General features: G+C 62.0%; 239 protein-coding genes, 1 tRNA gene and 1 riboswitch (1 of these 241 running past the window's edge). Of the genes, 97 read left to right on the forward strand and 143 right to left on the reverse strand.

Annotated features, from left to right (window positions below):
* The 5 genes from ACR0MM_RS15000 to ACR0MM_RS15020 all read right to left on the reverse strand — a co-directional run.
* On the reverse strand, positions 1-874 hold the 5' portion of the coding sequence (locus ACR0MM_RS15000) for an ATP-dependent DNA helicase (protein ID WP_480697087.1). The gene continues 659 nt to the left of window position 1, outside the view; the window shows 874 of its 1533 coding nt (coding positions 1-874); it begins with the start codon at positions 872-874; its stop codon lies beyond the left edge, outside the window.
* Between the two features lie 51 nt (positions 875-925).
* A complete protein-coding gene (locus ACR0MM_RS15005) occupies positions 926-1564 on the reverse strand; it encodes an acyl-homoserine-lactone synthase (protein ID WP_480697089.1) in 639 nt (212 codons plus the stop codon).
* A gap of 82 nt (positions 1565-1646) precedes the next feature.
* A complete protein-coding gene (locus ACR0MM_RS15010) occupies positions 1647-2366 on the reverse strand; it encodes a helix-turn-helix transcriptional regulator (protein ID WP_170448467.1) in 720 nt (239 codons plus the stop codon).
* Between the two features lie 362 nt (positions 2367-2728).
* The gene (gene ccrA, locus ACR0MM_RS15015) at positions 2729-4015 is read right to left on the reverse strand and encodes a crotonyl-CoA carboxylase/reductase (protein WP_093963466.1); all 1287 of its coding nucleotides are present in this window, start codon (positions 4013-4015) and stop codon (positions 2729-2731) included.
* A gap of 112 nt (positions 4016-4127) precedes the next feature.
* A complete protein-coding gene (locus ACR0MM_RS15020) occupies positions 4128-5513 on the reverse strand; it encodes a 1-acyl-sn-glycerol-3-phosphate acyltransferase (protein WP_480697091.1) in 1386 nt (461 codons plus the stop codon).
* A gap of 146 nt (positions 5514-5659) precedes the next feature.
* Between ACR0MM_RS15020 and ACR0MM_RS15025 the strand changes: the two genes are divergently transcribed.
* The 3 genes from ACR0MM_RS15025 (at position 5660) to deoD (ending at position 8787) form a co-directional block, all read left to right on the forward strand.
* Positions 5660-7627, forward strand: a complete 1968-nt coding sequence (locus ACR0MM_RS15025) for a protein meaA (protein WP_170372227.1) — start codon at positions 5660-5662, stop codon at positions 7625-7627.
* Positions 7628-7741: 114 nt separating this feature from the next.
* A complete protein-coding gene (locus tag ACR0MM_RS15030) occupies positions 7742-8059 on the forward strand; it encodes an H-NS histone family protein (protein ID WP_170372229.1) in 318 nt (105 codons plus the stop codon).
* A gap of 17 nt (positions 8060-8076) precedes the next feature.
* Complete coding sequence (gene deoD / locus ACR0MM_RS15035) at positions 8077-8787, forward strand: purine-nucleoside phosphorylase (protein ID WP_480697093.1); 711 nt, start codon at positions 8077-8079, stop codon at positions 8785-8787.
* A gap of 32 nt (positions 8788-8819) precedes the next feature.
* On the opposite strand, the gene ACR0MM_RS15040 is transcribed toward deoD, so the two are convergent.
* From ACR0MM_RS15040 to ACR0MM_RS15090, 11 genes are all read right to left on the reverse strand, one after another.
* Positions 8820-9665: an urea carboxylase-associated family protein gene (locus ACR0MM_RS15040; protein WP_480697095.1), complete on the reverse strand. Its 846-nt coding sequence runs from the start codon at positions 9663-9665 to the stop codon at positions 8820-8822.
* Positions 9666-9981: 316 nt separating this feature from the next.
* A complete protein-coding gene (locus ACR0MM_RS15045) occupies positions 9982-10122 on the reverse strand; it encodes a hypothetical protein (RefSeq protein ID WP_170601283.1) in 141 nt (46 codons plus the stop codon).
* 136 nt (positions 10123-10258) lie between these two features.
* On the reverse strand, positions 10259-11038 hold the full coding sequence (locus tag ACR0MM_RS15050; protein WP_170343321.1) for a succinate dehydrogenase iron-sulfur subunit: 780 nt from the start codon (positions 11036-11038) through the stop codon (positions 10259-10261).
* A gap of 12 nt (positions 11039-11050) precedes the next feature.
* Complete coding sequence (gene sdhA / locus ACR0MM_RS15055; protein WP_093963474.1) at positions 11051-12856, reverse strand: succinate dehydrogenase flavoprotein subunit; 1806 nt, start codon at positions 12854-12856, stop codon at positions 11051-11053.
* 19 nt (positions 12857-12875) lie between these two features.
* Positions 12876-13247 carry a succinate dehydrogenase, hydrophobic membrane anchor protein gene (gene sdhD / locus ACR0MM_RS15060; protein ID WP_093963475.1) on the reverse strand — a complete coding sequence of 124 codons (372 nt, stop codon included), beginning with the start codon at positions 13245-13247 and terminating at the stop codon, positions 12876-12878.
* Between the two features lie 11 nt (positions 13248-13258).
* The gene (gene sdhC / locus ACR0MM_RS15065) at positions 13259-13645 is read right to left on the reverse strand and encodes a succinate dehydrogenase, cytochrome b556 subunit (RefSeq protein WP_170343324.1); all 387 of its coding nucleotides are present in this window, start codon (positions 13643-13645) and stop codon (positions 13259-13261) included.
* A gap of 215 nt (positions 13646-13860) precedes the next feature.
* Positions 13861-14523: a DUF1194 domain-containing protein gene (locus ACR0MM_RS15070; RefSeq protein WP_480697097.1), complete on the reverse strand. Its 663-nt coding sequence runs from the start codon at positions 14521-14523 to the stop codon at positions 13861-13863.
* Between the two features lie 60 nt (positions 14524-14583).
* Positions 14584-15612, reverse strand: a complete 1029-nt coding sequence (locus ACR0MM_RS15075) for a MaoC family dehydratase (protein ID WP_480697099.1) — start codon at positions 15610-15612, stop codon at positions 14584-14586.
* Entirely contained in the window at positions 15612-15818 is a 207-nt protein-coding gene (locus ACR0MM_RS15080) for a DUF1737 domain-containing protein (protein WP_170343327.1), read from the reverse strand. The genes ACR0MM_RS15075 and ACR0MM_RS15080 overlap by 1 nt, the downstream gene beginning before the upstream one ends.
* 12 nt (positions 15819-15830) lie before the next feature.
* Positions 15831-16385 carry an NnrU family protein gene (locus ACR0MM_RS15085; protein WP_170343328.1) on the reverse strand — a complete coding sequence of 185 codons (555 nt, stop codon included), beginning with the start codon at positions 16383-16385 and terminating at the stop codon, positions 15831-15833.
* Between the two features lie 6 nt (positions 16386-16391).
* Entirely contained in the window at positions 16392-17249 is an 858-nt protein-coding gene (locus tag ACR0MM_RS15090) for an HpcH/HpaI aldolase/citrate lyase family protein (protein ID WP_480697101.1), read from the reverse strand.
* Between the two features lie 168 nt (positions 17250-17417).
* Here ACR0MM_RS15090 and ACR0MM_RS15095 point away from each other — a divergent pair, with 168 nt between their 5' ends.
* Entirely contained in the window at positions 17418-17723 is a 306-nt protein-coding gene (locus ACR0MM_RS15095; RefSeq protein WP_480697103.1) for a hypothetical protein, read from the forward strand.
* Positions 17724-17726: 3 nt separating this feature from the next.
* Here the strand turns inward: ACR0MM_RS15095 and ACR0MM_RS15100 are convergent, their stop codons facing one another.
* Positions 17727-18482, reverse strand: coding sequence for a sulfite exporter TauE/SafE family protein (locus tag ACR0MM_RS15100; protein WP_480697105.1), 756 nt, complete (start codon positions 18480-18482; stop codon positions 17727-17729).
* Between the two features lie 160 nt (positions 18483-18642).
* Here ACR0MM_RS15100 and mdh point away from each other — a divergent pair, with 160 nt between their 5' ends.
* Complete coding sequence (gene mdh / locus ACR0MM_RS15105; protein ID WP_480697107.1) at positions 18643-19605, forward strand: malate dehydrogenase; 963 nt, start codon at positions 18643-18645, stop codon at positions 19603-19605.
* 104 nt (positions 19606-19709) lie between these two features.
* Here mdh and ACR0MM_RS15110 read toward each other — a convergent pair whose 3' ends face one another.
* Positions 19710-20702, reverse strand: a complete 993-nt coding sequence (locus tag ACR0MM_RS15110; protein WP_480697109.1) for a zinc transporter ZntB — start codon at positions 20700-20702, stop codon at positions 19710-19712.
* A gap of 372 nt (positions 20703-21074) precedes the next feature.
* On the opposite strand from ACR0MM_RS15110, the gene sucC reads away from it, so the two are divergent.
* From sucC to lpdA, 7 genes are all read left to right on the forward strand, one after another.
* Complete coding sequence (sucC, locus tag ACR0MM_RS15115) at positions 21075-22268, forward strand: ADP-forming succinate--CoA ligase subunit beta (protein ID WP_093963486.1); 1194 nt, start codon at positions 21075-21077, stop codon at positions 22266-22268.
* An 84-nt stretch (positions 22269-22352) separates the two neighbouring features.
* Positions 22353-23237, forward strand: coding sequence for a succinate--CoA ligase subunit alpha (sucD, locus tag ACR0MM_RS15120; protein ID WP_480697111.1), 885 nt, complete (start codon positions 22353-22355; stop codon positions 23235-23237).
* 44 nt (positions 23238-23281) lie between these two features.
* The gene (locus tag ACR0MM_RS15125; protein ID WP_170360119.1) at positions 23282-23824 is read left to right on the forward strand and encodes a DUF805 domain-containing protein; all 543 of its coding nucleotides are present in this window, start codon (positions 23282-23284) and stop codon (positions 23822-23824) included.
* Positions 23821-26775, forward strand: a complete 2955-nt coding sequence (locus ACR0MM_RS15130) for a 2-oxoglutarate dehydrogenase E1 component (RefSeq protein ID WP_093963489.1) — start codon at positions 23821-23823, stop codon at positions 26773-26775. The genes ACR0MM_RS15125 and ACR0MM_RS15130 overlap by 4 nt, the downstream gene beginning before the upstream one ends.
* 6 nt (positions 26776-26781) lie before the next feature.
* Entirely contained in the window at positions 26782-28284 is a 1503-nt protein-coding gene (gene odhB / locus ACR0MM_RS15135; protein ID WP_170373081.1) for a 2-oxoglutarate dehydrogenase complex dihydrolipoyllysine-residue succinyltransferase, read from the forward strand.
* A 2-nt stretch (positions 28285-28286) separates the two neighbouring features.
* Complete coding sequence (locus ACR0MM_RS15140; protein ID WP_170342212.1) at positions 28287-28556, forward strand: hypothetical protein; 270 nt, start codon at positions 28287-28289, stop codon at positions 28554-28556.
* Between the two features lie 73 nt (positions 28557-28629).
* The gene (lpdA, locus tag ACR0MM_RS15145) at positions 28630-30018 is read left to right on the forward strand and encodes a dihydrolipoyl dehydrogenase (RefSeq protein WP_170372253.1); all 1389 of its coding nucleotides are present in this window, start codon (positions 28630-28632) and stop codon (positions 30016-30018) included.
* Positions 30019-30036: 18 nt separating this feature from the next.
* Here the strand turns inward: lpdA and ACR0MM_RS15150 are convergent, their stop codons facing one another.
* Positions 30037-30615: a TetR/AcrR family transcriptional regulator gene (locus tag ACR0MM_RS15150; RefSeq protein WP_170360115.1), complete on the reverse strand. Its 579-nt coding sequence runs from the start codon at positions 30613-30615 to the stop codon at positions 30037-30039.
* A 102-nt stretch (positions 30616-30717) separates the two neighbouring features.
* On the opposite strand from ACR0MM_RS15150, the gene ACR0MM_RS15155 reads away from it, so the two are divergent.
* A complete protein-coding gene (locus tag ACR0MM_RS15155; protein ID WP_480697114.1) occupies positions 30718-31311 on the forward strand; it encodes an NAD(P)H-dependent oxidoreductase in 594 nt (197 codons plus the stop codon).
* On the opposite strand, the gene ACR0MM_RS15160 is transcribed toward ACR0MM_RS15155, so the two are convergent.
* The 4 genes from ACR0MM_RS15160 to ACR0MM_RS15175 are packed head-to-tail and all read right to left on the reverse strand — an operon-like array spanning position 31312 to position 34217.
* Positions 31312-31917, reverse strand: coding sequence for a pyridoxamine 5'-phosphate oxidase family protein (locus ACR0MM_RS15160; protein WP_480697116.1), 606 nt, complete (start codon positions 31915-31917; stop codon positions 31312-31314).
* Positions 31901-32644 (reverse strand): lysophospholipid acyltransferase family protein, encoded by a 744-nt coding sequence (locus tag ACR0MM_RS15165; protein WP_480697118.1) that lies wholly within the window; start codon positions 32642-32644, stop codon positions 31901-31903. Before ACR0MM_RS15165 ends, ACR0MM_RS15160 begins: the two co-directional genes overlap by 17 nt.
* Positions 32644-33543, reverse strand: a complete 900-nt coding sequence (locus ACR0MM_RS15170; protein WP_480697120.1) for a cell division protein FtsX — start codon at positions 33541-33543, stop codon at positions 32644-32646. Before ACR0MM_RS15170 ends, ACR0MM_RS15165 begins: the two co-directional genes overlap by 1 nt.
* Positions 33540-34217 (reverse strand): cell division ATP-binding protein FtsE, encoded by a 678-nt coding sequence (locus ACR0MM_RS15175; protein ID WP_170342228.1) that lies wholly within the window; start codon positions 34215-34217, stop codon positions 33540-33542. Before ACR0MM_RS15175 ends, ACR0MM_RS15170 begins: the two co-directional genes overlap by 4 nt.
* Positions 34218-34398: 181 nt before the next feature.
* Here ACR0MM_RS15175 and ACR0MM_RS15180 point away from each other — a divergent pair, with 181 nt between their 5' ends.
* A complete protein-coding gene (locus ACR0MM_RS15180; protein WP_480697122.1) occupies positions 34399-35172 on the forward strand; it encodes a zinc-ribbon domain-containing protein in 774 nt (257 codons plus the stop codon).
* A gap of 9 nt (positions 35173-35181) precedes the next feature.
* On the opposite strand, the gene ACR0MM_RS15185 is transcribed toward ACR0MM_RS15180, so the two are convergent.
* The 3 genes from ACR0MM_RS15185 to ACR0MM_RS15195 all read right to left on the reverse strand — a co-directional run bounded on the left by ACR0MM_RS15185 (position 35182) and on the right by ACR0MM_RS15195 (position 39437).
* A complete protein-coding gene (locus ACR0MM_RS15185; protein WP_480697124.1) occupies positions 35182-37725 on the reverse strand; it encodes a TIGR02302 family protein in 2544 nt (847 codons plus the stop codon).
* A gap of 36 nt (positions 37726-37761) precedes the next feature.
* Positions 37762-39027: a diaminopimelate decarboxylase gene (lysA, locus tag ACR0MM_RS15190; protein ID WP_170360104.1), complete on the reverse strand. Its 1266-nt coding sequence runs from the start codon at positions 39025-39027 to the stop codon at positions 37762-37764.
* Positions 39028-39125: 98 nt separating this feature from the next.
* Positions 39126-39437 (reverse strand): TetR family transcriptional regulator C-terminal domain-containing protein, encoded by a 312-nt coding sequence (locus ACR0MM_RS15195; RefSeq protein WP_480697126.1) that lies wholly within the window; start codon positions 39435-39437, stop codon positions 39126-39128.
* Positions 39438-39452: 15 nt separating this feature from the next.
* On the opposite strand from ACR0MM_RS15195, the gene ACR0MM_RS15200 reads away from it, so the two are divergent.
* Both ACR0MM_RS15200 and ACR0MM_RS15205 read left to right on the forward strand, forming a co-directional pair.
* Positions 39453-39884, forward strand: coding sequence for a DUF8051 family protein (locus ACR0MM_RS15200; RefSeq protein ID WP_480697128.1), 432 nt, complete (start codon positions 39453-39455; stop codon positions 39882-39884).
* Positions 39885-39977: 93 nt separating this feature from the next.
* The gene (locus ACR0MM_RS15205; RefSeq protein ID WP_170583244.1) at positions 39978-40364 is read left to right on the forward strand and encodes a glycine zipper family protein; all 387 of its coding nucleotides are present in this window, start codon (positions 39978-39980) and stop codon (positions 40362-40364) included.
* A gap of 242 nt (positions 40365-40606) precedes the next feature.
* On the opposite strand, the gene ACR0MM_RS15210 is transcribed toward ACR0MM_RS15205, so the two are convergent.
* Positions 40607-40789: a hypothetical protein gene (locus ACR0MM_RS15210; protein ID WP_480697130.1), complete on the reverse strand. Its 183-nt coding sequence runs from the start codon at positions 40787-40789 to the stop codon at positions 40607-40609.
* On the reverse strand, positions 40786-42177 hold the full coding sequence (argH, locus tag ACR0MM_RS15215; protein ID WP_480697132.1) for an argininosuccinate lyase: 1392 nt from the start codon (positions 42175-42177) through the stop codon (positions 40786-40788). Before argH ends, ACR0MM_RS15210 begins: the two co-directional genes overlap by 4 nt.
* Before the next feature lie 21 nt (positions 42178-42198).
* Between argH and ACR0MM_RS15220 the strand changes: the two genes are divergently transcribed.
* The 10 genes from ACR0MM_RS15220 to yddG all read left to right on the forward strand — a co-directional run bounded on the left by ACR0MM_RS15220 (position 42199) and on the right by yddG (position 50199).
* Entirely contained in the window at positions 42199-42765 is a 567-nt protein-coding gene (locus ACR0MM_RS15220) for a TlpA disulfide reductase family protein (protein WP_480697134.1), read from the forward strand.
* Between the two features lie 81 nt (positions 42766-42846).
* Complete coding sequence (locus ACR0MM_RS15225) at positions 42847-43176, forward strand: hypothetical protein (protein ID WP_170360091.1); 330 nt, start codon at positions 42847-42849, stop codon at positions 43174-43176.
* A 59-nt stretch (positions 43177-43235) separates the two neighbouring features.
* The gene (locus ACR0MM_RS15230; RefSeq protein WP_170367612.1) at positions 43236-43622 is read left to right on the forward strand and encodes a hypothetical protein; all 387 of its coding nucleotides are present in this window, start codon (positions 43236-43238) and stop codon (positions 43620-43622) included.
* A complete protein-coding gene (locus ACR0MM_RS15235; RefSeq protein ID WP_170367611.1) occupies positions 43619-44590 on the forward strand; it encodes a sterol desaturase family protein in 972 nt (323 codons plus the stop codon). The genes ACR0MM_RS15230 and ACR0MM_RS15235 overlap by 4 nt, the downstream gene beginning before the upstream one ends.
* 92 nt (positions 44591-44682) lie before the next feature.
* Positions 44683-44874: a hypothetical protein gene (locus ACR0MM_RS15240; RefSeq protein WP_093963509.1), complete on the forward strand. Its 192-nt coding sequence runs from the start codon at positions 44683-44685 to the stop codon at positions 44872-44874.
* Between the two features lie 101 nt (positions 44875-44975).
* Positions 44976-45809: an EAL domain-containing protein gene (locus ACR0MM_RS15245; protein ID WP_170360083.1), complete on the forward strand. Its 834-nt coding sequence runs from the start codon at positions 44976-44978 to the stop codon at positions 45807-45809.
* A gap of 196 nt (positions 45810-46005) precedes the next feature.
* The gene (locus ACR0MM_RS15250) at positions 46006-47181 is read left to right on the forward strand and encodes an acetyl-CoA C-acetyltransferase (RefSeq protein ID WP_093963511.1); all 1176 of its coding nucleotides are present in this window, start codon (positions 46006-46008) and stop codon (positions 47179-47181) included.
* A 186-nt stretch (positions 47182-47367) separates the two neighbouring features.
* The gene (phbB, locus tag ACR0MM_RS15255; protein ID WP_480697137.1) at positions 47368-48090 is read left to right on the forward strand and encodes an acetoacetyl-CoA reductase; all 723 of its coding nucleotides are present in this window, start codon (positions 47368-47370) and stop codon (positions 48088-48090) included.
* A gap of 298 nt (positions 48091-48388) precedes the next feature.
* Positions 48389-49336 carry a transcriptional regulator GcvA gene (locus ACR0MM_RS15260; protein WP_170526093.1) on the forward strand — a complete coding sequence of 316 codons (948 nt, stop codon included), beginning with the start codon at positions 48389-48391 and terminating at the stop codon, positions 49334-49336.
* On the forward strand, positions 49333-50199 hold the full coding sequence (yddG, locus tag ACR0MM_RS15265) for an aromatic amino acid exporter YddG (RefSeq protein WP_170367609.1): 867 nt from the start codon (positions 49333-49335) through the stop codon (positions 50197-50199). The genes ACR0MM_RS15260 and yddG overlap by 4 nt, the downstream gene beginning before the upstream one ends.
* Here yddG and ACR0MM_RS15270 read toward each other — a convergent pair.
* The 3 genes from ACR0MM_RS15270 to ACR0MM_RS15280 all read right to left on the reverse strand — a co-directional run bounded on the left by ACR0MM_RS15270 (position 50196) and on the right by ACR0MM_RS15280 (position 51466).
* A complete protein-coding gene (locus ACR0MM_RS15270) occupies positions 50196-50360 on the reverse strand; it encodes a YdcH family protein (RefSeq protein ID WP_093963770.1) in 165 nt (54 codons plus the stop codon). The genes yddG and ACR0MM_RS15270 overlap by 4 nt on opposite strands.
* Before the next feature lie 120 nt (positions 50361-50480).
* A complete protein-coding gene (locus tag ACR0MM_RS15275; protein ID WP_170448524.1) occupies positions 50481-51254 on the reverse strand; it encodes a tRNA1(Val) (adenine(37)-N6)-methyltransferase in 774 nt (257 codons plus the stop codon).
* Positions 51251-51466 carry a putative signal transducing protein gene (locus tag ACR0MM_RS15280; RefSeq protein ID WP_093963516.1) on the reverse strand — a complete coding sequence of 72 codons (216 nt, stop codon included), beginning with the start codon at positions 51464-51466 and terminating at the stop codon, positions 51251-51253. The genes ACR0MM_RS15275 and ACR0MM_RS15280 overlap by 4 nt, the downstream gene beginning before the upstream one ends.
* A gap of 56 nt (positions 51467-51522) precedes the next feature.
* Between ACR0MM_RS15280 and ACR0MM_RS15285 the strand changes: the two genes are divergently transcribed.
* A complete protein-coding gene (locus tag ACR0MM_RS15285; protein ID WP_170342960.1) occupies positions 51523-52521 on the forward strand; it encodes a polyprenyl synthetase family protein in 999 nt (332 codons plus the stop codon).
* On the opposite strand, the gene ACR0MM_RS15290 is transcribed toward ACR0MM_RS15285, so the two are convergent.
* From ACR0MM_RS15290 to soxR, 4 genes are all read right to left on the reverse strand, one after another.
* Positions 52514-53335, reverse strand: a complete 822-nt coding sequence (locus ACR0MM_RS15290) for a 4-(cytidine 5'-diphospho)-2-C-methyl-D-erythritol kinase (protein WP_480697140.1) — start codon at positions 53333-53335, stop codon at positions 52514-52516. The genes ACR0MM_RS15285 and ACR0MM_RS15290 overlap by 8 nt on opposite strands.
* The gene (locus tag ACR0MM_RS15295; protein ID WP_480697142.1) at positions 53325-55037 is read right to left on the reverse strand and encodes a tetratricopeptide repeat protein; all 1713 of its coding nucleotides are present in this window, start codon (positions 55035-55037) and stop codon (positions 53325-53327) included. Before ACR0MM_RS15295 ends, ACR0MM_RS15290 begins: the two co-directional genes overlap by 11 nt.
* A 105-nt stretch (positions 55038-55142) precedes the next feature.
* A complete protein-coding gene (locus ACR0MM_RS15300; RefSeq protein WP_480697144.1) occupies positions 55143-56789 on the reverse strand; it encodes an electron transfer flavoprotein-ubiquinone oxidoreductase in 1647 nt (548 codons plus the stop codon).
* A 136-nt stretch (positions 56790-56925) separates the two neighbouring features.
* The gene (soxR, locus tag ACR0MM_RS15305) at positions 56926-57381 is read right to left on the reverse strand and encodes a redox-sensitive transcriptional activator SoxR (RefSeq protein WP_170342262.1); all 456 of its coding nucleotides are present in this window, start codon (positions 57379-57381) and stop codon (positions 56926-56928) included.
* Between the two features lie 89 nt (positions 57382-57470).
* On the opposite strand from soxR, the gene ACR0MM_RS15310 reads away from it, so the two are divergent.
* The 3 genes from ACR0MM_RS15310 to ACR0MM_RS15320 all read left to right on the forward strand — a co-directional run bounded on the left by ACR0MM_RS15310 (position 57471) and on the right by ACR0MM_RS15320 (position 59565).
* Complete coding sequence (locus ACR0MM_RS15310; RefSeq protein WP_170406821.1) at positions 57471-57851, forward strand: VOC family protein; 381 nt, start codon at positions 57471-57473, stop codon at positions 57849-57851.
* A gap of 238 nt (positions 57852-58089) precedes the next feature.
* On the forward strand, positions 58090-58560 hold the full coding sequence (gene greA, locus ACR0MM_RS15315) for a transcription elongation factor GreA (protein ID WP_005978981.1): 471 nt from the start codon (positions 58090-58092) through the stop codon (positions 58558-58560).
* Positions 58561-58572: 12 nt separating this feature from the next.
* Positions 58573-59565 carry a hypothetical protein gene (locus tag ACR0MM_RS15320; RefSeq protein WP_480697146.1) on the forward strand — a complete coding sequence of 331 codons (993 nt, stop codon included), beginning with the start codon at positions 58573-58575 and terminating at the stop codon, positions 59563-59565.
* Here ACR0MM_RS15320 and ACR0MM_RS15325 read toward each other — a convergent pair.
* The 5 genes from ACR0MM_RS15325 to ACR0MM_RS15345 are packed head-to-tail and all read right to left on the reverse strand — an operon-like array spanning position 59562 to position 63525.
* Positions 59562-60158 carry a GNAT family N-acetyltransferase gene (locus ACR0MM_RS15325; RefSeq protein WP_480697148.1) on the reverse strand — a complete coding sequence of 199 codons (597 nt, stop codon included), beginning with the start codon at positions 60156-60158 and terminating at the stop codon, positions 59562-59564. The genes ACR0MM_RS15320 and ACR0MM_RS15325 overlap by 4 nt on opposite strands.
* Positions 60155-61414, reverse strand: coding sequence for a molybdopterin-binding protein (locus tag ACR0MM_RS15330; RefSeq protein WP_480697150.1), 1260 nt, complete (start codon positions 61412-61414; stop codon positions 60155-60157). The genes ACR0MM_RS15325 and ACR0MM_RS15330 overlap by 4 nt, the downstream gene beginning before the upstream one ends.
* Positions 61415-61434: 20 nt before the next feature.
* Positions 61435-61944, reverse strand: a complete 510-nt coding sequence (gene mobB / locus ACR0MM_RS15335) for a molybdopterin-guanine dinucleotide biosynthesis protein B (RefSeq protein WP_480697152.1) — start codon at positions 61942-61944, stop codon at positions 61435-61437.
* Entirely contained in the window at positions 61941-62591 is a 651-nt protein-coding gene (gene mobA, locus ACR0MM_RS15340) for a molybdenum cofactor guanylyltransferase MobA (protein WP_480697154.1), read from the reverse strand. Before mobA ends, mobB begins: the two co-directional genes overlap by 4 nt.
* Complete coding sequence (locus tag ACR0MM_RS15345; protein ID WP_480697156.1) at positions 62581-63525, reverse strand: formate dehydrogenase accessory sulfurtransferase FdhD; 945 nt, start codon at positions 63523-63525, stop codon at positions 62581-62583. The genes mobA and ACR0MM_RS15345 overlap by 11 nt, the downstream gene beginning before the upstream one ends.
* On the opposite strand from ACR0MM_RS15345, the gene ACR0MM_RS15350 reads away from it, so the two are divergent.
* Both ACR0MM_RS15350 and ACR0MM_RS15355 read left to right on the forward strand, forming a co-directional pair.
* Complete coding sequence (locus tag ACR0MM_RS15350) at positions 63524-64240, forward strand: AzlC family ABC transporter permease (protein WP_170342980.1); 717 nt, start codon at positions 63524-63526, stop codon at positions 64238-64240. The genes ACR0MM_RS15345 and ACR0MM_RS15350 overlap by 2 nt on opposite strands.
* Positions 64237-64569: an AzlD domain-containing protein gene (locus ACR0MM_RS15355; RefSeq protein WP_170360054.1), complete on the forward strand. Its 333-nt coding sequence runs from the start codon at positions 64237-64239 to the stop codon at positions 64567-64569. Before ACR0MM_RS15350 ends, ACR0MM_RS15355 begins: the two co-directional genes overlap by 4 nt.
* Here the strand turns inward: ACR0MM_RS15355 and ACR0MM_RS15360 are convergent.
* The 7 genes from ACR0MM_RS15360 to ACR0MM_RS15390 form a co-directional block, all read right to left on the reverse strand.
* Entirely contained in the window at positions 64558-65190 is a 633-nt protein-coding gene (locus ACR0MM_RS15360) for a hypothetical protein (RefSeq protein ID WP_480697158.1), read from the reverse strand. The genes ACR0MM_RS15355 and ACR0MM_RS15360 overlap by 12 nt on opposite strands.
* Before the next feature lie 16 nt (positions 65191-65206).
* Positions 65207-65341 carry an aa3-type cytochrome c oxidase subunit IV gene (locus tag ACR0MM_RS15365; protein ID WP_093963530.1) on the reverse strand — a complete coding sequence of 45 codons (135 nt, stop codon included), beginning with the start codon at positions 65339-65341 and terminating at the stop codon, positions 65207-65209.
* A gap of 91 nt (positions 65342-65432) precedes the next feature.
* A complete protein-coding gene (locus ACR0MM_RS15370) occupies positions 65433-65993 on the reverse strand; it encodes a hypothetical protein (RefSeq protein ID WP_170372307.1) in 561 nt (186 codons plus the stop codon).
* Positions 65980-67818 carry a glycerophosphodiester phosphodiesterase family protein gene (locus tag ACR0MM_RS15375; RefSeq protein WP_480697160.1) on the reverse strand — a complete coding sequence of 613 codons (1839 nt, stop codon included), beginning with the start codon at positions 67816-67818 and terminating at the stop codon, positions 65980-65982. The genes ACR0MM_RS15370 and ACR0MM_RS15375 overlap by 14 nt, the downstream gene beginning before the upstream one ends.
* Before the next feature lie 64 nt (positions 67819-67882).
* Positions 67883-68335, reverse strand: a complete 453-nt coding sequence (locus ACR0MM_RS15380) for a DUF6173 family protein (RefSeq protein ID WP_480697162.1) — start codon at positions 68333-68335, stop codon at positions 67883-67885.
* Positions 68336-68339: 4 nt separating this feature from the next.
* Positions 68340-69386, reverse strand: coding sequence for an MBL fold metallo-hydrolase (locus ACR0MM_RS15385; RefSeq protein ID WP_480697164.1), 1047 nt, complete (start codon positions 69384-69386; stop codon positions 68340-68342).
* Positions 69386-71089: an acyl-CoA dehydrogenase gene (locus ACR0MM_RS15390; RefSeq protein WP_480697166.1), complete on the reverse strand. Its 1704-nt coding sequence runs from the start codon at positions 71087-71089 to the stop codon at positions 69386-69388. Before ACR0MM_RS15390 ends, ACR0MM_RS15385 begins: the two co-directional genes overlap by 1 nt.
* A gap of 136 nt (positions 71090-71225) precedes the next feature.
* Here ACR0MM_RS15390 and ACR0MM_RS15395 point away from each other — a divergent pair, with 136 nt between their 5' ends.
* Positions 71226-72176, forward strand: coding sequence for an L-threonylcarbamoyladenylate synthase (locus tag ACR0MM_RS15395; protein ID WP_480697168.1), 951 nt, complete (start codon positions 71226-71228; stop codon positions 72174-72176).
* On the opposite strand, the gene ACR0MM_RS15400 is transcribed toward ACR0MM_RS15395, so the two are convergent.
* Positions 72177-72731, reverse strand: a complete 555-nt coding sequence (locus ACR0MM_RS15400; protein ID WP_170367594.1) for a YqgE/AlgH family protein — start codon at positions 72729-72731, stop codon at positions 72177-72179.
* A 142-nt stretch (positions 72732-72873) separates the two neighbouring features.
* On the opposite strand from ACR0MM_RS15400, the gene ACR0MM_RS15405 reads away from it, so the two are divergent.
* Both ACR0MM_RS15405 and ACR0MM_RS15410 read left to right on the forward strand, forming a co-directional pair.
* Positions 72874-73686 carry a protein-disulfide reductase DsbD domain-containing protein gene (locus ACR0MM_RS15405; protein ID WP_170529969.1) on the forward strand — a complete coding sequence of 271 codons (813 nt, stop codon included), beginning with the start codon at positions 72874-72876 and terminating at the stop codon, positions 73684-73686.
* Between the two features lie 4 nt (positions 73687-73690).
* Positions 73691-74122, forward strand: a complete 432-nt coding sequence (locus tag ACR0MM_RS15410; RefSeq protein WP_170445485.1) for an NUDIX hydrolase — start codon at positions 73691-73693, stop codon at positions 74120-74122.
* Here ACR0MM_RS15410 and ACR0MM_RS15415 read toward each other — a convergent pair.
* The 6 genes from ACR0MM_RS15415 to ACR0MM_RS15440 form a co-directional block, all read right to left on the reverse strand.
* Entirely contained in the window at positions 74089-77490 is a 3402-nt protein-coding gene (locus ACR0MM_RS15415; RefSeq protein WP_480697170.1) for an efflux RND transporter permease subunit, read from the reverse strand. The genes ACR0MM_RS15410 and ACR0MM_RS15415 overlap by 34 nt on opposite strands.
* Before the next feature lie 5 nt (positions 77491-77495).
* Positions 77496-78950, reverse strand: coding sequence for an efflux RND transporter periplasmic adaptor subunit (locus ACR0MM_RS15420; protein ID WP_480697172.1), 1455 nt, complete (start codon positions 78948-78950; stop codon positions 77496-77498).
* Positions 78951-79057: 107 nt separating this feature from the next.
* Positions 79058-79600: a molybdenum cofactor biosynthesis protein B gene (gene moaB / locus ACR0MM_RS15425; protein ID WP_480697174.1), complete on the reverse strand. Its 543-nt coding sequence runs from the start codon at positions 79598-79600 to the stop codon at positions 79058-79060.
* 6 nt (positions 79601-79606) lie between these two features.
* Complete coding sequence (locus tag ACR0MM_RS15430) at positions 79607-80227, reverse strand: LysE family translocator (RefSeq protein ID WP_480697176.1); 621 nt, start codon at positions 80225-80227, stop codon at positions 79607-79609.
* A complete protein-coding gene (locus ACR0MM_RS15435) occupies positions 80224-80823 on the reverse strand; it encodes a metallophosphoesterase family protein (RefSeq protein WP_170391788.1) in 600 nt (199 codons plus the stop codon). Before ACR0MM_RS15435 ends, ACR0MM_RS15430 begins: the two co-directional genes overlap by 4 nt.
* Positions 80820-81587 (reverse strand): uracil-DNA glycosylase, encoded by a 768-nt coding sequence (locus ACR0MM_RS15440; protein ID WP_480697178.1) that lies wholly within the window; start codon positions 81585-81587, stop codon positions 80820-80822. The genes ACR0MM_RS15435 and ACR0MM_RS15440 overlap by 4 nt, the downstream gene beginning before the upstream one ends.
* Here ACR0MM_RS15440 and ACR0MM_RS15445 point away from each other — a divergent pair.
* The 9 genes from ACR0MM_RS15445 to ACR0MM_RS15485 all read left to right on the forward strand — a co-directional run bounded on the left by ACR0MM_RS15445 (position 81586) and on the right by ACR0MM_RS15485 (position 87783).
* Positions 81586-82287: a scavenger receptor class F, member 2 gene (locus tag ACR0MM_RS15445; protein WP_480697180.1), complete on the forward strand. Its 702-nt coding sequence runs from the start codon at positions 81586-81588 to the stop codon at positions 82285-82287. The two genes, ACR0MM_RS15440 and ACR0MM_RS15445, sit on opposite strands and share 2 nt — an antisense overlap.
* Positions 82288-82352: 65 nt before the next feature.
* A complete protein-coding gene (locus ACR0MM_RS15450; RefSeq protein WP_005979082.1) occupies positions 82353-83288 on the forward strand; it encodes an aspartate carbamoyltransferase catalytic subunit in 936 nt (311 codons plus the stop codon).
* The gene (locus tag ACR0MM_RS15455; RefSeq protein WP_480697182.1) at positions 83285-83803 is read left to right on the forward strand and encodes a hypothetical protein; all 519 of its coding nucleotides are present in this window, start codon (positions 83285-83287) and stop codon (positions 83801-83803) included. Before ACR0MM_RS15450 ends, ACR0MM_RS15455 begins: the two co-directional genes overlap by 4 nt.
* Positions 83788-84174, forward strand: coding sequence for a hypothetical protein (locus ACR0MM_RS15460; RefSeq protein WP_367646421.1), 387 nt, complete (start codon positions 83788-83790; stop codon positions 84172-84174). The genes ACR0MM_RS15455 and ACR0MM_RS15460 overlap by 16 nt, the downstream gene beginning before the upstream one ends.
* The gene (gene pyrC / locus ACR0MM_RS15465) at positions 84171-85451 is read left to right on the forward strand and encodes a dihydroorotase (protein ID WP_480697184.1); all 1281 of its coding nucleotides are present in this window, start codon (positions 84171-84173) and stop codon (positions 85449-85451) included. Before ACR0MM_RS15460 ends, pyrC begins: the two co-directional genes overlap by 4 nt.
* On the forward strand, positions 85451-86056 hold the full coding sequence (plsY, locus tag ACR0MM_RS15470) for a glycerol-3-phosphate 1-O-acyltransferase PlsY (RefSeq protein ID WP_170360019.1): 606 nt from the start codon (positions 85451-85453) through the stop codon (positions 86054-86056). Before pyrC ends, plsY begins: the two co-directional genes overlap by 1 nt.
* Positions 86053-86322, forward strand: a complete 270-nt coding sequence (locus ACR0MM_RS15475; RefSeq protein ID WP_170360017.1) for a hypothetical protein — start codon at positions 86053-86055, stop codon at positions 86320-86322. Before plsY ends, ACR0MM_RS15475 begins: the two co-directional genes overlap by 4 nt.
* 197 nt (positions 86323-86519) lie before the next feature.
* A complete protein-coding gene (locus ACR0MM_RS15480; RefSeq protein WP_093963550.1) occupies positions 86520-86993 on the forward strand; it encodes a YHS domain-containing (seleno)protein in 474 nt (157 codons plus the stop codon).
* A gap of 256 nt (positions 86994-87249) precedes the next feature.
* Positions 87250-87783, forward strand: coding sequence for an outer membrane protein (locus tag ACR0MM_RS15485; protein WP_093963551.1), 534 nt, complete (start codon positions 87250-87252; stop codon positions 87781-87783).
* Between the two features lie 48 nt (positions 87784-87831).
* Here the strand turns inward: ACR0MM_RS15485 and ACR0MM_RS15490 are convergent, their stop codons facing one another.
* Entirely contained in the window at positions 87832-88815 is a 984-nt protein-coding gene (locus ACR0MM_RS15490; RefSeq protein WP_480697186.1) for a quinone oxidoreductase family protein, read from the reverse strand.
* Positions 88816-89007: 192 nt separating this feature from the next.
* Here ACR0MM_RS15490 and ACR0MM_RS15495 point away from each other — a divergent pair, with 192 nt between their 5' ends.
* The gene (locus tag ACR0MM_RS15495) at positions 89008-89865 is read left to right on the forward strand and encodes a DUF2189 domain-containing protein (RefSeq protein ID WP_480697188.1); all 858 of its coding nucleotides are present in this window, start codon (positions 89008-89010) and stop codon (positions 89863-89865) included.
* Positions 89866-89899: 34 nt separating this feature from the next.
* Here the strand turns inward: ACR0MM_RS15495 and ACR0MM_RS15500 are convergent, their stop codons facing one another.
* Both ACR0MM_RS15500 and ACR0MM_RS15505 read right to left on the reverse strand, forming a co-directional pair.
* Positions 89900-90886, reverse strand: a complete 987-nt coding sequence (locus ACR0MM_RS15500; protein ID WP_480697190.1) for an NAD(P)H-quinone oxidoreductase — start codon at positions 90884-90886, stop codon at positions 89900-89902.
* Positions 90887-90950: 64 nt separating this feature from the next.
* On the reverse strand, positions 90951-91643 hold the full coding sequence (locus ACR0MM_RS15505) for a COQ9 family protein (RefSeq protein ID WP_480697192.1): 693 nt from the start codon (positions 91641-91643) through the stop codon (positions 90951-90953).
* Positions 91644-91754: 111 nt separating this feature from the next.
* On the opposite strand from ACR0MM_RS15505, the gene rpsU reads away from it, so the two are divergent.
* A complete protein-coding gene (gene rpsU, locus ACR0MM_RS15510; protein WP_005614280.1) occupies positions 91755-91961 on the forward strand; it encodes a 30S ribosomal protein S21 in 207 nt (68 codons plus the stop codon).
* Between the two features lie 70 nt (positions 91962-92031).
* Here rpsU and ppk2 read toward each other — a convergent pair whose 3' ends face one another.
* Both ppk2 and ACR0MM_RS15520 read right to left on the reverse strand, forming a co-directional pair.
* The gene (gene ppk2, locus ACR0MM_RS15515; protein ID WP_170360005.1) at positions 92032-92949 is read right to left on the reverse strand and encodes a polyphosphate kinase 2; all 918 of its coding nucleotides are present in this window, start codon (positions 92947-92949) and stop codon (positions 92032-92034) included.
* Between the two features lie 150 nt (positions 92950-93099).
* On the reverse strand, positions 93100-93558 hold the full coding sequence (locus ACR0MM_RS15520; RefSeq protein ID WP_093963556.1) for an Lrp/AsnC family transcriptional regulator: 459 nt from the start codon (positions 93556-93558) through the stop codon (positions 93100-93102).
* 135 nt (positions 93559-93693) lie between these two features.
* On the opposite strand from ACR0MM_RS15520, the gene ald reads away from it, so the two are divergent.
* Positions 93694-94812: an alanine dehydrogenase gene (gene ald, locus ACR0MM_RS15525; protein ID WP_480697194.1), complete on the forward strand. Its 1119-nt coding sequence runs from the start codon at positions 93694-93696 to the stop codon at positions 94810-94812.
* Between the two features lie 88 nt (positions 94813-94900).
* Here the strand turns inward: ald and ACR0MM_RS15530 are convergent, their stop codons facing one another.
* Positions 94901-95707: a mechanosensitive ion channel family protein gene (locus ACR0MM_RS15530; RefSeq protein ID WP_170440245.1), complete on the reverse strand. Its 807-nt coding sequence runs from the start codon at positions 95705-95707 to the stop codon at positions 94901-94903.
* 214 nt (positions 95708-95921) lie between these two features.
* On the opposite strand from ACR0MM_RS15530, the gene ACR0MM_RS15535 reads away from it, so the two are divergent.
* The gene (locus tag ACR0MM_RS15535) at positions 95922-96620 is read left to right on the forward strand and encodes a glutathione S-transferase family protein (RefSeq protein WP_170360001.1); all 699 of its coding nucleotides are present in this window, start codon (positions 95922-95924) and stop codon (positions 96618-96620) included.
* A gap of 48 nt (positions 96621-96668) precedes the next feature.
* On the opposite strand, the gene ACR0MM_RS15540 is transcribed toward ACR0MM_RS15535, so the two are convergent.
* Both ACR0MM_RS15540 and ACR0MM_RS15545 read right to left on the reverse strand, forming a co-directional pair.
* A complete protein-coding gene (locus ACR0MM_RS15540; RefSeq protein WP_480697196.1) occupies positions 96669-97118 on the reverse strand; it encodes a YtoQ family protein in 450 nt (149 codons plus the stop codon).
* An 89-nt stretch (positions 97119-97207) separates the two neighbouring features.
* Positions 97208-97840 (reverse strand): class I SAM-dependent methyltransferase, encoded by a 633-nt coding sequence (locus ACR0MM_RS15545; RefSeq protein WP_170343038.1) that lies wholly within the window; start codon positions 97838-97840, stop codon positions 97208-97210.
* 84 nt (positions 97841-97924) lie between these two features.
* Between ACR0MM_RS15545 and ACR0MM_RS15550 the strand changes: the two genes are divergently transcribed.
* Positions 97925-98809, forward strand: coding sequence for a LysR family transcriptional regulator (locus ACR0MM_RS15550; protein WP_480697198.1), 885 nt, complete (start codon positions 97925-97927; stop codon positions 98807-98809).
* Positions 98810-98855: 46 nt separating this feature from the next.
* On the opposite strand, the gene pheT is transcribed toward ACR0MM_RS15550, so the two are convergent.
* The 7 genes from pheT to ACR0MM_RS15585 all read right to left on the reverse strand — a co-directional run bounded on the left by pheT (position 98856) and on the right by ACR0MM_RS15585 (position 107199).
* The gene (pheT, locus tag ACR0MM_RS15555; RefSeq protein ID WP_480697200.1) at positions 98856-101252 is read right to left on the reverse strand and encodes a phenylalanine--tRNA ligase subunit beta; all 2397 of its coding nucleotides are present in this window, start codon (positions 101250-101252) and stop codon (positions 98856-98858) included.
* Between the two features lie 74 nt (positions 101253-101326).
* Positions 101327-102400 (reverse strand): phenylalanine--tRNA ligase subunit alpha, encoded by a 1074-nt coding sequence (gene pheS / locus ACR0MM_RS15560; protein ID WP_093963563.1) that lies wholly within the window; start codon positions 102398-102400, stop codon positions 101327-101329.
* Between the two features lie 73 nt (positions 102401-102473).
* Positions 102474-103541: a Hint domain-containing protein gene (locus tag ACR0MM_RS15565; RefSeq protein WP_480697202.1), complete on the reverse strand. Its 1068-nt coding sequence runs from the start codon at positions 103539-103541 to the stop codon at positions 102474-102476.
* A gap of 112 nt (positions 103542-103653) precedes the next feature.
* Complete coding sequence (locus ACR0MM_RS15570) at positions 103654-105024, reverse strand: glutamate--cysteine ligase (RefSeq protein WP_170342329.1); 1371 nt, start codon at positions 105022-105024, stop codon at positions 103654-103656.
* A gap of 77 nt (positions 105025-105101) precedes the next feature.
* A complete protein-coding gene (locus ACR0MM_RS15575) occupies positions 105102-105629 on the reverse strand; it encodes a hypothetical protein (protein WP_480697204.1) in 528 nt (175 codons plus the stop codon).
* Positions 105626-106504, reverse strand: coding sequence for a GNAT family N-acetyltransferase (locus ACR0MM_RS15580; RefSeq protein WP_480697206.1), 879 nt, complete (start codon positions 106502-106504; stop codon positions 105626-105628). The genes ACR0MM_RS15575 and ACR0MM_RS15580 overlap by 4 nt, the downstream gene beginning before the upstream one ends.
* Positions 106474-107199: a 16S rRNA (uracil(1498)-N(3))-methyltransferase gene (locus tag ACR0MM_RS15585; protein ID WP_480697208.1), complete on the reverse strand. Its 726-nt coding sequence runs from the start codon at positions 107197-107199 to the stop codon at positions 106474-106476. Before ACR0MM_RS15585 ends, ACR0MM_RS15580 begins: the two co-directional genes overlap by 31 nt.
* Before the next feature lie 12 nt (positions 107200-107211).
* Here ACR0MM_RS15585 and ubiA point away from each other — a divergent pair, with 12 nt between their 5' ends.
* The 3 genes from ubiA to ACR0MM_RS15600 all read left to right on the forward strand — a co-directional run bounded on the left by ubiA (position 107212) and on the right by ACR0MM_RS15600 (position 110481).
* Positions 107212-108174, forward strand: a complete 963-nt coding sequence (gene ubiA, locus ACR0MM_RS15590) for a 4-hydroxybenzoate octaprenyltransferase (protein ID WP_480697210.1) — start codon at positions 107212-107214, stop codon at positions 108172-108174.
* Between the two features lie 65 nt (positions 108175-108239).
* A complete protein-coding gene (locus tag ACR0MM_RS15595; RefSeq protein WP_480697212.1) occupies positions 108240-110159 on the forward strand; it encodes an OmpA family protein in 1920 nt (639 codons plus the stop codon).
* A gap of 1 nt (position 110160) precedes the next feature.
* Positions 110161-110481 carry a hypothetical protein gene (locus tag ACR0MM_RS15600; RefSeq protein ID WP_093963571.1) on the forward strand — a complete coding sequence of 107 codons (321 nt, stop codon included), beginning with the start codon at positions 110161-110163 and terminating at the stop codon, positions 110479-110481.
* A gap of 4 nt (positions 110482-110485) precedes the next feature.
* On the opposite strand, the gene ACR0MM_RS15605 is transcribed toward ACR0MM_RS15600, so the two are convergent.
* Genes ACR0MM_RS15605 through pgsA form a run of 3 tightly spaced genes read right to left on the reverse strand, consistent with a single transcriptional unit; the run spans position 110486 to position 111851 of the window.
* Positions 110486-110929, reverse strand: coding sequence for a molybdenum cofactor biosynthesis protein MoaE (locus ACR0MM_RS15605; protein ID WP_480697214.1), 444 nt, complete (start codon positions 110927-110929; stop codon positions 110486-110488).
* A 4-nt stretch (positions 110930-110933) separates the two neighbouring features.
* Positions 110934-111179: a molybdopterin converting factor subunit 1 gene (gene moaD, locus ACR0MM_RS15610; protein ID WP_170359984.1), complete on the reverse strand. Its 246-nt coding sequence runs from the start codon at positions 111177-111179 to the stop codon at positions 110934-110936.
* Positions 111180-111182: 3 nt separating this feature from the next.
* Positions 111183-111851: a CDP-diacylglycerol--glycerol-3-phosphate 3-phosphatidyltransferase gene (gene pgsA / locus ACR0MM_RS15615; RefSeq protein ID WP_170342342.1), complete on the reverse strand. Its 669-nt coding sequence runs from the start codon at positions 111849-111851 to the stop codon at positions 111183-111185.
* A 191-nt stretch (positions 111852-112042) separates the two neighbouring features.
* On the opposite strand from pgsA, the gene ACR0MM_RS15620 reads away from it, so the two are divergent.
* A complete protein-coding gene (locus tag ACR0MM_RS15620; protein ID WP_480697216.1) occupies positions 112043-112942 on the forward strand; it encodes a DMT family transporter in 900 nt (299 codons plus the stop codon).
* Here the strand turns inward: ACR0MM_RS15620 and uvrC are convergent.
* The 8 genes from uvrC to ACR0MM_RS15660 all read right to left on the reverse strand — a co-directional run bounded on the left by uvrC (position 112927) and on the right by ACR0MM_RS15660 (position 121577).
* Positions 112927-114801, reverse strand: a complete 1875-nt coding sequence (uvrC, locus tag ACR0MM_RS15625) for an excinuclease ABC subunit UvrC (RefSeq protein ID WP_480697218.1) — start codon at positions 114799-114801, stop codon at positions 112927-112929. The two genes, ACR0MM_RS15620 and uvrC, sit on opposite strands and share 16 nt — an antisense overlap.
* Before the next feature lie 290 nt (positions 114802-115091).
* On the reverse strand, positions 115092-115871 hold the full coding sequence (locus ACR0MM_RS15630) for an SDR family oxidoreductase (RefSeq protein ID WP_480697220.1): 780 nt from the start codon (positions 115869-115871) through the stop codon (positions 115092-115094).
* A gap of 22 nt (positions 115872-115893) precedes the next feature.
* Positions 115894-116844 carry a calcium/sodium antiporter gene (locus ACR0MM_RS15635; protein WP_170342350.1) on the reverse strand — a complete coding sequence of 317 codons (951 nt, stop codon included), beginning with the start codon at positions 116842-116844 and terminating at the stop codon, positions 115894-115896.
* A 168-nt stretch (positions 116845-117012) separates the two neighbouring features.
* Entirely contained in the window at positions 117013-117810 is a 798-nt protein-coding gene (locus tag ACR0MM_RS15640; protein ID WP_170365516.1) for a S49 family peptidase, read from the reverse strand.
* Between the two features lie 104 nt (positions 117811-117914).
* Complete coding sequence (locus tag ACR0MM_RS15645; RefSeq protein WP_093963579.1) at positions 117915-118676, reverse strand: ABC transporter permease; 762 nt, start codon at positions 118674-118676, stop codon at positions 117915-117917.
* Entirely contained in the window at positions 118673-119602 is a 930-nt protein-coding gene (locus ACR0MM_RS15650; RefSeq protein ID WP_170343068.1) for an ABC transporter ATP-binding protein, read from the reverse strand. Before ACR0MM_RS15650 ends, ACR0MM_RS15645 begins: the two co-directional genes overlap by 4 nt.
* A 91-nt stretch (positions 119603-119693) precedes the next feature.
* Positions 119694-120218, reverse strand: coding sequence for an SRPBCC family protein (locus tag ACR0MM_RS15655; protein WP_480697222.1), 525 nt, complete (start codon positions 120216-120218; stop codon positions 119694-119696).
* A gap of 84 nt (positions 120219-120302) precedes the next feature.
* Positions 120303-121577: a TAXI family TRAP transporter solute-binding subunit gene (locus tag ACR0MM_RS15660; protein WP_480697224.1), complete on the reverse strand. Its 1275-nt coding sequence runs from the start codon at positions 121575-121577 to the stop codon at positions 120303-120305.
* 185 nt (positions 121578-121762) lie between these two features.
* Here ACR0MM_RS15660 and ACR0MM_RS15665 point away from each other — a divergent pair, with 185 nt between their 5' ends.
* Entirely contained in the window at positions 121763-122857 is a 1095-nt protein-coding gene (locus tag ACR0MM_RS15665; protein ID WP_480697379.1) for a CaiB/BaiF CoA transferase family protein, read from the forward strand.
* A gap of 54 nt (positions 122858-122911) precedes the next feature.
* On the opposite strand, the gene hemE is transcribed toward ACR0MM_RS15665, so the two are convergent.
* Positions 122912-123946 carry a uroporphyrinogen decarboxylase gene (gene hemE, locus ACR0MM_RS15670; RefSeq protein ID WP_480697226.1) on the reverse strand — a complete coding sequence of 345 codons (1035 nt, stop codon included), beginning with the start codon at positions 123944-123946 and terminating at the stop codon, positions 122912-122914.
* Between the two features lie 106 nt (positions 123947-124052).
* Here hemE and hemC point away from each other — a divergent pair, with 106 nt between their 5' ends.
* Positions 124053-125015 (forward strand): hydroxymethylbilane synthase, encoded by a 963-nt coding sequence (hemC, locus tag ACR0MM_RS15675; protein ID WP_480697228.1) that lies wholly within the window; start codon positions 124053-124055, stop codon positions 125013-125015.
* A gap of 232 nt (positions 125016-125247) precedes the next feature.
* Here the strand turns inward: hemC and ACR0MM_RS15680 are convergent, their stop codons facing one another.
* Both ACR0MM_RS15680 and ACR0MM_RS15685 read right to left on the reverse strand, forming a co-directional pair.
* On the reverse strand, positions 125248-127482 hold the full coding sequence (locus ACR0MM_RS15680) for a CHASE2 domain-containing protein (RefSeq protein ID WP_480697230.1): 2235 nt from the start codon (positions 127480-127482) through the stop codon (positions 125248-125250).
* 38 nt (positions 127483-127520) lie between these two features.
* On the reverse strand, positions 127521-128306 hold the full coding sequence (locus ACR0MM_RS15685; protein WP_480697232.1) for a FecR family protein: 786 nt from the start codon (positions 128304-128306) through the stop codon (positions 127521-127523).
* A 707-nt stretch (positions 128307-129013) separates the two neighbouring features.
* Between ACR0MM_RS15685 and ACR0MM_RS15690 the strand changes: the two genes are divergently transcribed.
* Positions 129014-129103, forward strand: a tRNA-Ser gene (locus ACR0MM_RS15690).
* A gap of 131 nt (positions 129104-129234) precedes the next feature.
* Here ACR0MM_RS15690 and ACR0MM_RS15695 read toward each other — a convergent pair.
* The 4 genes from ACR0MM_RS15695 to ACR0MM_RS15710 are packed head-to-tail and all read right to left on the reverse strand — an operon-like array spanning position 129235 to position 132415.
* Positions 129235-130263, reverse strand: a complete 1029-nt coding sequence (locus tag ACR0MM_RS15695; RefSeq protein WP_480697234.1) for a FecCD family ABC transporter permease — start codon at positions 130261-130263, stop codon at positions 129235-129237.
* The gene (locus ACR0MM_RS15700) at positions 130264-131217 is read right to left on the reverse strand and encodes an ABC transporter substrate-binding protein (protein WP_480697236.1); all 954 of its coding nucleotides are present in this window, start codon (positions 131215-131217) and stop codon (positions 130264-130266) included.
* Positions 131214-132020, reverse strand: a complete 807-nt coding sequence (locus ACR0MM_RS15705; protein ID WP_480697238.1) for an ABC transporter ATP-binding protein — start codon at positions 132018-132020, stop codon at positions 131214-131216. The genes ACR0MM_RS15700 and ACR0MM_RS15705 overlap by 4 nt, the downstream gene beginning before the upstream one ends.
* Entirely contained in the window at positions 132017-132415 is a 399-nt protein-coding gene (locus ACR0MM_RS15710; RefSeq protein WP_170448608.1) for a DUF1636 family protein, read from the reverse strand. Before ACR0MM_RS15710 ends, ACR0MM_RS15705 begins: the two co-directional genes overlap by 4 nt.
* Positions 132416-132518: 103 nt before the next feature.
* Positions 132519-132726, reverse strand: a riboswitch (cobalamin riboswitch).
* Between the two features lie 645 nt (positions 132727-133371).
* Between ACR0MM_RS15710 and ACR0MM_RS15715 the strand changes: the two genes are divergently transcribed.
* The 8 genes from ACR0MM_RS15715 to ACR0MM_RS15750 all read left to right on the forward strand — a co-directional run bounded on the left by ACR0MM_RS15715 (position 133372) and on the right by ACR0MM_RS15750 (position 138722).
* Entirely contained in the window at positions 133372-133671 is a 300-nt protein-coding gene (locus tag ACR0MM_RS15715; protein ID WP_170343100.1) for a hypothetical protein, read from the forward strand.
* A gap of 243 nt (positions 133672-133914) precedes the next feature.
* On the forward strand, positions 133915-134334 hold the full coding sequence (locus ACR0MM_RS15720) for a hypothetical protein (RefSeq protein ID WP_480697240.1): 420 nt from the start codon (positions 133915-133917) through the stop codon (positions 134332-134334).
* 55 nt (positions 134335-134389) lie between these two features.
* Positions 134390-135004 (forward strand): hypothetical protein, encoded by a 615-nt coding sequence (locus ACR0MM_RS15725; RefSeq protein ID WP_480697242.1) that lies wholly within the window; start codon positions 134390-134392, stop codon positions 135002-135004.
* A 49-nt stretch (positions 135005-135053) separates the two neighbouring features.
* Positions 135054-135359: a hypothetical protein gene (locus ACR0MM_RS15730; protein ID WP_093963599.1), complete on the forward strand. Its 306-nt coding sequence runs from the start codon at positions 135054-135056 to the stop codon at positions 135357-135359.
* A gap of 42 nt (positions 135360-135401) precedes the next feature.
* On the forward strand, positions 135402-135575 hold the full coding sequence (locus ACR0MM_RS15735; RefSeq protein WP_170359951.1) for a hypothetical protein: 174 nt from the start codon (positions 135402-135404) through the stop codon (positions 135573-135575).
* Positions 135576-135693: 118 nt separating this feature from the next.
* Positions 135694-136338, forward strand: coding sequence for a hypothetical protein (locus ACR0MM_RS15740; RefSeq protein WP_480697244.1), 645 nt, complete (start codon positions 135694-135696; stop codon positions 136336-136338).
* 19 nt (positions 136339-136357) lie between these two features.
* Complete coding sequence (locus ACR0MM_RS15745) at positions 136358-137791, forward strand: hypothetical protein (protein ID WP_480697246.1); 1434 nt, start codon at positions 136358-136360, stop codon at positions 137789-137791.
* Entirely contained in the window at positions 137781-138722 is a 942-nt protein-coding gene (locus tag ACR0MM_RS15750) for a metallophosphoesterase family protein (protein WP_480697248.1), read from the forward strand. The genes ACR0MM_RS15745 and ACR0MM_RS15750 overlap by 11 nt, the downstream gene beginning before the upstream one ends.
* On the opposite strand, the gene ACR0MM_RS15755 is transcribed toward ACR0MM_RS15750, so the two are convergent.
* Positions 138723-139445, reverse strand: coding sequence for a DUF4956 domain-containing protein (locus ACR0MM_RS15755; protein WP_480697250.1), 723 nt, complete (start codon positions 139443-139445; stop codon positions 138723-138725).
* A 208-nt stretch (positions 139446-139653) separates the two neighbouring features.
* On the opposite strand from ACR0MM_RS15755, the gene ACR0MM_RS15760 reads away from it, so the two are divergent.
* A complete protein-coding gene (locus tag ACR0MM_RS15760) occupies positions 139654-140568 on the forward strand; it encodes an SdiA-regulated domain-containing protein (RefSeq protein ID WP_480697252.1) in 915 nt (304 codons plus the stop codon).
* Positions 140569-140744: 176 nt separating this feature from the next.
* Here the strand turns inward: ACR0MM_RS15760 and gyrB are convergent, their stop codons facing one another.
* Positions 140745-143162: a DNA topoisomerase (ATP-hydrolyzing) subunit B gene (gene gyrB / locus ACR0MM_RS15765; RefSeq protein WP_170342384.1), complete on the reverse strand. Its 2418-nt coding sequence runs from the start codon at positions 143160-143162 to the stop codon at positions 140745-140747.
* A gap of 125 nt (positions 143163-143287) precedes the next feature.
* Positions 143288-143860, reverse strand: coding sequence for a TetR/AcrR family transcriptional regulator (locus ACR0MM_RS15770; RefSeq protein WP_170452142.1), 573 nt, complete (start codon positions 143858-143860; stop codon positions 143288-143290).
* A gap of 97 nt (positions 143861-143957) precedes the next feature.
* Between ACR0MM_RS15770 and ACR0MM_RS15775 the strand changes: the two genes are divergently transcribed.
* Positions 143958-144524 carry a carboxymuconolactone decarboxylase family protein gene (locus ACR0MM_RS15775; RefSeq protein ID WP_260063948.1) on the forward strand — a complete coding sequence of 189 codons (567 nt, stop codon included), beginning with the start codon at positions 143958-143960 and terminating at the stop codon, positions 144522-144524.
* 5 nt (positions 144525-144529) lie between these two features.
* Here ACR0MM_RS15775 and recF read toward each other — a convergent pair whose 3' ends face one another.
* From recF to mutM, 7 genes are all read right to left on the reverse strand, one after another.
* The gene (recF, locus tag ACR0MM_RS15780; RefSeq protein WP_170367548.1) at positions 144530-145630 is read right to left on the reverse strand and encodes a DNA replication/repair protein RecF; all 1101 of its coding nucleotides are present in this window, start codon (positions 145628-145630) and stop codon (positions 144530-144532) included.
* A 59-nt stretch (positions 145631-145689) separates the two neighbouring features.
* The gene (gene dnaN, locus ACR0MM_RS15785) at positions 145690-146811 is read right to left on the reverse strand and encodes a DNA polymerase III subunit beta (RefSeq protein WP_170342392.1); all 1122 of its coding nucleotides are present in this window, start codon (positions 146809-146811) and stop codon (positions 145690-145692) included.
* A 221-nt stretch (positions 146812-147032) separates the two neighbouring features.
* Positions 147033-148424 (reverse strand): chromosomal replication initiator protein DnaA, encoded by a 1392-nt coding sequence (dnaA, locus tag ACR0MM_RS15790; RefSeq protein ID WP_170342394.1) that lies wholly within the window; start codon positions 148422-148424, stop codon positions 147033-147035.
* 76 nt (positions 148425-148500) lie between these two features.
* Positions 148501-148728, reverse strand: a complete 228-nt coding sequence (locus ACR0MM_RS15795) for a hypothetical protein (protein ID WP_480697255.1) — start codon at positions 148726-148728, stop codon at positions 148501-148503.
* Between the two features lie 238 nt (positions 148729-148966).
* A complete protein-coding gene (rpsT, locus tag ACR0MM_RS15800; RefSeq protein ID WP_093963612.1) occupies positions 148967-149230 on the reverse strand; it encodes a 30S ribosomal protein S20 in 264 nt (87 codons plus the stop codon).
* Positions 149231-149460: 230 nt separating this feature from the next.
* Entirely contained in the window at positions 149461-150237 is a 777-nt protein-coding gene (locus tag ACR0MM_RS15805) for an enoyl-CoA hydratase (RefSeq protein ID WP_073279647.1), read from the reverse strand.
* Positions 150238-150303: 66 nt separating this feature from the next.
* Complete coding sequence (gene mutM, locus ACR0MM_RS15810; RefSeq protein ID WP_480697257.1) at positions 150304-151155, reverse strand: bifunctional DNA-formamidopyrimidine glycosylase/DNA-(apurinic or apyrimidinic site) lyase; 852 nt, start codon at positions 151153-151155, stop codon at positions 150304-150306.
* A gap of 86 nt (positions 151156-151241) precedes the next feature.
* On the opposite strand from mutM, the gene ubiE reads away from it, so the two are divergent.
* Both ubiE and ubiB read left to right on the forward strand, forming a co-directional pair.
* The gene (ubiE, locus tag ACR0MM_RS15815; RefSeq protein WP_170343119.1) at positions 151242-151994 is read left to right on the forward strand and encodes a bifunctional demethylmenaquinone methyltransferase/2-methoxy-6-polyprenyl-1,4-benzoquinol methylase UbiE; all 753 of its coding nucleotides are present in this window, start codon (positions 151242-151244) and stop codon (positions 151992-151994) included.
* Positions 151995-151997: 3 nt separating this feature from the next.
* Positions 151998-153527, forward strand: coding sequence for a 2-polyprenylphenol 6-hydroxylase (ubiB, locus tag ACR0MM_RS15820; protein WP_480697260.1), 1530 nt, complete (start codon positions 151998-152000; stop codon positions 153525-153527).
* A 94-nt stretch (positions 153528-153621) separates the two neighbouring features.
* Here the strand turns inward: ubiB and ACR0MM_RS15825 are convergent, their stop codons facing one another.
* The gene (locus ACR0MM_RS15825; protein ID WP_480697262.1) at positions 153622-154797 is read right to left on the reverse strand and encodes an acetyl-CoA C-acyltransferase family protein; all 1176 of its coding nucleotides are present in this window, start codon (positions 154795-154797) and stop codon (positions 153622-153624) included.
* A 117-nt stretch (positions 154798-154914) separates the two neighbouring features.
* On the opposite strand from ACR0MM_RS15825, the gene ACR0MM_RS15830 reads away from it, so the two are divergent.
* The 5 genes from ACR0MM_RS15830 to ACR0MM_RS15850 all read left to right on the forward strand — a co-directional run bounded on the left by ACR0MM_RS15830 (position 154915) and on the right by ACR0MM_RS15850 (position 159609).
* Positions 154915-155481 (forward strand): helix-turn-helix domain-containing protein, encoded by a 567-nt coding sequence (locus ACR0MM_RS15830; protein WP_149776002.1) that lies wholly within the window; start codon positions 154915-154917, stop codon positions 155479-155481.
* 117 nt (positions 155482-155598) lie between these two features.
* Positions 155599-156783, forward strand: a complete 1185-nt coding sequence (locus ACR0MM_RS15835; RefSeq protein WP_480697263.1) for a glycine C-acetyltransferase — start codon at positions 155599-155601, stop codon at positions 156781-156783.
* A gap of 14 nt (positions 156784-156797) precedes the next feature.
* On the forward strand, positions 156798-157826 hold the full coding sequence (gene tdh, locus ACR0MM_RS15840; protein WP_480697381.1) for an L-threonine 3-dehydrogenase: 1029 nt from the start codon (positions 156798-156800) through the stop codon (positions 157824-157826).
* 64 nt (positions 157827-157890) lie between these two features.
* Entirely contained in the window at positions 157891-158778 is an 888-nt protein-coding gene (locus ACR0MM_RS15845) for a tryptophan 2,3-dioxygenase (RefSeq protein ID WP_480697265.1), read from the forward strand.
* 3 nt (positions 158779-158781) lie between these two features.
* The gene (locus tag ACR0MM_RS15850) at positions 158782-159609 is read left to right on the forward strand and encodes an alpha/beta hydrolase (RefSeq protein ID WP_480697267.1); all 828 of its coding nucleotides are present in this window, start codon (positions 158782-158784) and stop codon (positions 159607-159609) included.
* Positions 159610-159660: 51 nt separating this feature from the next.
* Here the strand turns inward: ACR0MM_RS15850 and infB are convergent, their stop codons facing one another.
* The 6 genes from infB to pip form a co-directional block, all read right to left on the reverse strand.
* Complete coding sequence (gene infB, locus ACR0MM_RS15855; RefSeq protein ID WP_480697269.1) at positions 159661-162144, reverse strand: translation initiation factor IF-2; 2484 nt, start codon at positions 162142-162144, stop codon at positions 159661-159663.
* Positions 162145-162152: 8 nt separating this feature from the next.
* Positions 162153-162776, reverse strand: coding sequence for an RNA-binding protein (locus tag ACR0MM_RS15860; RefSeq protein WP_170343128.1), 624 nt, complete (start codon positions 162774-162776; stop codon positions 162153-162155).
* Between the two features lie 22 nt (positions 162777-162798).
* On the reverse strand, positions 162799-164418 hold the full coding sequence (gene nusA / locus ACR0MM_RS15865) for a transcription termination factor NusA (RefSeq protein WP_093963624.1): 1620 nt from the start codon (positions 164416-164418) through the stop codon (positions 162799-162801).
* The gene (gene rimP, locus ACR0MM_RS15870; protein ID WP_170342422.1) at positions 164418-165008 is read right to left on the reverse strand and encodes a ribosome maturation factor RimP; all 591 of its coding nucleotides are present in this window, start codon (positions 165006-165008) and stop codon (positions 164418-164420) included. Before rimP ends, nusA begins: the two co-directional genes overlap by 1 nt.
* Before the next feature lie 182 nt (positions 165009-165190).
* Positions 165191-166012 (reverse strand): ABC transporter substrate-binding protein, encoded by an 822-nt coding sequence (locus ACR0MM_RS15875; RefSeq protein WP_480697271.1) that lies wholly within the window; start codon positions 166010-166012, stop codon positions 165191-165193.
* Positions 166009-166986: a prolyl aminopeptidase gene (pip, locus tag ACR0MM_RS15880; RefSeq protein ID WP_170369911.1), complete on the reverse strand. Its 978-nt coding sequence runs from the start codon at positions 166984-166986 to the stop codon at positions 166009-166011. Before pip ends, ACR0MM_RS15875 begins: the two co-directional genes overlap by 4 nt.
* A gap of 48 nt (positions 166987-167034) precedes the next feature.
* Here pip and ubiG point away from each other — a divergent pair, with 48 nt between their 5' ends.
* Positions 167035-167781 (forward strand): bifunctional 2-polyprenyl-6-hydroxyphenol methylase/3-demethylubiquinol 3-O-methyltransferase UbiG, encoded by a 747-nt coding sequence (ubiG, locus tag ACR0MM_RS15885; protein ID WP_480697273.1) that lies wholly within the window; start codon positions 167035-167037, stop codon positions 167779-167781.
* 3 nt (positions 167782-167784) lie between these two features.
* Here the strand turns inward: ubiG and ACR0MM_RS15890 are convergent, their stop codons facing one another.
* Genes ACR0MM_RS15890 through ACR0MM_RS15905 form a run of 4 tightly spaced genes read right to left on the reverse strand, consistent with a single transcriptional unit; the run spans position 167785 to position 170129 of the window.
* Positions 167785-168225: a MarR family winged helix-turn-helix transcriptional regulator gene (locus tag ACR0MM_RS15890; RefSeq protein WP_170343133.1), complete on the reverse strand. Its 441-nt coding sequence runs from the start codon at positions 168223-168225 to the stop codon at positions 167785-167787.
* A gap of 14 nt (positions 168226-168239) precedes the next feature.
* Entirely contained in the window at positions 168240-169070 is an 831-nt protein-coding gene (locus ACR0MM_RS15895) for a carbon-nitrogen hydrolase family protein (protein WP_480697275.1), read from the reverse strand.
* Positions 169070-169327 carry a glutaredoxin 3 gene (gene grxC, locus ACR0MM_RS15900; protein ID WP_170342430.1) on the reverse strand — a complete coding sequence of 86 codons (258 nt, stop codon included), beginning with the start codon at positions 169325-169327 and terminating at the stop codon, positions 169070-169072. Before grxC ends, ACR0MM_RS15895 begins: the two co-directional genes overlap by 1 nt.
* Before the next feature lie 37 nt (positions 169328-169364).
* On the reverse strand, positions 169365-170129 hold the full coding sequence (locus ACR0MM_RS15905) for a double zinc ribbon domain-containing protein (protein WP_480697277.1): 765 nt from the start codon (positions 170127-170129) through the stop codon (positions 169365-169367).
* Between ACR0MM_RS15905 and ACR0MM_RS15910 the strand changes: the two genes are divergently transcribed.
* Complete coding sequence (locus ACR0MM_RS15910; RefSeq protein ID WP_480697279.1) at positions 170110-170940, forward strand: methyltransferase domain-containing protein; 831 nt, start codon at positions 170110-170112, stop codon at positions 170938-170940. The two genes, ACR0MM_RS15905 and ACR0MM_RS15910, sit on opposite strands and share 20 nt — an antisense overlap.
* Positions 170941-170995: 55 nt before the next feature.
* Positions 170996-172045 carry a ferrochelatase gene (gene hemH / locus ACR0MM_RS15915; RefSeq protein ID WP_170445287.1) on the forward strand — a complete coding sequence of 350 codons (1050 nt, stop codon included), beginning with the start codon at positions 170996-170998 and terminating at the stop codon, positions 172043-172045.
* Between the two features lie 74 nt (positions 172046-172119).
* Here hemH and ACR0MM_RS15920 read toward each other — a convergent pair whose 3' ends face one another.
* Both ACR0MM_RS15920 and ACR0MM_RS15925 read right to left on the reverse strand, forming a co-directional pair.
* Positions 172120-172302: a hypothetical protein gene (locus ACR0MM_RS15920; protein WP_005979327.1), complete on the reverse strand. Its 183-nt coding sequence runs from the start codon at positions 172300-172302 to the stop codon at positions 172120-172122.
* Between the two features lie 138 nt (positions 172303-172440).
* Positions 172441-173040 (reverse strand): L,D-transpeptidase, encoded by a 600-nt coding sequence (locus tag ACR0MM_RS15925; RefSeq protein WP_170365582.1) that lies wholly within the window; start codon positions 173038-173040, stop codon positions 172441-172443.
* A gap of 169 nt (positions 173041-173209) precedes the next feature.
* Between ACR0MM_RS15925 and dalA the strand changes: the two genes are divergently transcribed.
* Positions 173210-173728, forward strand: a complete 519-nt coding sequence (dalA, locus tag ACR0MM_RS15930) for a divisome-associated lipoprotein DalA (RefSeq protein WP_093963636.1) — start codon at positions 173210-173212, stop codon at positions 173726-173728.
* Between the two features lie 60 nt (positions 173729-173788).
* On the opposite strand, the gene ptsN is transcribed toward dalA, so the two are convergent.
* From ptsN to ACR0MM_RS15965, 7 genes are all read right to left on the reverse strand, one after another.
* Positions 173789-174253 (reverse strand): PTS IIA-like nitrogen regulatory protein PtsN, encoded by a 465-nt coding sequence (ptsN, locus tag ACR0MM_RS15935; protein WP_093963782.1) that lies wholly within the window; start codon positions 174251-174253, stop codon positions 173789-173791.
* Between the two features lie 56 nt (positions 174254-174309).
* Positions 174310-174873 (reverse strand): ribosome hibernation-promoting factor, HPF/YfiA family, encoded by a 564-nt coding sequence (gene hpf / locus ACR0MM_RS15940; RefSeq protein WP_170342438.1) that lies wholly within the window; start codon positions 174871-174873, stop codon positions 174310-174312.
* Positions 174874-175125: 252 nt separating this feature from the next.
* A complete protein-coding gene (lptB, locus tag ACR0MM_RS15945) occupies positions 175126-175884 on the reverse strand; it encodes an LPS export ABC transporter ATP-binding protein (protein ID WP_093963638.1) in 759 nt (252 codons plus the stop codon).
* Positions 175884-176375: an LptA/OstA family protein gene (locus tag ACR0MM_RS15950; protein ID WP_170343140.1), complete on the reverse strand. Its 492-nt coding sequence runs from the start codon at positions 176373-176375 to the stop codon at positions 175884-175886. The genes lptB and ACR0MM_RS15950 overlap by 1 nt, the downstream gene beginning before the upstream one ends.
* 3 nt (positions 176376-176378) lie before the next feature.
* Positions 176379-176978, reverse strand: a complete 600-nt coding sequence (gene lptC / locus ACR0MM_RS15955; protein WP_170359908.1) for an LPS export ABC transporter periplasmic protein LptC — start codon at positions 176976-176978, stop codon at positions 176379-176381.
* A gap of 12 nt (positions 176979-176990) precedes the next feature.
* Positions 176991-177959: a KpsF/GutQ family sugar-phosphate isomerase gene (locus tag ACR0MM_RS15960; protein WP_480697281.1), complete on the reverse strand. Its 969-nt coding sequence runs from the start codon at positions 177957-177959 to the stop codon at positions 176991-176993.
* Entirely contained in the window at positions 177956-178570 is a 615-nt protein-coding gene (locus ACR0MM_RS15965; RefSeq protein WP_170343143.1) for a ribonuclease D, read from the reverse strand. Before ACR0MM_RS15965 ends, ACR0MM_RS15960 begins: the two co-directional genes overlap by 4 nt.
* A gap of 132 nt (positions 178571-178702) precedes the next feature.
* Between ACR0MM_RS15965 and ACR0MM_RS15970 the strand changes: the two genes are divergently transcribed.
* From ACR0MM_RS15970 to ACR0MM_RS16005, 8 genes are all read left to right on the forward strand, one after another.
* The gene (locus ACR0MM_RS15970) at positions 178703-178957 is read left to right on the forward strand and encodes a metal-sensing transcriptional repressor (protein WP_170343144.1); all 255 of its coding nucleotides are present in this window, start codon (positions 178703-178705) and stop codon (positions 178955-178957) included.
* On the forward strand, positions 178957-180276 hold the full coding sequence (locus ACR0MM_RS15975; RefSeq protein ID WP_480697283.1) for an MFS transporter: 1320 nt from the start codon (positions 178957-178959) through the stop codon (positions 180274-180276). The genes ACR0MM_RS15970 and ACR0MM_RS15975 overlap by 1 nt, the downstream gene beginning before the upstream one ends.
* Positions 180277-180332: 56 nt before the next feature.
* On the forward strand, positions 180333-180761 hold the full coding sequence (locus ACR0MM_RS15980) for an Lrp/AsnC family transcriptional regulator (protein WP_093963783.1): 429 nt from the start codon (positions 180333-180335) through the stop codon (positions 180759-180761).
* 72 nt (positions 180762-180833) lie between these two features.
* A complete protein-coding gene (locus tag ACR0MM_RS15985; RefSeq protein ID WP_480697285.1) occupies positions 180834-181538 on the forward strand; it encodes a transglycosylase SLT domain-containing protein in 705 nt (234 codons plus the stop codon).
* A 63-nt stretch (positions 181539-181601) separates the two neighbouring features.
* Positions 181602-183629 (forward strand): flagellar biosynthesis protein FlhA, encoded by a 2028-nt coding sequence (gene flhA / locus ACR0MM_RS15990; RefSeq protein WP_480697383.1) that lies wholly within the window; start codon positions 181602-181604, stop codon positions 183627-183629.
* Positions 183626-184399: a flagellar biosynthetic protein FliR gene (locus ACR0MM_RS15995; protein ID WP_480697287.1), complete on the forward strand. Its 774-nt coding sequence runs from the start codon at positions 183626-183628 to the stop codon at positions 184397-184399. The genes flhA and ACR0MM_RS15995 overlap by 4 nt, the downstream gene beginning before the upstream one ends.
* On the forward strand, positions 184396-185484 hold the full coding sequence (flhB, locus tag ACR0MM_RS16000; RefSeq protein WP_480697289.1) for a flagellar type III secretion system protein FlhB: 1089 nt from the start codon (positions 184396-184398) through the stop codon (positions 185482-185484). Before ACR0MM_RS15995 ends, flhB begins: the two co-directional genes overlap by 4 nt.
* On the forward strand, positions 185481-185867 hold the full coding sequence (locus ACR0MM_RS16005) for a hypothetical protein (RefSeq protein ID WP_480697291.1): 387 nt from the start codon (positions 185481-185483) through the stop codon (positions 185865-185867). The genes flhB and ACR0MM_RS16005 overlap by 4 nt, the downstream gene beginning before the upstream one ends.
* A 29-nt stretch (positions 185868-185896) precedes the next feature.
* Here ACR0MM_RS16005 and ACR0MM_RS16010 read toward each other — a convergent pair whose 3' ends face one another.
* From ACR0MM_RS16010 to ACR0MM_RS16050, 9 genes are read right to left on the reverse strand one after another with little or no spacing between them, the layout of a single operon-like run.
* Complete coding sequence (locus ACR0MM_RS16010) at positions 185897-186412, reverse strand: flagellar basal body-associated FliL family protein (RefSeq protein WP_480697293.1); 516 nt, start codon at positions 186410-186412, stop codon at positions 185897-185899.
* 9 nt (positions 186413-186421) lie between these two features.
* Entirely contained in the window at positions 186422-187150 is a 729-nt protein-coding gene (gene flgH, locus ACR0MM_RS16015) for a flagellar basal body L-ring protein FlgH (protein ID WP_170372463.1), read from the reverse strand.
* Positions 187151-187152: 2 nt separating this feature from the next.
* Entirely contained in the window at positions 187153-187569 is a 417-nt protein-coding gene (flgA, locus tag ACR0MM_RS16020; RefSeq protein WP_480697295.1) for a flagellar basal body P-ring formation chaperone FlgA, read from the reverse strand.
* Positions 187569-188354, reverse strand: coding sequence for a flagellar basal-body rod protein FlgG (gene flgG / locus ACR0MM_RS16025; protein WP_170343153.1), 786 nt, complete (start codon positions 188352-188354; stop codon positions 187569-187571). Before flgG ends, flgA begins: the two co-directional genes overlap by 1 nt.
* Before the next feature lie 24 nt (positions 188355-188378).
* Positions 188379-189089, reverse strand: coding sequence for a flagellar hook-basal body complex protein (locus ACR0MM_RS16030; protein ID WP_170372469.1), 711 nt, complete (start codon positions 189087-189089; stop codon positions 188379-188381).
* Positions 189089-189361, reverse strand: a complete 273-nt coding sequence (locus ACR0MM_RS16035) for a flagellar biosynthetic protein FliQ (RefSeq protein ID WP_170365606.1) — start codon at positions 189359-189361, stop codon at positions 189089-189091. The genes ACR0MM_RS16030 and ACR0MM_RS16035 overlap by 1 nt, the downstream gene beginning before the upstream one ends.
* Positions 189362-189364: 3 nt before the next feature.
* Positions 189365-189655, reverse strand: a complete 291-nt coding sequence (gene fliE / locus ACR0MM_RS16040; protein WP_480697297.1) for a flagellar hook-basal body complex protein FliE — start codon at positions 189653-189655, stop codon at positions 189365-189367.
* A gap of 12 nt (positions 189656-189667) precedes the next feature.
* Positions 189668-190054 carry a flagellar basal body rod protein FlgC gene (gene flgC / locus ACR0MM_RS16045; protein ID WP_170526217.1) on the reverse strand — a complete coding sequence of 129 codons (387 nt, stop codon included), beginning with the start codon at positions 190052-190054 and terminating at the stop codon, positions 189668-189670.
* Positions 190055-190064: 10 nt separating this feature from the next.
* The gene (locus ACR0MM_RS16050; protein WP_170365611.1) at positions 190065-190454 is read right to left on the reverse strand and encodes a FlgB family protein; all 390 of its coding nucleotides are present in this window, start codon (positions 190452-190454) and stop codon (positions 190065-190067) included.
* 87 nt (positions 190455-190541) lie between these two features.
* On the opposite strand from ACR0MM_RS16050, the gene ACR0MM_RS16055 reads away from it, so the two are divergent.
* From ACR0MM_RS16055 to ACR0MM_RS16080, 6 genes are all read left to right on the forward strand, one after another.
* On the forward strand, positions 190542-191879 hold the full coding sequence (locus tag ACR0MM_RS16055; RefSeq protein ID WP_480697299.1) for a FliI/YscN family ATPase: 1338 nt from the start codon (positions 190542-190544) through the stop codon (positions 191877-191879).
* A 93-nt stretch (positions 191880-191972) separates the two neighbouring features.
* Positions 191973-192812, forward strand: a complete 840-nt coding sequence (locus tag ACR0MM_RS16060; RefSeq protein WP_480697301.1) for a flagellar motor protein MotB — start codon at positions 191973-191975, stop codon at positions 192810-192812.
* Positions 192813-192909: 97 nt separating this feature from the next.
* On the forward strand, positions 192910-194205 hold the full coding sequence (locus ACR0MM_RS16065) for a flagellar hook protein FlgE (RefSeq protein ID WP_170343156.1): 1296 nt from the start codon (positions 192910-192912) through the stop codon (positions 194203-194205).
* 38 nt (positions 194206-194243) lie between these two features.
* Entirely contained in the window at positions 194244-195683 is a 1440-nt protein-coding gene (flgK, locus tag ACR0MM_RS16070) for a flagellar hook-associated protein FlgK (protein WP_480697385.1), read from the forward strand.
* 2 nt (positions 195684-195685) lie between these two features.
* Positions 195686-196693 (forward strand): flagellin, encoded by a 1008-nt coding sequence (locus ACR0MM_RS16075; protein ID WP_480697303.1) that lies wholly within the window; start codon positions 195686-195688, stop codon positions 196691-196693.
* Positions 196690-197784: a flagellar basal body P-ring protein FlgI gene (locus ACR0MM_RS16080; RefSeq protein WP_480697305.1), complete on the forward strand. Its 1095-nt coding sequence runs from the start codon at positions 196690-196692 to the stop codon at positions 197782-197784. Before ACR0MM_RS16075 ends, ACR0MM_RS16080 begins: the two co-directional genes overlap by 4 nt.
* A gap of 50 nt (positions 197785-197834) precedes the next feature.
* Here ACR0MM_RS16080 and ACR0MM_RS16085 read toward each other — a convergent pair whose 3' ends face one another.
* The 7 genes from ACR0MM_RS16085 to ACR0MM_RS16115 form a co-directional block, all read right to left on the reverse strand.
* Entirely contained in the window at positions 197835-198479 is a 645-nt protein-coding gene (locus tag ACR0MM_RS16085) for a DUF1523 family protein (RefSeq protein WP_093963661.1), read from the reverse strand.
* Positions 198480-198489: 10 nt separating this feature from the next.
* On the reverse strand, positions 198490-198756 hold the full coding sequence (locus tag ACR0MM_RS16090; RefSeq protein ID WP_093963662.1) for a hypothetical protein: 267 nt from the start codon (positions 198754-198756) through the stop codon (positions 198490-198492).
* A gap of 1 nt (position 198757) precedes the next feature.
* Positions 198758-200095: a DUF6638 family protein gene (locus ACR0MM_RS16095; RefSeq protein WP_480697307.1), complete on the reverse strand. Its 1338-nt coding sequence runs from the start codon at positions 200093-200095 to the stop codon at positions 198758-198760.
* Positions 200092-201039 carry a hypothetical protein gene (locus tag ACR0MM_RS16100; protein WP_480697309.1) on the reverse strand — a complete coding sequence of 316 codons (948 nt, stop codon included), beginning with the start codon at positions 201037-201039 and terminating at the stop codon, positions 200092-200094. The genes ACR0MM_RS16095 and ACR0MM_RS16100 overlap by 4 nt, the downstream gene beginning before the upstream one ends.
* Positions 201036-202967 carry an AAA family ATPase gene (locus ACR0MM_RS16105; protein WP_480697311.1) on the reverse strand — a complete coding sequence of 644 codons (1932 nt, stop codon included), beginning with the start codon at positions 202965-202967 and terminating at the stop codon, positions 201036-201038. Before ACR0MM_RS16105 ends, ACR0MM_RS16100 begins: the two co-directional genes overlap by 4 nt.
* Positions 202968-202988: 21 nt before the next feature.
* On the reverse strand, positions 202989-204107 hold the full coding sequence (locus ACR0MM_RS16110; protein WP_480697313.1) for a hypothetical protein: 1119 nt from the start codon (positions 204105-204107) through the stop codon (positions 202989-202991).
* Between the two features lie 251 nt (positions 204108-204358).
* The gene (locus ACR0MM_RS16115) at positions 204359-205438 is read right to left on the reverse strand and encodes a hypothetical protein (protein ID WP_480697315.1); all 1080 of its coding nucleotides are present in this window, start codon (positions 205436-205438) and stop codon (positions 204359-204361) included.
* A gap of 289 nt (positions 205439-205727) precedes the next feature.
* Between ACR0MM_RS16115 and ACR0MM_RS16120 the strand changes: the two genes are divergently transcribed.
* Positions 205728-207203, forward strand: coding sequence for an NAD-dependent succinate-semialdehyde dehydrogenase (locus ACR0MM_RS16120; RefSeq protein WP_170342490.1), 1476 nt, complete (start codon positions 205728-205730; stop codon positions 207201-207203).
* 142 nt (positions 207204-207345) lie between these two features.
* Here the strand turns inward: ACR0MM_RS16120 and ACR0MM_RS16125 are convergent, their stop codons facing one another.
* The 6 genes from ACR0MM_RS16125 to ACR0MM_RS16150 all read right to left on the reverse strand — a co-directional run bounded on the left by ACR0MM_RS16125 (position 207346) and on the right by ACR0MM_RS16150 (position 213565).
* Positions 207346-207813, reverse strand: a complete 468-nt coding sequence (locus ACR0MM_RS16125) for an Hsp20 family protein (protein ID WP_170342492.1) — start codon at positions 207811-207813, stop codon at positions 207346-207348.
* Positions 207814-207937: 124 nt separating this feature from the next.
* Complete coding sequence (locus tag ACR0MM_RS16130; protein ID WP_170359854.1) at positions 207938-208756, reverse strand: trypsin-like serine peptidase; 819 nt, start codon at positions 208754-208756, stop codon at positions 207938-207940.
* The gene (locus ACR0MM_RS16135; RefSeq protein ID WP_260063911.1) at positions 208753-209544 is read right to left on the reverse strand and encodes a trypsin-like serine peptidase; all 792 of its coding nucleotides are present in this window, start codon (positions 209542-209544) and stop codon (positions 208753-208755) included. The genes ACR0MM_RS16130 and ACR0MM_RS16135 overlap by 4 nt, the downstream gene beginning before the upstream one ends.
* 119 nt (positions 209545-209663) lie before the next feature.
* A complete protein-coding gene (gene glcF / locus ACR0MM_RS16140; protein WP_480697317.1) occupies positions 209664-210986 on the reverse strand; it encodes a glycolate oxidase subunit GlcF in 1323 nt (440 codons plus the stop codon).
* Between the two features lie 4 nt (positions 210987-210990).
* Positions 210991-212091: an FAD-binding protein gene (locus tag ACR0MM_RS16145; protein WP_480697319.1), complete on the reverse strand. Its 1101-nt coding sequence runs from the start codon at positions 212089-212091 to the stop codon at positions 210991-210993.
* 25 nt (positions 212092-212116) lie between these two features.
* Positions 212117-213565, reverse strand: a complete 1449-nt coding sequence (locus ACR0MM_RS16150; protein WP_480697321.1) for an FAD-linked oxidase C-terminal domain-containing protein — start codon at positions 213563-213565, stop codon at positions 212117-212119.
* 81 nt (positions 213566-213646) lie between these two features.
* On the opposite strand from ACR0MM_RS16150, the gene ACR0MM_RS16155 reads away from it, so the two are divergent.
* Together ACR0MM_RS16155 and ACR0MM_RS16160 are read left to right on the forward strand one after the other, a co-directional pair.
* Complete coding sequence (locus ACR0MM_RS16155) at positions 213647-214357, forward strand: DUF599 domain-containing protein (RefSeq protein WP_480697323.1); 711 nt, start codon at positions 213647-213649, stop codon at positions 214355-214357.
* A 35-nt stretch (positions 214358-214392) separates the two neighbouring features.
* Positions 214393-214740, forward strand: coding sequence for a hypothetical protein (locus tag ACR0MM_RS16160; RefSeq protein WP_480697325.1), 348 nt, complete (start codon positions 214393-214395; stop codon positions 214738-214740).
* Between the two features lie 3 nt (positions 214741-214743).
* On the opposite strand, the gene ACR0MM_RS16165 is transcribed toward ACR0MM_RS16160, so the two are convergent.
* The 4 genes from ACR0MM_RS16165 to ACR0MM_RS16180 all read right to left on the reverse strand — a co-directional run bounded on the left by ACR0MM_RS16165 (position 214744) and on the right by ACR0MM_RS16180 (position 217635).
* Positions 214744-215229: a flavodoxin family protein gene (locus tag ACR0MM_RS16165; protein ID WP_480697327.1), complete on the reverse strand. Its 486-nt coding sequence runs from the start codon at positions 215227-215229 to the stop codon at positions 214744-214746.
* A 5-nt stretch (positions 215230-215234) separates the two neighbouring features.
* Entirely contained in the window at positions 215235-215705 is a 471-nt protein-coding gene (gene rlmH / locus ACR0MM_RS16170) for a 23S rRNA (pseudouridine(1915)-N(3))-methyltransferase RlmH (protein ID WP_170343173.1), read from the reverse strand.
* A gap of 44 nt (positions 215706-215749) precedes the next feature.
* Positions 215750-216109: a ribosome silencing factor gene (gene rsfS / locus ACR0MM_RS16175; protein ID WP_093963679.1), complete on the reverse strand. Its 360-nt coding sequence runs from the start codon at positions 216107-216109 to the stop codon at positions 215750-215752.
* A 164-nt stretch (positions 216110-216273) separates the two neighbouring features.
* Positions 216274-217635, reverse strand: a complete 1362-nt coding sequence (locus ACR0MM_RS16180; RefSeq protein ID WP_170343174.1) for a mechanosensitive ion channel family protein — start codon at positions 217633-217635, stop codon at positions 216274-216276.
* Positions 217636-217901: 266 nt separating this feature from the next.
* Here ACR0MM_RS16180 and leuC point away from each other — a divergent pair, with 266 nt between their 5' ends.
* The 3 genes from leuC to leuD are packed head-to-tail and all read left to right on the forward strand — an operon-like array spanning position 217902 to position 220547.
* A complete protein-coding gene (leuC, locus tag ACR0MM_RS16185; protein ID WP_170365645.1) occupies positions 217902-219305 on the forward strand; it encodes a 3-isopropylmalate dehydratase large subunit in 1404 nt (467 codons plus the stop codon).
* Between the two features lie 38 nt (positions 219306-219343).
* The gene (locus tag ACR0MM_RS16190) at positions 219344-219898 is read left to right on the forward strand and encodes an HdeD family acid-resistance protein (protein WP_170343176.1); all 555 of its coding nucleotides are present in this window, start codon (positions 219344-219346) and stop codon (positions 219896-219898) included.
* A 43-nt stretch (positions 219899-219941) separates the two neighbouring features.
* The gene (leuD, locus tag ACR0MM_RS16195; protein WP_170461225.1) at positions 219942-220547 is read left to right on the forward strand and encodes a 3-isopropylmalate dehydratase small subunit; all 606 of its coding nucleotides are present in this window, start codon (positions 219942-219944) and stop codon (positions 220545-220547) included.
* Positions 220548-220712: the final 165 nt, after the last annotated feature.

Below are 220712 nucleotides of genomic sequence, written 5' to 3' on the forward strand. Positions count from 1 at the left end.
CCCAGACCACACGGTCATCCGTGCGGGCGGTCTGCTCGACAAGACGTTCAAAATCCTCGAACCCCATGGCAGGATCGGCCAGCGCATGGGCCAGGTCCAGAATGGGGTTGTCGGCCTCTTGCCGGTGCACCCGGTGCAGGATCAGCTTGCGCGGTTCGGGCAAAGCATCGAACACCATCGACCCGGACTGATTCACCGGTGCCAACTGTGCCGGATCGCCGAACAGCAACAAGGTAGGAAAAATTTCTTTGAGATCCTCGAACTGGCGGTCGTCCAGCATCGAGGCTTCATCGACGAACCCGATATCCAGCGGCTCGTCGCGACGTTTCCATCCGGTTATGAAATCCGACCCGCGCAGGCCGGCGGCGGCCAGGGCACCCGGGATGGACTTGTTGTTGGCATAGAACGCGGCCGCGCGGTCCAACGCCTCGTCGGTCAGGCCTTCGATCTCGGGGCGGTCGTCATTGCCCGCCAGCCACTCGGCGATCCGTTCGTATTCCGGATCATAGACCGGCGTGTACAGAATGCGGTGAATGGTGGTGGCCGGAACACCGCGCAACCGCAACACGCTGGCGGCCTTGTTGGTCGGGGCCAGAATGGCAAGGCTGCGCTTGTCCTTCGATTTGCGGCTTTCATAGTCGCCCGAGACGATCTGAACTCCGGTCTCGGCCAGCGCCTTGTAGAGTTCGGCCAACAGCAGGGTCTTGCCCGACCCGGCCTTGCCGATCACCGCCATCACGCCCGATTCGCCCTGGCTGGGCAGCTTGAGCAGCGCATCGTCTTCCAGGTCGACGCCTGCGGTTTTCAGCATCTGGGCAATGCTGTCGAACGCGGCGGCCTGATCTTCGGAAAAAGTAACCTTGGGCAGAGACATGGCGCGACCCTACAGGGCCGCGCCAACCTGCGCCAGATGCGGAATTCAACGTCAGGCAGACAGTGCGAACCGATGCCGCGCGGCGGACCCAAACGCCGTCTTGAACCACAATCGCGACAGCTCGCGCGGGATGCCCGCCCGCTCGGCCACGCGGTTGCAATCGTCAGCGGAATAGGGCCAAAGACCGACCGAGATCTGGTCACGGCCCGCCCCCTCCGAGCCCAAGACCACCGGCGAGGAACCGATCAGCCGATAGATACGGATCATCCTTGCATCAAAGACCCCGGCGATGTGGGTCAGACCGAAGCCTTCCATGATCTCCCCCCCGCTCAGCATGATTGCCCCGGCCGTGTATGGATGAGCGGTGCGGGACAGGCAGAACCGCGTCACTTCCCAGATCAGCGGGCTGCGGATTGGGCTGCCGCCGGTCAGATGCCCGAACACCTCATTTACCATGACAGGGCCAGTCGTGGGCAATACCCGCAGCGAGCCGCCGTGACTGCCGTCCGGCTCTTCCCAGATGACATACAGAGGGTTCAGATCATCATACTGATCCCGTTCCTCTCCTTTGGAATTGACATGAACATCCCATCCCAGGCGGGTTTTGAATTGATCGGCGCGGTCGCGAAACATCCCCTCGGCCAATTTTGGAAATTTATGAAGCTCGTCAGCGTAAACATAACGCAGCATGACTTTTCCCCTTGTCGTCCAGTGCTGGAACGAAGGGGGTACAAAGTCGTGGTTAATTTACCGTGTGGCCCTCGTGCGGGTCTTAAACCACTATTAATCCTCTGCTGAGGGCAGTGGCGATGGCATGGGTTGTATTCAGAGCACCCAGCTTGGACCGGGCGCTTTCGATATAGACACGCAATGTGTGCTCGGAAATAGACAGGGAGTGCGCGACCTGCGCCCGGCTGTAGCCCAAGGCCAGAAGCGTCATCGCGTCGATCTCGCGCGGAGAGAGGCCGCGCGCGGATTCAGGTCTGCGGTCCTGCTCGAAATCCAAAGCTTTGCGGTTGAAGTAGTGGGCGAGCAGTATCAACTCGCGGCTGTAGGTCACGATGAAGGCTTCCCAAGCCTCGTCGCTGCAACTGTGATTGACCGTAAAAAGCGCGAACTGGCCATTTGGTCCACGAATTGGGATCGAATAGCCCTGATTGCCGACACCATGATCCAAAGCATCTTGCAGAAAGGCTTTGGCGACCTTGCCGGACCAGTTCAGAGATTTCCAGTTGACCGGATGAAACCGCTGGAAGCAGCCCAGGATTACGGGATCTATTCGGTGATAGTTGCGTTCACGGTATCGGTCGGCCCAGGCATCGGGATAGGTGGTGTAGCCATATTGATCGCCAGCGCCATCGACCCAGTGATAGACGATGTGATCGACCTTCAGTTTGTCCCTGATGCGGACAGCAACCGCACCCAGCTCGTCAAGCGTGCTGGTGTTTTCCAAATCCTCCAGGACTTGGCTCAAATCGAACTGTGTTCCCATTCGACGGCGCTTTTGCCTCATCGTTCAGGGACGCAATTTCGGCCGCTGCGATCAGCCTAGTGTCGTCAAGCTGCTCGGCCAGCGCGGTCAACCCATTCGCAACGGCGAAGGCGTTGAGGTCCGACAATACGTCCAGTATCCACTCATTTCGCGCCATCATGGTCTCTCCGAAACAGTTAACGAAGGGTTAACACAACCATAACATGTACGCTGTTTTCTTGCCTATTCACTGCTTTCTACTCCCCAAAAACAGCGGGTCCCGAATTTGCATGGCATTGAAAAACAATATCCCATCTTCTAAACGCAAAACGCCCGCGAACCGTCCAAACGATTCGCGGGCGCTTGCTTTCAAAGCGCGGTGATCAACCGCGGGCGTCCAGAACCTCTTCCAAGGTCCGCATGCCCGTACGCGGGGCCTGAACCAAGACAGACATGTTGCCCGGCTTGTGCTCGTTCCGCATCATTTTCATGTGCGCCTCGGGCAGTTCTTTCCAAGTGAACACTTCGGACATGCAGGGATCGAGACGCCGCTCCAGCATCAGCCGGTTTGCAGCAGACGCCTGCTTGAGGTGCGCGAAATGCGAACCCTGCAGACGCTTCTGGTGCATCCACATGTACCGAACGTCAAAGGTCAGGTTGTAGCCGGTGGTCCCGGCGCAGATCACGACCATGCCGCCTTTTTTGACGACAAAGGTCGAGACCGGGAAGGTACTTTCGCCGGGGTGTTCGAACACCATGTCGACATTGACGCCCTTGCCGGTGATGTCCCAGATCGCCTTGCCGAATTTGCGGGCTTCCTTGAACCACTCGGCATATTCGGGTGTGTTGACCGTGGGCAACTGGCCCCAGCAGTTGAAGTCTTTGCGGTTGATGACGCCCTTTGCGCCCAGCCCCATGACGAAGTCACGCTTGCTTTCGTCCGAGATCACGCCGATCGCATTGGCGCCCGCCGTGTTGATCAGCTGGATCGCGTAAGAGCCCAGACCACCCGACGCGCCCCAGACCAGAACGTTCTGGCCCGGCTTCAGATCATGCGGCTCGTGCCCGAACAGCATCCGATAGGCGGTGGCCAGCGTCAGCGTGTAGCAGGCGCTTTCTTCCCAGGTCAGGTGCTTGGGGCGCGGCATCAGCTGTTGTGCCTGCACATTGGTGAATTGCGCAAATGACCCATCGGGCGTTTCATAGCCCCAGATCCGTTGGCTGGGCGAATACATCGGGTCACCGCCGTTGCACTCTTCATCGTCGCCGTCGTCCTGGTTGCAATGGATCACGACCTCGTCGCCGACCTTCCAGCGTTTCACCTTGTCGCCCACCGCCCAGACGATGCCAGACGCATCCGAGCCCGCGATGTGATACGGGGCCTGGTGACCATCGAAGGGGCTGATCGGCTTGCCGAGCGAGGCCCAGACACCGTTGTAGTTGACGCCCGCCGCCATCACCAGAACCAGAACTTCGTGGCTGTCCAGCTTGGGAACATCGACCACTTCCAACTGCATCGCAGTGTCGGGCTCGCCGTGGCGCTCTTTGCGGATGGCCCATGCATACATCTGTTTTGGCACATATCCCATCGGAGGGATTTCACCCATCTCATAGAGGTCTTTTTCCGGTGCCTCGTAGGACGCGATGCCGCCGTCGGTGTCCAAAGCCATTGTGGCCTCCTCTGTCAAACATGTTCGCCGCGACGCAGAATCGCGTGCTTCATAGGCTGGAATATTGGCCAATGAGTAATTTTGCAACCCATTTTGGATCATTATTGAAATTTTATGACCCAGCGGCTGCAGAAATTTCTTTTGCAGCCGCAGAACCATCCGGGTCTTCGCTGATGGGCGCTGAGGCCGCATAATACTGCATCAGATCCAGCCGCTCGACCGATGGCGACAGCATACCGTTGTTTCTGCTCAGTATTCGCCGTTCGACCAGTTGTTCGATCGCTGGTGGGATGGCTTTAAGGTCTTCGTCCGTGGCGCCCTCCCGCCGCATCAGCTCGGCGATCCGTGACTGAACGTCAGATTCGGAGATGGTGCCGTTTTCGCGAACGAGCCAGCACGCGGCAGGCGCGGGGACCAAAGGAATCGCCTGGCCAATCCGGCGCATCAGCTCTCGAGCCAGGTCCGTCATCAGGTCCGGGCCGGCTTGTTCGCGGAACTCCTGCAGCGAAATGGGCAGGCCGTATCGAACCGAGGCAAGACCGAACCGTTTGTAACGCCCGATGATACGGCGCCATATCTGTTTCAGGCTCCACCTCGTAATCACGCCGATCCGCGCGCGGAACCGCCGTTCGCTGCCCAACGCGGCGGCGGTCAGAATCGTATCCTCCAGCACCCGGTCATAGTTCAGCGCAACCGGCACGAACACGACGTCGCGACCATCGGTACTGGTGCCGTCGATGATGTATTTCAGCAGTCCCAGTTTGGGTCGTCCCAAAGACCCGGTGAGGCTCAGACCGCCCTCGGGGAACATCGCCTGCGTCACACCAGCATTGGTGGCCAGGCGCACATAGCTGGCCAGAACCTGCCGGTAGAGCTCGCTGCCGGACTTGCGCCGGATGAAATAGGCCCCCATCGCGCGGATCAACCGGCTGAGCGGCCAGACCCGTGCCCACTCGCCCACCGCATAGGACAGCGCCGACTGTTGCGCGGCCAAATAGGTCACCAGAACATAATCCATGTTGCTCCGGTGATTCATCACAAAGACCACGGTTGCTTTGGGATCGATCTCCTTCAATGCGGCCTCGTCCTCGTGGCTGAGGCGGACATTGTAGAACGCGTTGCTCAACCATCGAGCCAACCGAATGGCAAAGCTGAAATACATGAAGGCCGAAAACGACGGGACGATTTCCCGGGCGTAGCGCCGGGCCTGCTCGAACGCGACCGCTTCGGGGATTCCATGTTCTTCGGCGTGGTGCTGAACAGCCTGACCAACCTGCGGGTCATAGATCAGGCGTTGGATCATGTCATGACGCTCGGCCAGTTTGAACGGCTGGATCGGCCGTTGCAGGCGCTGGTTCAACCGTTCAACAGCCCGTTCAAGCCGACGGCGAAAGAACCAGCGCACCGACGGGAACAGGAAATGCGAGGCAAAAGTGACCGCGGCAAACACCACGATCAGAACAAACAGCCAAATCGGTAACTCAACGGTCTGCGTCATGCCGGCACAGTGCCATCAAACCGCCGCGGTCACAATCGGCAGCACGCCTGACATGCCGCAACGCAGCGAATTGACATGTGCTGAAAATTGCGCTTTAGAACCCATGAGAGAAATATTGTTACCCATCGACGCATGAGGCTCTGACCATGACGCAGACGCAGAAAGACCGCCCCTGGCTCATCCGAACCTATGCCGGTCATTCCACGGCCAAGGCCTCGAACGCGCTGTACCGGTCAAATCTGGCCAAAGGGCAGACAGGCCTGTCGGTGGCCTTCGATCTGCCGACGCAGACCGGATACGATAGTGATCACACCCTGGCCCGGGGCGAGGTCGGCAAAGTCGGAGTTCCGGTCTGCCACCTCGGCGACATGCGGGTGCTGTTCGACCAGATCCCGCTGGAGCAGATGAACACCTCGATGACGATCAACGCCACAGCCCCCTGGCTGCTGGCGCTGTATATCGCGGTGGCCGAGGAACAAGGCGCCGATGTGTCCAAGCTGCAGGGCACGGTGCAGAATGACCTGATCAAGGAATACCTGAGCCGTGGAACCTATGTCTGCCCGCCCAAGCCCTCGCTCAAGATGATCGCGGACGTGGCCGAGTATTGTTATTCGAACGTGCCGAAATGGAACCCGATGAACGTGTGTTCCTACCACCTGCAAGAGGCCGGCGCGACGCCCGAGCAGGAGCTCGCCTATGCGCTGGCCACCGCCATCGCGGTTTTGGACGAGCTGCGCCCCCGCGTTCCGGCCGAGGATTTTCCGGCGCTGTGCGGCCGCATCTCGTTCTTCGTGAATGCGGGCATCCGGTTTGTCACCGAAATGTGCAAAATGCGGGCTTTCGTCGATCTTTGGGATGAAATCCTGCAACAGCGCTATGGCGTGGAAAACCCCAAGTTCCGCCGATTCCGCTATGGCGTTCAGGTCAACTCGCTGGGCCTGACCGAGCAGCAACCCGAAAACAACGTCTATCGCATCTTGATCGAGATGCTGGCCGTGACCCTGTCGAAAAAGGCACGCGCCCGGGCGGTGCAGCTGCCCGCCTGGAACGAGGCGCTGGGCCTGCCGCGCCCCTGGGACCAGCAATGGTCGATGCGGATGCAGCAGATCCTGGCCTATGAGACAGACCTGCTGGAATATGACGACTTGTTCGACGGCAACCCGGTGGTCGATGCCAAAGTCGAGGAACTGAAGCAGGGCGCCCGGGCCGAGCTGGCCAATCTGGAGTCGATGGGCGGTGCGGTTGCGGCGATCGACTACATGAAATCGCGGCTGGTGGATTCCAACGCCGAGCGGCTCAACCGGATCGAGCGCAATGAGACCATCGTCGTCGGCGTGAACCGCTGGACCGAGGGTGAACCCTCGCCGCTGCAGACCGAGGATGGCGGGATCATGGTCGTCGATCCGGCGGTCGAACAGGAACAGATCGATCGCCTGAACGACTGGCGTGCCGCCCGCGATGACGCCGCCGTGATCGCGGCGCTGGCCGATCTGCGCGCCGCCGCGCAATCGGGTGCCAACATCATGGAGCCCTCGATCGCCGCGGCCAAGGCCGGTGTCACCACCGGCGAATGGGCAGAAGAGATGCGCCGCGTCTTTGGCACCTATCGCGGCCCGACGGGCGTTTCGGGCTCGGTCTCGAACAAAACCGAAGGCTTGGACGACCTGCGCGCGGCCGTGGATGCAGTCAGCGACCGCCTGGGGCGTCGTCTGAAGTTCCTGGTCGGCAAGCCGGGGCTGGACGGCCATTCCAACGGCGCCGAGCAGATCGCTTTTCGCGCCCGCGATTGCGGCATGGACATCACATATGACGGCATACGGCTGACCCCCGAGGAAATCGTGGCTTCGGCCATCGAGCAGCAAGCCCATGTGATCGGCCTGTCGATCCTATCCGGCAGCCATCTGCCGCTGGTTCAGGAAGTGATGACACGCCTGCGAGAAGCGGGTCTGGATGATATTCCGGTTGTCGTCGGAGGCATCATCCCGGACGAAGACGCGGATCGTCTCAGATCAATGGGTGTTGCCAAGGTCTATACGCCCAAGAATTTCGAGCTGAATGCCATAATGGGGGATATCGTTTTGCTGGCCGATCCAAAAACGCTGGCCGCGGAATAATCGCCCAAAATTAATTCCATTGCCCATTTCGTTTAAAGAATGGCCATTGATTGGGATTCTCCGTAACGTTGCCTGATGAGTAAAAAATGAATCAGGTGGGTACGGAGAACGACAATGGGCATAAATCTGGAAAAGCTGTCGCGTAAGGAATTGCTTGAATTGCGCGATCAGGTCGACAAGGCGCTGGAAAACGCTGAGGCCAGAGAGCGTCAGGAAGCATTGGTGGCCGCTGAAAAAGCAGCTGCCGCTTACGGGTTTTCCTTGTCCGACCTGGCGTCTCAGCCCACGCGGTCCGGCAAGGGATCGAAAGCCAAAGCGAAATATCGCAATCCGGCCGATCCGGCGCAAACCTGGACGGGGCGTGGGCGAAAACCGAAATGGGTCCACGAAGCGCTGAAAGCCGGGGCAGATATTTCCGATCTGGAAATCTGAACGGGAAAAGTATCAAAATGACAATTCACATTGGCGCCGAAAAAGGCGAAATCGCCGAGACCGTGCTTTTGCCGGGTGATCCGTATCGTGCGAAATGGGCCGCCGAAACTTTTCTGAGCAATGTGCGGCAAATCAACGATGTCCGCGGGATGCTGGGTTTCACCGGCGAATGGAAAGGAAACCCGGTCACCATTCAGGGCAGCGGAATGGGAATGCCGTCGCTGTCCATTTACGTAAATGAACTGATCCGGGACTACGGTGCAAAAACCCTGATCCGCATCGGGTCTTGCGGCGGCATGCAGGAAAACGTGAAGGTCCGGGATGTTATCCTGGCCATGACGTCAACGACGCTCAGCACTCCGTCCCGGGGCATCATGAAAGAGCTCAACTTTGCGCCTTGTGCAGATTGGGACCTGCTGCAGGCCGCCGCCAAGGCAGCCGAGGCCAAGGGCACGGCAACCCATATCGGCGGCATCTACTCGTCTGACGTTTTCTATGACGAACGCCCCGACCTGAACGAACAGATGGTGCGTCACGGAATCCTGGGTGTCGAAATGGAGGCAGCCGAGCTCTATATCCTTGCCGCGCGGCACAAATGCCGGGCCTTGGCGGTTCTGACCGTGTCCGATCACCTTCTGACCGGCGAGGCTCTGCCCTCGTCCGAGCGCCAGAGCAGCTTTGGTGACATGGTGGAAATTGCGCTGCAGGCCGCCTTCCCGAACGCCTGACACAAACCGGCCCGGGTCACCACCCCCGGGCCTCAGCGCCCATGCGTACGGTCATAGCCATTGGGCGCTGGACTTTGCCATCCGCTCAGCGTGCGTTCGGCAGGTTCGAAAACCTCGACCAACAGCGGGTGACAGGCGGCGGTATCCGACGAGTGCTCGGACGAGCAATCCCCACCCGGACAGGCGCTGAGGTCACCCAGAAGGTCGATTTCCGCGAAGAACTCCAAGTAGTCACCCGGTCGAACCGGTGAAGCCTTCATGAAATACTGCCCCGTATCGCGGGTAAAGCCGGTGCACATGAATACGTTCAACACGTCGTGAACCAAACGCTCGGCTACCGGTATTTCCAGACCAGTATGGTCAGCCAGCGCCCGGGTCAGGTTGGAGTGGCAGCAATGATGGTACTGAGTTCCCGACAGCAGGTTTCCAGTATAGGGATCGCAACGCGTTCCGATCACGTCATGCACCGACCCGCCGTATTGATCGATTCCGTACCAGTCCAAGGTGTCCGCAACAATCGTGGCCAGCGGGCGCAGAAAGGGAAAGCTGGACCATAGCCGCTCGCCGGTCGTGACATGGGTGCCATGCAATGCACGCGTCTTGCCCGAATAGAAACGTTCGTTCAGGTCATGCAGGTTCCACAGGTTCAGGTCGCCGACCTGCGGGCCTTCGACCGAGGTGATCCGAAAGAAGTGTCCGGCCGGCACCTCAAAGCAACGGGCATCACGTGGCGGCACCAGAACTTCGGCTGTCTTTCGCGCGCTCTTTCGGGCGTCCAGCAGCAGGTCAAGGTCAACGCTGGGCAGGGTGTCATTTGGGTAGCAAATGACCGGAACGATCCCGCGGCGGGCGGCGGCATCCGAAGGAGGATTTGGCATTCTGCATCTTTCCGCTGTTTTGCGCAGATTGACCCAGAATGACCTTTGGGAAAACCCCGTTTCCCTCAGGTAAAAAGGCTTATTTCCGTTCGCATCGCGTGGGCTGCGTCTCGGAGACGGAAACCGCCCCGCAATACGCACAACTCCACGTGCCGGCTTGCCTGTGCTGCCGCCACCGGCAGTCCCGGGTCAAAGAAGACGTGCGTGAACGCCAGACGAAATAGGCGAACACGCCGGCGCCGAGCAGAAGCAGAAGAACAGGCATTCCCCTGCTTCGCGCAATATGCGCCGGGACTCAAGACTTGGCTTGGAAAACTCAGGCCGCGTTGGCGTATTCAAACAGCTCCGGCTCTGCATCTTTTGCAGGCTTGACCCGCTCAGGCTCATAATAGGCCCAGGCTTGCTCAAGATATTCCAAGGCTTTGGCTGCGTCTGTTTTTTTGGATTCGTTCTTCATCGGAGTGATCCTGTTTCCAATCCGTCACTCCTCCCCGATACCGAACATAGTCTTGGCCGGGGCGGCCCACATCCAATGATTTCGCATGTGGGCCATGCACTTGCCGCAACGCGGCAAGCACGTTGGTCGTCATCGGTCAAACTGCGCGTTCGACCATCATCTTCTTGATCTCGGCAATCGCCTTGGCCGGGTTCAGACCCTTGGGACAGGTCTTTGCGCAGTTCATGATCGTATGGCACCGATACAGCTTGAACGGATCCTCAAGCTGATCCAGACGCTCGCCCGTGGCCTCGTCGCGGCTGTCGATGATCCAGCGATAGGCGTGCAGCAGCGCGGCGGGGCCAAGGTACCGGTCGCCATTCCACCAATAGCTGGGGCACGAGGTCGAGCAGCTGGCGCACATGACGCATTCGTAAAGACCATCCAGTTTTTTTCGGTCTTCGATCGACTGCTTCCATTCTTTTGCAGGGCGGTTGGTCTTGGTCTCCAGCCACGGCATGATCGAAGCGTGCTGCGCATAGAAATGTGTCAGATCCGGGATCAGGTCCTTGACCACCGGCATGTGCGGCAGCGGGTAGATCTTCACGTCGCCCTTGATCTCGTCCATGCCGTAGATACAGGCCAACGTGTTGATCCCGTCGATGTTCATCGCGCAGGAACCGCAGATCCCCTCGCGGCACGACCGGCGGAAGGTCAGGGTCGGGTCGACCTTGTTCTTGATGTAGATCAGCGCATCCAGAACCATCGGCCCGCAATCGTCCATGTCGACGAAATAGGTGTCGACCCGAGGGTTTTGCCCGTCATCCGGATTCCAGCGGTAGATCTGGAACTTACGCACGTTGCTCGCGCCTTCCGGCTTCGGCCAGGTCTTGCCCGTCGTAATCCGGGAATTCGTAGGGAGGGTCAGTTGGACCATGTGTTCCTCTCCTCAGAATGTCCGCGCCTTGGGCGCGATCTTTTCAAGGCTGATACCGCCTTCAGCCTCGGTGCTCAGCGGATCGACGATGACCGGGCGATAGCTGAGTTCGACCTTGTTCCCGTCAACCCGGGACACGGTGTGAACACGCCAGTTTTCGTCATCGCGCTCGGTGAAGTCTTCATGTGCATGAGCGCCGCGGGATTCCTTCCGCGCTTCGGCGCCGACGATTGTGGCAAGCGCGTTGGGCATCAGGTTGGTCAGTTCCAGCGTCTCCATCAAGTCGCTGTTCCAGATCAGGCTGCGATCCGTGACCTTGATGTCCTCCATCTTGGCAGCGATTGCAGTCATCTTCTCGACCCCTTCGGCCAGGGTCTTGGCTGTCCGGAACACCGCAGCATCCGCCTGCATGGTTTTCTGCATCTCAAGCCGCAGATCGGCCGTCGGGATTGCGCCGCTGGCATTGCGCACCGCATCGAACCGATCAAACGCCTTGTCGACCGAGGCCTGGTTCAGGACCGGGTTGGGCGTTTCGGGGTCGACGACCTTGCCGGCCCGGATCGCCGCCGCACGGCCAAAGACCACGAGGTCGATCAATGAGTTCGACCCCAACCGGTTCGCTCCGTGAACCGACGCGCAACCGGCTTCGCCGACGGCCATCAGGCCGGGCACGACGGCGTTCGGATCGTCGGCGGTCGGGTTCAACACCTCGCCCCAATAGTTGGTCGGAATACCGCCCATGTTGTAGTGCACGGTCGGAAGAACCGGGATCGGTTCCTTGGTGACATCCACGCCGGCGAAGATCTTTGCGCTTTCCGAGATGCCCGGCAAACGCTCGTGCAGGGCTTCGGCCGGAAGATGGCTCAGGTTCAGGTGAATATGGTCGCCTTCGGGACCGACGCCGCGCCCTTCGCGGATTTCCATGGTCATCGAACGCGAGACATAGTCGCGCGGTGCGAGGTCCTTGTATTGGGGCGCGTAGCGCTCCATGAACCGTTCACCTTCCGAGTTGGTCAGATATCCGCCTTCGCCGCGGGCGCCTTCGGTGATCAGGCAGCCCGAGCCGTAGATGCCGGTCGGGTGAAACTGCACGAACTCCATGTCCTGCAAGGCCAGGCCGGCACGGGCCACCATGCCGCCGCCGTCGCCGGTGCAGGTGTGGGCCGAGGTCGCGCTGAAATAGGCGCGGCCGTAACCGCCCGTGGCCAGAACCACCATCTTGGCGTTGAAGACATGCATGGTGCCGTCGTCCAGCTTCCAGCAGACAACGCCTTGGCACTGGCCGTCTTCGGACATGATCAGGTCAATGGCGAAATATTCGATGTAGAATTCCGCATTGTTCTTCAGTGACTGCCCGTACAACGTGTGCAGGATCGCGTGACCGGTCCGGTCGGCAGCGGCACAGGTACGCTGAACTGCGGGGCCCTCACCGAATTCGGTCGTGTGGCCACCAAAGGGGCGCTGGTAGATCTTGCCTTCTTCGGTGCGCGAGAACGGCACACCGTAATGCTCCAACTCATAGACGGCCTTGGGTGCTTCGCGCGCCAGGTATTCCATCGCGTCGGTGTCGCCCAGCCAGTCCGAGCCCTTTACGGTGTCATACATGTGCCACTGCCAATGGTCGGGGCCCATGTTCGACAGCGACGCCGCAATGCCACCCTGCGCCGCAACAGTGTGCGAGCGGGTCGGAAAAACCTTGGTTACGCAAGCGGTGCGCAGACCTTGTTCGGCCATGCCCAGCGTGGCACGCAGACCGGCCCCACCGGCGCCGACCACGACCACGTCATATTCGTGCGTTTCGTATTCGTAAGCAGCCATTTCATTCAGCTCCGGGGTGTTAGAGGGCAATGCGGGCGACGGCGAAGATACCTGCGGCCGCGGCGCCATATGACAGACACTTCACGAGAATGATCAGAACCTTTTCCATTGTGCCGTGCACATAGTCCTCGATCATCACCTGGGCACCATCAGCGAAATGCTTGAACCCGACGGCCAGCGTCAGGGCCGCCACGATCGCCGGGAATGGTCGCGAGTAGTAGTCCAGCACCACGTCAAAGGGCTGTCCCAGCGTGGGGCCGAATGTGAAGACAAAAAGCGGGACAAGGATCAGCAGCGCAACCGAGCTGACCTTCATCGCCCAAAAATGTTCGGTGCCCGACTTGGCCGATCCCAGGCCTACGGCGCGTTTGCGGTCGGTAAGATAACGCATGTCAGCCTCCCTCAGGCAACGATCAACAGTGTCAGGAAAGTCAGCACGAACGAGCCGATCACAACCGCCCAGCCCAGCTTGTAGGCTGTCGGGATATCCAGTCCGATCGCGTTGTCCCAGATCAGGTGCCGGATGCCGGCAAGCGTGTGGTACCAAAGACCCCAAAGCGACAGTGCCATGACCAAGTCCCCGAGGAGCGACGTGATCACACCATTGGCGCGATCAAAGGCTTCGGGCGACGTGGCTGCGGCCAGGAACCACCAGACGATCAACAGCGCGGCCACCAACATGGCGTTGCCGGTGATCCGGGTCAGGATGGAAGTGACAGAGGTCAACTGCGGACGATAGATCGACAGATGCGGCGATAGCGGGCGGTTCCCCCGATTGACATCGGCCATGGCGGCTCCTTTTGAGGTTGGCTACCGAAGTTTTTACTCCATTTTGCGACCCTGTCACGCGCTGCGCGTGCAAAAAAGATCAAATCACCCGCAATTCGGCCGATAATTCGGAAACGTGATCACACAAAATATTCTCGTGATCACAAAATGCATTCCAACCCTCCAATGTTAGCGTTTTCAAGGGTCAAGCAATGTGATCACGAATCTTTCTGCGCTCAGCGCAGATCGGCAGTCTGCCGCGTGACTTCACGCAGAAGTTTTTTCCGGATCCGTTCGGGATAGTCCTTGAAACCGGCAGCCGATACGACGAAGGCCCCTTCGCCGACTATGACGTTTTCAAAGAAATAGGCCGTCAGGTCTGGTTCGCTCTCCTCGATCGCAATTGCGTTCACCGTAATCCCCTGACGGCGCAAAAGGTCCCGGATCTCGGTGGGTTCGACCCCTTCGTTCGAGACGCCGTCCCCCGAGATGTCAATCAGGTGACGCTTGCATTCGGGCACCTCGAGAAAGCTGTTCACGGTCATTTCCAGCGCCTCACCGATCGCGGTCGAAAAGTTCCGCCAGACACGCGGATCGGCAGACACTTTTGCGGCAAACGCATCCAGTGCGTCGAACCCGTCAATTTTGGTCCAGGGGATGGTGATCCGCTGCCGCGAGGTCCCGGTCCATTGCACCAGCATCAACCGGGCTTGGCCGCGCACCAGCGCCTCGGACACGACCGGATCGCGCAGTCCGGCCGCCAGGCCATCCATCTGGATGCGGTATTCCGAACTGTCGACCGAGCCGGACACATCCACGGCCAGCGCCAGCGCCAGATCGCAGGCCAGCGTCGGGCGGGCAAAGCAAAGTGCAGCAGCAAGGATACGCAGAAAAGACATGAGCCGAACCTAGCACGGTTCGGCCCGGTCGGAATCACAAGACTGTGGGGGTCAGCCGGCTCAGGTCGGCATCAGCGCCCAATAGTCCAGATCCAGCAGGACGTCGGGGCTGTATTTTCCATCCGGGCCGCGCAGCGCAAAGGGCTCGCCGCCCTTGGTCGCCACCAGTCGCAACCGGATCGCACCCACGCCGGGCACGCCGGTTTCGGCCTTGTCCAGCACTTCGGACCACGCCTTGATGGTGTCGCCCGCGAAACAAGGGTTGGCATGGGCCCCGCCGTTCAAACCGACGATCATCTGCGCATTGGCCAGCCCGTTGAACGACAGCGCGCGCGCCATCGAGATCACATGGCCGCCATAGATCAGCCGCCCATCGGGGCGGAAGGTCAGGTCAAAATGCACTTTGGCGGTGTTCTGCCACAGGCGGGTGGCCAGCATGTGTTCGGCCTCTTCCACGGTCACGCCGTCGACATGGTCGATGGTTTCGCCGATCTGGTAGTCTCCCCAGCGGTGCGGTTCACCGGCCAGAGCAAAGTCGTATTTGCTGAAATCCAGCCCGCCCGGCACCACGAGGTCGCCGGGTTCCAGCGCTTTTTTCAGGTCCGGCAGCACGGTTTCGGGCGCCGGCACATCAAGGTTCGATTTCCGCACCATCACCCAGCGCACGTATTCGATGACCACCTCGTCGCGCTGGTTCAGCCCGCGCGTGCGCACCCAGACCACCCCGGTCTTGCCGTTCGAATTCTGCTTGAGGCCGATGACCTCGGATTCCGACCGCAAGGTGTCACCGGGATAGACCGGCTGCAGCCAGCGACCCTCGGCATAGCCCAGATTGGCGACCGCGTTCAGCGAGATGTCCGGCACCGTCTTGCCGAACACCACATGGAACGCCGCCAGATCGTCGATCGGGCTTTGCGGCAGGCCGCAGCTCCGGGCGAACTCGTCCGAGGAATAGAGCGCGTGGCGCGCGGGATAGAGCGCATGATAGAGCGCGCGCTCGCCCACCGTCACGGTGCGCGGCACCGCGTGGTGCAGCACCTGCCCGATGGAGTAATCCTCGAAAAAGCGGCCCGAATTGGTCTTTGCCATTATTGCTGTCCCAGTTTCATGTCGGGGGAATAGTCGGCCGCGACCTCCTTGGTCACAGCCTGCGCACAGCGCATCTTGCTGGTGGACGGGTCGAACGCATAAGCCGGAGAGCCGTGCAGCTCCCACCCTTTGGCCAGCGCCTCGGACACCTTATGGCAGAAGTCCGAGGTATCCTCTTCAGTCAGCAGTCGATAAAGTTTTGCCATCACATCACCTGCCTAGCCCGGGAACGGAGACGGGCCGACCAGCCCATGAATGTAGCCGATGATGCCCAGCAGCACGATCGAGGCCACGAAGAACATCGCGTCCTTGCCCAGCGTTCCGGGCTCGCCCGGGGTCCAGTCGGGCTCGGACTTGTTGATGACGATCACTTCGACCACGGCCCAAGCCAACAGGCCGCCGAACAGGATGATCGACGCCAGATCACCATTGACCAGCAGATGCGCAAAGGCCCAGAGCTTGAACCCGCCCAGCATCGGGTGACGCACCTTGTTCAGCAGTCGGCCCTTGGTTCCGGCAGGGCTCATCATCCAGATGGCGATCAGCACCAGCAGGTTGTTGATGTGAATCATGAAGCTGGGCGGTGCCCAGACATGGATGAAATCGGTCATGCGATAGCCGAAGATCATCAGCAGGATCGACACGACCAGCGCGCCCGCGACGGCGCCCTTTCCGGCATCGCCCATGGCCGCGCGGCGCGCGGGCATCAGGCGTTTGAACAGATGCGCGGCCCACCAAAGCGCCACACCGAGAATGAGAAGAACGAAGCCCATGCTGGCTTACCCCGCTTGCAAAGCTGATATCGCCTCTGCTTTTGCCAGAATTTCGCGGGCAGTTACAACGTGCAGGTTTTCCACGATCTTGCCATCGACCACGGCAACGCCTTGCCCCTTGGCCTCGACCTCTTCGAAAGCGGCGATCTGTCGGCGGGCCAGGTCGATCTCGGCCTCTGAGGGAGCGAAGGCGGTGTTGGCGGTCTCGACCTGCGCGGGGTGGATCAGGGTCTTGCCGTCAAAGCCCATGTCGCGGCCCTGCGCACATTCGACAGCCAGACCTTCGGTATCCTTGAAGGCGTTGTAGACGCCATCGACGATCACCAGCCCCTCGGCCTTGGCGGCCAGCAGGCACAGGCCAAGCGAGGTCATCAGCGGCAGGCGGTCAGGGCGGAAGCGGGTCTGCAATTCTTTCGCCAGATCATTGGTGCCCAAGACAAAACCCGCCATCAGCGGATGCGCCGCGATCTCGGCCGCGTTCAGCATCCCGCGCGGGGTTTCCATCATCGCCCAGATCGGCAGGTCGCCGGTGATCGCGGCCAGCGCATCCACGTCGGCGGCCGAGTTGACCTTGGGCAGCAGCACCACGTCGGCATCCATCTCGCGTACGGCCTCGGCATCGGCACGGCCCCAGTCGGTGTCCAGACCGTTGATTCGAACGATCTGGACGCGTGGGCCGTATCCGCCCGTCGCCAGCGCGGCCTTGAGCGTTTCGCGTGCGTTCTCTTTTTCATCGGCGGCAACCGCGTCCTCCAGATCGAAAATGATGGCATCGACCGGCAGCGTGCACGCCTTGTCGAGCGCCCGTTCCTTGGAGCCGGGAATGTAAAGAACGGATCGGTAGGGGCGCTGGCGGGGGTCCATGGGAACCTCTCGTTGAAATAAAGTTGCGCAGAATGGGGCATTTTTTACCGGAAACTTCAAGGCCAAAATCGCCGCATTGCAGCATGTGACGCAACGCGCGGTGGTTTTACAGCAATTGCAGAGGGTTCCGGCAGCCTTGGTCCGGACAATAGGCAAAGGGGGCCGGAGATGAACCAGCGGTTGTTTCAGATGACGATGGGGCTGGGTATCATGGTGCTGGCGGCACAGCAGGTACAGGCGCAGACGCCGAACTGTGCGCCCCGGCCGGACGTGCTGCAGCGGTTGGCCGAGACCTATGGCGAGACCCGGCGCGGCATCGGCATGGCGCAACAGGGGGCGGTGATGGAGGTCTTTGCCTCGGACGAAACCGGCACCTGGACGATCACCGTGACCCTGCCCAACGGGCTGACCTGTCTGGTGGCCGCGGGCGAAGGCTATGAGACGCTGGCCGAAGCTCTGCCGCCGAACACCTGAGGATCAGGTCAGCGCGTCCCAGATCAGCTTTGACCCGGTCAGGGTCAGCAGCACATAGGCAATGCCGAAAAAAAGCCGCTCGGACATCATCCAGTGGGCGCGAACGCCCAGCCAGGCGCCGAGGATGGCGAAGGGGGTCAGCAGCAGGTCGACCCAGGCGGTCTGCAGGGTGAACATGCCCAGATAGGCGTAGGGGACGAACTTGGCGATGTTTATAACCCAGAAGACCAGCACGGTGGTGGCCTGGAACTCGGTCTTCGTCAGGCGTTGCGACAGCAGGTAGACGGCGGCGGGCGGGCCGCCGGCGTGGCTGACGAAGCTGGTGAACCCGGCGACCAGCCCCGCGAACAGCCCGGCCGGGAGCGGCAGGCGGTTGGCGAAACCGCGCACCCAACCGCGGGATTGCGCCACATGCCAGACCACGAAGCCCACCGAGATTCCGCCGATCAGCAGGCGCAGTAGGTCTTCGTCGGTCGCCCGGTACAGTAGCGCGCCCAGCGCCACGCCCGGCACCGCCCCCAGCATCAGCAGACGCGCGTCGGGCCAGCTCCAGCGTTTCCAGTAGGGGCGCAGGGTGGCCAGGTCGATCACCATCAGGATCGGCAACATCAGCGCTAGCGCCTGCCCCGGATCAAGGATCAACGCCAGAATCGACGACGACGCAAAAGCCACGCCCGAGCCGAAGCCGCCCTTGGAAATGCCCGCAAAGATCACGGCCGGGATCGCCACGACAAAAAACATCAGGTTCAATTCAACCATGCGGCGGCCCCGAAACGGCTTGTCCTGCGGGTGGTTTAGCGCAACCGGCGGGGGGCAGGCAAACGGTATGCGGTCGCATGCCGCGCCGCAGAACCCTTGCGCAACGGCGTTTTAGCGACTAGCAAAACCGCGATTTCAAAACCGACCGGAGACAATCCAAATGGCCAGACCCAAGATCGCGCTGATCGGCGCAGGTCAGATCGGGGGCACGCTTGCCCACCTCGCAGCAATGAAGGAACTGGGGGATGTCGTTCTGTTCGACATCGCCGAGGGCATCCCGGAAGGCAAGGCGCTGGACATCGCCGAATCCGGCCCGTCCGAGGGCTTTGACGCCAAGCTGAAGGGCACCCAATCCTACGAGGACATCGCCGGTGCCGATGTCTGCATCGTGACCGCCGGCGTGCCGCGCAAGCCGGGCATGAGCCGCGATGACCTGCTGGGCATCAACCTGAAGGTCATGAAGTCGGTCGGTGAGGGCATCGCCGCCAATGCACCCGACGCCTTCGTCATCTGCATCACCAACCCGCTGGACGCGATGGTCTGGGCGCTGCGCGAATTCTCGGGCCTGCCCCACAACAAGGTCTGCGGCATGGCCGGCGTGCTGGACTCGGCCCGTTTCCGCCACTTCCTGGCCGAAGAGTTCGACGTATCGATGAAAGACGTCACCGCCTTTGTTCTGGGCGGCCATGGCGACACGATGGTACCGTCGGTTCGTTATTCGACCGTTGCGGGCATCCCGCTGCCCGATCTGGTCAAGATGGGCTGGACCACGCAGGAGAAGCTGGACGCCATCGTACAGCGCACCCGTGACGGCGGCGCCGAGATCGTCGGCCTGCTGAAGACCGGATCGGCCTACTACGCGCCTGCAACCTCGGCGATCGAGATGGCCGAAGCCTATCTGAAAGACCAGAAGCGCGTTCTGCCCTGCGCCGCCTATTGCGATGGCGAGTTGGGCGTGAAGGGCATGTATGTGGGCGTCCCGACCGTGATCGGCGCCGGCGGCATCGAAAAGGTCGTCAACATCCAGCTCAATGACGAAGAGCAGGCCGGTTTCGACAACTCGGTCAACGCCGTAAAAGGTCTGATCGAGGCCTGCAAGGGCATCGACAGCTCATTGGCCTGATACATTGATCGGATCTTTGGACCCCACCAAATATCCGGCCAAACGCATGACACCCTGCCCCGCTGGTTCCAACCGGTGGGGCATTTCTTTTTTGCCCTCGAGTTCTATCGGAACATCCCAAGCCACCTGGCTACTCCCAGAAGCATCCCGCCAAGTGCGACCAGCAAGGCGCAAACGACCCAGAACGCATGCGGACTTTCGGCGCCGGGAATGCCGCCGACATTGATCCCCAGAACACCCGCCACTAGCCCCAACGGCAGAAAGACAGCGCTGACCACTGACAGCACGAGCATACGGTTGTTCATACGTTCGGCCCGTTCATCCATCAGCTGATCGTGTATGATCTGAACCCGTTCCCGCACGGCCGCCAAATCCTCGCCGATCCGGTAGATGCGCTCCGAGGCTTCGCGCAACCGCGACCGGTCGTGAGCCTGCAGCCACGGCACGTCTTCGATCTCGAGCGTCGTCAGCGCGTCGCGCTGAGGGACCAGATACCGGCGCAGCACGATGGAGGACCTGCGGATCGCCGCCAGCTCGGCCCGGGAAATCTCGGCATTCGCCTCGAGAAGCGCCTCCTCGAGGTCATCCACACGTTCGTTCAGATCAGTGATCGAAGGTTCGGCCCTATCTGCCAGCCGCAAGGCCAAGCGCGCGACGAAGTCACCCGGCGACTTCGGTGCCTGCCCGCGGTCGATGGCCGCCAGCATGTCCGCAACCGCATCCAAGGGGCGGCGCCAGACACCGATGATCTTGTTCTCCGTCAACCACAGCCTGACCGAGATCATGTCCTCGGGCGGTTGCCCTTCTTGCAGGTTCACTCCGCGCAGGTTCAGGATTACGCCATCGCCATGGACGGTACAGCGGGGCCGGGTCTCGTCCGCCGTCAGAGCGTCGATCACGAACTCATCAAGCCCGCCGGCGCGTAGAAGCGGAGCCGTGCCTGGCGCTTCCAGCCTCAGGTGTTGCCAAGCGAACTGCCCCTCCGATCCAGCCGGTATCCAGCTGGCAAATTCATCGGCGTCCAGTGATACGGCTTTGCCGGATCCGTCGAAGATCCAGGTCATGACATCGGGGAAATCTGGGTTCGGCACTGTCATCTGCTCGGAGCTTGTTCATGTTTGACCTGCCCGACCCAACCGGACCCGCACAGGCCCGGTCAGACTAGCCAGCCTGCGAGAATGCGCCAAGCCCCGAAGGCCTGGCAGGTCCGGTCCCGCCGCTTCGAACGCGACCGGAAATGTTGGCGCAAACGGGGTGCGAACACGGTCTTCGAATATGTTTTCAAAGCCTATTCTGACTCGCTCGAATCATTTTTTGGCACCGGTTTGTTTGTGATCACACCCCGAAAATGTGTGATCACAAATGCTGAAAATCTTCGGCAAATAGCGCGATCGCAGCAGAAAACCCTTTAATTTTTGCCGCTAGACACCCCTATAACGATCTAATCGCAGTCAGACGGGACAGTTTCGATGAACATTCACGAATATCAGGCCAAGGCTCTTCTTCGCAGCTATGGCGCTCCGGTCTCCGACGGACGTGCAGTTCTGCGCGCCGAGGAAGCCAAAACAGCCGCCGGTGAACTGGACGGCCCCCTTTGGGTGGTCAAGGCACAGATCCACGCGGGCGGCCGCGGCAAAGGTCACTTCAAAGAAGCCGATGCCGGTGAAAAAGGCGGTGTCCGTCTGACCAAATCGGTGGAAGAAGCCGCCGAAGAAGCCAAGAAGATGCTGGGCCGCACGCTGGTCACCCACCAGACCGGCCCCGTAGGCAAGCAGGTCAACCGCGTGTACATCGAGGCCGGTTCGGGCATCGAGCGCGAGCTGTACCTGGCCCTGCTGGTGGACCGCCAGACCAGCCGCATCTCGTTCGTGTGCTCGACCGAAGGCGGCATGGACATCGAAGAAGTAGCCGCAGCGACACCCGAGAAAATCCTGTCCTTCTCGGTTGACCCGGCCACTGGGTACCAGCCGTATCACGGCCGCCGCATCGCGTTCTCGCTGGGTCTGGAAGGGGCGCAGGTCAAGCAATGCGTGCGCCTGATGGGCATCCTCTACAAAGCCTTCGTCGAGAAGGACATGGAGATGCTGGAGATCAACCCGCTGATCGTGGCCGAAGGCGGCGACCTCAAGGTGCTGGACGCCAAGCTGAGCTTTGACGGCAACGCGGTCTACCGCCACCCCGACATCGCCGAACTGCGCGACACCACTGAGGAAGACCCCAAGGAGCTGGAAGCCAGCAAATACGACCTGAACTACATCGCGCTGGACGGCGAGATCGGCTGCATGGTCAACGGCGCGGGTCTGGCGATGGCGACGATGGACATCATCAAGCTGTACGGTGCCGAGCCTGCCAACTTCCTCGACGTCGGCGGCGGCGCCACCAAAGAGAAAGTGACCGAGGCGTTCAAGATCATCACCAGCGACCCGAATGTCAAAGGCATCCTGGTCAACATATTCGGCGGCATCATGCGCTGTGACGTCATCGCCGAGGGCGTAGTCGCCGCAGTGAAAGAGGTTGGCCTGCAGGTTCCGCTGGTCGTGCGTCTGGAAGGCACGAATGTCGAGAAAGGCAAAGAGATCATCAACACCTCTGGCCTGGACGTGATCGCGGCGGACAACCTGAAAGACGGTGCCGAGAAGATCGTGAAGGCAGTCAAAGGCTGAACCCGATAAATCAGGGCGGGTCGCGGCCCGCCATTCCGATGAATGCTGGCGGGTCAGATCCCGCCGAAAACAGGAGAACGCCAAATGGCAGTCCTCATCGACGAAAATACCAAAGTGATCTGTCAGGGCTTTACCGGCTCGCAGGGCACATTCCACTCTGAACAGGCCATCGCCTATGGCACCAAGATGGTCGGCGGTGTGACCCCGGGCAAAGGCGGGATGACCCATCTCGACCTGCCCGTGTTCAACTCGGTCCACGAAGCCAAGCACGTGACCGAAGCCAACGCCACCGTGATCTATGTGCCGCCTCCGTTTGCCGCGGATTCGATCCTCGAAGCCATCGACGCCGAGATGGAAGTGATCGTCTGCATCACCGAAGGCATCCCGGTTCTGGACATGATGAAGGTGAAGCGCGCGCTGGAAGGCAGCAAATCGCGCCTGATCGGCCCGAACTGTCCCGGCGTCATCACGCCCGACGCCTGCAAAATCGGCATCATGCCCGGCCACATCCACAAGCGCGGCTCGGTCGGCGTCGTGTCGCGTTCCGGCACCCTGACCTATGAGGCGGTCAAGCAGACCACCGATGTGGGTCTGGGCCAGTCCACCTGCGTGGGCATAGGCGGCGACCCGATCAAAGGCACCGAGCATATCGACGTGCTGGAATGGTTCCTGGCCGATGACGAGACCGAGTCGATCATCATGATCGGCGAGATCGGCGGCTCGGCCGAGGAAGAAGCCGCGCAGTTCCTGGCGGATGAGGCCAAGAGGGGCCGCAAGAAGCCCGTTGCCGGTTTCATCGCCGGCCGCACGGCGCCTCCGGGCCGCCGCATGGGCCACGCGGGCGCGATTGTTGCCGGCGGCAAAGGAGGTGCCGAGGACAAGATCGAAGCCATGCGCAGCGCCGGCATCGTCGTGGCCGAAAGCCCGGCGCAGCTGGGTGAGGCTGTGCTGGAAGCAATCGGCAAGTAAACCGCCGGCCCCTTGCGTGGGCTGGCCTCAGCGGAGCGAAACACATGACCTTCAACGAAGCCGTCAAAACGTGTTTCTCCAAATACTTCACATTCTCGGGGCGGGCCTCTCGCCCCGAGTATTGGTATTTTTTTCTGTTCATTCTGGTCTGGAGCGCAATCGCCACGGTGATCGACTGGCATTTCTTCGGGCAGGTCACGACCGTGCAATCCGAAGGCTCGGTCGAGGTGACCGCAACATCCAGCCAGCCGGTGCAGAGCATCGTGTCACTGATCGTGTTCTTTCCGCATCTGGCCGTGGCGTGGCGGCGCATGCATGACACCGGGCGCAACGGTCTCTACGCGCTGCTGCCGATCCTTTTGATCCTTGGGGCTTTTGCCGTTCTGGTCTTCGGCATCGGCCTCGCCTCAAGCTTCCAGCATGGCGGAAGCCTCGACATCCTGTTCACGCGCGCCACGCTGCTGATCGTCATTCCGACACTGCTTGTTCTTCTGGTGTCGCCCCTCCTGGTTCTGTGGTGGCTGTCCCGCCCCAGCCAGCCAGGCACCAACAAATACGGTCCCAACCCATATGAGGTAACCCAATGACCGAACACTCGCCCAATTCTGCCTTCCATGCCTCGAGCTTCATGCAGGGGCACAATGCCGAGTACCTGGAGCAGCTATACGCCCAGTACACCAAGGACCCCGGCGCAATCGATGCGGCCTGGGCCGAGTTTTTCCGGCAGATGGGAGACGCGGCACCGGACGTCCAGAAAGAGGCCGAAGGGCCTTCGTGGGCGCGCACCGACTGGCCACCGATGCCGAATGATGACCTGACCGGCGCCCTGACCGGCGAGTGGATCGAGGTCGACGCCAAGGCAGCGGGCAACAAGATCAAGGAAAAGGCTGCCAAGGCAGGGGTTGATGTCAGCGACGAACAGATCAAGCGCGCCGTGCTGGATTCGATCCGCGCGCTGATGCTGATCCGGGCCTATCGGATCCGGGGTCACCTGGCCGCTGATCTGGACCCGCTGGGCATGCGCGCCGCGACCAACCATCCCGAGTTGGACCCCAAGACCTATGGCTTTACCGATGCCGACATGGACCGGCCGATCTTTATCGACAACGTGCTGGGTCTGCAGATGGCCAGCATGCGCCAGATCGTCGAGATCGTGAAGCGCACCTATTGCGGCACTTTCGCGCTGCAGTACATGCACATCTCGAACCCCGAGGAGGCCGCCTGGCTGAAAGAGCGGATCGAAGGTTATGGCAAGGAAATCTCGTTTACGCGGGAAGGCCGTAAAGCGATCCTGAACAAGATGGTCGAGGCCGAGGGCTTTGAGAAGTTCCTGCATGTGAAATACATGGGCACCAAGCGGTTCGGTCTGGACGGGGGCGAGGCGCTGATCCCGGCGATGGAACAGATCATCAAGCGTGGCGGCGCCCTGGGCCTGAGCGATATCGTGATCGGCATGCCGCACCGCGGACGTCTGAACATCCTGGCCAACGTGATGGGCAAACCCTACCGCGCCATCTTCAACGAGTTCCAGGGCGGCAGCTTCAAGCCCGAGGATGTGGATGGGTCGGGCGACGTGAAATATCACCTCGGTGCGTCCAGCGACCGTGAGTTCGACGGCAATACCGTGCACCTGTCGCTGACGGCGAACCCGTCCCACCTCGAAGCCGTGAACCCGGTTGTTCTTGGCAAGGTCCGGGCCAAGCAGGACCAGCTTGGCGACACCGATCGCAGCAAGGTCATGGGCATTCTTCTCCACGGCGACGCGGCCTTTGCCGGCCAGGGTGTCGTGGCCGAAGGCTTTGGCCTGTCCGGTCTGCGCGGTCACAAGACCGGCGGCACCATGCATATCGTCGTGAACAATCAGATCGGCTTTACGACTGCGCCGCATTTCTCGCGGTCGAGCCCCTACCCGACCGATATCGCGCTGATGGTCGAGGCGCCGATCTTCCACGTGAACGGCGACGACCCCGAGGCGGTGGTGCACGCGGCCAAGGTCGCGACCGAGTTCCGCCAGAAGTTCCACAAGGACGTGGTCATCGACATCTTCTGCTACCGCCGGTTCGGTCACAACGAGGGCGATGAGCCCATGTTCACCAACCCGATCATGTACAAGAAGATCAAGACCCACAAAACCACGCTGTCGCTGTACACCGAGCGGCTGGTCAAGGACGGTCTGATCCCTGAGGGCGAGATCGAGGACATGAAGGCCGCCTTCCAGGCGCATCTGAACGACGAGTTCGAGGCCGGCAAGGATTACAAACCCAACAAGGCCGACTGGCTGGATGGCCGGTGGTCGCATCTGGACAAGAACAAGGAAGAATATGTCCGCGGCGACACCGCAATCACGCCGGACACGCTGGCCGAGGTCGGCAAGGCGCTGGTGACGGTGCCCGAAGGATTTGCCCTGCACAAGACGGTGGGTCGCCTTCTTGAACACAAGAAGCAGATGTTCGAAACCGGTCAGGGCTTTGACTGGGCCACCGGCGAGGCGCTGGCCTTCGGGTCGCTGCTGACCGAGGGCTATCCGGTACGCCTGTCGGGGCAGGACGCCACCCGCGGCACATTCAGCCAACGCCATTCGGGCTTCATCAACCAGGAGACCGAGGAGCGCTACTATCCCCTGAACCACATCCGCGCCGGACAGTCGCAGTACGAAGTGATCGACTCGATGCTGTCGGAATACGCGGTGCTGGGCTTCGAATACGGCTATTCGCTGGCCGAGCCCAACGCACTGGTACTGTGGGAGGCCCAGTTCGGCGATTTCGCCAACGGCGCGCAGATCATGTTCGACCAGTTCATCAGCTCGGGCGAAAGCAAATGGTTGCGCATGTCCGGTCTGGTCTGCCTGCTGCCGCACGGGTTCGAGGGGCAAGGCCCCGAGCACTCGTCGGCGCGACTGGAGCGGTTCCTGCAGATGTGCGGCCAGGACAACTGGATCGTCGCCAACTGCACCACGCCTGCGAACTATTTCCACATCCTGCGCCGTCAGCTGCACCGCACTTTCCGCAAGCCGCTGATCCTGATGACGCCCAAATCATTGCTGCGCCACAAGCTGGCGATCAGCAATGCCGAGGACTTCACCACCGGGTCCAGCTTCCACCGGGTGCTGTGGGACGACGCGCAAAAAGGCAACTCGGACACCCAGCTGGTGCCCGACGACAAGATCAAGCGCGTGGTGATGTGTTCGGGCAAGGTCTACTACGACCTGCTTGAAGAACGCGATGCGCGCGGGATCGACGACGTCTATCTGCTGCGGATCGAGCAATACTATCCGTTCCCGGCCCATTCGCTGATCAACGAGCTTGAGCGGTTCAAACAGGCCGAGATGGTCTGGTGCCAGGAAGAGCCCAAGAACCAGGGTGCCTGGGGATTCATTGAACCCAATATCGAATGGGTCCTGTCCCGCATCGGCGCCAAGCATACCCGGCCGATCTATGCCGGCCGCGCCACATCGGCCTCGCCCGCAACGGGTCTGGCCAGCCAACACAAAGCCCAACAAGAAGCGCTGGTGAACGAAGCGCTGACCATTGAAGGATAATTTACGATGACGATTGAAGTTCGTGTTCCCACGCTGGGCGAGTCCGTCACCGAAGCCACGGTCGCAACCTGGTTCAAGAAACCCGGCGATGCCGTCGCTGTCGATGAGATGCTGTGCGAGCTTGAGACGGACAAGGTCACCGTCGAGGTTCCGTCGCCCGCAGCCGGCGTGATGGGCGAGATCGTAGCCGCCGAAGGTGAGACGGTCGGCGTTGATGCGCTGTTGGCAACGATCCAGGCCGGTGAGGGTGCGGCCCCCGCTCCAAAAGCTGAGGCCGCTCCGGCAGCGGCTCCTGCGGCCTCGGGTGGCAGCGTCGACGTGATGGTTCCGACACTGGGTGAGTCCGTCACCGAAGCGACCGTATCGACCTGGTTCAAGAAGGTCGGCGATACCGTCGCACAGGACGAAATGCTGTGCGAGTTGGAGACCGACAAGGTCTCGGTTGAGGTCCCGGCTCCGGCTGCGGGTGTACTCGCGGAGATCGTGGCCCCCGAGGGCGCGACGGTCGACGCGACCGCCAAGCTGGCCGTGATCTCGGGCGCTGAAGCAGGCACCGCACCGGCTGCGCCAGCCGCGGCAGCCCCTGCCCCCGCAGCAGCTGCGACCGGCAAGGACGTGGCCAATGCGCCCTCGGCCGAAAAGGCCATGGCCGAAGCCGGTCTGTCGGCCGATCAGGTCACCGGCACCGGCCGCAGTGGTCGCATCATGAAGGAAGACGTGGCCCGCGCCGTCGCAACCGCCGCTGCCCCGGCCGCGGCCGCCCCGGCACCGGCAGCAGCCCCGCGCGCGCCCGTGGCCGCCGAGGACGCCGCCCGCGAGGAACGCGTGCGCATGACGCGCCTGCGCCAGACCATCGCCAAGCGTCTGAAGGACGCGCAGAACACCGCCGCGATCCTGACCACCTACAACGAGGTGGACATGACCGAGGTGATGGCCCTCCGCAACCAGTACAAAGACCAGTTCGAGAAGAAGCACGGGGTGCGCCTGGGCTTTATGTCCTTCTTCACCAAGGCCTGCTGCCACGCCCTGAAAGAGGTGCCCGAGGTCAATGCCGAGATCGACGGCAATGACATCGTCTACAAGAACTACGTCCACATGGGCGTGGCCGCCGGTACCCCGCAGGGCCTGGTGGTTCCGGTGATCCGCGACGCCGACCGGATGTCCTTTGCCGAGATCGAGAAAGCCATCGCTGAGAAGGGCAAACGCGCCCGTGACGGCAAGCTGAGCATGGCCGAAATGCAGGGCGGCACCTTCACCATTTCGAATGGCGGCGTCTATGGCTCGCTGATGTCCTCGCCGATCCTGAACCCCCCGCAGTCGGGCATTCTGGGCATGCACAAGATTCAGGAACGTCCGATGGTCATCAATGGCGAGATCAAGATCCGCCCGATGATGTATCTGGCGCTGTCCTATGATCACCGCATCGTCGACGGCAAAGGCGCGGTCACCTTCCTGGTGCGCGTGAAAGAGGCGCTGGAAGACCCGCGCCGTCTGCTGATGGATCTGTGATCATGGCGACGCATGTACTCTGGCAGGCCGACGTGGCCGATTTCGACGCCTGGCTGAAGGTATTCCGCGAGGACAAGCCGATGCGCAAGGCGGCCGGGATTGTCGATCTGCACGTCTGGAAAGACCCCGAACAGCGCGATCATGCGGTTGCCCTGTTCGAGATTACCGATCTGGACCGGGCCCAGAGCTTCATCGAATCGGAAGAGCTGGCCATGCACCATGAACGTGGCGGCGTCGCGCATATTCAGGTGAAGGTTCTGACACCCGTCTGAACAGGCACCCAGGCGATCCACCCCGTGGGTCGCCTTTTCAAAAAAGAACACTCCGCGGATTTGGGAGAACAAAATGGCTAACTATGACGTCATCGTAATCGGCGCCGGTCCTGGCGGCTATGTCTGCGCCATCCGCTGCGCGCAGCTGGGCCTGAAAACCGCCGTCGTCGAAGGGCGCGAGACGCTGGGCGGCACCTGTCTGAACGTGGGCTGCATTCCGTCCAAGGCGCTACTGCATGCCAGCCATCAGCTGCACGAGGCCGAGCACAACTTTGCCAAGATGGGCCTCAAGGGCAAAAGCCCCTCGGTCGACTGGAAACAGATGCTGGCCTACAAGCAGGATGTGATCGACACCAATACCAAGGGCGTCGAGTTCCTGTTCAAGAAGAACAAGATCGACTGGCTCAAGGGCTGGGGCTCGATCCCGGCGGCGGGCAAGGTCAAGGTCGGTGACGAAGTGCATGAGGCCAAGAACATCATCATCGCCTCCGGGTCCGAGGCAGCGTCGCTGCCCGGCGTCGAGGTCGACGAAAAGGTCGTCGTGACCTCAACCGGCGCGCTGGAGCTGGGCAAGATCCCGAAAAAGCTGGTGGTGATCGGCGCAGGCGTGATCGGGCTGGAACTGGGCTCGGTCTATCAGCGTCTGGGCGCCGAGGTGACGGTGATCGAATATCTGGACGTCATCACCCCGGGCATGGACCCCGAGGTGCAGAAGACCTTCCAGCGCATCCTCAAGAAACAGGGCCTGAACTTCGTCATGGGCGCCGCGGTGCAAAAGACCGAGGCCACCAAGACCAAGGCCAAGGTGACCTACAAGCTGCGCAAGGATGATAGCGAGCACGTGATCGAGGCCGACACCGTTCTGGTCGCCACCGGGCGCAAGCCGTTCCATGACGGGCTGGGTCTGGAGGCGCTGGGGGTCGAGCTGACTCCGCGCGGCCAGATCAAGGTCGGCAAGGACTGGCAGACCAACGTGCCGGGCATCTACGCCATCGGCGACGTGATCGAAGGCCCGATGCTGGCCCACAAGGCCGAGGACGAAGGCATGGCCGCCGCCGAAGTGGTCGCGGGCAAGCATGGGCATGTGAACTATGGCGTCATTCCGGGCGTGATCTACACCTGGCCCGAGGTTGCCAATGTCGGCGAGACCGAGGCCACGCTCAAAGAGCAGGGCCGCGCCTACAAGGTGGGCAAGTTCAGCTTCATGGGCAATGGCCGCGCCAAGGCGAACTTTGCCGCCGACGGGTTCGTCAAGATCCTGGCCGACAAGGAGACCGACCGCATCCTGGGCTGCCACATCATCGGCCCCGGCGCGGGCGACCTGATCCACGAGGTCTGCGTTGCGATGGAGTTCGGCGCCTCGGCCGAGGATCTGGCGCTGACCTGCCACGCGCACCCGACCTATTCCGAGGCCGTGCGCGAGGCGGCGCTGGCCTGCGGCGACGGTCCGATCCACGCCTGATGAGTTCGGCTCCGGCGGTCAGGCCGCCGGAGTCAGCCACGCCCGCAGATAGGTTTCCAGCCGGTCGGTGAAAGTCGTCGCCGAATGCAGGGCGCAGAATTTCAGTGACATCGCCTGGATGGCAAAGGCCTGCACGCCCTCGGCCAGCAGGTCGGTCGGCACGTCCTGCCGGACCTCGGCCTGGTCCAGCCACATCATCACGATCCGGAAGTATTTCTCGAAGCAATAGGCGATCGGCCCGATTTCAGAGATCGCGGCGGCACCGGAATAACGGATCAGCAGGTCGAAGACATAGCGTTCGGACATCATGAAATCATGCACCGGGGCCAGGGCCTCGATAATCTGCGGCACGGCTTTCGGCGGTTTCGCCGCCTGCGCCTGATCCAGACAGGCGTCCAGTTTTTCGCCGATCAATATCTCCATCAGCGCGTCCTTGTCGTGGAAATGGGCAAAGAAGGTGCCCTTGGCCACGCCGGCGGCCTGTACCACCTCTTCCACGCGCAACGCCTGGTATCCGTTTTTCTGCACCACGTCCGCCGCCGCCTGCAGCAGCTTGGCGCGGGTCTTCAGGGTTCGTTTCTGAATCGTCTTTTGCATGAGGCTTGTTCGCATGTTTTTTGACCGTGGTCAAATTTAATATTGACCGTGGTCATTTTTTGATTCTATAAACTGACCGTGGTCAATTTTAGGAGAATCCCGATGCAACCCAAGAAAATTCTCATCCTCGACGGTCACCCCGCCGAAAGCAGCCTGTCGCGCACCTTTGCCGACACCTATGCCGAAGCCGCCCGCGCCAAGGGCCATGACGTGAAGACCGTTCACCTCAGCGAACTGGAGTTCGATTTCGATTTCGGTCAGGGCAACTATCATGATTTCAAACCGCTGGAGCCGGTTCTGGAACAGGTTCTGCAGGATTTCGAATGGAGCGATCACCTGGTTCTGACGACGCCCATGTGGTGGGGCGGCCTGCCCGCCAAGCTCAAGGGGCTGATCGATCGGATGTTCATCCCGGGCCGCACGTTCGACACCCGCAATCCCAACAAACTGGGATTCCCGGCACCGATGCTCGACGGCCGAACGGCGCGCGTCATCATCACCTCGGACACGCCGGGCTGGTTCATGCGGTTGGTTTACCGCAGGGCATTGATTCACCAGATGCGCGGGCAGGTTCTGGGGTTCGTCGGGTTCAAGCCGACGCGGTTCACCTGGTTTTCCGGTGCCAGCTACCCCAAGCAGGACAGCGTTCAGAAATGGATCGCGCGGGTCACCCGGCTGGGCGCGGCGGCAGCGTGATCACCACATCGTCTTTGCGGCGCGCGCGCGCCATTCGCGATCATAGCGTGCGCCGCCTTCTTCGCCCTGAGACACCTCGGCCAGAATCTCGCCCACCGTCGGCAACCCGGCGCTGAGATCGCCGCCGGTCCAGGTTTCAGCCCGCATCAGGGCGCGGGCACATTGCGTGTAGATTTCCCCGATTTCGATAACGATCACCGTGGCCGGTTGCTTGCCCTTTTTCTCGAACCGGGCGCGCAGGTCGGCGTCGGCCGTCAACCGGGCGGTACCGTTCACCCGCACCACGTTGTTCGAGCCGGGCACCATGAACATCAGCGCCACACGCGGATCGCGCACGATGTTGCGCAGGCTGTCCAGGCGGTTGTTGCCGCGCCAGTCGGGCAAGGCCAGGGTACCGGGGTCCAGTTCCTTGACCACCGGGCCGTCATCGCCCCGGGGGCTGCCATCCACCCCTTCGGGCCCTACCGTGGACAGCACGCACAGCCGCGACGCCATGATCCATTTGCGGTAGAGCGGCGTCAGTCGCCGCGCAACCTTCCGCATCGAGGCCGCGCCGGGCGTGCCGTACAGCGCCTCGAGCGCGGTGATGTCATTGATGTACTGCATCCGGATCAAACCCCACTTCGCGCATAAGCGCGTTCGAGCGCGTCTCGATCACCTCTTCCAGCCGGGCCAGGAACGAGTCGCGATCAACGCCCGGTTCAAACGGATCAAGGAATTCGACGATCGCATGGCCCGGTTTGCGCAGAATCCCCGACCGGGGCCAGAAGACACCGACATTGGTGGCCGCCGGCACGCAGGGGAAGCCCAGCCCCTCGTACAGAACGGCGGTGCCGACCTTGTAGGGCTTGTAGACCCCCGGCGCCACCCGGGTGCCCTGCGGATAGATCACCAGTTGCCCGGGCTCGGTGAACTCCTTGGAAACGTCCTTGACCATCTTGGCGACTGCCGCGCCACGCTTGCCGCGATTGACCGGAATACAGCCCAGACGACGGGCATACATGCCGATGATCGGGGTCCAAAGCAGTTCGCGCTTCATGATGAACTTGCCATGGGGGATCGCGTCAAAGATCAGGATGATGTCGAAGAATGACTGGTGCTTGGCGGCGATCACCACTTCACCCGTGGGCACGTTGCCGCGCACCTCGCCGCGAATACCCACCATCCAGCGCGCCAGCCATATGGTCGTGCGCGCATAGGTCTTGCAGGCGCGCAGGGCCCCGCGCTTGGAGAACAGCGCATAGGGCGCGAAGACCAGGCCCAGAACCGCCATCCACGCGTAGATCGTGACCATGAAGATCAGCGAGCGCACCCATTGGAACGCCATTGCCATCACGAAAGCTCCTTCAATTTGCGACGGGCCGCCGACCATGTGGCGGCAAAGGCCACGGCCGCGCCCAAAACGGGGATTAGGGCAGGCAGCAGCCAGTCGGCGCCCTGGAATCCAAGGCCGGTCAGGAAACCGCCCGCATCCGAGGCCTCGGGCAGCAGCAGCACCCCGGTCAGGCCCAGAACCGTCCCCACCACGGCACCGAAAAACGCGCGCCAGGTGAACCGCCGCACGAAGGCACCGGCGATGAAACGGTCGCGTGCACCGACCTGACGCAGCACCTCGATGATCTGGGCGTTGGCCGCGAGCGAGGCATTGGCCGCAAGCGTGATCATCGCCGCCGTGGCCCCACCGATCAGCAGGATCGAGATCCAGCCCAACCGCCGCAACGAGGTGGCCGCATCGACCAGCGGCTCGCGCCAGCGAGAATGGTCATCCAGAACCGCGCCTGGCACCTCGGCCGCCAACCGCAGGCGCAGGCCCATAGCGTCCAGCCCCGGCTCACCCTCGATGATCTCGATCAGCTGTGGCACCGGCAGCGTGTCCAGCGGCAGGTCTGGTCCAAACCAAGGGGCCAGCAGCGCGGCCTGTTCTTCGGCGCTGAGCGCCCGGGCCGAGGCCACGCCCGAGGTCTGTTTCAGAACCTCCAGAGCGGCCTCCGTCTGCGCTGCACGCTGTTCAGCGGGCGCATTGATCCGCAGGGTGGCCGCTCCGGCCAGCTCCGAGGCCCAGCGATCGGCCAAACGCCCCGAGGCCAGCGACAGCGCAAGCGCGAAAACTGTCAGAAAGGCCATCGCACCTGACACGAAAAGGGTCAGGTGCGCCGTAAATCCCGTTGGCGGCACGACGCGGTCGGCCCGGGCGTCCCGGCGCAGCAGGGCGCGAATGTCATCGGCAATCATAGATCCGCCCCCGCCAGTTGCAGCCGCCGCTGCGAGATCCGAAGAACCCGAGCCTGCACCTGGCTTTTAGCCGCCCGGATCAAGCTCAGATCGTGGGTGGCGATCACCACGGTCTTTCCCATGTGGTTCAGCTCGATCAGCAGACGCAGCAAACGCTGGGACATCTCCCAGTCGACGTTGCCGGTGGGTTCGTCGGCCAACACCACGTCCGGTGACAGGATGACCGCCCGCGCCAAAGCAGCCCGTTGCCGCTCGCCGCCCGAAAGCTCCGGCGGAAGTGCGTCCAGGCGGCCACCAAGACCGACCCAGGACAGGAGTTCGGTCAGATCTTCCTGCTCGGACTCGACAGAGCGTCCCGACACCATCAGTGGCAGGGCGACATTCTCAGCCAGAGTCATGTGGTCCAGAAACCGGCAGTCCTGATGCACGACACCGATGCGACGGCGCAGCAGGGCCATCTGGTCCCGGTCCAGTCGGGCAATGTCCTGATCAAAGGCGCTGATCCGCCCCGAACTGGCCAGCAACGCGCCATAGCAGAGTTTCAACAGGGTCGTTTTGCCCGCTCCGGACGGGCCGGTCAGAAAATGGAACGACCCCGGCTGCAACTGGACCGAGACATTGCTCAGCAGTTCGCCGCCGCCATAGCTGTAGCTGACATTTTCAAGCTCGATCACGCCTGCCCTCAATATTGCTTGCGCCCTTCTTGCCCGAGCACGACCACGGTTTCAATGCCTGCACCGAGTCCATTTGGCGACACTTGATCCACCGGGCCGAAAACGCGCTTTGCTGTTTCGCCTTAACGGATTATCATTCTTGGAAAAACGACGACAGGCCGCCAGCGGCCGGGGAGGCAGTATGCGACTAACATGCCCGAACTGTAATGCCCAGTACGAGGTTCCGGATGAGGTCATTCCGGAAGAAGGTCGAGACGTGCAATGCTCGAGCTGCGAGCAGACCTGGTTCCAACCCAAACACCCGGAGGCTGAGCCTGTCGCGGCCGAAACCGATGACGGACCGGCCGAAAGCGCGCCCTCGGATGCGTCTGAGCCGCCAGCCGCCGAAGCTGCTGCGCCCGAACCGGAGCAGGCAGAAGACGAACAGGTCGAAGCCGAACAGCCCGATCCCGAGCCCGAGGACGAAGCCCGGCCAGCCGCTCCGACCGGCAACGTCGATCCGGCCGTTGCGACAATCCTGCGAGAGGAAGCCGCGCGTGAGGCCGAACTGCGCGCCAAGGAAGGGTCCGGCCTGGAAAGCCAGCCGGATCTGGGCCTGGATCAGCAGCCGGAACCGGCCCCCAAGCCGACACCTCCTGCGGCGACCGAAACCGCCGCGGGAACCGGTCAGAAAGAGGCGCTGCCGGATGTGGACAGCATCAATTCGACTTTGCGCAGCGACGACGCACCCGCCGAGGCAGAGTCCGCCGAGGCCCCGCCGCGTAAATCGGGCGGGTTCCTGCGCGGCTTTGCGCTGATCCTGATCATCGGGGTCATCCTGTTCCTGATCTACGGCAACGCCCGCCAGATCAGCGAGGCGGTTCCCCAAGCCGAGCCCGTGTTGCAGTCGTATGTCTCGATGGTCGATCAGGCCCGGGTCTGGCTGGAATCGCAGGCTGGCTCCGCGACCGAGTAACTCTGCCGGTCAGAACCGCTCGAGCAACCTTTTGAGGTATTCCAGTTCGATTCTGGGCCTGTCGGTTTCGCCCGTGCGGCGACGGATTTCATCCAGCAACTCGCGGGCACGGCGGTACACATCATCCCCTTGCAGCAGGTTCTCCTCGGTCGAGATCGAGCCCGCAGCGCCCGGATTTCGACCCAGAGGATCGCGGTTGTTCGCCTGCATGTCGCCTTCCTGCGTACCCTGACCGGGCTGGTTCTGCTGGTTCTGGGCCATGGCCTCACCCAGCTCGCGCATCCCTTCGCGCAACGCTTCCATTGCTTCGGACTGGCGGTCGATCGCTTCGGCAAGGTCGTCGCTCCGCAGGGCATCTTCGGCCTCATCCATGGCACGACCTGCACGCCCCAGCGACTCGCGTGCGGCGTCACCCTCGGGCGTTCCTGCGCCCGGCAGGTTCTGCTGCTGGCGGTTCAGTTCATCGCGCAGCGCCTGTTGGCGATCGGCCAGAGTCCCCTGTCCTTGCTGGCCTTCGCCCGCCTGATCTGATCCTTGACCCTGGCCGCCCTGACCCTCATGGCTCTGGCCGCGCCCCTGACCGCCCGAGCGGCCTTCATTGCCCTGGCTTTCACCGGCCTGCGCGCCGGGATTGAATTGCTCCTGCAAGTCACGGAAGGCTTCGTCGCTCAGGCCCTGCTGCTCACGGAGGGTTTCGGCCAAGCCTTCCATGGCCTGCTGGCCTTCGGATTGTTGCCCCTGTCCCTGGCCTTGGGTCACCCGCATGTTTTCCATCATCTGCTGGAACTCCTCCAGCGCCTGCTGGGCCTCGGCCATGCGGCCCTGCTCCATCAGTTCCTGGATCCGGTCCATCATCCGCTGCAGGTCATCCTGCGTCATCTGCATGGATTCACCGGATTGGTTCTGCTGGCCCTGCTGGCCGTCCGGGTTTTCCTGCGCCAGTCGCTGCAGCTGACGAAGATACTCGTCGGTCGCTTCACGCAGCTCCTGCATCAACTCGGCGATTTCCTCGTCGCTGGCACCGTTCTGCATCGCTTCGGTCAGACGTTCCTGAGCGCGACGCATCCGCTCCAGCGCGTCGGCGAGCGTGCCTTCTTCGATCAGGATGGCCAGATCCCACAGGGCTTGCGCGATCTCGGTCTGCTGTTCGGGGCCCAGGCCGAATTCCGTAAAGGTTTCCAACCGGCGTAGAATATAGCGCAGTCGCAGATATGCGGTTTCCGAACGGAAGACATCTTCAGGCCGGTGCGAAACCGCCCGCAACAGCTGAGCCACCCTTTTGGCATTGTCGCGCGACCACAGCAGATCGCGACGCTGTTCAATCACCGCCGCAGCCAGCGGATCAAAGAACCGGCGGGCGGGAAGGTCGGTTCGGTAGACATCCGACTCCGACACCTGATCAGCGGCATCGACGGCCGAAAGGGTAATCTTGACCGGCAGGTGCGCCCAAGGGTGTTCCGAAAAGTCCTCGATCAGATCTTCCGTGAAATCGCTCCGGTCACCAGCGATCGGCATGGGCAGGTCGACGGTGACCGCGTCACGAGGTTCGGGCTCAACGGCCAGACCATGGCGACGATCCACCCCAGACAGGTCCAACTCGATCAACGCGGTGCCTGATAGGATGCCATAATCGTCACGCGCCGAGAACGGCAGTTTCATCTGGCCACCAGCCTCGGCGGTGGCGGGTTCGGCCACGGCGATTACCGGCGGCGCGTCCGCAATGACCTCGACACCCCAGTCACGTCCTGCAGGGCCCTCGATCGACAATCGGCCCGAACGCTCGACGACAAACTCCTGATCCGGATCGGTTGCTGTCGTGGTGGAAGCAGAGGAACTGGTTTCGGTCAAGCTGTGCGCGCCGACCTCGCCATAGAAGCGCAAAGTGACGCGGCTGCCTTGTGGCACTGTCAGCGTCGGACCGGATTGATCGGCCAGATACAGCGTCGGCAGGCCGGTATAGCGAGGCGGCTCGACCCAGCCTTCCCAGCTGGGGCCCTGGCCGGCTACGGCCGTGCCGGGTGTCATCTGGGCGACCGATCCAACTTTCCAGAACGATCCGAACAGCATTCCGACCACCAGCGCCAAAAGCGCCGCATAGCGCAGCGCGTAGGGGTCACGAGCGGCAAGGTTCAGGTCAGGCTTGACCGGTCCTGCCTGCGCGGCGCGGGCGGCCATGCGCGCCTGATGGGCCTGCCACAAAGCGCGCGAATCTTCGTCCATCACCCCGATGGCCTGATCGTCCAGCAACGCCTGAATGGGACGGCCCGGCAGTGTCTCGTCTAGTCGGACAAGCGCCTGCGTGCGGGTAGGGAACCGAAACCTCTGCGCGCCCCAGACCAATGCAACCGTCAACGCCAGAATGGATGCGGCTCCGATGATCCAGACGGTTTCAACGCCGATCAGGTCGTGGAGGCCCAGCAGCAAGGCCGCCATGATCAGGGCCGCAATCGACAGGAACGGCCAAAAGGCGCGCATCACCTGCTCGGCCAACATCCCCGTGCGCGTCAGCAACAGGGACAGTCTGGGGATCGGCAGGTTGCGAGTGTCGGTCACGTCAGGCCTCCGGGTCGGGCCCGCGCGGTTATCGCGTCACAGCCACTCAGGTATGGTATCGCGGTTTATGATTTCGTCAAAGGTTGGCCGTTCACGAATAACCGCGAATTGATCGCCATGAACCAGAACCTCGGGGATCAGGGGCCGGGTGTTGTATTCACTGGACATAACCGCGCCATAGGCGCCGGCGCTGCGAAATGCGACCAGATCCCCTGGGTTCAGCGGTGGCATCGCCCGTTGTTTCGCAAAGGTATCCCCGGTCTCGCAGACCGGCCCGACAATGTCATAGGGGCGTTGTTCGACCCCCGGGGCGGGCTCGATGACGGGAACGATGTCGTGATAGGCGTCGTACATGGCCGGACGGATCAGATCGTTCATCGCCCCGTCGAGGATCAGGAAATCGCGCCCTTCGCCCGACTTCACATAGATCACTTTCGACACCATCAGCCCCGCGTTGCCCGCGATCAGACGGCCCGGCTCGATCTCGATCTCGCAGCCCAGATGGCCCAGCGTTTCCTTGATCATCGCACCGTATTCCAACGGCAGCGGCGGTGCTTCGTTCGACCGGGCATAGGGGATACCCAGCCCGCCACCCAAGTCCAGACGGTGAATGTCGTGGCCCTGTGCGCGCAACTGTTCGGTCAGCTCGGCGACTTTGGAGTAGGCCAGGCGGAACGGCTCCAGATCGGTCAGTTGCGAGCCGATATGCACGTCGATGCCCACCACCTTGAGGCCGGGCAGGCTGGCGGCATGGGCATAGACCTCGGGTGCGCGGGCGATCGGGATGCCGAATTTGTTTTCGGATTTTCCGGTGGCGATTTTGGCGTGGGTCTTGGCGTCGACGTCCGGATTCACGCGAACCGTGATCGGCGCGATCACGCCGAGGTCCTGCGCGACGGCGTTGATCACCTCCATCTCGGGCTCGGATTCGACGTTGAACTGGCGAATCCCGCCTGTCAGTGCGATGCGGATTTCCTCGGCCGTTTTGCCGACGCCCGAGAACACGATCTTTTCGCCCGGCACGCCCGCTGCCTTGGCCCGCAGGTACTCGCCGCCCGAAACCACGTCCATCCCCGCGCCCGCCTGCGCCAGCGTTTTCAGAATAGCCTGGTTGCTGGCGGCCTTCATTGCATAACAGACCACGTGGTCGGTACCTGCCAACGCCTCGTCGAACAGGTTGTAGTGCCGCAGCAGCGTCGCCGTGGAATAGACATAGAACGGCGTGCCGACCGCAGCCGCGATCTCGGCAACCGGGACATCCTCGGCGCACAACACGCCATCGCGGTAGAGAAAGTGATCCATATCTGCGCGCTTAGACCAAAACAGGCCTGTGGATCAACGGGATTTGCATCGCGGGCATGCAATCCGGTGCGAACCGCACAGAAGTCGGGCGCAACAGCTTATCCGCGCAGGCCGGCCTGAAGCAACGAAAGGGTCGCGACGCGACGCGCTTCAAAGTCGCTTTCATCGCCCCCGTAGATCGCCAGATGGATCACCAATCCATCCAGCATCGCCGTCACCGCCTGCGCGGCGGCCTGCGCACTCAGGTCGCTGCGGATTTCCCCCGCGCGGATCAAGGGGGCGAAGTGAGCCGCATAGTGATCGGCAAGCCAGGCGAAGAACCCGCCAATGATCTCGGCCGCGCGTGGGTCCTGAAATCCGGGGCCCAGCACGTCAAAGAACAACCGCGTCGCCGCCAGACGGCCAGTCATAAAAAGGATTCTGTCATGGCGCATTCGTCACAAAGCAACGCCAGCCCAACGCGGCCCATGGCGCTCCAACCCACGGCAACAGCCGCCAAACTGATGCTTGTCCTCGTCGTCAGCTTTGTCACGTTGGTCCCCGGCGGACCGATCGAGACCCGCGACTTTTCCGGGCTGGGTGGAGCGGTGTTCTGGGGTTTCAACGTCTTTCTGATCGCGCTTGCCCTGCTGGCCGTGGGGTCGGCGGTGGCCATGCTGCGCGGCTCGGCAACGGCAAGCTGGGGCGCCATCGTGGCGGCCTGGGGATACATCTTCGTGGTCATGCTGGACCTGGGTCATGTCTTCCCCACATCACCCGACCCGATTCCGCTGATGCTTGGACTGGTCGAGATTCTGGATTTTGTACTGGCTTTCTACGTCGTGGCCTTGGCTCATAGTGGCCTGGGCCACATCTGAACCCGCCCGGCACGCCCTCGCATAGGGCCCGAAGCCACAGCAACAGGAAGTGGCTCCGGCTCCCGCCGGAATACCTACAAAGAAAGACAACTCATGCTGTTCAAGGAACGATTCACATTGACCGTCTTGCCGCTGGCCCTGGTCACAGCCGCATGCAGCGGCACCGGTGCCCAACACCAACCCGTCCTGTCTGCCGAGCCGGGCCCGGCCTACGCCGCTGATCTGGACCAGTGCCGCGCATTGGCCAAGTCTCAGGACCTGTGGAACCCGGAAACCCGGTCACAGGCCTTGATCGGCGCCGGGGTCGGCGCATTGGCAGGCATTTCGGACGACACGGTTGGAAACACAGAAGGAGCCATAGCAGGCGCAGCTGTGGGATCAGCGGCAGGTGCGGTCGCCGGAGCCGCCGAGATGCGCAACACCCGGCGTGACATTCTGATTGAGTGTCTGCGGCAGCGCGGGCACCCAGTGGCCGGCTGAGCGCATCAACGGCTCATTCAGAAATTCGTCGACACCCCGGCCCGCGCGTATCCGGATACAGACACCCCAGCCCCCGAGCGCGCGGGCTCTTCTACTGGCTGCGAACGCGGCGGATTCGTGGTCTCACACGCCGCCAGTATGGCAAGCGACAGGATAAGGCCGAGTGGTTTCATTTCGCTGCCTTCATTTGTTGGATCACTTGCTAAATGGCGACTGGCACGTCGCTTTCAACCGCAGAGCGTTCAGATCCCCAGAAACACGCTGAGGGGGCCTCGGTGCAGGCCGACGCCCCCGCTCACATATGTGCCACCGGTCGAAACGCCCACATTGGCGTTCAGGGTTGGCTGGACGGGCTCTCCGTCAGCGCCGCAGGCCGCCAAGGTGAAGGCGGCCCCGATCAGGGCAATCACACGCAAGGTTGTCATTCCAGCATCTCCTTCCAGCGGGCGATCTGCGCCCGGACCTGGTCCGGGGCCGTACCCCCATAGGACTGGCGCGAGTTTACCGAATTCTCCACGCCAAGGACAGAATAGACATCCTGCGTGATGCCCGCGTGGACGGATTGCATGTCCTCGAGCGTCAGATCGGGCAGATCGCAGCCCTTCTTTTCGGCCATGGCGACCAGCGATCCGGTGACGTGATGCGCGTCACGGAAGGGCAGGCCCAGCACCCGCACCAGCCAGTCGGCCAGATCGGTCGCGGTGGAAAAGCCCGAGCCGGCTGCGGCGGCCAGGCTGTCGCGGTTGGCGGTCATATCCTTGACCATGCCCTCCATCGCGGCCAGCGCCAGCATCCAGTTGTCGGCGGCGTCAAAGACCTGTTCTTTGTCTTCCTGCATGTCCTTGGAATAGGCCAACGGTAGCCCCTTCATCACCATCATCAGCGCCGTGTTGGCGCCAAAGATCCGACCCACCTTGGCGCGGATCAGTTCGGCTGCGTCGGGGTTCTTTTTCTGCGGCATGATCGACGATCCGGTCGAGAACCGGTCGGACAGGGTGACAAAGCGGAACTGGGCCGAGGACCAGATCACCAGTTCTTCGGCGAACCGCGACAGATGCACCGCGCAGATCGAGGCCACCGACAAAAATTCCAGCGCGAAGTCCCGGTCGCTGACCGCATCCAGCGAGTTGGCGGCGGGCCGGTCAAAGCCCAGCGCCTGCGCCGTCATGTGCCGGTCGATCGGGAAGGACGTGCCGGCCAGCGCCGCAGCACCCAGCGGGCATTCGTTCATCCGGGCGCGCGCATCCCGCACCCGCGACAGGTCGCGGCCGAACATCTCGACATAGGCCATCATGTGGTGGCCCCAGGTCACCGGCTGCGCGGTCTGCAGGTGGGTGAATCCGGGCATGACCCAATCGGCCCCGGCCTCGGCCTGCGCCAAAATCGCGCGGATCAGGGCCAGCAACCCGGATTCGGCGGCGTCCAGCTGATCGCGGACCCACAGTTTGAAATCGGTCGCCACCTGGTCATTGCGGCTGCGGCCGGTGTGCAGGCGGCCTGCGGGCTCGCCGATGATCTCTTTCAGCCGCGCCTCGACATTCATGTGGATGTCTTCCAGCGCGGTCGAGAACTGGAACTCACCACGTTCAATCTCTGACAAAACGGTGAGCAGCCCTTCCCGAATGGCCTCGGCATCACTATCACTAATCACGCCCGTGGCGGCCAGCATGGCGGCATGGGCACGCGAGCCCGCGATGTCCTGGGCCGCCATCCGTCGGTCGAACCCGATCGAGGCATTGATCGCCTCCATGATCGCGTCTGGTCCGGCGGCAAAGCGGCCGCCCCACATCTGGTTCGAGGATTGTTCGGTCATGCTGGAAAACCCGGAGTTGATATGCGCCTGTTTCGTCTGATCCCCCTTTATATGGCCCTTGCGCTGGGTGCAAATGCCGCTTTGGCCGCCGACACGCAGGCCTTGGCCGACCTGCGCGACGGCAGCCTGAAACGCCTGATCCTGCATTCCGAGCCGAAACCGGTCTCGGACGCGGAATTCCTGCTGGAAGATGACGGCGGCACCGCCACGCTGGCAGATTATCGCGGCAAATACGTTCTGCTGAACTTTTGGGCCACCTGGTGCGCGCCCTGCCGAAAAGAGATGCCCCAGATCGCCGAGTTGCAGGAGGAATTCGGCGGAGACCAGTTCGAGGTTCTGACGCTGGCCACCGGGCGCAACTCGCCCGCGGGGATCAAGAAGTTCTTTGACGAAAACGGCATCACCAACCTGCCCCGCCATCAAGACCCGAAACAGGCCGTCGCACGCGAGATGGGCATCGTCGGCCTGCCGATCACCTTAATCATCGACCCCGACGGCCAGGAAATCGCGCGGCTGATCGGCGACGCCGAATGGAACTCGGACAGTGCCAAGGCGATCATCGCGGCCCTGCTGAACCCCGAAAGCTGACCACCTGACGGGCCTTTTGTGCTAGACTGGAACCGGCCTGAACAGGGCCGGTTTTTCATTGGCAACAGACAGGAGGCTGAGATGAAACCGGTGGTTTTACTGATCGGCCGGCTGCCCAACGTGATCGGCGACGTGGCGCGGCAACTGGAGCATCTTCCGATCCGGTGGCTGGGCGCGCATGATCCCGACGAGGTGCGGCGGCAACTGGACGCCGAACCGCGCATCGCCTGCGCGATTATGGGCGCGGGCCTCGATGACAAGGTGCGCGGCGAACTGGTGGGCATCATCGCGGCGCGGCGGCCGGATATCTGCATTCACCTCAAGGATCGCGCCTCGGGACCCGAAGGGCTGGTGCCCTTCGTCGAGCGCGTTGTCCGGCACGAAGTGCTTGAGCCGCACAACACCCCCTGACGCAACGCCACCTTTGACAGGGCCTGAACCCGCTTGCACTCTGTCCGCGGGAGGACATCATGCCGCTGGAAATCCTGCTGGTTCTGGTGGTCGGTGGCATTGCCGGCATCACCGCACTGCTGCATCTGACGGGCAAATCGCGCCTGCGCGTGCTGAGCGCCGATGTCGCGCGCGCCGAATGGCTGCGCCATTTCCCCGACGACACCATCATCGACGTCACCCTTGCCCATGACGGACACGCCGCATTGCTGCGCACCGAGACCGGGCCGGGCCTGTTGTGGTCCTTTGGCGCCGACACGGTGGCCCGCCATCTGCGCGATTTCGACTGGATCGACCACCCCGAGGGCATCGAGGTCCAGTTCCACGACTTCGCCACCCCCGGCGTCACCGTCCGCCTTGATGAAACCGAGCGCCGCCACTGGCGCCACCTGCTGGAGCCCGCATGACCGACCAGATCAGCTTTCCCGATGTCGTCCAATGGGCCGTGCCGTTCTTTATCGCCGCAATCCTGGCCGAATTTCTGTGGATCGCCATGAAGGGCCGTGGCGGGCGGTATGAAACCCGCGACGCCGTGACCTCGCTGATCATGGGAGCGGGCAACATCGCGTCCGGATTCCTGCTGGGCTTCATCGCCTATGGGTTCTTCATGTGGCTGTGGAAGATTTCGCCATTGGATCTGGGCACATCGATCCCGGTGATCATCCTGTGCTTTGTGCTGGATGACCTGCGATACTACTGGGTGCACCGGTTCGGGCACCGCATCCGCTGGGTCTGGGCCAGCCATGTAAACCACCACAGCTCGCAGCACTACAACCTGACGACCGCCCTGCGGCAGACCTGGACCTATACCTTCACCTTCATGATGGTCGTGCGCGCGCCGCTGATCCTGCTGGGGTTCCACCCGGCGATGGTGCTGTTCTGCGGCGGCCTGAACCTGATCTACCAGTTCTGGATCCACACCGAAGCCATCGGCAAGATGCCCCGCTGGTTCGAGGCGGTCATGAACACCCCCAGCCACCACCGTGCCCACCACGGCCGCAACGCGCGCTATCTGGATTGCAACTATGCCGGGGTGTTCATCATCTGGGACAAGCTGTTCGGCACCTTCGTCCCCGAGCAGGAGCACGACCGGGTCGACTATGGCCTGGTGCACAATATCGGCACCTTCAACCCGCTGCGGGTGGCCTTTCACGAATGGGTGGCCATCTGGCGCGACGCGACCCAGCCGGGCCTGACCCTGAAACAGCGGCTGGCCTATTGCTTTGCCCCGCCGGGCTACAGCCATGACGGCAGCCGCGACAGCTCCGAGCAGATCAAGTCCAAGCACCTGGCCCGCCATCCCGAAGATCTCGGAACGCCCGGTTTCGAGCAATTCGACGAAAACCTGCCCAACCAACAGGCAAAACAGGCCTGAGACTGGCGGCGTCTGCCGGGCGGGCGCTTGAATTCCGGCGCGCGTGCTCCATATCCGGAAATGCGACAAGTTTGTTCGGTCGGAGTTCCACCATGTCCCGCGTTACAGCCATCTTCACCGCAACCGGCCTGTTGGGCTTGGTAATCGCGATGCTCAGCGCCCTTGGCCAGCAGCCTGCGCCGGCGGTGATGATGCTTGGAGTTGCTATGGTGGGCACAGGCTTCCTGGGCGCCGTGATTGGCGCCGTAGTCGAATTGCGCCACGCAGCCCAGACGACCCGCTGATCCCGCCGACTGATTCCCGACGCGCATTAACCGCAAATTCACCGGTACGACCCGAAACTACGTGCTGACCGGTTTCGGAAACGTACGGGGATTCGGCGTCGATGCGGAAAAAGGACTTTGCAGATCTGCCAGAGGGTGGGGACAGCCCGTTGAATTCGGCCGTCGCCGCGCGGGACACTTCGACCGTTCAAATGGCGACCGAGGCTGTCAAGCATCAGCAATGCCGCCTGGCGTTCCAGCCCGTCATGCAAGCACGAGACCCGCACGGCGTTGCCTTCTATGAGGCATTCATCCGCGTGCTGGACGAAACCGGCCGTGTGATCCCCGCGCGGGAGTTCATGCCGCAGGTGGAAAACACACCAATCGGCCGGGAATTGGACTGCATAGCATTGGAAAAAGGATTGCGCGCCCTGTCTCGCAATCCGGAAATCCGGCTTTCGGTCAACATGTCCGCACGCTCGATCGGATACGCGCGCTGGTCGCGGATCCTGGACCGGTTTCTCAAGCGGGACAAAACGCTGGGCGAGCGGCTTATCCTCGAAATCTCCGAAAGCTCGGCAATGCAGGTTCCCGAACTGGTGATCGATTTCATGGACCGGCTTCAGGATCGCGGGATCGCTTTTGCGCTGGATGACTTCGGCGCCAGCAACTTCAGCTTCAGGTATTTTCGCGAGTTCTTCTTTGACGCGGCGAAGATCGACGGGCAGTTCGTACGGGGTGTCAGCACCAACCCGGACAATCAGGCGCTGGTGCGCGCGCTGATCGCCGTCGCCCGTGAATTCGAGATTCTGGTCATCGCCGAATCGGTCGAAACGCGTGAAGATGCCGAGTTTCTGGTGGCCAGCGGTGTGGACTGTCTGCAGGGCTACCTATTCGGCGCTCCGACGGTGAAAGCCCCGTGGCAACCGGAAAAAGAAGCCAAAACAGGAAGTTGAACCCAATTCCCTTGGGCGCTATCCAGCCGAGGCTTTCTCATGAGACAAGCTGTCCGTTGCTGCACGTGCAGCATTGCGCTATGGCAGAAAGTGCTGGAGCGGGGGATCACGAGGCGCTCTTGCATCGCCAGAGAGGCTCTGTGCGACCTGCGCCGTCAGATTTCCCACAGGACCTTGACGGTAAAGGATTGACTGTATGACCAACGTAGTAATCGCATCCGCCGCACGCACGGGCGTCGGCAGCTTTGGCGGTTCCTTTGCGAACACCCCCGCACATGATCTGGGCGCTGCCGTCCTCGAAGCCGTCGTGGAACGCGCCGGGATCGACAAGTCCGAGGTGAGCGAAACCATCATGGGTCAGGTTCTGACGGCCGCCCAAGGCCAGAACCCCGCACGCCAGGCGCACATCAACGCCGGCCTGCCGCAGGAAAGCGCGGCCTGGGGCATCAACCAGGTCTGTGGTTCGGGCCTGCGTGCCGTTGCACTGGGCGCTCAGCACATCCAGCTGGGCGATGCCGAGATCGTCTGCGCAGGCGGTCAGGAAAACATGACCCTGTCGCCCCACGCCGCATCTCTGCGCGCGGGCCACAAGATGGGCGACATGAAATACATCGACACCATGATCCGCGACGGCCTGTGGGATGCGTTCAACGGCTACCACATGGGCCAGACCGCTGAGAACGTGGCCGAGAAGTGGCAGATCAGCCGCGATATGCAGGATGAGTTCGCGGTGGCCAGCCAGAACAAGGCTGAGGCCGCGCAGAAGGCCGGCAAGTTCAAGGACGAGATCGTGCCCTTCACCATCAAGACTCGCAAGGGCGACATCGTGATGGATAGTGACGAGTACATCCGTCACGGCGCGACCATGGAGGCGATGGCCAAGCTGCGTCCAGCCTTCACGAAGGATGGCTCGGTGACTGCGGCCAACGCCTCGGGTCTGAATGACGGCGCGGCGGCAACCCTGCTGATGTCAGCCGACAACGCCGAAAAGCGCGGGATCGAACCGCTGGCCCGCATCGCGTCTTATGCGACCGCCGGGCTGGACCCGTCGATCATGGGTGTCGGACCGATCTATGCCTCGCGCAAGGCGCTGGAAAAGGCCGGCTGGTCGGTTGACGATCTGGATCTGGTCGAAGCCAACGAGGCCTTCGCGGCACAGGCTTGCGCCGTGAACAAGGACATGGGTTGGGATCCCTCGATCGTGAACGTGAACGGCGGCGCGATCGCCATCGGCCACCCGATCGGAGCATCCGGCTGCCGGGTTCTGAACACGCTGCTGTTCGAAATGAAGCGCCGAAACGCGAAAAAGGGTCTGGCAACCCTCTGCATCGGAGGCGGCATGGGCGTCGCCCTGTGCGTGGAGCGCGTCTAAGTGCTTTGACAAGTCACGAATAAGGGCGTCCAATGGGCGCCCTTTTTTGTTACACTCCGAGAATATCCCTAGGATGCGACAATATCACCAAACGGAAAGAGCCAGCTCGCGACGAAACGATATTGCGCAACACAATCTCTCAGAGTAACAGAATTACCAACACGATTAAATTTGGAGGAGTCCTAAATGGCACGTACAGCACTCGTAACCGGCGGCACCCGCGGCATCGGCGCAGCAATTTCCAAAGCGCTCAAGGCCGAAGGATACAATGTAGCCGCCTCGTATGCGGGGAATGACGAAGCCGCGGCCAGGTTCACCGAGGAAACCGGCATTGCGACCTACAAATGGAACGTGGCCGACTATGACGAGTCCAAGGCGGGCATCGAAAAGGTCGAAGCCGAGCTCGGCCCGATCGACATCGTTGTCGCCAATGCCGGCATCACCCGCGACGCGCCGTTCCACAAGATGACACCGGAACAATGGCACCAGGTGATCGACACCAACCTGACCGGGGTGTTCAACACCGTACACCCCGTCTGGCCCGGTATGCGCGAGCGCAAGTTCGGTCGGGTGATCGTGATCAGTTCGATCAACGGGCAAAAGGGCCAGTTCGCTCAGGTGAACTATGCCGCCACCAAGGCCGGTGATCTGGGCATCGTCAAATCCCTGGCGCAGGAAGGCGCGCGCGCCGGCATCACCGCAAATGCTATCTGCCCCGGATACATCGCGACCGAGATGGTCATGGCCGTTCCGGAAAAGGTGCGTGAAGCCATCATCGGTCAGATCCCCGCAGGCCGTTTGGGCGAACCCGAGGAAATTGCCCGCTGCGTCGCATTCCTGGCCTCGGAAGATTCGCAGTTCATCAACGGGTCGACGATTTCGGCCAACGGCGCGCAGTTTTTCGTCTGATCGCGGCTTATATGAAAACGGGCCGACCCAACGGGTCGGCCCTCCTTTGATCCCGTAAGAACGCGCGCGCAGCGTTCAGCGGGAACCCAGAACCCACTTCCAGAAACTCCGGATCGCCTTGCCGCGCTCTTGATGAGCGCGCAGAATTGCCTTTTGTGCGGCAGGATTGGTCGTCATCTCGATCATGGCTTTTCCCTTCTACTAAAGGTGAACTTGACTTGCATTCAACATGCCTGTTGTTTTCAATAGGTACAAACGAGAGTTTTTCCGCATTCAGTTTAGAAAATCTTATGTGAAGATGAGCGACCGACTTCCCCCACTCACCGCCCTCAGGGCCTTTGACGCCGCCGCCCGCCATATGTCCTTTGCCAAGGCCGCGGACGAGTTGAACGTGACACCAGCGGCGCTGTCGTTTCAGATCAAGTCCCTGGAAGAGCATCTGGGCCAGCCGCTGTTCCGCCGATTGAACCGTGCGGTCGAGCTGACCGAGGCCGGACGAACCCTGGCCCCGGGCACGGAAAAAGGGTTTGCTGCGCTGCAGGCGGCCTGGTCGGCCACCCGCCGCCTCCAGGACAACACAACACTGACAGTGACCGCTGGGCCGGCCCTGACAGCCAAGTGGCTGGCCCCCCGCCTTTACGAGTTCGCCCGCGCCCATCCCGAGATCGACCTGAGGTTTTCAGCCACGCTGCGCAATCTCGATTTCGAGCGCGACGACGTGGATGTCGCGATCCGGTTCGGGTACGGGCAGGATGACGGGCTGTATTCAGTTCCCGTGCGGCAAGAGTGGCTAACACCGGTCATGACGCCCGAGCTTGCGGCCCGGTTTCCGACGCCACAGGATCTGACCAAAGCGCCGCTGATCCACGATGACTCGATCAACTTCCTGAATCCGCCCTGTGACTGGCCCGCCTGGTTTCGCGCGGTCGGGGTTGACTTCACGCCGACTCATGGCGCGCATTTCTCGAACGCGGATCACGCCATAGATGCCGCGGTGGCGGGTGTCGGCGTCGCGTTGGGACGGCGCCCGATGATCATCAAGGATGTGATCGAAGGCCGACTGGTCATGCCCTTCAAAACCGCCATCGAAACCAAGGCCCGCTTCCGGTTCCTGTGCCGTTCGGGAGAAGAGACGCGCCCTCAGATTGCCGCCTTCCGGGATTGGTTCCTTGCAGAGATCGAAAAAACCGCGCACATATCCGACGGTCTTGAAATCATACCCGTCGAGGATATCCCCCCCGCATGACAAAGAACCGCGCCACCGCCATCGGTTTTGTCGCCGTCCTTTTGTGGGCACTGCTCGCGCTGTTCACGGTTGGCTCGGCGCCGACCCCGCCGCTTTTGCTGAACGCCATCTGCTTCACGATCGGCGGAACCCTTGGCTTGATCTGGACATGGCACAGCGGTGGGCTTGCGCAACTGAAACAGGTCAGTTGGAAGGTATTCGCGTTCGGCACGGTTGGCTTGTTCGGATACCACGCCCTGTACTTTTCGGCCCTGCGCATGGCACCTGCGGCCGAGGCCGGATTGATCGCCTACCTCTGGCCCTTGCTGATCGTGCTTTTCTCAGGGTTGCTTCCCGGCGAAACGCTACGACTGGGGCATCTGCTCGGGGCATGTCTGGGCTTCTCCGGGGCCGCGCTGATCATCACTGGCGGCGGAACCGCGGGGTTTCAGGCCGAACATCTGCCGGGTTATGCGCTGGCGCTTTTGTGCGCCCTTACGTGGTCCGGGTATTCCGTATTGTCGCGCAGGTTGGGTCAAACGCCCACCAGCTCGGTAGCAGTGTTCTGCGTGCTGACAGCCATCGCCTCGTGGATCCTGCATTTCAGCCTTGAGCAGACAGTCTGGCCGCCCGACGCACTGGCCTGGATGTCGACCGTTGCCCTGGGATTGGGGCCCGTTGGGCTGGCGTTCTATGTCTGGGATATCGGGGTCAAGCACGGTGACATCCAGATGTTGGGCACCAGCTCGTACGCGGCACCCCTGCTGTCAACTCTGGTGCTTGTGGTCGCCGGGATCGCCACGCCGTCCTGGACGCTGGCGATCGCGGCATTGCTTGTTACCGGCGGCGCTGCAATCGCGGCACGCGCCAGCCTACGACGTTAAGCCGACAGGCGTTCAATCTCTTCCTTCAGCTTCAGCTTCTTCTTTTTGAGTTGAGCAATGTGGAGATCGTCGATACCGGGCGAGCGCTGGGCTTGTTCCACTTCGAGACTGAGGGTTTCGTGCTTCTTCTTCAGTTCCGTCAGATGTGCGCTTACGCTCATGGCGATCCTCCTTCTCTGTTTCTGAATATCACATGGGAAGTTGATCACATCATTTCCAGCCTGTCACGCCGCAGACGCTCGGATTCTTGTTCAAATCCGACAATTTCGGCTGGTCATTGCCTATCGGGCGTCCGGCCAGGGCATTGGTCGGCCCTCGCGCAGGATGCCGGATACCGTGTCGGTGTAGCTGTCGCCGTCCCTTTCATGGCGGTCACCGCTGTGGAGAATCAGCGGCGCATGCAACCGAAAATCCGCGCGTCCCCCTTTGCGCGCCCGCAGGATCAGCAACTCGGCCCCGCGCCCCATGCGCGGCGCGATGGGCAGAACTTCTACCGAGCCCAACCGACCCGCGCAGGCCGTCATCATGTCGGGCAAGCGTTCCGCGCGCTGGATCATGTGCAGGTACCCGCGCGGTGTCAGCCTGCGCGCCGCCGCATCAAACCAGTCGGACAGCGGCGTCTGCTCGCTCAGCGCCGTTCGCCGACCAGCATCGACGGCCGCGCTATGTGCACCGGGCCGATAATAGGGCGGGTTTGCGATCACGTGGTCGAAGTGCTGCTGACGCAGATCAGTCGGCATATTGGACAGGTCGGCCACGTGGACGGACAAATCGATCTCGTTGCATTGCGCGTTTCTTGCGGCCAGATCGGCATAGTCGGCCTGAAGCTCGACCCCAGTCGGCCGCAGACCGGGCACGCGGGTCGCGAGACAAAGAACCGCAGCGCCCGCCCCGCAGCCCAGCTCCAGCACCGACTGCCCGGCTTTGGCCGGAACCGCGGCAGCAAGCAGCACCGGATCGACACCGGCGCGATAACCGTCTCGCGGCTGCCACAGCTTTAGGCGGCCACCCAGAAAGTCGTTGCAAGTCAGCGCGCTGTCTGGAAACCCGGTCATCTTCCCAGCGGAATGTCATTGTCACGCATCACCCGCTCTGCCCGCTCGAGGTCATCGGTCCGAACCATGAGGCGGCGCGGAAAGATTCCGATGCCTCCCTCGAGGACGCTCATATTTACGTCCATCTCAAAGCAGTCTATATCCTCGCCCTCAAGAAGAGCGGATGCAAAGGCGATGATGGTCGGATCGGTGCTGCGCAGAAGTTCTTTCATGGGGATGGATGTAAGGGCAAGGCAGGACGAAAGTCGAGCCTTGTATCAGGAGTGTGATGACGATCAGCACGATCTCGAAACCGCATGAGCGACTGGCCGAGATTTTAGCCGGTGAAATGGAGGCGGTAAACACTCTGATCCGCACCCGCATGGCCTCGGAACACGCGCCCCGCATCCCCGAAGTCACCGCGCATCTGGTCGAAGCCGGCGGCAAGCGCCTGCGCCCGATGCTTACACTGGCCGCCGCGCGGCTGTTCGGCTATGGCGGTGACCATCACATCCGCCTGGCCGCCACGGTGGAATTCATCCACACCGCCACGCTGTTGCACGACGATGTGGTCGACGAAAGCGCCCAGCGGCGCGGCCGACCTACTGCCAACCTGCTGTGGGACAACAAATCCAGCGTGCTGGTCGGCGACTATCTATTTTCGCGCAGCTTCCAGTTGATGGTGGAAACCGGGTCTCTGCGGGTTCTGGACATCTTGGCCAATGCCTCGGCCACCATCGCCGAAGGCGAGGTGCTGCAGATGACCGCAGCCACCGACCTGCGCACGGATGAGGCCGTCTACCTGCAGGTGGTGCGCGGCAAGACCGCCGCGCTGTTCTCCGCGGCAACTGAGGTGGGCGGTGTGATCGCCGGTGCGTCCGAGGAACAGGTCCGGGCACTGTTCAGCTATGGCGACGCCTTGGGCATCGCCTTCCAGATCGCCGACGACCTGCTGGACTATCAGGGCGACAGCAAGGCCACCGGCAAGAACGTGGGCGACGACTTCCGCGAGCGCAAACTGACCCTCCCGGTGATCAAGGCCGTGGCCCAGGCCACACCCGACGAGCGTGCGTTCTGGGAGCGCACGATCGAGAAGGGCCGGCAACAGGATGGAGACCTGGACCTGGCCCTGAACCTCATGCGCAAATACGGCACCCTGGAGGAGACCCGGACAGACGCTTTGGCTTGGGCAGCAAAGGCCAAAACCGCTCTGACCGCGCTGCCCGATCACGAGTTGCGCGACCTGCTCGGTGATCTGGCCGATTACGTCGTATCCCGCCTCAACTGAGGACGCTTGCGCGACACCACCAGTCCGGCTGGGAAACACCAATCTCGTAGGCCGCAAAATGTGCGGCCTTCATGGACGGGTACAGCGCAAAGCAGGTCGAACCCGACCCCGACATGCGCACCAGCAGAACGTCCCGCGTTTCACCCAGCGCCTGCAACACGTCTGAAATCTGGGGCGCCAAGCCTATTGCCGCTTCCTGCAAATCATTCCGTTGCCCGGCCAGCCAGTCAGCACACGCCTCGGGCGTTTCGAATGCCGGGATCTCATCCGGCATACCCGGATTGTCGCGCGAAGCCAGCGCGTTGAACACCGGCCCCGTCGGAACCGGCACACCCGGATTGACCAGCAGCGCGGGCAAAGCGGGCAATGCAACCGGGGCGACACGGTCACCAATGCCCTGCATCCGTGCAGCGCTGCCCAGTACACAAACAGGAACATCCGCGCCCAGGGCCAAAGCCGTTTCCAGCGGAACTTCCGCGTCTTCCCCTGCGATGGCCCGCAAAGTCGCAGCCGCATCCGATGAGCCGCCGCCGATTCCCCCGCCATGCGGCAGAACCTTGTCCAACTGGATTTGCCCGATCCATCCCATCGCCCGAGCGGCCCGCCAGACGAGGTTGCGGTCGTCGGTCGGCACCCCGGCGGAATGGGGGCCGGTCACGGTCAGGCGATTCTCGGGCCCGGGTGACAGGATCAACGTGTCTCCCACATCGGCAAAGGCGACCAGCGAATCCAGAAGATGGTATCCGTCGGCCCGCCGTCCGGTCACATGCAGGGAAAGGTTGATCTTCGCGGGCGCAAAGGCCTCAGTCGCCATTGGCGACCTTCAGGGGGGCCGCGCCTTCCTCGGCCAGCACCGCGTCCAGCCCGACCTCGAGTTTGCGTCGGATCCGGTCGGGGTCGGCCTCGCCATCGGTGTCTGCGGGATCGATGAAGGACAACGCGCGCCGCCATTGGAAATCGGCCTCACGGGTGCGCCCGACGGCCCAGTAGACGTCGCCCAAGTGGTCGTTGACCACCGGGTCCACGGCCATCAGTTCAACGGCGCGCTCCATATGCTCGACCGCCTCGTCGTACCTGCCCAAGCGAAACAGGACCCAGCCCAAGCTGTCGACGATATAGCCGCTGTCAGGCTGGATCGCGACGGCGCGCTCGATCATGTCCAGCGCCTCTTCCAGTTTTTCCTGCCGCTCGACCAGCGAGTAGCCGAGATAGTTCAAAACCTGCGGCTGATCCGGATTCAGCTCCAAGGCACGCCTGAAATCCGCCTCGGCCTTGTCCCAGGCCTTGAGACGTTCGTGGCAGATGCCGCGGGCGTAGTGCAGGAACCAGTTGCCACCCGAACCGGTTTCGGTCAGTTCGATGGCTCGGTCATACGAGGTTACAGCTGCGGCGTAGTTTTCCTGACGCCGCTGCAGGTCGGCCAAGGCGACATGGACACTGGGCAGATTGGGCTGCCGGGCCGCAAGATTTTCCAGCACTTCGATCGCCGCATCCGGTTTCCCCGACTGAGCCAGAATTTCGGCACGCCCCAGCTCGGCAGCGTGGAAATCGCTGCTATCCGTGGGAACCTTTCGATAGGCTTCGGCGGCAAGGTTGTACTGGCTCAACTGCTCAAGCAGTTCCGCGCTCAGCAGGATCGCATCGATGTGATCGGGCCGGAGGTAAGTCGCGATCCGCGCGTAAAGCAGCACATAGTCATGTGCGGCCTCGGTGTTCAACGCCGCCCCGACCGAGAAAAAGACCTCGGCCACGCCTTCGGTGGCCGATCCGACATGGGTGAAAGGCAAGGTGCCACCGGCGCTGAGCGTGTCCACGTAGGACTCGATCGACGGGTCGCTGCCCGCCGCAAAGACGTTTTCCAGGAATTGCAGAGCTTCGTCGTTGCGGTTGAGCTGCGACAAGACTTCGACCCGCGCCAGCGCTGCTCGTCGCGAAAATCGCGCAACGATACTGTCGTCGGCCGCAAAGATCGCCTCGGCCCCCTCGAAATCGCCAACCGACGCCAGCGCCAACGCCTTGTGGTACAGCGCGAATTCCCGCAGCCCGTCCTGCTGGGCGACCTCATCGAACTGCGCCATCGCCTTGGTCATTTCGCCCTTGCCCAGATGCGCCCAGGCCGTCATCAGCCCATCGACCAGCGGGCCAACGCCCTGGTTTTCCGGATCACGGGCCAGCAATTCGTCGAACTTTCCGTCAGATACCAGTTTGGCGGAAACAACCATACGTGCGGCTTGGTTGGGCTGCTCGTTCGCCTCCATGTCCTCGGCGATCGGCAATGCACGTTCCACATTGCCAAGCGCCACGCGCGCCAGCAGCACGCTTTCCTTGAGCTTGGTGTTGCCCGGATCGAAAATCAGGGCCTTGGAGTAGTACTCCTCGGCCGCCTTGTAGTCGCTTTCATAGATGGCCTGGCGTCCAGCCAGATAGGATCCCGCGCCGGAATCCGCGTGAACCGGAACGACAGCCGCTGTCGCAAGAAACACGGCCAGCGCCGTGCGACGAACCAGTGAAACCACCTAATACCTGCCTTGTCTGCCTATGATTGCAGAACAAGCTAGGGCCTTGGCCCGCCAGAGGCAATGGCCGAGCGTTCACGGCCCCGCCATTGCCCGGGTTTTTGCCTACATGTTGGGGTAGTTCGGTCCGTCCCCACCCTGCGGCGTGGTCCACGTGATGTTCTGGCTGGGATCCTTGATGTCACAGGTCTTGCAGTGGACGCAGTTCTGGAAGTTGATCACGAATCGCGGCTCGGCCTCGTCCTTCACCACTTCGTACACGCCCGCCGGGCAATACCGCTGCGCCGGTTCGTCAAACTTGGGCAGGTTATCCTTCACCGGAATCTCGGGGTCGGTCAGCTTCAGGTGACAGGGTTGGCTTTCTTCGTGGTTGGTGAACGAAAACGCCACGTTGGTCAGACGATCGAAAGACAGCGTGCCATCGGGCTTCGGATAGTCGATGGGGGTGTGCTTGCTGGCATCCTCGGTCGCCTCGGCGTCGTTCTTGCCATGGCCCAGTGTCCCCAGCAGCGAGAAGCCCAGCGTGTTGGTCCACATGTCCATGCCACCTAGAACCAGCGAAGCGGTCAGGCCATATTTCGACCACAGTGGCTTGACGTTGCGAACCTTCTTGAGGTCGTGGCCAATCGCACCGTTGCGCACCTCGTCTTCATAGGCGGACAGTTCGTCGCCCGACCGGTCGGCCTTGATCGCCTCAAACGCGGCCTCGGCCGCTGCCTTGCCCGACAGCATCGCGTTGTGGTTGCCCTTGATGCGCGGCACGTTGACCATGCCCGCCGAGCAGCCCAACAGCGCAACACCCGGTGCCACCAGCTTCGGCATCGACTGATATCCGCCCTCGGTGATCGCGCGGGCGCCATAGGCCACGCGCTTGCCGCCTTTCAGCAGGTCGGCCACCACCGGGTGGTGCTTGAACCGCTGGAATTCCATGTAGGGGAACAGGTGCGGGTTCTTGTAGTTCAGGTGCACCACGAAGCCGACATAGACCTGGTTGTTTTCCAGGTGATAGATGAACGACCCGCCCCCGGCATTGCCGCCCAGCGGCCAGCCCATCGTGTGGGTGACGCTGCCCTCCTTGTGCTTGGCGGGATCGATCTCCCAGATTTCCTTCATGCCGATGCCGTATTTCTGCGGCTCTTTCCCGGCGGACAGGTCGTATTTCGCGATCACTTCCTTGGACAGCGACCCGCGCACGCCTTCCGACAGGAAGACGTATTTGCCGTGCAGTTCCATCCCCGGCTCGGTGTTGGGGCCATAGGATCCGTCGGGTTCCAGTCCGAACACGCCAGCCACGACGCCCTTGACCTCGCCATTGTCGCCATAGACCAGTTCCGAACAGGCCATGCCGGGGAAGATTTCCACGCCCAGCTCCTCGGCCTGTTCGGCCATCCAGCGGCAGACATTGCCCATCGAGACGATGTAGTTGCCGTGGTTGTTCATCAGCGGCGGCATCGGCCAGTTGGGGATGCGCAGCTTGCCCGCCTCGCCCAGCATATAGAAGTTGTCTTCGCGCACGGGCACATTCAGCGGCGCGCCCTTTTCCTTCCAGTCAGGGATCAGCGCATCCAGACCGCACGGGTCCAACACCGCGCCCGACAGGATATGCGCGCCCACTTCCGAGCCCTTTTCCAGCACGACCACGTTCAGGTCGGCGTCCAGCTGTTTCAGACGAATGGCCGCCGACAGGCCCGCCGGGCCTGCGCCCACGATCACCACGTCGTATTCCATCGCTTCGCGTTCAATTTCGGCCATCGTGGGCTCCTCCGCTAACTATCCGAATTGGCGCCTGGGGCGCGGGCTCGGCGAAATTTTGTTTCCCGGCTGATTACCTGCTGGAAAAGACCTTGGTCAATCAAAACACGGCGTAACATTGCTGCAATGCGGCAGATCAGCCCTCGGGCGCGTCACCCATCAGGTACCTGGGACCGCTACCATGCGCCTTGGCCCGGTCGTCGGGGTTGTAGAGCGCGCATTTCGGAAGGCTCAGACAGCCACAGCCGATGCAGCCGTCCAGATTGTCGCGCAGACGCAGCAGAGTATCGATTCGCTGGTCCAGATGCGCGCGCAGGCCGACGCTGATCTTTTTCCAATCCGCCGGCGTGGGCGTGCGGTTGTCGGGCAGCCCGGCCAGAACCTCGCGGATTTCGGGCAGGGTCAGACCGAACTGCTGCGCGATCATCACGAAACTCAGCCGACGGATGTCGGCGCGCTGATACCGCCGCTGACCGCCCGGATTGCGCCAGGGGGAAATCAACCCCTGCGCCTCGTAATAGCGGATGGCGGATACCGCCAACCCCGTGCGGCGCGCCAACGCGCCGATGGAAAGGCCTTCGGATGCGGGCATGATCTCCTCCCGGAAAAATCTCTTGAGCTAAAGTTAAGTTTAGGAATTACGGTGAGTCGAAACAAGCCTGAACATGAAAAGGAGACCCCATGATGGCGACGCTGGAACACACGAACTTCACCGTCCGCAACCCGCAGGCGACTGCCGCCTGGATGCAGGACGTATTCGGATGGAAGACCCGCTGGGAAGGCCCGGCCATCGCGGGCGGCTATACCGTGCATGTGGGCAGCGCGCATACCTATCTGGCGCTTTACGCCCCGGCCGACCCGAAACCGTCGGGCGAAAGCAGCTATGACATCGTCGGCGGGCTGAACCATGTGGGCGTGCTGGTCGAGGACATCGACGCGACCGAGGCCAAGGTTCGCGCCGCGGGCTTCGAGCCCCACAACCACGCCGACTATGAACCCGGCCACCGGTTCTATTTCGACGATGACAACGGTATCGAGTTCGAGGTCGTTCAATATGATTGAAATGCTCTGGTTCGGCGCCGAGGCGCATCGCTGGAAACGCGGTGATCTGCTGGGGCATCGGCACAATCGGAAACCCCCACCGCCCCGACGGCGTTAAGTTGCGGATTGCAGGGGCCAAACCCCTTGGCCTCTTGCATTTCACGCCATATTTGGGTCAGGTAATTGCCAACCCATCTTTCGCCCCGACGCTGGTCTCATGCGGCGGGGCGACTCAATTTGTGCGTGGAAAAAAGAAGATATGGAAAAGATCCCCATGACGCCCGCGGGCTTTGCCGCGCTCGAGGCAGAGCTCAAGCAACTCAAGTCCGTTGAACGCCCCGCCATCATCGAGGCCATCGCCTCGGCGCGCGAACTGGGCGACCTGAAGGAAAACGCCGAATACCACTCGGCCCGCGAAAAGCAGGGCTTCATCGAAGGCCGCATCAAGGAACTGGAAGGCGTTCTGTCGCTGGCCGAGGTGATCGACCCGACCAAACTGTCGGGCGCGATCAAGTTCGGCGCCAAGGTCACCCTGGTGGACGAGGACACCGACGAGGAGAAGACCTGGCAGATCGTGGGCGAGCATGAGGCCAATATCGAAAAGGGCCTGCTGAACATCAAATCGCCCATCGCCCGCGCCCTGATCGGCAAGGAAGAAGGCGACAGTGTCGAGGTGCGCACCCCCGGCGGCGTGCGCTCGTACGAAGTGCTGAGCATCCACTACGCCTGATCGGAGCGCGTCATGTCGGGCCAAGACCCTGATCCGGACAGCAAACGCCCCACCTGGCTGGGCATCTATGACCGTCCGGGCCGCCCCAGCGTCACCGGGATCGAGATTGCGGCCGCGGCCCTCAGCCTGATCTGGCTGGTGGTGGCCGTAGCCTTTCTTGTGCTGCCCGAGCAGACGCAGGCCGGCAGTTTCATCGTGATGCTGCTGGCGGTGTTCATGCCGGTCGCGATGATCTGGGTCGCGGCGCTGGCCATGCGCGCCAGCCGCATCATGCGCGAAGAAAGCGCCCGGCTGCAGACCGCGATCGACGCGATCCGGCAGGCCTATGTATCGCAGCAACAGCGCTCGGCCAGCACCTACGAACCCGCGGTGGCCCGGAAACTGGATGAAATCGCCGCGGCCGCCCGGCACACCCAAAGCACGCTGGCCACGTTCTCCAGCAAGCGGCGGGATCTTGCGCCGCTGGCAAGACCTGCGGCACCCTCGGGCCAAACCTCGTTGGAACTGGGCACTCCGGCCGAGGAGATACCGACTCCTCTGCCCACCGACATTTTCATCCGCGCGCTGAACTTTCCCGAAACCGCCGAGGATACCGAAGGCTTCAACGCCCTGCGCTGCGCCATGAAAGACCGCAAGACCGCGCAACTGGTACAGGCCGCCGAGGACGTGCTGACCCTGCTCAGCCAGGAAGGCATCTACATGGACGACCTGCGCCCGGACATGGCCCGCCCCGAGGTCTGGCGCCAGTTCGCCAAGGGCGAACGCGGGCGTGCGGTCGCCGCGTTGGGCGGTATCCGCGACCGGTCGTGCCTGGCGCTGACCTCGGCGCGGTTGAAACAGGACCCGATCTTTCGCGATGCGGTGCACCATTTCCTGCGCCGCTTCGACACCATGATCGCCGAGTTCGAACCTCAGGCCAGCGACGCCGACCTGACCGCTTTGGGCGACACGCGCACGGCGCGCGCCTTCATGCTGCTGGGCCGAGTGGCCGGAACGTTCGACTAGCCACCGTTGGGCACGACCCACCGCATTTTCGTGGCCGAACTGAATCCGAAAAGATGCTTGAACGGGCCGGTATAGTCCTGCCCGATCGCCTGAAACCCTTCGCGCTCGTACAGGGTCCGCGCGCGCGGGTTGGTATCGATCACGTCCAGTTGCACCTCGTGCATGCCCAGCCTCTGTGACTCGTCCTTGATCGCCCCCAGCAACAGGGTCCCGACACCCTGCCCGCGCGCCTCGGCTGCCACGCATATGCCATCCATCTGGAACACGCCCGGCTTCAGGTCGCGCTCCAGAACGCTCAGGACAAGGCCCCGCCACAGGGCGCCGAACCAGCCATAGACCCCGGCCAGATCCGCCAGCCTGCCCTGCGTCAGCCCACCGTCGCAGGTCTTGTACCCGGCCAGCCCCAGCATCCGCCCGTCCGCATCCCGCGCCATCAGAGCGAAATCGGGGTTCAGCGCCCGTTCGAAAAACGCCAGGCCGCGCGCATCCGGCCCCATGACGCGCGACAGTTTGCCCGAGAACGCCTGCCAGAACAGCGCGGCCGCCCGCGCGCGCTCATCGGGGGAAAACCCGCGCGAGACCGAAACCGTCACAGGCCGAAACTGCCATAGGGTATGAAACGCACAGGGTCTCCGGGCTGGATGTCCAGCGGGCCGTCCGGTAGTTCGACCAGCCCTTCGGCCCAGCTGAGCCCGCTGATGCGACCCGACCCTTCCGAGTGGAACACCTCGACCCGGCCGTCGCGGACCCGGGCGCGCAGGTATTCGCGGCGGCCCGGTTTCTTGCGCTTGGGGAACCCGGCGGGCAGGTCAAAGCCCTGCGGTTGCCGCCAACCCTCGCCCGCCATCAGGCCCAGCGCGGGCCGGGCAAAGATCAGAGTGCAGACCATCGCCGCCACCGGGTTGCCCGGCAGGCCGAACACCGGCGTACCCTGCCACAGGCCCAGCGCCAGCGGGCGGCCCGGCTTCAGCGCGATGCGCCATTCTTGCAAGGCCCCCGCCGCGCGCAGCAGGGCCGAGACATGATCCTCGTCCCCCGCCGAAGCGCCGCCGCTGGTCAGGATCGCGTCGGTCTGTTGCGCAGCTTGGTCCAACCGGTCCCGCAGCGCGGCCCGGTCGTCGCCCACGCGGCCCAGATCGACCGCCACAAAACCCATCCGTTGCAGCATCGCCAACAGCATCGGGCGGTTCGCATCATAGATCTGGCCCGGCCCCGCGGCCTGACCCGGATCACGCAATTCATCGCCGGTAGACAGAACCCCCACGCGCAAGGGCGTGCGGACCGGGACCTCGGCCACGCCCACCGCCGACAGCAGCGCCAGATCGGCAGGCGTCAGGCGTCGCCCGCCAGACAGAGCCAAGGCCCCGGCCTGCACGTCTTCGCCCGCCTTGCGCGTGTTGGCGCCGGTCTTCAAAGGGCCGTTGAAGGCGATGTGGCCGTCCTGCACGGTCACGTCCTCTTCCAGAATGACGGTATCCATCCCCTCGGGCAGCGGCGCGCCGGTCAGAACGCGCAGCGCCTGCCCCTCCGGCACGGCCCCCGCAAACGGCACGCCCGCCGCCGCGCGTCCCTCGGCCAGCGGCAGGACATGCGGGCCCTCGGGTCGGCCACCGGCAAAGCCGTACCCGTCCACCGCCGTGTTGGGCAGCGGCGGATTCGACCGCTGCGCGATCACGTCCTGCGCCAGAACGCGCCCGCAGGCTTGACCAACGGGCAGGGTCTCGACATTGGCCACCGGGTGCAGCCGGTCGCGCAGCAGGGCCAGCGCGTCATCGACCGGGGTCCATTCGACCCCCGGCGGCAGGGCGAAACAGTCGTTTTTCAGCGGTGGAGGCGCAATCTTCGGCATGGTCCGGTCCTCGGGCATGGTCAGGGGCTGGGCCGCGGCTCCAGGCCGACCTCGGCCAGGATGAAATCGGCAATGGCAGGCGTGTCGTTCAAGTCAAAAACCGGACGGTCCAGATCCAGCGGCGTGTCGCTGGCCACCGCGCGGATCGTCGGATCGTCAGCGGCGATCAGCGGGTTCCCGGGCTGGGCGCGAAAGGCCTCGACCTTGGGATGGCGCGCGCGCTTGTACCCCTCGACCAAAACCAGATCGACCGGGGACAGGCGCGCCAGAAGGTCATCCAACGGCGGCTCGGGCGCGCCGCGCAGCTCTTGCATCACGGCGATTCGGCGACTGGAGGCCAGCAGAACCTCGGACGCCCCGGCGGTTCGGTGGCGGTAGCTGTCCGTGCCCGGCTGGTCCACGTCAACCGCGTGGTGAGCGTGTTTGACGGTCGAGACACAGAACCCGCGCCCGGTGATCTCGGCCACAAGCCGCTCGACCAGCCCGGTCTTGCCCGCGTTCTTCCAGCCGGTGACACCGTAGATCCTCATGCCCGCTCCAACAGGTGCTGCGCCCGGATCAGATCTTCGGGCGTGTTGACGTTGAAGAACGGATCGAACGGGGCGGCCGGAAACAGCGCCTCGCGCCCGTCATGGCGGTCGGTCCACAGGACCACCTTGCGCAGCCCGTTGTTCAGCGCCGCCCGCAGATCGTCGCGCAGCGCCACGGGCCAAAGGCCAAAGGTCGGGTGCCGGTTGACCCGCCCGCCGGATTTCAGAGCCTCGCCCTCGCCGCGCGGCGTGGTGGCCAGAACCAGCGGATGCGCCTGCCCCTGCGCCGCCCGCGTCAGCCGGTCGACCAGATCGCGCGGGAAGAAAGGCGTGTCGGCGGCAGCGGTGACGATGCAATCGGCGCCCTGCCCCGCCGCCCAATCCAACCCGGCCAGAACGCCCGCCAACGGCCCGGCGTAACCCGCGATGCTGTCCGGCAGGACCGGCAGGCCAAGATCGGCAAAGCGCGCCGGATCGCCATTGGCGTTCAGCGCCAGCCCGGCCACCTGCGGCGCCAGCCGGTCGATCACATGCCCCAACAGGCTTTGCCCGCCCAGTTGCAGCAACCCCTTGTCACCGCCGCCCATCCGCGTGGCCAAACCTCCGGCCAGTATGACGCCGAGGGGGCGTGATGTTTCACCTCCCATCGGCGCTTTTCCTTCGATGCTTCTTGTCCTCGACCGGTACGGAGGCCGGGTCCACGTCGCGCAGCAGCCGGTCCTCGCCCGACAGGCAGACGAAACGTTGGCCGCGCATCCGGCCGATCAGGGTCAGGCCGACCTCGCGCGCGATTTCGACGCCCCAGGCGGTAAAACCGGATCGAGACGCCAGCACCGGAATGCCCATCATCGCCGTCTTGATCACCATTTCCGAGGTCAGCCGCCCGGTGGTGTACAGGATCTTGTCGCCGGCCGCCTCGCCTTCGGACAACATCCAGCCGGCGATCTTGTCCACCGCGTTGTGGCGGCCCACGTCCTCCATATAGACCAGCGGGCGACTTTCGCGGCACAGAACCGTGCCGTGGATCGCCCCAGCCTGCAGGTACAGCGACGGCGTGCGGTTGATCTTGGCCGCCAGACCATACAGCCACGAGGTGCGCACCTGAACCTGCGGCAGGCGCACGCCCTCCAGCCCCTCCATCATGTCGCCGAACACCGTGCCCACCGCGCAGCCGCTGGTGCGGGTCTTTTTCTTCAGCTTGTCCTCGTACGAGGTTTCGCGGGTCGTGCGCACCACGACGGTTTCCAGATCGTCATCGTAATCGACCCGCGTGATCTCGTCATCGGGGCGCAACATGCCCTGGTTGCGCAAAAAGCCCAGCGCCAGATATTCCGGGTAGTCGCCGATGGTCATCGCGGTCACGATCTCTTGCGAATTGAGGAAGATCGTCAGCGGGCGCTCCTCGACAACCGAGATGCGGCTGACCTCGCCGTTCTGGTCCACCCCTTCGACCGCGCGGGTCAACCGCGCCGCGCCGGGATCGGGGGCGATGATGTATTCCGACAGATCGACTTCGGTGGCCAATTGCAACCCTCTCTCTGACCCGCTACTGCTGCGCAGACCACCATAGGATCTAGCCATGGCAACCTCCACATCCAAGTCATACTATTGGCAGGGTTTTCGCGACGGGACCCCGTTCATCTTCGTGGCGGTGCCCTTCGGTACCCTGTTCGGCGTCTTCGCGACCGAGGCGGGCCTGAGCATTCTGCAGACCATGGTGTTCACCGCAGCCGTATTTGCGGGGGCCGCGCAGTTTGCATCGCTGCAGCTGCTGCAGGACGGCACACCCACGGCCATCATTCTGGTTTCGGCACTGGCCGTGAACCTGCGGATGGCCATGTATTCAGCGTCTTTGACGCCTTATCTGGGTGCGGCGCCCCTGTGGCAACGGGCCTTTGCCGCCTATCTTACGGTCGACCAGTCCTATGCCTGCTCGATCGTCCAGTTCGAAAAGGAACCGGACATGTCGGTTCCGCAGCGCATGACCTATTTCATGGGGTCGGTTTCGCCGCTGGTGCCCATGTGGGTACTGGCCACCTTTATTGGGGCCTACCTGGGAACGCAGATCCCGGATAGCTGGGCACTGGATTTCGCGCTGCCGATCACCTTTCTGGCCATGATCGGCCCGATGATGCGCACTCCGGCCCATGTGGTCGCGGCTCTGGTCGCCATCGTCGTGTCGCTGCTATGCGTGGCAATCCCCTACAATCTTGGCCTGCTGATCGCGGGCTGCGCGGGCATGATGGCCGGTGCGCAGGCCGAAGTGATGCTGGAACGCAGAAAGGTAGCGTTATGACCACCCCCGATCAGACAACGGTCTGGACGATCATCGTCGGGCTGGCGCTCGGCAGCTATGCCCTGCGCTTCGTGTTCATCGGCTTTGTCGGAGACCGTCCGTTGCCGCCATGGTTGCTGCGGCATCTACGCTATACGGCGGTGGCCATCCTGCCGGCCCTGATTGCCCCTCTGGTCATGTGGCCCACGGCCACCGAGGGCCAGCCGGACCTGCCGCGCATGGCCTCGGCCGTGGTTGCCCTGAGCGTCGGGTTGATCACCAAGAACGTGCTGGCCGCCATCTTTGCCGGGGCCGGCACGCTGTATGGTCTGCTGTACCTAGTTGGTTGAAACCGCTTCCAGCTGGTTGAGCGCGGCGTTGTTGGCCGCCAGCCCCGCCTGCAGATCGGCGCTGTCGTTTTCACGATATTCGGTCTTGACGACCCCCGGAATCTGCCCGAACTGATCGGACAACTTGACCGGGTAGAAGGTGGTCTGGATCTGCTCGAACCCGGGAACCTGCTGCAGCAGCCGAGCCGTCGAGTTGGCGCAGTAGGCGCCCGGAACCGGTCCGGACTGTTTGGCCAGCTGATAGGCGATCTCGGCCTGCTGGGGGGTCACCTGGATGGTCTGGATGCGCGCATAATGCGTTTCGCGTGCGTGCGAGCTGCGATAGGCACGCTCGACCGCGGGGGTGATGCCATACAGCACGTCATCCTTGATCGGCACCACGTCGGCGCGGAACGACCCGGCGGGGTCGAAAATTACCCGCTCGCTGGCGCTGATCATCAGCGAGGTATGCGCGCCAGACCCCGTACGCGTGTTGATCATCGTGTACAGGGTCAGCGTTGAGGGCCCCGGGTCACGGTAGGATCGCGCAACGATCTCGGACTGGTCGGCCTGAGGGCGCTGCGACGTGGCACAGCCTGCGACGGTTGCTGCCAGCAGGCAGGCAATCAAGATGCGAAACATGACCCGTCAGTCCGGCTTATGCCCCGAAGATCGCAAGAAACAGGGCAATGAAGCAGATCACCACGACGCTGTAGGTGGTGAATTTGATGAACCCGTTGAAGGTTTTGGTCTGGACGGTGATGTCCATCTCGCCGTGTTTGTGTTCAGCCATTTCGAAAGATTCCCAATTCGCGTGTTTGCCGGTTTGGATAAATCATATTTTCCGGCCTGTCACGACGTCAATCGCGCGCAGGTGCCCGAGTTCAGTCGCCCGCAGCCTCATCGGTGGCAAAAACCGAGCAGCCGGGATACCCGAAGCCCCACCGCCACGGCAGGCCGGTGCAAGGGCCACCTCCGAATCGGACGGCCATGAACATCGCCTCGGCGGTGATCGACATGGCCGACGTCACCTGCTCGGGCGTCATGTCGTATTGCGTGGCATAGTCCTGCGCATGCTGGGCTCCGAATTCCTTGACGCAGGCGCGCAGGGCGCGGTCAGCCTCCAGCCGGGCGTCGAAACTGGCGCCGGCGGACGTGGCGCCCCCGGCGGTGTGATACGCGCGATCATGAGTCACGCAGCAGGACTCCCACGGCGGGTGGCTTTCATAAACCGCGCGAAATCTGGGAAAGGTTTCTGCCACCAGCCGCCAGCTGGACGACATGCCGCCCGAGCAGCCATCGGTTTCAAACGCGCTCAATGGTTGCCCAACCGATTGCGCGATCAAAGCCCGATGCGCGGGCATCTCGACGCCGCGCATCAGATCCTGCGCCGAAGCCGACCCGGCAAGGCAGGCAAGCAAAAGACCGAAGCTAGGGGCTTTCATCGCGCATCGCCTCGGTATCGACCGACAGGCCGAAGGTCGTGGCCAGCCACAGCAGCAAGCGCTCGCCCGGTTCCATTTCGGCGCGGACACGTAGCACTTCACGCGCCATGGCGGGGCGGTCGGTGATCAGACCGTCGACACCCATCGAGGCCATCGACGACATCTGCAGCGGGTCATTCACCGTCCAGACATAGATATCCTTGCCTGCATCATGGACCGAGCGGATCAGCCCAGGCGTGACCATCCCGGCATTTACCGCGACGAAATCGCCCTCCAGCCCGGTCAGATCGCCCACCGCCGTGGCAGCCAGAACGCCGGCGCGCCAGTCCGGGCGCAACGCTTTCATCTTCTGCACCGCCGGGTATTTGAGCGACATCGTGGCGATGTCCTGCTCCATCCCGAATTCTTCGACGATGGCGGCCACGCGGTTTTCCAGGTCCACATCATGGCCATAGTATTTCAGTTCGATGATGACCTTGGATTTGCCCTTCGCGGCCTTCAGAACCTCGCGCAGGGTCGGAGTGCGCTGATCGGCATATTCGGGGTCGAACCAGCTGCCGATATCGATCTGCGCCATATCCTCCATCGTGGCATCCCAGACCTTCATATTGACCCCGCCCAGCTTCATGAAGTCGCTGTCATGGGCCACGATCACCTGGCCGTCGGCGCTTTCCTGAACGTCGATCTCGACCCAGTCGGCCCCGTCTTCGATGGCCTTCAACACCGCAGCCATCGTGTTTTCCGGCCGCAGCGCCGCCGCGCCCCGGTGGCCGATCACGTCGGCATGATCGGGTGCCGAAATCTGGTCCAGCACGTCCTGGCTGAACCAGATCCCGGCCAACAAGGCCACAACGGCCGCGGCAACGGTCACCAGAACCGGGGCGCGCAGATTTCCGGCTTCGGGATGGGGAAGCTCTGCCGCCCGGGGTTCAAAAAACCCATCCAGCAGAACCGCCAGCGCGCCTAACGCCACCGCCGCCAGCACCAATCCGGCCAGAGACCACAGCCCGGCCACCAGCAGGCTGAGCGTCAGGGCAAACCGCAGGTTCGTGCCCTGTTCCAGAGGTACAAGGTGGAACAACAGGCTGGCCACGGCGGCAATCAGCGCAGCGATCGCCAGACGTACGACCAGCCACAGCGCCAGTTCGATCTTCAACCGGCCGCGTTTGCCCTCCATTCGGCGGGCGCTTTCGGCAAAGGCGTCCGAGGGCGCAATTCCCTCGAACAGCACCAGATGCAGGGCGAGCGCCCAAGCCGACAGGCGGCGGATCAGCACCCAGGCCAAGGCCAGCACCACCAACCCGATCAGTGCGACGGCCACCTGGAAGGCGGGCGGATGGAATGTCAGGTAATAGTTGATGTCGTATTCGGTCAGCGTCCACCATGCAATCAGGCCCGCGACCGCCACGAAGGGCACCGCCAGAACGAGAACCCGCAGAATGAAGCGTACCGCGAAGGAAAACAGCGTCGGCAGGCGCGACAGGATCAACCGCAGCGCCGACCCGCCGGCCCGCCACGGGTCGCTTTCGCCCATCCTGAGCGATCCGGCCATGACCGAAAAGACGAACACCTCGGCCAACAGGAACAGGCCCAGAATGACCACCGCCGCCACGAAACCAACCGGCGACAGGATGAACATCGCGATGTCCTGATCGGTCAGCGCAGTTTGATCGGACAGCATCACCGCCAGGTTCACGGTGAAGGCTACGCCGGGTGCGATCAGCGCGATCAGCAGCAGACGCACCGCCAGATAGATGGGAACAAAGGTCCGGCGTCGAGCCCAGGCCCCGCGATAGGCATCTGTTACGGTTGAGAAATGTGACACGCCGGCCCCCTTTGAATGCTGAATTCATTCAAGGCCGCGCAGATGTGAATTGCAAGCGTGACGCTCAGCTTTCCTCAAGCTTGGCGGCCAGGCGGAAGCCGATGCGGTTGGCGGGCTTGTCCTCGACCGTTTTGGGCAGGGCGCGCAGCATGACGTTCAGCTGGCTGACATGCTGCACCAGCTGGGTGCGCGCGCCCGAACCGTCCGAGCCGTAGAAGGTGATCACGTCGGGGTCGAAATATCCCATCCCCTCGATCCGCATCACCCCGGCGTCACCACCGGTAAAGCCCATGGCGACCTCGTGATCGGCATCGAGGGTCTGCTCGAAGTTCTGGATGTACAGGATCAGCCGCTCATACGCCCATTGGGCGGGGCTTTTGCTGTCGACCGGTTGGCGCAGGGATTCGGGCAGATCCTTGGTGCCAGACGTGCTGTCCGGGTCAGCATGAACCTCATAGCACCGGGGCAGAGCCGCCGCTTCGGCGGCCTCGGCCGAGGTTTCGATCTTGTCCTGCATCGTTTCAACCTTTGCGCTGATACACCCATGCGCTGTCCTCACGGCGCGCCCGGGTCACGGCTCCAGTGTGATAAAGATGGTTCAGATGCGCAACCGCCTCGACCAGCGCAAGACCGTATTCGCCGTCGCGGATGGGGCGTTTGAACAGGGTCACGAAACAGTCCGACGCCGCCTTGGGCGCGTCCAGATCGTCCAGCAGCCGTGCAAGAGCGCCGTGGTGGTTCTCGATCAATTGCTTCATGCGGATCGGCAGGCCGATGAAGGGCAGTTTGTGCCCCGGCAACACCACCTGATCGGGCCGTGCCAGCTGTTGCAGGCGCTCGCAGGCCTCCAGCCAGTCGGACACCGGGTCGGCCATCGGTTCGGTGGCATAGACCCCCAGGTTCGGGCTGATCGAGCTTAGGATCTGGTCGCCCGAGATCACCAGGTTGTCGTCGCGGCTCCAGAACGTGGCGTGTTCGGGGGCATGGCCATTGCCCATATGCACGTCCCAGTCCCGCCCGCCCATGCGGATCACGTCGCCCTGCTTGATGCGGACAAAGCCCAGAGGCATCGGATAGACCGTGTCGGCAAAATTGAAGGGCCGCTCGGACATGCGCTTGGCCAGGATCTCGGGGGCCATGCCCGCGCTGCGGTAGAACTCCAGCGTCTCTTCCGGCCAGCTCTCCTGCACGTCCAGTGTCAGCATTCGCGCAAACAGCCATGCGGTGCGGCTCGAGACCAGATCGGCGCCGTGCTCCGACTGTAACCACCCGGCATTGCCGACGTGGTCGGGGTGGTGATGCGTAACCACCACTCGAGTCACCGGTTTGCCCGCAAGCGGCCCGGCCATCAGGTCGGACCACAGGCCGCGCGTCTTTTTCGATGAAATTCCGGTGTCGATCACCGTCCAGCCATCTCCGTCATCCAGCGCGTAGACGTTGACGTGGTCCAGCGCCATCGGCAGCGGCAGGCGCATCCACAGCACGCCCTCGGCGATCTCGGTGGCCTGTCCGGGCGCGGGCGGCTCGGGCCAGGGATGGCGAAACGCCGGAGGCCGCGCGCCGTCCATCACGCTGCCAGTTCGTCGGCGCTGAGCGCGAACAGGTCTTTGGCCCCGATCTGTGCCTGATCCAGCAGGCCCGCGTATTCCGGCAGGCGCGCGGTGATGTAGTACCGCGCCAGCTTGGCGCGCGGACCATCCGGATCGGCCAAAGCGGCGATCAGGTGGTAATGCGCGCCCAGCACGCGGGCAAAGGCGTTCAGATAGGCCACGGCCCCGGCAAAGCGGTTGTTCATGTCCTCTTGCGCCGCCAGCCACTCGGTCGCCTCGCGCAGGGTTTCGGTCGCCTCCCATACCGGGCCGGCCAGCTCGGGCACGGTGGCGCGGGCGCGCTCGGCGTGATCTTCGATCTCGTCCAGCAGGCGGGCGGCGGCTTCGCCCCCATCCATCATCTTGCGGCCGACAAGGTCCATTGCCTGAATGCCGTTGGTCCCCTCGTAGATCGCGGTCACGCGGACATCGCGGTAATACTGCGCGGCGCCGGTTTCCTCGATATATCCCATGCCGCCATGCACCTGCAGGCCGGTTTCGGCCACGCGCATGCCGGTCTGGGTGCCGAAAGCCTTGCAGATCGGGGTCAGCAGGGCCGCCCGCGCGGCCCAGTCGGCGTTGCCGGTGGCCTTGGCCATGTCGATGGCCGCGGCATTGGCCAGCATGATCGCACGGGCGGCGAACAGGTCGGCCCGCATGTCCATCAGCATCCGGCGCACATCGGCATGATCGATGATCGTGCCCGAGGGCGTCTTGCCCTGCTTGCGCTCCAGAGCATAGGCCAGCGCGTGCTGATAGGCGCCCTCGGCCGCGCCCACGCCCTGCCCGCCGACACCGAGGCGCGCGTTGTTCATCATGGTGAACATGGCGGCCATGCCTTTGTGCTCCTGGCCAACCAGCCAGCCCTTGGCGCCGTCATACTGCATCACGCAGGTGGGCGAGCCATGCAGGCCCATCTTGTGTTCCAGCGACACCACCTTCAGGTCATTGGCCACGCCCGGATTGCCGTTTTCATCGGGGATGTACTTGGGTACCAGAAACAACGAGATCCCCTTGGTTCCCGGCGCGCCATCGGGCAGTCGGGCCAGAACCAGGTGGCAGACATTCTCGCAGAAGTCATTGTCGCCCCACGAGATGTAGATCTTCTGCCCGGTCACCGAATAGGTGCCATCGCCGTTGGGTTCGGCCTTGGACGTCAGCGCGCCAACGTCAGACCCGGCCTGCGGTTCGGTCAGGTTCATCGTGCCCGACCATTCGCCCGACATCAGCTTGGGCAGGTACAGCGCCTTGAGCTCATCGCTGGCGTGGTGTTCCAGCGCCTCGATCTGACCCTGGCTCATCAACGGGGCCAGCTGCAGCGACAGGCAGGCGGCGCTCATCATCTCGTTGACGGCGGTGGTCACGGTCATGGGCAGGCCCATGCCGCCGTATTCGGGGTCACCGCTCATGCCGATCCAGCCACCCTCGGCGATCGCCTTCCAGCCATCGGCATAGCCGGGCGAGGTCCGCAATACCCCGTTTTCCAGCCGCGCCGGCTCAAGATCGCCGGGGCGCTGCAGGGGAGCCATTACCTCTTCGCACATCTTGCCGGCCTCGGACAGAATGGCGCTGACCACGTCCGGAGTGGCCTCGGCGAATTTCTCGGTCGCGGCGACGTCCTTGAACCCCACCACCTTGTCCATCAGGAACTCGTAATCAATGACAGGAGCGCGATATGGCATGGTTTCCCCCCGGAAATCGTGTGTCGGTCGCAATGGCGGGCTTGGAATCCATGGCCCGCGCCGGTATTCATCTAAGCTTGTTCGATTACCTATCCGTCCCCCTGTTGCAAGCAACCAAAACGCCGCGTCACCACCCATGATCCCCAACAGCACGCAATATCTGGATGCTGATCCCGCCGGGATTGCAGCCGCGGCCGACCTGCTGCGTCAGGGACTGCTGGTCGCCTTCCCGACCGAGACCGTCTACGGGCTGGGCGGCGACGCCCGCAACGGCGAAGCGGTGGCAGCGATCTACGCCGCCAAGGGACGACCCAGTTTCAACCCGCTTATCGCGCATGTCGCCTCGGTCGAGGCTGCCAAACGCTATGTCGAGTGGTCGGACAATGCCGAACAACTGGCAGCTGCGTTCTGGCCCGGTCCGCTGACGCTGGTGCTGCCGCTGCGCGCAGGGCATGGCGTGTCCTCGCTGGTGGCGGCGGGGCTGGAGACGCTGGCCGTGCGGGTGCCCGCCCACCCAACCGCGCGCGCATTGCTGAGCGCAGTTGACGGACCCGTCGCTGCCCCATCGGCAAACCCCTCCGGTCGGATCAGCCCGACCACTGCGGCGCATGTGCGCGCAGGTCTGGACGGTCGGATCGCCGCCGTACTGGATGACGGACCCTGTTCAGTCGGGTTGGAATCGACCATCGTGGGCTTGGCCGACACCCCCGCTTTGCTGCGGCCCGGCGGTGTGGCACTGGAACAGATCGAAACGGTTCTGGGCACGCGCCTGACCCGCCACAAGCCCGGAGATCTGCTGACCGCTCCGGGGCAGTTGCTGTCACATTATGCTCCGGATGCGCCGGTGCGGCTGAACGCCACCGAGCGGCGCGGAGACGAGCTGCTGCTGGGATTTGGCAATGTCGATTGCGACCGCAATCTATCTGCCAAGGGTGACCTGATCGAAGCGGCGGCAAACCTGTTTGCGTATCTGCACGAACTGGACGGTACGGGGCGGCCGATTGCCGTCAGCCCGATCCCCTCCGAGGGCGTGGGGGCGGCCATCAACGACCGCCTGCGCCGGGCCGCGGCGCCGCGCAATTCCTGATCAGGCCCGACCGGCGCTGGCCGACAGCGTCAGCGGATCGACACCCAGCGTGGCCAAGGCGGCCTCCCACTTTTCGTCGTCGGCAACGTCAAAGACCAGTTTCGATGTGGCATCGGTCGTCAACCAGCCATTGGCCGCGATCTCATCTTCCAGCTGTCCAGGCCCCCATCCCGAATAGCCCAGCATCAGCATCGAGTTCAGCGGCCCTGTGCCAGAAGCGATATCTTCGAGCACGTCCAGCGTCGCCGTCATGCTGAAATCGCCGGCCACGTGCAGCGAATGCAGATTTGCGTCGTAGTCCGCGCTGTGCAGGACAAACCCCCGGGACAATTCGACGGGACCACCAAAATGCACAAGGCGTTCTCCGACAACCGGGATGCGGCATGCGATGTTCAACTGTTCAAGAAGCGTCTTGATCCGCAAATCCGACGGTTTGTTCACGATCAGACCCATCGCGCCGTCATCGCCGTGGCTGCACAGGTACACCACTGAATGATCAAAGCGCGGATCGCCCATGCCGGGCATCGCAATCAACAGTTTTCCAGTCAGATCCATCAAAAAAACTCGTGCGGCTTATTCCCTTACAATGACCTTGCGGAACCCGGATTGGCAAGGGATCACGCCTGAAATCCCGCGATTTCCGCCGGTGACCAGAACGTGACTTGGCAAACCTGCTCGCACATCGCATTTATGGATCATGAGATCGCTGTTCAAACCCGTCCTGACCGTTGTTTCAGCTTGTCTGGCCTTGGCCGCACCTGCGCAGGGGCAATCGATCGACTCGATCGTCCGGCTGGACGTGATCGATGGCGGCCAATCCGAGGATGGAACCTATCTCACCGCGATCCGGTTGGATCTGGAACCCGGATGGAAGACCTATTGGCGGGCCCCCGGTGACGCCGGCATTCCGCCTGAATTCGATTGGCGCCGCTCCGGCAATGTCGGCGCGGTTGCGATCACCTGGCCCACGCCGCATGTCTTTGACCAGAACGGCCTGAAGTCCATCGGCTACGAAAAGCAGCTGGTGTTGCCGGTTCGGATTACGCCCAAGGACGCATCCAAACCGGTCCGGTTGCGCGGCGAGGTCGATCTGGGAGTGTGCAAGGATGTCTGCATTCCCGCATCTTTGAAATTTGACCACGAACTGGACGCCGGCGCAGCAAGAAATCCGGCGATCGCGGCTGCGCTTGCGCAACGGCCCTTCTCTGCACGCGAGGCTGGCGTTACCGGCGCGGCCTGTCGCCTGAGCCCGACCGCGGACGGTTTTCAGGTGCAGGTACAGATCGACATGCCCTCGGCCGGTGGCGCCGAGCTTGCGGTGATCGAACCGGGGAATCCGGCCCTGTGGGCCTCGCAGACTGAAACCAAGCGGCAAGGCAACCGGCTGACCGCCACGTCCGAGGTGATCAGCCCAGACGGTCAGCCCTTTGCGCTGGACCGGTCCGCCGTGCGGATCACGGTTCTGGGGACCAAACACGCGGTCGACATTCTGGGCTGCAGCGCGGGCTGAGCGGATGCAGCAGGTTCCCCGGATCGGCGCACTGGCGGTTGTCGTAGATCAGGGCCATGTCCTGCTGGTGCAACGCAGCAAGGCCCCCGATGCCGGTCTCTGGGGATTTCCGGGCGGCCATGTGGAGTGGGGCGAAACCGTCCTGCAGGCCGCCGCGCGCGAGTTGATGGAAGAAACCGGTATCGAAGCAACCCCGCAGGCGTATCTGGGCAACCTTGATCTGCTGGTCCGGGATGCGGCCGGACAGATCACCGCCCACTATTTGCTGGTCGGCGTGTCCTGCCGCTTCGGATCCGGCACTCCGGTCGCAGCGGATGATGCGCAGGATGCGCGTTGGTTCCCAATCCGGCAGGTGCTGGACCGCGACCTTGCCATGAGCGCCCGGGTGCCCGACCTTCTGTCTCAGGCACTGGCCCGGGATGAAAGCCTGACATAAAGCGCCCCGGACACGATCAGGCTGACGACCAGAATGGCAACCGCACCGGCCGCGAACGCTCCCAGCCCCATTCTCAGCAACGCCAGACCGTCCTCGCCGCCGTACAGCCCGGACAGCACACCCAGCGGCGCGCCGGCCAGAACCGGCCAGACCATCGTGACCAGCAGCCAGAGGATCATCGCCCCGCTCGTCCCCGCGGCCGCGACCCGGACCACCTTGTCCGGCGCCCGCAAGGCGCGGCGCATCGCAGTCATCGGGCGAGAAATATCACTCAGGATCGCCAGCAACGCGGGAACCAGGAGTAGCACCAGCACCATGCCGAACCCGAGCCCGTAGACCAGCGTGATCACCGTGGGTTTGAGGAATTGCGCCTGCTGCGACCCTTCGTACAGCAACGGGGCCAGCCCCATCACCGTCGTCAGCGTGGTCAGCATCACCGGCCGCAACCGGTCAGCGGTGCCTTCTATGATCGAGGGCACCAGCCCGCGATCCTGCTGATACCCATCAATGGTCGTTATCAAAACGATCGAGTCATTGATGATGATCCCGGTCATACCCAACAGGCCGACGACCGTGAACATGCTTAGCGGAACGCCCCAGATGTAATGCCCCCAGATGGTGCCGACCAGACCAAAGGGAATGATCGCCATCACTACAAGCGGCCTTGTCCAACTGGCGAAGATCCACGCCAGAACAAGGTAGATTCCGGTCAGGCACAGGATCAGACCGGTACGCGCCTCGGTCAGGAACTCGTCCTCCTGTTCGCTCAGACCGGCCATGCGCCACTCGACCTGATACTCGGCGGCGATATCAGGCAGGATTTCCTCGCGCATGGCGCGGGTGATTTCCGCGGCCTGGGCCGGGTCATCCTCGGATATGTCCCCGTTCACTGCGATCACCCGCAGGCCATTTTCCCGGCGCACCGTCGAGAACCCCGACTCGCGCTTGACCGAGACGATGTCAGCCAGCGGGACATAGACCCCGTCCGGTGACCGCATCAACGTGCGTTCCAGGAAATCTGCGGTCAGCTCGCTTTCGGGCAGTTCGACCCGGATCTCGGCGCTGCGAGGACCGTCGGGGAATGTCGCCGCCTCGATCCCGTTCAAACGGTGACGCAGAACCCTGCCCAATGTCTCGATGCGGAAACCCAACGCCTCACCCTGTGCCGTCAGATCCAGAATGTATTCTTCCTTGTCATAGGTCAGATTGTCTTCCAGCGCTGAAACCTCGGGGTATTTCGACAGTTCCGCCTGCAGGGCCTCGGACGCGGATTTCAGTGTGTTCACGTCCGCGCCGAAAAGCTGCACGTCGATGGCATCACCACCCGGACCCGAGCGCCAGCCGCGGAACGTCAGCAATTCGACCTTGGGATGGCGCGGCACGAATTCCTGCAGCTCGCCCACGAATTCAAAGCTGGAATAAGGTCGCAGGTCGGCATCGATCAGCTCGATCGAGATACCGCCCAGCAAATCGCCATCCTTGCCATCGGCGGCGGACAGACCATAGCCGGCGCTGCCCCCGATCTCGGCCAGAACATAGTCGATCGGGTTGCGACCGTGGCGTTCTTCGTAGATCTGGCCCAGCTCTTCGGTGGCGCGCTGCAGAATGTGCATCATTTCGATCGTGTCGGCGCGGGTAGCGCCTTCGGCCATGATGAAATTGCCGGTGACCGAGCCCCGCTCGGGCGCGTTGAAAAACCGCCAATTGACGTCGCCCTTGATGAACAGCGCTATCTGGCTGGCCAGAATGGCGATCATCAGGGCCACGACCACGTATCGCGCCCAGATTGCCCACGCCACCAAAGGTCGGAAAAGAGTGTCGCGCACCCAGCGAAAACCCCTGTTCACAACCCGGTTGGGCCAGTCATACCAGTGTTCCTTGGCCGAATGTGCGATAGCATGCGCCATGTGGTTCGGCAGGATCAGAAAACACTCGATCAACGATGCGATCAGTACAGCGATCACCGTAAAGGGAATGTCCCGGATCAGCTCTCCGAACCGTCCGCCAATGGCGGTCAGACCGAAAAAGGCGATCACGGTCGTGACCGTGGCCGCAAAAACCGGCATCGCCATGCGCCGGGCGGCGCGCTCTGCGGCAACGACCGGTGGCTCGCCCAGACGGCGGGCCCGGAAATCGGCGTGTTCCCCCACCACGATCGCATCATCCACCACGATACCCAGCGTGATGATAAGGCCGAACAACGAGACCATGTTGATCGACAGCCCGCCGATATACATGAAGGCGATGGCCGCCGACATCGCAACCGGGATACCGGCCGCGACCCAGAAAGCGATGCGCGCATTCAAGAACAGGAACAGCAGGCACACCACCAAGCCCAACCCGACCAGCCCGTTGTCGATCAGAATGTCCAACCGGTCGGTAATGGCCTGCGCCCGGGTACGGATCAGCTCGACCGAGATACCATCCGGCAGGCTCGCCTGCATCTCGGCGACCACATCCTCGACCGTGTGCTGAATGTCGATCGCGTCCCCCAGGTTCGACCGGTCCACCCGGACGGACATGGCCGGATTTTCCCCCACAAAATAGCTGCGATTGCGGGTAACGCCCTCGACCCGGATCTGCGCGACATCGCCGACCACCAGCTTGGACCCGTCCGGATAGGTGCGCAAAGCGATGCGCTCGATCTCCTCCGGGGTGCGCTTTTCGACACCGGTGCGGATCCGGGCGTTTGCGCCGGTCACGTCCCCGGCCGGATTGGCCGTGACCTCGGCCGCGACCGCCGAGGCGATCTCGGACAGGGTGATGTCGTTGGCGATCAACTGCGCAGTGGGAACTTCGACCACGATGCGTGGGGCGGCAAGGCCGCGGATCGTAGTCCGCGTGACACCGGCAGCGAACAGCCGATTGATCAACTCATCCGTGAATTTGGCCAGCTGCCCGGTCTCGATCGGGCCGGTGAGGACAACATCCGTCACCCGGTCTCGCCACGCAGCCCGCCGGATGGACGGTTCTTCGGCATCCTCAGGCAGGTTGGTCACGCTGTCGACCGCAGTGCGCACTTCTTCGACGGCGCGGCTCATGTCCCAGTTGGGTTCAAATTCCAGCGCGATGCGAGCCGATCCTTCGCGAGAGGTCGACTCGGTGCTGGCAACGCCTTCGACAGCCAGCAATGCAGGTTCAAGGATCTGAACAATCCCGTTGTCCACATCCTCGGGCCCCGCACCATCCCATTCGACGTTGACATTGACCCGTTCCAGGATCACGTCCGGAAAGAACTGCGCCCGCATGTTCGGCGCCGAAGCCGCGCCAAGGACCAGCATGACCACCAGCAGAAGGTTGGCAATGGTCCGGTGACGCGTGAAATAGCTGAGGATGCCGCTGGCCGCGCCCGGGATCTCGCGCATCATGGCGCCTATCCCCCGGCCCGGTTTTCAAGCCGCCGCAACAGAGACGACGGCACCTTTGCCTCGCTCAACTGAGCAAGAACTCGGGTCTTGGCGTCCTGGGACATGCGGTCGCTGGCCTCGACCTGCGCCACCAGCCGCGCGCGGTGCTCGTCCGTCAGCTCGACCATGTCCGGCTCGACCGCGGCGCTGTCTTCGATGCGAACCGGGCGCACGCGGACCCCCGACCCCAGCAGTGGGGTCCGACCCACCACGACTTCGCGCCCTTCCAGCCCGGCGCCGCGCAGCAGAACTTCGTCCCCTTGCCGGCGTACCAGCTCGACCGGGAGCGTTTCCAGCCGGTCGTCGTCGCCCAGCACCAGCACGGTGCCTTGCGCATCCAGAACCGAAGACGGGAGACGCACGACATTATCCAGCGGCTGTTCCTCGACCGAAACGGTCACGAAATCGCCGGGCTTGAACCCCGGCGCGTCATCAAGCCGGGCATAGAGCAACCGGCCGGTCTGGCCCTCACCGGCCGACCCGCTGTCGCGGCTGATCCGACCGGTGGCGCTCAGGTCCGTGCCCGTCACCTCAAGCGAGATGGTCACCGGTGCCGGGATCAGCTTGCCCTGATCGTCCAGCAACCGCACGTATTGCGCGGTCGAAACACGGAACGCGACCTCCAACGCAAACGGGTCAACCAATTCGGCCAGCTTTTCATTGGCCGTGACCAGACGCCCTTCAACCAGCGTGACACCCGTCAGCGTCCCGTCGAACCGGGCGCGGATGGTCATGTCCTCCAGATCGCGTTCGGCCGATTCCAAAGCGATACGTGCCCGCGCCAGCAACGTCGTCGCCTGATCGACGCGGGACTCGGCCTGCGCCAAAGCGATACGGCGCGACAACACGGTTTGCCGGGCCGAGGCCGCGGCCAATTCGGCCTCTTCAACGCTGGCGGTCGCGCCCACACCACGGTCCAGCAAATCCTTCTGGCGCTGCAGGGCCCGTTCCCGCAGATCCGATTGGGATTCGGCGGCCTTCAACTCATCCTGCGCCAAAAGCAGAGCGCGTTCGGCATCGCGTTCCTCGAACTGGGCATCCAGCAGGTCCGACCGCGCACGGTCCAGCGCCGCCTGCGCATCGGCCGGGTCCAGCTCGACCAGAACTTCGCCTGTGCGCACAACCCCACCATCCTCGAAATTTTCCGCCAGCCCGATGACACGGCCACCCAGCGCCGCCCGCAATTCCAGACGCCTGCGGCTTTGAACTTCGCCGAATGCCTCCAGGTAGGGGGTGGCGGTTTGTGGCTCGGCCTTCTGAACCGTGACGGCGAACACGCGTTCGCGCGCCTGCGGGGGTTTGTTGTCGCGGGTCATGACCTCTTGCACTGCGCCGGTGATCATCTGCGCCGCGACAATCAACAGCGCAAGCATCAGGGATGCCAGAAAGACACCGATGAGGCTCTGCCGCAGAAATCGCATAGATCTTTCACTCCGGTTGCAACGGGACGCCGTCTATAAATAGGTAGCCGGGCCGGAAAAAATACCAACCCACAAGGCGGTTATGAGCCGTTAAACGTACGACCAGTCTACTTCCGTCGCAGATGTTCGTCCAATCTGGGCATGATTTCCACGAAATTGCAGGGCCGGTGGCGATAATCCAGCTGTTTTTCCAAAATGCCGTCCCAGGCATCCTTGCAGGCCCCCGGGCTGCCCGGCAGCGCAAACAGATAGGTTCCGCCGGCGACGCCACCTGTGGCCCGCGACTGTACCGCCGAGGTTCCGATCTTCTCCATCGAAATCAAGGTGAAGACGGTGCAAAAAGCCTCGATTTCCTTTTCGTAGACATCGCGATGCGCCTCGACCGTGACATCGCGCCCGGTCAAGCCGGTGCCGCCGGTCGAGATCACCACGTCAATCGCGGGGTCGGCGACCCACGCCCGCAACTGCTCGGCGATCTGGGCGCGCTCGTCCTGAATGATCTTGCGGTCGGCCACGGTGTGCCCCGCACGCTCGATCCGGTCAACCAACGTTTGCCCCGAACGATCTTCGGCCAGTGACCGCGTGTCCGATACGGTCAGAACAGCGATGCGGATGGGGATGAATTCCATGGTTTCATCAATTCGGGACATGTCGTGTCAGGCTCTTTCCATGATGGCCAACCGGGCCGCCAGCGCGACGAACACGCCGCCACTGACCCAGCCGAGAATTCGCGAAGCCCGCGGGCTTGAAATCAGCGCTCGCCCGGCGCCGCCGGCAAATGACCCCACCAGGGCATTCACGACGAACCCGCCCAGAGCGATGATCGCGCCCAGCAGCAGGAACTGAGCCAGAACCGATCCGTTGGCCGGCGAGACGAATTGCGGGATGAAGGCCAGAACAAACAGAATGATCTTGGGATTCGTCATGTTGACCAGCATCCCCTCGCGAAAGGCATGGCCCGACGGCTTCATTGGAGCGTCAGTCCGGACCGCACCGTTCCGGATGGTGCCCCAGGCCAGATACAGCAGGTAGGTCACACCCAGCCAGCGAATGACGTCGAACAGCCAGGGCATAGCCGCGACCGCCGCGCCAAGTCCCAGCCCGGCCAGCAGAACATGAACCATCAGTCCCGTCGAAACGCCGGCGCTGGCCACGATGGCAGATCGGGCACCGGACCGCAGCCCATGCCCGAAACAGAACATCATGTCAGCCCCCGGCGTCATGTTCAGCGCGATGGCGGCTGGGATGAAGGTCAACAGCGTTGCGTATTCGATCATGGATCGACCTCAAACCAATTCACCTTGGGCCCCAGATTTGCGATCCGGGTGCGACCGATCTCGCCGCGATAACCCCAGCTGTCGTGGATATGACCGCACAGAGCAAAGTCAGGTTGAATCCGTTCCACCGCGTCGCGCACCGCGCTCGATCCGATCGATTGCCCCTGCGAGGTCCGATCGCCTTTGCCCTTGGGCGGGGCATGCGTGATCAGGATGTCGGCCGACGGGCAGCGATTGAGCAGCTCTGCGGCCTCGGCTTCGGTCAGGTCGCAGGACCAGTCACCAAATGGCGTGACCGGTACGCCATAGCCAAGTCCGAACAGGCGCAGCCCGTCCACGGTCATGCCTGTTCCGTGCAGTACATGCACGCCGTCCGGCACGGCCGCCGCCAGTTCCTCGGCGCTTTCGGCGTTGCCGGGAACCAGAACCATCGGCGCGGATATGCCGGAAAGCATATCCATCGCCTCGTCCAGCCCCTGACGCATGTTGCAGTAATCACCCGCGCCGATCACGAGGTCAGCTTCGACGCTGGCTGCCACCAGTTCAGCAGCCCGATTGCGAGCCATGTGCAGGTCGGAAAAGGCTAGAACCTTCATCCCTTGTTCTCCAGATATGCGCGCAGATCCAATAGATCGGCCCAGGCCTGGCGCTTGGCATGGGGCTGGCGCAGCAGATAGGCGGGGTGCAGCATAGGCAGAACCGGCAGATTCAGCGCCTGATCCCACTGCCCGCGCAGACGTGTGATGCCGCGCTTGTCCAGAACCGCCTGGCAGCTAATGTTGCCCATAACCACCAGAACCTTTGGCTTGGACAGGGCCACGTGCCGTTCCAAAAACGGCTGCATCATCGCGATCTCGTCCGGCCGCGGGTCCCTGTTCTGCGGCGGGCGCCAGGGCAGGACATTGGTGATGTAGACGTTCTTGGCGCGGTCCAAATCTATCGCGGCCAGCATCCGATCCAGCAACTGCCCGGCGCGGCCAACGAACGGCTTTCCAGCGCGGTCTTCTTCACGGCCCGGGGCCTCGCCGACGATCATGACCGGCGCACCGGCGGTGCCATCGGCAAAGACCAGGTGCCGCGCGCCGCGCTTCAGGTCGCAATGAGCGAACGCCTCCATCGCCGCGCGCAGCTGATCCAGAGACGATGCCGCAGACGCAGCCTTCTTTGCCTCGACCACCGGATCGGCCTTGGCGGGCTTCTGCACCGCGGGCTGCGCTGCGGCGGGTTTTTTGACCTTTGGCGCGGTATCCGGCAATGCATAGCGGTCAACCGGTGCGTCGACGATCGCGTCGGTTACGCCCAGCTCAACCTGCCATTCCAGCAGGGCACGCGCGGTGTAGGGGTCAAGGGCCGATTCCATGACCATCAATCTACTCAGCTTTGCGGGAAGGGAAAGCAAATTGGCCTTGCCTTGGCGCATTGCCGGGCCGACGATGGTCCCCGTCATGACGCGAACCCTGGGCCTTCTGCTGATCACTCTGTTCGCCCTGCTGCCCGGCGGGTCGGAGGCGCAGTCGTTTCTCAACAATCAAGGCCAATGCCGTGGGGGCCAGTTTCAGTGCGGTCTGAAATGCTGCTCGGTCGGCCAACGCTGCAGCTATGACGGGTTCTGCATTCAGGCCGGGGGCACCTATTGCGGCGGCGGGCGGTCCTGCGGGCCGTTCGAGAAATGCGTGGCCGGAGGCACCCGATGCGCGCCGGCAGGGGCAAACAAATGCGCCTCGCGGCTGGATTGCCCCAGCGGGTCCTTCTGCAACGCGCGCGGCGAATGCGAGCGCAGTTCGCCGGATTTCGACCCCTCTCCGCAACCTGCAACGCCCTGCGACGACGGGCGGACCTGCGCAGCCGGTTCGACCTGCCTGCCGGGCGGCGGCTGTACGCGCCCCGGCTGGTACCTGTGCGAAGAGACCGGATCGCAGTGCCGCACCGGCTTCAAATGCTCGGCCAATCAGGGCTGCGTGCCCAGAAAGGCCGTCGATTGCGGATACGGCAAGTGGTGCAGACCCGGCGAGCAGTGCCTGCCCGAAGGCGGATGCGAGAAACTGCCCGATGGGGACTGACTCCAGTTGCCCCGCGGCGCTGCGCTTTCTATAAGCGGCGCGACTGTCAGACAGGAGCCCGGCCCATGCGTTTCGCCCATCGTCACCTACTTGGCATCGAGCATCTGTCCCAATCCGACATCACCGCCATTCTGGACCTGGCCGAAAAATACGTCGATCTGAACAGGCAATCGGCCAAGCACTCGGACGTTCTGGCGGGGCTGACCCAGATCAACATGTTCTTCGAGAACTCAACCCGCACGCAGGCCAGTTTCGAACTGGCGGGCAAGCGTCTGGGCGCGGATGTGATGAACATGGCTATGCAGGCCAGCTCGATCAAAAAGGGCGAGACCCTGATCGACACGGCGATGACGCTGAACGCGATGCATCCCGACCTGCTGGTGGTTCGGCATCCGCATTCGGGCGCGGTGGACCTGCTGGCGCAGAAGGTCAACTGCGCGGTGCTGAATGCCGGCGACGGGCGGCACGAGCACCCCACCCAGGCGCTGCTGGATGCGCTGACCATCCGCCGGGCCAAGGGGCGGCTGCACCGGCTGAACGTTGCGATCTGCGGGGATGTCGCCCATTCCCGCGTAGCGCGGTCGAACCTGATCCTGCTGGGCAAGATGGAAAACCGCATCCGCCTGATCGGCCCGCCGACGCTGGTGCCTGCGCAATTCGCTGAATTCGGGGCCGAGATCTATGACGACATGACCGAGGGCCTGCGCGACGTGGACGTTGTGATGATGTTGCGCCTTCAGAAAGAGCGGATGGATGGCGGGTTCATCCCGTCGGAACGGGAATACTATCACCGCTATGGCCTGGACGCCGCCAAGCTGGCGCTGGCCAAGCCGGACGCCATCGTGATGCATCCCGGCCCGATGAACCGCGGGGTCGAGATCGACGGGACGCTGGCCGATGACATCAACCGCTCGGTCATCCAGGAACAGGTCGAGATGGGCGTTGCCGTGCGCATGGCCGCGATGGAACTGCTGGCCCGCAACCTGAAGGAGGCGGCATGAGCGATCTGGACATCTCCGCTGGTGAGCGCGGCGTGATCCGCCTGTTCGCGCTGGACATGCGCCCCGAAGAGGCGAAGTTCCTGCGCGAGCCCGGCGCGGCAGACCAGATCCTTGGCGTCAATGGGCTGGACCCCGAGCAGATCGACGTGTTTCCGGTGTCCGACCTCGAAGACCTGGGCCTCTACGGCTATCTCAGCGAGGGCTGCGGCGTGTCCGAGGACCAGCTGGACCGGGCCGAACTGGAGTCGGTCGACGGCTGGGTTTTGGTGCTGCGCAGCGCGGCCCTGAGCGCGCGCGCGGCCACGCTGAGCCCCGACCCGCGTCTGCGCCTGATCGGGCTCTACACCGAAGAGGCCACGAACTGGAGCGGTGGCGCCATCGAGACCGAAAGCGCCCGACCCTACTCGGCCGCGCAAAATCCAGTTTCGAGCGAGCAACCCCGCCGGACGGGATCGGCCTTGCTTGCCTTGATCATCCTGTTGGTCATCGGAGGTGCTCTGTGGCTGATCCTGTGACCTTTGCACCGGACAAGGGCGCCTATGTCCGCACCAACGCGTGGCTGGCCGCGGGCGCGATGGCGGGGGCGATGCTCGTGCTCTGGCTGATCGGCAATCCCTATGTCTGGACCGGCGCCCCGGCCGGTCTGGCGGCGGTGGGCGTCCGGGCGTGGTACCTTGCCTCGGAGGAACTGGTGGCCAACTGGCAGATGACCGACACCACCTTGACCGGCCCGGGCGGGCGCAGCGTGCCGCTGAACCAGATCGCGGCCGTGAATATCATGGGCAGCTTCGTGCAGATCGTCACCAAAGGCGGCGACAAGCACCTGATCAAGTACCAGGCCGACCCGGCCGCCACCAAAGCCGCGATTGAAAGGGCAATGGCATGACCAAGCTGATCTTCACCAACGCCCGCCTGATCGACCCCGAAGCCGGAACCGACGCGCTGGGCTGGCTGCATGTGGCCGATGGACGGATCGTAGCCAGCGGCGACGGTCCGGCGCCCGAGGCGGACGCGCAGGTGATTGATTGCGGCGGTCAGTGTCTGGCCCCCGGCATCGTCGATATCGGCGTCAAGGTCTGCGAGCCGGGCGAGCGGCACAAGGAAAGCTACAAATCCGCGGGCCTTGCCGCCGCGGCCGGGGGCGTGACCACAATGGTCACCCGCCCCGACACCCTGCCTGCGATCGACACGCCGGAAACGCTCGAGTTCGTCACCCGACGCGCGCAGGCCGACACGCCCGTCAACGTGCTGACCATGGCCGCTCTGACCAAGGGCCGCGACGGGCGCGAGATGACCGAGATCGGGTTTCTGATGGATGCGGGCGCGGTGGCTTTTACCGACTGCGACCATGTGGTGACGGACACCAAGGTATTTTCCCGCGCGCTGACCTATGCCCGGGCCTGCGGCGCGCTTGTCATCGCCCACCCACAGGACCCGGGGCTGAGCCATGGCGCCGCGGCCACCAGCGGCAAATTCGCCGCCCTGCGCGGTCTGCCCGCCGTTTCGCCCATGGCCGAGCGCATGGGGCTGGACCGCGACATCGCCTTGCTGGAAATGACCGGCGCGGCCTATCACGCCGATCAGATCACCACGGCCCGCGCCCTGCCCGCACTGGAACGGGCCAAACGCAACGGGCTGGACATCACCGCCGGCACCTCGATCCATCACCTGACGCTGAACGAGCTGGACGTGGCGGACTATCGCACCTTCTTCAAGGTCAAGCCGCCGCTGCGCTCCGAGGATGACCGGCAGGCGGTGAGCGAGGCCGTGCGGTCCGGCCTGATCGACACGATCAGCTCGATGCACACACCGCAGGACGAGGAAAGCAAACGCCTCCCGTTCGAAGAGGCGGCCTCGGGCGCAGTGGCGCTGGAAACCCTGCTGCCGGCTGCACTGCGCCTGTATCATGCCGATCAACTGGACCTGCCGACCCTGTTCCGGGCCATGACACTGAATCCGGCGAAACGACTGGGGCTGGACTGCGGCCGCCTGAGCGCGGGCGCCCCGGCCGATCTGGTTCTGTTCGACCCGGATGTGCCCTTCGTGCTGGACCGGTTCACGCTGAAATCGAAATCGCAGAACACCCCGTTTGACGGACAGCGGATGCAGGGTAAGGTCACCGCAACCTACGTTGCAGGCAAAGAAATTTTCCGGAGATCCTGATGCCCGTTTTCGACAGCTCGACGACCCAACTGATTATCTGGGCCGCGATCGGATACCTGATGGGGTCGGTACCTTATGGCATGATCGTTGCGCGGGTGATGGGACTGGGCAACCTGCGCCAGATCGGGTCCGGCAATATTGGTGCCACCAACGTGTTGCGCACTGGCAGCAAGGCGGCGGCGGCGCTGACTCTTCTGTTCGACGCCGGCAAAGGCGTGGTCGCGGTCCTGCTGGCCCGGGCACTGGCCGGCGACGATGCCGCCCAGGTCGCGGCGCTGGCGGCTTTTGTCGGCCATTGCTACCCGGTCTGGCTGAGCTTCAAGGGCGGCAAGGGCGTGGCAACTTTCCTGGGCCTGTGGCTGGCGCTGGACTGGCGGGTGGGCGTTGCGTGCTGTCTGACATGGCTGGTCGCTGCTGCGATCTGGCGGATCTCGTCCCTCGGCGCGCTGGCCGCGGCAGCCCTGTCGACAACATGGGTGATGATCCTGACGGACGGGTCGACCTTTTTGCTGGGCGTCGTTCTGACGCTGCTGATTTACTGGCGCCACCGCGAAAATCTGGCCCGCATCAAGGCGGGAACAGAGCCCAAGATCGGGAAATCGTGACCGCGCCGGCCGACTTTTTGGACTCATTCTTTGCCTTGCCGGCGGGTTCGTTCACCGGAACCGCAAACGGTCGAAGCTATTCGGTCACGCGGCTGGCGATGGCCGGCGGCAAATCGCACAAGCTGGTCGCCCATGAACGGGGTGGTGCGGACTACATCAGTATGAACCTGTACCTGACGGATCAAAGCGGCGCTTTGCTGCGCCCCTGCGAGATGCCTGCCGCCAAGGTCGTACGCTTTGTTCTGGCCCTGGTACCCGACAGCTGAACCGCAGACCGATCTGCGCTTGCGAACAGACCGCCTGGCATTTCCGCACATTCACGTTTGATTGCTTTGAACGTGATCGCCGCCTTTCCCACCTGAGTTTTCGTGACGCTCAATTACCGGGTGCACGAAACGCAATTTCGGTGCTGAAACGCCCGCGCTTGGACATGCCGGGCAGCCCGATCACGAAAGGTGGAACCATGAACAAGATCAAATCCCTGTTGGGCGGCGTTGCGCTGTCTGTGGCAATCGCAAGCTCGGCCCTGGCGGCCGGGGTAGAAATCAACGCCTCGTCGACCGGTTTGGCGATGCAGGGTTACGACCCGGTGGCGTATTTCACTGAAGGCGAGCCGACCAAAGGCAGCTACAAGATCACGGCGTTGCACAACGATGCGCTGTACCGTTTTGCCACCGAAGAGAACAAGGCCGCGTTCGAAGCCAATCCCGAGGCCTACCTGCCGGCCTACGGCGGCTACTGCGCCTTCGGAGCGGCCATGGGGTTCAAGTTTGACGGCGATCCGACCTACTGGAAGATCGTGGACAACAAGCTGTACCTGAACCTGTCCGAAGACATCCAGCAGCGTTGGGAAGGCGACATCCCCGGCTTCATCGAAAAAGCCAGCGTCAACTGGGAAACGATCGCCGACAAGGATCCGGCCGAACTGCAGCAATAATCTGCTGAATTGGCGGCAAGGATCGGCGGCAGAATGCTTCTGCCGCCGATCGTGATTTGAAGCCCCACGACCCCGAACCTATCTGATCAGAACAACACTCCAAAAGGGCGGCCAGGCGCCGACCTTGCGGAAATCCGGGTCGGAATAACAGCGAAAAACCAATGATCCGGTCCACCGACCGGAACGTAATGATCAATACAAACCTTCAGGCCAACCAAAGGCCGAGGCAGATAACTTCCAACGAAAGGATAGCAAGATGACGAGCAAACTGGCACTTTTGACCACCGTTGCAACTTTTGCAGCCGGCACCGCCATGGCGCAGTCCTCGGGCGATTGGACCGGGTTCTATGCGGGTGCGCAGGTCGGCTACGCGGATATCGGCACCAGCCTGTCCGGTGTGGACGGAGACGGCGCCATCGGCGGTCTGATCCTTGGTTACGACTATGATCTGGGCGACTGGGTCGTTGGCGGCGGCTTTGACTATGACTGGTCTGATGTCGACCTTTCGGGTGCCGCAACGGTCGAAGACGTCTGGCGGCTGAAAGCCCGCGCCGGCTACAAGGTCAACCCGCAGGGGCTGCTGTATGGTGTCGCCGGTTACGCGGATGCGGGAACCGACACGCTGGGCAGCGACGATGGATGGTTCATCGGCGCAGGCTATGAACAGATCGTCGCGCCGAACGTCAGCATCGCGGGCGAGCTGCTGTACCACGAGTTCGACAATTTCAACTCGACCGGTGTCGACGTGGATGCAACCACGTTCCAGATCCGGGCGGCATACCGCTTCTGATCCCTTGCGCAGAATCGAACGGGCCCGGCACGGCGTGCCGGGCCTTTTTCATGGCACAAGGATCGTGCTTCCGGTTGTCTGCCGCGCCTCCAGTGCGCGGTGCGCCTCGGCAACCTGATCCAGTTCGAAGCGTTGATCGATGTGAATCTTGACCTCGGCGCCGGCCACCTTGCCGAACAGCCGCCGGGCCATGGCCTGACACACGGAATGGTCCGCGATATGGGTGAACAGCGTCGGCCGGGTGATCTTCAACGACCCTTTCTGCCCAAGAATGCCGATGTTGAACGGTGGCACGGGTCCAGACGCATTGCCGAAGGAAATCATCATCCCCAATGGCTTGAGGCAGTCCAGCGAGCCTTCGAACGTATCGGCACCGACAGAGTCCATGACCGCATCGACCCCTTTGCCGCCGGTAATCTCGGCCACGCGGGACGCAAAATCCTCGGTCCGGTAGTTGATGCAGTGTGTGGCGCCGTTGAACTGGGCCAGACGGCACTTGTCATCGGTCCCGGCCGTGCCGATCAGCTTGATGCCTTCGGATTTGGCCCACTGGCACGCGATCAGGCCGACACCCTCGGCGGCGGCGTGGAACAGAACCGTATCACCACGTTTCAGCGGCGTGGTGCGGTGAAACAAGTATTCAACCGTCAAGCCCTTGAGCATCATGGCCGCCGCGGTCTCGAATGAGATTCCGCCGGGCAAGGGGCACACCTGCGACGCGGGCATCACCCGCGCTTCGCAATAGGCACCGGCCGGCACCGCTGCATAGGCCGCCCGCTGGCCCGGTTTCAGATGCGTCACGCCTTCGCCGACCGCCTCGATCACCCCGGCGGCTTCCATTCCCAGCGCGTGCGGCAGTTCCATCGGATACAGACCGGTCCGCTGGTAGACATCAATAAAATTCAGACCGCAGGCGTGATGGCGGATCCGAACTTCACCCGGTCCCGGGTCACCCAACGGTCTATCCTCGATCTTCAGCACCTCGGGGCCGCCGGTTTCGTGAATGACTACGGTACGCGCCGTTTTCAGCATGCTGACCTCCTTTTGCCTGGATCCAAGCTATCACTTCGGCGCCGCAGGGCAATCGGGCGATCTCGCAAGGGTGAACGAGGATTGGAAAAAACTGTGGTACACTAGGGTCAGGCGTTGCCGGGTCATCCGGCCACGGGCAACTTTTCGCCGGATGCATCCTGCGGCGCACCTGCGCCAAGGAAAGGGATGACAATGGCAAAGACAATCGGAAACCCGATCAGTTGGACCGCGCAGCAACTGGGCGCGACCAGCGATCACATCGCTGAAAACGTAACGAGCATCGGCAGCGCTGACACCCAGCATCTGCCGACGGTACAAACGCTGACGCTGCAAGACTTGCGAGAAAGCCTGCGCGCCGGATACGAAGACTTTCTGGCGATACGGGCCGATGCCATTTTCATTGTTCTGATCTACCCGATCGCGGGGCTTTTGATGTTCGGATTCGCGATGCAAGCCAACATGGTGCCGCTTCTGGCTCCTCTGGTGGCCGGGTTTGCGCTAATCGGTCCGGTCGCTGCACTGGGCTTGTATGAGATCAGCCGCAAGCGGGAGCAGGGGCACGAGGTTCACTGGCTGGACGCGTTGGGTGTTTTCCGATCCCCCTCGTTCGGCGCCATACTGGCACTGGCCTTTTACCTTGTCATGCTGTTGCTGGTCTGGCTGATGGTGGCACACGGCATCTATGTCGAAACACTGGGTCCGCAGCCGCCAGAGACGCTGGGCCAATTTCTGACACAGGCTCTGACCACCGGCCCCGGCTGGACCATGATCATCGTCGGATCGGCGGTTGGGTTTCTGTTTGCTCTGGTGGCCTTGGCCGTCAGCGTTGTCAGCTTCCCGTTGCTGCTTGACCGCAAGGTCGGCCTGCCCGTGGCCGTTGTCACCTCGGTCCGGGTCCTCCGGCACAATCCGACCGTGATCCTGACCTGGGGTTTCATCGTCGCCGCGCTGCTGGTTCTTGGCGCGATTCCGCTGCTTTTGGGCCTAATCGTCATAATGCCTGTCTTGGGGCACGCGACATGGCACCTGTACAGACGCGCCATCGCCTGAGCAAAGCGCGGGGCAACCCACCGCGCTGATAGGCCTAGCCTGATACTTTCAAAACGATCTTGCCAATGTGGCCGGAGCTTTCCATTCGGGCATGCGCAGCGGCGGCATCGGCCAGATCAAATTCGCTGTCCATGACCGGGGCAACTTTTCCAGCCTCAAGCAGCGGCCAGACCGCCTCATGCAGATCCTGCGCGATGCGCGCTTTGGCCAGATCGCTCTGTGGCCGCAGCGTGCTGCCGGTCAGGGTCAAGCGTTTGACCATCATCAGTGCAAAGTTCAACTCAACGACGGGTCCTTGCAGAAACGCGATCTGAACCAGCCTGCCATCTTCGGCCAGCGCCTTGACGTTGCGAGGGATGTAATCGCCGCCAACCATGTCGAGAATCAGATCCGCCCCACCTTCGGCCCGCATGGCAGCAACAAAATCCTCGGTCTTGTAGTTGATCGCCCTGTCGGCCCCCAGGTCCAGACAGGCCTGACATTTCTCGTCCGAACCGGCCGTCACGAAGACCCGGGCTCCGAAAGCGTTGGCCAGCTGAATGGCCGTGGTGCCGATCCCGCTCGATCCCCCATGTACAAGGAACCGTTCGCCAGCCTTCAGCCCGCCACGAGTGAACACGTTTGACCAGACCGTAAAAAAGGTTTCGGGCAGGCAGGCGGCCTGTTTCAGGCTCAGGCCCGAGGGCACAGGCAGGCAGTGCACCGCCGGTGTCGCCACGTATTCTGCATACCCGCCGCCTGGCAACAACGCACAGACCTGATCCCCCAGTGCCAACCCCGAGACCCCGGACCCGATGGCCACCACCTCGCCCGAAGCCTCAAGCCCGGGAAGGTCGCTGGCCCCCGGCGGCGGATCATAGGCCCCGGCCCGCTGCAAAGCGTCCGGGCGGTTGACGCCAGCATAGGCCACTTTCAAAACCACCTGACCATGACCCGGCTCGGGCATGGGGCGTTCCGTCAGCTTGAGAACGTCCGGACCTCCGGGCGTGGTGATCTCAATGGCGCGCATCATCTGGGGCATTGGCAAAACTCCTTTGCGCAATGGGTATCAGGCGAATCGGAAAAGGCCCAGCAGCAAGAGGCGGTTACTTGCGCGGGTTCAGAAGACCCGGCAGATCGGCCCGCATCCTGACTGGCGCCCGAACCTGACTTGCCAGCCAGTTGGGAACCGCAAGAAAAGGTTTGAACAACGGATTGTTGTTCACCTGCGCCTTGAGCTTCTCGAACTGCATCACATCCGCAATGCGGCGATCCAGGAATTCCCATGTCCGCTGGTGGTCCGAGCTGTCATCGCCCAACCAGAACAACAGGGTCGAGGAATACACACCCGACAGTGTTGCGCGTTTGGTGTACCAGTTGACATCATCCGAAGTGTCGCCCAGCGCATCCCAGATCAGGTCACAGGTGCCCCAGACCGCCTTGGCCCCATCTGCTGCATATGACGGCAATGAAAACAAAGTCACGCCTCGGCGCACCGCCTCCCTGTCGGGGACAGCCTGCAGGCGGAAGCGCACTGCGGCGGCAATCCTGTCGCGGAACTTCAGATCGCTCAGGTCCTCGGTCTCCAGCCGTTCAAGCATCTCGGCGTCCCCGCGGGCGTGAAATGCGAGCGCCAGATCCACGGCGCCCCGCGGGCAGATGACCCGGGCCAGACCTTCGTCCAGATCGCAGTCGGAAATGGCCGCGCGAAAGCTCTCTTCGGACCACCCGTCAAAAGGAACATGGGTCAGAATTGCGTCCAGCAATTGCTGTTTTGAATCTTCATAGGTCACGGTCATGGCGGTCCTCCGACTGTTGGGCCCAGTACTAGACAAGTTAGGTCCGCTTTGCTATACGGCCAACTCCTGCAATTTCCTTGCAACTCTATCTAGAAAGGTGGTGACAACCACATGCAGGTTAGTGTTCGCGACAACAATGTCGATCAGGCGCTTCGTGCCCTGAAGAAAAAGCTGCAGCGCGAAGGCGTGTTCCGTGAAATGAAGCTGAAGCAACATTTCGAGAAACCGTCCGAGAAAAAAGCGCGCGAGAAAGCTGAAGCGATCCGCCGTGCCCGTAAACTGGCACGCAAGAAAGCCCAGCGCGAAGGTCTGCTCTAAGATCTTCCTCGTCCAGCTTTGGATGACACTATTTGACGACCCCCGCGGCCCTGCCCGGGGGTTTGTCGTTTCAGTAGATCTTGGGCACGTACAATTCGTCCGGCAGAACCCGCCGTTCATACTCGGGATTGTATTTCCGATCCGGCAGAGTGACCTTTTCGTGGGGCACCTCTTCGTACGGAATCTTGGTCAGAATGTGCTCCATGCAGTTCAACCTTTCCCGCTTTTTGTCGTTGCCTTCGACAATGTACCAGGGGGCCTCGGGAATGTTGGTTCGGAACAGCATGTCTTCCTTGGCCTTGGTATAGTCTTCCCAGCGGATGCGCGATTCCAGGTCCATCGGTGACAGTTTCCACTGCTTCATCGGATCGTGGATTCGCATCAGAAAGCGCAGCTGCTGTTCTTCGTCCGTGATCGAGAACCAGTATTTCAGCAAAATGATTCCCGACCGAACCAACATGCGCTCGAATTCGGGAACGTCCTGAAAGAACTGCTCGACCTGGGCCTCGGTAGCGAAGCCCATCACCCGTTCGACGCCCGCCCGGTTGTACCACGAACGGTCGAACAGAACGATCTCACCCGCCGCCGGCAAATGCGGCACATAGCGTTGAAAATACCACTGGCTCTGCTCGCGCCGGCTGGGGGCAGGCAAAGCAACGACACGTGCAACCCGCGGGTCCAGCCGTTGGGTGATCCGCTTGATTACCCCGCCCTTTCCAGCGCTGTCGCGCCCTTCGAACAGGATGCAAACCTTGGCGCCGGTATGCTGCACCCAGTCCTGAACCTTGATCAGCTCGGCTTGCAGGCGCAACAGGTTGCGGAAATAGACCTTGCGATCCAGCATTTCAGGATGCTGTTCGCGATAGATCTTGCGGACCTCCATCGACAGCATGGGTTCACTGAACTCGATCTCAAAATCCTCGTCCAGTGTGTCCTGCAACTCGGCTTCCAGCCAATCGTCGACTGTGTTCTCATAGTCTTCAGCCAAGGGCCTGCTCCTTATCTTTCAACAGTCTCGGACCATATCGGGTACGTGTAACCGGCCAGTGTCATGCCGACCTGTTTCCCGCCCCGAAGGCCAATATTGAACCGGCTCAACGGCAGATACAACCGCATCGGCAAGAGTGACGCACCAGTATCAGACAGGCAGTGCTGTCGTCTTGAAAACGGTCCGCAGGGCGAACGAGCTTTGCATTTGCGCAACTCCGGGGAGGCGCGACAGATACTGGCGGTGGATGCGCGCAAAATCCTCGGTGTTTTCGGCGACCACCTTCAGGACATAATCCGCCGACCCGGCCATCAGGTGGCACTCCAGAACGTCTGGAATGCGCCGGACCGCCCGCTCGAAGGCCTCGAGCACCTCCTCGGCCTGACCCTGCAAGGTGATTTCGACGAATACGGTTGTCGGCACCCCCAGTTTGCGCGCATTCAACAGCGCGACATAGTCCCGAATATAGCCTTCCGCCTCAAGCCGCTGGACCCGGCGATGGCAGGCCGACGGTGACAGGTTGACCTGCTCGGACAGTTCCGCGTTCGACATACGCCCCTTGCGCTGAAGGGCCGCCAGAATCTTTCGGTCAGTCGCATCAAGTGACATTCACGCACATCCGTTGCAAGATTTTCTCATTTCATCGAAAAATTTCCCATATATTAGCGCAGTTGCGCACCGAGTTTCACAGAAATTGCACCGCTTTCTGCACATAATTTGTGCAGTTTATGAATGGAGAGCCCCATGAAAATCGGTTGCCCGAAGGAAATCAAACCGCAGGAGTTCCGCGTCGGCATGACCCCGAACGCCGCGCAGGAAGCGGTTGCCCGTGGTCACGAGGTCATCATCGAAACCGGCGCCGGGCTGGGTTCAGGCTTTGACAACGACGCCTACGTCGCCGCAGGCGCGCGCATCGTGGACAACGCGGAAGAGGTGTTCGCGACCGCCGACATGATCGTCAAGGTCAAGGAACCGCAAGCGGTCGAGCGCAAGATGCTGCGCGAAGGCCAGCTGCTGTTCACCTACCTGCACCTTGCGCCCGACCCGGAGCAAACCCACGATCTGCTGGCCTCGGGCTGCACGGCGATCGCCTATGAAACGGTGACGGATTCTAACGGTGGTCTGCCGCTGCTTGCCCCGATGTCCGAAGTCGCAGGTCGTCTGGCCCCGCAAGTGGGTTCGTGGACCCTGCAAAAAGCCAATGGCGGTCGCGGCGTTCTGATGGGCGGCGTCCCTGGTGTGGGCCCGGCCAAGGTTGTCGTGATCGGTGGCGGCGTCGTTGGCACGCATGCGGCTCAGGTGGCGGCGGGCATGGGCGCTGATGTGACCGTTCTGGACCGTTCGCTGCCGCGCCTTCGTTATCTGGATGACGTCTTCGGTGGCCGGTTCAAGAACCAGTACTCGACCGCCGGTGCTACGGCCGAACTGATCCAGTCGGCGGATATGGTGATCGGTGCCGTTCTGATCCCGGGCGCGGCCGCCCCGAAACTGATCACCCGCGAGCAATTGTCGACCATGAAGCCGGGCGCCGTGCTTGTCGACGTTGCCATCGACCAGGGCGGTTGCTTCGAAACCTCCAAGGCAACGACACACGCGGATCCGATCTATGAGGTGGATGGCATCATGCACTACTGCGTGGCCAATATGCCGGGTGCGGTGGCACGGACCTCGACCATCGCGCTGGGGAACGCAACGATGCCGTTCATGCTGGCGCTGGCCGACAAGGGCTGGAAGCAGGCGTGCCAGGACGATCCCCACCTTCTGGCAGGCCTCAACGTGCACGCCGGCCAGTTGACCTACTATGCCGTAGGCAAGGCACTGGGAATCGACGTGGTCTCGCCCGCAATGGTCGTCAAGGCCTGATCGAAACGCAACAGCGCCGCGCATCTGCGCGGCGCTTGGCCCAACCGGAGAAGGGCATTTCCAATGCCCGACGGACGGGCGGGAGCATTCAGCCCTCTTTGTGGATTTCCACCGAGTGCGGGTAGGGGATCGAAATGCCCTTGCTGTCAAAGGCCTCCTTGACGGCCTTGGTCAGATCAAACTTGACGTCCCAATAGTCGGCGGCCGCGCACCACAACCGCGCGGTCAGATCTACCGAGCTGTCTCCCAAGTTGGTCACACGCACCCAGGGCTCGGGGTCCGAGTGTATGCGCTTGTCCGCCTTGGCCACATCCAGAATGATCTTCATGGCCGCATCCGCATTGTCGCCATAGTCGATCCCGAACACCAGATCGACACGCCGCGTGTCGTGGGCCGAGTAGTTGGTGATGATCGACCCCCAGGACTGACCGTTGGGAACGATGATCTGCACATTGTCGGGCGTGACCAGTTCGGTCGTGAACAGGTTCAGGTCCTTCACCGTGCCGGCTGTCCCACCGATGTCAACGAACTGACCCAGCTTGTATGGCCGGAAAACCACCAGCATCACACCTGCGGCTAGATCGCTGAGCGTGCCCTGCAGCGCAAGGCCGATAGCCAGCGAAGCGGCACCCAGAATGGCAACGATACTCGTCGCTTCGATCCCGAAGATGCCAAGCACAGCAACCAGGACAATGGCCAGGATCACCCATTTGACGGTGCTGGCAACGAAATTCCCCAAAGTCGGATCGATTTGCGGGGTCGAATTAATTCGGCGGCGAACGATCCCTGCGATCATGCCAGCGGCTATCCAGCCAACAACAAGAACGATCAGGGCTTTGACCGCGCTCATGATCAATGGGGCAAATGCCCCTACCTGCGTCACGACCTCATCCACGGGCGTCTCCTTTCCAACAGCAACAAACCCGCGACTTTTGCGCGGGGTTTCCTCAACATTGGGCGATAAAACCGCACAGGTCTAGGTTTGAAATGTCCCGGATTTCCCCGCTGTGCTTCAGCAAACAGTCGCTGCCCGGGGTTGCACAGACCGCCATCTAACAATCCGCCCCTGAATGCCTAGCTTGCAATAGTACCCGAACAAGGAGCTTGCCATGCTGGACACCGCCACCTTCCCGATCATGACCAAATGGCCCCCGCATTCGCCGGAGCGGATCCAACTCTATTCCTTCCCGACGCCGAACGGCGTGAAGGTGTCCATCATGCTCGAAGAAACAGGCCTGCCCTACGAGGCGCACAAGGTCACCCTGTCAGACGCTGACGTCAAAAGCCCCGAGTTTCTGTCGCTGAACCCAAACAACAAGATTCCGGCGATCATCGATCCTGACGGCCCGGACGGACAGCCCTTGGCGCTGTTCGAAAGTGGTGCGATCCTGCTTTACCTGGCCGAGAAAACCGGCAAGTTCCTCGGCCAGAACACGGCCGACAAGTACCGGATCACGCAATGGCTGATGTTCCAGATGGGCGGCGTCGGCCCGATGTTCGGGCAGCTGGGTTACTTCCACAAGTTCGCCGGCAGCGCGATCGAAGACCCGCGCCCGCGCGAGCGGTATATCAACGAGGCCAAACGGCTGCTGAATGTCGTCGAGACCCAGTTGCACGGGCAGGACTGGATCGCCGGTGAGTACTCAATTGCCGATATCGCTTTGGCCCCGTGGCTGCGCGGCCTTGATTTCTACGGCGCCAAAGAGTTGGTCGGCTGGGACGATCATCGCAACACCATCGCCTATCTGAACCGGTTCCTGGACCGGCCCGCGGTTCAAAAGGGTCTGGTCACGCCTCCGCGCGGGTAAGGGATCACGCCGTCGCCGCCTTGCAAGCGGCGTCGGCATTCCGTGCCATCAACCGGGCAGTTTTCCGGTCAGCACATAGCGCAGAATCTCGACCACCTGACGGGGCTCCTCGGCCACCGCCAACGCGGCGGCATCGACCTCTTTCAGCGCATGCTGATGGTCGGGGCCGTGCAACACGATGATCGACTTGCCCAGGGCCGCGGCATAGCCCGCGTCAAAGGCCGCGTTCCACTGCTTGTACTTGTCGCCGAACCGCACCACGACGACGTCGGCATCGGCGATCCCCTTGCGGGTACGGATCGCGTTGACCATCGCGCCTTTTTGGTCGTGCCAGTACTTGTTCGGCTCGGCCCCCAGAATGGCGACCCCGCAATCGTCGCTGGCCGCATGATCGGTGACGGGGCTGTTGAACGTGACATCCAACCCCTGCGCGCCTTCGATGATCTGTTCGCGCCAATCCGTGTGGATCTCGCCCGACAGGTAGACATTCAAACCCATTGCAGCCTCCGCATTTTGCTTCTGGCCCTGTTTACTGTCCAAACCCGCAAAGCCCAATGCGGAAGTTGCCTGCCGATGCGGCGCTGGCGTTACAACTTGCGAGCCACCAGATAGCGCGAGGGCGGTTTCGCCGGGAAGTTCCCGCTTTCGATGATCTCGAACCCGGCCTTTTCAATTGTCGTTTCCAGCGTTTTGATGTCGAACTGGCTGACGAATGGCGCCTTGCCCAAAAGCTGCATGATCGGCAGCAGCAGCTTCAGCAAGCCGAACTTGAACCCCAATCCACCCTGGGCAAGACAGGGCGTTTTTGAAATGAACAGACCGCCGGGTTTCAACACCTCATGAACCCCGGACAGCGTCGCCTCCAGATCCCGGATCAGGTGCAGCAGATTGAATGCCATCACCACATCATAGGCCCAATTCGGGGGGCGGTTCGCGTCGGCCTCGACAAAGACGACGTTTTCGATCTGCTCCTCTTGCGCCAGCCTGCGGCCCACGGCCAACATGCCCGGAGAGACATCGCTCGCCGTGATCGTATCCGCATGGCCGGACAGACGCAGCGCGGTGCGCCCGGTTCCGCAGCCCAGTTCCAGCACCTGATCGGTCGGCTTCAGATAGGACACCGTGCGTTGCAACGTGTGCTCGTAGGACTCCATGTCCCGGATCGGGGATTTCGCGTATTTCTCGGCGATTCCGTCCCAGAATTTGGCTGTGGCGGTCATGTAGGCTCTCCTTTGAGCGCAAGGTAGTGATACGCGTTTCAAAGGTGAATTGCCGAAATTTGCAGAATCCTTATACATTCATGCATGGATGATCCGCGCAAATTCGACTGGAACCATATCCGCGCCTTTCTGGCCACGGCCGAGACCGGCTCGCTTTCGGCGGCGGCACGGCGATTGGACCAGACGCAACCGACCCTCAGCCGCCAGATCGCCGCGCTTGAATTCGACCTGGGCGTGATGCTGTTCGAACGGGTCGGCCGATCACTTCAGATCACCACCGCCGGGATCGAGCTGTTGGAGCACACCCGGACCATGGGCGCCGCCGCAGATCGCATTGCGCTGGCCGCGTCCGGTCAGGCGCAGTCGATCGAAGGGCAGGTGCGGATCACCGCAAGCGACGTGATGTCGGCCTATATCCTGCCGGATCTGCTTCGCGAGATTCGCGCGCAAGCTCCGAAACTGCGGATCGACGTGATCGCCGCGAACGACATTCGCGATCTGATGCGGCGCGAGGCGGATATCGCCATCCGACATGTCCGCCCCGACCAGCCCGACCTGATCGCAAAACTGGTGCAGGAGGCCGACGGGCATTTCTATGCCGCCACCGCCTACCTGAACCGGGCTGGGCGCCCCAAGTCCCTGTTGGAGCTATCCCGGCACGAGTTCATCAGTTTCGGCGACACCGCGCAGATGATCGCCTATTTCGAACCGATAGGCCTGCATCTGACCGAAGAAAACTTCCGCCTGGGGTCGCAGAACGGCATCGTCTCGTGGGAATTTGCCCGGCAGGGCTTTGGCATCGCGCCCATGTCCGAGCCGGTTGGCGATGCCACACCGGGTATGGAGCGCGTCCTTCCCGACATGGAGCCGCTGCGGTTCCCGATCTGGCTGACCACCCACCGCGAGCTGCATACCAGCCGGCGCATTCGGCTAGTCTTTGACCTGCTGGCAGAGTTCTTCGCAAAATGAAACACGCGCACCATCGGCGCGCGTGTCTCTTCGGGTTAGAGCCGCTTCAACCGCGCAGAACGCCGCCGGTTGCCTTGGTGACCTTGGCGATGATCTTTTCCGCCACCGCCTCGATGTCTTTTTCCTTCAGCGTGCTGTCGGTCGGCTGCAGACGCACGGTGATGGCCAGAGATTTCTTGCCCTCACCCAGGCTGCCGCCGATGAATTCGTCGAATACGCGCACCTCTTCGATCAGCGCCTTGTCGGCTCCGGCGGCGGCATTCACCAGCGTCAGCGCCTCGACATCGGCATCGACGACAAAGGCAAAGTCACGCTCGACCGCCTGCAGGTCGCGCAGTTCCAGCGCCGAGCGGGTGGTGCCGGATTTGCGCGGCAGCGGCACCTCGTCCGGCCAGATGGTGAAGGCCACGGCCGGGCCCTTGATGTCCAACTGCTGCAGCACGCGCGGATGCAGTTCACCGAACACGCCCAGCACCTTTTTGGGGCCAAGGCAGATCTTGCCGTGACGGCCCGGATGCCACCAGGCGTCGCCGTCGCGCAGGATCTGCACCTTGGCCGGGGCCCCGATGGCGGCCAGCACAGCCTCGGCATCGGCCTTGGCGTCGAACAAATCGACCGTGCGGGCGGCGCCATGCACATCCTTGGGTCCGGTCCGCCCGACCAGAAGGCCTGCGATCTGGGTGCGTTGCTCGCCGGGTTCCCCGTCATGAAAGACCGGGCCGACCTCGAACAGGGCCAGATCGGCAAAGCCGCGCGCCTGATTGCGGGCCGCGGCCTGCAGCAGGCCGGGCAGCAGGTCGGGGCGCATGTGGCTCATCTCGGACGAGATCGGGTTTTCCAGCATCGTCGCGTCATCGCCGCCACCGAACAGCGCGGCCGAAGCCTGATCGATGAAAGTATAGCTGACGCATTCACTGTACCCCAGCGCCGCGCAGGTGCGCCGCGCCATCGACTGACGCCGCTGGGCCGGAGTCATGACCGGCTTGGGTATACCATCCGTGACACGCGGCAGCGGCTTGCCCTGCAGCTTGGTCAGCGATGCGATGCGGGCGACCTCCTCGACCAGATCGGCCTCGCCCTGGATGTCGGGGCGCCAGCTGGGCACATGGGCCATGTCGCCTTCCAGCCGGAAGCCCAGCCGGGTCAGGGTCTGGCGCTGCTCGCTTTCGGGGATGTCCATGCCCACCAGCGACTGCACCCGCGCCGCATCCAGCCGATAGGCGCGCGAATGGTCCGGCGCCTTGCCGGCCTCGACGACCTTCGAAACCTCGCCGCCGCAGATATCCAGAATCATCTGGGTCGCGTGCTCCAGCCCTTCCAGCGTGTATTCCGGATCGACTCCACGCTCGAACCGGTAGCGCGCGTCCGAGTTGATCTTGAGCGCACGGCCCGCCAGCGCGATCTGGACATGATCCCAGAAGGCGCTCTCCAGGAACACGTTCACGGTGTCCTCGGTACAGCCGGTCTCTTGCCCGCCCATGATGCCGGCGATGGATTCCGGGCCGTTGTCGTCGGAAATCACCATCATGCCGGGCTGCAGCGTGTACTCCTTTTCGTCCAGCGCCACCAGCTTCTCACCGCCCTTGGCGCGGTACACCCGCAGGTTGCCTTTGACCTTGTCGGCGTCAAAGACGTGCAGCGGGCGGTTGCTGTCGAAGGTCATGTAGTTGGTGATATCCACCAGGGCCGAAATCGGACGCAGGCCGATCGCCTTCAGCTGATCCTGCAGCCATTGCGGGCTGGGGCCGTTCTTGACGCCGCGGATCAGGCGGCCGGTGAAATGCGGGCAGCCATCCAGCGTGTCGTCGTCGATCGTCACCTTGATCGGGCTTTCGAAATCCCCCGGCACCGGGGCATAGTCGCGCTGCTTCAGCGTGCCCAGACCCCGCGCCGCCAGATCGCGCGCGATGCCCGCAACGCCCAGCGCATCGGGACGGTTCGGGGTGATGGCGATCTCGATCACCGGGTCGATCTTGGCGGGGTCGTTTTCGGCCAGCCAGTCGACGAACCGCTGGCCCACCTCGCCCGAGGGCAGCTCGATGATGCCGTCATGTTCGTCCGACAGTTCCAGCTCGCGCTCGGACGCCATCATGCCAAAGCTTTCGACGCCGCGGATCTTGCCAACGCTGATCGTCAGATCCAGACCGGGGATATACATGCCCGGCTTGCAGACCACGACGGTGATGCCCTCGCGCGCGTTGGGGGCGCCGCAGATGATCTGCAACTCGCCCTCGTCGGTGTCCACTTTGCAGACGCGCAGCTTGTCTGCATCGGGGTGTTTCTCGGCATGTTTCACATAGCCAAGGGTAAAATCCTTGAGCTTGTCGGCCGGGTTGATGACCTCTTCGACCTCGAGCCCGAGATCGGTCAGCGCCTCGGCGATCTCATCAACCGAGGCGTCGGTGTCCAGGTGGTCTTTCAGCCAGGAGAGGGTGAATTTCATTTCTGTTTTCCTGTCCGGTAAGGCGGGCCAGCCCGCCGAATTCTCTTGGGCAGCAGGGCAAGCCCCACGCTATTTCATCGTGACAAGCCACCATGCAGGTTCGGCATATCCAACGCCGCAAACCCATAGTGCCGCAGCCAGCGCAGGTCGCTGTCAAAGAACGCCCGCAGATCCGGGATGCCGTATTTCAGCATCGCCAGACGATCGATGCCGATGCCGAAGGCAAAGCCCTGATAGACCTCGGGGTCGATCCCGCCGGCGGCGATCACCTTGGGGTGGACCATGCCGCTGCCCAGAATCTCCATCCAGTCGTCGCCCTCGCCGATCTTCAGCTGGCCGCCTTCCCAGGAACAGCGGATATCGACCTCGGCCGAGGGTTCGGTGAACGGGAAATGCGAGGCGCGGAAGCGCAGTTCGACATCGTCGACCTCGAAGAACGCCTTGACGAATTCCTCCAGAACCCATTTCAGGTTCGCCATCGAGATGTCCTTGTCGATGGCCAGGCCTTCGACCTGGTGGAACATCGGCGTGTGGGTCTGGTCATAGTCGGCGCGATAGACACCGCCCGGACAGATCACGCGGATCGGCGCGCCCTGCTTTTCCATCGAGCGGATCTGAACCGGCGAGGTATGGGTGCGCAACACATGCGGCGGGCGATTGTCGCCCGGCGCGCGGTGCATGTAGAACGTGTCCATCTCGGCCCGCGCGGGGTGGTGGCCGGGGATGTTCAGCGCGTCGAAATTGTACCAGTCGGTCTCGATCCGCGGACCTTCGGCGACGGAAAAGCCCAGTTCGGCAAAGATCGCGGTCAGTTCCTCGGTCGCCTGGCTGACCGGGTGGATCGAGCCTTGGCGGCGCGGGCGCGCGGGCAGGGTCACGTCCAGCCACTCGGTCCGCAGACGTTCGTCCAGCGCGGCATCGGCCAATGCGGCCTTCTTGGCGGCCAGCGCCGAATTGATCTCGTCCTTCAGCGCGTTCAGCGCGGGGCCGGCGACCTGGCGTTCCTCGGGCGTCATCTTGCCCAGTTCGCGCATCTTCAGCGCCACTTCGCCCTTTTTGCCCACCGCGGCCACGCGGATCGCTTCCAGCGTGCTTTCGTCGCCTGCGTCAGCGATCTGACCCAGGTATTTTGCCTTAAGATCGTCCATGACGGTCCCCTGAATTCTGTTGCTGTCCTGCTATCACAGCAGCGCGCGAAAGCAAGAGGGCCGGGCCGCGCGATCAGGTCGCGCGCAGAACCGCTGCCTGTCGATCACACCGGACCGGGCGGATCGTGGGGCCATAGCCCTGCGGATGGGTCTGCAGTTCGGGGAACAGCGCAAACAGTTCGCGCGCGGCCTCCTGCTTCAGCCCCGAGAGCGCCTCCTGCCCCGGAAAGAAGCTCTCGGACACAAGACCTGAAGTGGTGACCAGCTGGTGCTGGTCGAAGAACAGGTGGACATAGCGGACAATGTCACAGGGCTGCACGGTGACGGTATCGCCGTTGACCAGCGATTTGGCGGGGACCAGAACCTCATCCTCGCCGAACAGAAGCTGGGTTTGCCAGCCTCCGACCAGAATGCGGTGCTGGGGCGAGACCAGAATGTCTGTCTTGGCGCCCAGAACACCCGCGCCGATGCGCACCGGCGCGAAACGACCCACGCCGCGCACCGTGCGGCCGCCGATCCAGCGCACCCGGCAGGGGCCGTCATCGACGGTCAGGACCGTATCGCCGGGCTGCAGCGTCTCGATCCGGCGCGGCCCCTCGGGGGTATCAACCAGGGTTCCGGCCGTGAAACAGGCGGCCCCGGTATCCCCGGGCGACAAGGGGCCATAGGTCAGCGTGTCAGGATCGGGTTGATTGAACTGCAGGGTCGTCGTCGTCTGGTTCGGCCCGACCAGCACCGGCAGGTTGACCGAGGTTTCCCCGGCCGCCAACCCATCGACCGCGACGATGTTCTGCGTGCCGCCACCGATGTCGTAGAAATCTATTACCTCACCCGTGGCGGTGTTGGTCAGCGCATAGGCTTCGTAATTGGTTGGGCCGCCACCATCCGGATCGGTCAGGAAGATCGGAAAATCATCGGCCGAGATGACATAGACGATCTCGTTGTTGTCGGGGTCGACGGTGACCTGAACGGAGGGATCGTTGAGTGGGATCTCGATCCCAACCTGCCCGTTCGCCTGATAGAAGGACACGGTGAAATCCGCCGGATCTTCGCCGGGGCGAAGGGACACCTCCAGGAATTCGGACACGCCCGAATTCGCGGCATAGGCATTGGAATAATGCAACTCACTGATACGCGCCATGAAAGCACCACGACCGGAAAACCTGACCCGAATGTATCGCGCAAACGCCGCCGCCGAACAAGGCGCGATCCGGGAATGTGGCTAACAGGCCCCTAATTGCAACAGGTCGCGGTCAGTAGCTGTATTCGGGGTAGATCCGCGTCAGATCGCCCTGCCAGTCGCCGTGGTAATGCTCGAGCAGTTCGTCGGCTGGCACCTTGCCGGACTGGATGCTTTCCTTCAAAGCGTTCAGGAAATGCGTCTCGTCCGGGACAAGCCCGCCCGCACCCGGCCGCGCCCGCGCCTTCAGGCCGGACTCGGCGATGGCCACCACCTCGCGCGCCAGATCGTGCATGTTGATACCGCCGACCTGCGCCTGCAGCCCGTCCCGGGCCGCGGCGACGCGCAACCCCTCGCGGGTTTCGGCGTCCCAGCCCTTGACCAGATCCCATGCGGCATCCAACGCGGACTGGTCATAGGTCAGCCCCACCCAGAAGGCGGGCAGCGCGCACAGGCGGCGCCACGGGCCGCCATCGGCCCCGCGCATTTCCATGAATTTCTTGATCCGCGCCTCGGGGAATGCGGTGGTCAGGTGATCGGCCCAATCCGAAAGCGTCGGCGTCTCGCCCGGCAGCGCGGGCAGCTTGCCCTGCAGAAAATCGCGGAACGACATGCCCAGCGCATCGATATATTTGCCGTCGCGATAGACGAAGTACATCGGCACATCCAAGGCATATTCCACGTAGCGCTCGAACCCGAAGCCGTCCTCGAACACGAAGGGCAGCATGCCGGTGCGCGCGTCATCCAGATGCCGCCAGATGTAGCTGCGCCAGCTTTTGTGGCCATTGGGCTTGCCCTCGAAGAAGGGCGAGTTGGCAAACAGCGCGGTCGCCACCGGTTGCAGGGCCAGCGCCACGCGCAGCTTCTGCACCATGTCCGCCTCGGACCCGAAATCAATGTTGACCTGCACCGTGCAGGTCCGGCGCATCATGGCGCGGCCCATGTCGCCGACCTTTTCCATGTAGTCGTTCATCAGGACATACCGGCCCTTGGGCATCAGCGGCATGTCCTCGTGCTTCCAGATCGGCGCGGCGCCCAGCCCGATGAAGCCTACGCCGATCTTGTCGGCAATGTCCTTCACGTCGCGCAGATGCGCGTTCACCTCGTCGCAGGTCTCGTGGATGGTCTCCAGTGGCGCGCCTGACAGCTCCAGCTGCCCGCCCGGTTCCAGTGAGACGTTGGCCCCGTCCTTTTCCAGCCCGATCAGCTTGCCCGCCTCTTCCACGGGGGTCCAGCCATGCCCGTCGCGCAGCCCCTGCAGTACCGCCAGGATCGAGCGTTCGCCTTCATAGGGCAGCGGCTTCAGCGTGTCCTTGCAATAGCCGAATTTCTCGTGCTCGGTCCCGATGCGCCATTCGCTTTTGGGTTTGCAGCCATCGGCCAAGTATTCGGCCAGTTGTTCGTGGCGTTCGATCGGCCCGCCGCCGGACTGAGGAATGGACATGAACCGTGCTCCGATCCTGAAGTGTCGAGTCGTGGGGGTCAGTGGTGGTCGCAATCTCCCCCGGTGTCAATGCACCGTCAGTTCAACCGGATGTGTGCCGGGCGCGAGGGATGGCGTTCCCAGATGACCACCGGATGCGACGCCCCGCCCTTGAGTTCCGACAGCATCCGCTCGGTCCGCAGCCCCGGCAGGGCCGAGAACACGTCGAACAGCGCCTCGGCACCCTCGGCATTCACGGGAATGTGAAGCGGCGGCTGGCCGGGCTGCTGCAGCACCCAATGCGCGGGGCTGGCGGTAGGGTCCAGAGTCAGGCTCTCGATTTCGCGGGTGGCGACGATGCCGCCGTCCAGCGGCCCCAGGTAGGCGATCTGCCCCTCATCCACCGACACCACGCCCGGCCCGCCCGCGCCCAGCCGGAACCGCGCGCGCTGTACGCCGATCACGGCCAGCGCGACCGAGACCAGCACAAGCACCCAGCCCAGCCAGCCCAGCAACCCGCCCGGGCCGCCGATCCAGCTGAGGCCAAGGATCAGAACGAACCCGGCGGCCAGCACCTCGCGCCAGCGCCACAGGGCCAGTTTGGCTTCGGATCGGATGAAACTCATGACGCGGCCTCCATCTGATCGCTGAACAGGACCAGTGAAAAGGTCCCGGCAGGGGCAAACCCAATAGCAACATAAGCACGCACGGCGGCGTTTGAAGCCGCGAACAGAACGGCCTTGCGCACTCCGGCGGCCCGCGCCTCGGCCAGATGCAGGGCGACGGCGGTGCGGGCATAGGCCCGACCACGCAGCGCAGGCGGGGTGAACACGCCGCCGATCTGGACGATCTCGGGCAGCGTGGCATTGAAGCCCGTCATGCTGACGGGCTGGTCGTCGACCATCAGCAGCCGGTGCGAGTCGCGCTGAATATATCCGTCGATGTCCTTCTGCGCAGCCGCGCGGGCCATGCCCGGGTCGGTGCCCAAAGATTCCAGGTGATAGGCCTCGCGCCAGCGGATCAACAGGCTCCGGTCGCCATCCGACAGCGGCACCAGCCTTGCGCCATCCGCTTGCGGAACGATCAGGTCGCGCAGGTCCAGCGCAAAGGAGGGCTCGTCCCGATCCAGATGCGCGGCTCGGTCCTGCCATCCGGCCTGTCGCAGAAACCGGCGGGCTTGCGTGGCCTCGCCCGCCAGCCCCATGACCGTGCGGCCCCGGATCAGATCCGCTGCCTCGGCCAGGCCGGCCTCGGGCAGATCCGGGCATTGCGGCAGAATCATGCCTTCGTTGGTGATGCCGAACACGCCGCGCAGCGGGTCGCCCAGCATCCACATGCTCATCGCGCGCGGCGCGGGTGCGTTCAGGCCAAACTCTCGCAGGTTGGCCAGCGCGAACATCGAGCTTTGCACATGGTCCAGAAGAAACCGTTCAATCGCCGGAATGTCCTGTTGCTGCGCCACCCGCCACATCAGGACCAGTCCCCCAGCGCCTGTTGCCACAGGGTCATCGCGGCCACCGCCGCCGTATCGGCCCGTAGGATGCGCGGCCCCAGGCTGACCACATGCGTGAACGGCAGATCCTTCAACCGTTGGCGCTCGGCATCGGAGAACCCGCCCTCGGGGCCGATCAGAATGGCCCACGGTCGGCCCTTGTCCTGCGCGGCCAGGCGCAGGGCCGACCCGGCCTCGGCCTCGTCGCAGAACATCAGCTGGCGGCCGTCGGGCCAGTTGTCCAACAGCTTGTCCAGCCGCTGCAGGTCGCAGACCTCGGGCACGAAAGTGCCGCCGCATTGCTCGGCCGCCTCGACCGCATGGGTCTGCAGCCGGTCCTGGCGGATGCGTTCGGAATTGGTGAAGGCGGTCTGCACCGGCATGATCTTGGCGGCTCCCATCTCGGCCGCCTTTTCGACGATGAAATCGGTCCGCGCCTTCTTGATCGGGGCAAACAGCAGCCACAGGTCCGGCGGCAGTTGCAGTGGCCGGGTCTGTTCAAGACAGCTCAGAACACCGCCCCGCTTGCCCGCCTCGGCCACCTGCGCCAGCCACTCGCCATCGCGGCCGTTGAACAGGCCCACCTGCCCGCCCACGGCCAGACGCATCACGCCGAACAGGTAATGGGCCTGCTCGCGCGTCAAAGGAACCGATTGCCCCGCACCCAAAGGGTGATCTACATACAGCCTGATCTTCGCACTCATGAGACCCTACATATGCAAGGCAATGCCCCAACACCAGACGGTCAGGTCGCCGACGCCGTTACCGGCAACTGGGTCGATACCCGCGCCCCGGCCTTTGCCCGCCCCTATCTGAGACTGTCGCGCGCGGATCGGCCGATCGGGACGTGGCTGCTGTTGCTTCCGTGCTGGTGGGGCCTGGCGCTGGCGATCCTTCATGACGGTCAGCCGCGGTGGGGCGATCTGTGGATTGCCGTGGGGTGCGCGGCCGGGGCCTTTCTTATGCGTGGCGCGGGGTGCACCTGGAACGACATCACCGACCGCAAATTCGACGCCCAGGTCGCCCGTACGCGCTCGCGGCCCATCCCCTCGGGTCAGGTCAGCGTGCGGCAGGCGGTGATCTGGATGGGCCTCCAGTGCCTTCTGGCGCTCGCGATCCTGCTGACCTTCAACCAGGCGGCCATCGCGATGGGCGTCCTGTCGCTGCTGCCGGTGACGATCTATCCCTATGCCAAGCGCTTCACCTGGTGGCCGCAGGTGTTTCTGGGGCTGGCCTTCAACTGGGGCGCCCTGCTGGCCTGGGCGGCGCATCGCGGCACGGTCGAATGGCCCGCGATCCTGCTATACTTGTCCGGCATCGCCTGGACGCTGTTCTACGACACGATCTATGCCCACCAGGACGCCGAGGATGACGAGCTGATCGGCATCAAGTCCACCGCGCGTCTGTTCGGGACCGACACCGCGAAATGGCTGAAGTATTTCCTTGTGGCGACCGTGGCGCTGATGGGGCTGGCCATCGTCGAGGCCGCGCTGCCCAATGCCAGCGTGCTGGCGCTGGTCGTGGCCATCGGTGGACCTTGGGCAATGGGGTGGCACATGGCGTGGCAACTGCGCGGGCTGGACATCGAAGACAACGCGAAACTGCTGCAGCTGTTTCGCGCCAACCGGGACACCGGCCTTATTCCGCTCATCTTCCTTTGCGTCGCATTGCTCCTCTGATTGCACCTCGGTACCGGTGCCTGTAAGAGTCCCGCCCAATGGCCCGAGGAGATAAGAAACCGCTCATGCGCTTGCCGTATTTCCTGACATCAGCCCTGATCTTTGTCGTGTCGGCGGGGGTCTGTCTGCTGGCCGCCGGATTCGCAGTGACCAAGATCGAAGAAACCTCGGAAACTGCCGTTCGAAATGCACTGAGCATGCAGGGCCATGAGTGGGCCGAAGTGCAGGCGGATGGGCTGCGCGTTGTGCTGACCGGTACTGCCCCGGACGAGGCCACCCGATTCAACGCGCTGACCGCGGCCGGTACACAGGTCGACACCTCTCGGGTGATCGACGAGATGGACATTGCCCCGACGGCTGACCTGACTCCGCCCAAATTCTCGGCCGAAATTCTCCGGAACGACAGCGGCATTTCCGTGATCGGGTTGGTTCCGGCCAGCGTGGATCGCAACGCTCTGATGGACCGGCTGCAGAAGCTGGACCCGCAGGCAAGGGTGTCGGACCTGCTGGAAACCGCAGACTACAAGAAACCCAAAGGCTGGGACGACGCGACTTCCTATGCCATCCTTGCCCTGTCCAAGCTGCCGCGAGCCAAGGTTTCCGCCAGCCCCGACCTGGTCAAGATCACTGCCATCGCTGACAGCCAGCAGGAAAAAGAACGGCTGGAACAAGAGCTGACACGCGCCGCGCCGCCCAGCTTGCGCATCGGTCTGGCGATTTCGGCACCGCGCCCGGTGATCACTCCGTTCACCCTGCGCTACCTGATTTCGGAGGAAGGCGGCCAGTTCGACGCCTGTTCGGCACAGGATGAAAAGGCGCGCGACACCATTGTAGCGGCCGCGCAGGATGCCGGGCTGTCAGGGCCCTATACCTGCACGATCGGCCTGGGTGTGCCATCGCCCCGATGGGCACAGGCCGCTGAACTGAGTATCCGGGCTCTGTCCGAGATCGGGCAAGGATCGGTCACGATGTCGGATGCCGACATCACGCTGATTGCTGAACCGAACACCAGCCCGGCCACCTTCGACAAGGTCGTGGGCGAGTTGGAGAACGCCCTGCCCGAAGTGTTCGCCCTGCACGCGGTTCTGCCCGAACCCGAAAACAACGAACAAGCCGGACCTGTGGAATTCACCGCCACCCGCAGCCCGGAAGGTCTGGTACAATTGCGCGGCCGTCTGGGCGACGATTTGCAGCGCGACATGATCGACAGCTACGCCCGGGCTGCCTTCGGATCCGATCAGGTTCACAGTGCCGCCCGCGTGGTCGACCAGATGCCGCAGGACTGGCCCGTGCGCGTTCTGGCGGGGCTGGAATCCCTGTCCTGGCTGAACAACGGCGTGCTGACCGTAACGCCCGACAAGGTCGAGTTGACAGGCGTCAGCCATGATGAAGACGCCAAGGCACAGATCGCGGGCCTGCTGTCCGACAAGCTGGGCGATGCGCAGGACTTTGACCTGTCGATCACCTATCAGCCCCCGCCCGAACCCGAAGACGCGCTGCCAGACCCCGAGCAGTGCGAAAGTCGCATCGCCGAGGTTCAGGAAACCCGCAAGATCACGTTCGAGCCCGGGTCGGCAACGGTCTCATCAGAATCCCGCGACAGTCTGAACCAGATTGCCGAGATCCTGCGCGAATGCGGACCGATCCGGATTGAAATCCAAGGTCATACCGACAGCCAGGGCCGTGAAGAGATGAACCAGCAGCTGAGCCAGTCACGCGCCCAGTCCATCCTGAACGAATTGCGCGCCCGCCGGGTGCCGACCAAAAGCTACTCGGCCGCAGGCTATGGTGAGACGCAGCCAATTGCAGACAATGACACCGAAGACGGGCGCGAGAAAAACCGGCGCATCGAATTCCGCCTGATCCGGCCCGAGCCGGTCGCCAATCAGGAAACCGGTCTGGAAGCATTGGAGACCCAGACAAGCGCAACCGAACCTGCGCCAACAGAAGAAGAAGCATCCGAAACGGATGCAGGGGACCAGTAAGTTGAACAGAACCGAATTCATCATCGCCACCGCCGTCATCCTGTTCGCCGCCTTCTGCATGGGCTGGTTCGCCAACTGGCTGGTGCACCGCCTGTCGCGCGTGCGCCAATCCGACGTGGCTGATCTGGACCGCATGAGCCAGGAGCTGCACGAGGCCGAGGAAACCCGTGATCAGGCGATCACCTATCTGCAGCAGCGCGAGGCCGAGCTGACCAACCAGCTGACCCAGACCGAGGCCGAGCTGGCCGCGGCCATGGACGGGCTGCGCGCCGCCCGCCAGGAAGCCGAGGAATTGCGCGGCCGGATCAACAACGCCGACTGAGCGCCTACCATCGCGACAGCGCGTCCTCGTCCTCGTCCTTGGCGGCAACCCACTCCGCGCCCGAACCTGTGATTTCCTTCTTCCAGAACGGGGCGCGGGATTTCAGATAATCCATCAGGTATTCGGCGGCCTCGAACGCATCCTTGCGATGCGGGGCTGCCGTTGCGACCATCATGATCCGGTCACCCGGGGCCAGCCGCCCGTGGCGATGGATCACCAGCACGTCACCCAGCGACCACCGGTTCTTGGCTTCCTCGGCGATCTTGGCGATGGCGCGTTCGGTCATGCCGGGATAATGCTCGATCTCCATGCAGGCCAGATCGGTCTGCGCCAGATCTCGCACGACACCGGTAAAGGTGACGATGGCGCCATAGGCCGTGTCACCCGCGGCAAAGGCATTGGCCTCGGCCCCCAGATCGAACGGCTCTTGCTGGACGGAGATCCGCATCGCCCTAGCCGCCGGTCATGGGCGGGAAAAAGGCCACTTCGCGGACGCCGGCCAGCGGCGCGTCGAAATCCGACAGCTCCTGATCCAGCGCGACCCGCAGGGCGGAGATGTCGGCAAAGGCCGCGGCATAGCGGTCTTCGCGGGCGCTGAGTTCCGCCACCAGATCGGAGACCGTGGCCGCAGTGGTTTCGACCTTTTCCTTCGGCACGCCGATCCGCTCGCGGACCCAGGCGAAATACAGGACATCCATGCGTCAGCCCTCCTTCAGATGGGGCATAGCTTTACGTAGGTAGTCGTAGCCGGTGATCAATGTCAGCGTCGCCGCAATCCACAGCAGCCACAAGCCGATGCGGCCCGACCAGAACATGCCATCCAGCTTCCATTGCAGGCCCGAGATGTCCTCGACCTGGCCCGACAGGATCTGGTCGATCAGCGCGGCATCCATGCCGAAGGTGGACATGACGAAATAGTGCTCGAATATGCCCTGCGAAAACAGCACGGCGATCGCCACCATCTGCGCGGTCGTCTTCCATTTGGCCAGCTTGGTGACCTTGAGCGTTCCGGCCACGTCGCCCAGATACTCGCGCAGGCCCGAGACGAAGACCTCGCGGAACAGGATCACGGTGGCGGGCAGCACCAGCCAGGGCGTCCAGTGCTCGGTCGAATAGCCGACCAAGATCATCAGCGCGATCACCACCATCGCCTTGTCGGCGATCGGGTCCAGCATTGCACCCATCTTGGTTTCCTGCTTCCACGCGCGCGCCAGATAGCCGTCGAACCAATCGGTTATGGCCGCCGACAGGAACAGGATCAGCGCGAACCAATCCGCGTAGGGCCGTGTGAAATACAGAAACATCACCGCCAGGCCGGGCGCGGCCAGTAGGCGCAGCAAAGTCAGAATATTCGGCAGGTTCCACTTCATGCGCTGGACCCTACAACCATGACCGGGAACAGAAAAGACGGCACGACAAAAAACTGCCAAGAACACAGGTGTTTGGACCACGACAGGTCAGACCGTCGCAGGCGGAGGATCGATGACCGTTTCCCCCTTGGCGCGGCGCGAATAACGGGTCAGGTTGCGCGGGTATCGGCACACCAAGAAAGATCCGCCCCGTGACCTCACATATCAGAACCGATGCGCGCGCCAACCTGATCGGCAGCGCCTGGATGATCGCGGCCATGGCCGGGTTCGCCCTGGAGGACGCGCTGTTGAAAAGTGCCGCCAAAGCGCTGCCCATCTGGCAGGTTCTGGTGCTGTTCGGGCTGGGCGGGGCGTTGATTTTTGCCGGAGCCGCGTTGCTACAGGGGCGGCGGTTGCTGCACCCCGATGTCCTGTCCAAGCCGATGAAGATCCGGGGGCTGTTCGAAGTCTTCGGCCGCCTGTTCTATGTACTGGCCATCGCCCTGACGCCGCTGTCCTCGGCCACGGTGATCCTGCAGGCCACGCCGCTGGTCGTGGTGGCGGGTGCCGCGCTGTTCTTCGGGGAAACCGTCGGCTGGCGGCGCTGGAGTGCCATTCTGGTCGGACTGATCGGAGTGGTGGTCATCATCCAGCCAACCGGAGACAGTTTCTCGGCCCTGTCCATTCTTGCGGTACTGGGAATGCTGGGCTTTGCCGGCCGCGATCTGGCCAGCCGCGCCGCCCCCGCCACGTTGGGCACCACCGTTCTTGGGTTTTATGGCTTTCTGTCAATTGTCGTCGCCGGTGGACTGTACCGGGCTTTCGAAGGCGCCGCCGCGGTGCCGGTGGACGCCCGAGCCGCCCTGCACCTGACTGGAGCCGTGGTGATGGGCGCGGTGGCCTATTCTTCGCTGATGCTGGCCATGCGGACGGGTGAAGTGTCGGCCGTAACTCCGTTTCGCTATACCCGCCTTCTGTTCGGCATCGGGCTGGGCGTGCTGATATTCGACGAGCATCTGGACCAGACCATGTGGCTGGGCAGCGCGCTGATCGTGGCCTCGGGGCTTTACATCCTGTGGCGCGGGCGCCAGCGGCCTCAGCCCTTTTCGTGAAAGAAATCATAGACCTTCTGCGCCAGACCGGCCGAGATCCCGTCCACGGCCTTCAGATCCGCCAGATTGGCACGGCTGACCGCCTTTGCGCTGCCGAAATGCGCCAGCAGGGCGCGTTTGCGGGACGCGCCTACGCCGGGGATTTCATCCAGAGGCGTCGCTCCCATCGCCTTGGCCCGTTTGGCGCGGTGGGTGCCGATGGCAAAGCGGTGCGCCTCGTCCCGTAGCCGCTGAATGAAATACAGAACCGGGTCGTTGCGTTTCAGGGCAAAGGGGCGCTGGCCGATGCGGTGGAACTCTTCCTTGCCGTGGTCGCGATCGACGCCCTTGGCGACACCGACCATGGGGATGTCCTCGACCCCGTGCGCCTGCATGATCTCGTGCACGGCACTCACCTGCCCTGCACCCCCATCGATCAGCAACAGATCGGGCCACAGGCCCTTGTCGCGGTCGGGGTCCTCTTTCAACAAGCGGGTGAAGCGGCGGGTCAGCACCTCTTTCATCATGCCGAAATCGTCGCCCGGCGACAGGTCGTCGCCGCGAATGTTGAATTTGCGATAGGCGTTCTTCATGAACCCCTCGGGACCGGCCACGATCATCGCGCCTACCGCGTTGGTGCCCTGGATATGCGAGTTGTCGTAGACTTCGATCCGGTTCGGTGGCGCGTCCAGATCGAAGGCCTCGGCCAGACCGCGCAGCAGCTTGGCCTGCGTCGCGCTTTCCGACATGCGGCGGGCCAGCGCCTCGCGGGCGTTGCGCAGCGCGCCCGAGACCAGTTCCAGCTTTTCGCCCCGCTGCGGCACCAGGATCTCGACCTTGCGGCCGGCCTTTTCCGACAGGGCCTGCTGCATCAGGTCCGCGTTCTCGATCGCTTCCGACAGGATCAGTTGGCGCGGCGGTTCCTTGTTGTCGTAGAACTGGCCCAGAAAGGCCTCCATCACCTCGGCCGGGGAGACGTCGGGCCCGACCCGCGGATAGAAATCGCGGTTGCCCCAGTTCTGGTTGGCGCGGATGAAGAACACCTGAACACAGGCCTGACCGCTGTCCATATAGAGGCCGATCACATCCGCCTCGGCCACCCCGCGCGGGTTGATGCCCTGCGCCGTCTGCACCTGCGTCAGCGCGCGGATCCGGTCGCGCAGGGCGGCGGCGCGCTCGAACTCCATCGCGTCCGAGGCTTCCTGCATCTGCGCGGCCAGTTCCTCCTGGATCCGGGTCGAGCGGCCGGACAGGAACCGCTCGGCATCGCGCACGCTTTCGGCATAATCGGCCTGCGAAATCATACCCACGCACGGCCCCGAGCAACGCTTGATCTGGTAGAGCAGGCAGGGCCGGGTGCGACTGTCGAACATCGAATCCGAGCAGTTGCGCAGCAGAAACGCCTTCTGCAGTTGGTTCAGCGTGCGGTTCACCGCGCCTGCGCTGGCGAAGGGTCCGAAATAGGCACCCTTTTCCTTCTTGGCGCCGCGGTGTTTCTTGATCTGCGGAAATGGGTGGTCCTTGGCCACCAGAATGTTGGGAAAGCTTTTGTCGTCGCGCAGCAACACGTTGTATTTGGGCTTGAGCTGCTTGATCAGGTTCTGCTCCAGCAGCAGCGCCTCGGTCTCGGTCCGAGTGGTCAGGAACATCATCGACGCGGTCGAGGCGATCATCCGCTCGATCCGGCCGGAATGTCCCGGACGGGTGTAGTTCGACACCCGGGCCCGCAGGTTGCGCGCCTTGCCGACATACAGAACCCGGCTGTCCGCATCCAGCATCCGATAGACACCCGGCGAACTGTCCAGCGTCTTCACGTATTTCTGGATGCAGGCATAGCCGGTCGGCTGAGGCTGGGATTGAGGGGCGCTGTCGGCGGTCATGAGAGAGAGATACGATTCTCTGACCGTGGCTGCAATCTTGCGCGCCTCAGATCAAGAGAAAACAAATCCACGATTCTTGTGGATAACTGTGCGGACAACTTTCCCTGCACCGTGATTTTTCCTTGAATCCTTGTGTTTTCACTGCGTTGCACAATAAATAGGCACAAATTCAACGTATTGATTATAAACGATATTTTTATTCTCGTTTTACAAGTGTATGAAAAAAAAGACATTTTTGTAACGAACCTGTAACAGGATCGAGAGCGGTGCAAAACTTGCAGGGCCAATACCTATTCAAGGCCCACTACATCAGGCGTTTGCCAGCCCAAATGCTGGCCACCATCAACGCACAAAAGCTGGCCCGTGACCGCATGTGCGTCCAGAAAATACCCAAGAGCCGCGTTGATATCCGACGGGTTTGCACCGCGTTCCAGGACCGTGTTTTCGCGTTGGGTCTTGAAGTGCTGGGGACTTTGCCGATGTCCCTGCAGGGTTGGACCCGGCCCAATGGCATTGACGCGAATGGCCGGCGTCAGTGCCTGGGCCGCCGTCCGGGTCAATGCCCATAGCCCCATCTTGGCGATGGTGTAGGACATGAACTCAGGCGTCAGTTTGCGCACCCGCATGTCGACCATATTCACGATCAAGCCGGTCGCGACGGGTTCGTCATTCTCATCCATCTCGGGTTCCAGACCCTGACTTGCCATGGCCTGCGTCAGCACGAAGGGCGCGCGCAGGTTGCTGTCCATGTGGCGATCCCAGCTTTGCCGGGTGGCAGTGCGGATGTTGTCGTATTCGAAGATCGACGCATTGTTGACCAGACAGGTGATCGGACCGCCCAGCGTCTCGGCCGCCCGCGGCAAAAGGGTCTGCACCTGATCCTCGTCCAGCAGATCGGCCTGCAGCGCCACGGCATTGCGGCCCATCGACTGGATCTCGGACAAGGTCTCGGCAGCGGCTGCGCCCGAGGTTGCGTGGTGCACGGCAACGTCCATGCCACGTTTCGCCAGATACAACGCCATGGCCCGCCCCAGTCGAATGCCGGCGCCGGTCACCAGTGCTCGGGTCATGAAGGGGCTCCTTTCAGTCAGATCAGGCCAACAAGATCACGACGTATGTGACGTAAAGCAGTGTCAAGATGAACCCCCAGACCCGGGTGATGTCTTGCTTGAAGAAAACGAACGGGATCAGCAGCAAGGACGAGCCCAGCATGACCCAAAGATCGAATTGCAGGAATTCGGGATCCACGGGGATGCGCCCGAACAGCGTGGCGATACCGACAATGCCCAGAAGGTTGAACATGTTCGAACCGATGACGTTGCCCAGAGCAACATCGGCCTGCCGGCGCAACGCGGCCATGACGGTGGTCGCCAGTTCGGGAAGCGAGGTTCCGACCGCGACCAGCGTCAACCCGATCACCGTTTCACTGACCCCGTAGGTCCGCGCAATGATGGTCGCGTTGTCGACCAGAAGATGCGCGCCCATCGGCAGGCCAATCAGCCCCAGCACCAGATACAGCGACACCTTCCAGTACGGCATGTCCGGGTCGGCCTCTTCCAGCGTTTCCAGGTCCTGCTCTTCCGAGCAGGAGTTGCGATGCGCGTGCGCTTCTCGGAAGGCGTTGAGCAGGATCAGAGCCAATCCCGCCAGCAGGATTGCCCCGCTGAACAGGTTGAATTCCCCGCAAAAGGCCAAACCGATGAACAGAACCGAGGCCAGCAACATGAAGATGTAGTTTCTGCGCGTGTTGCATTCGCTGCTGTGGATCGTGGCCAGCAAGGCCGGCAAACCCAAGACCAGCAGGATGTTGGCCGTGTTCGAACCGACGACATTGCCCAACGCGATACCGGGCGCATTTTCCTCGATGGCCTTGATGGCGATCAGAAGCTCTGGCGCCGAGGTACCGAAGGCCACGATCGTCAGGCTGACGATCAGGGCGGGAACACCCAAGCGCAGGCTGAGATTCACCGCACCCCGCACCAGCGCGTCACCGGCCAACAGCAGGATCAACAAGCCAAGACCGGAAAGCAGCCAGGCCGTCATCGACGCCCTCCTTGCTCACATTTGCAGGGGCCCTTGCCGATCCGGAATCGACCGCAGCGCGGACATTTCGCGGAGTTCAATCGCTGTTGGCCGGGAAAGCGCAGCTTTCCGAACATCGCCAGGACCCCCATGGCAACCAGAAACAGAATGACGACCTTGACGATCACGTCACATACCAAAGCGCGCGTAGGCCGCGCGCTCCTCGAGCAGGGAAATGGCGTCCTGCGCCATGTCCGTTCCGAAACGCGACCAGATCGGTCGGCGCAACCCGTAGCGCCGGAATTTGACCTTGTCGCCAAACACTTCCTGCATCTTTGGCTTCAGATGCGCGATGCCGTCGATCAGCCCAAGTTCATGCGCACGCCGCGCCAGCCAGATTTCACCGGTAAACAGATCGGCGGCCTCGTCCAAGCGACTGCCGCGCCGAGCTTTCACATAGGCAATGAAATTCTGGTGGATGTCCTCCAACAGCCCCTTGAGACGCGCGACATCCTCTTCTTTCTCCGGAGAGAACGGGTCCAGCATCGATTTGGATTTCCCGGCGGTGTGCACGCGCCGCTCGATCCCCTGACGGGCCAGAAAAACATGGGCTCCGAACCCCGAGGAGATGACCCCGATCGACCCCAGAACCGAGCTGTCATCCGCCCAGATCTCGTCCGCCGAAGCCGCAAGCCAATAACCACCCGAGGCCGCCACGTCCTCGACAAAGGCATGGACTGGCACCTTGAACTCGTCGGCCAACCGTCGGATCCGCGCACCGATCAGCGAGCTTTGCACCGGCGATCCGCCCGGCGAATTGATCTCGAGCGCGACGGCGGCAGGTTTTCCCTTGCGGAAGGCTTTTTCCAGAACCGGTGCCAAAGAGGCATCGTTCAGCGAGGCTCGGCCAGCCATTCCAATGGCTCCGGACAGGCGAACGACAGCCACGGTTGGCTGCTTGTTGAGAAACGGCAGGCTGAGTTTCATGGGTGCCGATGTAGAGTGCGTCCGCCCCTTAAACAAGGGACCCCACATGCCATGAACGTGACGTGAACCAAAATCCTGTTCAGCCACGGCAAAAATGCAACGCCCTAGCTGCGGATGCGCCACCCGGTTTTGAAGATCCAACCGATGACCGCCAGGCAAAAGCCGGTAAAGGCCAGGATCGCCAGAAGGCTAAGCAGAATGGGCACGTCCGAAAGCCCGTAAAACGACCAGCGAAAGCCCGAGATCAAATAGACCACCGGGTTGAACAACGAGATCGTCTGCCACACCGGCGGCAGCATCGAGATCGAGTAGAACGTGCCGCCCAGAAAGATCAGAGGTGTGACGACAAGCTGCGGCACCAGAGACATCTGTTCGAAGTTGCTGGCCCAGATCCCGATGATGAAGCCCAGCAGGGAAAAGCTGAGGCAGGACAGGATCAGAAAGGCGGCCATCGCGAAGGGATGCTCGATGCGGATGTCCACGAAGAACGTGGCGGTGGTCAGGATCACCAATCCCACGAACAACGCCTTGGTCGCGGCGGCGCCCACATAGCCGATCACGATCTCGATGAAGTTCACCGGTGCCGAGAGCAGTTCGTAGATCGTGCCCAGGAACTTGGGGAAATAGATTCCAAAGGACGCGTTCGAGATCGACAGCATCACCACCGACAGCATGATCAGCCCCGGCACGATGAAGGCGCCGTAGGAGACGCCCTCGACCTCCTGGATGCGACTGCCAATGGCAGTGCCAAACACCACGAAGTACAGCGAGGTCGACAGAACCGGTGACAGAAAGCTCTGCGCGAGGGTACGGAAGAACCGGGCCATTTCGAACCGGTAGATGGCGGCGATGGCGGACCAGTTCATGCGGCATCTCCGGACACGAGGTTGACGAAAATCTCTTCCAGGCTCGATTGCCGGGTCTGAACGTCACGCAGCACCAGCCCCGCCTCGGCCACGTCATTCAGCAAAGTGGTGATGCCAGTGCGATCGGCATTGGTGTCATAGGTATAGATCAGCGCATCGCCCTGCCCGTTCAGCACCAGATTGTGGTGGGCCAGACTGCCGGGAATGTCCGAGATCGTGCGGGTCAGCATGACCTCGATCTGCTTCTTGCCCATCTGCGCCATCAAGGTGTTTTTGTCCTGCACCAGCATCAGTTCGCCCTTGTCGATCACACCGATCCGGTCGGCGATGGCTTCGGCCTCTTCGATGTAGTGGGTGGTCAGAATGATGGTGACACCGGCAGCCTTCAACTCGTCGACGATGGCCCACATGTCCTTGCGCAGTTCGACATCCACACCGGCGGTGGGTTCATCCAGAAACAGCACCCGCGGCTCGTGCGCCAGCGCCTTGGCGATTAGCACCCGCCGCTTCATGCCGCCCGACAGTTCCTTGATCGCGTTCTTGCGCTTGTCCCACAGCGATAGCTTGCGCAGGATCTCCTCGATCCGCGCGCTGTCCTGCCCATAGCCGAACAGACCGCGCGAAAACCGTACGGTGTTCCAGACCTTCTCGAACGGCTCCAGCGCAATTTCCTGCGGCACGAGGCCGATCATGCGCCGGGCTGCACGAAAGTCCGTGAGGATGTCGTGCCCCCCTACTGTGACGGTCCCAGACGTGGGCGTGGTAATCCCGCAAACCGTCGAGATCAGGGTTGTCTTTCCCGCCCCGTTCGGGCCGAGCAGGGCCAGGATCTCGCCCTCTTCGATGTCCAGCGATACGCCTTTCAGCGCTTCGAACCCGCCGGCATAGGTTTTGCGCAAATCCTTGATCGAAAGAATTGTCGTCATGCGTTTTCCCAGTTCTGGCCGGGACAGTATCGCGCCAGAGGATTGCCGAACAGACCAAATTCGCACAGTCCTCTGCGCACAAACGCAGGTTTCACTCGCGCCCGGTCAGGCGACCCAGCCAGCCTTTCTTTTCCCCCTCGGAGGTGTCTTTGCCGGCCTCTTCCGGCGCTGCAGGGCCTTCGAAATGCTGCTGAAGGTTCGAGAAGAACTGGTCAGCCATCTTTTTGGCAAAGCCGTCGATCAACCGGCTGCCAAGCTGCGCCAGCTTGCCGCCAACCTTGGCATCCACGTCATAGGCCAGAACCGTTCCACCGCTGTCACTGGCGCTGAACGTGACACTGGCGCTGCCCTTTGCAAAACCCGCGGCCCCGCCTTTGCCCTCACCGGCGATGGTCAGGCTTTGACCCTCAACCATGTCGGACATCGTGACGGTGCCTTTGAACGTGGCCTTTACCGGCCCGACCTTCTGCACCACGGTCGCCTCGTAACCGTCCGTCGGATTGCCCGAAACCTCTTGCGCACCGGGCACGCAGGCTTTCAGCACCTCGGGGTCCAGCAGGGCCGCATAGACATCGGACGGCGCCGCCTGAATTTCACGCGTGTCACTCATTTGCATGGGAGCACCCCCCTTTCTTAAATGTCTGATATTCGACCAATGACCTATCCACGAACTGCCGTTGCGGCAACCGTGTTCCACACATTACCCGCCGCCCCTGGAATCCTGAGCCCGCATGTCGGAAATCCGTTTCTGCACCAGTTCCAGATGCAGACGGGCATCATACTGCCCTTGCCTGTAGGCCGCTGGCAGCCGTAGGTCCGCCAGCTTTTCGTCCAGCACCTGCAATTGGCCTTGCATCCGCGCGAGGTCTTCCGCGGAAGGGTTGTCGGCCAGGTCCTGTTCGATCAGACGAATTTCCGGGTAGTGCTGCCAGACACGCCATCGTTGGAAATAGGCGTAGATGCGCGGCAACAACCGGACCAGCGGAAGGACGATGAAAAAGAACGGCAGGAACAAAAGGAAAACCCGATTGACCTGCGCCGCCACCCAATAAGGCAACCAATCATGCCAGGTGGATGGCCCTTCAAGTATCAGCTGCCGTGCGGTGTTGTTGAGGGGCAATGCGGTCCCTTCGATCCCCGGAAAGGCCCCGGGGTCATTGATGATGCCCTGAGCCTCGTGCAAGGCGATCGCCGCCATCGTCAGCCGGTTGACCAACGCCGGATGCAGTCCCGGCCGCACGACCAGTCGCGCCTCGAGAGCGATCAGATCAACCGGGCGCGGCGGTAAAACCGGGTTCAGCGACATGCCTCCGGTCGGTACGGTCACCACGGTGGCATAGGACAAACGACGCGAAATCGCCTCGACATGTTCAAGGTTCAGAACCTTCAGTCCCGGCACCTCGTAGGCGGCCAGCAGGTAGGGGGCTTCGATCGGCGCAACAAAGACGGCGATGTCCAACGTTCTGTCCAACAAGGCGTCGGCCGCCTGGTCATAGGGCAGTGCAACATGCACGTTATCCTCTTGGGCCAGCCCGACCGCGCGCTCGAAGTCGCGGAATGCGTCCGCGGTGCCGGACCCGGGCGCACCGCTGTTGATGCTCAACCCACGCCACAGCGCGGGATTGGGCGGAATCCACGCATCCTCGCGCGCCATGAAAATCATCGGCTCGAAAAACACGGTTCCGATGGCCTGCGCCCGATCCGGGTCAACTTCGATGCCGCCCTGCAAGAAGGCCACATCCACAGCCCCGTCTTCCAGGAGACGCGCATTTTCGACCGACCCTGCGGTTTCGACGATCTCGAGCCGAATGTCATCCTCGGCAAGGATATCGGAATAGTCCTGCGCCACTTCGATATAGGCACCACCCGCCGGTCCGGCTGCCATGCGCAGGTCGCCGGGCGGGTGCAGCAGAAGGATGATTGCCACCAGAACCGCCAAGACCATGGCGGCACTGATCGTGATCCAAAGACGCATCCTACCCCTCGCTGATCCACCCCGGACAGCACGCTACGCCGCTGGCCCCAAGCTGGCAAGTATTCCGATGTGTTTGCTGGTTTTTCCCGTTCCGGATCAGACCGATGCCAGACGCCGCGTCGATGCCGGTCGGTCTTGCATTCCTACTTGGCCCCGGCCAGCATCGCCGCGAGGGAGTGCTGCTCATGCTGAACGGAATCCGTGTTGTCGAAATCGAGGGGCTAGGCCCCGGCCCGTTCGCCGCCATGATGCTGGCGGATCTGGGGGCCGATGTCGTGACCATCCACCGCAAGGGGGGCGCCGTCACACCGGGCATGCCGGACCGATCCGTGCTGGACCGGGGCAAGCGGTCGATCGCGCTCGACCTCAAGGACCCCAACGACCTCGAAACCGCCCGGCGTCTGATCGCAACCGCCGATGCGTTGATCGAAGGCTTCCGCCCCGGCGTGATGGAGAAGTTGGGCCTGGGGCCCGATACCTGCCACGCCCTGAACCCGGCGCTGGTCTATGGCCGCATGACCGGCTGGGGCCAAGACAGCCCGCTTGCCGACACCGCAGGACATGATCTGAACTACATCGCCCTGTCGGGGGCACTCTGGTACGGCTCACCACCCGGCAGCGAACCGATGACCCCGGCCACGCTGGTCGGCGATATCGGCGGCGGCGCAATGTATCTGGTCACCGGCATACTGGCCGGGCTGCTGAACGCGCGCACAACGGGCACAGGCACAGTGGTCGACGCCGCCATCTACGACGGGTCCGCGCACATGATGAACCTGCTGATGAGCCTGCGCCAGACAGGCAACCTGTCCGACTCGCGCGGCCAGAGCCTGCTGGACGGCCCGCATTGGAGCCGCACCTACGCCTGCGCGGATGGCGGCTTTGTTTCGGTCCAATGCCTCGAGCCGAAATTCTATGCCCAATTCCTCGAAATCCTGGGCCTGTCCCAGGATCCGGCGTTCCAGCAACCGTATAACAGCACGCTCTGGCCAGACCTGACCCGGCGCCTGGCGGAAATCTTCGCAACCAAACCGCGCGACCATTGGGCCAAACTGTTCGAAGGCTCAGACGCCTGCGTCGCCCCGGTGCTCAGCCCCGACGAGGCCGCAACCCATCCGATGAACACCGCCCGCCAAACCTGGCGCACGGCAGACGGCACCCTGCAGGCCGCCGCCGCCCCGCGCTTCTCCGCCCATCAATGGCAGCCGAAACCCAGCCCGACCCGCGGCCAACACACGACCGAAATTCTGAACGAACTTCAGGCTCTCAAAAAGACCTGACACATCCTTCATCTGGCCAACGGTCAAGAGGGCGCGGGCCCCCTCCCGCGCCGCCTACCTGCCGCGGACCGTGTCAATCATCAACTGCACATTCTCCGGGTCGGCATCCGGAGTGATCCCGTGACCCAGATTGAAAATATGCGGCCCCTTGGAAAAGGCGCGCAAGATGCGGCGGGTCTCATCCACCAGCGCCTGCCCGCCGGTGACCATGTGAGACGAAGCCAGGTTGCCTTGCACGCAGCCATCCACCTGCACATGCTCGGCCGCCCATTCCGGCGCAACCGAGTTGTCCAGCGCCACGCAATCGACACCGGTGGTCTTCGCGAAACCGACATAACCCTCGCCCGCCTCACGCGGGAAACCGATGACGGGAATGCCCGGGTGGCGCTCCTTAAGCGCCTGGGTGATGATCCGGCACGGCTCGACCGCGTATTTGGTGAAAGCCGCGCCTTTCAGCGACCCGGCCCAGCTGTCGAAAATCTTGACCACCTCGGCCCCCGCTTCGATCTGAGCCGACAGGTATTCGATCGTGGCCGCCGTGATCCGGTCCAGCAACGCCTCGAACAGCGCGGTGTTTTCCTCGCGCAGGGCGTGGGCGGGACCCTGATCGGGGGTGCCACGCCCGGCGATCATATAGGTGGCAACGGTCCACGGAGCGCCGGCAAAGCCGATCAGGGTCGTTTCGGACGGCAGCTCGCGCGACAGGATGCGCACGGTTTCATAGACGGGCGACAAGGTCTCGTGAATCGCATCAACCGGCTTCAACGCATCGAAATCCGGTTGCTGCGTGATCGTCGACAGGCGCGGCCCTTCGCCGGTGACGAACCAAAGGTCGGCGCCCAGCGCCTGCGGCACCAGCAGGATGTCGGCAAACAGGATCGCGGCATCGAACCCATAGCGGCGAATCGGCTGCAGCGTCACCTCGGCCGCCAGATCGGGGGTGTAGCACAGCGACAGGAAATCGCCCGCCTGTTCCCGCGTCGCGCGGTATTCCGGCAGATAGCGTCCGGCCTGTCGCATCATCCAGATCGGCGGCGTGTCCAGTACCTCGCCCGCCAGCGCCCGCAGCAGTTTCTTGTTCTCGGCCATGTCAGCCCCCACTATTCCGGTTTGCGCAACGGGTCCGCCTTCAGCGGCAAAATGTCAAGCGTGGCCCCCATTGTCAGGGCAATGTGACGCGACTAAAGCTGTGCCCATGACTTTGACCTTGCCCACCCCCGCATCGCCGCTGAAGATCGGCACCCGTGGTTCGCCGCTGGCGCTGGCCCAGGCCCATGAAACCCGTCAGCGGCTGTGCGATGCCTTCGATCTGCCGGAACAGGCGTTCGAGATCGTGGTGATCAAGACCACCGGCGACAACCGCGCCATGATCGACGCGGACCGCCCGTTGAAAGAGATCGGCAACAAGGGCCTGTTCACCAAGGAAATCGAAGAGGCGATGCTGGGCGAGGACATCGACATCGCCGTGCACTCGACCAAGGACATGCCCGTCGAACAGCCGCAGGGGCTGGTGCTGGACACGTTCCTGCCGCGCGAGGACGTGCGCGATGCCTTCATCTCGCCCCGCCTCAACTCGATCCATGACCTGCCCGAAGGCGCGGTCGTCGGCACTTCGTCGCTGCGGCGACGGGCCCAATTGCTGCACCGCCGGCCCGATCTGAACGTGGTCGAGTTCCGGGGCAACGTGCAGACCCGGCTGAAGAAGCTGGCTGATGGTGTGGCCGAATGCACGTTCCTGGCCATGGCCGGCCTCCGCCGCCTGAACATGCAGGACGTCCCTGCCACCGCGATCTCGCCCGACGACATGCTGCCGGCTATCGCGCAGGGTACGATCGGCATCGAACGCCGCGCGGACGACCACCGGGCCGCCGAGATGCTGGAAGCCATTCATCACTCTGAAACGGCCTGTCGTCTGGCGGCCGAGCGCACGTTGCTGGCCGCGCTGGACGGGTCCTGCGAAACTCCGATTGCCGGTCTGGCGGAACTTGCCGATGGGCAGTTGTGCCTACGCGGCGAAGTGCTGCGCCCGGACGGATCGGATGCCATCAGTGAGAGCGAGACCGGTTCGACGGAGGACGCAGCGGAAATGGGCCGGGCCATGGCGGCAGAACTGCTGCACCGTGCCGGGCCCGGATTCTTCGAGTGGAGAAATTTGTAAAAAAGTTTCTGCGAATGTGAACTGCTTCACTGTCGCCCCGGTTGAAATCGGGCATCAATGTGACATCCCGATTGGGAATGTGGATCAGTCTCGAATGTATCGAAGTTTTAGTTCGTGATTTTGTAGATAGTATTCGAGGGGGCGAGACTGAGAACCCTGTCCGATCGAAACGGGTCGTGCCTTTGAAAAAGGCGCGGCCCGTTTTGACTCTGCGGCCCGCAACGGGTCCCTGTCATCCGGGAAACCGGTGCACGTTGCCATGATGACTGAACATCGCCTGACCCGAGCGGATGTCGAACCGGAAATCAGCCGACCGTCCCGGCAAGGCCGCATAGAACGCGCGCAGGCCCGGCTCGACCAAGCCAGCTTGGACGCTGCAGGCTTCGCTCAAGCGCTGTATTTCGTCGTGAGACCGCCGTGCACGTATCGCAGTGATCAGATCCTGATGCATCTCCTGCAGCTTCTGGAAATCCGCGCTATGGACCAACACGCCGTCACCGACCAATGCAAAAATAGGCTCCAGTTCGGTCTTGCCTTTCAGATGAACAAGCCCAGCTTCGAGCATCGCGAGATCAACGCCAGCGGCCTGTGAGACTGAGCTTGAGATCAGGATGTCATATTCGACCTGGCGGCAACTCTGCTCGATTCGAGCGGCGACGTTGACCACATCTCCGATCACCGTGTAGTTGAATCGCCGCCGCGAGCCGATGTTGCCGACACAGGCCATTCCCGTGGCGCATCCTGTCGCCAATGCGATCGGAGGATGCCCGCGCATCGTGTCCGAAGCATTGAACTCGGCCAAAGCTCGGCGCATCTGCAGCGCAGCCTGCGCCGCCAGAAGCGGGTGCCGCTCCACCGGAACCGGCGCGTTCCAGAACGCCATGACCGCATCCCCGATGAATTTGTCGATGGTGCCTTTTTCGTGCAGGATCCGGTCTCCGATGACCGAGAACAGTTCATTGAGCAGCGCGACCAGGTCTGTGGCCGACACCCGCTCGGACAACGGTGTAAACCCGCGAATGTCCGAGAACATGACCGTGATTTCCTGCGTTTCACCGCCCAGTTTCAGTTGGTGTCCGGTTGCATCCATCTCGTCCAGGATCTCGGGTGCGACATAGTGCGAGAAGATCCGCCGGATCACCCGCTTTTCCCGCTCGGTCGATATGAACAGATAACCGGACAACAGCCCGAAATTGGCCATCCCGCCGGCAAGCGGGAAGGTTGCATCGAACAGCACGGACTGGTTCTGAAATGCCAACCAACTGACCCCGACAACCACGGCCGCCGCGATGCCGCCGGCCATGAACGAGGCAACCGCACCAAAACTGGACATGACGACCGTGACGACGACTCCAAGGATGATGAAAGCCAGAAGTTCGAGGGCGGCGGTGACATCCGACCGGGTCAGCATGTCGCCCAGCAGTGCCTGCTCGATGACTTGGGCGTGGATGGAGACGCCGGGAACGGACTCTCCCAACGCAGTCTGATGCATGTCGAACAGACCTGCCGCCGACGTTCCGATCAATACGATCCGGCCTTCGATCTGGCTGCGCAGAACCGGATCATCTGCGGATTGCAGTATGTCATTTGCCGACAGGTAGAGCCCGGGATCATCCGGTCTGTACCTGACCCAGACCTCTCCGTTTTCCGTTGTGGGCAGGACCAGACCCGCCAATTCGACCGACAGCACGATGCCGGCCTCGCCCTGAGCCCCTTCGATGAAGATCACCGGCTCGCCCGTCGCGACCCTCAGAGCCTCCAGCCCAAGTCCGGGCAGAACACCGCTTGGCCCCTGCCACAACACCGGAACCCGACGCACCACGCCCGTGCCGCCCAAAGGTGAAACATTCACACCGCCGATCCCGGTTGCATCCCGGTCCAGCGGTGGCGCCAGCGGAGTCCAGTGGGGCACGGACACCAGCCCGGCGGCCGGGTTTTCGCCGATCTCCACGATCCCGGCCTTCGGGGCAATGTCCTGATCCCCTCCGGTCAATCGCGCCGCCACACCCATCACGACGGGCCAGTTCGAAACCTCGGCCCCGAACAAGATGTCATTGTCCAGCTGGGCGGCTTCCTTTTTGGCGCTGAGAATGTCAGCCAGGGCCGGATCACTCAGCAGCCGCGACGGTGAGTACCGATCGGGCTCGGCGAACAACATGTCAAAAGCGATTGAAGCGGCGCCATACTCGCCCAAACGCTCGACCATCTGCGTCAACAGGGTCCGGGGCCAGGGCCATTGGCCCCAATTCTCGAGCGACGTTTCGTCGATATCGACGACCCGGACCGGCAAATCGGGATCGAAGGCGCGCGGGGACAACCGCTGCAACACGTCGAAAAAGATCAGCCGGGACATGCGGACCGGATAAGGGTCCAGTACCCGCAGCAGACAACCAAACAGGATCAGACCCAGGCCCACCAGCCGAAAAGCACGGCGCCGTCCGGCTTTCTCGTGCTGCTTGACACTCACGTCAACCTCTGCTCGCCGGCAACGACATGGACAACGCTCTAGCCATTGCCGCCGGACCCAAAGACACCGCCGCCAGTATCCCGCCGATCATCGACAGTTTCGGGCCGGTCGCCCGGCCTGTCGAACTGCCCGACCGGATCCGGTTGTTCGGGCGGCGCGGCAACCGCTGCCTTGACCTGCCTCTGCGGCGGAGCGGACCGGCGCGGTTCGGGCGCGTCCGATTTTGCGCGCGGCGCAGGTTGGGATTCACCCGAGCAACCTTCGACATCCACCTGCAAAGGCGGTTTGAGGTCTTTCTGCGACTGAATGAAAGGAAAACCGCTGACCACGGCCTTGTCATACATCGCCTGATCGACCGGTCGCCCGACCGCACCGCGCTGGCTGGTTGCATACAAGCTGCAAATCCGGCCGGTCGATCGGCAAGAGCCGCCGAGGCCACACATCTGAACCGTGCCGTGCAGCACGAGCATCGCGCTTTGGTTTCCCGGCGCGATCCACATGTCAAATACCGTGCCCCGCACCGCCATGGTGGCCGTCGGCGTCTTGATGGAGTAGGCGCGTTTCCTGCTTTTGCCTGAGATGAACCGGAAGCTTCCGCCCAGCGCCTCGACCGCAAAGCTCTTGGCCTTGCGGTTGCCGCGCAACATCTTCACGTCCAGAACCATCCGTGCATTGGGACCAACCGCGATCTTCGTGTCATCCACAAAGACAAGCTGAACCACGCCATTCGCATCCGTGACGATCGAGTCGCCGGACAACACCTCCATCCCATTACGCAGGGGCAGCGTTTTGCCGCCACGGGTCACGTCCGCCCCCTGTTTCACGCTGATTACGGTTCCGATATTTGCCCAACTGAGGGCAGGAACGCAAAGAACGAAAAAACCAACCAGAACAATCTTCAACCAAGCCAAAATGCCAGCCCTTCCCCCAAAGGTTACTGTCGAGCGCGGATGCGCTCACTGCCCGGCCAGCCTCTGAAACTGTTTTTTGGATCAATCAAAATGACTAAAATCTTAGCAAATATGCATCCATTGGCATGTAATTGGCAAGTTTTCTGTTCTTATGCCTGTTCAGCGGAGAAGCTGAGCCGCCGAGTTTAGTCAAAAGAAACGGCCGTTTCTGCAGGTCAAACCACCTAACACTGGTGATCCAGCAGAGCGCGTTCCAACGCCAAAGGCAGGCAACCTCTCCAATTGGTTCAGCCGTTCGCGACACCCATCATTTTGCAGATGCAGTTCCCCACCGCACCTGGCTCGCCATAATTATGTGTCCGATTACGTACTCTGGCCGCGCGTAAATTCTCAGGCCAACCGACGTTGGGATAGCGAAACCAAATCGAAGCAGAACGCGAATCCACGCATAGTTCTTGGAAATCCAACAGCAAGACATGGTGACCACGCCTTGGTCCAAGCGGGTGCAGACCTAAGCGATTCCAAGCGTTTTCAAGGGCTTCGCCCAATCCGGCAAAAATTTCCGGTGGCGCAGGAATTGGCCTTGTATTTCCGTCGCTTGCACGGCTATACCCGTCGGCGGAGACGTGGCCGAGTGGTCGAAGGCGCTCCCCTGCTAAGGGAGTAGGCGGGAAACCGTCTCGAGGGTTCGAATCCCTTCGTCTCCGCCATTACCCATTGATATGGCTAAAATAGTGAAGGGCTTGCTTTCAAGTTCTACACTTTTGCTGCGCGCCTTCGCCGGTGCTCCGCCAGCTTCAAGCACCGTTTGGCTGATGATCCGCCAACGGGCCTCGAACACTCAGCGTTTCAACAACAGAATAAAGAAGATCCCTCCCAAAAGACCCGAGACGACGCCAACGGGAATGTCCTCGGGGGCCATTGCGGTTCTGGCGACCACATCCGCCCAGAGCAAAAACAAACCACCCAGAATTGCCGACAGAGGAAGGACGCGTCGGTAGTCTCCGCCAACCAGGAACCGCACAATATGCGGAACCATAAGACCGACGAAGCCGATCATGCCCGAGAAGGCCACCATGACTCCGGTGATCAGCGCGCCAGCTGCAAAGACACCAAGCCGAAACTGCGCCACCGCAATGCCCAGCGAGCTTGCGGTTTCATCCCCGATGGTCATCGCATTCAGCCTGGCGGCCTGAAGCCAAAACCAGGTACCGCATGGCAGCAGGATCGCCAGCGGGTAGATCAGGTATGACCATTGAGCCAATCCCAACCCGCCCAACATCCAGAACACGACCGTATGAGCCGCCTTGGGATCGCCGAGGAAAATCAGAATGTTGGCGCCAGCCATGATGACGAAAGAAACCGCCACACCGGTCAGGACCAGGCGGTCCGCGCTTGTGGCGCCGGCCCAGCGGGCAACGTTCAGGACCGTCAGCGTGGCCGCCAGGGCGCCCAGAAACGCCGTGACCGGCACGGTCAGAAGCCCCAGAAACAAGCCGGTATGCATCAAGGCAACAATGGCTCCAAACGCGCCGCCGGCCGAAATGCCCAGCAGGTGCGGATCGGCCAGCGGGTTTCTTGTGACCGCCTGGAGGGTGGCCCCGACAATCGCCAGTCCGGCCCCGACCATGACGGCAAGCAAGGCGCGCGGAAAACGGATTTCCCAGATAATCGCGGCGCGGCCCTTTGACCATGTCGGCTCGTCCGAGGATAGGCCGGCTTCGTGCAGCAACACTCCCCAGACGGTCTTGGTGGGCACCGAAATGGCCCCCACCGAGATCGCAAAGGATAAGGACGCGACCAACACGACTAGTCCCACCAGCATCGCCGCCCAGAGCGGTAGTACCCGGCGCGCCCGCACTACGCGCATTTAGTTGCCGACCGAGGCAGCCGGGCCCCAAAAGCCATGGGCGAGCTTCCGAACCGCCTTGATGTTGCGCGGTCCGGGTGTGGCCTCGACATATTCCAGAACCACGAAACGATCGTTCTTGACCGCGTCCAGATCTGCAAACGCAGGATTATTGACCATGAAGTCCCGCTTCTGCTCGGCGGTGACGTCGCCATAATTGACGATCACAATGACTTCGGGGTTGCGATCGACGACTTCCTCCCAGGTGACGGTCGCCCAGCTTTTCTCGAAATCATCCATGATGTTGACGCCGCCTGCGGCCTCGATCAGAGCGGTCGGCATGGCATAGGGGCCGGCTGTGAACGGCGTATCCTCGCCGCTGTCGTAGACAAAGACACGCGGCGGTTCGCCCGAAGGATTCAGGCCAGAGGTGATCTCAGCAAGTTCGGCCTTGTACCCCTGAACCAGCTTTTGCGCCCTGTCTTCGACACCGAAGATACGACCGAGATTCAGCAGATCGTTGTACATGTCACCCATGCTGGCTTTGGGCTTGTCGCCAATGTGGATGCAGCTTTCAGTCAGTTCGTAGACTTTGATCCCGAAGGGCTCGAGCGTCTCCGGCGTCACCTCGCCACCCACTTTCATCCCGTAGTTCCAGCCTGCGAAATAGAAATCGGCATCTGCGCCGACCAGCACCTCTTTGCTAGGATATTTGGCCGACAGCTCGGGCAGTTGCTGCACTCCGGCGCGCATGTCTTCGTCCAACGTCTTCCAGCCGGAAATGCCGGTATATCCCACCATCCGGTCGGCCAGGCCCAGCACCAGCATCATTTCCGTCAGGTTCACGTCGTTCGAGATCGCCGCCTTGGGCGGTTCGTCAAAGGTGACGGTTCGATTGCAACTTTGCACGGCGGTTTCCGCGGTCGCGGTGTTGGCGGCCAAAGCAAGGCCCAGGGCCAGGGTGGTCGGTTTCATTCCAAGCTTCCTTCTGGTTGGGGATTGGGGAGTTGATAGGTCAGGTGAGGTTTGTGACTGAGGCTGAGCTGCTCTTGCCGGGCGGTGACTTCGAACGTGTCAGAGACCAGCCTGTCACTCAGCACTGTCTGGGGTGGGCCAAAGCCGCAGGGTCGACCGTTTTTCAGAACCAGAACATGGTCGCAGACGTCGGCGGCCAGGTTCAGGTCGTGCAGCGAGGTGACGATCGTCAGGTCGAGGTCCCGGATCAGCCGCAACACCTCTAGCTGGTTGCGGATGTCCAGGTGGTTGGTAGGCTCGTCCAGCACAAGAATCCGGGGCTCTTGGGCAAGGGCGCGGGCGACCATCACACGCTGACGCTCGCCGCCGGACAGAGTGGCCAGCCCACGGTCGGCAAACCCGTGCAGATCCATTCGGTGAAGCGCGGACTCGATGATCTGGTGGTCACGACTGCCGGGCGTGGACAGGCCTAACCGGTGCGGCACACGTCCCAACGCCACGACGTCGCGCACGGTCAGCGCGAAATCCGAGGGCTGCTCCTGCAGCACGGCGGCAACCTGACGCGCCAGCGCCCGGGGGGCCATTCTTTTGACGGACACGCCGTCCACCAGAATGTCGCCCGAGGACGGACGGTGATAGCCGTAGATCATCCGCAGAAGGGTTGTCTTGCCGGCACCGTTCGGCCCCACAACCCCCATGACCTGCCCGCGCATCAGCGCAAAACTGGTCTCGTGCAGCACCAACGGCGCTCGTTTTCGCGGCGCCCAGGTGACGGTATCCACCGACAGCAAAGGCGCGCTCATGAGGCGCAATCCGCATTTTCCGAAGACGCAGCCATCGCGGCTGGAATGCGGGCCAGCGTCGCGTGGCGAAGCCCGGCCGGGCGGTCGACCGAGCTGCACCATCCATCGCGCAACTGCTGGTACAGCCGGGCGAATTCCACCAATGCCCCGGTCTCTTCAGACGTCAGGCCGCCAAACAGGTAAGATGCCTTGCCCGGCGCGTGATAGGCGACGGTACAGGGTCGGGTGCACCCGGCCATGCAGGCCGCACCGGAAACGTCAAAACCTGCCAAACCGTCGTCTTCGGCCAGCGCGGCGCGCAATCGTCCGATCAGGTCAGGCCCGGGGCGTACGGCTGCGCTCTTGGGTCGGCAAGATAGGCAAACCGTGATGTGATGTGTTGATTGTCGGTTCATTTCGCCCTCCGCGAAATCGCGGGGCGGAAAGGGAACCAGTCATGTCAGCGGCGTAAGCCGAAAATGCCATCTTGGCCTCCTTCCGGGACACCCCGCCCGGGTTGAGTTGCGTTTGATGATGGCAGGTCTCCTGACTCGCGGTGTATGGCTTGCCCCGCCTTCCCAGACCTATCGGCCCAGTGGCATCCGGGGGTCGCACACCGCCTACAGTTGCGGGGGCAGTCACGGAATTGGCGTCAGAACGGCGCCGCACCGTATTCCCTTTTACCCGACCGCCGAAACGATCGGGAACCATCAGCGCAAATCTCATCCATGAGTCGGGTTGCACTGTCAACGACGTTCTGGGCGGGTGCGTAATGGAGGTATCCAGGCGACCCTTCGGCACCACCTGAGCGACAGACCGGGCCGCGAATCACGTCGTTTTGACCAACTGGATTAAGATAGCTCGGAAGGTCCCGAAACACGGCGGCGCAAGCGGGCTGACTGCCAAGCCTCCGTGAACGGCCTCGCCTTTTCCCTTTGAATGCAGAAGCCTATCGTTGGCAAGCGTACAAAATTTACGCGCGGAAAAATCATTGATTTATCCTGTGATTGATTCAAACATAAGAATTCGACACAACTTTAGCTTTACCTCCGTTGTTGTCGCTGTCGCCCGTTTCGTCGGGCCCTTCCGACTGCTGGAGTGAGTGCTGGCGGTCGGAAGGCATTTCACGAAGATCAGCGTTGGGAGGACGCGGTGCCCGGACTTAACGTACGAACCCTTCCTCGAAACTTCGCACCGGTTTTTGCCCATAACGTCATTGCGTCAGCACGCTTTGTTCACGGTCCCGGGGATCGGCAGAATATCTGTCTGCCAGCCATGTCATTGGCCGCAAGATCGGGGACCGCTTAGACGTGAGCGCGCAAAATAAGACCACCTATTCCAAAAGTATCAACAAATCTGTGAGGAGAAGAAAATGATTAACAAAGTCATGATGATTTCAGGCGCGACGTGTTTCGCACTGCTAGCGGCCTGCGACGACACCAGCACGTCTAGCGCACCTGCCGAACTGACACCCGCCCAACAGGCGTGTCTGCGAGACGTGGCCAAAACAACCAACAATTCGCAAGTCGTCGTGCTCTCATCCGCGTTCAGCGAGGCTGGAACACAAGTCACCGTTGGGGTTGGAGAGGATCGGGCTCCGTGGAATTGTATTGCCTACAGTGATGGCGCGACAGCTGGTATCGAGTTCCTCGGCGACGAAGGCGCGTTGTGACCCGTTTGATGCGTAGCCGAAATCGGCTGCGCAGCACTGGCTTGATACGCTGAGGTCCGGCTTGGTCTGCAGAATAACCATCATCGCGTTCGCGACCCTTTACCTGTTGGCGTTGTTTGCGTTTGTGACGGGCACGTTTGGCTGGTTCGGACAGGAGCGAGACCCATTGTCCGGCGTATTCCTTTTGCCGCTGGGTCTGCCTTGGGTCCTTGCGGTGGACCTTTTCTCAGAGTCGGCCAAACCGTGGCTCGCGGCGATTGCACCGGTGCTCAACCTGTTGGCACTGGTTTTGATATGCAGATGGGCACGTGGTTTGCGCCAGGAATGAAGGCGGAACTCTTTCCCGCAAAATGGGAGGAAAACATGGGAAAAGTGATCTTGGGGCTTGTGATCGGGCTCATCCTCGGCGTGGTTGGAGCGATGACCTTGGGCGGCGGGGCCGCGATGGGTGTCGGCGTTGCGACAGGCTTGTCCGCCGGTGTGTGCACCACATTGAAGGGAGCTCAGGCCGAGAACCTGATCACCGCCGAGCAAGCAGATCAGATCCTCAATCGCGTGAATTCCGAAATGGCGTCATTGCAAAGAATTGAAACGACTGACGAGATCGTCGGCAGCGCACAGGCATGCGACGAGTTTCTGGCAGAGTTGCGGGAAGCGCAGTGAGGTTTCTGCTCACCGGAAACATAACATTTACGATAGACCGACAGAGGACCTGCTTATGAAACGCAGTTTTTTGAACCTTCTAACTCCCGCCCTTGCAATCAGCGGAACAGCCGCCGTGGCCATGTCAGACGCCGATGACGCCTGTATCGACCATCTGCGGCAGGTCGGTGGTCCGGACGGTCAATCCGGCACGATCGAAAGCTCACAGTTCTCGGAAGCCGGCACGCTCGTCATGCTGCGTGACGCCGGCGGAACACTTTGGCGCTGCATCGCGTACAAGGATGGAAGCATTGGCGAGATGTCGGTTGTCGAGGCGATGGATGATGGTGGCGGAGCCATGGCCGGCGCTTCCGGGTCTACAGGTAGCCAGCGCGTCAAATTCGATGCCGGGTCCACCGGCGCCGAGCTCGTCGGCCAACTCGCACCAGGCGCATCGCAGCAATACGTTCTTGGCGCGAAAAACGAACAGTTTCTTTACGTCCGAGTTGCTCCGCAAAATGGCTCTTTGGACTACGTCATTCGCAACCCCGATGGGTCTGAATTGTTGGGATTGATGTCTGCGGACAAGGAGTATCGCGGACAGCTTTGGCAATCCGGAGATCATGTTGTCGAGGTCATCAACCGCAGCAACTCTGCCGTCGACTACAACGTCATTTTTGGAATTGAATAGGGGATCGCCCCGAAACCATGAAACGCATTTCCAAAAAATAGGAAAGCAGATGAACTCCAAGATCCTATTGGTGATCGGCGCGGTCAGTGTCTCTGTGCTTGCAGGATGCGGTGAAAGTGGCGGATCAGTGGAAGCAAGTGCACCAACCGTGGGCAGTTCCAGCGATCTGTCGTCATTTGAAGGCGCAAGAGCGGGTCAGGCTGAAATGGGCATTCAAAGTCTCGGGTTTGAACTCATCCGAAGCGAAGGGCTGACCTCGTACTGGTTCAACAAGGAGACCGGTGCCTGTGCTCGGATCACGACATCTGAGGGAAGATACTCGGACGTAGCGATGCTGCCGTCAGGTGACTGCTGACACGCATTCATCAATCCCAAATCTTCAAAAAGGAGCTTCAACTTGCATTTCGACCTGGCACATGCGGCGATAACCGTTGTCGCCTTGATCATTACCAACCTGGCCTTGAAATCGGCCGGCGTGATCAACGAAGAAAACAAACACCAATGGAACTGGAAAGTTGTTCTGGCCTACTTCGTGGTGGTCTTTATCATCAATCTGGTGTGGCCGATCTAAGGCTTCAGGGCGGCAAGCCAACCGCCGATCTGACCTGGTTACCGTGAACGCGCCTCTCGGCGGGACTGCCGGCAGGAAAAGCGTGAGCATCGCTGGCTGAAAACAGAAAGGAATACGCATGCGGTTTTTGACGTCCCTCATATTCATCGGTGTTCTGGCAACCGCGGCGAATTCTGACGTCACCAGTCGAAACGGTGGCCCAAGCAACAGCCAGATGCTCTCCAAGGGCAGCGATGGAGGCGTCGATGGCGTCGCTTTCTTTCGCCCAGTCCTAAGCGGGGTTTTGTATCGCTCTGGCTTCAAGGGCGGCGACAAGGGTCGAACGGGTCTGAGTGACGCTCAGCGCGAAACACTTTGCGATGAAGGGTTTTCAACCGGGTTTTACGCGGATTTCGGCAAAAACACCGAATACGGCCGCATCAGCTGTGGGGACGGAGCCTTTGACTATCAGAGCGCCAGATCGTCCCGACCTAGCACTGTCATGGCCACCATACACGAGGTGATTGAGAATCCTGGAAAGGGTCCTGTCCTGGTGCACTGTATGTGGGGCGTTCATTCCTCAGGCGCGTTGTCGGCAATGGCACTTGTTCAGTTTTGCGGTTGGACGGAAGAAAGGGCCAAGGAATATTGGAATGATGCCCGAAACGGGGCCCCATGTTCGGGCGGGTGTGACCAGTGGATTGACTCGAAATTCTCCAACTTCAGTGTCGATCCCAGTTTGAAGATCTCCGCCGAACAACAGGCTGCGATTTGCCCCAAATGACATCGGGAGGACTATCCAAATGAGATTCAATCTTCTGGGGTCACTGGCTCTCATTGCACCCACAGCCTTGTGGGCGAGCGACGATGTTCGAGGAGAAGCCACGACATTTGATAGTCCCAATGGTGTTACGGAACGCTGCATTCGGATCGAAAAAGTCCCAACGGGCGAGTACAAGAACAGCGATCTTGAGGAAGAAACTGCCTATTGCGAGATCGATTTCTATGCGCCCGAAATCGCCATTTGCCCAAAAACCTGGAGCACCAGCCCAGGGATGGCCGTCTACGATATTTCGGAAGGACCCTACGTGGGGAACCGCTCTGAGTTCGAGAGAAACGCTTGCAAGGAGGGCAAGTCGGCAAAAGAACTGGCCAAGGGCAGAGCGGCCAAATTCAAATCCACCATGAACCAGAAGGGTACAAGCGGAACGTTTTCCACCTCGTCGCTGCTCTACTACCATTTCTCAAGGTATTTCGACGCGACGGTGAAAGTTCCGGTGGCGGTCTGGCGCAGCATGGACGCTCAGGCGCATCTTACCGAGGTTGCAGAGCCCGGCCTTGCGATTTCCGGTGGCTCTCATGGCGGGCGCATGAACCATGAAGGCTGGCGGGTCTTCGTGGCTGCGGATGCCGACCCGAACTCGTACCAACCGACGGATGATCTGTTCACCGCGGATCGAAAGCAGATTTACGGTGTCCTGCTTGATAGCCCCGGTCATCGCTACGGCTCGGAAATCAACGGCACCCGCAAGTCCGGTTGGGGCAAAGGCCAAAATCGCGATTTTCAGGAAACACCCGCTTTCCTGGCATTGCGGTCGTCAAAACCCTTGCCCGAGGCCATTGCAGAGGGTGTCAGGGAAGGCCGAAAGGACCGGCAGATCAATAAGGACCTCGGGCCCGATGTCAGCGACCAGCAGATGGCATTCTGGATGCAGGAGCTTACCGAGATTGTTCTGCTCGACTTCATCTTCAGCCAGCAGGACCGTGTGGGAAATATAGATTTCACGCCCTACTGGTATTGGGTCGAAGACGGAAAACTCAAACACAAGAAAACGAAGCACCATCAGCCGAATGATGGAGACGTTCCCGCCGATGCGATATTGATCCGTCGCAGCAATCTGAACGATAACGATGCCGGTGGGCGGGTCGAATATGCCAACTTCGCCAAGTCCACTCAGATGCTGGAAAAAATGCGGCACTTCTCGCCAAGCACGTACAGGCGCCTGGTTGCGTTGAACAGTGACCTTCAAACGCAAGGCCCGGTTTACGGCTGGTTGTCACAAAGCTTTGGGCTGTCGGACCGTCAGATTGCGCAGGTCGTCAAAAACACCGCGTTGGCAACATCCATCCTCAAGAGCAATTGCTCAAATGGCGATCTGGTGTTTGATTTGGACCCTGTCGCATTCCTTTTGAACAAAACGACCGAGGCGGAAGGCCTGGACTGCAATGATCCGTAAGCGTTCGATCACTGTCGCGGCGTTCGTTTGGACGGTCGTGCTCGCCTGCAGAGCGGTCGCTTTGGATGTGATCGTCATATCGGATCTGAACGGCAGCTATGGCTCGGTCAGATACGATGCCCGCATCGAAAAGGCAATCAAGCGGATAATTGAGATTGATCCCGATCTGGTGATTTCGACGGGCGATATGGTCGCCGGGCAACGCATCCCAAACCTTTCAGACAAGCAGGTCAGAGAGATGTGGAAGGCGTTTCACAAGGCGGTGTCCGACCCGCTGGAGGCTGCCGGAATTCCATTTGCGGTCACGCCGGGCAACCATGATGCCTCGGCCTATCGCGGGTTCGAGCGCGAGAGAAAAATTTATGCCGAGGAATGGGGCCCCAGAAAACCAGACGTCAACTTCCTGATGTCGGATGACTATCCGTTCTTCTACGCGTTTGAAATGCAGGGGATAACCTTTGCGTCTTTGGATGCCACGACCCTTGGGCCACTATCCGGCGATCAGCAGGACCAACTTGTGCAACTTGGGGCTGGTGGAGACCCGATTGTCACGTTCAGCCACCTCCCGCTGTGGCCATTTGCGATCCAGCGCGAACGCGAAATCATCGGTGACCCGACGCTTGAAAAAATCTACCTGCAAAGCGGCGTCGTTCTGCACCTGTCTGGCCACCATCATGCCTTCTACCCTGGCTGGAAAGACGGCGTGGCCTATGTTTCGCAAGCTTGCTTGGGTGGTGGCCCGCGGCGGCTAATCGGTGATCGCGCCAGATCACCTCACAGTTTCACACATGTCACCTTCCAGCCGAACGGAGAGTTTGGGATAGCAGTATATCGAGGACCGGATTTCGAAAGGTCTGTCGACTTCAAGTCGCTCCCGACAGAGATCAGATCCCCGAATGCGGTGTTGAAACGTTTAGACCTTGTGAAATGACTAGAAGCTAAGTTTCAACTCGACTTTTTCAGGGACCAAATCGTTTATCATCTCTTCGATGCGGGCTTCGGAAAGCCCACCCGAGGTAATGAAAAGCAATGAAATTCGGGATTTGCCGGGAACATGGTGTTTTCTGATCAGCTTCCAGCCGGCGTCTGCGGCCATGGCTTCAATGGCGCTGCTGACGTTCAATGAGTGCTCCTCGTCCGAAGCCTTAAGCGATATTTCAACGCCCTTGTTTCGCCCTCCGAGCCAAATGAAACACCAACAGACAACCGCCACCAATGTGGCCATCAGCGGCAGGCCCAACCCGACCGCAAGCCCAAGAACGGTTACGACGATCAATTCGACAGTGTCTATCGGATCATCCAAATTGGAGCGAAACCTGAGCAACGCTCCGATGCCGAAGATAACGAACCCGATCATTGACCCGTGTTGGACGACCAGGAACCCCACCGCCATGCCGATCAGCGCATAGAGGAAGAAGAGCCTGGGCATGACGATGTCGCCGACACTTCTACGGGCTTTGCGCCGCACCGGATGATAGACGATCAAGCCGGCCAGAATGATCGTGACCAGTACATCAAGAGAAAAGAAATACAGTTCCTGCTTGCCGCGAAACTGCGTCCATCTGCGTTCGATCAGAATTTCCGATTCCGACGCCCCGGCTAGCATCGTCGCCGGGTCGATTTGCGACATCGCGGCACCGGGCAACAGCAGCATCAACAACACAGTCACAAACGGGAAAATCGTATGCAATTCATCTTCCTTCCTGCTTGCGCCCAGACAGTGCCCGTCACAAGTGAATCCCAACAAGCAGGATCAGGTAAAGAGTTCAAAGCGCATTCTTCCGACATCGCATACAAGTTGTGATACGAATGCGATAAAGGGGTGTGTCACACACACGAGAAAATCGAAGGGCAGAAAGCACGTGTTTCCGTCAAAACCTCAAGTTTCACGGCGCTTGTGCCTATTTGGAAGACCCGCTCTTGCGGCCAGCTTCCTCGCGGCAGCGTTTTTGCCTTGGTCTGGCTCTGCCTATGCAAAAAGTGCTGATCTGGTTCTGGTCGATAGATTCAAGGTGGCGGACAAATCAAGGGGATTTTCCGAACCTTCTGGTTTGTCGCTGTCCCACACTGAAGGCTTTCTTTGGTCTGTAAGCGACGCTGAGCCGAAACTGCACCTACTTGGAATAGACGGAGATTTGGGAAACTCCTTCCAATTGCCGCCTTTGACCGGATCAGATTTGGAGGGCGTCGCGTCGCGAAAAGACGGGTCGGTTTTGCTCCTTCAGGAAACCGATCGATCGATATTGGTCGTTCACCCAACCGACCCTATCCAACTGACAAGGGTCCCACTTGCGTCCCTCAAGGGGTACCCGGCCGCTGCCGAACTGCTTGTCGGCAACCCGCTGAACAAGGGGCCTGAGGGCATCACCGTCGACCCGGACACTGGGCGAGTATTCGTTGTCATTGAAGGACAACCGCGTCTGTTGCTGGTCGTGTCACCGGACCTGACTGAAATTCAGGAAGTCATCCCTTTGGATCGTGGATCTGGTTTTGTCTCGGATCGCGTGAATGACGATGAACTGGATGTAAGCGGTTTGGCTTGGTCCGTGTCGGGTGTGCTGTGGATTCTCAGCGACAAGGGTCGCCAGATCTTTTTGTACGATCCAGAGACGAGAACAGCAGATGCGATCGAACTGACGTATATGAAAAATGGAGACCGAAAGGTCGTGAAGCACCCCGAAGGGATCGCCTTGGATGAGGCCAAAGGGCTTCTCTACATCCTCACGGACGATGCCGAGAAATCGCGCCTGTACGTTTTCAATATTCCTGAGCTTTGATCGCTACTGTACGGAACTCACCCCATAGGTATGACTTAGCCAAGAAAGCCCGCATTGGGTCCAACTTCCTTGATCCGCGCCACTCAGAACCGCTCCCAGGCCACGTTTTTTGGCCGTAGGAGCGTCCCGAGCAAAACTGCCGTCAGTTGAGCCGGTTCAGCCGTCTTGCGAAGCGACTAGAAATCCAGGTTTTCCACGCTCAGCGCGTTTTTCTGGATGAATTCACGGCGCGGCTCGACCACGTCGCCCATAAGCTTGGTGAACAAGTCATCGGCCTCGACCATGTCATCGACACGCACCTGCAGCAATGTCCGCGCATCCGGATCCAGCGTAGTTTCCCACAGCTGATCGGGGTTCATCTCACCCAGGCCCTTGTAGCGCTGGAGCGACAGGCCTTTTTCGCCCTCTTCCAAAATGGCGCGCAGCAGATCCAACGGGCCGTGGATGACCTGCGACCGGTCGCGGCGGACCAATGTGGCCGGCAGGTTGTAGACGTCCTGCAGGCTCTGGGTAAAGCTGCCTGTCTTGCGTGCCTCGCCGGAACGCAGCATCGGACCGTCCAGCGTGCGGACTTCCTCGACGCCGCGCAGGATGCGCGCCAGTCTGATACCGTGATCCTGAGTGATCCGGCCCTGCCAGCCGCGCTCGTATTCCAGCGCAATCAGGTCCAGCCGCGCCGCGACCTTGTCGGCCACGCCCTGCAGGTCGGCATCCACCGCCCCGGGCACAAAGGCCCCGGCAACGGCGGCCTGTTCAAGGATGTGCCGCGGGTAATGCGTCGGGAAGGCATCCAACACGCGCTTGAGCTGACGCGCCTCGTCCACCACACGGGTCAGATCCTGACCCACGATCTCTTCACCCGAGCCCAACTTGAGCACGGCGCCCTCGACACCCTGGTTGATCAGATAGTCGTCAAGCGCCGCCTGATCCTTCAGGTAAACCTCTGACTTTCCTCGTGAAACCTTGTACAGCGGCGGCTGCGCGATGTAGAGATATCCACCCTCGATCAACTCGGGCATCTGGCGGTAGAAGAACGTCAGCAACAGGGTCCGGATATGTGCACCGTCCACGTCAGCATCGGTCATGATGACGATCTTGTGGTAGCGCAGCTTCGAGATATCGAACTCGTCCCGGCCGATACCGGTGCCAAGCGCCATCACAAGGTTGCCGATTTCCTGGCTGGACAGCATTCGGTCGAACCGCGCACGTTCGACGTTCAGAATCTTGCCGCGCAAAGGTAGAACCGCCTGCGTCAGACGATCGCGACCGGTCTGCGCCGATCCGCCGGCCGAGTCCCCCTCGACAAGGAAAACTTCGCTTTTGGCCGGGTCCTTCTCAGAGCAATCCTTGAGCTTGCCGGCCAGATAGTTGACGTCCATCGCCGTCTTGCGTCGGGTCAGTTCGCGGGCTTTCCTCGCCGCTTCGCGCGCCAAGGCGGCCTCGATGATCTTGCCGACGATGGTCTTGGCCTCGTTGGGGTTCTCCTCGAACCACTCGGCCAGCTTCTCGTTCATCAACCCTTCGACAGCCGGTCGCACTTCCGAGCTGACAAGCTTGTCCTTGGTCTGGCTGGAAAACTTCGGGTCAGGAACTTTGACGGACAGCACGCAGGTCAGGCCTTCGCGCGCATCATCGCCGGTGAAGCTGACCTTTTCCTTTTTCGCGATCCCGCTGGACTGTGCGTAGTTGTTGATCGTGCGGGTCAGCGCCCCACGGAAGCCAGCGACATGCGTGCCGCCATCCCGCTGGGGGATGTTGTTGGTAAATGGCAGGACTGTTTCGTGATAGCTGTCGTTCCACCACATCGCGATCTCGACCCCGATATCGTCGCGCTCGCCCTTGATATAGATGGGCTCGGGCATGGCCGGAGTTTTCGACCGGTCGAGGTATTTCACGAATTCCTTGACGCCGCCCTCGTAGAACAGTTCGGTCTCAAGCCGCTCGGCCGGCCGCTCGTCAATCAGGATGATCCGAACGCCCGAGTTCAGGAAGGCCAGTTCGCGCAACCGCTTCTCCAGCGTCTCAAACGAATACTCAAGGTTCGAGAACGTATTGGTCGAAGCCAGGAACCGCACCTCGGTCCCGGTCCGGTCGCCGCATTCGCCGACCACTTTCAGATGCTCCGAGGTTTCGCCGCCTTCAAACCGGGCGAAATGCTCTTTGCCGTTGCGCCAGATGCGCAGCTCCAGCCAATCGGACAGGGCGTTCACCACCGACACACCCACGCCGTGCAGACCGCCCGACACCTTGTACGAGTTCGAGTCGAATTTCCCGCCGGCGTGCAGCTGGGTCATGATGACCTCGGCCGCCGAGACGCCTTCTTCGGGGTGGATATCCACCGGAATCCCGCGACCATTGTCGCTGACCGAGACGCTGGAATCGGCATGAATCTTGACGGTCACATGGTCGGCGTGACCGGCCAGAGCCTCGTCAATGCCGTTGTCCACGACCTCGTACACCATGTGGTGCAGACCGGACCCGTCGTCGGTGTCGCCGATATACATTCCGGGGCGTTTGCGGACAGCCTCCAACCCCTTGAGAACCTTGATGGAATCTGCGCCGTATTCCTGATTTGCCTGTGCGTCTTCGGACATGCCGTCAGTACCTATATTATTTTGGTAACTTATACGTTCTCTGGTGGGGAATGTCACGTCTTCCCCCCAGATTTTGTGCCGGTTCTTTCGGGCGCAGGCCGAGCTGATCGACCGACCTCAGACGGTCACAATCTATCCAGATCGGCGGCGATATCAGCAGCGATTTGGCGGGCATCGACATCGCCGCGCTCGGCCGACAGGCGCAGGCCCAACAAGTCGGACTGGTAGCGCGCCGCCAGCCGTTCGGGATCATGGTCGGCACCGATCTGCCCCCGCGCCTGCGCCTGCCGGAACAGATCGGCGAAACAGGTTTTCATTCGCGACAGATGGGTCGCGGCCAGTTGCGCCAGATCGTGGTCCTTTGCGCTCAACTCGGCATAGGTCTTGGCCAGCATGCAGGCCTTTGCGGGCGCGTTGGCAGCCTCGACAACCAAACGCGGCTGGGTCTTGAGCGCACCCAGCGGCCCCGACTCCCGGGCCAGAGCCTCAAGCCGCGCGATACCTTCATCCGCATAGCGTTCCAGCGTCAGGGCATACAAGGCGTCCTTGGACCCGAAGGCGGCGTAAAAGCTGCCTGGCTTCAACTTCAGCGCACGCTCGAGATCCTTCAGGGACGTGCCCGCCCAGCCCTGACGCCAGAACAGGTCTCGGGCCTGCGCGATCAGCGCGTCGCGGTCATAGGCAGGTTTGCGGGGCATGTGATCACCAATTCTTGAACGATTACTCAAATATATACTTGAGTGATCGCTCAATAAAGCCTATTTCGGACTCAGCCGCCAGAAAAGGAGACCCAAAATGGCCGATTTTCCCTCGCATGACCTGAACACCGCCCCTGAAGGCTCGAAACCCCTGCTCGAGAAATCGCAGGCCGCGTTCGGCCGCCTGCCGGGCCTGCACAAGGTCATGGCCGAAAGCCCACAGCACCTTGAGGCCTATCAGGTTCTGCACCACCTGTTCCTGCAGACCGAGTTCGACAACGACGAGAAAACCGTCGTCTGGCAGACCATCAACGTGGAAAACGAATGCCACTATTGCGTTCCGGCCCATACCGGCATCGCCAAGATGATGAAGGTGTCCGACGAGATCACAGAAGCGCTGCGCAATGAAACCCCGCTGCCCTCGCCCAAGCTCGAGGCGCTGCGGACGTTCACGCTGCAGGTGATGAACCAGCGCGGCAACGTCACCGACGCGCAGTTGCAGGCGTTCTTCGATGCTGGCTATTCGCACCGCGCCGTTCTGGACGTGATCCTGGGCCTGGCGCAGAAAACCATGTCGAACTACGTCAACCACATGGCCCAGACGCCGGTGGACGAGGTGATGCGTCCCTTCCTGTGGGAACGCAAGGTTGGCGAGCCGGCCTGATCCGCTCAGGCGGGGGTGACGGTCGAGCCGTCACCCGCGTCATTGACCACGAAAGACTGCGCCCGGTCGCCCAGTTCGGCGAACAACTCGGGGCCTGTTCCGGTCATCCAGGCCTGCGCCCCCAGCGCGCAGATTTCATCATACAGCGCCGCCCGACGGTCCGCGTCCAGATGGGCCGCCACCTCGTCCAGCAACAGGATCGGCGGTGCTCCGACCTGCGCGGCCAGCGCCCGCGCGTTGGACAGAATCAACGACACCAACAGCGCCTTCTGCTCTCCGGTCGAACACTCACTGGCCGCAACGCCTTTGGCGGCAAAAACCCCATACAGATCCGACCGGTGCGGCCCCACCAATGTGCGCCCCGCCGCCAGGTCGCGGAACCGGTTTTCGGCCAGCGCCTCCAACAGATCCTGCGCGCTTTCGGGCATGTCCCCTTCGGACTGAACAAGTTCCAGTTCCGCCGAGGGAAAGGCGGTCTCGGCCTGTTCCTGCGCCGCGCGCAACTGCGCCAGAGCACCCAGCCGCGCGGTATGAATGCGATGCCCGGTTTCGGCCATCTGAGCCTCGAGCGCCGCGTACCAATGCGCGTCACGCACCTGCTCTTTCAGCAGGCGGTTCCGTTCGCGCATGGCCTTTTCATAGATCAACGCGGCCTCGGCATGGCTCGGATCGAAACTCAGCGTCACCCGGTCCAGAAAGCGCCGCCGGCCTTCGGCGCCTTCGATCCAAAGCCGGTCCATCGCGGGCATCAGCCAGACGACCCGCGCCAGCTTGCCCAGATCGATCTGGCTGGCTGCCTTTCCGTCGATCCGGACCTGCCGCGCTGCGCCCCCCTCGGACCAGGTTTCGATCTCGGACCGGCAGCCCTGAACGTCCAGAAGACCGCTCAGCTTCCAGCCCAGCGCCTCGGGCCGGCGCGTCATCTCGGCGGCGCTGGCCCGGCGCATGCCGCGGCCGGGTGAAAACAGGGATACCGCCTCGAGGATATTGGTCTTGCCGGCCCCGTTCGGCCCGTACAAGGCCACCGGCCGCCCGTCCAGCGCCATGCGCGCCAGCTTGTGCGACCGAAAATGCGAGACCGTCAATTCGGTCAGGGCCAAAGCCATGACCCCTCCCTTCATTCTTGCACAAACACGCGCGCCGGACGCACCCCGCGCCCGTGCGATCAGACGCGCATCGGCATCACGACATAGACCGCGCTCTGGTCATTGCCTTCGCGCATCAGGGTCGGGTCGCCCGCCGAATTGAACAGGAACACCGCGTTCTCGCGGTCCACCTGGCTTGCGATTTCCAGCAGGTACTTGGCGTTGAAGCCGATTTCCAGCCGTTCGTCGCCATAGGCCACGGCCAGCTCCTCCTCGGCGGCGCCGCTGTCGGGCGCATTCACCGACAGGACCAGCTTGTCGCCGTCCAACTGCAGCTTTACCGCACGGGACCGCTCGGACGACACGGTTGCCACCCGGTCGACAGCCTGGGCGAACTCGGCCGCGTCCACTTCCATCTTACGGGTGTTGTTCTGCGGAATCACGCGGGTGTAGTCGGGGAAAGTCCCATCGATCACCTTCGAGGTCAGCGTGATGTCGGGTGTCGCAAAGCGCACCTTGGTTTCGCTGACCGACACCGCGATGTCCATGTCGTCATCTTCCAGCAGCTTGCGCAGCTCGCCCACCGTTTTGCGCGGCACGATCACGCCAGGCATATCGGCGGCCCCGTCGGGGCAATCCGCGTCGATCCGCGCCAGACGATGCCCGTCCGTGGCCACGCAGCGCAACACCTTGCCGCCCTCGGGGCCATCCGTCACGTGCATGTAGACGCCGTTCAGGTAATACCGGGTCTCTTCCGTCGAGATGGCGAATTTCGACTTGTCGAAAAGCCGCCGCAGCAGAGCCGCCGAAGCGGTGAAGTTCGACTGGTACTCCGAGGACGCCATCACCGGGAAATCCTCTTTCGGCAGGGTCGCCAGCGAGAAGTTCGACCGCCCCGCCTCGACCGTCAGCCGGCCAGCCGCGCTGTCGGCGGTCAGCGTGACCAGCGCGCCATCGGGCAGCTTGCGCACGATCTCGTGCAGAGTCGTTGCCGCAACCGTGGTTGCACCCGCCTTTTCGACCTGCGCGGGGGCCTTGTCGACCACCTCGATATCCAGATCGGTCGCGCGGAACAGAACCTGATCGCCCTCGGCCTCGATCAGCACGTTGGCCAGGATTGGAATCGTGTTGCGGCGTTCCACAACGGATTGGGCCTGCGAAACGGCCTTGAGCAGCGTGCCGCGTTCGATGCTGATCTTCATACCCTCAATTCCTCTGATTTGAGTGCTTACATGGGCGGGACTGGCAAGTTAGCGGTTCAGCCCTGAGGCACAAGGATTTTTTACCGATTTCTGGGTCGGAACGCGCAAACCGTCAAGGTCCCGAGCGGCCCTGCGCCCCAGTTCCGTGGAAATCGTGGAAAAATGCGCACAGAAAAACCGCCCCCGCGCAGAGCCGGGACGGCTTTTCGAATTGCAGGGGCTCAGGCTTCGAGCGCCCGGCGCAGCATTTCCACATCTTCGGCGATCTGACCGTCGGTCAGCTTCAGCTCTTCGATGCGTTTGACGCCGTGCATGACGGTGGTGTGGTCACGCCCGCCAAAGCGGCGGCCGATCTCGGGCAGCGACCGGCTGGTCAGCTGCTTGCACAGATACATCGCCACCTGACGCGGGCGGGCATAGGACCGCAGACGTTTCGGCCCGATGATGTCGGACAGGCGGATGTTGTAATAGTCGGAAACCTTGCGCTGGATCTCTTCGACGGTGATCTTGCGTTCCGAGGCGCGCAGCACGTCGGCCAGACAGTCCTGCGTCAGTTCCATGTCGATCTCACGGCCGACCAGCGAGGCAAAGGCGAACAGCCGGGTCAGCGCCCCTTCCAGAACGCGTACGTTGGTCGAGATGCGATGGGCCAGGAATTCCAGCACGCCATCGGCGATCTTCAGGTCGGGATAGGTCTTGGCGTATTGCTGCACCTTGTTCTGCAGAATGCCCAGGCGCAACTCGTAATCGGTCGGGTGCAGGTCAACCACCAGTCCGCATTGCAGACGCGACTTGACCCGTTCCTCCAGATCCTTGATTTCACCCGGCGCGCGGTCGGCCGAGATGATGATCTGCTTGTTTTGATCCACCAGCGCGTTGAAGGTGTGAAAGAACTCCTCCTGCGTCGAATCCTTGCCGGCGATGAACTGCACGTCATCGACCATCAGCACGTCGACCGAGCGGAACAGGTGTTTGAAATCCATCATCCGGCGTTCGCGCAGGGCCTGTACGAAGCGGTACATGAACTGTTCGGCAGACAGGTACAGCACATTGAGCTCGGGGCGTTTGGTCTTCAGCTCCCAGGCGATGGCATGCATCAGGTGCGTTTTACCGAGGCCAACACCACCGTACAGAACCAGCGGATTGAATGTGACGGGGCCGCCTTCGGAAACACGGCGCGCGGCGGCATGGGCCAGTTCGTTGGGCTTGCCGACGACGAAGGTGTCGAAGGTAAAACGTGCATCCAATGGCGCGGCCTGCAGCGACTCGAGCGCCTCATTGGTTCCGTTGCTTTCCGGTGCCAGCTCGATATTGACCGGCTCGGGCTGGTCTTCGACCGGCTGGACCGCGGCGGCGGGACGCGCCGGTGAGTTGGCGGCCACCCGGAAGGCCAGGCGCTGAACCGACTCTCCGGCCGTGTTCAGCTCGTACAGAATGAGGTCTGCAAAATTTTGACTGACGTAGTTCCCCATGAAGTTGGTCGGAACCGAAAATACGGCCACGCCTCCCTTCAATTCCTGAAATTCCAGTGGTTCAATCCAAGTCGTAAAATTGTTCCGGCCCACGGCCTTCAGCAATTTGTTACGCAGTTGTCCCCATTTTTCTTGTGTCATCCAGCGCCTCACGCATCCCAATATTTTTGACCTAATCGGCCTTATGATTGTGACCGGTATCCCGGTTCTTTTGCGTTCACTCGCGCACAGATATTCTGTCGCCGAAACCCCAAGCATCGGCGGGAATATCAGTGGTCACGACGCTTGCCTGTTTGACGACGACCAAAAAGTACGGCCGCCCAAACCGCGGTTTGCGCCACGCAGTTCCAGTTTTCGACAGGGCCAAGATCATCGGAGCAGCCGAGATCCGCAGCAGATCGTCAAACCGGTTGGCACCGGTTGCCGACATTCGCCCCTGGATCATTCTGATGCCCGTCAGTCCGATCGCAGGAACAGCCTGTCCCCCCAAGCGAGTGAATCGCTGAAACTGTCGTAGCAAGAGGCAGTGGGGCCGGGCAACGAAACTCTGATATTGACTCGGGTCTTTGGGCGAAAGAATCTCTCGGTTTCGTGAAGGCGCGGCATTCTGGCAACAACGCAAAAGGCGCCGCACGGGGCGACGCCTTCGAAACCGGAATGAACCACCAAATGTTGACGCTAGGTCAACCCAGCGCTTTGACGCGCGCCGACAGGCGCGACATTTTGCGGGCTGCGGTGTTCTTGTGGAACACGCCTTTGGTGACGCCGCGCATCAGCTCGGGCTGGGCCGCGCGCAGAGCGGCGGTTGCCGCGTCCTTGTCGCCGGATGCGATAGCTTCTTCGACCTTGCGCAGGAAGGTGCGGATGCGCGAACGGCGTGCTTTGTTGATTGCATAACGCTTCTCGTTCTGACGAGCGCGTTTCTTTGCCTGGGGCGAGTTTGCCATGTGTCTCTGACCTTTGTTCGGTACGTTTGTCTAGGGTTGCACGTCACGGAATTACCCGCACCGGATCAGAAATCACGAGTGTGAATCGGGCCAAGCGGGCCGCACGCGCATGTATGGTGGCGGTCAATAGCCAAGTTTTCAGACTTTGCCAAGCCGATTCTTGGCCTTGTTGCCCGCCATGAAAAAAGGCGGGCAACGCCCGCCTGATCCTGCAGTCTTGTCGGCGCCGGTTATTTGTCGCGGAACTGGGCCGCGCGCTTTTCAAGGAATGCGGCCATGCCTTCCTTCTGGTCTTCGGTCGCGAACATCGAATGGAACACGCGCCGCTCGAACAGCATGCCCTCGCTCAGCGGCACCTCGTAACTGCGGTTGACCGCCTCTTTCGCGGCCATCGCGGTCAGCAGCGATTTCTCGGCAATCTTCTGGGCTGCGCCGGTCGCCTCTTCGATCAGCTTCTTGGCCGGCACCACGCGCGACACGAGGCCCGAGCGCTCTGCCTCTTCGGCATCCATGAACCGACCGGTAAGGTTCATGTCCATCGCCTTGGACTTGCCCACGAACCGCGTCAGGCGCTGGCTGCCGCCCATCCCGGCGATGACGCCCAGATTGATTTCCGGCTGGCCGAACTTGGCGGTGTCGGCGGCGATGATGAAATCGCACATCATGGCCAGCTCGCACCCGCCGCCCAGCGCATATCCCGCCACCGCCGCGATGATCGGCTTGCGGATCGCGGTGATCCGGTCGTTGGCGTCGGCGAACAGGTTGGTGGTGTAGACATCGACAAAGCTCATCTCGGACATCTCCTTGATGTCCGCGCCCGCGGCGAATGCCTTTTCCGATCCGGTGATGACGATGCAGCGCACCTTGTCATTGGTGTCCGCGTCCTCGAGCGCCTCGCACAGCTCACCCAGAAGCTGAGTGTTCAGCGCGTTCAACGCATCGGGTCTGTTGAGCTTGATTAGGGCGACGTGGTCTTCGATTTCGACGATGATCGTCTCAAAAGCCATGAGGTCTGAGCTTTCGGTTGTTCCGTTCAGGTCCAATTCCTTACCACGCGAAAAACTCGGATCAAGCTATCTTTGGCATTGCGCGCAATAGAAGGTTGAGCGTCCCGACTGGGTGATTCTGCGGATTTCGGCCCCGCAGCCCTCGGTCCGGCAGGGCTGGCCCTCGCGCCCGTAGACGTCGAAACTGTGCTGAAAATATCCAAGCTCTCCATCAGCTTGCCGGAAATCGCGCAGCGAGGATCCGCCAGCCTCGATGGCCTCGGCCAGCACCGTCCGGATCACCTGAACCAGGGCCTCGACCCGCCCGGCCGAGATCTGACCCGCCTTGCGACGTGGCGACACTCTGGCGCGGTAGAGCGCCTCGCAGACATAGATGTTGCCCAGCCCGGCAACGATTCTCTGATCCAGCAGCGCCGCCTTGACCGGTGAGGCCCGGCCGCGGAAGGCCTCGATCAGATAGGTCTCGTTGAAATCGTTGCCCAGCGGCTCCGGCCCCAGCACGGCCAGCAGCTTGTGCTGCTCGGCGGTGGCCGTGGGCATCAGGTCCATCGCCCCGAACCGGCGCGGGTCATTGAAAGTGATGCGCGCGCCGTTGGCCATGTGAAATACCACGTGGTCATGTTTCTGCGGCATCGGGTGATGATGCACGAACTGGCTCAGCGGATCGCCCGACACGGTCATGCGGCCCGACATGCCCAGGTGAATCAACAGGGTTTCGCCGCCGCTCAGATCGGCCAGGATGTATTTCGACCGTCGCCGCAGACGTTCGACCCGCTGGCCGGTCAGCCGTTCGGCCATCCGCTCGGGGAAGGGCCAGCGCAGATCGGGGCGGTTCACGTCCGCCCTTTCGATCACAACACCTTCCATCGCCGGGGCAAGGCCGCGTCTTACTGTCTCGACCTCGGGCAATTCGGGCATTAGACGGCTCCTATTCCAAAGGGCCGCATTGTGCCCCGGTTTCCAGGCCCTATAACAGAGACGAAATTCGACGAACGGCAAGGCTTATGTCCGACAATAGCGACAAGACCACTCATTTCGGTTTCGAAACCGTCCCCGAGGCCGAAAAGGCCGGGCGCGTGCAGGGCGTATTCAACTCGGTCGCGTCGAAATACGACGTGATGAACGACGTGATGTCGATGGGCATCCACCGGGTCTGGAAAGACGCGATGATGGACTGGCTGGCCCCACGCCCCGGTCAGCGCCTGCTGGACGTGGCGGGCGGTACGGGCGACATCTCGTTCCGCTTCCTCAAGCGCGCGGGCCACGGCCATGCCACCGTTCTGGATCTGACTGAACCTATGCTGATCGAGGGTCGCAAACGCGCCGAGGCCGCGCAGATGGCCGACAGCCTGGATTGGGTGGTGGGCGACGCGATGGCCCTGCCGTTCGAGGACAACACCTTTGACGTCTACACCATCTCCTTCGGCATCCGGAACGTGACCCGCCCGCAAGAGGCCCTGAACGAGGCCTACCGCGTGCTCAAACCCGGCGGCCGCCTGATGGTGCTGGAGTTCAGCCAGTTGCCCAATGACGGGCTGCAGAAACTCTACGACCTCTACAGCTTCAACGTGATCCCGCGCATGGGCAAGCTGATCGCAAACGACTATGACAGCTATCAATACCTGGTCGAATCGATCCGCAAATTCCCCGATCAGGATACCTTTCTGGGCATGGTGCGCGCCGCCGGATTCGAAAACGCGAAATACCGCAACCTCAGCATGGGCATCGCCGCCCTGCATTCCGGCTGGAAGATCTGACGCATGCGCGGCCCCCACAACATCATCCGCCTGATCCGCACGGGCGCCACGCTGGAGCGCACCGGCGCCATGAACGTGGTGCTGGACGCGTTCGAGGCTCCGCGCGCGTTGCGGATCGTGGCCCACACCTTAGGCAAACCGTTCCAATGGCTGGGCTACAAGGGCGACCCGTCCATGCCGCCGGCGACCCGGGCGCTGACCGCCCTGGGCCCGGCCTACATCAAGTTCGGTCAGGTCCTGTCCACACGCCCCGATGTCGTCGGCGAAGAGCTGGCCGAACAGCTGCGCGTCCTGCAGGACAAGCTGCCCCCCTTTCCACGCGACGTGGCCATGGCCGAGGTGGAAAAGGAGCTGGGCCAACCTCTGGACGAGATGTTCTGGGAGTTCAGCGAACCGATCGCGGCCGCCTCGATCGCGCAGGTCCACAAGGCCAAACTGGCCAGCACAGGCGAGGATGTGGCCGTCAAGGTCCTGCGCCCCGGCATCGAACGCGCATTCCGCAAGGATGTGGATGCGTTCTATTTCGCCGCCCGGATCGTCCAGCTTTTTGCCCCCGGTGCGCGCCGACTGCGCCCGATGGAAGTGATCGAGCATTTCGACGGCGTCGTCCGCGGCGAACTCGATCTCAGGCTCGAAAGTTCGGCGGCCTCGGAATTTGCCGCCAACACGCAGAATGACGAAGGCTTCTGGCTACCGCCCGTGGTCTGGTCCTTGTCCGCGCGCCGGGTCATGACGCTCAGCTGGGCTGACGGCATCCCCTTGGGCGACAATGCCGCGCTGGACGCCGCCAATCACGACCGCCGCGATCTGGCCGAGCGCGTGCTGCGCCTGTTCCTGCTGCACGCCCTGCGCGATGGCTTCTTCCACGCCGACATGCATCAGGGCAACCTCAAGGTCGCCGCGAACGGCGACATCATCGCCTATGACTTCGGCATCATGGGCCATATCGACGAATACACCCGCCGGGTCTATGCCGAGATCCTCTTCGGCTTCATCCGCCGCGACTACAAGCGCGTGGCCGAGGTGCATTTCGAGGCTGGCTACGTCCCGGCCGACCAGGACGTCGATGAATTCGCCCGCGCCCTGCGCGCGGTCGGCGAGCCGATCTTCGGCATGGATGCCACCCATATCTCGATGGGCCGCCTGCTGAACTACCTGTTCGAGGTGACCGAACGCTTCGGCATGGAAACCCGCACCGAACTGATCCTGCTGCAACGCACGATGGTGGTGGTCGAAGGCGTCGCCCGCTCTCTCGACCCGCATATGAACATCTGGGAGGTCGCCCGCCCCGTGGTCGAGGACTATATCAAGCAGTCCATCGGTCCCCGCGCCGCCCTGCGTGATTTTGGAAAAACTGCGCTGGTTCTTGCACGGTTCGGGCCCCGCCTGCCTGATCTGGTCGAAAATGCCCTGATCGCCCAGACCCGCAAGGAGGATCCCTCCGGGTCAGATTTCTGGCCCAAGGCCATTCCCGCCGCAATCGGGGCGGCAGCCGGGGCAGTGGCCGTCCTGATCCTTTCGGGCCTGGGCTGACGGACGCCCACGCTTCATCTGACCAAAATTATTCTCGGGGGGAATCGCGCCCCGGCGCGATTGGGGGCAGACAGCCCCCCTGCCCAGCCCGGGATCAGAGCCGCTCGACGGCGATGGCAATCCCCTGCCCGCCACCGATACACATGGTGATCAGCCCTTTCGACCCGCCGATGCGCTCCAACTCGTACAGAGTCTTCAGCGTGATGATCGCCCCGGTGGCCCCCACCGGATGACCCAAGGCGATGGCCCCGCCATTCGGGTTCACCTTCGCCGGGTCCAGCCCCAGTTCCTTGTTCACTGCCAGCGCCTGGGCGGCAAAGGCCTCGTTGCTTTCGATCACGTCGAAATCGCTCGCCGACAGGCCGGTCCGCTCCAACAGGTTGCGCACGGCCGGAACCGGGCCGATCCCCATGACTTCGGGGCGGACACCTGCATGGGCATAGCCCAGGATGCGCGCCTTGGGCGTCAGGCCGGCTTTTTCGGCGGCACCCGCCGTGGCCAGAACCATCGCCGCCGCGCCGTCATTGATGCCCGAGGCATTGCCCGCGGTCACACGCCCGTCCTTCTGGAACACCGGGCGCAACCCGGCCAGGGCCTCGGTCGTGGTGGCCTTGGGATGCTCATCGACCTTGAAATCGACCATGTCGCGCTTGACCTTGACCTGCACCGGCGCGATCTGGCTGTCGAAACAGCCCGCCTCGATCGCGGCCGCCGCCCGCTGCTGGCTGGTCAGCGCAAACGCGTCCATCTCCTCGCGCGTGATCTGGTGTTCATCGGCCACGTTCTCGGCGGTGACGCCCATATGGCCGGTGCCAAAGGGGCAGTTCAGCGCGCCCAGCATCATGTCCAGCGACTTGATGTCGCCCATCTTCGCGCCCCAACGCGCCTGCGGAACGATGTAGGGGCTGCGCGACATGTTCTCGGCCCCGCCGGCCACTGCAAATTCGGCATCCCCAAGCATCAGCGATTGGACCGCCGATACGATGGCCTGAGCACCCGACCCGCACAGCCGGTTCACGTTCATCGCCGGGGTGCCGTTCGGAATGCCCGCCTGCATCGCCGCGACGCGCGACAGGTACATGTCGCGCGGCTCGGTGTTGATGACATGCCCGAACACCACATGCCCGATCCGGTCGCCTTCGACGCCGGATTTCTCAAGCGCGGCCTTGGTCACGACGGTGGCCAGATCGATCGGCGCAGTCGCGGCCAGCGACCCTCCGAACGTACCGATTGCGGTGCGGGCACCGTCCAGAATCACGATGTCGGTCATGTCTCTCTCCTTTTGGATTTGCGCGCAGTATGCACCCGCGGCATGAACCTGTCGCGCTGGACGTTCCGTCATCGGCGGAATTGACAATTCGCGCCCGGACGCGCAAGAAATTCCGCCATGACGGAAAACTCAGACGATATCCTGACACGCCTGCCCGCCCGCCTGAAAGAGGCCCGGCGCGCCAAGGGACTGTCACTGGAAGCGGTGGCCAATCTCAGCGGCGTATCTCGGTCGATGGTCAGCCAGATCGAACGCGGCGAAAGCAGCCCCACGATCTCGACCCTTTGGAACCTGACCCGTGCGCTGCAGGTCGATTTCGCCGGACTTCTGGAAGAGTCTGAGACCACCGACCAGATCGAAGTGCTGCGCAGCGCCGAGGTGCCCAGCATCGACAATATGGGCCAATCCTGCCGGATCCGCATCCTCTCGCCGCCCGAGGAGGCCGGCGGGCATGAGGTCTATGACATCCGGTTCGACGCGGGTGGCGCGCTGAACAGCCAGCCCCATGCCCGCGGCGCTCGCGAACAGTTGACCGTACTGGAAGGGGCCGTCCGCGTCACTTCGGGCGCCGCGACGATGGAGCTGCAGCAGGGCGACACGGCTAGGTATGCGGCCGACGTGGCCCACGCCATCGCGGCACCGGACGGACCCGCCCGCGTGTTCCTGATCGTCAAGAATGCCTGATCCGCACATATCGGCCGATTTCCGCCTTCACGGATTTTTTTCCGCCATACTGAAAATCTCCTATTTGGGACGCGCGTCCGTTATGTTAGATACGCGACTCAGAAGAAGGAGACCGCCATGGCTGATGCATTCCTGTCCCACGTTTCGGACACCCTCTCGCAGATCAAAGCGGAGGGCCTGTACAAGACGGAACGAATGATCACCTCGCCCCAGGGCGGCGAGATCACGGTGGGCGGACGACAGGTCATCAACCTGTGCGCCAACAATTACCTGGGACTGGCCGACCATCCGGCGCTGATCGAGGCCGCGAAGAACGCGATGGAGCCCAAGGGGTTCGGCATGGCCTCGGTCCGGTTCATCTGCGGCACGCAGGATATCCACCGCGAGCTGGAGCAACGGCTGGCCAAGTTTCTGGGCAAGGACGATTCGATCCTGTTCGCGGCGTGCTTCGACGCCAATGGCGGGTTGTTCGAACCCCTGCTGGGACCCGAGGATGCCATCATCTCGGACAGTCTGAACCATGCCTCGATCATCGACGGGGTGCGGCTGTGCAAGGCCAAACGCTATCGTTACATGAACAACGACATGAACGACCTCGAAGCCTGGCTGAAACAGGCGCGCGCGGACGGGGCGCGGCACATCATGATCGCGACCGACGGCGTGTTCTCGATGGATGGCTACCTGGCCAATCTGCCCAGGATCCGCGAACTGGCCGACAAATACGACGCGGTGCTGATGGTCGATGACTGCCACGCCACCGGCTTCATGGGGCCGCGAGGCGCGGGCACGCCGGATCATTTCGGCGTGGACGTGGACATTCTGACCGGGACATTGGGCAAGGCACTTGGGGGGGCAATCGGCGGTTACATCGCCGGGCCGCAGCCAGTGATCGACCTGCTGCGGCAGCGGGCGCGGCCCTATCTGTTCTCGAATTCGCTGCCGCCTTCCATCGTCGCCGCCGGGCTCGAGGCGATCCGCCTGGTCGAAGAGGGCGACATGCTGCGCAAGCAACTGTTCGGCAACGCGAAATACTGGCGCGCCGGGCTGGAGAAGCTGGGGTTCGACTTGCTGCCGGGTGAACATCCGATCATCCCCGTGATGCTGGGCGAGGCGCAGCTGGCGCAGGACATGGCCGCCCGCCTGTTCGACGAAGGCGTCTACGTCTCGGGCTTCTTCTTCCCGGTGGTCCCGCGTGGCCAGGCCCGCATCCGCACCCAGATGAACGCGGCGCTGACCCGCGACGAGCTGGACCGCGCCCTGGCGGCCTTCGGCAAGGTCGGCAAGGAACTGGGGGTGATCTGATGCGACCCAACACGATGAAAGCGCTGGAAAAGTCCAAGCCCGAAGAAGGGCTGTGGATGGTGCAGGCCCCGGTCCCCGAGATCGGCCCCGATGAGGTTCTGATCCGCGTGAGGAAGACCGGGATCTGCGGCACCGACATCCATATCTGGAACTGGGATGAATGGGCGTCGCACACGGTGCCCGTCCCCATGATCACCGGCCACGAATTCGCCGGTGAGATCGTCGAGCTGGGCCGCAATGTGACCGGGCTGAAGATCGGCCAGCGCTGCTCGGGCGAGGGCCACCTGATCGGCACCGACAGCCGCCAGAGCCGCGCGGGAAAGTTCCACCTTGACCCCGGCACGCGCGGGATCGGGGTGAACGAACAGGGCGCCTTTGCTCAATACCTGAAACTGCCGGCCTTCAACGTGGTGCCCCTGCCCGACGACATCCCGGACGAGATCGGCGCGATACTCGACCCACTGGGCAATGCCGTGCACACCGCGCTGAGCTTCGATCTGCTGGGCGAGGACGTGTTGATCACCGGCGCCGGCCCGATCGGGATCATGGCCGCCGCGGTGGCCCGCCACGCGGGCGCCCGGCATGTGGTGATCACCGACATCAACCCCGACCGGCTGGCGCTGGCGCAGCATGTCGTGCCCTCGGTCCGGGCGGTGAACGTGGCCGAGGAAGAGCTGCAATCGGTGATTTCCGACCTAGGCATGAGCCAGGGTTTTGACGTGGGGCTGGAAATGTCGGGCTCGCAGGCGGCGCTGGACCAGATGGTCGAGGCACTGGTGATGGGCGGCAAGATCGCCCTGCTGGGTATTCCGCCCGGCAAATCGCCCGTCGACTGGAGCCGCATCGTGTTCAAGGCGATCACCATCAAGGGCGTCTACGGCCGCGAAATGTTCGAGACCTGGTACAAGATGATCGCGATGCTGCAGAATGGTCTGGATGTCAGCCGGGTCATCACCCATCGCTTTGCCGTCGATGACTTTGCGCAGGGCTTTGTCGCCATGAAGTCGGGAAAATCGGGCAAGGTGGTCCTGGACTGGGCCTGACCCTCTGGATAGTTGCAAACGCACCTTCTAGACAGGTGCGCACACATGCCGGGGAGGAAATGAAATGGCCGACAAAGCCAAGGGCGACCGCCCGCTGGAACGCGGAATCGAGGACACGCTGGTGACCGATTTCGCGGACACCCACCGCAAAAGCTATGGCGATTTCCTACAACTCAAGACCCTGCTGAACCTGCAGAAAACCTTTCAGGACCCGGCCCAACCCGATGAGATGCTGTTCATCATCATCCATCAGGTCAGCGAGCTGTGGCTGAAACTGATGCACCATCAGCTGGTCGAGGTGCGCCGATTCCTGCAGCAGGATGAGTTCGGCCCCGCGATGAAGAACCTGGACCGGATCAAGGCGATCCAGAGGCAGTTGATCGCCGCATGGGAAACCCTGCTGACCATGACGCCCGCCGACTACATGACCTTCCGAAAGGCGCTGGGCAATTCATCCGGCTTCCAGAGTTACGGCTATCGCCAGATCGAATTCATCCTGGGCAACAAGGACACCGCCACGCTGAAGGTGCATGAACACGACCCCGAAGTGATGGAGATGCTGACCGCCGCCCTGGTCAAACCGTCGCTGTATGACGAGGTATTGCACATGCTGGCGCGGCAGGGTTTTGACGTGCCGCAGGACCTGTTGGAGCGGGACTATTCAAAGACTTATTCCGGCGATCCGCGCATCGTGAAGATCTGGGCCGAGATCTACCGGCACACGGGCCGGTACTGGGACCTGTATGCGCTGGCCGAAAAGCTGATGGATGTGGAATCGCTGTTCCAGCGGTGGCGCTTCGACCATGCGACCGCCGTCGAACGTGTGATCGGCATGCAGCCCGGCACCGGCGGCTCCAGCGGCGTGGCCTTCCTGCGCAAGGCGCTGGAGCTGCGATTCTTCCACGACCTTTATGACGTGCGCACCGACCTGATGTACGGCGGACAGGGCTGAGCCATGCTGTATCGCGGATTTACCCAAGCCGAGCTGGAGCGCGAATACGCGCCCAGTTCGATGATCGGCGGCGACCTTGCGCCCTATCTGGCGGCCTATTCAGCGCTCAGCGCGCAGGCGCGGGCGCAACTGACGGTGCAAGAGACCCTCCGCTATGGCGACTCGCCCGCGCAGGTGCTGGATTTCTTTCCCGCCCGCACGCCCGGCGCATCACTGCATGTGTTCATCCATGGCGGCTATTGGCAGGCGCTCAGCCAACGCGACTCGGCGATGATGGCGCCCGCGCTGGTCCAAGGCGGGCAGGCCTTTGCGACGGTGAACTACACGCTCGCCCCCGACGCGCGGCTGGGCCAGATGGTCGATGAATGCCGGACCGCACTAATGTGGCTGGCCACCCGGGCAAAGTCGCTGGGATTCGATGCCTCGCATGTCACCCTGTCCGGGCACAGCGCCGGCGCGCATCTGGCGGCGATGGTCATGGCAACCTCGGCCGACCAATTCGCCCGGATCGGCCTGCGGGTGCGCGAAGTCATCCTGATCAGCGGCGTCTACGACCTGGAACCGATCAGCCTGACCCCGGTCAACGATCCCCTGCAGCTGACCCCGGTCGAGCTGCACGACCTGTCCCCCATCCTGAACCTGCCCGCGCCCGGGCCGCGTTATCGGGTCACGGTGGGCGAGCGGGACACGGGCGAGTTCATCCGCCAGAGCCGCGACTATGCCGAAGCGTTGCGCAAGGCCGGCCATGCCGTCAGCTTTGACCTGCAGCCGGGCACGCACCATTTCGACATCATCCTCAAGGACGGGACGTTTCTGAACGACCACCCCTGAAAACGAAAACGGCGGCCCTGGGGACCGCCGTTTCTTTCAATTTCGACCGGATCAATCCAGCGTGCGGGTGACTTCCTCACGCTCGAAGATCTCGATCACGTCGCCCGGGCGGATATCGTCGTAATTCTCGAACGCCATACCGCATTCCTGACCCGACTGAACCTCGGCCACTTCGTCCTTGAAGCGTTTCAGCGTCTTCAGCGTGCCTTCGTGGATCACCACGTTGTCGCGCAGCAGGCGCACGCCGGCCGAACGGCGGGCAACGCCCTCGGTGACCAGACAGCCGGCAACCTTGCCGACGCCGGTGACCTTGAACACTTCCTTGATCTCGGCATAGCCGATGAACTTCTCGCGGATCTCGGCGCTCAGCAGGCCCGAAGCGGCGGCTTTGACGTCATCCACCAGGTCGTAGATCACCGAGTAGTAGCGGATCTCGACGCCCTTCTGGTTGGCGGTGTTGCGCGCCGATGCGTTGGCCCGCACGTTGAAGCCAAAGACCGGAGCCCCCGACGCTTCGGCCAGGCCGATATCGGTTTCGGTGATGGCGCCGACGCCCGAGTGCAGCACGCGCACGCGCACCTCGTCGTTGCCGATCTTCTCCATCGCCTGCACGATGGCCTCGGCCGAACCCTGCACGTCAGCTTTGACCAGAATGGGCAGCTCGGCCACGTTCTCGTCTTCCTTGGCCTTCTGCATCAGCTGTTCCAGCGTGGTCGCGGCACCGGCGGCGGCGCGCTTGTCCTTGGCAACCTGCGCGCGGTACTCGGCGATCTCGCGGGCCTGCGCCTCGGTCTCGGTCACGTTCAGAACGTCACCGGCCTCGGGCGTACCGTTGAGACCCAGCACCTCGACCGGAACCGAAGGCCCGGCTTTCTGGACGCGCTCGCCCTTGTCGTTGATCAGCGCGCGGACCTTGCCGTACTGCTCGCCCACGACGAAGATGTCGCCCTGGCGCAGCGTGCCCTTCTGGACCAGAACGGTCGCGACCGGGCCACGGCCCACGTCCAGCTGCGCCTCGATCACGGCGCCTTGTGCGGCGCGGTTCGGGTTGGCCTTCAGCTCCAGAATCTCGGCCTGCAGCGCGATGGCTTCCAGCAGATCGTCCAGACCCTGACCCGTGATGGCCGACACTTCGACATCCTGAACCTCGCCGGACATCTTTTCGACGATCACCTCGTGCTGCAGCAGGTCGGTGCGCACCTTGTCCGGGTTGGCCTCGGGCTTGTCGACCTTGTTGATCGCAACGATCATCGGAACACCGGCGGCCTTGGCGTGGTTGATTGCCTCGACCGTCTGCGGCATCACCGCGTCATCCGCCGCGACAACCAGCACCACGATGTCCGTTACCTGAGCCCCGCGCGAGCGCATCGAGGTAAAGGCCGCGTGGCCCGGCGTATCCAGGAAGGTCAGCGTAGTGCCGTCGTTGGTCTGCACCTGATAGGCGCCGATATGCTGGGTAATGCCACCGGCCTCGCCCGCAACGACTTTGGCGTCGCGGATCGCATCCAACAGCGAGGTCTTGCCGTGGTCGACGTGACCCATGATGGTAATGACCGGCGGACGGGGCTGCAGGTCTTCATCCTTGTCCTCGACATCCGAGATGACATCCTCAACATCCGCATCCGAAACCCGCACGACCTTGTGGCCGAATTCTTCGATGATCAGTTCGGCAGTGTCGGCGTCGATGGTCTGGTTCTGCGTGACCATCATACCCATGTTCATCAGCGACTTGACGACATCGGCGACGCGTTCGGCCATACGGTTGGCCAGTTCCGAGACGACGATCGCCTCGGGCAGTTGAACCTCGCGGATCACCTTTTCCCGTTCGACCGAACCGCCCATGGCTTTCTGCCGCGCACGCTCCTGCTTGCGCTTCATCGATGCCATCGAACGCTGCCGACCGCCTTCACCGCCCGAAAGCGCCTGATTCAGGGTCAGCTTGCCCGAACGGCGACCATCGTCACGGCCCTTGCCGCGTGTCTGACGCTGTTCGCGGTCCGCCTTGCGCGGCGTTTCCGCTGGCGCAGGCTTGCTGGCCGCGGGGGCCTTGGCCTTGTTGGGCGCCTCTTTCGCGGCCGCGGCTTCTGCTGCGGCGCGCTGAGCGGCTTCTTCAGCCTCTTTCTGCTTGCGCTCTTCTTCCTCGGCTTTCTGCCGGGCTTTCTCCTCGGCCTCGCGCTGTTCGCGCTCTTTGGCCTCCTGTTCGGCGCGGCGGCGTTCACGCTCTTCTGCGCGCGCCTTTTCCTCGGCCTCGCGGCGTTCGGCTTCCTCGGCCTCACGGGCCTTGGCCGCTTGCAACGCCTTCAGGCGCCGATTCATCTCGGCATCGGAAATCCCGGCCGGCCGGCGCGAAGGATCACCCGACGGCGCAGCGCCACCGCTGGGCTTGGACGCTCCCGGCTTGGGAACCACCACGCGCTTGCGTTTGGTTTCCACCACGACATTCTTGGTGCGTCCGTGGCTGAAACTCTGTTTCACATTCCCGGGGCGTGCCCCGCCACGAAGACCCAATGTCTTTTTGCCGTCACTATCGCTCATAAAGCTTCTTACCCTTCCGCGCGGCCCTTGCCGCCGTCATCCATATCGCGCAAGCCACGCAGGCGCTGCGCTTCCTCTACAACACGTTTGGCGAGTCCGCCAGAGGCGAGCGCCGCATGAATCACCGTTTGGCGCCCAAATGCCGCCCCAAGCTCGTCTGCGGTCAGCCAGCCAATGTATTTCCCGAAATGCGGCGTGCTCAGCTTGGACTTGCCGCGCCCGGAACCATCGACCGCCTGAATCAGAACCCAGGCCTCTTCGCGATCAAGCCAGGACTTGACCTTTTCATACCCGGCGACTGCATCGCCGGACTTTCGCGCCAGGCTGATCAATTCGATCACGCGGCGCGACAATTGACGCTCCACCTCGTCCACAAGGTCCTGCGGTACAGTCACCTGCGCCTTGAACCCGCGTGCAAACAGCTTCTTGCCGACGGCCGTGTCCAGCGCCTTGCGATCCGCCGAGACATAAACGCCCCGACCCGGCAACTTGGACGCGACATCCGGGAAAACCTGCCCATCCGGGCCGGTTACAAAGCGGATCAGCCCGTACCGAGGCTGCACCTCGCCCGTGGCGATGCATTTCCGCTCTGGCCCTTCGGACCGTTCCTTATGGACGCCACCGCGACCCATGTGTGCCACCCGAGGCCTGGAATCAGGCCTCGGCCTCCTCGTCTGCTGCTTCGTCCTCGACGTCTGCCTCGGGCTGCTCCAGATCGGCGGGGTCGACCCAGCCCAGCATGACCCGGGCGGTCATCACCAGATCCTGTGCCTCTTCCAGCGTCACGCCAAAGGGTTCGAGAATACCGTCATCCTTGACCCGCTGGCCATCAACCGTGGTCCAGCCTCCGGCCAGTTCCCAGTCAGCGCAGGTTGCAAAGTCTTCCAGCGTCTTGACGCCGTCCTTGGCAAGCGCCTCAACCATTTGGGGTGTCAGACCCTCAAATTCAATAAGGCTGTCCTCGGCACCCAGGCTGCGGGCGCTGTCCAGCGCCGCCTTGGCCTGTGCCTCAAGGAATTCGCGCGCACGGGCCTGCAACTCGTTTGCGGTGCCTTCGTCGACGCCATCGATGACCAGCAGTTCGTCCAGCTCGACATAGGCCACTTCTTCCAGGTTGGTGAACCCTTCCGAGACCAGCAGCTGGGCAAAGAACTCGTCCAGGTCCAGGCTGTCCATGAACAGCTGCGTGCGGGCTTCGAACTCCTTCTGACGGCGCGCCGATTCTTCGGCCTCGGTCATGATGTCGATGTCCAAACCGGTCAGCTGGCTGGCCAGACGCACGTTCTGACCACGACGACCGATCGCCAGAGACAGCTGTTCCTCGGGCACGACGACTTCGATCTTGCCGGCCTCTTCGTCCAGAACCACCTTGGAAACCTCGGCGGGCTGCAGCGCGTTCACCAAGAAGGTCGGCTGGTCTTCATTCCACGGGATGATGTCGATCTTTTCGCCCTGCAGCTCGTTCACGACGGCCTGCACGCGGCTGCCGCGCATACCAACACAGGCGCCGACGGGGTCGATCGAGTTGTCATACGAGATGACCGCGATCTTGGCACGCGAACCGGGATCACGGGCCACGGCCTTGACCTCGATGATGCCGTCATAGATTTCCGGCACTTCCATCTTGAACAGCTCGGCCATGAACTCGGGCGCGGTGCGCGACAGGAAGATCTGGTGACCGCGCGTTTCGCGGCGCACTTCCTTGATGTAGGCGCGCACCCGGTCATTGGGGCGATAGCTTTCGCGGCCGATCTTGTCGTTGCGGCGCAGAACCGCCTCGGCCCCGCCCAGATCGACGATCACGTTGCCGAATTCCTCGCGCTTGACGGCTCCGTTGATGATGGTGCCGACACGATCCTTGAAGTCTTCGTACTGGCGGTCACGCTCGGCCTCACGAACCTTCTGCAGGATCACCTGCTTGGCCGACTGAGCGGCGATCCGGCCCATTTCCACCGGCGGGACCTCTTCCACGAAGACGTCACCGATCTCGGGCGATTCCATGTATTGCTTGGCCTGCTCGACGGTCATCTCGGCCTGATAGTTCTCAAGCTCGTCATCCGCGACCACGGTGCGGACCCGGGTAAAGGTCGCCTTGCCGGTCTTGCGGTCGATGGACACACGGATGTCCATTTCCGCGCCGTAGCGGCTCTTGGCGGCACGGGCGAGCGATTCCTCCATCGCTTCGACGACCAGACCGGGGTCGATCATCTTTTCGCGGGCCACGGCCTCGGCGGTCTGCAACAGCTCAAGCTGGTTTGCTGAGGTGATTGCCATCAGTTCGTCTCCTCTTCGGACCCTTCGGTCTCAATCTCGTCGAAAGCGTTTTCGTTCAGGGCGCCGGCATCCTTGCGCTGGCGCAGCATTTCCTTGATCAGGTCATCGGTCAGGACCAGCTTGGCGTCGCTCAGCCAGTCGAATTGCAGACCGATTGTCACGGTCTCTTCGCCGTTGGGGATGTTGATCAGAACCTCATCCCCTTCGACACCGGCCAGTTCCCCTTTGAAGCGGCGGCGGCCGTCGATCAGTTCGGTGGTTTCCAGCTTGGCCTCGTAGCCCTCGAACATCTCGAAGTCCTTCAGCCGCGTCAGCGGGCGGTCGATGCCAGGGCTGGACACCTCGAGCGTATAGGCGTCGAGGATCGGGTCCTCGACGTCCAGCGTGGCGCTGACCGCGTTCGAGATCTCGGCGCAATCATCCACCTCGATGCCGCCATCGGGCTTGTCGGCCATGATCTGCAGCGTAGTCTGCTTGCCGCTCATCAGGCGGATGCGGACCAGCTCGTACCCCAGATCCTCGATCACCGGAGTGATGATCTCGGCCAGTCGTCGGTCGATCGCCGCCTTGGCTATCAGGTCGTTTGTCATATGGTGCACTACCCTTCAATCGGGCACAAAAAAACGGGCGCGCGGCCCGTCGAATTTTCCGGTGGAGCCTCGGACCAGAAGTCCGACACGCCGCTGTTGCAACTGCATATACGCAGGACGCCCCGAGTCTGCAACCCCTGCCGTCAACCAACGGACAATCCGCGTCAGTTTTCAGGTCGGTCTCAGGCCATCCACCAGCGTTCCGCGATGCGCCCATCGTCCAACGGCGCGCCCCGCCCGATCCGGCGTGGCAGACCCACGGTGCCGGAGATTGCCAGCGACATCTCTGATTCGTTGGGGAAGAACCGCACGCCACCCAGACCGCGCAGCCCTTGAGCCGCCGGCAGCACCGACACGTCCACATAGCGGTCACGCAGCGCCTCGGCCCGCACGGCCGGGTCGGGGATAACGATGATGTCGACCGCCTCCAGCCAGCCGGCCTGGCCATCCTTGTAGTGGCCCGCGACCCGGCGGCCGCGGAAATGGCGACCGTCTTCGGCCCGTTCGACCCGGTAGCACCCGGTGCCGTTCGCCTGCTGCAGCGGAGAAACGCTTTGCCCGTCGCGGGTAATGACGAACCGGGTATCGGCCAGCAGGAACGGCAGGCCGGGATTGGCCTCGGCCAGTTCGATCCGGATGCGGTCCGGCGCCAGCGCTTCGGCGCGCCCGACCTCGGATAGGACCGCCAGAACATCTCCGGCCGTCAGCGCCACACCGTCGTGAAACACCGCATCGGCACGCAGGTCGAAGGTCCAGACCCGGGCCTCGGAATCGGTCTGCCATGCGGTCGCCAGCTCGCCGCGCAGAGTGCCGTCCGGCGCGATCTCGGTCAGGGTGTCGAACACCGCACCCCGGGCCAGCCGGTCCAGGCTGTCGTCGCGCGGCACGGCGATGCGCAGCACGCCGCCCGATTTCGGCGTATCCGCCAGCGAGGCACCCGTCGCGGCCAGCAGGGCCGCGGCGGCACCCGAGGTGAACAGGGCACGGCGGTCGATGCGGGTCATGCCACCTCCTGCGCGGTTCGGTCCATGATGCGCACCAGTTCGGCGCTGATCCCGGGTTCCGACAGGGCGTGACCGGCCTGCCGCACCATCTTCAGCTCGGCCTCGGGCCATTTCTCGGCCAGGCTCCAGGCCGCCTGCGGGGGGCAGATCATGTCGTAACGGCCCTGCACGATATGGCCGGGGATATGCGCGATCCGATCCATCCGGTCCAGAATCTGGCCGTCATATTCCAGAAACGCCTTGTTGATGAAATAGTGATTCTCGAGCCGCGCGAAGGTGCGCGCATATTCGCCGGGGCTTTCACCGACGGCCCCGTTCGTGTGGATCGAGGCCAGCGCGTTTTCCCAGTGCGACCAGGCGCGGGCGTACAGGATCTCGGTCGCCCGATCGCCCGAAAACAGCCGCTTGTTGTAGGCGCCGATGGTGTCGGACAGTTCCGAGTCGCGCAGCAGCGAGGTGAAGCGCGCCCATTGCTCGGGCCAGAACTTGCCGGCTCCGCCACCATAGAACCAGTCAAGCTCCGCCTGCGTGGCCAGAAACACCCCGCGCAGAACCAGTCGGGTCACCCGGTCGGGATGGGTTTGGGCATAGATCAGCGCCAGCGTGGCGCCCCAGCTGCCGCCGAACACGATCCAGTCGTCGATCTCGAACAGTTTCCGCAGACGCTCGATATCGGCCACCAGGTGCCAGGTCGTGTTGTTCTCGACCGAGGCCGTGGGCCGCGACCGGCCGCAGCCGCGCTGGTCGAACAGAATCACCCGGTAGACCTCGGGGTCGAAATAGCGCCGCATGGCCGGGCTGCAGCCGCCGCCGGGGCCGCCATGCAGCACCACCACCGCAATCCCGTCGGGATTGCCGCATTGTTCCACATAGATGCGGTGCCCGTCGCCCATATCCACCACGCGCTGGTCGAACGGATCGACCGGCGGGTAAAGATATTGCACTGCGCGCTTTTGGTCCGGGTACTTGTCCATTATGGCCCTATATAGTCCTACAGCGTAAAAGAGCACACGGAGACAGGAATGCAAGCGCATCCGAACACGGTGGACCCGTCCGAGATCGCAAAATTCGAGGCCATGGCCGCCGAATGGTGGGACCCGCACGGGAAATTCAAACCTCTGCACATGCTCAATCCGTGCCGTCTGGACTATATCACACAGCAGATCGCGGGTGAATTTGACCGGGACCTGACGGCAGCGAAACCGTTCGCGGGCCTGCGCCTGCTGGATATCGGCTGCGGCGGCGGGTTGCTGAGCGAGCCGATGGCGCGGCTGGGCGCCGAGGTCGTGGGCGCCGACGCGGCCGAGCGCAACCTGCCCATCGCCCGCATCCATGCCGAGCAATCCGGCCTGCAGATCGACTATCGCCACACCACCGCCGAGGCGATGGCCGACGCGGGTGAGCAGTTCGACGTGGTTCTGAACATGGAGGTGGTCGAGCATGTGGCCGACCCGCTGGCCTATCTGACCGCCACGCAACTGCTGCTGAAACCCGGCGGGCTGGAAATCTGCTCGACCATCAACCGCAACCCGAAATCCTATGCGATGGCGATTTTCGGGGCCGAGGTCGTCATGCGCTGGCTGCCGCGCGGCACGCATGAATGGTCCAAGTTCATCACCCCGGACGAGCTGTTCGACCTGCTGCGCCAGGCTGGTCTGGACCCGGTGGACCGCAAGGGATTCGTATTCAACCCGATCACCTGGAGCTGGTCGATCTCGGACCGGGATCTGAGCGTGAACTACGTCACCGCCAGCGTGAAGCCGGGCTGAGGCCTATTCCTCTTCCAGCTTCATGCGCAGGTCGCGCAGAACCGGCAGGGTCGTGCGCACACGCTCAAGGCCCAGCTCGCCCACGACCCGGTTGATCAGAGGCGCGATGGCCGAGATCGCCTGATCCCGCGCCCGGCGGCCGGCCGGGCTGATCGCCACCATCTTGCGGCGGGCATCGTCCCAATCGGGGCGGATGTGGATGTATCCGGCCCATTCCAGCTTGGCCAAGGTGTTGGTCATCGCTCCACGGGTCACGTGGAACGTGCTGGCCAGTTGGGCAGGCGTCCGCTCGCCCCCCACGAACACCAGGTGGTTCAGCACCGAGAAATGCGAGATTTCCATGCCCTTGGGCAGCACCCGGCTCAGCCGGTTCCGCAGCAATTGGTCCGCGGTCAGGATCTCGCTGAACAGCGCGACCGCAAGGGCGTTGGTTTCGTCAGTCATTACCCGGTTCTGGATCAGGGCCCGTCGAACGGGCGAACATGTGTCAGGGACGGCACGCGCCGCCGTGCCTCTGTAACAGACCTATCATCGAGATCAAAAAAGTGAATGCCGGTCTGAGTGCCTGCGTCGATCAGCACCTCGCCCCAGGGCGATACGACCATGCTGTGCCCGTGGGTATGGCGCGTCTTGCCCCGGGTCTTGGGGTGTTCTCCGGTCTGCGCGGGGGCAATGACCCAACAGCCAGTCTCGATTGCGCGGGCGCGCAGCAGCGGTTCCCAATGGGCCGCGCCGGTCACCGGAGAGAACGCCGCCGGAACCGTCAGGATCGTGGCCCCGCCCTGCGCCAGCGCGGCGTGAAGATGCGGGAACCGGATGTCATAGCAGATGGTCATGCCGACCTTGCCGAAGGCGGTCTCGGCGATCACCGCCCGCGACCCGGGGCGATAGCTGGCCGATTCGCGAAAGGTCTCGGTCTCGGTGACCTGCACGTCGAACATGTGGATCTTGTCATAGCGCGCCACGATCCCGCCCTGCGGGTCGATCATGAAGGACCGGTTGGCGAACCGCCCGTCGGCGTCATGAGTCTTCAGCCCCAGCGATCCGATCAGCAGCCATACGCCCAATTCCGCCGCCTGTTCGCACAGGCCCGCCAGGGTGATGTCGTCTTCCTCGTGCTGCAGCACCTCGCGTTGGCGCGTTCCGCTGGTCGAGACGCAGTTGGTGACCTCGGGCGTCAGGATGAACCCCGCGCCCCCGCCCGCGGCCTCGGCCATCATTGCGCGCACCATGTCCAGGTTCGCGGCCGGGTCGTCCGACGAGGTGATCTGCAGCAGCGCGGTTTTCATCAGGCAGCCAAAAGCGGGTCCAGCTTGCCGGCCTGTTCGAGTTCGTACAGGTCGTCGCAGCCACCGACATGAGTGTCACCAATGAAGATCTGAGGCACCGTGCGCCGTCCGCCCGCCCGCTGGATCATCTCGGGCTTGCGTTTGGGGTTCATCAAAACGTCGATTTCCTCGAAGGCGACGCCTTTCTGATTCAGCAGCCGTTTGGCCGCGTGGCAAAAGCCGCACAGCGGCGAGGTATAGATGACAACCGGTTTCATGGTCCGTTCCCTTGGATTTCGCGCAATCTAGGGGCAATTAGGCATCCTTGGCAACGCGCGCCAGTACCAACACGGAAATATGAGCCGCACCGGCCTCTTGGCAGGCATGGGTGCAGGCCGCCAGGGTCGCACCCGATGTCATCACGTCATCGACCAGCAGCGCGTGGCGCCCCGTCAGGCGGTCCGCCCGGCGCGGATGCACGGTGATCGCATCGCGCAGCGTACCCGCACGCTCGGCCGCCGTTTTACCTTCCAGCGGTGGGGTGCGCCGCTTGCGTATCAACAGATCCGGACAGACCGGCAGGCCCGCCTCCTTTCCCAGTTGGAGCGACAAAAGCGCGGACTGGTTGTATCGGCGCTTCAGCAGCCGCGACCAATGCAGCGGCACCGGAGCGATCACCGTATCCGGTCGAAACAGGGTGCGACCGGCCTGAGCCATCCAACGCGCCGCAGGTTTTGCCAGTTCGGAACGATCCCCGTGCTTCAGAGCCAGAACCAGTGACCGCGCCCGTCCCTGATACAGCAATGCCGCGCGCCCCTCAGCCCACGGTTGCGGGCGGCGCAAGCAATCGTCGCAGTCGATTCGGTGACCATCATCGCTGCCAGGCACGGGCGCACCGCAACTGTGGCAGACCGTCCCGCCAATGAACGGGGTTTCGCGCCAGCACGGCCCGCACAGGCCGAAATCCGAGGCCGCCATCTCGCCGCAGCCGATGCAGCGTGGGGGATATACGACCTCGATCGCGGTTTGAATCCGCTGCCATATGCGATAATTGCGGCCTATGGATTTGCCAGCACCCAATGCACCCTCGCTGTTCGATCGCAAAGCGCTTGCGGCACACCGCGCGCGGATCAGCGACGAAGCCCTTTTTCTGCACCACGCCGCCATGGACGAGGTGCAGGATCGCCTTTCCATGGTTAACAAATCCTTTACCGCGCCAGCGATCGTAGCCCCCTGCCCCGCCATCTGGGCGCCGGTCCTGCCGGGCGCCAAGGTCGTGGCCGATGACGACGTGCTGGATCTCAAACCCGCTGCGCATGACCTGGTGGTTCATGCGATGGCCCTGCATTGGGCCAACGATCCGGTGGGACAGCTGATTCAATGTGTCCGCGCGCTGCAGCCCGACGGGTTGTTGTTGGTGGTGTGTCTGGGCGGTGAAACCCTGCACGAATTGCGGGCCGCGCTGCGTCAGGCCGAGGTCGAGGTGACCGGCGGTCTCAGCCCCCGTGTCGCGCCGATGGCCGAGTTGCGAGATCTTGGCGCACTGCTGCAGCGTGCGGGTTTTGCATTGCCTGTTGCGGACAAAGTACGCCTGACGGCGACGTATCGCGACCTGTGGCACCTGATGCGGGACCTGCGCGCGATGGGTGAAACCAACGCCATGACACAACGTTTGAAGCACCCGTCGCGCCGCGCGGTGTTTTCTAAGGCCCAAGAGATTTACGCCGCGCATTTCACATCTCCCGAAGGCCGGCTGACTGCCACTTTCGAGTTGATCTGCCTGACGGGCTGGGCACCGGATGCCAGCCAGCCCAAGCCGCTGCGCCCCGGTTCGGCCCAGATGAGACTGGCCGACGCCCTTGGCACCAAAGAAGGCAAACTGTCCGATTGACCCGCTGACCGAACCGATTATTTCAGCCTCTAAACCAGAATTCAGGAAGCTCACCATGTTCGATGCCACCCGCCCGGAACACGCTCCGGCAGACCACCCAAAAGTGAAGATGGGCCGTGTCGGCGTTCTTCTGGCCAATCTCGGCACCCCGGACGACTACAGCTATTGGCCGATGCGCCGCTATCTGAACGAGTTCCTGTCCGACCGGCGGGTGATCGACTATCCGGCCTGGAAATGGCAGCCGATCCTGCAGGCGATCATCCTGACCAAACGTCCCTTCAGCTCGGGCGCGGCGTACAAGTCGATCTGGAACCACGACAAGGGCGAAAGCCCGCTGATGACCATCACCAAGGACCAGACCGGCAAGATGCGTGCGGCGATGCAGGACCGGTATGGCGACAAGGTCATGGTGGATTTCTGCATGCGTTACGGAAACCCCTCGACCAAGTCGAAGGTCCGCCAGATGGTGGCCGAGGGCTGCGACCGCATCCTGTTCTTCCCGCTCTATCCGCAATATGCTGGCGCTACGACCGCCACCGCGAACGACCAGTTCTTTCGCGCACTGATGGACGAGGCCTGGCAGCCCGCCAGCCGCACGGTGCCCGCCTATTTCGACGAGCCGGCCTATATCGACGCCCTCGCGCAGTCGGTCGAGACGGCCTATGCCGCGATGGAGGCCAAGCCGGACGTTTTGGTGTGCTCCTATCACGGCATGCCGGAACGCTATCTGATGCAGGGTGATCCGTACCACTGCCAGTGCGCCAAGACGTCACGCCTGCTGAAAGAACGGCTGGGCTGGGCGGATGATCAACTGGTGACCACCTTCCAGTCACGATTCGGGCCCGAGGAATGGCTGAAGCCCTACACTGTCGACCATGTCGCGGAACTGGCTCGGCAGGGCAAAAAGAACATCGCCGTCATCGCCCCGGCATTTTCGTCGGACTGCATTGAAACGCTGGAAGAGATCAATGAAGAGATCCGCGAAAGCTTTGAGCACGCCGGCGGCGAAAGCTTTACCTACATTCCCTGCCTCAACGACGAGGACGCGCATATCGCGGCCTTGGGCAAGGTTGTCGAGGACAACCTCAAAGGCTGGCTGGACTGAACCGGCCCGGAAACAAGCACGAAAAAAGGCGGTGGAAATCCACCGCCTTTCTTTTTTGTCGTAGTCCGTTGGACTTAGCCTGCGGCAACAGCTGCGGCAACAACGACCAGCAGGATCAGCGGCAGGATGATGCCCTGCGACGAGCCCTGGGTTTCTTCGACGACAACAGGTGCCTCAACAACCGGCTCTTCCAGGTTGCCAGCATATGCGGTCGAAGCAGCAGCGGTCAGTGCAGCAGCGAGTACAAGTTTCTTCATATTAACCTCCAGAGTTTGCGCGATCCCAATTGCGGAACCACACACCTAAGACTTACCTCGTGGTTTTTTCTAATCAGCAAAGCAGAACGAATGCAATTGCAACTTGCAGTGCAAGCGGGTTGGCGCGCGAAAATGTCGTCAAATTAGCAACACTTGCGTCCCGACCTTCGCCATGGCGTACAGCTCTGCGATGTTCTCGTTGAACAACCCGATGCACCCGTTCGACGACCGGCGGCCGATTTTCCGCGTATCGTGGGTTCCGTGGATCCGGTAATACTTCCAGCTGAGATACAACGCGTGCGTTCCCAGCGGGTTATCGGGCCCCGGAGGGATGTAATCCGGCCATTCCGGGTTTCTTTTCTTCATCGACGGCGTCGGCGACCAGCTGGGCCCTTCGACCTTGCGGATGACACTTGTGCGACCGCGGCGGGTCAGTTCTTCGGTCAGCGGAACCGACGACGGGTACAGCTTGTAGACGGTTTGGTCTTCCGACCAGTAGTGCAAAGCGCGGGAAACGGTGTCGACCAGAATCGCCCCGTTCCGGGTGTTCGAGAAGTAGGGCTGCCACTGCTGCGCCTTGAACCCCGACACGTTGCGGCGAACGGCCGGTTCAGGCTCGGGTGCAGGGCGCAGTGGGTCGCCCGGGATGTATTGGGCGATCGCCGGGCTGGCGAGCAAAGACGATGCGCCAGCGAGGAATCCGCGGCGGGACGAAGAGAAAACGCGTTTCTTGACCATGGTGACAGGTCCTCTGCGAAAGATGTGCAAGAATCCGCTCTATGTTATTGCCAGAATGCTTCAGTCGCAAATCAAACCGGCAGAATCATGCGGGTTCGTGCATTTGAGCCTTTGCTCATGGGCCGCTGGCAGGGTATTGCCAATTGGAAACAAGCAAACCGGACTCATCATGACGCGCATATTTTCCCTGCTCTTGATTTGCCTTGTCGCGCTGGCGGCATGTACCGACGTGAGCGGCACTTCAACCCTTGGTGCGGATGGGCGCCCGCTGCCCAAAGCCTACAAGATCCGGGGAAATCCCGAAAAACTGCAGTTCCGCATGCTTGATTCCGTAAACGCCCTGCGGCAGGCGTCGGGACTCCAGTCGGTGCAGTTGAACGCGCAGCTGAACGCAGCGGCGGCGACGCACGCCAAGGACATGTCGCGGCAGAACCGACCCTGGCATTTCGGCTCGGACGGATCTTCGCCACTCGACCGGGTGGCCCGTGCCGGTTATGCGGGCCGTTTCCTGGGTGAAGCGATTTCCGAGACCTACGAGACCGAAACCGAAACCCTGGCCGCGTGGATGCAGGAACCGGGTCCGCGATCGGTGATCATGGACCCGCAAGCAACCCAGATGGGGTTTGCATGGCACCAGGAAAACGGCGGAAAGATCTGGTGGACGCTCGAGATGGGAACCGGCGGTTAAGCTTGGCCCCAGACGAAAAAAAATCCCCGAAAACCGGGGGATTTTTTTTTCTAACAGGTCTCAGGCAGCTTGCATGGACTGAGCTGTGGTCAGGATCGCATACAGCTTGACCGGATCCGGGTTGGCCCGAAGCTTCGAGCAGACCGCGCTGTCGCGCAGCGTGCGCGATACCAGCGCCAAGGCCTTGAGGTGCTCGACACCGGCGTCTTCCGGGGCGAACAGCGCAAAGGCCAGATCCACGGGCTGACGGTCGACCGATCCGAAGTCGATGGGCTTTTCCAGCATGACGAACACGCCGGCAACCGAGTCGATCTCGGACAAACGGGCGTGTGGCAGGGCAACACCATGGCCAACGCCGGTCGGCCCAAGGCTTTCCCGCTCCAGCAGGCAGTCTACGATGGTCTGCGGATCAAGTCCGAGTGCGCCCGCGGCGACGTCACCGATTTCCTGAAACAACCGTTTTTTGCTGGACGCTGCAGATAGCACGCGCACCGCTTCGGGCTTCAGTATGCTCGACAAATCCATGTTTTGCTCCACGGCGACGCCCCCAAAATCCGGGGGCCCCGCCCAATTCTTGCCTGTTACGGATCGATCCAGCCGATATTGCCGTCATCCCGGCGATACACGACGTTCAATCCGTCCTTGTTTTCATTCCTGAACACCAGCACCGGGGCGCCGGCCAATTCCATTTGCATGACAGCTTCGCCGACACTCAACGATGGGATCTTGGTTTCCATCTCAGCCACGATGATGGGCTGCAATGAGTCGGGTTCGTCGGCCACGTCCGATTCGTTCGAGGCGAGGATATAAGATGACGCTCCGAAGAGTTCAACCGGCTGAGCCCGTTCACGATGGTGGTCCTTGAGGCGACGCTTGTAGCGACGCAGCTGTTTCTCCATCTTTTCGCAGCACGCCTCGAATGCTGCATAGATTTCGGTTGCATGTGCCTTGGCCTGGGCTGTCAGGCCCGTGGACATATGTATGGTGGTTTCGCACACATACTCATGCGCTGAACGGGAAAAGACGACGTTGGCATCCGTCGGTCGCTGAGCATATTTGCTCACGACCTCGCCCAATGCGTCCTGCACGTGTGTCTGCAAGGCTGCACCAATGTCGATCTGTTTGCCGCTGATTTGGTAACGCATGTGATCTCCTTCACAATTCACACCCATTATGACGTCACGTCAGGTGACATGCTTGTTTTTATCGGGTGGGGGGTAGAGACATGTTTCGCGGTTGTCCTCGGTAGGGCCCTTCGGAGAAGGGAGATCGAGATCCAGTCTGGAACCGCGAAAATGCCATGTCCCAATTGAGCCAAGAGGCGGCAGAAGAGTCAATCAAAACAGGAGTGTATATACGCGAATTCTGTCATGCGCCTGGCGCAATCACAGCTAAGCCTATGAAATCTTGAAGTTTTCACCCAAATACACGCGGCGGACATTTTCGTTTTCCACCACCTCGTCGGGCGATCCGGACATCAGCACCTGCCCGTCGTGCAGGATATAGGCGCGGTCCACAATTTCCAGCGTTTCCCGCACGTTGTGGTCGGTGATCAGTACGCCGATTCCACGCTTTTTCAGATCCGCCACCAGATGCCGGATATCGCCCACGCTGATCGGGTCGACGCCGGCAAATGGCTCGTCCAGCAGCAGGTACTTGGGGTCGGCGGCCAGACAGCGGGCTATCTCGACGCGACGGCGCTCACCGCCCGACAATGCAAGGGCAGGCGCCCGCCGCAAATGCTCGATCGAAAAATCCGAAAGCAGCTCTTCCAGACGTTCCTTGCGGCGGTGCACATGCTTCACCGCAATGTCGAGCACGGCCGAGATATTGTCCTCGACACTCAAGCCGCGAAAGATCGACATTTCCTGCGGCAGATACCCAATGCCCATGCGCGCCCGGCGATACATCGGCAGCGTGGTTACATTCTGACCGTCCAACGTGACCGTTCCGGCCTCGGGGAACACCAGCCCAGCAACAGAATAGAACGTGGTCGTCTTGCCCGAGCCGTTCGGTCCCAGCAACGCCACGACCTCGGACCGGTCCAGCGTCATCGACACGTCCCGGATCACGGTCTTTTTGCGATAGGATTTGCGCAGTTTCTGAATCTTCAGACCCTGAGACCCTTCGGCAACGGACAGTTGCGGGCCCGCCATCAATTGCCGCCCTGCTGAAGGATCGTCTTGACCCGCCCCGACATGGTCGCGGTTCCGCTTGTCAGGTTCGCAATCATCTGGTCGCCGCTGATCGTGCTGGGCCCCTGCGTCAGCAGAACGTTGCCCTTCATCACGATCACACCCGAGTCGATGGTGTATTCCGCCCAGTCTCCCTCGGCGGCATCCGGCGGGCTGACAAGCACGACGTTTTCCGAGGCCTCCATGCGTTCGATCCCCGACCGATCCTGGTTGTAGATCACCAACACGCGACCGGCGGACAGGCGCATTTCGCCCTGCACGACAATGACGTTGCCAAGAAACTCGGCCGAACCGTCCTCTTGATTGACGTTCAGCGTCTCGGATGTCACTTCGACCGGCAGACTGGGATCGGCTTTCACCGACCCAAAGGCCACCTGCGCTTCCTGCGCGGACGCTGGCACCGAACCCACGGCCAGGGCGAAACAAACGAGGACGAAACGAAAATCAAACACAGTCTATCTTTCGGCTTTTTTCGGCTCATATAACAGCTTAACGCCATCTGTAAAAAGAATATGGACCGGTCCACCGTCTTTTTCAGCGCCGAATGTCATCCGCCCAGCCGAGAAATTGCCGATTGGTCCCGTTCCCTGCACCTGACCGGGCGTATCGCCCCGGATCTCGTCCAAAGAAGTATTCAATAGGTCTGTCGTCACCCGGATCCCGTCCGTAGTGGTGATCACCACGTCCCCCGTGAAGGTGGCCGTCGCCTTGTCCGGTCTGATCGACCCCGAGTTGGAGTCCAGTGTGATCACCCCACCGTTCAGCAGGCCGAACCGGCCACGGAATTCGGTTGCTCTTGGATCGCTGTCGGCAGTTCCCTGGCTGGCCCGCACCGCCTCGACCTGGACATCTTCGCCCTTGCGGGTGGTCCCCCGATAGTTCGGGCGGGTTACAAGCTGCCCCTCAAGCCGTTCGTCGATATCCTGCTGGGTGAACGGACCCGAGACGTTGGTTTCGATGCTGCGCGACAGCAGGAATACCGTGGACAGCAGCAGAATCGCCGCCAGCGGCAACAGAACCTTCAGGAACTGCACCATTCGGGAATAGCGGTCCACCTGCGCCTCCTGTCAGCCCAGCCCGACGCGCAGGCAATCGTGAATATGCAGAAGGCCCTGCGCCAATCCCGGCTGTTCGGGGTCGACCACGAACAACGAGGTGATCTTGCGCGCGTTCATGATCGCCACGGCTTCTTCGGCCAGCGACTCCGGTGCGATCGTGGTCGGATTGCGGGTCATGACCTGAGCGGCGGTATTGTTCAGCAGCCCCTCCATGTGGCGCCGCAGGTCGCCGTCGGTGATGATGCCGGCAAGCTTGCCATCCGCGTCCGTCACCCCGACCACGCCAAAGCCTTTCTGGCTGATCTCGATCAACGCGTCGCTCATCGGTGTGTCGGCAGAAACCAGCGGCACCGCATCGCCACTGTGCATCAGATCGCGTACGGCGCTCAGCTGCGCGCCCAGTTTGCCGCCCGGATGGAAGGCGCGGAAATCCTCTGGTTTGAAGTCACGATATTTCATCAGCGCAATCGCCAGCGCATCGCCCATGGCCAGCGTCAGCGTGGTCGAAATCGACGGCACCATCCCATAACCGCAAGCCTCGCCCAGAGAGGGGATCAGCAAATGCACGTCCGCCTGTTTCATCAACGAGCTTTCGGGCTTGCTGGACAGGCCGATTAAAGGGATGCCGAACCGCCGGGTAAAGGCCAGAAGATTGGCCAGTTCCGGCGCCTCGCCCGAATTGGAGATCGCCAGAACCACGTCTCCTTTCGACACCATCCCCAGATCGCCGTGGCTGGCCTCGGCCGGATGGACGAAATAGGCCGGCGTGCCGGTGCTGGCCAGGGTTGCGGCGATCTTGTGGCCGATGTGTCCCGACTTGCCGATGCCGCTGATGATGATCCGCCCAGTGGCCTGCAGGATCAGCTGAACGGCTTCGGCAAATCGGTCGTCAAGGCTGTCGGCCAAAACATCCAACGCCCGGGCTTCGTCGGTGATTACCTGACGGGCAACCTTCAGAAAGGATTCATTGTCTGTCATGAGTGCGCAAAAATATCCGTTTCAGGCCATCCGGCCAGATCCAGTCTGGCACGCATCGGCAGGAAGTCAAAACAGGCCTGCGCCATCTCGGTGCGCCCTTCACGCGCCAGCCGCGCGTTCAAGGCATCACGCAGACGGTGCAGATACAGGACGTCGGAGGCCGCATAATCCAGTTGGGCCTCGGTCAGGGTCTCGGCACCCCAGTCGCTCATCTGTTGCTGTTTCGAGATATCGACGCCCAGCAACTCCTGACACAGGTTCTTGAGACCATGACGATCGGTATAGGTGCGCACAAGGCGGCTGGCGATCTTGGTGCAATACACCGGAGCGGCCAACGCCCCGAAGGCATGATACATCGCGGCAATGTCGAACCGCCCGAAATGAAACAGCTTCAGCACATCCGGGTTTTCCAGCATGGCACTCAGGTTCGGCGCCGAGGTTTGGCCCTTTTCGACCTGCACGATATGGCAATCGCCGTCACCCCCGGACATCTGAATCACGCACAGGCGATCCCGGTGCGGGTTGAGACCCATGGTCTCACAATCAATGGCCACGATCGGGCCCAGATCCAGCCCATCGGGCAGGTCGTTCTTGTACAGATGGTTCGCCACACGTGTTTCCTTCGTTCGGTATCGTCCCCGAAATAGGGTGTTTGGCCTGCAAACTCAACGCCATCCGGACCGATGCCGCGATTGATCTCCGGCAGGCTTGATGTATCCCCATGGGGGGGATAGGGTTAATGCATGAACCCTCACAAGCATTCAACTCACCCGCAGATCATCGCGCGCCTGAAACGCGCACATGGGCATCTGGCCAAGGTCATCGCAATGCTGGACGACCAGGAGCCCTGTCCGGACATCGCTCAGCAGCTTTTCGCCGTGGAAAAGGCGATCACGAATGCCAAGCGGACACTGATCCATGATCATGTCGACCATTGCCTTGCTTCGGGCGACGCCGACTCGGTCGACGCCTTCAAGGCCATCACCAAGTACCTGTGATGCTGAGCGTTCTGCAAAACCGGGTCTATCGTCACCTGCTTGCTGCGCAAATCGTGGCCTTGACGGGCACCGGTCTTGCCACGGTGGCCCTGGGGCTTCTGGCCTACGATCTGGCCGGAAGCTCTGCGGCCCTGGTTCTGGGTACGGCACTGACGATAAAGATGGTTGCCTATGTTACGGTCGCACCGGTGGCGGCGGCCTTTGCGGAACGGCTAAACCGGCGAAAATTGCTTGTGACGCTGGACCTCGTCCGCGCCGCAGTGGCGCTGTGCCTGCCGTTCGTGACCGACATCTGGCAGGTCTACGTTCTGATCTTCGTTCTGCAATCTGCCTCAGCCGGGTTCACCCCGGCGTTCCAAGCCACGATACCAGACGTTCTGACCGACCAACAGGACTATACCAAGGCGCTGTCGCTGTCGCGCCTGGCCTATGATCTGGAAAGTCTGGTGAGCCCGATGCTGGCTGCGTTCCTTCTGATCTTCGTCAGCTTCGATAGCCTGTTTCTGGGAACAAGCCTCGGCTTTGCCGCCTCGGCCTTGTTGGTCATGTCGGTTGCCCTTCCCTCACCCACGCCCGTCCGGCCGCGCGGGATCTTCGACCGCACAACCCGCGGTCTGCGGATCTATCTGGCCACACCACGCCTTCGGGGGTTGCTGGCTTTGAGTTGGAGCGCCGCAGCGCTCAGCGCGATGGTCCTGGTCAATACCGTCGTCATCGTGCGTGCAAGCCTGGGGCTGTCCGATAGTGCCGTGGCCATCGCGCTGGCCGGTTTCGGCAGCGGGTCCATGCTGGCGGCATTTGCCGTGCCGGCGGTTTTGCGGCGGTTCGAGGACCGCAAAGTGATGCTGGCGGGTGCGACAATTGCCACCGCGGCCATGGCGTTTGCTGCGATCCTGTCTGCAGCTGTACCCATGAGCCTTGCCGGGCTGTCCGCAATCTGGGCACTGGTCGGCTTCGGATACTCGGCAACCCTGACCCCGTCGGGGCGCCTGCTGACCCGGTCGGCCCACGCCGAAGACCGCCCGGCCGTCTTCGCCGCCCAATTCACCCTGTCGCATGCCTGCTGGTTGGTTCTCTACCCGCTGGCCGGATGGGTCATGACAGCGTTCGGTGCGACAGTGGCCATGGCTTTGTTGACCGTTCTGTCACTGTGCGGTCTGGTCGGAGCTCTGTTGGCATGGCCTCGCGCCGAGCCGGGCGCGGTCATCCACCAGCATCCGGACCTGCCGGTCGACCATCCGCACCTGTCCGGATCGGCAGAGCACGCCCACCCGATCATCATCGACGACCTTCACCCCCGATACCCGCATCAGCCTTGAGCGCAGGCGCCAAACTGGCATACACCCGAACCATCCCTTCGGAACACGGAGCATCGATGGACCAGCTTGATCGCCGCATCATTGCCGCGCTGCAACACAACGCGCGCGCCTCGACCACCCATATCGCGGCAACGCTCGGGGTGGCCCGGACTACGGTGCATGAACGTATCAGCCGGATGGAGAGAAACGGTGTGATCGCCGGATATTCGGTGATCCTGCGCCAGGCCGAGGACACGCCCAAGGTCCAGGTCGTTGTCCTGCTGGAGGTACAGCAGAAAGAAACCGCCCGCATTATCAAGCGGCTCGAAGCCTATCCAGAGGTCAAGCTGTGCCTGTCGATCAATGGAGAATTCGATCTGTTGCTGTCCGCCGAAGCGCCGCGGATCGAGGATCTGGACATTCTGGTTGATGAGCTAGCGGCGATCCCGGGAGTGCTGCGGACCAACACCAGCGTTGTGTTCGGCCGCCGCATCGATCGGGGCTGAGGTCCCGATAACCCTCTGTAAACCCAAAACTGGCTAGCTTGGCCCGGACACAAGAATCCCCGGACCGGCAGAATGCCAGAGCTCAAGTTTTTCATCTCGATCGCCGTTTGGCTTACCGCCGCCGCGCCTGCCGCCCTGGCATGGTCGGATGGCCACGCGACTGATGTCTGCGACCGGGCCGCGCGCCGGGCGGCCATAGCCGAAGGTGTGCCGCAGGATATCCTGTTGGCCGTCACTCGAACCGAGACCGGGCGCAGCATGAGGGGCCGCCTGACACCCTGGCCCTGGACCGTCAATGTCGAGGGCAAAGGGTACTGGTTCGCCACCGAGACCGAGGCCAAGGCCTTTGTCTTCGACGTGTTCAAAGCGGGTGCGCGCAGTTTTGATATTGGCTGTTTCCAGATCAACTACCGCTGGCATGGCAAAGCCTTCCGGTCCATAGACGCTATGTTTGATCCGGATCTGAACGCTGTCTACGCGGCGCAGTTCCTGAAGTCGCTCTATGCCGAACAGGGATCGTGGGGGCATGCGGTTGGCGCCTATCACTCGCGCACGCCGGGCCTTGCAAAGGCTTATACGGACCGGTTTGAAACCATCCTGGCCAATCTCGACGGGGTGCCGCCGGTGCAACCGGGACACACCGGGCGCGATCCGTTTTCCCAGGCGGCCGCGCCTTTGATCCCGCCCGGTCGTGGCCGAACCGGGCCGGGCCGCTTGGGTTCATTGGTTCCCGCCTCCGCCGCTGCTGCTGCCTTCATAGCGTTCGATCAGGAGTGACGCGTGCCAAAGCTTGACGCCCGATCTCTGTTTTCACCCACCGTTCTACTGGCGTTGGCCTTGATGACCGTGATCGTCATGATGATCCTGCCAATGCCATCCTGGGTGCTGGACATTGGCCTTGCGGCCTCGTTCGCACTGGCCATCCTGATTTTCACCCTGACCCTGTTCATTGAGCGGCCGCTGGATTTCTCGTCCTTTCCAACAATCCTGCTGGCTTCGCTGATGCTGCGCCTGTCGCTCAACGTGTCGTCGACCAAGCTGATCATCGGGCAGGGCCATACCGGGCCCAACGCGGCCGGTGACGTCATCGAGGGCTTTGCCCAATTCGTCATGAGCGGCAGCATCTTCCTGGGCCTCGTGGTATTCGGTGTGCTGCTGATCGTGAACTTCATGGTGATCACCAAAGGTGCGGCGCGCATGGCCGAAGTCGGGGCCCGCTTTGCCCTTGACGGAATGCCGGGCAAACAGCTTGCCATCGACAGCGACATGTCTGCCGGCGCCATCGACCATCAGCAAGCAAAGGAACGGCGCGAGCTTGAGCAACAGGAAACCACCTTTTTCGGGTCGCTGGACGGGGCATCCAAATTCGTCAAGGGCGACGCAATTGCAGGGCTGCTGATTACCCTGCTCAACCTGGTGATGGGGTTGATCATGGGGGTGATCGTGCACAGTATGCCGGTCGCCTCGGCGTTTGAAACCTATGCGATCCTGACTGTTGGTGACGGGTTGGTCACGCAGATACCGGCTGTCATCATCTCCATCGCATCCGCCCTGTTGCTGGCCCGCGGTGGCACGCAGGGTGCAACCGACACCGCCTTGTTCTCGCAACTGGGGCGGCATCCGGCTGCGCTGGCAACCGTTGCGATCCTGATGGTGCTGTTTGCGCTGGTGCCCGGGTTGCCTTTTCTGCCGTTCATTCTCGGTGGCGTGATCCTGGGCTATGCGGCCTTCGTTGTTCACAGAAAGCAATCAGCTGCCACAGAGGCGGCACAGATGCCGGCTTCGGACGCCGAGCCCAAGGCATCACAAGGCATCGGAGACGTCCTTGACCTCGACGACGTTCACCTCGAATTTGCCCCGGATCTGGTCAGCATGGTGTTGAACCCCGGCACCGGATTGGACGCCCGGATCGCCAACATGCGGACCTACGTGGCGTCGAGCTTTGGATTGATCCTGCCGGAGATCCGACTGACAGACCGGGCCGACTTGCCGACGGGCACTTACGTCATTCGTGTTCAGGGCGTCGAACAGGCCCGGGGGGTGCTTCACCCCGACCTGATCCTGGCGCTGGTGCAGGACGGGCTGGACCTGTTGCCGGAAGGCAATGACGTCACCGAACCCGTCTACGGCGCGCCCGCCCGATGGATCCTGCCCAAGGATCAAGAGGCCGCCGCGCTGAGCGGCGCAACCATCGTCACCCCGCCCGAGATTCTGGCCACACATCTGCTGGAGATCATCAAGCAGAACTTCCCGCGCCTGCTGACCCTGAAATCCCTGCGTCGGCTCCTGTCAGAGATGACCCGCCTCAGTGACCCGGTCCGGGCCGAGGCGAACCGAAAGCTGCTGGACGAGCTGATCCCCGACAAAGTTCCGATTGACACCCTGCATGCGGTTTTGAGGCTGCTGCTCGAAGAACGGGTTTCGATCCGCAACATGGCGCTGATCCTTGAAAGCGTGGCCGAGGCGCGGATGACCACGACGCAGCCTGAGGCGATCTGCGAGATCGTGCGCCAGCGACTGGGCTTCCAGCTGGTGGCGGACCTGAAGCGCGGCGACGGCTCAATTCCCCTGATCCAGTTGGCGCCGGAATGGGAGGAGACGTTCTCCACCTACCAGATCGACACTCCGAATGCTGGATTGGATGTGGCACTGCCCCCCAATCTGTTCAACAAACTGGCCGATGGCGTCGTCACGACGATAACACGCAGCGCGGATCAGGGTGTGTTCCCGGCGTTGGTAACCTCGACGCGGCGGCGCAGGTTGCTGCGTACCATCATGCACGCGCGGGGAATTTCGAATCCTGTCTTGTCGTTCGAGGAAATTGGGCTCGAAGCGCGGCCGGCTCTGGTCGGAACGGTGCCGGTGTGATTGGGCTGCCGCCGGACTTGCTGGCTCAGCTGGGGGGCGTCCTGTGGTCCTCGTTTGCGGTTTTTCTCAGGGTTTCAGCGCTGGTTTCCCTACTACCAGCTTTCGGGGAGCGCAGCATTCCAACCCGCGTAAAGCTGGGGGTCGCAATGGCATTCACGCTGGTCGTCGCGCCGTCGGTTTCCGTTGCCGAGCCCGACAGTGGCCTGATGCCGCTGGTTCAATTGATACTGACCGAAATCCTGATCGGCCTGACCCTGGGGATCGGACTTCGGCTACTGGTACTCGCCCTTCAAACCGCCGGGTCGATGGCCGCGCAAGCCACGTCGTTATCGCAGATCCTGGGTGGCGCCGCTGCGGATCCGGCCCCGGCGATGGGACATTTTTTGACACTGTCCGGGTTGGCCCTTGCCACACTGATGGGCGTTCACATCCGGGTGGCCCAATTCCTGGTCGACAGCTATTCACTATTCCCGGTGGGTGCAGCCCCAACAGCGACCGATCTGTCACGTTGGGGGGTGTCGCAGGTATCGCGCAGCTTTGCATTGGCCTTTGGACTGGCCATGCCGTTTGTCATTGCATCATTGATCTACAACCTGGCCCTGGGTGTCATCAACCGGGCCATGCCTCAACTGATGGTCGCCTTTGTGGGCGCGCCGGCAATCACCTTTGCCGGATTGTTCCTTTTGTTCGCGGGAACGCCGATCATCCTTGCGGTCTGGTCTGACGTCCTGTTCCAGTACTTGCTTGATCCGACCGGAGCACCGGAATGAGCAGCTCGGACGATGACACTGACAAGTCCTTCGAGGCGACACCGCAGAAACTGCAGAAGGCTCGGGAAAAGGGTGAGGTCGTCAAATCAAATGACCTTTCCGCGGTTGCCGCCTATTCCGGCCTGACAATCGCTCTTTTGGCGGTCGGGCAGTTTTCGACCGAACATTTGGGATCATCCCTGATGGTTCTGATTGATCAGGCCCCGGAACTGTCACGGTTGTTGACGTCTGGCAGCGCGGCTGCACCGGTCGGCGGGCTGATGGAAAAGGTTGCCGTTTCCGCGGGCATTCTGTTGGCGGTTCCAGCGGCGTTTGTGTTGCTGAACCTCTTGGCACTGCGCGCTCTGGTGTTTGCCCCAAGCAAACTGACGCCGAAGATGTCCCGCATTTCAATCCCATCCAATGCCAAGAACAAGTTCGGTCGTGCCGGACTTTTTGAGTTCCTCAAAAGCTTCATCAAGCTGGTGATCTACAGCATCTGCCTTGCCGTGTTTTTGAAATCCAACCTGGCGGACATCCTGACCGCTGCAGCCAGCCCCGCACGAGCCTCCATCCCGCTGATGATGACCCTTCTGTTTGGGTTCCTGTTCATCGCCGTCGCTGTCACGCTGGCCATCGGGGTCATCGACTACCTGTGGCAGTATTCCGAGCACATGCGAAAAAATCGAATGTCGCGCAAAGAACTGCAGGACGAGACGAAGGACTCGGAAGGCGATCCGCATGTCAAACAGCAGAGACGCCAGCGCGCGCAAGAGATTGCGACCAACCAGATGATGGCCGAGGTTCCAAAGGCCGACGTGGTCATCGTCAACCCCACCCATTTTGCGGTGGCATTGAAATGGACCCGCGCCCGTGGAACCGCACCCGTCTGCGTCGCAAAGGGCGTTGACGAAGTTGCCGCGACAATCCGCCGAACGGCAATGGAGTCAGGAGTTCCGATTCATTCGGACCCGCCGACGGCGCGAGCCCTGCATGCGACCGTCGAAATCGGAAAGGAGATAACGGAAGACCTGTATCGTCCGGTCGCTGCCGCCATCCGATTTGCCGAAGCCATGCGAAAACGCGCGAAGGGAACGGTCGGATGACACGCACGAAACTAGGGGATCTAGCGGCGGTCACGGCGGCTTCATTCGAAAGAGAGTTTCAGAAACTGAAACCGATACTTGAGGCCGAAAGCCGCATTCAGGCACATATCAGCGCACTGAACGCGCAGGTCGCCCAAACGGCGTCGGACGCCGCGCAAACCCCTGGGTACCAGATCGCTGGCGCGGACGTCTTGTGGCACGGGTGGGAGTCCAGAACCCGGCGTGACCTCAACACTGAATTGGCGCGGGTCAGATCCCGGAAACTGGCAATGATGGAGGACCTTCGCCAAGCATTCGGCCGCAAGCAGGCGGTTGAGACGTTGCAGCGCGATCAAGAAACCGCGCTGCGCATTGCACGCGCCAGGAAACTGATGAACCAGTAATACGAAAGCTGAAGCCCGCCCTTTTGGAGTCAGGTGTCCTGGCGGCTCACGCTCATGATCAAAACACGGGACACGTCATCGCCAAGGTCCTTTCGGGCCACCTCCAACAGGGACTTTCGCAGCACCTCAAGATTGTCCGATTGCGTGAATTCGCCGTCGAACCCACCAATATTCGCGTGATCAAACAGCACTTGAAGAAACCCGTCCCGCAGTTTCGGTTCGATTTCGTAGAACTCCTCCGAGATGCCCGGCCGGGTTTCCAGACTCAGCGACATGGTCACCAGAGCAGAGATTTCGTTTTCTTCGACGACCGGAACGACGAACTGTTTGGTCAACTTGAGATACTCATAGGGACCGGCCTTGCCGGACTTCTCACTGTAGCCGGAGGTTTTATTCGATTTGTCTGTTGTCTCCTCGGCGTGGCGCTCCGGTGCTTTGGCATCGGCTTCGGTATCCGCTGGTCCCGGTGTCAAAAATAGCCCAGCCGCAACGCCGGCCCCGAGACCTGCAATCAAAAAGAAAACGGGGAGTAGTTTCTTCATCATTTGAACACCTTAGAATGGCAACAGCGCGTCCAGTACCTGTTGCCCGTATCGTGGCTGCTGAACATCCGTGATCTGACCGCGGCCACCATAGGACACCCGTGCAGACGCGATCTTGTCATAGGTAATCTCGTTCTGGCGCGAGATGTCCTGCGGACGCACATAACCAGACACCAGCAGCTCGCGAAGTTCGAAATTCACCCTCAGTTCCTGTGTTCCGGAAATCGACAGGACGCCGTTCGGCAGGACATCGATCACCGTTGCGGCGACGCGCAGTGTCAGCTTTTCCTTGCGTTTCACCGACCCCTTGCCCTTGCTGACCGACGCGGAATCGATCGAAACCGCTTCGTCCAGTGACGCACCATCTGGCAGGTGTTTCGCGGCGCGCTGGGGCAATCCCAAGAGGCCGGGAACCTTGAGATCTTCCGAGCTGCCGCGCGACCGGTTTGTATCGTTCGAGATTTCGGCCTTCTCATCCAGCTCGATCACGACAGTCAGAATATCGCCCTTCTTGATGGCGCGCTGATCACCCAGCAGAGATTGCTGACCCCCACTCCACAGAGACGCGCGGTCCACGGCGCGCTGGGATTGAGTGTGCAACGGCAAACCCGGCCACAACATCGCCACGTGTTCCGGAGTTTCCGTAGTTGGCGACAGGCTGGGCGGCTTGCCCAGATGGTCCAAACGCCCGCAGGCGGAAAGGGACAGGAGGGCCAGCAACAGGGATCTGGACAGTTTCATGATCAAAACACCTCGATTTGGCCGTCGGGACGGATTTTTCCTGTTACCGTCGTTCGTGACGACAGGTTCATGACTCGGATGCGATCTCCGGCGGCGCCACGGCCCAGCGCGCGCCCTTCGACCGCGATGGACAGTCCGCCTTTCACGAAGACAAGCGTCACCAGATCGTTTCGATCGACCAGGGCGGGAGGGCCGACACTTGCCATCAGAATTGGCCGACCGGGATACAGAGCGGTCTTGGCTTCCTGCCCGATCAGGTCTGCAGGATCATTTACCGCGCCGGGTGCCTCACCGGATTTCACCTGAAGATCAGCGGATTCAATGATCTCCTTGGCCCGGATCGTTCTGGTCGGCACGACTAAGTCAGCAAAGGCGGCAACCGGAAGAAGCCACAGGGATATGAAGGCCACGACCCGCATCAGCGTACCTGTGTCGTCGCGCCCATCATCTGGTCGACGGCCGAAATCACCTTGGCATTCATTTCGTAGCCGCGCTGCGCCTCGATCAGATCGGTCACCTCACGTACCGCATCGACCGAGCTATCCTCCAAATAGCCTTGACGCAGCATCCCGAGCCCGTCCTCGCCTGGGGTGCCCACGATCGGAGCGCCCGAAGCCTCGGTTTCCTTGAACAGGTTGCTGCCGATGGCCTCGAGGCCTTTGGCATTGGAAAAGCTGGCCAGCGTGAATTCTCCCAGCAGTTGCCCTTCCGCGGTGTCGTCAAAATAGGCGTAGACCTCGCCGGACGCGTTGATGGAAATCGACCGCGCGTCGTCCGGGATGGTGATTTCGGGGGCGACCGCAAACCCGTCCGAAGTGACGATGAGGCCTTCGGCCGATCGCTTCAGACTGCCGTCACGGGTATAGGCCGACTGGCCGTTTGGCAGAACCACCTCGAGATATCCGCGCCCTTCGATCGCGATGTCCAAGTCACTGCCCGTCGCGGACAACGCGCCTTGGGCCAACTCGACAGTCACGGCCGCGGGACGAACACCCAGACCAAGCTGTATTCCCGTCGGCAGGACAGTACCGTCCGCGGCGTTCACCGTGCCGGCGCGAGCCATCTGCTGATAGTGCAGATCCGCAAATTCAGCCCGCCGGGCGTTGTAGCCCGTGGTCGACATGTTCGCCAAGTTGTTCGAGATCGTCTCGACCCGCATTTGTTGCGCCGCCATTCCAGTCGCGGCAATTTTCAGGGCTCGCATTTCGGTTTCTCCTGCAGTTTCAGATCAGCGCATCAAGGTCTTCAAGGCGCCGCGGACCCTTTCGTCTTCGGCGTCAAGAAAACTCTGACCCAGTTCGTAGGCACGCTGGATTTCGATCAGCCGGGCCACCTGGCCGATGGCGTTGACGTTCGAACCCTCCAGAAACCGGTTCAGAACCACTGGCTGCTCGACCGGCTCGACCTCGCCTTCCGGTTTGAACAGGGTGCTGCCTTCCCGCACCAACTCGGTGCCTTCCGCGGGCTGAACCACCCCGATCTGCCCCAAAGCCTGTCCATTCACGCTGAGCGTCCCGTCGCCGCCCACATCAATGGTTGCTGCGTCCGGTGGGATGAAGACCGGGGCCCCGTTGCTGTCCAGCACGCGGTGCCCATCCATCGTCACCAGATCGCCATTGGCGTCCGGTGAAAAGCTGCCCGCCCGGGTCAGACGGTTGCCGGACGGAGTTTCAACCAAGAAAAACCCACTGCCTTCGATTGCAAAATCGAATTGCCCACCGGTTTCCGTCAACACGCCCTGTGCAAAAAACGTGTTGCGCGCCTGAGCACGGCTCATGGACAGAGAGGGGCTGCCAGGAAGGTCCCGCACAAACTCGGAAAACACCAAACCCTGCTGGCGGTAACCCGTCGTGTGCGCATTGGCGATATTGTTCGCGACCAGGCGCATTTCGTTCATCAGCCCGGTTTGACGGGACAAGGTGACGTAAGCTGTATCCATCAGCGGCCTCCTGCAATCAGCGGAACCAGTGTCGAGGTGAAGAACGTGACCAGCGTCTGAGTCATGAAGCCCATCGAGACCCAGAACACGATGACGATGGCCACCAACTTGGGAACGAAGGTCAGGGTCATCTCCTGGATGGACGTCAGGGCCTGGAACAGGCCCACGGTCAAACCCGTGACCAGCGCAACCGTCAGAATCGGAACTGACGTGATCACGGCAATCCACAGGGCCTGACGCACGACGTCATAGAACAGACCTTCGCTGAGCATCGTTCAGACCGGCATCCGCAGAATTTCCTGGTAGGCCTCAACGACCTTGTTGCGCACGACAACCGCTGTTTCGACCGCAAGTTCGGTCTGGGCCAGTGTCTGCACGAGGGCATGTGGGTCGGCGTGACCAATCATGGCCGCATGGGCGACCTCTTCGCTGTGTTTCAGGGTTGCCGCAAAGTCCTGAAATGATGCGCGCAGCCCTTGTGCCGCGCCACTTGTTCCCGGATCCGCTTGGGTGGCCGGGCGGGCATGCGCATAGCTCTGAGCCGCGGTGATCGATCGGATATCCATTCTGGCTTTCCTTTATTTTCTCAACAATTCCATGAGGCTGGCCGACATCTGTCGGGTCTGGTCGAACATCTTGAGGTTTGCTTCGTAACTGCGTTGCGCTTCACGCGCGTCGGCGATCTCGACCATAAGATCGACATTGGACCCCGCGTAATATCCGCTGGCGTCCGCCATCGGGTGACCGGGATCATAGATCCGGGGCAACGCCCGCCGGTCCAGCCTGACCCGACCGGCCTGAACCAGATCAGTGCCGTCCTTTTGCACCGTCTCGAAAGGGACCGATTTGCGCCGGTAACCCGGAGTATCCGCGTTCGAGATGTTTTCCGAAACATGGCGTAGGCGCGCAGCCTCCGCCCGCAGCGCGCTGGCGGTGACGGCCAGGGATTTGGAGAAATCGCTCATGACGGCTTCCTCACGCCTTGCCCAGACCGGTGCGCAGGATCCCGATCGAGGACTTGTAGATGGCCAGCGCGCGGTCATGCTGTCGCTTGACCTCGACCGCATTCAGCATTTCTTCTTCGAGCGAAACACCATTGCCATTGGGATCGACGGCGCCGCCGCGCATATGCTCGGCCCAAGTCATGCCGCCCGGCCCGACACCGTTCAAATGACCGTCGCGGGTCGCGCTCATTGCGCTGGTGGCACTGGATTTTTCAAAGGCTTCCACGAAAGGCTCAATATCGCGAGCCCGGTAGCCAGGCGTATCCGCGTTGGCCATGTTGCGCGAGATGACGGCCTGCCGTTGTCCGGCGTGGGTTGCCAGGGCGTACGCAACTTTAAAGACGTTCAGGTCCGAGAACATCGGGGCTTCTCCCTCGATCAATTTCAATCAAGGCTTAACCCCGATTCCTTTAGAAACCGTTTTCAGAAACCAATTGGAGCCGACGCCATGTCCGACCTCGATCCCTCGATTCTGAAGTACCAGTTCGAACGGCTTTCTCCAGTGCGGCACAAGGGTCTGGTCGCGGGTGTTTCCGGTGGGGTGATCGAGGTCGAAGGGCTGGCGGAACACGCGCGCGTCGGCGACCATCTGATTTTGCGGCGACGCGACGACCAGCCCTTGGCTGGCGAAGTGTTGCAGGTCGAGGCCGGAGCCGTTCACATGCTGCCTGGCGCAGCCCCTGACGGCGTTCGCCTGGGGGACAGGGTCTATCTTGAGCCGACTCCGGTTTTTGCACCCGGTTTGCATTGGCTTGGTCGCGTGGTCGATCCGTTCGGCAAACCGCTGGACGGCAAACCACTTCTGCCCGGGACGCAGGCCCGCAACGTGATGTCCGCGCCCCCCCGGGCCGTCGACCGCAAACCGCTGGGAGACCGTATGGCCACCGGGTTGGCGATTTTGAACACCCTGCTTCCGATCGTCCAGGGGCAGCGTGTCGGCCTTTTTGCGGGGTCGGGTGTGGGAAAATCAAGTTTGCTGGCAACGCTGGCCAGATCCATGCAAGCCGATGCCGTGGTCGTCGCGCTGGTGGGCGAACGCGGGCGCGAAGTGAATGAATTCGTCGAGACCGCGTTGGGCGCCGAAGGTATGGGGCGCTCGATCGTGGTTGCGGCCACGTCCGACCAATCAGCTCTGGCCCGCCGGCGCTGCGCCTGGTCTGCGATGACAGCGGCCGAGTTTTTGCGGGATCAGGGTCTGAGCGTTCTGTTCCTCTGCGACTCGGTCACCCGGTTCGCCGAGGCGCATCGCGAGATCGCCGTCGCCATGGGTGAGGCCCCGTCCCTGCGGGGTTTTCCGCCTTCGGTCACACCGATGATCGCCAGCCTTTGTGAACGCGCCGGCCCGGGAACCGCCGATCAGGGCGACATCACCGCCGTGTTCAGCGTTCTGGTCGCGGGTTCGGACATGGATGAACCGGTGGCCGACATCCTGCGCGGCGTTCTTGACGGGCATATCGTGCTAAGTCGCGAGATCGCCGAGCGAGTGCGCTTTCCAGCCATCGCGCTCAGCCGTTCGGTCTCGCGCTCTTTACCGGCTGCGGCGACACCCGAGGAAAACAAGCTGATCGCCGAAGCCCGCCGGCTGGTCGGAAGCTATGAGCAGTCCGAAGTGATGATCAAGGCGGGTCTGTACACGCCGGGCACGGACCCGCTCCTGGATCAGGCGGTTCGCATCCATGACGAGCTTGACGGCTTTTTCGGCAAACTCGATCCGGACGGAATCCAGAACAGTTTCAACCGCCTTTCGGTCATCCTGCGCCGGGCCAGCGCCGGGATGGTCCAATGAGGGGTCGGCAAAGGTCTGAACAGTTTTAGATATTAAGCCGCCCTTAATCCCCACGCTGCTAATCCAATAAGCGGGTGAAAAAGGGTGGTTTAGATGGGTGCGCAATCAAATGCGGCGCCGATCATCATCAAGAAGAAGCGCGTTTCGGGTGGCGATGGCCATCACGGCGGCGCCTGGAAGGTCGCGTATGCGGACTTCGTGACGGCCATGATGGCGTTCTTCATGTTGATGTGGCTGCTGAACGCAACGACCGAAAAGCAACGCAAGGGTTTGGCGGACTACTTCTCTCCGACAATTCCGATCAATCCCGTTTCCGGCGGGGGCGACGGGGCCTTTGGGGGCGACAATATGTTCTCGGAGAAAACCATGGTGATGGATGGCTCGGGAGCGACGAACAAGAACCCGACCGAGGCCAAGCGCGCACGGGGTTCGAGTGGTGTGGATGCCGATGGCGGCGGGCGCGGCGCGTTCGAAGACTTCTCGTCGCTCGAGGCGCGACTGCTGGGGCGCTCCGGTGAAAGCATGGTGACCCAAAAAGCCTTGAAGCATATTGTCACTCGGGTGACGGACGAGGGTCTGATCGTCGAGCTGTTCGATACCGAAGATGAGCCGTTGTTCGAGAGAGGTTCCGATTCTCCAACGCAGATGATGCGTGCACTGGTACTGCTGGTTGCACGTTCATCGGACATGGTGATGAATTCCATCTCGGTCGAGGGTCACGTGCATTCCTCTCCGGTGGTTCTGGCCCGAAATCCGTCGTGGGATCTGTCGACTTCGCGCGCGCAGGTGGTACGGCAGATGCTTCAGGACAAGGGGGTCGGCGCCAAACGGCTTGAACGGGTCACGGGTCATGCCGATCGCAAGCTGGCGGTGAAAAACCCGATGGCGGCCCGCAACAACCGGATCGAGATCGTGTTTCTACGCAATCCCTGAGATCGGAGGATATCTGGCATTTTACTTGTTAGCGCGCTGTTAAGGCCCAGCGCGTTACCTGTTGCGGGAACGATTGACGCAACAGAAGGGCGTGCCGATGACAATTTCCTCTTCGCTGAATGCCGGTGTGGCCAGCTTGAAGGCCAACGCGAACAGGTTGGCGACCATATCGGACAATATCGCCAACTCTTCGACCTACGGTTACAAGCGGGTTGAGACGGATTTTCATTCGATGGTGACGTCGGGCCAGGGCGGAAGCTATTCGGCGGGCGGCGTCCGGACCACCAGCCAGCGACTGATCGATCAGCGCGGCTCGCTGGTTACCACCAACAACTCAACCGACCTGGCCGTGCGCGGCCGGGGCATGCTGCCGGTTCGCCCAAGTTCCCAGATTGGAACCGATTCAAACGAAATGCTTCTGACCACCACCGGATCCTTCCGAACCAATGCGGAAGGGTATCTGGTTACCGAGTCCGGACTTGTGCTGCTGGGCTGGCCCGCCAACGCCGATGGGTCCATTCCCAACGTTTCGCGCGACACACCCGCAGCGTTGCAGCCGGTTCAACTCAGCGTCAATCAATTGTCCGGCTCGCCGACCACCGCAATGAACCTGCGCATGAACCTGCCCGCCACGGCCACCGATGCCGGCGCACCTGGTGACACGCAGCCCTTGTCCGTCGAATATTTCGACAATTTGGGCAAACCCGAGAATGTCGATATCGAGCTTGTCCCGACGGTGCCGGCCGCCGGGTCCAGCAACGAATGGACGATGATCTTGCGCGACTCCGCTTCGGGCGGCGCCGTGATCGGTGAATATACGCTGACATTTACGGACAGCAGAACCGCAGGCGGTACCCTTGCCAGTGTGACCACCGTGTCCGGTGGCACCTATGATCCGACCACCGGCAGCTTTGTCGTCAACGTCGCCGGCGGCCCGATGGAGGTCAATATCGGTCTGATCGGTGACAGCGATGGAATCACTCAACTGTCCGACACGTTTGCGCCGGTTTCGATCACTCGGGACGGATCCGCAGTCGGGACCATGTCCAGCGTTCAGGTCGATGAAAACGGATACGTCTACGCGCTGTATGACACGGGCGTCACCCGTCGGATGTACCAGATACCGCTGGCGGACGTCCCCAACCCGAATGGGCTGACCGCACTCGACAGCCAGACATATGCGCCGTCTCGCGACAGTGGAACTTATTTCCTGTGGGATGCCGGCGAAGGTCCGACGGGCGAATTGATTTCCTTCGCGCGCGAAGAGTCGACGACCGACGTTGCGACTGAACTGACGTCGATGATCCAAACCCAGCGCGCCTATTCGTCAAGCGCAAAGGTGATCCAGACAGTCGACGAGATGTTGCAGGAAACAACCAACATCAAGCGCTGATCTGAACCTGCAAAGCGGAAAGGAACGGCCTCATGAGCATGTCAACGGCCCTGAATAACGCGCTGGGTGGGCTGGGCGCGGCAAGCCGCGGCGCCGCCGTCGTCTCGGGCAACATAGCCAATGCGCTGACGCCCGGCTACGCCAAGCGGACGTTGGAGCTGACCACCAACTCTATTTCCGGCAACGGCGTCAGGGTCGTGGGAATCACCCGCCATCAAGATCCTGTTCTGATGGCGAACCTGCGCGCGGCAACGGCGGATAGCGCGGCGGCCTCGGCAATCTCGGAGTTTTACTCGCAATTCGAAGCATTGGTCGGTACCCCCGATGACGGCAGATCGATCGCGGTATCTTTGAGCGCATTCGAGAACAGCTTGATCACGGCCGCAAGCAATCCCGGCTCGGTCGAGCGTCTGGATCTGGCGGCGCGCGCAGCTGGGGATCTGGTTGCCGATTTGAATAAGGCGTCCGACGGCCTCAGCAAGATGCGTTCTGACGCGGACCGAACAATCGGGACGTATGTCGAAACACTGAATACGACCCTGAAAGATATCGAAGCGTTGAATGCCAAGATCCCGGCTGTTGAGAACGCGGGCGGCGATATCAATGGGTTGCTGGATCAACGCCAGGTTCTCATTGACCAAGTCAACCAGCTGGTTCCGGTCAGTGTCGTGACGCGCGACAAGAACCGCGTCTCACTGTATTCCGACGGTGGGCTGATACTTCTGGAAGGATCAGCCGCAGAGTTCGCGTTCTCGGTCACCGGTGATACCAAACCGCACATGACCGTAGGGAACGGACTGCTCTCCGGGCTCGAGCTCAACGGACGGCCAGTCCGCACATCCGGTGATTCCGCACAGATCCGCGGCGGCGCTCTGGCAGCCCAGTTTGACATTCGCGACGTGTTGGCCATCGACGCGCATGAGGACCTGGACGCAGTCGCGCGCGATCTGATCGAACGGTTCGAGACTGCCGGCCTTGACCCGACCGCGATGCCGACTGATCCAGGCTTGTTCACCGATGCCGGCGTCCGTTTCGATGCCACGGCGCCGGCGGGGCTCGCGTCCCGTCTTGAGCTCAACCCGAGTGTCGATCCTGATGCCGGCGGCGACAGTTGGAAACTGCGCGCGGGGTTGGGAGCCGTTGCACCCAACGACCCCGGTGAGGCAACCCAGCTGCAGGTTTTTGGCGCCGTATTGACCACGCCGCGCCCTGCCCCGGCTTTCGGCACAGGGGCCCTACGGGCCAGTGAGGTGTCGGCGGCGCTTTTGTCCAAAGCTGGCGCCGCTGCCCATACCGCTCAATCGCGCCTAAGCTACGCATCCAACGCGCAACTTCAAATGGAACAGTTAGTGGCCGAGCAAGGCGTGGACAGTGACACCGAATTGCAGCGCATGATGCAGATTGAACAGGCCTATGCCGCCAATGCGCGGATCGTCACCGTTGTCGACGAATTGATGGATTTGCTGCTGAGGATGTAACCATGACCTTGAACTCGATTGGTGATCTGGCCCGCGGTCTGACCTTGCGTGCGCGCAGCACCGAGATCAAAACGCAGATCGAAACCCTGTCCTATGAAATGTCTACTGGTCAAACCGCTGACATTTCTGGGCGTCTCAGTGGCGATTACTCGCATCTGCTGGACCTGGATCGAAAAATTGCACAGCTGGGCGCCTTCTCTACGGCGACCGCCGAGGCAAATCTGTTTGCTGATGCCACTCAGATCAGCCTCGAGACATTTGAGACCTCGATCGGCGAGGTTTCGGCTTCTCTGCTCGCGTTTGGGACGTCCAACCAAGCGACTTCGCATGCTCAGGCCTCGGCTCAGGCGCGCAACGAACTGGACACGATGATTTCTTCACTGAACACGCGGGTCGGTGGCCGCAGCTTGTTCGCGGGAACCGCCACGGACGCCTCTCCGTTGCAGTCGACGGACACGCTACTGGCTGCTCTGCGAACCGAATTGGCAGGGTTGACAACCCTGACCGATATTCGCCAGGCGGCCGAAGACTGGTTCAATGATCCTGCCGGATTCGAGGCAGTCATGTTCAACGGGTCCAACACGACCCTCGCACCAATGCAGATTTCGGAGACCGAGCGGCTGAACATGCCGTTCACGGCCAATGATCCGAAACTTCGGGATGGATTGCGCGATGTCGCGCTTGCGGCCTTGGCGACGGAGGGCGCGCTGGGATGGCCACCAGACCTGCAGACTGCCTTGTTTACCGATCTGGGCGTGGCTCTGGCCAACACCAAAGATGACGTCGTGACGATGCGCGCTCAGTTCGGAGCGGTGCAAGCCCGCATCGAACAGGCCGAAACACGAAATGCGGCGGCCAGGACCAGTTTTGAATACGCGCGCAACGAACTTGTCGCCGCCGATCCCTACGAAACTGCGGCACACCTGCAGACCGTGCAGTTCCAGCTCGAAAGCCTCTATTCGGTCACTGTCCGCAACTCGACCCTATCATTGGTGAATTTCCTGAGATGAGACTTCTGGCCTTCCTTCTGATCATGCTGCCTTCGGTGGCGGTTTCCGGGGCTGTTCGGCTCAAGGATCTGGTGAATTTTGACGGCGTACGCGGCAATGATCTGGTGGGATATGGCCTTGTCGTTGGACTAAACGGAACCGGTGACGGGCTGCGCAATTCCCCGTTCACCGAAGAAATCATGTCGAACATACTGGAACGGTTGGGCGTAAACGTCACTGGCGAGGACTTTCGCCCCAAGAACGTCGCCGCCGTTCTTGTCACCGCCACCCTTCCGCCCTTTGCGAGGGTGGGCGGGCAGATCGATGTGACCGTTTCGGCGATCGGAGATTCCAAAAGCCTGCTGGGCGGCACGCTCGTCATGACACCGTTGAACGCAGCGGATGGGCAGATCTACGCAGTTGCGCAGGGCACCGTTCTGGCAGGTGGTGCAGTCGCCGAAGGTGACGCTGCATCGGTTGTTCAAGGAGTCCCGACATCCGGTGTCATACCCGCCGGGGCCCGGGTCGAGCAGGAGATCGATTTTGAACTGTCAGGCCTTTCCCAATTGCGGTTGGCCCTGCGCGAGCCGGACTTTACGACCGCCGGCCGGATCGAAGCGGCCATCAACCGCGAGTTCAATCGCGCCGTTGCGGTCATGCGCGACTCGGGCACGGTGGAATTGAGCATCCCGGAAACGCGGGCCCCTTCCACGGCGCATGCGATCGGCCGGATCGAAAACATCCTGATTGAACCTGAAACCAAAGCGCGGGTGGTTGTAGATCAGCGCTCCGGCACGATCGTCATGGGGCAGGAGGTCCGAATCTCACGTGTCGCGGTTTCCCAAGGCAATCTGACACTTCGGGTAGAGGAATCTCCGATCGCCGTTCAGCCCAACCCCTTTGCCAGAGGGGAGACCGTTGTTGTGCCGCGAACCATCGCAGGGATTGAGGAGGACGCCTTCACCGGGTTGGCAGAAATACCTGAAGCGACGACACTGTCGCAGGTGGTTGCCGGCCTGAACGCGTTGGGCGTGTCCCCGCGGGATATGATCGACATCCTCAAAACCATCAAAGCCGCCGGGGCCCTTCATGCTGAGTTTGTCGTCAGATAGCGGGACGCCTAGCCGGGTAGCCGATGGTCAAACTGGTTCCCGGTTCTGGTCTATTTTGACTTCCAGCTGTCCAGCCAGCGCCGGAAGCTGGATCTTCGTTCGTCGATCGCATCCCCAGCGGCGTAGAGACCATCCTCGACGCTTTCAAGCATGGGGTCGATGCGGGCTTCGCGGAACCTGCGCCAACGCACCCAAAGCGCCCAGACGATGGCAAAAAACACGGTCAGGAAAATGATGTTGAACCAGGGAATGATGCGGACGTCCGGTCCTTCGACATGTTTGATGAAAATGGCATTCGGGAAGATCGACAGAAACTCGTTGCGCCAGCCGTAGTGGGTCACGACAACCCAATCCGGATCATCCTTGTCCGAGATTGCGTCGTTGGCTTCGGTGTAAAGGTTGGCGGTATCGAACTTGAAATAGGGTGGCCAACCCCAGCTGGTATCTTCGTTCCGATAGACGATCGGCTTGCCGTTCGCCCGCACGGCTTGGATGAACTGCACATCGCGGTTCGAAAGGCTGGTCGACTGATCATCGGGCTCGGACCAGAAAATGCGGGTCCAATCCGTCAGATCCTGCCGCTCTTCGTAGGTGTTCACGATGCGGACAATGTCGTGCTGCGGCAGCGAGTATTGCAGGATCGCACCCAGCGTGATCCAGAAAATCAGGATGAACGCCCATTTGATGTAGACCATTCCCAAAACCTCACATGTAGTTCACGACATAGATCAGCGCGGCGATCGCCACCCAAGGCACGATATAAACACCCAAGATCAGTTTGCGACGGAACGAATTGTCATAGACGTGCAATCCGCGTTCGACGAAGGCTTCCTTGTTGCCGGTCTTGCCCTTCTCTTCCCACCATGTCTCAAGCTTTTGTCGCCGGACGCGACGCGAGTAAAGAGACAAGGCAAAGTAGGCAATCGTCTGAACGACGAGCAGACCGAGAAACAGGCGCATTGCTCCGAACATATCACTCTTTCCTTACCGCGCCCCAGGGGCCGACCCGTGCGATCACCGCCTCGCTGACCCGATCTTCGCCGCTCATGTCGGGTTCATGCCCGAACAGTGCGGCGCGGGCCCCGGCCTTGTCCACTTGATATTCACGGGCAAGAAACTCGGTCACATAGGCCTTTTTTGGCTCCGGCCAGCCACCATAGGTGCGGTAGAATAATTCCTTGTGGCAAATGAACATCTGGCGCGGGTCCAGCGGGGCAAGCTCGGCCAGCAGCATATTCACAAGATCGCGGTTCGGGGTATTTGCGGCGCGCAGCGAATAGAAATAGGCCGGGTGATCCGAGGTGATACGCGGCCAAGGCCCGCCATCGGTCGCCCAGCGCAACAATTGCGCGAGGCCATGATAGGCTTCGGGCAAGCGATCCGCGTGATTGCGCGCCAAACGCCGCATGTCGCTGCGGTCCAGCCCGGTCAGATCAATGCCCGCATCCGCGGCGGCGTCAACGGTCAGAAAGTCCATCTTCTGTTGCAGGATCGCGGCGGCATCCACGCCGCGGGCCTTGACGATCGGCTCGACCAGATCGTTGTAATTCAGAAATTTGGCGATCTGGTTTCGCTGCGACGGATCAAAGACATATTTGATCGGCAGATCCTCTGGCCTTTCACCCATGCAGATCGCCGCCGGGTGATCCAGATCCGGGAACAGATACATGCCGCCGAAATGCGCCGTCCAGAAGTTGCGCTGTTCAAACACCGTGTGGCGCAGCCGTACAGGGTTGCGGGTGACATCTCCGGTCTCTTTCGCCGTTTCGATCATCTTCGCAATCAGCACATCGTCGAACCAGGCGTCTTCTTCGGTTTTGAACTGTTCGACCATGCCCGCCAGCTGCTCGGCCTTGCGCAGAGTGCCGCCCACGGTGTCGGCCTCGATCTCAATCTTGCGCAGGTTCAGCAGGTCGCGCGGGGTGGTGAGTTTGAAGACCGAGTTCACCAACTCTCCGGCCACCGCATCGGTGGCGGTCAGGGCAAACAGCTGCGCCTCGTTCATCTCGATAAACTCGCGCAGAATATCGCGCGAGGTCGAGAATTTGACGTTCAGCAGCGGCGCGCGTTTCTGCTCGGTCGTCAGCAGAATGAACTGCCGGTTGACTCCGTTGGGGTTGAGGTAGAGCGGGTCGTCCAGTTCAATCCCCACCTCGGGCGAATAACCCGAGATATCGACATGGAAATCCGTCAGCGTCGTGGTCTTGCCCGCCAGATGCTGCAGCGCGCGGTTATACCGCTCGACCAGAGCCGGGCTGGAGATGTGGACGAGATTGCCGAACATCAGGCCTTTTTCGATGAGGCGGATCATGACCCCGCCCGCCTCCAAAGATCCATGGCTAGCATCTTTTCAAGGCTTTCCTTCATTTGAGGCAATTGCAAACCAACAATTCGCAAAGCATCATCTTTGCTAACTTTTTCCTGCCTTTCGAGTATTTGATCGATCAGGTCGACTATGCGTTCGAAAAACTCCGGCCGACCTTTGGAAACACATCTGCTCGCTCGATTTGATTGGCTCAACCAATGCAAAGTAGTTATTGCTGCTTCTGAAACTTGATAGACTCTGTCATCCAAAAGTCCTTCTAGGTTGTTTGAAAAGAACTCGAGCCGATCGATCTGCGTTTGATCCTCATCATAGTTTCCACTGTCATCAACTAATCGAGAATAGTCATCCTTTTCCCTTTCAAAATCCAAGCGCAAATTCTTGTTTGTGAGGGAGCAAACTCGAACGAGATTGGCAAGTAGCTGATCGAGAATTCTCCGCTCACGTTCAAACTCTCGAAACTTTCGTTCATATTTGAGAACTTCAGCTTGATCGGTCATCGCACCGGCCATCTTTTCGTACTCGGCTCGAGACAGACTTAGTTCTAGGCGCTGAGCCGCTAGCTCTTTTCCCTGCAGAACTACAGTCACGATAAGCCAAAGGAATGCTAAAGCGCTCGCAATACCTGCCAACGTATCACCAAACACGTTCGGTGAAGAGTTTAACAGCGCCGCAAATTTATTGGTGCAAGTTCCGTCTTCACTGCAGGTGGTGAACCCAAAAACTGCAACTACGATAAGTACGAGAGTTAAGGTCCCCCAGACGCCAATTTTGACTGTTTCGTCGAGGCCACGAAATCTCTCGGATGCATATCGAACTTTGTTTTTTAGCTGGGGCGGCTGCAAAGCAAATTGGATCAGCAGCCAAGTCGCCGCAAACATACCTATCTGAATCGTTACGTTAGAAGGTATCGTTAAACCATACCAACTCACCCCTTCACCTCCAGATACCGCCGCTTGGCCTCTTCCATCCGACCCATCTCGCGGACGGCGTTTTCGATGGCGACCTCATCGCTCTTGTCGGCATATCGGAACTCGCTGTCGGCGTAGCGGTTGATCTCCTGGATCACCATCTCGACCGTGATCGGCTGGCGCAGGTCCTCGATCATCGCCTTCTTTGTGTCGTAGTCGCGGAACAGGAACAGGTCGGGGTTTTCCATCCACTCGTCGGGCAGTTCGAAGTCCATTGCGCGGACCTTGACCGCGTCGGTGATGTTCTTGATCGCGCGGCCGGTAAAACGCTCATCCGCCTGCTGGATCGCCTTGAGGTAGGTGCCCAGCTTGGCGATCGTGTCCATCTGGCCGATCTGGCCAGAAACACGCTCATAGACCTGCAGCAAAGCATCCTCATGCGGGCGCGAGTGGCTTTCGAAACTGGCGGCGACGGCCTTCTTGATTTCCTGCGCGGCATAGGCTTCGTGTTCACCCAGCGGGATTTCGTGGTTGCGGCCCATCAGCAGGTGCAGAATGTCGATGTAATCCTCGCGCGTTTGCGGCCCGTCCACCAGGAACCGCGCACCCGCCCGCTGGCGCAGGGCGTCGTCCACGTTTTCAGGGTAGTTCGAGAACATGCCAAAGGTGCAGTTGCCGCGCACGACGGTGTTGGCGCCCGCAAAGCTCTCCATCAGCACGGCGGTGATTTCCAGCTGGCCCGCGCTGGACTGCCGGTCGCCGCGTTTGCCCGCCAGTTGGTCGATATCGTCGATGGTGCCAAAGCCGATGACCGAGGGGTCGATGATCGTGTTGATGAACGCCTTGGCATTCTGGCCGGATTTGCCCTGATAGCTGTCGATATTGTCGGTGCTCAGGTTCTGATAACGAAACGGATAGCCCGCGTTCTGGCAGTAGTCATTGATCAGCCCGGCCATCATCTGGATCAGAGTGGTCTTGCCGGTGCCCGGTTTGCCGTCGCCCATGAAGGTAAAGATGAATCCGCCAAGCTCCGCGAACGGGTTCAGGCGACGGTCAAAATCATAAGCCATCAGCATTTTGGCCAGCTTCATGGCCTGATATTTGGCGATATGGTTGCCCACCACCTCGTTCGGTTTCTTGAACGTCATGGTGAGCGTGGTGGATTTGGCCTTCGACGCGGGCTCAAACCCCCGGATCGTCAGATCGTCGGCCTCGATATGCCAGGCGGCGTTCTGGAACGGGGCCAGATAGCCAGCCGTTTGCGCGCGCAGAGCAGCTTTTTCCATCAGTTGCTCTGCATAGGCACTGGTGGCCGCGATCAGATGGGCATCATCGGGCGCGTGCTTGGCTAGAACCTGATCCAGCTCCCAAAGGGCACCGTGCAGGGCGAGTTGGCCGTTGTCTGTCAGGACCTCTTCGATTTCACCGATTTCGACCGTGGTCTCACCCAGATGCGAGGACATCAAATAGGCCAACGCATTGCCGAAGGTGTGCAAGGTGATCAACGCTTCGGCGGTCAGCAGATCTGAAAATTCGGTCTTGCGCGCGGCGGCAAGATCTCCGGCCAGATTGGCGCGTTTCAGATCGGCCAGCGGGGTCTGGTCCGCATAGGTTTCGGCCACCGCCAAAGCGATGGCAATCGCCCGGCGGATCGCCTGCTGTGTGGTCGCCTGCTGTGGGGACACCAGCGCGTCGCCGTCATCCGCGGCCTCGATCCGTTCGACCAGATGCACCCCATCGGCTCGCGCAGTGCGGCGGGTTACCAACCCCGGCGTGGTCGACCGGAACCGCCGCCCCGTCGACACACCCGGTGACCGTTCGACGGCGGCCTCGGCGGGTTTGGCTATGCGCGGCGCATGCTCGAACCCGTTCAGCAATGCGGTGGCGGCAGGATAGTGCTTGCGAATATCGTCTTCGCGCAATTCCATCTGGTCTGACGTCAAACTCATTTCAAAATCGCCTTTGTATTATCAATATCGCAACACCTGCCCGGACTTGCTGACCACGAACTTGCGCACATCCGCAAAGCCCGGCGGATTGCGTTCGGCCAGAACCTGGAACGGACGCTGGGGAAGGATGATCGAGCGCTGGGTGCGTGTGGCCCCGGTCTCGGCCCCCTGTCCACCGAAGGGGTCCAACGCAAAGACCTCGCGCTCGACGGTCGAGAACCATCCGGCGCGTTCTTCGATGACCTCTTCGCTGTGCAGTTCTTCGGTGGTCCAAGCCAGAGCCCAATCCTGCCCCTCGGGGGCTTGCGCGTCCTCCAACACCTGCCGCAGGGGGCCGGATTGCTCGGTATAGGCCGAGGAATACATCGGGCCCACATGAATGCGGCGCAGGTGTTTGGGGTGCAGGTTGTCGAAATCCTGGTCGAAGCCTTTGGCGATGGTCACCAGTTTCAAGCCACCAAGCGACTGCGCCATCAGATGCGCCTGCACTTCGGGCCAGCGACGCTGGTCCTTGGGCAGGGCCGTTTTACCGCTGTCCTCCAACTGCATCAGGTAGATGACCGGCAGGTTGATCTGGCTGTCATAGACCGCCCAATGAATCAGGAATTTCCGCCGCTCGCCCTCGGTCTCGATCCAATGGCACTCCGGATCATTGCGAGCCCAGAACAACTGACCTTTCAACAATTCCTCGTAATAGAGCCTTTGAGACAGCGCGAATTGCAGCTTGGTGGGGATTTCCCTGTCGCTGATGATCGTCCGCACCATCTCGGTTTTCAGGTCCTCTTCCGAGGGCATATTCGCCAGATGTACCTGCGCCTGCTGCGCGTCATTGGCCATGGTCAGCAGTTCGGCCGCCACCGGAAACCCGCTGTCGCGCTTGTCCATGGCGAGGCTGCCAAAGAACCGTCCCGTATCGCGCCCGACCAGCAGGTATTTCATGCTGAGCGCACGGAAGGTGTAGAGCAGCCCCGAGAGGTAGCGCGAAATGATCCGCACCTCTTGTTTGCTGATCGCGCCTTCCGCCTCCATCGTCGCGGCCACGCGTAGGAGGTGTACGGTGATCACCTCGAATTTGCGGAAATAGCGGCGCGAGGCGAAGGTGTCGGTCAGGCCAACATGGTCTTGGGTTGGGTTATTCATTTAGCTTATCGACCAATAGAAGGAATACCTCGAATGCCAACCAAAGTGCGCCCCAGACTGCGAACACGGCTGAAACTCCAAATGAGCCGAGCGCGAAGACCAATGGCACGAAGAACATCATCAATCTCAGATCGGGACCAAGGTATGCTGGAATCAATTGGGTAAGGTACCCGAACAGGATGAGAAGCGCCCCGAAGAGCGCAACGCCCACCGCTGAACTTAGCATCTTTAGCGGCGAACGGATCGCGTCCTCACCCCCCATACAAATTCTTATCATGCTTCTCGACAATCGAGGCAAACCGGCGGGCGAACCGCTCATCCGCCTTGGCCTTTTTCTCCAGCACGTCGCGGGCAAAGACCATGTGGTCCTCATGCGCCTCAAGCATGTCGGCCATTTTCTGGTTGGTCGCTGTGCCGATGGCGGCCATGGCGGTTTGCGCCTCTTGATCGGTCTGCACGCCGATCTCGTTGATGCGGTGGGCCACGTCCTGTTGCTGTGCGGTTTTCAGCGATTTGGTCAGGGCGTCATACAGCACCACGCGTTGCTGCGTGTCTGTTTGCAGTTTGTTGATCAGCACCATCTGCGTCGCCGCCTGGTTTTGCAGCGAATCGACCCAAGTCTTGCCCTTTTCGATGTAACGCTCCAACGTCTGGGACTTGGCCAGCTTCACCTGTTCTTCCTGAACCTTGGCGTTGTATTGCTTGTTCAGCTCGGCCAATTCAGTCTCTAACTGGGTGCGCGCGGCGGCGTCCTGTTCGACGCTGATCTTGTTTTCCAATGTGATGATCGTCGGATCCATGCCCTGAATCTCTGCGCGCAGCGCCTCGAGTTCCGCCACGGTCGCCTCGCGGTCGTCCAGCGTGACGGTCAGGTTGTTCTCCACCTTCACGCGCTGCTCTTCCAGCACGGCCAGTTGTCCTTCCAGCAGCTTCACGATCACGTCTGATTTCGCGATCAGGTCCTGCAGCTTGTCGTCGATATTGGCTGAGCGCATGCGTTCTTGGCGCATTGACTCGGATTTACCCTTCGAGAAGATGCCCACGAAGGATTCCCACCCGGTCTTCGAGCGCATCTCGTCGAAATCCTTGGAAAACGCGCTGGTGACGTCGTCCAGCCCCATGATCAGTTCGGCGATGTTTGCGTTCATCACCTCGGTATGGGCGTGCACGTCTTCAAGCGTGGCATTTTCGATGTCGATATCCGCTTCGGCCGTTCCGATCTTGGCGCGTGCGGCCTCGATCCGCGAGGTCAGCCCTTCGATCTGCGACTGGCTTTCGCGCACCTTGGCCTGGGTTTCCTCGATCAATGCTTCGAATTGCTGGTTCGACATCTGTCCAATCCTTGTTTTTCTTATCTACCCAACAAGATAGGAAATGTTATAACGATTTACATCCCCCTGGGTCTCTCAAATCACCGGAACTTTGGCAAAACCCTATCGAAAAAGATAGGCGTCAAAACCAACAGCTGGCTGGCTTTTGATGCTTTCCGGCCCTTGCATCGCACGCCGATCTATTTTTTGATCAAATCTGGATTGATTGACGCCCCCGGGTGGCCCTAGACATGTTCTGCGCCACCTGATTGGGTACGCGCAAATTCTTTCCCTGCCCGGAGGCCGACCCATGCTGGATACCACGACCGACCTGAAATCGCTTTTGAAGAACCCCGACCTTCTGGTCACCAAGGCCTATATCGGCGGGCAATGGGTCGATGGTGACAACGGCACCTTTGCCGTCACCAATCCGGCCCGCGGCGACGTGATCGCCGAGGTCGCGGATGTCAGCCGCGCCCAGGTGGCCGGTGCCATCGCGCAGGCCGAGGCCGCACAGAAGGAATGGGCCAAGCTGACCGGCAAGGAGCGCGCCGCGATCCTGCGCCGGTGGTTCGACCTGATGATGGAAAACGCCGAGGATCTGGGCAAGATCCTGACCGCCGAGCAAGGCAAGCCCCTGGCCGAGGCGGTGGGCGAGATCGCCTATGGCGCGTCCTTCATCGAATTCTTCGGCGAAGAGGCCAAGCGGGTCTATGGCGAGACCATCCCCGGCCATCAGCGCGACAAGCGGATCATGGTGCTGAAACAGCCGATCGGGGTGGCGGCCTCGATCACGCCGTGGAACTTCCCCAACGCGATGATCACGCGCAAGGCAGGCCCGGCACTGGCCGCTGGCTGCGCCTTCGTCGCGCGCCCGGCCACCGAAACGCCCCTGTCGGCGCTGGTGCTGGCGCTGCTGGCCGAACAGGCCGGCGTTCCGGCGGGCGTGTTCAACGTGGTGCCTTCGTCACAGGCCAGCGAGATCGGCAAGGAGTTCTGCGAGAACCCCGGCGTGCGCAAGCTGACCTTTACCGGCTCGACCGAGGTGGGCCGGATCTTGCTGCGTCAGGCCGCGGACCAGGTCATGAAATGCTCGATGGAGCTGGGCGGCAACGCGCCGTTCATCGTGTTCGACGACGCCGATCTGGATGCTGCCGTCGAAGGCGCGATGCTGTGCAAATTCCGCAACAACGGCCAGACCTGCGTCTGTGCCAACCGCATCTATGTGCAGGCCGGTGTCTATGACGCCTTTGCCGCCAAGCTCAAGGCCGCGGTCGAGGCATTGAAAATCGGCGACGGCCTGTCCGATGGCACAACGACCGGCCCGCTGATCAGCGACGAGGCGGTGGCCAAGGTGCAGGAACATATCGCCGATGCCACGGCCAATGGCGGCGCGATCCTGACCGGAGGCCTGCCGCACGATCTGGGCGGCACCTTCTTCCAGCCCACGATCATCACTGACGTGACCCAGGACATGAAGGTCGCGCAGGAAGAGACCTTTGGTCCGCTGGCGCCCCTGTTCAAATTCGAGGACGAGGACGAGGTGATCGCCATGGCCAATGACACGATCTTCGGCCTCGCCTCGTATTTCTACGCCAAGGATCTGAGCCGCGTGTACAAGGTGGCCGAGGCGCTGGAATACGGCATCGTCGGCATCAACACCGGCATCATCAGCTCGGAACTGGGCCCGTTTGGTGGCGTCAAGCAATCCGGCCTTGGCCGTGAAGGCAGCCACCACGGCATGGAAGACTATCTCGAGATGAAATACATCTGCATGGCAGTCTGATCGGACGGACCATGAGACAAGGGCGCCTCTGGGCGCCCTTATTCTTTGCAACCGTCATGAAAAAACCCCGCGTCCGGAGGAACGCGGGGTTGTGCGACAACCGAGGGAGGAGACGATTATCGCCGCTTGGGCGGTTTCAGCCTCAGTTCACGGGCTTGGCGTCAACCACGTCCTTTTCGATCGCCTTGGTTGAGGTGATCTCGATCCGGCGCGGTTTCAGCGCTTCGGGCACCTCGCGCTTCAGGTCGATGTGCAGCATACCGTTTTCCAGGCTGGCGCCGGTCACGCGGACGTGGTCAGCCAGAGCAAAACGACGCTCGAAGGCGCGGGTGGCGATGCCGCGATGCAGATAGGTGCGCTTGGTGTCTTCGGTGGCTTTCTTGCCGGCCACGACCAGCGCGTTTTCCTTGACTTCGATCGTCAGGTCATCTTCGGCAAAGCCGGCGACTGCGATCGAAATACGATACGCATCGGCATCGGTTTTTTCGATGTTGTACGGGGGATAGCTGGGTTGTGACACTTCGCTGGTCATAACCCGATCCATGATGTCGGCAATCTGGTCAAAGCCGACGGTTGCACGGTGCAGTGGTGCAAAATCAAAGCTACGCATGTTCGTTATCCTCATGTTCAGAGCGATTTACGAGTTTTGCCCTCCGATTGGACGGGCGTTGGCGATTGTCGGACCCCGGTTTGGCTGCCCGACACACATGAGATGGGAAAGGATCTGGCTGAGTTCAAGACCCGCCGGAGCTGATGAATTTCGCGCCCGAGCTGGACTTGCCCGAGCCGACCTGCAGCCGCCGGATCTTGGCCTTTGGCTGCGGCGCATCCCGCCGCATGATGGCCTTGAGGTCCGAGACGATCCCCTCAAGTTCCATGCCGAACCCGACCTTGCGACGGCCGTCGGTACCAACCGCCGATACCACCGACAGGATCTGCCAGCGCGGCCCGTTGCGGGCCAGAATGGCCGAACCGGAGGATCCGAACGTGACATCGCAATTGAAGGTGATCAGACCTTGGCGCCGCTCCAGAATCCGGCAGGACCGCTGGCGCGTGATTGCCTCGGATCGGCCGCGCCCGTACGAAGCGATGCTGATCTCATCCCCGGCGACCCGGCCACTGTGCAATGCAAATGGGTTGGCGACGGTGTACGGGATCGGTTGATCCAGTCGCATCAGGGCGACATCGACCCGGACCATCTCGGGTGACAGGCCAACCCGGGGGTCATAGTCGGGAAGGACGGCGATCTGCACGACCGTGCCTTCGGCAAGCGCATGTCCATCGCTCAGACCTGCGCGAAAAGTGACTTCGCCGGGTGCGTAGGTCCGACCGGTGGCCTTGTCCGTCGCACAATGGGCTGCGGTCAGAACAAGATCCTGCGCGATCAGCGTGCCGGTGCAGAACGAGCGGTCTCCGATGTCCAGCCGCCCGATCGCCTCCCAACCATACAGGTCGTCCCGATCGGTCAGCCGGCGCTTGCCACTGTCTTGGGCCACCGCCGACGCAGCAATCCCGGCCAAAATCAGGGCCAATGTCACGATACGGCAGGTCATGGCCGGACAAACCTTGCGCCGACGTTCTTTCCCGGCTCGAGCGTATTGCCGGAGGCGCCAAATCCATTCCCTGCGGACAACTCGGTGCGCAGCACCTCCAGCGACTCTTCCAGCGCTGTTCCCAACGATACCCGCCGGCCTTCCAATTCGGCCTTCGCAGACACCACCGATACGATCCGGGGGTGATCCCCTGAGAACGAGAAGATCGGCGCGCCGGACGCACCCAAATCCACGTCACAGGACATGACCAGCACCCCCGATTGCTGCGCCATGACCGAGCAGACCTGTTGCAGCGAAGGGGCTTCCGCGCGGTTGTGGGCGTACGAAACCACTCCGACATCCTCGCCACGTGTTGGCCTGTAGCCGGTTTCAAACGGAATCACGGTCGTATTTCGGATCGGCTGCCACAACTCGATCAGCGCGACGTCGTGGCGCACGCGGCTGACGGATGCGGCGCGGTCATACTCGTATTCCGGATGAATGACCGCCTGGCGCGCCGTACGATAGGCCGATGCGCGGCCATGTCGCCACCCCGCCAGAAACTCGATCTGGCCCGGATCAATTCGTTGGCGGGTTGCTTGGTCGAACAGGCAATGCGCTGCGGTCAGAACAAGCGTAGGAGAGATCAACGCACCAGTGCAGAAGCCGGTGCCGTCGATGTTCAGCCGTCCAACCGCCATCCATTCGCGCCCGGAATCCGAGGTTTCAAGGCTTTGCAGCCCAGTATCCTGCGCCGTGGCTGCCAATGGCAGAACACATAACGCTATCGCCCTGATCCATGTGCGCACGCGGTTCTCCGGCATGAGGTATCGGCCAATCTACTTACGCGTGGCGTTTGGCGAAAATAGGGCAAAGCCGGGCCGCGCCTAATCCGCACCAGACTGATGCGTCGGCGCATCAGGCCCGATCACCGCAGGATCGGCACCGCATCCGCAGGCTGTCCGGCCCGATCCAGCGCAGGGGGCCGAGGCCCGCCCGTGGCCCAATCCAACAGCTCGACCGTATGCACGATGGGCAGTCGGGTGCCCGACCCGATCTGCATCATACAGCCGATGTTCCCGGCCGCGATCAGATCGGGGTTCCTGGCCTCGAGCGTGCGCACCTTGCGCTGTTTCAGCTTGGCCGAGATCTCGGGCTGCATCAGGTTGTACGTGCCCGCGCTGCCACAGCACAGGTGGCTGTCGGCGGGTTCGACCACGGTGAACCCCGCCCTTTTCAGCAGGTCCTTGGGATAGGTCTTGACCTGCTGCCCGTGTTGCAGCGAGCAGGCCGCGTGATAGGCCACCGTCAGCCCCTTGTCGTCACCCTGCGGCAAGTCCAGCTGCATCAGGATCTCGCTGACATCCATGGCAATGCCCGACACCCGGGCCGCGTCCTCGGCCAGCGGATCGTCGCGGAACATGTGCCCGTAATCCTTGACTGTGGTGCCGCAGCCCGAGGTGTTGATGACGATCGCATCCAGCCCCTTGCCGTCCATCTCGCGCGTCCAGGCGCGGATATTGGCGGCGGCGGTGGCATGGCTTTCGCGGGTCTTGCCCATGTGATGGGTCAACGCCCCGCAGCAGCCGGCGCCCTCGGCCACAACGACCTCGCAACCCAGCCGGGTCAGCAGGCGGATCGTGGCATCGTTGATGTCGGTGTTCAGCGCCTTTTGCGCACAGCCCGTCATCAGAGCCAAGCGTTTGACCGCCTGCCGCTTGGGCGCAAAGCTTTGCGGGTCGTCATTGCGGCTGACCGGCGGGATGTGTTTCGGCGCCATCTCCAGCATCGCCCGCAGGCGCGCGTCGGGCATCAGAAAGCGGAACGGCCGCCCCAGCTTGGCCCCGATCAGCGCCCAGCGGAACCGCATCGGATAGGGCAGGATCCGTGCCAGAACCCACCGCAGCGCCCGGTCCGAGAAGGGGCGCTTGTAGCGGTTTTCGATATATTCGCGGGCGTGATCGACCAGATGCATGTAATGCACGCCCGACGGGCAGGTCGTCATGCAGGCCAGGCAGGACAGGCAGCGGTCGATATGCTTGACGGTCTTTTCATCCGGCACACGCTCGTTTTCCAGCATGTCCTTGATCAGGTAGATGCGCCCGCGGGGGCTGTCCAATTCGTCGCCCAACACCTGGTAGGTCGGGCAGGTGGCGGTGCAGAACCCGCAATGCACGCAGTTGCGCAAAATCTCGTTTGCGCGGCGGGTGCCGGGGTCTTTCAACTGGTCTTCGGTGAATGTGGTCTGCATCGCCCTATCCCATCAACCCGGGGTTGAACATGCCGCGCGGGTCGAATTTCTGTCGAATCCCCTGTGTCAGAGCCGAAATGCCCTGCGGTTCCGGCTGGAACCGGCCCAACCGGGCAAAAGTATCGGCCCCGGCCCGCACCAGCGTGGCGTGGCCGGAAAACACGCCGATGCGCGCGCGCAGGTCGGTGCCTGCGGGCACCAGCGCCCAGATCAGCCCGCCGCCCCAGTCGAACAGGGTCCGATCAGGCTCGGCCCGCGCGGCGATTTCGGGCGCATCCCCGGGTTTGACCGAGATCCGCCAGACATCGCCGGGCGTGTCGGCAAAATCGGCCGCGTCGCGGATCGTCGGCCACAGGGCGTCCGATGGCTCGACCGGATCAACCGCGCCGAACTGGCCCAGCAACTCCTGCAGGCGCCCGGTGCGATACGAGACCGATTCAGCAAACCCCTCGATCCGGATCAAGGCGCGCTGCTGCTGCGGATCATAGGCTGCGCCGGTGACCTCAAAGGGTGATTTCAGGGCCTCGGACAGGATGCGAACCGCAGTCGCGGCGTCCTTGACGGGTACGGCCAGCGTCGCGCTGGCCTCGGGTTTGGGCAGCACTTTCAGCGACACCTCGGTCAGCACGCCCAGCGTGCCCCAGGACCCGGCCATCAGCTTGACCAGATCATAGCCGGTGACGTTCTTCATCACCCGCCCGCCATTCTTGATGATCTGCCCCTGCCCGTCGACAAAGCGCACGCCCAGCAGGAAATCGCGGCAGGCCCCGGCCTGGATCCGGCGCGGCCCCGAGACGTTGGCGGCCACGACACCGCCGATCGTGGGCGCGCCCGTGGAACCAAGGAGGGCGCGATGGTCCATCGGCTCGAATGCCAGTTGCTGGCCTTCGGCCTCCAACGCGGCCTCGATCTCAGCCAGCGGGGTTCCGGCCTGCGCCACAAGCGTCAACGCCCCCGGCTCGTACAGGGTGATACCGCGCAGCCCCTCGGTGCTCAGCATCCGGTCGGGGCCGGTCACACCACGGGTGCCGCCACCGACAACGCGTACCGGTTCGTTCAGGCCGGCCACGATTTCGGCCAGTTCAGACTCTGATTCAGGTCTCATTGCGGGGTCCGTTCTATCTTGGGATTCATTCCGCCGCCATCGGCACGGCGCGCCGGTCCGCACTGGCATCCAGCGGGAACACCTTGGCGGGGTTCAGCAGCCATTTCGGGTCGAACACGTCCTTGACGGCCATCTGCGCCTCAAGGTCCTGAGGCGCGTATTGATGATGCATCAGGTCGCGCTTCTCGATGCCCACCCCATGCTCGCCGGTCAGGCAGCCGCCGGCGTCCACGCACAGTTTCAGGATTTCGGCCCCGAACGACTCGCATTTTTCCAGATCGCCGGGCTTGTTCGCATCGAACAGGATCAGCGGGTGCATGTTGCCGTCGCCGGCATGGAACACGTTACCCACGGGCAGGCCAAACTCTTTGCTCAGTTCGCCGATGCGGCGCAGCACGTCCGGCAGGGCCGACACCGGAATCGTGCCGTCCAGACACATATAGTCGTTGATCTGCCCCATCGCGCCAAAGGCCGATTTTCGGCCCAGCCAGATGCGGGCGCTTTCCTCGGCCGACTGGCTTTCGCGCAGCTCGACCGGGTTGTGTCGTTTGGCGATCTCGACGATCTTGGCCAACTGGCTGTCGATCTCGGCGTCCGAGCCTTCGACCTCGACAATCAGCAGCGCCTCGCAATTCGGATAGCCGGCATGGGCAAAATTCTCGCAGGCCTCGATGCACAGCCGGTCCATGAACTCGATCGCCACGGGCAGGATGCCGGATTTGATGATGTCCGAGACGCATTCACCCGCCACCGCATTGTCATCAAAACCCATCAGGACCGGGCGCGCGCCCTCGGGCTTGCGCAGGATGCGCAGCGTCGCCTCGGTGACGACCCCCAGCTGCCCTTCCGAGCCGCAGACCACGCCCAACAGGTCCAGCCCGCCGGAATCCAGATGCGCGCCGCCGATCTCGACCACGCGGCCATCCATCAGCACCATCGTCACGCCCAGCAGGTTGTTGGTGGTCACGCCGTATTTCAGGCAATGCGCGCCGCCCGAGTTCATCGCGATATTGCCCGCGATGGCGCAGGCCAGCTGCGACGACGGATCGGGCGCATAGAAGAAATCCTGCTCTTCGACCGCGCCGGTGACGCTCAGATTGGTGCGGCCGGTCTGCACACGGATGAAGCGGTTGTCATAGTCAACCTCGAGCACCTCGTTCATGCGGGCCACGCCCAGGATCACGCAATCGGCGGTGGGCAGCGCCCCACCAGCCAGCGAGGTCCCGGCCCCGCGCGGCACGACCGGCACGCCTTCGTCATGGCAGATGCGCAGAATGTCCGAGACCTCCTGCGTCGAAGACGGCAGAACCGCGATCATCGGCGCGCATTTGTAGGCGGTCAGGGCGTCGCATTCATAGGCGCGGGTTTCGGACGGATCGGCGATGATGGCATCTTCGGGCAGGACCTGCCGCAGACGGGCAAGCACGCTGGCCTTGCGGGCCAGAACGTCGGGGTTGGGCTGTGGCATGTCCATGGCGAGTCCTCCGGTTTGGTAAAATAATATTACCAATTTCTGCATCTGGCAAGTTGCCTTCGTCGGACGTACTGTCGCGCCATGACACTGACCGAACGCGCCCTGCTGTTTTCGCCCACGGACTATTCCGCCGTCCTGCTGTTGCTGATCGCCTGGCAATGGATCGGCTGGCGGATCGAGAACCCCGCGCCGGGCAAGCGTTCGGTCGCGGTTATGATGGACGAATTCCGCCGCTGCTGGATGCGCGAAATGGTGACCCGCCAGCCCCGCATGTTCGACGCCCAGGTCGTGGGCACGATGCGTCAGGGCAGTACGTTTTTTGCCTCGACCACGATGATCGCCATCGGGGGCGGGCTGGCCCTTCTGGGCAATACCGAGCGGCTGTCGGGCGTCGCCAAGGATCTGGCCATCGGCAGCGCACCGGCCATGGTGTGGGAGGTCAAGATCCTGATCGTGCTGCTGTTTCTGTCGAATGCGTTTCTGAAATACGTCTGGGCGCATCGGTTGTTCGGCTACTGCGCGGTGCTGATGGCGGCGGTGCCGAACGAGCCCGAGGATCCGCAGGCCTATCCCCGCGCGGCGCAGGCGGCCGAGATCTGCGTGACCGCCGCGCGCAGCTTCAACCGCGCCCTGCGCGCCACCTATTTCGCGCTGGCCTCGCTGGCCTGGATCCTGGGCCCGATCACTTTGATCATCGGTACGCTTCTGACATTGGGGGTTCTTTATCGGCGCGAGTTTGCCTCGCATTCCCGCGCGATCCTGCTGAGCCTGCCACCGGACACGCAGACGTGATCGCGCCCCGCCCGATCAGACCCTAGACTGGCGCAATGCGACACCTGATCCCCTGCCTGTTTCTGGCCGCCCCGGCCCTCGCCGACCCGCCGACGGTCGAAAATGCCACCGCGACGCGCACGGGCGAAACCTGGCGATTCGACGTGACCATTCGCCACCCCGATACCGGGTGGGACCACTATGCCGATGGCTGGCGCGTTCTGGCGATGGACGGGACCGAGCTGGGGATGCGGGTATTGCATCACCCGCACGAGACCGAGCAGCCGTTTACCCGATCGCTGGGCGGGGTCGCGATCCCCGAAGGCGCGATTCAGGTTCAGGTGCAGGCCCGGTGCAGTGTCGATGGCTGGAACGCGGACACCACGCTTGTGACGCTGGACTGATCGTCAGAACACGCCCAGCGACAGCCCGGTGCCCAGCGCCGCGCCGATCTCGCGGCATTTGACCAGTTCATCCTCTGGGATAGTCTTTTCCGCCAATATCGCCTCGGGCGTCTGGGCATGGGTGCAGACGATGAGGGGCGGCTGCACCTCTTTCAGGCGCCAACCGGTGGCGATGCGTGCCAGTTGCCGCACCGCGTTCTGACCGTCGGACCCGGCGCAGATCATCTGCGCATAGGGACGCCCCTCGATCCGGCCCAGAACCGGATAGTAGCATCGGTCGAAGAAGTCCTTCATGACGCCTGACAGCGCCGCGAGGTTCTCGGGCGCGCAAAAGATGTATCCGTCGGCCGCCAGCAGATCGTCGGGTCCCGCCTGCTCGGCGGGTTTCAGGCTGACCTCGGCCTCGGCGCTGCCCGCCTGAGCGGCCGCTTCGGCCATCTGCCGGCTGCCGCCGGTGCGTGAATGGTAGACGATCAGCAGACGGGCCACAGCGGTCAGGCCCGATGATACGGGCCGCCCGACAGGATCGTCGCGGCACGATAGAGTTGTTCGGACAGCATCACCCGGACCAGCATATGCGGCCAGACCATCGCGCCGAAAGAAATCGAAAAATCAGCCTCGGCCCGCAGCGCCGGGTCGATCCCGTCGGCGCCACCGATGACAAAGGCCAGATCCTGCCGGCCCATGTCTCGCCACCCGGCCAGCTTCCGCGCGAAATCGGGGGAAGCAATCACCTTTCCCCGCTCGTCCAATGTGCAGATCACCGCGCCAGCGGGCAGCGCCTTGCGCAGCAAGCCGGCCTCGGCGCCCATACCGGCGTTTTTCTTGTCTTCGACCTCGATCACGCGCGCAGGCCCAAGGCCCAGGCCGCGGCCGGTCCGGTCGAAACGGGTCAGATAGTCGTCAAGCAGGGTCTTCTCCGGTCCGGCACGCAATCGCCCGACCGCACAAATGCTGATACGCATGTCGCTCTCGCCGCCGGCCCTTCAATACGGGCCGGGATGGCGCCTCAGTTGGCCGAGGCGCTGCCGCCCTGAGGCAGCCACATCTTTTCCAGCTGGTAGAATTCGCGCACTTCGGGGCGGAAGATATGGACGATCACATCGCCCGTATCGATCAGCACCCAGTCACCGGCATCCTTGCCTTCGACCTTCGAGGTGAAACCGAATTCCTGCTTGATGCGATCCGTCAGCTTTTCTGCCATCGCCGACACCTGACGCGTCGACCGGCCCGAAGCGATGACCATGTAGTCGGCCACCGAAGACTTGCCCTGCAGGTTGATCTGCACAACATCTTCGGCCTTGTCATCGGAAAGTGAGGAAAGGATGCGTTCAAGCAGCTTGTCGCTGATTGACTGAGAGCGGGCCATCACAGCGGCCCCTTCATCGGCGGGCAAACCCGCCTGTGTGTGTAGAGACAGGACATGGTCCTCCTTGCTAAAGCGCCGTGTAACCCCGGCGCCGGGGTACTATTAAGGTAGCAAGGCAATTGCAACATTTCAATGAACGGAAACCGTTGATGGCACGGGGTTGATCAATCCGTGTCCAGATGTGGCACAGCGGTGTCTGTGGCACCCTGCCCCAGCAGGCGCACTTCGCGCTGCGGGAAGGGGATCGAGATGCCCTCGGCCTGGAATGCATCCCACAGCGCCAGATAGACATTGCCGCGGATGTTGGTCAGGCCGGCCGTCGGGTCCCGGATCCAGAACCTCAGCACGTAATCGACGCTGCTGTCGCCGAACCCGGTGATATGGCAGACCGGTTCGTGCTTGCCGCCGCTCAGAACGCGTTTGACTGATTTCACCGTTCGCACGGCGGTCTCGCGCACCTTGTGCGGGTCGTCGCCGTAGCTGGTGCCGAAGGTCAGATCGAGGCGGACGAACTCGTCGGAATGGGACCAGTTCACCACCTGCCCGGTAATCAGATCCTCGTTCGGGATCAGGTATTCGCGCCCGTCGCGGGTGACGACCGAGACGTAGCGGGCGCCCAGCGCGTTGATCCAACCGAACGTGTCGCCCAGCGAGATCACGTCGCCCGGCTTGATCGACCGGTCCATCAAGATGATGATCCCCGAGATCAGGTTCGACACGACCTTCTGCAGGCCGAAGCCGATACCGACGCCAACCGCACCGGACAACAGCGCGATCCCGGTCAGGTCGAATCCCAGCGTCCGGATCCCGACCAGAAAGACCAGCCCGTAAAACGCAACCTGGATCCCCTTGGCCAGCAGCACCTGCATCGAGGGCGAGATGTCGTCATTGCTTTTCAGCCCGCGTTCCGCCGCACGGGTGCCAAGCCGCGCCAGCACCAACAACGTGCCGATCAGCAGAATGGCCTTGAGAATCCCCAATGCCGAGATGTGAAGGCTGCCGATCGAAATCGCCACGCCGTCCAGGAACTCGGCGACGTCATCGGTCAGACTCAGCGCGACCAGCGTGGCGTAGATCCACATCGACCAGCGGAAGATGCGCCGAATCGTCCGGTTGCGGACCAGTCGCGAAATCAGCGCGATCGCCAGCCACGCGGTTGCCAGCGTTGCCAGAACACCGATGATGTAACTGCGCGATGGCCAGGTGACCTGCTGCATCACCAGATAAACGCCCCAGGCCAGCACGACGAAGTAGACCAGCGTCATCCGCTGCATCAGCTGAACCAGAACCCGCAACCGCCATTTGGGCCATCCACTACGCGCCCGCGCCCAGGCTTCCCACCGGCCTTTTGTCAGCAGAGTCAAAAGGAAGGACAGCGCCACCAGCCCCAGGATGATGGCGATCTGATACTGCCGCCACCCCGGAGTCACGATCAACTCGACCAGGTTCCCAAGCTGCAACAGAAAGGCCTCGGCCATGTTGTCGAACAGTTCTGAAATCGAACTTGGGATCAAATCATTGTCCATGCGCGTCTCCTGTCGCCAGATTGAACAGCAATGTGGCGGCTTGCAAGGCCCACCGACCTGTCGCGGGACGCGGATTGAGCCTTGATTGACGAGGGGGCGCGATATATCTGGATCGCATGAGATTCCATCAGGCCCCTGCTCCCAACCTGCAAGACCGCGCGCGCCTGCGTGAACGGTTCTTCGGGGCCGCCCGCACGGTTCTGGCCCGCCTATAATCGGCGCCCAGCCACTCGCCAGCATTTCTCAATACAGACGGGAGAGGACCGATGTCCCCCAAAACACTCTATGACAAGATCTGGGATGCCCATGTCGTGCACGAAGCCGACGATGGCACCTGCCTGCTTTATATCGACCGCCACTTGGTGCACGAAGTCACCAGCCCGCAGGCGTTCGAAGGCCTGCGCATGGCGGGCCGCAAGGTGCGCGCGCCGGAAAAGACCATCGCCGTGCCGGACCACAACGTACCCACCACGCCCGACCGCGTGAACGGGATCGAAAACCCCGAGTCGCGCATTCAGGTCGAAGCGCTGGACAAAAACGCCCGCGAATTCGGCATTCACTACTACCCGGTAAATGATATCCGTCAGGGCATCGTCCACATCGTCGGCCCCGAACAGGGCTGGACCCTGCCGGGCATGACCGTGGTCTGCGGCGACAGCCACACCGCCACCCACGGCGCTTTCGGCGCGCTGGCCCACGGCATCGGCACGTCCGAGGTCGAGCATGTTCTGGCCACCCAGACGCTGATCCAGAAAAAGTCCAAGAACATGAAGGTCGAGATCACCGGCAAGCTGCAGCCGGGCGTGACCGCCAAGGACATCACCCTGGCCGTGATCGGCGAAACTGGCACCGCCGGCGGCACCGGCTATGTGATCGAATATTGCGGCGAAGCGATCCGCGACCTGTCGATGGAAGGCCGCATGACCGTCTGCAACATGGCCATCGAGGGCGGCGCCCGCGCCGGCCTGATCGCGCCGGACGAAAAGACTTTTGAATACGTCAAAGGCCGCCCGCACGCTCCCAAGGGCGCGCAGTGGGAGACCGCTCTGACCTGGTGGAAGACGCTCTATTCCGATGACGACGCCCATTGGGACAAGGTCGTTACCATCCGCGGCGAGGACATCGCCCCCGTTGTCACCTGGGGCACCAGCCCCGAAGACGTTCTGCCGATCACCGCGACCGTGCCCAACCCCGAAGATTTCGAGGGTGGCAAGGTCGAGGCCGCGCGCCGTTCTATCGAATACATGGGGCTCAAGCCGGGCCAGAAACTGAGCGACATCGAGATCGACACGGTCTTCATCGGCTCCTGCACCAACGGCCGGATCGAGGACCTGCGCGCCGCCGCCGAGATCCTGAAGGGCAAGAAGATCAAGGACGGCATCCGCGCCATGGTCGTGCCCGGCTCGGGCCTCGTGCGCGCGCAGGCCGAAGAGGAAGGCATTGCCGAGATCTTCAAGCAGGCCGGGTTCGAATGGCGCCTTGCGGGTTGTTCGATGTGCCTGGCGATGAACCCCGACCAGCTGACCCCGGGCGAGCGTTGCGCCGCCACCTCGAATCGCAATTTCGAGGGCCGTCAGGGCCGCGGCGGACGCACCCATCTGCTGAGCCCCGCGATGGCTGCCGCTGCGGCAATCACGGGAAAGCTGACAGATGTGCGCGAATTGATGTAAGCTCCCCTCATATCTAGATATTTGAGGGAGAGACTGAAATGAGTGAATGGGTCAAATGGCTTCTGATGGGGCTTCTATCGATAGTGTTCGGCATCTTCGTGCTGGGCGCACCAGTCGTGGCATCCGTAGCAGTGACCGTGGTCACCGGCGTCCTTTTGCTGGTATCCGGCGTTCTGCAGGTTGTCGGCGGTTTCACCGTCGAAGGAACCGGCAACAAGATCCTTGCCTTCATCATGGGTGCGGTCATGCTGTTCTTGGGCTGGTCGTTTCTGGACCATCCGCTGGCGGGCACTCTGACGCTGGCAACGGTGGTGCTTATCCTGTTCATGGCAGGCGGGATCGCACGGATCATTCTCTCGTTTCAGATGCGAGGCACGTCATTTTTCTGGCCAACCCTGATCTCGGGCATCTTGTCGATCATCCTGGCAGGCATCATCTGGTCTTATGCAAGCTCGGAACCGGCGGTGCTGTTCCAGTTGCTGGGCATCCTGCTGGGCATCGAGATGCTGTTCAACGGGTTCGGATTGGTCTTCATGGCGTTCTTCGTCAAGAACGCGCCCAAAGACGAAACTACAGAAGCTCAACAAGCTTGAAACGCGGGGCATGGGGCCTGACCTCTCCCGCAGGAGTGTGAACATGGAAAAGTTTGAAAAAGTCCACGGTGTGGCAGCCCCCATGCCCCTGATCAATATCGACACCGATATGATCATTCCCAAGGTGCATCTGAAAACGATCAAACGGTCCGGCCTCGGCGTCGTCCTGTTCGACGAGATGCGCTATCACGATGACGGGCGCGAGAACGAAGAGTTCGTCTTGAACAAGCCCGCTTATCGCAACGCCGAGATTCTGGTGGCTGGCGACAACTTCGGGTGCGGCTCATCTCGGGAACACGCGCCCTGGGCGATCAAGGATTTCGGAATCAAGGTGGTCATCTCGACCAGCTTCGCCGACATCTTCTTCAACAACTGCTTCAAGAACGGCATCCTGCCCATCGTGGTCGAAGAACACCACCACGTCATTCTGATGGAGGATGCCCACAAGGGCGAGAACGCACGTATGACCGTGCACCTGGAAGATCAGCAGATCGTCACCTCGGACGGCGTCGTGATCGAGTTTGATATCGACCCGCACCGCAAGCATTGCCTGTTGAACGGTTTGGACGATATCGGCCTGACGATGGAAAAAGACCACCACATCGACTCGTTCGAATCCCATGCCGGACAGGCGCGCCCCTGGGTGTGATTCTGGGGATGAACCTGTGGACACTCAACCTGACGGGGTCGCCAAGGCGGCCCCGTTCGCATTCTTGGGGTTAAAGTCAAAGCAACCACAACATGTAGAGAACCATTTCCATTACACGTCGAATTTGCGACGTGAATGATGCAAAGCCGCACCAGTTTCGCCATC

The sequence above is a fragment of the Ruegeria sp. BC6 genome (genome assembly GCF_056539185.1).

Coding starts and splice junctions, on each gene's coding strand:
- sdhA (WP_093963474.1), bottom strand. CDS start 12,856: ATGGCTGCTTACGAATACGAAACGCACGAATATGACGTGGTCGTGGTC.
- ACR0MM_RS15390 (WP_480697166.1), bottom strand. CDS start 71,089: ATGCCATATCGCGCTCCTGTCATTGATTACGAGTTCCTGATGGACAAG.
- hemH (WP_170445287.1), top strand. CDS start 170,996: ATGTTCGATGCCACCCGCCCGGAACACGCTCCGGCAGACCACCCAAAA.
- rpsT (WP_093963612.1), bottom strand. CDS start 149,230: ATGGCAAACTCGCCCCAGGCAAAGAAACGCGCTCGTCAGAACGAGAAG.
- ACR0MM_RS15110 (WP_480697109.1), bottom strand. CDS start 20,702: ATGACAGTGCCGAACCCAGATTTCCCCGATGTCATGACCTGGATCTTC.
- ACR0MM_RS15635 (WP_170342350.1), bottom strand. CDS start 116,844: ATGACGGCCTGGCTGCTTTCCGGTCTTGGCTTGTTGATCCTGCTGTTG.
- ACR0MM_RS15550 (WP_480697198.1), top strand. CDS start 97,925: ATGGATGATCCGCGCAAATTCGACTGGAACCATATCCGCGCCTTTCTG.
- ACR0MM_RS15565 (WP_480697202.1), bottom strand. CDS start 103,541: ATGGCGCGTATCAGTGAGTTGCATTATTCCAATGCCTATGCCGCGAAT.
- yddG (WP_170367609.1), top strand. CDS start 49,333: ATGACAAAGAACCGCGCCACCGCCATCGGTTTTGTCGCCGTCCTTTTG.
- ACR0MM_RS15535 (WP_170360001.1), top strand. CDS start 95,922: ATGCTGGACACCGCCACCTTCCCGATCATGACCAAATGGCCCCCGCAT.
- ACR0MM_RS15925 (WP_170365582.1), bottom strand. CDS start 173,040: ATGGTCAAGAAACGCGTTTTCTCTTCGTCCCGCCGCGGATTCCTCGCT.
- ACR0MM_RS15830 (WP_149776002.1), top strand. CDS start 154,915: ATGACGGAAAACTCAGACGATATCCTGACACGCCTGCCCGCCCGCCTG.
- ACR0MM_RS15205 (WP_170583244.1), top strand. CDS start 39,978: ATGCTGTTCAAGGAACGATTCACATTGACCGTCTTGCCGCTGGCCCTG.
- ACR0MM_RS15410 (WP_170445485.1), top strand. CDS start 73,691: ATGCAGCAGGTTCCCCGGATCGGCGCACTGGCGGTTGTCGTAGATCAG.
- mobB (WP_480697152.1), bottom strand. CDS start 61,944: ATGAGGATCTACGGTGTCACCGGCTGGAAGAACGCGGGCAAGACCGGG.
- ACR0MM_RS15220 (WP_480697134.1), top strand. CDS start 42,199: ATGCGCCTGTTTCGTCTGATCCCCCTTTATATGGCCCTTGCGCTGGGT.
- ACR0MM_RS15740 (WP_480697244.1), top strand. CDS start 135,694: ATGCGGTTTTTGACGTCCCTCATATTCATCGGTGTTCTGGCAACCGCG.
- ACR0MM_RS15570 (WP_170342329.1), bottom strand. CDS start 105,024: ATGTCCATTCCTCAGTCCGGCGGCGGGCCGATCGAACGCCACGAACAA.
- ACR0MM_RS15490 (WP_480697186.1), bottom strand. CDS start 88,815: ATGCTGAAAACGGCGCGTACCGTAGTCATTCACGAAACCGGCGGCCCC.
- ACR0MM_RS15545 (WP_170343038.1), bottom strand. CDS start 97,840: ATGACCGCCACAGCCAAATTCTGGGACGGAATCGCCGAGAAATACGCG.
- ACR0MM_RS15225 (WP_170360091.1), top strand. CDS start 42,847: ATGAAACCGGTGGTTTTACTGATCGGCCGGCTGCCCAACGTGATCGGC.
- ACR0MM_RS15585 (WP_480697208.1), bottom strand. CDS start 107,199: ATGAGTGCGAAGATCAGGCTGTATGTAGATCACCCTTTGGGTGCGGGG.
- ACR0MM_RS15695 (WP_480697234.1), bottom strand. CDS start 130,263: ATGCGCGTAGTGCGGGCGCGCCGGGTACTACCGCTCTGGGCGGCGATG.
- ACR0MM_RS15395 (WP_480697168.1), top strand. CDS start 71,226: ATGATCCCCAACAGCACGCAATATCTGGATGCTGATCCCGCCGGGATT.
- odhB (WP_170373081.1), top strand. CDS start 26,782: ATGACGATTGAAGTTCGTGTTCCCACGCTGGGCGAGTCCGTCACCGAA.
- tdh (WP_480697381.1), top strand. CDS start 156,798: ATGAAAGCGCTGGAAAAGTCCAAGCCCGAAGAAGGGCTGTGGATGGTG.
- fliE (WP_480697297.1), bottom strand. CDS start 189,655: ATGGATATCCGATCGATCACCGCGGCTCAGAGCTATGCGCATGCCCGC.
- lptB (WP_093963638.1), bottom strand. CDS start 175,884: ATGGCGGGCCCGCAACTGTCCGTTGCCGAAGGGTCTCAGGGTCTGAAG.
- ACR0MM_RS15775 (WP_260063948.1), top strand. CDS start 143,958: ATGGCCGATTTTCCCTCGCATGACCTGAACACCGCCCCTGAAGGCTCG.
- rlmH (WP_170343173.1), bottom strand. CDS start 215,705: ATGCGTATCAGCATTTGTGCGGTCGGGCGATTGCGTGCCGGACCGGAG.
- ACR0MM_RS16035 (WP_170365606.1), bottom strand. CDS start 189,361: ATGCTCAGCGAAGGTCTGTTCTATGACGTCGTGCGTCAGGCCCTGTGG.
- ACR0MM_RS16075 (WP_480697303.1), top strand. CDS start 195,686: ATGACCTTGAACTCGATTGGTGATCTGGCCCGCGGTCTGACCTTGCGT.
- ACR0MM_RS15860 (WP_170343128.1), bottom strand. CDS start 162,776: ATGGGTCGCGGTGGCGTCCATAAGGAACGGTCCGAAGGGCCAGAGCGG.
- pheS (WP_093963563.1), bottom strand. CDS start 102,400: ATGGACGATCTTAAGGCAAAATACCTGGGTCAGATCGCTGACGCAGGC.
- pyrC (WP_480697184.1), top strand. CDS start 84,171: ATGACCAAGCTGATCTTCACCAACGCCCGCCTGATCGACCCCGAAGCC.
- ACR0MM_RS16160 (WP_480697325.1), top strand. CDS start 214,393: ATGCGACACCTGATCCCCTGCCTGTTTCTGGCCGCCCCGGCCCTCGCC.
- ubiA (WP_480697210.1), top strand. CDS start 107,212: ATGCAAGGCAATGCCCCAACACCAGACGGTCAGGTCGCCGACGCCGTT.
- ACR0MM_RS15170 (WP_480697120.1), bottom strand. CDS start 33,543: ATGATTGCCGATGACATTCGCGCCCTGCTGCGCCGGGACGCCCGGGCC.
- ACR0MM_RS15400 (WP_170367594.1), bottom strand. CDS start 72,731: ATGGATCTGACTGGAAAACTGTTGATTGCGATGCCCGGCATGGGCGAT.
- ACR0MM_RS16005 (WP_480697291.1), top strand. CDS start 185,481: ATGACACGCACGAAACTAGGGGATCTAGCGGCGGTCACGGCGGCTTCA.
- ACR0MM_RS15345 (WP_480697156.1), bottom strand. CDS start 63,525: ATGGCTAGATCCTATGGTGGTCTGCGCAGCAGTAGCGGGTCAGAGAGA.
- ACR0MM_RS15155 (WP_480697114.1), top strand. CDS start 30,718: ATGCAACCCAAGAAAATTCTCATCCTCGACGGTCACCCCGCCGAAAGC.
- pgsA (WP_170342342.1), bottom strand. CDS start 111,851: ATGAAGTGGAACCTGCCGAATATTCTGACTTTGCTGCGCCTACTGGCC.
- ACR0MM_RS15195 (WP_480697126.1), bottom strand. CDS start 39,437: ATGACTGGCCGTCTGGCGGCGACGCGGTTGTTCTTTGACGTGCTGGGC.
- ACR0MM_RS15665 (WP_480697379.1), top strand. CDS start 121,763: ATGCTGAACGGAATCCGTGTTGTCGAAATCGAGGGGCTAGGCCCCGGC.
- ACR0MM_RS15605 (WP_480697214.1), bottom strand. CDS start 110,929: ATGCGGATCTCCGTCCAGCAAGAGCCGTTCGATCTGGGGGCCGAGGCC.
- ACR0MM_RS15240 (WP_093963509.1), top strand. CDS start 44,683: ATGTCCCGCGTTACAGCCATCTTCACCGCAACCGGCCTGTTGGGCTTG.
- dalA (WP_093963636.1), top strand. CDS start 173,210: ATGACGCGCATATTTTCCCTGCTCTTGATTTGCCTTGTCGCGCTGGCG.
- ACR0MM_RS15230 (WP_170367612.1), top strand. CDS start 43,236: ATGCCGCTGGAAATCCTGCTGGTTCTGGTGGTCGGTGGCATTGCCGGC.
- ACR0MM_RS16150 (WP_480697321.1), bottom strand. CDS start 213,565: ATGGACATGCCACAGCCCAACCCCGACGTTCTGGCCCGCAAGGCCAGC.
- ACR0MM_RS15875 (WP_480697271.1), bottom strand. CDS start 166,012: ATGACCCGCATCGACCGCCGTGCCCTGTTCACCTCGGGTGCCGCCGCG.
- ACR0MM_RS15630 (WP_480697220.1), bottom strand. CDS start 115,871: ATGACCCGAGCACTGGTGACCGGCGCCGGCATTCGACTGGGGCGGGCC.
- flhA (WP_480697383.1), top strand. CDS start 181,602: ATGACCGTGATCGTCATGATGATCCTGCCAATGCCATCCTGGGTGCTG.
- ACR0MM_RS15825 (WP_480697262.1), bottom strand. CDS start 154,797: ATGACCGACATCGTGATTCTGGACGGTGCCCGCACCGCAATCGGTACG.
- ACR0MM_RS16120 (WP_170342490.1), top strand. CDS start 205,728: ATGCTGGATACCACGACCGACCTGAAATCGCTTTTGAAGAACCCCGAC.
- grxC (WP_170342430.1), bottom strand. CDS start 169,327: ATGAAACCGGTTGTCATCTATACCTCGCCGCTGTGCGGCTTTTGCCAC.
- hemE (WP_480697226.1), bottom strand. CDS start 123,946: ATGGCCGAGAACAAGAAACTGCTGCGGGCGCTGGCGGGCGAGGTACTG.
- deoD (WP_480697093.1), top strand. CDS start 8,077: ATGACAATTCACATTGGCGCCGAAAAAGGCGAAATCGCCGAGACCGTG.
- ACR0MM_RS16155 (WP_480697323.1), top strand. CDS start 213,647: ATGACACTGACCGAACGCGCCCTGCTGTTTTCGCCCACGGACTATTCC.
- lysA (WP_170360104.1), bottom strand. CDS start 39,027: ATGGATCACTTTCTCTACCGCGATGGCGTGTTGTGCGCCGAGGATGTC.
- ACR0MM_RS15595 (WP_480697212.1), top strand. CDS start 108,240: ATGCGCTTGCCGTATTTCCTGACATCAGCCCTGATCTTTGTCGTGTCG.
- ACR0MM_RS15045 (WP_170601283.1), bottom strand. CDS start 10,122: ATGAAGAACGAATCCAAAAAAACAGACGCAGCCAAAGCCTTGGAATAT.
- ACR0MM_RS16190 (WP_170343176.1), top strand. CDS start 219,344: ATGAGTGAATGGGTCAAATGGCTTCTGATGGGGCTTCTATCGATAGTG.
- ACR0MM_RS15755 (WP_480697250.1), bottom strand. CDS start 139,445: ATGCTGCTGTTGCCCGGTGCCGCGATGTCGCAAATCGACCCGGCGACG.
- flgH (WP_170372463.1), bottom strand. CDS start 187,150: ATGAAACTGTCCAGATCCCTGTTGCTGGCCCTCCTGTCCCTTTCCGCC.
- soxR (WP_170342262.1), bottom strand. CDS start 57,381: ATGCCCGCATCCGAAGGCCTTTCCATCGGCGCGTTGGCGCGCCGCACG.
- lpdA (WP_170372253.1), top strand. CDS start 28,630: ATGGCTAACTATGACGTCATCGTAATCGGCGCCGGTCCTGGCGGCTAT.
- ACR0MM_RS15770 (WP_170452142.1), bottom strand. CDS start 143,860: ATGCCCCGCAAACCTGCCTATGACCGCGACGCGCTGATCGCGCAGGCC.
- ACR0MM_RS15910 (WP_480697279.1), top strand. CDS start 170,110: ATGGATTTGCCAGCACCCAATGCACCCTCGCTGTTCGATCGCAAAGCG.
- ACR0MM_RS16030 (WP_170372469.1), bottom strand. CDS start 189,089: ATGGATACAGCTTACGTCACCTTGTCCCGTCAAACCGGGCTGATGAAC.
- ACR0MM_RS15030 (WP_170372229.1), top strand. CDS start 7,742: ATGGGCATAAATCTGGAAAAGCTGTCGCGTAAGGAATTGCTTGAATTG.
- ACR0MM_RS15370 (WP_170372307.1), bottom strand. CDS start 65,993: ATGAAAGCCCCTAGCTTCGGTCTTTTGCTTGCCTGCCTTGCCGGGTCG.
- phbB (WP_480697137.1), top strand. CDS start 47,368: ATGGCACGTACAGCACTCGTAACCGGCGGCACCCGCGGCATCGGCGCA.
- ACR0MM_RS15385 (WP_480697164.1), bottom strand. CDS start 69,386: ATGGACGGCGCGCGGCCTCCGGCGTTTCGCCATCCCTGGCCCGAGCCG.
- ACR0MM_RS15985 (WP_480697285.1), top strand. CDS start 180,834: ATGCCAGAGCTCAAGTTTTTCATCTCGATCGCCGTTTGGCTTACCGCC.
- ACR0MM_RS15180 (WP_480697122.1), top strand. CDS start 34,399: ATGCGACTAACATGCCCGAACTGTAATGCCCAGTACGAGGTTCCGGAT.
- mutM (WP_480697257.1), bottom strand. CDS start 151,155: ATGCCCGAATTGCCCGAGGTCGAGACAGTAAGACGCGGCCTTGCCCCG.
- ACR0MM_RS16105 (WP_480697311.1), bottom strand. CDS start 202,967: ATGAGTTTGACGTCAGACCAGATGGAATTGCGCGAAGACGATATTCGC.
- ACR0MM_RS15805 (WP_073279647.1), bottom strand. CDS start 150,237: ATGGCTTTTGAGACGATCATCGTCGAAATCGAAGACCACGTCGCCCTA.
- flgG (WP_170343153.1), bottom strand. CDS start 188,354: ATGCGAGCCCTGAAAATTGCCGCGACTGGAATGGCGGCGCAACAAATG.
- ACR0MM_RS15355 (WP_170360054.1), top strand. CDS start 64,237: ATGACCACCCCCGATCAGACAACGGTCTGGACGATCATCGTCGGGCTG.
- ACR0MM_RS15430 (WP_480697176.1), bottom strand. CDS start 80,227: ATGATCGAATACGCAACGCTGTTGACCTTCATCCCAGCCGCCATCGCG.
- ACR0MM_RS16050 (WP_170365611.1), bottom strand. CDS start 190,454: ATGTTCTCGGACCTGAACGTCTTTAAAGTTGCGTACGCCCTGGCAACC.
- hpf (WP_170342438.1), bottom strand. CDS start 174,873: ATGCGTTACCAAATCAGCGGCAAACAGATCGACATTGGTGCAGCCTTG.
- ACR0MM_RS16065 (WP_170343156.1), top strand. CDS start 192,910: ATGACAATTTCCTCTTCGCTGAATGCCGGTGTGGCCAGCTTGAAGGCC.
- ACR0MM_RS15250 (WP_093963511.1), top strand. CDS start 46,006: ATGACCAACGTAGTAATCGCATCCGCCGCACGCACGGGCGTCGGCAGC.
- ACR0MM_RS15845 (WP_480697265.1), top strand. CDS start 157,891: ATGGCCGACAAAGCCAAGGGCGACCGCCCGCTGGAACGCGGAATCGAG.
- ald (WP_480697194.1), top strand. CDS start 93,694: ATGAAAATCGGTTGCCCGAAGGAAATCAAACCGCAGGAGTTCCGCGTC.
- greA (WP_005978981.1), top strand. CDS start 58,090: ATGGAAAAGATCCCCATGACGCCCGCGGGCTTTGCCGCGCTCGAGGCA.
- rsfS (WP_093963679.1), bottom strand. CDS start 216,109: ATGGCCCGCTCTCAGTCAATCAGCGACAAGCTGCTTGAACGCATCCTT.
- ACR0MM_RS15210 (WP_480697130.1), bottom strand. CDS start 40,789: ATGACAACCTTGCGTGTGATTGCCCTGATCGGGGCCGCCTTCACCTTG.
- glcF (WP_480697317.1), bottom strand. CDS start 210,986: ATGCAGACCACATTCACCGAAGACCAGTTGAAAGACCCCGGCACCCGC.
- ubiG (WP_480697273.1), top strand. CDS start 167,035: ATGCAAGCGCATCCGAACACGGTGGACCCGTCCGAGATCGCAAAATTC.
- ACR0MM_RS15365 (WP_093963530.1), bottom strand. CDS start 65,341: ATGGCTGAACACAAACACGGCGAGATGGACATCACCGTCCAGACCAAA.
- gyrB (WP_170342384.1), bottom strand. CDS start 143,162: ATGTCCGAAGACGCACAGGCAAATCAGGAATACGGCGCAGATTCCATC.
- ACR0MM_RS15380 (WP_480697162.1), bottom strand. CDS start 68,335: ATGCAGGACAAGATCGAAACCTCGGCCGAGGCCGCCGAAGCGGCGGCT.
- ACR0MM_RS15090 (WP_480697101.1), bottom strand. CDS start 17,249: ATGGACCCCCGCCAGCGCCCCTACCGATCCGTTCTTTACATTCCCGGC.
- ACR0MM_RS15850 (WP_480697267.1), top strand. CDS start 158,782: ATGCTGTATCGCGGATTTACCCAAGCCGAGCTGGAGCGCGAATACGCG.
- ACR0MM_RS15310 (WP_170406821.1), top strand. CDS start 57,471: ATGATGGCGACGCTGGAACACACGAACTTCACCGTCCGCAACCCGCAG.
- ACR0MM_RS15330 (WP_480697150.1), bottom strand. CDS start 61,414: ATGCCGAAGATTGCGCCTCCACCGCTGAAAAACGACTGTTTCGCCCTG.
- sdhC (WP_170343324.1), bottom strand. CDS start 13,645: ATGGCCGATGTCAATCGGGGGAACCGCCCGCTATCGCCGCATCTGTCG.
- pip (WP_170369911.1), bottom strand. CDS start 166,986: ATGGACAAGTACCCGGACCAAAAGCGCGCAGTGCAATATCTTTACCCG.
- ACR0MM_RS16130 (WP_170359854.1), bottom strand. CDS start 208,756: ATGACCTGCCGTATCGTGACATTGGCCCTGATTTTGGCCGGGATTGCT.
- ACR0MM_RS16055 (WP_480697299.1), top strand. CDS start 190,542: ATGTCCGACCTCGATCCCTCGATTCTGAAGTACCAGTTCGAACGGCTT.
- ACR0MM_RS15125 (WP_170360119.1), top strand. CDS start 23,282: ATGACCTTCAACGAAGCCGTCAAAACGTGTTTCTCCAAATACTTCACA.
- ACR0MM_RS15440 (WP_480697178.1), bottom strand. CDS start 81,587: ATGGAATCGGCCCTTGACCCCTACACCGCGCGTGCCCTGCTGGAATGG.
- ACR0MM_RS15300 (WP_480697144.1), bottom strand. CDS start 56,789: ATGGCCGAAATTGAACGCGAAGCGATGGAATACGACGTGGTGATCGTG.
- ACR0MM_RS15290 (WP_480697140.1), bottom strand. CDS start 53,335: ATGGCGACTGAGGCCTTTGCGCCCGCGAAGATCAACCTTTCCCTGCAT.
- ACR0MM_RS15505 (WP_480697192.1), bottom strand. CDS start 91,643: ATGACCGTGACCTATGAAGATTCAAAACAGCAATTGCTGGACGCAATT.
- moaD (WP_170359984.1), bottom strand. CDS start 111,179: ATGGATGTCCTGTATTTCGCCTGGGTCCGCGAGCGGATCGGCGTGCCG.
- ACR0MM_RS15520 (WP_093963556.1), bottom strand. CDS start 93,558: ATGTCACTTGATGCGACTGACCGAAAGATTCTGGCGGCCCTTCAGCGC.
- ACR0MM_RS15280 (WP_093963516.1), bottom strand. CDS start 51,466: ATGAAAGAACTTCTGCGCAGCACCGATCCGACCATCATCGCCTTTGCA.
- ACR0MM_RS15360 (WP_480697158.1), bottom strand. CDS start 65,190: ATGTTTCGCATCTTGATTGCCTGCCTGCTGGCAGCAACCGTCGCAGGC.
- hemC (WP_480697228.1), top strand. CDS start 124,053: ATGACTTTGACCTTGCCCACCCCCGCATCGCCGCTGAAGATCGGCACC.
- nusA (WP_093963624.1), bottom strand. CDS start 164,418: ATGGCAATCACCTCAGCAAACCAGCTTGAGCTGTTGCAGACCGCCGAG.
- ACR0MM_RS15700 (WP_480697236.1), bottom strand. CDS start 131,217: ATGAAACCGACCACCCTGGCCCTGGGCCTTGCTTTGGCCGCCAACACC.
- ACR0MM_RS15655 (WP_480697222.1), bottom strand. CDS start 120,218: ATGCAAATGAGTGACACGCGTGAAATTCAGGCGGCGCCGTCCGATGTC.
- flhB (WP_480697289.1), top strand. CDS start 184,396: ATGAGCAGCTCGGACGATGACACTGACAAGTCCTTCGAGGCGACACCG.
- ACR0MM_RS15070 (WP_480697097.1), bottom strand. CDS start 14,523: ATGTCTTTTCTGCGTATCCTTGCTGCTGCACTTTGCTTTGCCCGCCCG.
- ACR0MM_RS15645 (WP_093963579.1), bottom strand. CDS start 118,676: ATGAACTGGTCCGCCATCGCCGCCATCTACCGGTTCGAAATGGCCCGG.
- ACR0MM_RS16125 (WP_170342492.1), bottom strand. CDS start 207,813: ATGCGTAGCTTTGATTTTGCACCACTGCACCGTGCAACCGTCGGCTTT.
- pheT (WP_480697200.1), bottom strand. CDS start 101,252: ATGAAATTCACCCTCTCCTGGCTGAAAGACCACCTGGACACCGACGCC.
- ACR0MM_RS15650 (WP_170343068.1), bottom strand. CDS start 119,602: ATGACGACAATTCTTTCGATCAAGGATTTGCGCAAAACCTATGCCGGC.
- ACR0MM_RS15480 (WP_093963550.1), top strand. CDS start 86,520: ATGAACAAGATCAAATCCCTGTTGGGCGGCGTTGCGCTGTCTGTGGCA.
- ACR0MM_RS15660 (WP_480697224.1), bottom strand. CDS start 121,577: ATGCGTCTTTGGATCACGATCAGTGCCGCCATGGTCTTGGCGGTTCTG.
- dnaN (WP_170342392.1), bottom strand. CDS start 146,811: ATGAAGATCAGCATCGAACGCGGCACGCTGCTCAAGGCCGTTTCGCAG.
- ACR0MM_RS15485 (WP_093963551.1), top strand. CDS start 87,250: ATGACGAGCAAACTGGCACTTTTGACCACCGTTGCAACTTTTGCAGCC.
- ACR0MM_RS16115 (WP_480697315.1), bottom strand. CDS start 205,438: ATGTCGAACCAGCAATTCGAAGCATTGATCGAGGAAACCCAGGCCAAG.
- ubiE (WP_170343119.1), top strand. CDS start 151,242: ATGTCCGACAATAGCGACAAGACCACTCATTTCGGTTTCGAAACCGTC.
- ACR0MM_RS15010 (WP_170448467.1), bottom strand. CDS start 2,366: ATGGGAACACAGTTCGATTTGAGCCAAGTCCTGGAGGATTTGGAAAAC.
- moaB (WP_480697174.1), bottom strand. CDS start 79,600: ATGTCCCGAATTGATGAAACCATGGAATTCATCCCCATCCGCATCGCT.
- rpsU (WP_005614280.1), top strand. CDS start 91,755: ATGCAGGTTAGTGTTCGCGACAACAATGTCGATCAGGCGCTTCGTGCC.
- ACR0MM_RS16060 (WP_480697301.1), top strand. CDS start 191,973: ATGGGTGCGCAATCAAATGCGGCGCCGATCATCATCAAGAAGAAGCGC.
- ACR0MM_RS15835 (WP_480697263.1), top strand. CDS start 155,599: ATGGCTGATGCATTCCTGTCCCACGTTTCGGACACCCTCTCGCAGATC.
- ACR0MM_RS15100 (WP_480697105.1), bottom strand. CDS start 18,482: ATGGTTGAATTGAACCTGATGTTTTTTGTCGTGGCGATCCCGGCCGTG.
- ACR0MM_RS15495 (WP_480697188.1), top strand. CDS start 89,008: ATGGCAAAGACAATCGGAAACCCGATCAGTTGGACCGCGCAGCAACTG.
- ACR0MM_RS15730 (WP_093963599.1), top strand. CDS start 135,054: ATGAACTCCAAGATCCTATTGGTGATCGGCGCGGTCAGTGTCTCTGTG.
- ACR0MM_RS15260 (WP_170526093.1), top strand. CDS start 48,389: ATGAGCGACCGACTTCCCCCACTCACCGCCCTCAGGGCCTTTGACGCC.
- ACR0MM_RS16080 (WP_480697305.1), top strand. CDS start 196,690: ATGAGACTTCTGGCCTTCCTTCTGATCATGCTGCCTTCGGTGGCGGTT.
- ACR0MM_RS15075 (WP_480697099.1), bottom strand. CDS start 15,612: ATGGCAAAGACCAATTCGGGCCGCTTTTTCGAGGATTACTCCATCGGG.
- ACR0MM_RS15450 (WP_005979082.1), top strand. CDS start 82,353: ATGCGTTTCGCCCATCGTCACCTACTTGGCATCGAGCATCTGTCCCAA.
- ACR0MM_RS15890 (WP_170343133.1), bottom strand. CDS start 168,225: ATGACTGACGAAACCAACGCCCTTGCGGTCGCGCTGTTCAGCGAGATC.
- ACR0MM_RS15200 (WP_480697128.1), top strand. CDS start 39,453: ATGGCGCATTCGTCACAAAGCAACGCCAGCCCAACGCGGCCCATGGCG.
- ACR0MM_RS15455 (WP_480697182.1), top strand. CDS start 83,285: ATGAGCGATCTGGACATCTCCGCTGGTGAGCGCGGCGTGATCCGCCTG.
- ACR0MM_RS15895 (WP_480697275.1), bottom strand. CDS start 169,070: ATGAAAACCGCGCTGCTGCAGATCACCTCGTCGGACGACCCGGCCGCG.
- ACR0MM_RS15140 (WP_170342212.1), top strand. CDS start 28,287: ATGGCGACGCATGTACTCTGGCAGGCCGACGTGGCCGATTTCGACGCC.
- ACR0MM_RS15020 (WP_480697091.1), bottom strand. CDS start 5,513: ATGACGCAGACCGTTGAGTTACCGATTTGGCTGTTTGTTCTGATCGTG.
- recF (WP_170367548.1), bottom strand. CDS start 145,630: ATGGCTTTGGCCCTGACCGAATTGACGGTCTCGCATTTTCGGTCGCAC.
- dnaA (WP_170342394.1), bottom strand. CDS start 148,424: ATGACACAAGAAAAATGGGGACAACTGCGTAACAAATTGCTGAAGGCC.
- ACR0MM_RS15920 (WP_005979327.1), bottom strand. CDS start 172,302: ATGAAGAAACTTGTACTCGCTGCTGCACTGACCGCTGCTGCTTCGACC.
- leuC (WP_170365645.1), top strand. CDS start 217,902: ATGTCCCCCAAAACACTCTATGACAAGATCTGGGATGCCCATGTCGTG.
- ACR0MM_RS15080 (WP_170343327.1), bottom strand. CDS start 15,818: ATGGCAAAACTTTATCGACTGCTGACTGAAGAGGATACCTCGGACTTC.
- ACR0MM_RS15405 (WP_170529969.1), top strand. CDS start 72,874: ATGAGATCGCTGTTCAAACCCGTCCTGACCGTTGTTTCAGCTTGTCTG.
- ACR0MM_RS15970 (WP_170343144.1), top strand. CDS start 178,703: ATGAACCCTCACAAGCATTCAACTCACCCGCAGATCATCGCGCGCCTG.
- ACR0MM_RS15795 (WP_480697255.1), bottom strand. CDS start 148,728: ATGATCCAGGGGCGAATGTCGGCAACCGGTGCCAACCGGTTTGACGAT.
- sdhD (WP_093963475.1), bottom strand. CDS start 13,247: ATGCGTTATCTTACCGACCGCAAACGCGCCGTAGGCCTGGGATCGGCC.
- ACR0MM_RS15575 (WP_480697204.1), bottom strand. CDS start 105,629: ATGAGTTTCATCCGATCCGAAGCCAAACTGGCCCTGTGGCGCTGGCGC.
- ACR0MM_RS16110 (WP_480697313.1), bottom strand. CDS start 204,107: ATGAATAACCCAACCCAAGACCATGTTGGCCTGACCGACACCTTCGCC.
- ACR0MM_RS15415 (WP_480697170.1), bottom strand. CDS start 77,490: ATGATGCGCGAGATCCCGGGCGCGGCCAGCGGCATCCTCAGCTATTTC.
- ACR0MM_RS16180 (WP_170343174.1), bottom strand. CDS start 217,635: ATGGACAATGATTTGATCCCAAGTTCGATTTCAGAACTGTTCGACAAC.
- sucD (WP_480697111.1), top strand. CDS start 22,353: ATGGCAGTCCTCATCGACGAAAATACCAAAGTGATCTGTCAGGGCTTT.
- ACR0MM_RS15725 (WP_480697242.1), top strand. CDS start 134,390: ATGAAACGCAGTTTTTTGAACCTTCTAACTCCCGCCCTTGCAATCAGC.
- ACR0MM_RS15235 (WP_170367611.1), top strand. CDS start 43,619: ATGACCGACCAGATCAGCTTTCCCGATGTCGTCCAATGGGCCGTGCCG.
- ACR0MM_RS15005 (WP_480697089.1), bottom strand. CDS start 1,564: ATGCTGCGTTATGTTTACGCTGACGAGCTTCATAAATTTCCAAAATTG.
- ACR0MM_RS15980 (WP_093963783.1), top strand. CDS start 180,333: ATGGACCAGCTTGATCGCCGCATCATTGCCGCGCTGCAACACAACGCG.
- ACR0MM_RS16095 (WP_480697307.1), bottom strand. CDS start 200,095: ATGATCCGCCTCATCGAAAAAGGCCTGATGTTCGGCAATCTCGTCCAC.
- flgC (WP_170526217.1), bottom strand. CDS start 190,054: ATGAGCGATTTCTCCAAATCCCTGGCCGTCACCGCCAGCGCGCTGCGG.
- ACR0MM_RS15040 (WP_480697095.1), bottom strand. CDS start 9,665: ATGCCAAATCCTCCTTCGGATGCCGCCGCCCGCCGCGGGATCGTTCCG.
- uvrC (WP_480697218.1), bottom strand. CDS start 114,801: ATGACCGCCGACAGCGCCCCTCAATCCCAGCCTCAGCCGACCGGCTAT.
- infB (WP_480697269.1), bottom strand. CDS start 162,144: ATGAGCGATAGTGACGGCAAAAAGACATTGGGTCTTCGTGGCGGGGCA.
- ptsN (WP_093963782.1), bottom strand. CDS start 174,253: ATGGATTTGTCGAGCATACTGAAGCCCGAAGCGGTGCGCGTGCTATCT.
- ACR0MM_RS15500 (WP_480697190.1), bottom strand. CDS start 90,886: ATGCCCCAGATGATGCGCGCCATTGAGATCACCACGCCCGGAGGTCCG.
- flgA (WP_480697295.1), bottom strand. CDS start 187,569: ATGCGGGTCGTGGCCTTCATATCCCTGTGGCTTCTTCCGGTTGCCGCC.
- ACR0MM_RS15705 (WP_480697238.1), bottom strand. CDS start 132,020: ATGAGCGCGCCTTTGCTGTCGGTGGATACCGTCACCTGGGCGCCGCGA.
- ACR0MM_RS15710 (WP_170448608.1), bottom strand. CDS start 132,415: ATGAACCGACAATCAACACATCACATCACGGTTTGCCTATCTTGCCGA.
- ACR0MM_RS15745 (WP_480697246.1), top strand. CDS start 136,358: ATGAGATTCAATCTTCTGGGGTCACTGGCTCTCATTGCACCCACAGCC.
- ACR0MM_RS16010 (WP_480697293.1), bottom strand. CDS start 186,412: ATGATGAAGAAACTACTCCCCGTTTTCTTTTTGATTGCAGGTCTCGGG.
- ACR0MM_RS15285 (WP_170342960.1), top strand. CDS start 51,523: ATGACGATCAGCACGATCTCGAAACCGCATGAGCGACTGGCCGAGATT.
- ACR0MM_RS16145 (WP_480697319.1), bottom strand. CDS start 212,091: ATGAGACCTGAATCAGAGTCTGAACTGGCCGAAATCGTGGCCGGCCTG.
- ACR0MM_RS15435 (WP_170391788.1), bottom strand. CDS start 80,823: ATGAAGGTTCTAGCCTTTTCCGACCTGCACATGGCTCGCAATCGGGCT.
- ACR0MM_RS15165 (WP_480697118.1), bottom strand. CDS start 32,644: ATGGCAATGGCGTTCCAATGGGTGCGCTCGCTGATCTTCATGGTCACG.
- ACR0MM_RS15085 (WP_170343328.1), bottom strand. CDS start 16,385: ATGGGCTTCGTTCTTCTCATTCTCGGTGTGGCGCTTTGGTGGGCCGCG.
- flgK (WP_480697385.1), top strand. CDS start 194,244: ATGTCAACGGCCCTGAATAACGCGCTGGGTGGGCTGGGCGCGGCAAGC.
- ACR0MM_RS15150 (WP_170360115.1), bottom strand. CDS start 30,615: ATGCAAAAGACGATTCAGAAACGAACCCTGAAGACCCGCGCCAAGCTG.
- ACR0MM_RS15025 (WP_170372227.1), top strand. CDS start 5,660: ATGACGCAGACGCAGAAAGACCGCCCCTGGCTCATCCGAACCTATGCC.
- leuD (WP_170461225.1), top strand. CDS start 219,942: ATGGAAAAGTTTGAAAAAGTCCACGGTGTGGCAGCCCCCATGCCCCTG.
- plsY (WP_170360019.1), top strand. CDS start 85,451: ATGCCCGTTTTCGACAGCTCGACGACCCAACTGATTATCTGGGCCGCG.
- ACR0MM_RS15750 (WP_480697248.1), top strand. CDS start 137,781: ATGATCCGTAAGCGTTCGATCACTGTCGCGGCGTTCGTTTGGACGGTC.
- ubiB (WP_480697260.1), top strand. CDS start 151,998: ATGCGCGGCCCCCACAACATCATCCGCCTGATCCGCACGGGCGCCACG.
- ACR0MM_RS15640 (WP_170365516.1), bottom strand. CDS start 117,810: ATGAAACTCAGCCTGCCGTTTCTCAACAAGCAGCCAACCGTGGCTGTC.
- sucC (WP_093963486.1), top strand. CDS start 21,075: ATGAACATTCACGAATATCAGGCCAAGGCTCTTCTTCGCAGCTATGGC.
- ACR0MM_RS15160 (WP_480697116.1), bottom strand. CDS start 31,917: ATGCAGTACATCAATGACATCACCGCGCTCGAGGCGCTGTACGGCACG.
- ACR0MM_RS15270 (WP_093963770.1), bottom strand. CDS start 50,360: ATGAGCGTAAGCGCACATCTGACGGAACTGAAGAAGAAGCACGAAACC.
- ACR0MM_RS15420 (WP_480697172.1), bottom strand. CDS start 78,950: ATGCGATTTCTGCGGCAGAGCCTCATCGGTGTCTTTCTGGCATCCCTG.
- mobA (WP_480697154.1), bottom strand. CDS start 62,591: ATGGGAGGTGAAACATCACGCCCCCTCGGCGTCATACTGGCCGGAGGT.
- rimP (WP_170342422.1), bottom strand. CDS start 165,008: ATGACAAACGACCTGATAGCCAAGGCGGCGATCGACCGACGACTGGCC.
- ACR0MM_RS15350 (WP_170342980.1), top strand. CDS start 63,524: ATGGCAACCTCCACATCCAAGTCATACTATTGGCAGGGTTTTCGCGAC.
- ACR0MM_RS15245 (WP_170360083.1), top strand. CDS start 44,976: ATGCGGAAAAAGGACTTTGCAGATCTGCCAGAGGGTGGGGACAGCCCG.
- ACR0MM_RS15540 (WP_480697196.1), bottom strand. CDS start 97,118: ATGGGTTTGAATGTCTACCTGTCGGGCGAGATCCACACGGATTGGCGC.
- ccrA (WP_093963466.1), bottom strand. CDS start 4,015: ATGGCTTTGGACACCGACGGCGGCATCGCGTCCTACGAGGCACCGGAA.
- mdh (WP_480697107.1), top strand. CDS start 18,643: ATGGCCAGACCCAAGATCGCGCTGATCGGCGCAGGTCAGATCGGGGGC.
- ACR0MM_RS15445 (WP_480697180.1), top strand. CDS start 81,586: ATGACCATCAATCTACTCAGCTTTGCGGGAAGGGAAAGCAAATTGGCC.
- argH (WP_480697132.1), bottom strand. CDS start 42,177: ATGACCGAACAATCCTCGAACCAGATGTGGGGCGGCCGCTTTGCCGCC.
- ACR0MM_RS15320 (WP_480697146.1), top strand. CDS start 58,573: ATGTCGGGCCAAGACCCTGATCCGGACAGCAAACGCCCCACCTGGCTG.
- ACR0MM_RS15050 (WP_170343321.1), bottom strand. CDS start 11,038: ATGGTCCAACTGACCCTCCCTACGAATTCCCGGATTACGACGGGCAAG.
- ACR0MM_RS15975 (WP_480697283.1), top strand. CDS start 178,957: ATGCTGAGCGTTCTGCAAAACCGGGTCTATCGTCACCTGCTTGCTGCG.
- ACR0MM_RS16085 (WP_093963661.1), bottom strand. CDS start 198,479: ATGGTCTACATCAAATGGGCGTTCATCCTGATTTTCTGGATCACGCTG.
- ACR0MM_RS16090 (WP_093963662.1), bottom strand. CDS start 198,756: ATGTTCGGAGCAATGCGCCTGTTTCTCGGTCTGCTCGTCGTTCAGACG.
- ACR0MM_RS15715 (WP_170343100.1), top strand. CDS start 133,372: ATGATTAACAAAGTCATGATGATTTCAGGCGCGACGTGTTTCGCACTG.
- ACR0MM_RS15095 (WP_480697103.1), top strand. CDS start 17,418: ATGAACCAGCGGTTGTTTCAGATGACGATGGGGCTGGGTATCATGGTG.
- ACR0MM_RS15130 (WP_093963489.1), top strand. CDS start 23,821: ATGACCGAACACTCGCCCAATTCTGCCTTCCATGCCTCGAGCTTCATG.
- ACR0MM_RS15275 (WP_170448524.1), bottom strand. CDS start 51,254: ATGACCGGGTTTCCAGACAGCGCGCTGACTTGCAACGACTTTCTGGGT.
- ACR0MM_RS15960 (WP_480697281.1), bottom strand. CDS start 177,959: ATGACAGACAATGAATCCTTTCTGAAGGTTGCCCGTCAGGTAATCACC.